The following is a 224683-nucleotide window of genomic DNA, read 5'->3' on the forward strand; positions in this document are numbered from 1 at the left end:
CCCTACGAGGCCCTCGTTCTCGCTGGTCGGCGCCTGATACTGGGGTGATTCGCCTTGCTTCTTGCGGTGCTGTTTCACCCAGTTGCGCAGCGTCTCGGACGAGACGCCCAGATTCTTCGCGACCGCCGTGTAGGTGGTGGCGGGGNCGTCGAGATACATCCTGACCGCTTCGGCCTTGAACTCCTCGGGAAAACGACGGTGATACTTCGAGGTCGACACTTTCACTCCTTGCACCCCGAACCTTACTGGTCCGAAGCATCAGGGTGTCAACACCAAGGGATCAAGCCCCGGTTTCGGTGCGCTGGCCAGAGGGGGCAGTTGCGCGTGGAGGTCCGGGAAAGCCCGGCGGACGCGGGCTGGGGTGAGCCGGCCGGGCGCTGTGGGGGCTTCCCAGGGCAGACGGAGGTCGGCGGCCTGCTCGCGCGCGAGGTGCAGCTGGGTGAAGGCGGTGATGACGATCCAGGTCCAGGTGTCGGCCGATTCGGGGTCGCGGAGCTGGGGGACGGTCCAGCCCAGGGTTTGTTTGAGGAAGCGGAAGGTGTGCTCGATGTCGAAGCGGCGCAGCCAGGCCGACCAGAGCGCATCGAGGGAGTCGGCATCGAGGCCGGACTGGGAGGTCTAAAGCCACAGCGGCTGGGGTGTGCCGGTGTGCGGGAGCCGTTCGGTCTCCAGGCGGATGAGGGTGCCCTCGATGATCGGCAGGTCGCCGTCGTGGTCGATCCAGGCCGATCGCTGCTTGAGCCATGGATGCAGTGCCTCCCATGACCGGGCTTCGAGGCGGCCGTAGCGGGCCGTCTCGGTCGCCGTGGTGGTATCGGGCTCGCCCCAGGTCGTCGGGTCGCTCATGCGGTGGGCGCGGCCGTGTTTCGGGCGGCGACCCCGGCCGGAGGCGGGGGTGGGGCGGCCGTAGAGCACCCGGTCCGATCTGAGGCGCCCGATGATGATCACCGGCAGGTCGCCCAGTTGGTGGGCCAGGCGGGGCACGTCATAGCCCGCGTCGGTCACGATCAGGATCGGCGCCTCGCCCGGCCGGTGTTGCCCAGCGCCGATCAGGGCCTCGATGACGCTGCGCAGCTGGGCCGTGGTCGTCTCGGCCGCATCGTCGTCTTGGCCGATGCGGACCGCATCCAGGATCTGGGTCCATGAGGAGGCGCCCGATGCGAGCGTGGCGACGAAGGAGTACGACCAGCCGGGCACCATCTGGTCCTGGCCGCGGCCGTGCCCGGTCACATGGCAGTACAAGCGCCCCGGCGAACAGTTCGCGTCCGGGCGCAGCCACCCGGTCGCATCCACGGCCAGGACGATCCGGCCGCCGACGCGTCCGAGCCGCTGACCGGACAGCAGACCCTGGAGCCGGTCGGTATCGATCCGGCCGGCGTTCAGTGCCTCGTACAGGCTTCCGTGCCCGCGTCGGAATGCGCCGTTCAGCGACAAGGCCGGCAGCGATCTCACCGGGCCCGGGCTGCACAGCAGCGCATCGGCCAGTTCGAACAGGGCATCGCCGCGCGAGGTCAGACACTGGTAGAACCGGGCGCGGAACGACTCCAGCGCCCCAGCGCCAGCGACAGCGCCGACTTCAGGAAGAATAGACAAGCGAAGCCCTTGCTAGATGAACGTTCTTGCGTAGCAACAAGAATCATCCGGCAAGGGCTTCGCTCATGGTCAAGCGGGCTCACCACCACCAGCAGTAAACCTTAAAAATCAAGCTGAAGACCTGTCCGTCCCGGTCCACGGACACGGCCTGGCGGTCGGTGATGACGAGGCGGGGATTCGGAGGGTTGCAGCGGCTCCTCGGAGAACGGCCCGGCGGGCCGCCGCGGCCAGATCCCCACTATGGAAACGGCCGGTCATATCGGTTCGCCGCGCTCGTCTGGATCGTCAAGTGGTGGTTTCCGCTACCCGCCCGTCGTAAGGTATGGAGCGGACCGAGCCCGTGCGGATGTCACGGCACCAGCGCCGAGTGAAACGAGGACGGATCATGAAGGCCATCAGTTACCACGAACACGGCGGTCCCGACGTGCTGCAGCTCGTCGACCGTGAGCTGCCCGAGCCCGGCCCCGGCGAGGTCCGCGTCCGGATCACCGTGTCCGGGGTCAACCCGACCGACTGGAAGACCCGCGCCGGCGCCAACGGCCCCACAGAGTCAGCGGTCATTCCGCACCTGGACGGCGCCGGTGTGATCGAGGCCGTGGGCGAGGGCGTCGAACGCGACCGGGTCGGCCAGCGGGTCTGGCTGCTCATGGTCGCCCCTGGACGGCCCGGCGGCACCGCCGCCGAGTTCACCGTCGTGCCCGCCGAGCAGGCCGTGCCGCTGCCCGACGAGGCCGGTTTCGACCTCGGCGCCTCACTCGGCGTCCCAGCGCACACCGCGCACCGTGCGCTCACCGTCGCCGAGGACGGGCCGAGGCGTCTGCGCCCCGGGGCGCTCGAGGGCAAAGTGGTGCTCGCCGCGGGCGGAGCGGGAGCGGTCGGGCACGCGGTGATCCAGCTCGCCCGATGGGCCGGCGCCACCGTGATCAGCACGATCAGCGGCCCCGAGAAGGCCCGGCTGGCCACCGCCGCCGGAGCCCACCACGTGGTCAACTATCGCGAGGGCGACCCGGCCGCCGAGATCCGCGCGATCGCCCCGGACGGCGTCGACATCATCGCCGAGGTGGCGCTCGGCGCGAATCTCGACCTGGACCTGGCCGTCCTGCGGACGCGCGGCACGATCGCGGTCTACGCCAACGACGGCGACAAGCCGGTCGGACTGGACGTGCGCCAGAACATGATGCTGAACACGCGATTCCAGTTCCTGGTGCTCTACACGGTCGGTTCGGAGGTGCTCGCCGCGGCTTCCGAGGACGTGTCGGCGGCGGTGGGCGACGGCGCCCTGCCGGTCGGCGAGGAGCACGGCCTGCCGCTGGTCCGCTTCCCGCTCGACCGCACCGCCGACGCGCACCGGGCCGTGGAGGGCGGCGCGGTCGGCAAGGTCCTGGTGGACGTCTCGCGCTGACGTCCGCTCGGCACAGGGGACTCCAGGCCTCCGCATTCGCGAACGCCTGGGACGATCTCGGACCTGCTGCGCGGGAGATCGGCGGCTACGACCGGATCGGGTTCGCCGGGGCTGAGAGCGGCTCTCCCCGCGGGTCAGGCCGGGTTCGCGCCCGGCCTCACCGCTGTTCGGGGCTCGGCGTGGTCGCTCCGATGTGGGCGGCGAGGTGTTCGGGGAGCGGATAGGGGCGTTCCGGGGGCAGAGCACTGCGGGCCTCGTCGGTGCGGCCCGCGGCGAGGTGCTCGGCGATGGTCCTGGCGAGGCCGGTGACGTCGGTGATCGAGGCGATCCAGGCGTCCGCATAGCGGTCGACGGCCTCCCCAGAAAGTCCTATCTGGATCGATCGGTGCTCCAGGCGGTTCAGGCGGAGGTCCCGCTCGGGGTCCCACTGGACGCGCACCGGCGAGGCGGCCAGTCTGGACCGCCACGCGCCGTGGTCCTCGTCGTCGGCGGGATGGCTGGGGCAGGAGTGCGCGAGCGCCCATTCGAAGCCGTCTCGGGCGATCGCGATCGCGAGGACCCGCCTCTGGCCGGGCTTGGCCGCCCAGCCGCAGCGGTACATCATCCACAGGAACGACGGCTTGATCCAGGTCATGCGCTCGCGCTTGAACGGCGCGACGAAGGTCTGCGCCGCCAGGGCCGGGGAGGCGATGGCGGGGTCGTAGGCCTGGTAGACGGTCACGGTGTCGGAGTCGTGGACGGCGCGGATCTGCCGCTGGGGTGTTGGCATACCGCGAATCCTGACAGCGCGCGGGCCGTTCGGCAATCCGATATCGAGGGTGTCGGCTCACCAGGTGCGCGCGGCCTCGATCACGGCGCTCCGCACCCGCCCCACGGCGCTGTCGGCGCTCGAGGAGCGGCGCTCCACCAGATAGATCGTGTTGAACGGAATCGTCTCGGGGCGGTGCACGATCTCGATCTCGCGCCGGTCCAGCTCGGTCGAGCACAGGTAGGTGGGCAGCACCGAGATCCCCAGGCCCGCCTTCACGGCGTTGAGCACCGACCGCAGGTCAGGCACGATCATCGCACCGGTCATGTCGGGCAGTCTGCTGTAGACGGTTCGCCAATAGCGCCGCACGACCGGCAGATCGGGGGCGTAGGCGATCATCCGGCACTGCGGCGGGAAGTCGCCCGCGGCCCTGGCGCACTCGGACAGGTCGGCGAGCGGCCGGTAGTCCGGCGGCGCGACGAGCACGAACTCCTCGTCGAACAGCGGCGTGCCCCGCAGGTCGTCGCGGCCCGGCTTCGTGGTGGAGATGACGAGGTCGTACTTGCCCGCGCCGATGCCCTTGAGGAGCCCGCCCGGCAGGCCGTGGACGGCGTGGATGCGGATGCCCATGGTCAGGCACTCGCTCAGCGAGGGGATCACGGCGACGCCGAGGAGTTCGGCCGGGCCGCCGATGTAGACGGTCGGCTCCATCGGCTCGAGCTCGTCGATGTGCCGGCTCCACAGGGTCTCCAGCGAATCGAGATGAGTGGCGACGTCCTTGGCGAGCGCGTGGGCCCTCGGCAGCGGGACGGCCCCCTGAGCGGTCCGGTCGAACAGCGGGAAGCCGAGCCGCCGTTCGAGGTTCTGGATCTGCGAGGTGACGCCCGGCTGCGAGAGTCCGAGGTGGACCGCCGATCTGGAGAACGACCCGGTCCGGTAGACGGCCATGAAACTCCGCAGCAAGTCCAGGTGCATGTCGGCCTTCCGATGGTCGCCGGAGAACGGGGGCTCCAGAGCGATCGTAGTCGCCGTGCGCCACCGCATGGGGACGGCGCGTTGCCCGGCCCTCGAACGAGGACCGGGCAACGCGTTGCGTCGGGATCTGCGAACCGGCCCTACGACAGCGCCTCGACCACCAGGCGGGCGGTCTTCTCCGCCGAGGCGGGGTTCTGCCCGGTCACCAGCCGCTGGTCCGACACGGCGTACTCGGTGAACTTGGCGCCGCCCTCCCACTTCGCGCCGCGCTCCTGGAGGCGACGCTGGAGCAGGAACGGCACGGTCCTGTCGAGGCCCACGGCGGCCTCCTCCTCGTCGGTGAAGGAGTTGACCCGCTTCCCGGCCACGAGGTAGGAGCCGTCGGAGAGCTTGATGTTGACCAGGCCGGCCGGGCCGTGGCAGACCGCGGCGACGACGCCGCCGCGCTCGTAGACCTCGGCCGCCAGCCGCGCCAGCTCCTCGGAGTCGGGCAGGTCCCACATGGTGCCGTGCCCGCCGACGTAGAAGACGGCGTCGTACTCACCGGAGTCGACCTCGCCCGCGCTGGGCGTGGACTTCAACCGCTCGCCCTCGGTCTCGAGGAACTCCTTCTGGACCGGGTCGTCGTCCTTCAGGCCGTCCTGCGGGGGCTCGCCGCCCTTGACCGAGACGAAGTCGACCTCGAAGCCGGCGTCGCGGAACACCCGGTACGGGTGCGCGGCCTCCGGCACGTAGAAGCCGGTCTTGCGGCCGGTGTCGCCGAGCTCGGCGTTGCTGGTCAAGGCCAGCAGGATCTTCTTGCTCATCAGTTCGTTCCCTTCATGTGTCGTTCCGGCGGTCCCTCGCCGCCGGGTCCGTCAAATCCGTGAGGCCGAGGCCAGGCCGGGGAGGTCGGCCAGGTCGAGGGCGTCGACGCCGAGCGCCTCGGCGCGCGCGTGCTGCTCGGGTGTGCTGTAACCCCAACGGGCCCAGAATGTTCGGGCGCCGGTGGAGCGGACGCGGAGGACGTTGTCCAAGTTGTCGTCGATGAACACCGACGACGCCGCGTCCAGACCCGCTTCGGCGCAGAGCCGTTCGAGCTCCCGCGCCTTGTCGTGGCACTCGCCCAACACCGCCCGGACGCCCTCCTCCAGGCCGTGGGCGACCAGGATGGCGCGGACGGACGGCTCGTCCTTCGCGGTCACGATCGCCACCGGCGCCCCCGCGCCGCGGATCAGTTCGGCGATGCCCGGGTAGAGGGTGTGCATGGCCGCCCACGCGGCCGGGTCGCGCCGGCGAATCGCCTCGCGGGCCGCCGTGGCGCGTTCGGCGAAGGCCGCGGCCCTGGCCTCGCCGGCCTCGGCGAAGCGGCGGTCGAAGTCCGCCTGGTCCGCGATCTCCGTCGAGCCGGGGACGTGCGCCACGATGAAGTGGTCGAGGGTGCGGCAGTAGGGCCGGACCGCCCGGAACCGCTCGGCGAACGAGGCGGGGGCGCGGCCGAGGTGGTCCTCGGCCGCGCCGTCCCGCTCGTTCGGGCGCATGCCCAGCCACGCGACGGCGGCGCACTCGTCGAAGGCGTCGGCGATCACGCCGTCGAAGTCGAGGACGAGCACTACGCCTCCAGCTTCTCGACGGTCTCGAAGACCGCCTTCATGAACGCCCCGACATAGGCGTAGTAGGAGCAGGTGATGATGTTGCCGTCGACGATCACGTCGCTGTCGACCACCTCGGCGCCGGCGTTGACGACGTCGTCGCGCAGGCCGATGTAGGCGCAGGCCTTGCGGCCCTTGAGCACTCCGGCGCTGACCATGATCCAGGGACCGTGGCACAGGCCGGCCACGACCTTCCCGGACTCGGCCATGGAGGAGACGAAGCCGGTCACGCGCCCGTCCTGGCGAACGCGGTCGGGGGCCTCGTGGCCGCCGGTGAGGATGACCGCGTCGTAGGCCTCGACCTCGAGGTCGTCGAAGCCGATCAGCGGCGCCGCGGTCTTGTCCATCGGCAGGGGGACGCCGTACTTGCCGACGACCGGCTCGCCGTTCTTGGTGGCGATGTCGGCCTGCCAGCCCTCCTCGAGCATCCGGTAGTAGGTGTAGACCACGTCGTGGTCCTGGAAGCCTGGTCCCGTGATGATCACTGCGTTGCGGGTCATGGCCGGGGTTCCTCCGTTCGTTCGGGGCGGTTGATGGCGAGATAGACCGTGTCGGTGTTGGGGCGGCGGGGGTCGCTCGCGTTGGTGAGGATCTCGACCTCGCGATGGACCGCGCCCGACATGCACAGCGGGACGTAGAACATGTCGCCGACCGCGCGCCTGTAGAAGACGTCGAAGCCGGTGCGGACGCTGTACTCGGTCCGCTTGTCGGGCGAGCGGGGGCGGATGCGGGCGTGGGGCCGGTTCCGGACGGCGCGCATCGGGCGGCCGGCGTCCCGGTGGTCGGACTCGTACGGCGCGCCCACGCGGCTGTATCCGTCTTCGAGTCGCAGCAGGTCGAACTTGTTCCGAGGCGTCTCCACCTCGATGAGTTCGAGCGGCTCGCCGCCGGTGCTGCGGGTGGTGTGGAAGGCGCCGGGGGCGATGCGGAGCATGGTGCCGACGCCGACGTCCACGCTCTTGGCGAGCCCGCTGGTGACGCCCTGCCCGCTCAGGCAGAGCAGGTAGGTGACCTTGCGGGGGTGGACGTGCATGGAGGTGCTGTGGGGCGATTCGATGTGAAGCGCCCAGAAGTCGAAGTAGTCGTCGACGTAGGCGCGGTACTCGTATCCCCACGGCTTCGGGATGACGTCGTCGAGGTACGAGTCCGTGTCGAATTGCTCGACGCCGGCGCGCATTCCCTCCTTGGAGAGGGAGTTCAGCCGTTCGATATCGCGGCTCCCCGCCTCGAATTCGATCGGCCTATAACGTGAAGTAGACTTAAGTGATGTTGGCGGTGCGGGAGGATTCGGGATCGACATCGGTGTTTCTCCTCCGTCTGAAAGGGTTTCCCTTGAGCCGCCGATGCGACGCTGCACGCTGCGGCTCTGGTGGGTCCCATTGCAGCAAGGCTTTCGCATGATTGTCCAATAGCAATTCCTTCAGGCGGCGAAAGCTATTTCTATGCACACTGGCCCCGGTGGGCGCCGAACGCCGAATACCTCTTCTTGATTCGCATCACAGTTGAATTCGGTCACTGGGCGGAGAAGCATGGAGGCCCGTTGCGCGTCGCGATGTCCCGCTTCGAGACGGGCCTGCTCGACCGCTATCCCGTTGCTCCGCCGACCGGCGGTGTGGCATGGTGATGCGATGTTCGCATCAGGTGGGCTGCCGCGCAGCGTCGACGAGGCCGTCGCCGCCGAACGGGCCGGGGAGCGGCTGCGGTTCGTGCATTTCTGGGGCCACGCGCCCGGCCCGGACGGCCTGGGGGCCGGGTGCCTCAGCCAGTGGTGGCCCGCCGAGTTCACCGAGGACGGGCGCGTCTTCGCCTCCGCCGAGCACTACATGATGGCGCACAAGGCCTGGCTGTTCGGGGACGAGGACGGCGCCGAGAAGATCCTGGAGGCCGGGCACCCCGGCGAGGCCCAGCGGCTCGGGCGCGAGGTGCGGGGCTTCGACGGCGAGGTGTGGAAGGAGCACCGCTTCGCGATCGTGACGCGAGGGAACGTCGCCAAGTTCGCGCAGCACCCGGAATTGGAGCGGTTCCTGCTCGGAACGCGAGAGAGGGTCCTGGTCGAGGCCAGCCCGAGGGACCGGATCTGGGGCATCGGCTTGAGCGCCGACGACCCGGACGCGGACTCGCCTTCGGCGTGGCGGGGTCTGAACCTGCTCGGCTTCGCGCTCATGGCCGCCAGGGATCGGCTCGCCGGTGCTGCTTCGGCGGGCTGAGAGCGGGGACGCGGCGGGCATCGGGGACGTCTTCCTCGCCGCGCGTGCGGGCATGGAGTACCTGCCGCGGCTGTACTCGGACGAGCAGACTCGGGCGTGGATCGAGCACGTGATGCTCGCCGAGTGCAAGGTGTGCGTGGCGGAGCTCGACGGGCGGGTCGTCGGGTTCGCGGCGCTGAACGGCCCATGGCTGGACCACCTGTACGTCGACCCCGAGCATCAGGGTCTCGGAATCGGCTCCGAGCTGCTCGAGTCGGCGATGCAGGCCCGCGGGCACGGGCTCGAGCTGCGGGTGTTCGAGCGGAACGAGGCGGCCATGCGGTTCTATGAGCGCCACGGCTTCACGGTCGTCGAGCGCGGCGACGGGGGCGACAACGAGGAGGGCCTGCCCGACGTCCACTACCGGTGGCGGGCCTGAACGGGCGGCTCCGCGAAGCTCAGGCGCGTTCGCCGGCGGCCGCGGCGATGCCGAGGCCGATCATGGACGTCCCGCCGACACCGCCGAGCACCCGCTTGGAGCGCGGGGACCTGAGCAGGTTCCGGGCCGCCGAGGCCACGAGGCTCCACCCGGTGTCGCACACGACCGCGATCGCGGCGAAGACGGCCCCGAGCACCAGCATCTGCACCATGACCGACCCGGCATCGGGATTCACGAACTGCGGCAGGATCGCCAGGAAGAACAGGATCGTCTTCGGGTTGAGGACTCCCACCAGGAAGCCCTCGAAGACCGTCCACGCCGTCCGCTTTGGCTCGTCCTCGGCGGCGTCGGGCACTTCGAGCGCCCCCTTGCGGTCCCGGAACGCCTTGACGCCCAGGAAGATGAGGTAGGCCGCACCGGCGTACTTGACGATGCCGAAGGCCAGCGCCGACTGCTGGACGATCGCTCCGAGCCCGACCGCGACGAGCGCCGCCGCCGCGAACGCCCCGACGGCGTTGCCGATCGCGGTGAGCACGGCCTTCCGGCGCCCATAGGCCAGGGCCCGCCCGACGACGAACATGACGCTCGGACCGGGGATCAGGATGATGATGAGCGCGGCGACGCCGAACGCCAGCAGTTGACCGACACTGAGCATGACCAGATCCAACCATTTCGCCCCGAGCCGGTCAACGCCGTTCCATCGCCTGCGTCGCCTCCGCCGGCCACTGCACGGTTCACGGAAAGCCCTCAAGACTCCGCGTCCACCGATCGCGGCACGGTTCACGACCGACCCTCAACACTCCCGCAGCCACCGACCGCGGGGGGTCGCGGAAGGCCTTCAAGACCCCGTGTCCGCCGAGGAGGCCGCCCGCGAACGAGCACGGCGGCGCCGGGACCGGTTCGGTCGCCGACGCCGCCGCTGGGCACTCCTCCACATCATCGGCCATCGCGACCGTCGCCATTGCCCCGACACGCCTGAAACGTCCGTGTCGTCACCCGACTGGCGGGACACCCGTCCGACACGCCGAGGCCCGGCGCCGTTCCACTGCACTTCGGCCGTACTTCCACTGTGCGTCGTCTGCGCTTCAGCCGCGCTTCGGCTGTACTTCCACTGCGCTCCACCCGAGACTGGTTCGCATAACACACTATGGGTTCAGTTGCCGTCCATAACGACCGCAACCGCTCTTCTCCCCACGAAGACGAAGGAGCACAACGAAATGAAAAGGCGCAACCTCCTGCGGGCCGCCGCCGTCGCGGCGCCGCTGGCCACGGTCGGAGCCGTCAGCGGCGTGGCGATGGCCGACACCCCCGACTTCCGCGTCATCGTCACCGAGCAGACCCACAACAAGATCATGGTCTTCGACAAGAACGCGGCCTTCACGGACGCGAACGTCTACAAGACCTTCAGCCCGGGCACCGGCGGCTGGTACAACCTCTCCGACGTCCGCATCCGCGACACCGCCCAGTTCGGGGCCATCGGCCTCGCCGCCGCCTCCGGCGGCAAGGTCGGCATCTGGAACATCACCACCGAGCTCCACCAGGAACTCAATGACGTCCTCTGGAGCGCCTCCCCCGGCGGCAACCCCCACGCGCTCGAGCGCATCCCCAACATCGGCGTCTTCGTCTCGGCCAGCTCCGAGGGCTACCTCACCGTCTACGCCCCCACCGCCATCTCCAGGCCCGAGACGCTCGCCAAGGTCCAGACCGTCTCCCTCGCCGGAGCGCACGGCGTCCTGTGGGACCCGCAGAACGAGCTGCTGTGGGCCTGCGGCGACAAGGTCGTCAAGGCCTACTCGGTCAGCGGCACCTACCGGGAGGCGCGCCTCAAGTCCACCGGCAGATCGGTCGCGCTCTCCGGGCTCGGGCACGACCTCCAGCCCGACTACTCCGACTCGGGGCGCGTCATCGTCACCGACACCTACGGCGTCTACTCCATCGACAAGTCCACCTTGGCCAAGACGCGGCTCCACGAGAACACCCGCATCAAGTCCTACGTCAAGATGAGCACCGGCGAGTACTTCTGGATCAGGGGCGACAACGCCGGCTCGCGCGACTGGGGCAGCCCCACCGTCCGCTTCTCCGAGACGACCGACCGAACCCGCTCCGGCGCCGAGTTCTACAAGGCCCGCTACTACGCCACCCGCTACAACTGAGCGACCGCCCGGCGGCACATGTCATATGAGTGAAGTGGAGGTCATGGGCCATGGCCTCCACTTCACTCATATGACTTGTGACTTGTCCGAGCCCGAGGCTCCGGCCGGGTCCCTCAGGCGTCCTGGAAGCAGACCAGGGCACGCCCCTGGTGCCCATGGCGTGCCCTCAGGCGTCCTGGAAGTAGAACAGATTCGGCGAGTTCGCGAGTTCGGGCGGGAGCTCCTCCTCCCACAGCGTCTCGCCCTCGTAGTCGATGAACTTCACGGCGGTGTCGGCCCGGGCCAGGTAGCCGTCGGCCGTCAAGGACTCGCAGCCGGAGCCCTCCTGCCCGGCGGCCTCCCCATTGGAGAGGTCGATGACCCTGCTCCCCGTCTGCGGCCGGATCACGAAGCCGCCCTCATAGCCGCCCTCGGCCTCGTAGCCGTCGGCCAGGCACACGTACCGACCGCTCGGATCGACCTCCGCCAAGCCCGTCACCGCCGGTTCGACGCCGCTCAGCGAGTCGATCGGGATCGTCTCCACGTGCTCGCCGGTCTCGCTCACCCGGTACAGCTCGGTCACGGCGAGGTCGTGGTAGATCCCCTCGACCTCGCCGTCGGACTCGTACCACCGCACCCGGCAGCCCTCGTCGAGGACCGTCGCGGTGTCGAGCTTCTCGGCCGTCGGCGAGAACCACTCGACCGACCCGAACACCTCGACAGGGGCGCCCGTGTCGCCCCAGACCGGCACGCGGTGCGCCATCACCGCCGAGCCGTCCGGCGACCACACCGGGTCGACGCACGCGTGGTCGACGGGGTAGGGCACGGTCCCGGTCAACTCGCCGGTCTCGAGGTCGACGATCTGGAGGTCGCTGTCCGGCGTCCCGCCCGAGACCCACGAGGCGTGCCGCTGGTCGGGGGCGATGCTCAGCGTCGACTGGAAGACCAGCCCCACGTCCCCGCCGCGCTCCCAGACGCCGGAGGCGTCCAGAACCGCCTCGGGCTCGCCCTCGCCGACGTCCCAGCGCCACAGCCGGTGGTCGTCGCCGACGCCGTACAGCACGCCGGGCTCGGACTCCTCGCCGCCCGCCGATCCGTCGTCGCACGCGAGCAGGCCGCCGGCCAGCACCACCCCGCACGCGGTGGCGCCGATGATGCTTCTGCGATCGGCCATGTCGTCCCCTAACTCCACTGTGAAGGCTCCCGCGTCCTGGTTCGCCATGGCGTGCTGGGCGATCACGTTCAGCCATGCGCGGGCGTTGCCGACCGAGCCGGTCGGATCGACCGAGCCGGCCTTGAACCTGTCCCGCAGCCGCTCGTAGCCGGAGCGCGTCTGCGGCCCCCAGACGCCGTCGACGGCCATGTCGGACATCCCCGCCAGGTCCCTGGCCGCCCATTGGATGATCGTGACGTCCGTGCCGTAGTCCCAGTCGAGCGCCACCACCGACCGTCCCCGGTCGACGTGGATGTGGTTCCAGTGGGAGCCGTCGGGATCATTGTGGACGTGCAGGACGGTCCCGAAGTACTTGCGACACATCGCCACGACCGCCAGGTATCGGCGCCGCAGCCGCACCCGGCCGTCCTTGCCGTGGACGGCGAGGTCGACGAAACGGTCCGCGCCCCATGAGACCTTGGTGAGGTCGACCGCCGCCCCGTAGCGGTGGTAGCCCTTCTTGCAGACCTTCGCCCCGGCCAGCCCCACCCAGCTCAGACTCCACGGGACGCCGTGGGGCGGGTACTTCCGGCCGAGGTCGTCGAAGGAGGCGGCGAGCCCGCCGCACTGCTCGTGGGCCTCCTGGTGCATCGTGAAGGAGGTGACCGAGGGGTGGACGCCGTAGCCGCTGCCGTCGAACGCCGTGCGGTACCGCAGGGGCCATTTGTGTTCGCCGATCCAGTTGCGGGTGATGTCGGGCAGCTCGCACCGCGATGACGAGAAGGCTTCGCTGCTGCTCGGGAATCCCATGGCACCTCCTGATCAAAGTCCTTTGGCGCTGGCGCTGGCGGTGTCGGCGTCGATCTCGAGCCTGGCGCCGAGGCGTCCGTGGACCGCGACGATCTCGCCCGCGCATCCGCACCCCTCGCCCGAGGGCTCGCGCACCAGCCCGTCCTCGGCGAAGCGGGTCTCGCGCACCTCCCCGCCGCTGTCGCTGAAGACGCTGACCTCGCCGTCGGCGGTGGGGATCGCCGCCATGGGGCGCCCGGCGCCCTGCACGGTGGCGACGAGTTCCAGGGCGGTGTCGACGCCGGTGTAGGAGGTCTGGGTTCCGGCGCCGTCGGCGGTGACGACGAGGATGCGGTCGCCGACGGCGGCGAGCACAGTGCCGTAGCCTTCGCCGAGGCCCTCGACGATGAGGCCGTCTCGCCAAGTGCGGCCGTCATCTGCGCTGAACGCGAGGTGGCTTCGCGTGATCATGGTGATCTCCGCGTCAGGGCAGCCTTCGACGGCGACGGCGATACCGCGCGCCCCCGGCAGCGTCAGGGACGTCGCGACGCCGGATCGGATCTGGGCGGGGACCGGAAGCTCGGCGAACGCGACCCGGTCGCCGTCGATCCGCAGCAGGGCAGGGCGGGCGCGGGAGGCGTCGGCGGCCGCTTCGTCGACCGCGCCGGTGATCCACAGCGTCGCGTCGCGCGCGGCCATCGAGTGCGGGTGGAAGCCGCTGGGGAGGTCGACGGCGAGGCGTTCGCCGAGGGCGACGCGCTGGTCGGCGTCGACGACGAGGTGCCGGATCGCGTAGGGCGCCGCGGCCCCGGCGTCGGCGGTGAGCGCCACGAGCCCGTCGCCGAAGGCGGCGGCGGATCGGATCGACGAGGCGGAGCCCTGGGCGCTCGCCTGTGCGGGCGCGATGGCGACACCCGAGGCGAACATCGCCGCCAGACCGGTCAACAGGGTCCGTCGCGAAAGAAGCGGATGCTCGATAGCGGCCATGGCGATACTCCGGATCGGTGGAGAGTCGAGAGTCCGACTCAGAAGTAACTCCATATTGGCCAATATCGCGGCGGAATTCCGGTGAAACGGGTACTTTCACGGAAACGAGGGTTTCAAACCGTTGTTTCGCACGTTTTCAGGTATTGGAGCCGATCCGGCGCTAGGATCCCAGTGGTCGCATCTCTGTCGCGTCTCATCGATTCCGGGGCAGTCTCGTTTCAGCGGAGGCATCCGGGAGTCGTCTCAGTTCAGGAGAGGCGCCCCCAGAGCGAACAGTACACGGGTTGATGAATACATGATTCCGTGTACTATCGGTGCCATGGAGACCTTGACCTACGGACAGGTCCTGGCCCGCTTCGGCCACGCCCTGTCCGACCCCACCCGCTCGCGCCTGCTGCTGGCGCTGCGCGAGGCCCCCGGCTACCCGGCCGACCTCGCCGCAACCCTCGGTGTCTCGCGCCAGTCCCTGTCGAACCACCTCGCCTGCCTGAGAGGCTGCGGCCTGGTCGTCGCCGCCCCCGAGGGCCGCCGCACCCGCTACGAACTCGCCGACGCCAGGCTCGGCCACGCCCTGGGCGACCTCCTCGGCGTCGTCCTCGCCGTTGACCCCAAGGCCTGCGACGCGACCGACGAGCAGGGCTGCTGCTAATGGCCTCGCCAATCCCGCTCGCGCGCAAGCCGACCGGTCCGAGTCCTGCGCGGCGCGCTCAGCTCACCCGGATCATCCGCTTCCTGGTCGCGGCCACCATCGCCTACAACGTGATCGAAGCCGCCGTCGCCCTGGTCGCCGGTTCGATCGCCTCCTCGACCGCCCTCATCGGTTTCGGACTCGACTCGATCATCGAAGTCGCCTCCGCCGCCGCGGTCGCCTGGCAGTTCTCCGCCTCGGACCCCGAGGTCCGCGAAGCGCGCGAGCACCGGGCGCTGCGCATCATCGCCCTCTCGTTCTTCGCCCTCGCCGCCTACGTCACCTTCGAGTCAGTCCGCAGCCTCCTCGGTGGCGGCGAAGCCGAACACTCCACGGTCGGCCTCGTCCTGGCCGCGGTCTCGCTCGCGGTCATGCCGTTCCTGTCCTTCGCGCAACGCCGGGCCGGGCGCGAACTCGGTTCGGCCACCGCCGTCGCCGATTCCAAGTAGACGCTGCTGTGCACCTACCTCTCGGCGGTCCTGCTGGTCGGGCTCGCGCTCAACAGTCTGTTCGGCTGGGCCTGGGCCGACCCGCTCGCCGCGATCGTCATCGCCGCCGTCGCCGTCAGGGAAGGCGTCGAAGCATGGAAGGGCGACAACTGCTGCACCCCCGCAGCCGCTGCCTTCGCGGCCGACACCGACGCAGCCGCTGGCTGTGACGACGGCTGCTGCGGCCACGACAAGTAACACCACTCCACCAACACCCAGCGGCGGCCGAGTTCAACGAACTCGGCCGCCACACTTGCCGATCCACCTCAGCTGAAGCGAGACGCCATCCGCGATCACTGCCACAACCAAGATGAAAAACAGCAGGTCAGCGGATCATCGACGCCTCAGCTCAATTGGGATCGGTCAACCTCGGTTCGAACACCGCTCGAAACGCCTCCGGCAGAGCGGCTCGCCTACGCGATCGCCGGGCGGCGCCCCCGCGCACGCGACGGAGGCCGTGTCACCCCCGGCGAGCTGGTCGATCACTCACGGCGCCCCGCGCGGAAACGGCGGAGGCAGGGCACGAGGTTTCGTCTCGACCGCCTCGAAGGGCGCGTCAGCCTCGGTCGACGGTGAGCTTGTCGCCCTGGCCGGTGGCGCCGACCTTCACCGTGTCGCCGTCGATGATCTTGCCTTCCAGGAGCTCGCGCGAGAGCGGATCGCCGATCGAGGTCTGGATCAGGCGGCGCAGCGGCCTGGCCCCGTAGACCGGGTCGAAGCCGCGCTCGGCCAGCCAGGACTTCGCCGCATCGTCCACGGTGAGCTTGAGCCGCCGCGTGTCCATGCGCCGCTGGAGCTGGCGCAGCTGCACGTCCACGATCGACTTGAGGTCCTCGTGCTCCAGAGCGTGGAAGATGACGATGTCGTCGAGCCGGTTGAGGAACTCGGGCTTGAAGTGGCCCCGGATCGCGCCCAGCACCGACTCGCGCTTGGCCTCGGCCTCCAGCGTCGGGTCGGTCAGCGACTGCGAGCCGAGGTTCGAGGTCATGATCAGGATGACGTTGCGGAAGTCGACCGTGCGGCCCTGCCCGTCGGTCAGGCGCCCGTCGTCGAGGACCTGGAGCAGCGTGTCGAAGACCCGCGTGTGCGCCTTCTCGACCTCGTCGAGCAGCACCACCGAGTACGGCCTGCGCCGCACCGGCTCGGTGAGCTGGCCGCCCTCCTCGTATCCGACATAGCCGGGCGGGGCGCCGATGAGGCGCGCCACCGAGTGCTGCTCGGTGTACTCGCCCATGTCGATGCGGATCATCGCCCGGTCGTCGTCGAACATGAACTCGGCGAGGGCCTTCGCCAGCTCGGTCTTGCCGACGCCGCTGGGCCCGGCGAAGATGAACGAGCCGGTGGGCCGGTTCGGATCGGACAGGCCCGCGCGGGCGCGGCGCAGCGCGTCGGAGACGACGGTGACCGCCTCCCGCTGGCCGACGACGCGCTCGCCGAGGACGCGCTCGGCATTGAGGAGCTTGTGCGTCTCGGACTCCTGGAGGCGCCCGGCGGGGATGCCGGTCCACGACGAGACGACGTCGGCGATCTCGTCGGCGTCGATCTCCTCCTTGAGCATCGGGGCCTCGGCGACCGGCTCGTCGGTGCGCTCGAGCTCGGCCTCGGCCACCGTCAGCTGCTGTTCGAGCTCGGGGATCTTGCCGTAGCGCAGCTGCGCGGCCTTCTCCAGGTCGTATTCGCGTTCGGCCCGCTCGGCCTGGGTGCGCAGGTCGTCGAGCTGCTCCTTGAGCTCGGAGACCTTGGAGATGCGGTCCTTCTCCGAGGCCCACTGGCGGCTCAGCGCCGCGAGGCGCTCGCGGGCGTCGGCCAGTTCGCGCTGGAGCGCCTGGAGCCGCTCGGCCGAGGCCGGGTCGTCGGTCTCGTTCTGGAGCGCGGTCTCCTCGATCTCGAGGCGGCGCACGGCCCGCTCGACCTCGTCGATCTCCTCGGGACGCGAGTCGATCTCGATGCGCAGGCGCGAGGCGGCCTCGTCGACCAGGTCGATGGCCTTGTCGGGGAGCTGGCGGTCGGTGATGTACCGGGCCGACAGCTGCGAGGCGGCCACCAGCGCGGAGTCGGTGATGCGCACGCCGTGGTGCACCTCGTAGCGCTCCTTGAGGCCGCGCAGAATGGCGACGGTGTCCTCGATGGACGGCTCGCCGACGTAGACCTGCTGGAAGCGGCGCTCCAGGGCCGCGTCCTTCTCGATGTGCTCGCGGTACTCGTTGAGCGTGGTCGCGCCGATCATGTGGAGCTCGCCGCGCGCCAGAGCGGGCTTGAGCATGTTCCCGGCGTCCATCGAGCCTTCGGACTTGCCGGCGCCGACCATGGTGTGCAGCTCGTCCATGAACGGGATGATCTCGCCGTCGGAGGACTTGATCTCCTCCAGCACGGACTTGAACCGCTCCTCGAACTGGCCGCGGTACTGGGCGCCGGCGATCATGCTGGCGAGGTCGAGGAGGATGACGCGGCGGTCCCTCAGGGAGTCGGGGACGTCGCCCGCGACGATGCGCTGGGCGAGCCCTTCGACGATGGCGGTCTTGCCGACGCCGGGCTCGCCGATGAGGACCGGGTTGTTCTTGGTGCGGCGGGACAGGACCTGGATGACGCGGCGGATCTCGGTGTCGCGGCCGATGACCGGGTCGACCTTGCCCGAGCGGGCGGTCTCGGTGAGGTCCACGCCGTACTTCTCGAGGGCCTTGTAGCCCTGCTCGGGGTCGGCGCTGGAGATCTTGCGATCACCGCCGCGCAGGGTCGGGAACGCGCTGAGCAGCTTCTTCTCGGTGGCGCCCTGCTCGGCGAGGTAGGAGCCGACCTCGCCGCCGGCCTGGACGAGCGCGGTGAGGAGGTGCTCGGTGGAGACGTACTCGTCGCCGTAGTCGGTGGCGATCTTGTCGGCGGCGTTGATGGCGCGCAGCGACTCCCGGGCCATGGAGGGCTCGGAGACGGACGGCCCCGAGGCGGAGGGCATCTCGTCGAGGCGGCGCTCGGTCTCGGCCGAGACGGCGCCGGGCGTGACGCCGACGAGCTGGAGCAGGCCCGGCGCGGTGGAGCCGTCGACGGTGATCAGCGCGTCGAGCAGGTGCCAGGGGTCGACCGCCGGGTTGCCGCCCGCGGCGGCGGTGCGGGCGGCCTGCGAGATGACTTCGCGGCTCTTGGTGGTCAAACGGTTGACGTCCACGTGTCTGTCTGCCTTCCTGGGCGCGATTTCGAGCAGTCGGTGGGATGACCGGAGTTGAGTCTATATGACTCAACTTTTGTGCGGCCAGCGTCTTGCCTCAGCTCACAGGGTAAGGCCCCGGAGCCGCCGGGCCCGGGGCTTCGGCGCAGCGGCGGGGCGAGTCCCGAACGCCGCGAATGACGTTCGGACGCGGCCGGCGCGGAGCCGAAAAAGCCCCGGGCCCTGGGGGGCCCGGGGGCTTGAGTGGGTTCGCGGTACTACTTGCGAGCGCCGGTCTTGCCGAAGATGGACTTGAGCTTGGCGACGAAGCCCGGCTTCGGGGAGGGCTTCTGGGCCTCGTCCTCGACGTCGGCCTTCTCGGCGGCCGGTTCCTCGATCTGGTCGATCTCGGGTTCCCGCTCCACCTTGGGCGCCTCGGCCTGGGCCGGGACGACCTTCTCGGGCTCGGGTTCCGGCTCCGGCTCGGCGGCCGGCTCCTCGACGGCCGCGGGCCGGTCCTCGGGCTCCAGCTCCACGGACTCGGCCACCGGCTCGGGTTCCGGCTCGGCTTCGACCACCGGCTCCGGTTCCGCAGCGGGCTCGGGTTCGGCGGCGGCCTCGGCGGCCGGGGCCTTCTCCGGCTCGGCGGCCGCTTCGGGTTCGGCCGCCTCTTCGGGTTCGGCCACTTCTTCGGGTTCGACAGTGGCGCCGTCGACGAGCAGTTCCTTCAGGTCGGCGAGCTTGATGACGGGCACGCCGGTCTCCTCGGCCTTCTTCACACGGGCCTCGGACGACTTCACCGTGTCGTCGATGAGCAAGTGCGTCACCGTCTTCGTGAACTTCGCGGCGATCGCGACATCTGCGTCGGCCGCGGCGATCTCGCGGGCCTCTTCGGCGTCCTGGCCTGTGCCCAGGACGATGATCCGGATCTTCGCTCCCGTCTTCGTCGGCACGGGGACCTCCCTTATTCGATGGAATACGGCTACAGGGGCACAACGGGTCTTAGTTGTCACGCTTCTTTGAGAGCGTACCGGTCGTCGACTCCGACTTCGCTGAGCGTAGACGGGAGAATCGCCGCTTCTACCGGGACCTTTGCTGCAATGCCGATTCGATGCCGCCGACCCGGTCGGACAGCAAGGTGATGGCCCCGACAGCCCTCGACATAGGATCGTCGTCGCCCCCGCCGAGCGTCTGCTCGCGACGGAACGCCTCCTTGACCGCCTCCCAACGGGCCCGCTGCTCCTCGGTCAAGCGGTCCCGCAGCTCCGCCAGTTTGAGCAGGTTCGCCTCGGCGCCGGAGGCCAGCGTCTGCGCCTCGCCCGCGTAGTGGTCGTCGATGAGCGCCTCGAGCTCCTCGTCGTTCATGACCGGAACCACCCGTTCGGTGAGTCGGTTCATGTTGCGGTAGGAGCCCTGGAGCAGGAACGGCGGCTCGGTGCGGGCGGCGTCGTCCATCGCGGCGGACGCGATGTACGCGAGGTTGTTCCGCAGCACGGTCTGCTGGACGCGGACGAGTTTGCGCAGCACGGAGAGGATCTGGTCGAGCTCCCCGGCCGCGTAGGCGTGTTGCAGGGCGTCGGGCGCGGCCGTCGGGTCGTCGGACGCCAGGCGGATGAGCAGCCGGATGTCGTCCCGGTCGCGCCCGGCCAGCGGGGCGAGCACGCTGTTCGAGGTCAGCGCGTTCTCGATGTAGGACTGGGCGAAGACCGCGTCGCGTCCGGACAGGACGTCGCCGAGGTTCCACACGTCGGCGCGGTTGGCGAGCATGTCGGGGATGCGGAACCGCTGCCCGGCCTCGGTGTACGGGTTGCCGGCCATGCAGACTGCGAAGCGCTTCCCGCGCAGGTCGTAGGTGCGGGTGCGGCCTCTCCAGACGCCCTCCATCTTGCGCTGGGCGTCGCACAGCGAGATGAACTTCTGGAGCAGCTCGGGGTTGGTGTGCTGGATGTCGTCCAGGTAGAGCAGGACGTTGTTGCCGCATTCGAGCGCGAAGTTGATCTTCTCGACCTCTTGGCGGGCGGTCGCGTTCGGCGCGTCGGCCGGGTCGACCGAGACGGTCTCGTAGCCGAGCGCGGGCCCGTTGACCTTGACCAGGAGCATCCCGAGCCGGTCGGCGACGTACTCCATGAGCGTGGTCTTGCCGTAGCCGGGCGGGGAGATGAGCATGAGCATGCCGGACTGGTCGGTGCGGCGCGCGTCCCCGGAGCCGGCGCCGATCTGCTTGGCGAGGTTGGAGCCGATGAGCGGCAGGTAGACCTCGTCGATGAGCTGGTTGCGCACGAAGCCGGCCATGACCTTCGGCTTGAACTCCTCGACGCGCAGCTCGCGCTTGTGGGCCTCGATGATCTCGCCGCGGCGGCGCTGGTAGGCGCGGTAGCCGGGCATGGTCCGCGCCGCGAACCGGGAAGTGCGCGCGAGGAACTCGTCCAAGCGGATCCGCAGCGCGCGGTTCTCGATGCGCGGATGGACGCCGAGCAGGCCGGCGACCTCGGAGGCCAGTTCGGCGGTGACGTCGTACGAGTCGGCCTCGGCCAGGAGCGTCGCGAGCGCCTCGGGCAGGTCCGCGGCGTCGAAGCGCTCGTCCTCGGTCCTGCGCAGGAAGGCGTCGAGCCAGTTCCAGGCCAGGCCCCACTGGGAGTACAGGTCGCCGTCGAGGGCCAGCAGGTCGTCCTCGAACGCGGCCTTCGCGGCCGGGCCGATCTGCCGCTCGAACGCGGCGAGCAGCTCGCGGGCGCGCCCGGAGGCGGCGAACGCTCCGGTGGCGGCGAGCTCCTCGGCGAGGTACTCGGCGGCGAGCTCGGTCTGCGGTTCGAGTTTGAAGCTGAAGTGGAGCGACAGCCGCGAGCCGTCGAGGAACGGCCCGAGCTCGCTTTCGAGCTCGGCGACGAGCCCGGCCATCGCGTCGGGGCGCCCGAAGGTCTCGCGGACCCGCGCCAGCGACCTGGCCTGGGCGGCGAGGCGCTCCCGGTCCTCCTTGTCGACGCCGTGGACCCAGTACAGGCGCGCTGCGGCCCGGCACGCGGGCGTGTAGCGCAGCGTCCCGGCCGCGGCGTGCAGCCGCAGGACCTCGGCGAGGATCGCGGCGGCGTCGGCGTCGTGGACGCCCCTCTCGTAGCCCTCGTCGTAGCGTTCGGCCGCCGCCGCGGAGACGAAGCGGGGCAGGTCCTCCTCGGCGAGGAGCTTCGCGGCGCCGTGCTCGGCCAGCAGTGAGGCGGCCAGGTGCTCGGCCCGGTAGACCTCGGCGTTCTCCGAGGCCAGTGACTGGTTCCAGTACCGCTTCGTGTCGGCGAAGGCCGGGTCGTCGACGACGTGGCGGTAGTCGGTGCCGGTGAGCGAGAACGCGAGTGCCTCTCCCGACGGCACCAGTGTGAGGTCCAGCGGCTGCGTGTTGACCGGGATGCGGTGCTCGCCGAAGCGGATCGCGTCCCCGTCGTACAGGTCGAGCTGGTCCTGGAGCGCCCGGCCCGCCTCTTGGCGGGTGGCCTGGATGCGGCCCTCGATCTCCTCGGCGCGGACGGTGTCGTCGAGTTCGCGCAGTTCGGCGACGACGCGCCTCAGCCGCTCGATCATCGGGTCGGTCGCGAAGTAGGTGTTGACCTCGTCCAGGGAGGACAGCGAGGCGCTGCGGCGGGCGACCGCTTCGAGGATGCGGTCGGCCGAGGCGGCGAGCCGCTCGGCGCGCCGGGCGGCCTCGTCGAGCAGGTTCTGCTTGCGCGAGGAGAACGCCTCGTAGACGTCGGTGCGCTTGTCGGCCAACTGGGCGAGGAAGTCGTCGAAGTCGGCGAAGCGGGTCTCGAGGTTCTCGACGGTCAGCAGCAGGCGCCCGAGCTGCTCGTCGCAGTCGGCGGGCGTGTTCGCGGCGGCGAGCGCGGCGGTGACGGCCTGTCCGAGCAGGGCGTACTCGGCGGCGAACTCGGCCCGGCCCTCGCCGACGGACAGCTCGCGGCGGCGGGCGGCGAGGGTGGCGCGGGTGCGGTTGACGGCGGCCAGGACCTCCGAGACGCGCCCGAGGATGGCGGTGCGGACGGTCGCGTCGCCGATCTCCAGAGTGGAGACGACCTCGGTGAGGGTCTCCAGGCCGTGCTGGCGGGCGTCGAGGTCCTCGACCAGCGGGGCGGACCCGGCGACGGTCTCGATGCGTTCGGCCTTGTGCTCGAGCTCGCCGATCTCGGCGAAGTAGGGCGCGAAGGCGTCCTCGCGTTCGAGGAAGGCGACGGCCCGCCTGCCGGTGCCGTCGAGGCATTCGCCCAGCTCGGCCTCCATGCCGTCGATGCGCTCGGTGTCGACGTAGCGGAGGTCGCGGAGGGTGACCAGGTGGCCTTGGGCGCCGCGCAGTTCGGTGAGCAGCCCGACCCACTGCTCGGCGGACTTCGGGGCCTCGCCGCGGGCGCGGCGCAGGAGCTTCAGCGTGTCGGTCTCGGCCTGCGCCAGGGCCTTGCCGGCCTCGGCGGTCAGCTCGGCGACGGTGGCGTACTCGTCGAGGACGGCCTCGGCGGTGTCGCGGACGCTGCGCAGCGTCTCGTCGAGCGCGAACAGGCCCTCGTCGCCGAGCCACGGGTAGTCGTCGAGGCAGCGGGTGGCGGCGGCGATGAGCGCCTCGAACACGGCCTGGCCGGGCCGCATCTCGCGGACCATGCGCGCCACCGAGAGCGCGTCGGAGACGGCGCGGACGGCCTCGGCGTTGCCGATGCGGTGGATCGGGGTGTCGCCGCTCTCGTGGGCGGCGGCGTGGGCCTCGGAGACGAAGGGCGTCTCCCACACCTGCATGGGGTGGACGCGGGTGGCCTCGTCGCCGGTGAAGCGGAAGGCGAGCAGGGTGCCGTCGTCGAAGATCGAGTAGCCGTGGACGGTCATCGGCGCGGCGACTTCCTTGCGGATGACGTTGTACGGCAGCAGGAGCGAGCGGCCCTCGGATTCGTGGTAGAAGACGAAGAGGACGTCTTCGCCGTTGGGGGAGCGGATCACGCGCTTGAAGCGCAGGTCCGTGGTGTCGTGGTCGAAGGTCTTGAGCTTGCCCTCGTTGAGGTAGTAGCCGCCGGGGAAGATGATGCCGTGGTCTTCGGGCAGGCGGCGGCAGGCCGCGCCGACGGCGTCGGCGCGCTGGACCTCGCCGGTGCGGCGGTTGTAGATCAGGTAGCGGGTCTGCGTCTCCTTGTAGGGCAGGATCCGCAGCAGGATCAGCGGCCCGACGCGGGCGTAGGCGATCGAGGCGTCGGCCAGCGACTGGAGGGGCTCGGCGACGGGCTCGGAGAAGATGCCCTCGCCGGTCTCGGTGTTGTCCTCGACCTTGACGGTGAGCGTGCCGCCGGTGCACTCGACGAAGATCTCGTCCTCGATGGACACGTGCGGGTGGCGGCCGGTGACGTGGTCGTCCCGGCTGGTCTCGACCCACTCGAAGTCGTACGGCTCGGGCCAGACGTTGTCGGCCTCGCCGCGGGCGTCCAGGTACTCGGCGGTGCCGTCGGGGCGCAGCTGCCAGCGCAGGACGCGCTGGTCGGCGAGGTTCTCGCCGATGCGGAAGACCGCGAGCAGGCGGGTGTCGACCTGGCGCACCTGGAGCAGCTCGGTCGAGCGGTAGTACCGGTACATCTCGGTGAAGTCGGCGGTGAAGCGCGCGTCGTCGAGGACGTGCCCGGCCTGCTCGACCTCGGCGAAGGAGAACTTGCCGTCCTCGGCGGCGAACTCGTGGAGGGCGAAGACGTCGCCCACGTCGGTGTGGGACTTGAGGCCCATGTGGACGTTGTAGCCGAAGAGGAGGTGCCCGCCGACCTGCACCATGTCGCGCGGGACGCAGTTGTTGGCGGTGCGGATGCGGGTGGTGCCCGCGAGGCGCAGCTCGGTCGAGCCGAAGGCCTCGGTGCGGGCGGCGTTGAGCGTCTCGGCGCGGCCGGTCAGCTCGGTGGCGAAGTCGGCGAGGCGGGTCGACAGGACTTCATAGGTGCCGACGTCAAGGGCACTGTCGGGGGTGCTCGCTGCGCCGTCGCCGGCGGCGTCGGGTGCGGCGGTGTTCTCTTCGGCCATGGTCGTCCCTCTACGGTTCTGCGGTAACCACGAGTCTCGTCTCGGAAGGCGCGGGGCCGCCGCACGGGATCGGCGATCCCGTGCGGCGGCCCGGGGGCCTATCGTGCGGTCATCTCGACGGCCGGGCGCTCGGCGACGCCGAGCTCCTTGGCCTTGACGAGCAGGCCGTCCAGCATGTCGCGGTCACCGCCGCCGCCCTGGATGAGCTTGAGCAGCGCGGCCGAGACGGTCAGGTTCTTGATGTCCTCGGTGCCGACGGCGGACAGGACGCTCTTGAGGTCCTCGGAGAACGAGGTGCTCCCGTTCGCCCAGGTGGCGGCGATCGAGGAGGCCACGTCGGAGTGCTCGACGAAGCCGTCGACGGCCTTGCCGTAGCCGATCGCGCCGACCACCCGGTCGAAGAACTGGGTGTCGCCGCCGACCAGCGAGATGTCGGCCTTCGAGAGCCCGGCGGCGATGATGGAGGCCTGCTGCTCGGCGATGGCGCGCCGCGCCTCGATCTCGGCGCCGCGCAGCTCCTTCTCCATCTCGAGCCGCAGGCGGTACTCCTCGTGCGCCTGGGAGGCGGTGGAGAGGGCGTCCATCGCGGCGGCCTTCTCGGTCAGGCCCGCCGACTCGGCGACGAGCTTCTCGCGCAGGGCGTCGGCCTCGGCCGTGCCCTTCGCGGCGGTCGCGTCGGCCTCGGCCTTGCCGATCGCGGAGTAGGCCTCGGCCTCGGCCCTGCCCTTCGCCTCGGCGGCCTTGGCCTCGGCCAGCCCGCCCTTCTCGATCGCGTCGGCCTCGGCCTCGCGGACCTGCACCTCGGCCAGGCCGGGCGCGGCGGCCAGGGCCTTGTCGCCCTCGGCCTGGCGGATCTTGGCGGCGGCCTCCATCTCGGCGGCCTGCTGGGCGGCCTCGGCCTCGGTCAGGCGCTGGCGCGCGAGGTGCTTGGACGCGGCCTCGGCGGCCTCGGCGGCCTTGATGTCCTTGACCAGGTTCTCCTGGGCCTCGGCCTCGGCGAGGATGATGACCTTCTGGCGCTCGCGCTCGGCCTCTTCGGTGGCCCTCAGGCGCTTGATGCCCTCTTCCTGCTCGGCGACGGTCTTCTCGACGGCGATGCGCTCGCGGATGACGTCGGCGATGTCGCGCTTCTGGGCCTCGAGCTCCTTGTTCGCGGCGATGCGGGCCAGTTCCTCTTCGCGCTCGCGGGCGACGACCTCGAGGATGCGGTCCTTCTCGATCCGCTCGGACTCGACGGCGATGACGCGCTCGCGGTTCTTCTCGGCGACGGCGATCTCGCGCAGGCGGTTCTCGTGCTGGATCCCGGTGGCCTCTTCGGTCTTGATGCGCGCGGTCTCGGACTTGAGGCGCTCCTCGGACTGGACCTTCTGGATCTCGGCGCTCTCGCGGGCCCGGAGGGTCTCGATCTCGCGCTGCTGGCGGATCTCGGCCTCCTCTTGGCGGCGCTCGAGCTCGAGCACGGCCTCGCGGGCCTCGACGTCCTGGCGCTTGATCTCCTTCTCCTCGTGGCGCCGGTACTCGTTGGTGGTGACCGCCTCTTTGGCGGTCAGCTCGGTGATCTTGCGGATGCCCTGCGCGTCGAGGATGTTCTGCGGGTCGAGCACCGTCATCGGCGTCTGCTCGAGGTAGTCGATGGCGGCGTCCTCGAGCGAGTAGCCGTTGAGGTCGGTGCCGATGACGTGGATGATGCGGTCGCGGAACTCGTCGCGGTTGGTGTAGAGGTCGGTGAAGTCGAGCTGCTTGCCGACGGTCTTGAGCGCCTCGGAGAACTTGGCGTTGAACAGCTCCTGAAGCGTCTCCTGGTCGGAGGCGCGCTTGGTGCCGATCGAGTTGGCGACGTTGCGGACGTCGTCGGCGGTGGCGTTGACGCGCACGAAGAACGTGATCGAGATGTCGGCGCGGATGTTGTCCTGGCAGATCAGGCCGTCTTTGCCGTTCCGGTTGATCTCGATGGTCTTGACCGAGATGTCCATGTACTCGGCCTTGTGGATGATCGGCAGGACCAGCGCCGAGGTGAAGGACACCTTGCGGGTGCGCAGCTTGGTGACGACCAGGGCTTGACCGGGGGCCACCTTCCGGTAGAGCCGGACGATCATGAGCAGCAGGCCCACGAAGATGACCGCGGCCACTACGAGCGTGACCAGTGTCGCCGAGTTGGCAGTGTCCATGGTGGTTCCTTATTGAGACTTCGGGGGGGACGGGATTTCAGGGGCTTGGGTTCGGGCGTCTTCACACATTACTGAGCGTTGTCAACTCACGGGGTACGGGCGCTCGCCGGATCCCGCCTTTCGGTACTCCGGCCGTGCGAGCGGGCGTCAGAGCGTGCGGCGCCGCGAAGCGGCACGCCGGATGCCCTCGAGCCGGGACCGAGCGTCGCGGCGCCGCCTGTTCCGACGGCGTTCGACCTCCAAGTCCCTTTTCCACTGCGGCCACCGCTCCCAGTTGCGGCGGCGCTCGGCCATGCCGATGAGCGCGGTCAGCAGCGCCGGGATCCAGGGAAGCCACAGCGGGCGCAGCAGCAGCGAGGCCGAGACGGGTCCGCCACCGGCCTCGGCGTGGTCGGCCACCGCCGACCACGCCCCGATCAGCATGAACACGGCGAACACGATCACGAACGCCGGGAAGGTGGCGGAGGACCACACCACCGTCTCGCGGCCGCGCCGTTCCAGACGCCGCTCGACCGCGGCCTCGTGCTCCTCGACGTCGCGCTGGAATCGCTCGGCGCGCTCGACCTCGGCGTGGGCGGGCAGCTCGGGGCCGGGGTCGATCTTGGCCCAGACGAGCACCGCGAGGAGCAGCGCGGCGGCGAGGATGAGCGCGCACCCGCCGAGGAGGGCCAGCGCCGCCAGCAGCGCGATTCCCGCCGACATCAGTCGCGGTCCCGGTCAGCCGACCGCCTCGACCTGCCGCGCCAGCCCAGCAGCACCGCGACCGCGACGATGAGCACCCCGACCGCGCCGGTCAGCGCCCACGCCGCGAACACGAGCCCCCAGCCCGGGATTTCAAACCACTCGCCCACGCTGCCCTCCGCGCGACCGCGCTGTTCTTCCGGCTCGGTCGAGCCGTCCGACTCCTTGACGCCCGACGCGGCGCGCCTCGGGCCCGAACTCGGTGCCGGTGAGCGCGCCGCCGACGCTCACGGTGACGGCGACCTCGCCCTCCTCGGACTCGACGCGGACGCTGACCTCCGCGATCTTCTCCTGCATGTCGTCCGCTCGGCTTCGCATGGTGGCCATGCGCTGCTCGAAATCGCGCATGCGGCCTTCGTGATCCGCCAAGATCGAGGGTCTCCCGGCGCTCTGACGCTGTTCTTCACGGACCATTTGCGCTTCTTGTGAGGGAGTGGGATGGTTGGGCCGAGCCAGTGCATCGACGAGACGCCAAGACGCCTGGGGCCGTTCACGGCACGTCGAGACTGACCTCGGGCGGCATCGCGACCGGCACGACGAGGAAGACCTTGGCGCTCTCGTCGTAGTCGAAGATCACGAGCTTCGAGTGACGCGAGAACAGCTCGTCGTCGATGCCGTCGGGTTCGTGGACGGAGCGCCGCACGTTGATGAGGTGGATCGTGCCGTCCTCTTCGGCCAGTTCGGCCTGGCCGGTGTCGGTGGTGACGGTGCCGGTCCTGACGACGCAGACCTTGCCGATCAGGTCGCGGTGGGCCGTGGCGGGCGCATCGGCGAAGATCTTGGACAGCGGCCCGGACAGCAGCTTCGCGCCCAGCATGCCGACCCCGATCCCGGCCACGAGCATGGCGACGCCGGAGACCGCCGCGGGGACGACCATGTCGGCGCTGCGCACCCACGTGGTGCCGAGCACGGTCACTATCCAGCCCAATGTGATCCACAGCGAGAGCACCACTGTGAACGGCACTTCGCCGAACCCGAACGCCGACCAGAAGGAGCCGCCCGTCTCCACTTCGGCGTCGACGTCGGCCCCGAAGGGGACGACGTCGACGTCCAATGCGCCCAGGATGACGACGATCCAGTACAGGAAGACCGCGATGAGACCGAAGGAGAACACGATCGCAGGAAACGACAGGGCTACTTCCAGGAACTCGGTCATGGGTCTTCGGGTCCTTGTCTTCCGCTCGCGTGGGCGCTTGTGCGAACGGCGTACGGCGGGCGGGCGGCACAGTCCGGTCAACAAGATTCGGGTCTGCATTCAGATTAATGCACGCGGGCACTCGGCGGTAGGTTGCTCCGAGCCGACTATCCTGTGACCGGTCGAACAGCCCTCGCAGGCCGGGGGCGACCCGAGAGGAGGTCCGGTGCCCGGTTTCCGCTCCACACTGGCGAATGCGGCCGCGGGCTGCGACATCGCCGCGGCCCGGCTCGCCTCGGCCCGTCAGTGGCTCGGCGAGGCCGCCTTCAGGACGCCGGTGGACCCGGCGCTCTTGGACGCCGAACGTCAGATATCCGACGCGGCCGCCGCCTCCGCCGCGCATCTGCGCGAAGACCCCGAGCTCCTGGCCGCCGGGCAGGTGCTCCTCCACGAAGGACGACGCTTCCCGCTCCTGGTGCCGTTCGGCGCGAGGGGCCACCTGGCGACGAGCGTCGACGCCCGCGTCGACGGCGTCGCCGCGCTGGTCAGGGCCGCGATCCTGCACACGCTGGCCCACCACGAGCCGGGGAAGGTGCGCGTGGCGGGCATCGACACCGCCACGCTCGGGGCGACGTTCGCGCCGCTGCGGCCGCTCGCGGACGCGGGCGTCATCGAGGCCGTCGCCACCGACGCGCGCTCGGCGGCCGACGTCGTCGCGGCGGCCGAGACCCAGGTGTCCGAGAGCATCGCGGGGCGCCGCACCGACCGGCTGCTGCTGGCGATCGCCTCCCTCGGGGAGGCGCCGAGGACGCTCGTCGAACGCGTCCACGCGCTGGCGCGCTCGGGGCTCGCGCACGGCGTCACCGTCCTCGGCTGCGGGCTCCCCGAGCTGCCGCAGGCGACGGTGATGCACCAGGCGGGCGAGCGCGTCGAAGTGTCCAACCCGCCCGCGGCGCCGATCTCGCGCGGCGAGCGGCTGGCCGCGCCGGTCGCCTGGCCCGAGGGCGCCGCCCCCTCCTATCTGGCCGGCGAGGCCGCGCGCCTGGCCGAGCGCGCCAGGGCCGCGGCGACGCTCACCTTCGACGACCTCATCCCCGACGTCCCGCTCGGCGAGGACCCGTCGAGCGGTCTGGAGGTCCTGATCGGGCGCGACGCGGCCGGGGAGGTGCGGATGCGCTTCGACGACGCCACGCCGCACTGGCTCGTCGGCGGGCGCACCGGCGGCGGCAAGACGGTGTTCCTGCTCGACGTGCTCTACGGGCTGGCCTCGCGCTACTCCCCCTCCGACCTGGCGCTGTTCCTGCTCGACTTCAAGGAGGGCGTCTCGTTCACCGAGTTCATCCCCACCGAGCGGGACGACACCTACATCCCGCACGCCCGCGCCGTCGGCGTCGAGTCCGACCGGGAGTACGGGCTGGCGGTGCTGCGGGCGCTGAACGAGGAGATGACGACCCGGTCGACGGTGATGAAGCGCTACGGCGTGGCCGGTTTCGCGGGGCTGCGGCGCCACGAGTCGTATCCGAGGATCGTGTGCGTCGCCGACGAGTTCCAGGTGCTGCTGGCCGGGAACGACAAGGTCGCCTCCGAGGCCGTCGCGCTGCTGGAGAACCTCGCCCGCAAGGGCCGCTCGTACGGCGTGCACCTGGTGCTGGCCTCGCAGACGATCTCGGGGATCGAGGCGCTGTGGTCGAAGAAGGACTCGATCTTCGGGCAGTTCCCGATGCGCGTGGCGCTGCCGGGGGCGCGGACGATCCTGGAGCCGAACAACGACGCGGCGACGCGGATCTCGCTGGGGCAGGTGGTGGTCAACACCGAGGGCGGCACCGCCGGGGCCGACCGGGTGGCGCGCTTCCCCGACACCGACGCCGAGGTGATGCTGCGGCTGCGCGAGCAGCTGCGGGCCGCGCACTCGGACTTCGGGGCGCCGCGCGTGTTCTACGGCTACCGTCCCGTGCACTTCGCCGAGACGCTGCCAGGCGAGCGCCGGCCCGGCCGGGTGCTGCTCGGCCGCGAGGTGTCGCTGCGGCTCGAGGCCGCGGGCGTCGACCTCGACGCGCGGCCCGGCCGCCACCTGGCGATCCTCGGCTCCGACCCGGCCGGCGGCGAGGCGCTGGAGGCCGCGGCGCAGAGCCTGGCGTACCACGCCCCGCCCGAGCGGGAGGTGTGGGCGGTGGACTTCACCGAGGGCTACAACCTGCCGAACATCGGCTACAACCTTCCCCCTGGGGACTTCGCGAGCAAACTTCCCGAAGTCCCCGACAACACCGTGATCCTGGCGTGGGGCCTCGAAGCGGCCTCGCTCGACGTGAAGGGGCAGCAGGCGCTTCGGGCGCTGCTGCGCACCGGCCCCGCCCGCGGCGTCCACCTGCTGGCCTGGTGGCGGATCTACCGCCGCTTCCTCGACGACATCGGCGGCACCGCCGGACGCGAGGACGTCGCCTGCACGCTCGTGCTCAACCTGCCCGGATCCGAGCTCTTCGGCCACTTCGGGCAGCAGTTCCAGCACTGGAGCCCGCGCCCGGGGCGGGCGCTCCTGATCGACCGCCACGCCGACACCGGCTCGGGCCGCCTCATCGTGCCCTTCACCCGCCCCTCGGCCGGGGCGACCACGGAAAGGGACCGCGTGTGAGCGCCTTCGACGACTACCTCGCCCAGCTGAGGCGCCTCGACGAGGCGCGGCGCGGCGCCGACGAGGCCGCCGCGCGCTCCGCCTCGGTGACCGAGTCGCTGGGGCAGCGGACCGAGCGGCTCGCCGAACAGGCCGCCTCGCAGCGCGCCGCCGTCGACGAACTCGCCCGCGCCGCCCGCACCGAGCCGCCCCCGCGCGTCGCCGGGGCGCCGCTCGGCGGCGACCCGGCCGTCGAGATCGACGCCGCCGAGGCCGACCTGCAAACGGCCGCGACCGAACTCGAAGACGCCCGCTTCCTGGCGCACCGGCCGCCGTGGCTGCCGCGCTGGCGCACCGACGAGCGCAACGGCCTCGTCTACGGCCTGTTCGCGCTCGCCTCGCTGCTGGTGCAACTGCTGGTGCTGCGGCTGGTGAAGGCCGACGACCTGATGGGGGCGATCGTGCTCGCCGCGGTCGTCGTCGCCTGCCCGCTGCTGGCGTTCGCCTTGGCCTGGTTGACCATCGGGGTGACCTCGCGCCCGCGCATCACCGACGAGGAGAAGAAGCTCGAACGCAACTTCCGCCTCGGCCTGGTGCTGTGCGGCTCCACGCTGATCGTCTCCTGCTTCGGCTTCTTCAGCTGAGCCCCTTGGGTTGTCGGGAACCCGACAGATGCCGGTCGGTGGCGCGCCGTGTCGTTAGGCCGGTGTTCGAACGAGCGCTCGTAATGTCCCGGCCGTGACCACTTATGAGCACGAAGCGCCTTTGCGGCTGCTTCAAGACAACCCGAAGCTCGCCGAAGAGCTGTACTGCGGGCTGCTCGGCCAACGCCTCCCGGACTACACCGACGTCAGATCCGGTTCGGAGGCGATGACCCGCGGCGACGACGCGGTCATTCGCAACTGCGACAACGTCGCGGTCTACTACTTCGGTGAAAAGCCGGCCTTCGCGCTGCTCTTCGAGGTGCAGCGCGGTAAGGACAACGACAAGCACTACAGCTGGCTCGACTACATCGCATCGGCGCGGACCCGACTCCAATGCCCGGTGGCGCTGGTCGTGATCACCTTCGACGAGGCCACGGCCAGGTGGGCGAACTCGCCCATCGAGACGGGCCATCCGGGCCTCATCTTGCACCCGCTGGTCATCGGCCCGGACCAGATCCCGGTCATCACCGACCCCGATGAAGGACGCGAGAACGTCTCAGTGGCACTGCTCTCGCTCGTCGCCCACGGCGGCGGCGATCGGGGCGGCGACGTCATACGGGCCTACTACGAAACCATCCGAGGATTCGACCGGACACTCTGGTCGCGATACGGTCAACTACCCCGGGTTGAGGCCCAGGGCTTGTCGCTCGTGTCCGCCGCTGGATTGCGGCGTATCGGCGACAATGGGCTGGTTGACGACAGCCCAGGTCATGCGTGCGCGGTCTCGGATGTTGACCGCGGCTACCCGGTCGGCGGGTCCAGCGAGTCCGCACCCCCGACAGGCGAAATAGTCTCTGGTGGGCCGGTTGGCCTTGGTGGTGTGCCCGCACCGCGGGCACCTCCGTGAGGTGTTGTGGGCGTCGATCACGACCACCGGCACCCCGGCCCGGCGTGCTTTGTAGGTGATGAAGGCCTGGAGTTGATGGAAGGACCACGCGTTCAGCTCGCCTCGCTGGGCGGCTGGGAGCCGTACCCGGTCACGGATGCCTTTGAGGTCTTCAAGCGCGATGCCGCGACCGGTGCGTTCAGCCTTGCCTACGAGCTGTTTCGCGATCCGGTGATTGACGTCTTTGACCGCCCGTGCCTCCCGGCGAGCGCGGGCCTTGAGTTTCTTCTTCGCCGATTTGGTGGCCTTGGCTTGGAGTTCGGCGCGGACTTTCGCCATCCGTTTGCGGTAGCGTCGGAGCCCGGTGCCGCAGTGATTGTCGCCGTCAGAGGTGGTGGCGATGTTGACGATCCCCATATCCACGCCGAGGAAATCGGCCGGGGCGGTGTTCGGTTCGCCATCAGGGATGTCGACCGTGGCCAGCAGGTACCAGTGCCCGTCGCGGAACATCAGGTCGGATTCGCCCTGGCGGTGGCGCTCCAAGGTTTTGAGGTGGTCGACATGGCCGGTGAAGGCGATGCCGCGCATCCGGCCCCTGATGGTCCAGATGGAGATGGTGCGTGTGTCGTGCTGCCACGATAGGCACCGGTCATCGAATGCTTGGGCCGCATCGGGGCGGAAGGCGATCGGCTTCGCCCTCGCCTTCGCCGCGCGTCTGCCCTGCAGCCGCCCAGCTGCGATGAGCCCGGCGATGGTGGTGTAGGCGTGGCAGGTTTTCTTGATGACCAGTTGCGCGATCTGTGAGCCGAGCCCGCGGTCCTTGAGATGGGTGTAGGTGTGCTGGCGCAGCGCGTACTCCCGCGGCACCCCATGCCGGTAGGCCACGCCCGAAGCCCAGTTCGCGGCCTCGTTCACCGCGCGCAGGGTCTGCTCCAGCGCCCGCGCCTGTTCCGGCGTCGGCACCAGCTTCACCTGCACGACCTGCTTGCCCACACATGCAACGGTAGCTACCAGGTCCGACAAGAACACCGATCCCGGCTCCGATCACTCAGTGCCATCCAGGCCGCTCATTGCTCACAGACCCACCCCGTGGGATCGTGAGCAGGCGATCACCACAAATTCCTCCACGGAGTGGAACCCCATGGGACCCTTTACGAACCAAACTGAATACGCGCTTCAAGGAGATCAGTTCATGCTTCTGCAGGAGATCATCATGAGCGACACCGCGCTCCCCAACACCTACCGGCTGGGACTCTTCGGTGAGAAGTACCGCGAAGGGAAGGCCGAGGGCGAGCGCACCGCGCTGAACCTGTATCTCGAACTCCGCGAGATCCCCGTCTCCGCGGCCGTACAGACGCGAATCGACTCCTGCGACGACGCCGAGCGGCTGAAAGCGTGGCTCGCCGAGCTGATCCGGACCGACAGCGTGGACCACATCCGGGACTGAGCCGCGGCTCGACGATCGCTGCGAGTTCCGCTTCATCGCAGACGGCATGTAACGGCGCGGTCTCCCGGCGGGGAGCCGCGCCGTCCGCTCTGCGGCGCCTGACGAGGTAGGCCAGGCCGATCACGGGCAGGACCAGCGGGACGAAGCCGTAGCCCGAGCCGAAGTGCGACCACACCGACGCCTCGGGGAACCAGTCCTCCACCGCGTAGCTCAGCGCCCCGACGCCCACCACTCCGGCCAGCTCGACGCTCACCGCCGCCAGCGCGAGACCTGCCGCGCCGCGCACGATCGCGATCGCCGCGACGAGGTAGATGAACGCGGCGACCGCGCTGAGGGAGTAGCTGATCGGGGCATGGTCGAACTTCGTCGCGATCTGATACCCGGCCCGCACCCCCGCCGAGACCGCGAAGACGACGTAGACCAGGACGACGAGCCTGCCGAAACCGGCCGACAGGGAGCGCCTCGCGGGCGCGGTCTCAGGCGACGACATCGATCTGGTGCTCCCAGATCTGGTGGACGCGCAGCATCAGCGCGGCCACGATCAGGCAGGACGCGGCGACGGTGCCGATGCCCCAGCGGCTGCGGTCGATCGAGCCCCAGAAGAGGGCGGCGACCGGGACCAGCAGCGTGGTGACGAGGTAGGAGAAGAACAGGGCCTTGCCGCCGCCCTCGGCGCCCGGCACCACGATGATCGCGGTGACCAGCTGGGCGAGCAGCAGCACCTCCAGGACGCCGACGCCCACGACGTTCGCGCGGCCGACCTCCTTGGACCGGGCGGTGTCGACGAAGAACCACGCGGCCAACGCCAGCGCGGCGGCCTGCGCCGCGAGGTAGAGCCATTCGATCACGCCACCGACGCTAGCCCAGGGACGGAAGCGGGCGGCAGGACGTCCTCGTCCGCGTGAGGTGGCCGCCGGGCGGCGAGACGTTCGGCGCGGACGCCCCCCGCGACTAGACTTCGCGGCATGGCTGATCTCACGCACGTCGACCCCTCGGGCGCGGCCCGCATGGTCGACGTCTCGGAGAAGGACGTCTCGGCGCGCCTGGCGCGGGCGAGCGGGCGGCTGCTCACCACCCCGGAGGTGGTGTCGGCGCTGCGCGAGAACTCCCTCGCGAAAGGCGACGCGCTCGCGACGGCGCGCATCGCGGGGATCATGGCGGCCAAGCGGACGCCGGACCTGGTGCCGCTGTGCCACCCGATCGCGATCAGCGGCGTGAAGGTCGACCTGACCGTGACCGACGAGGGCGTCGACATCGCCGCGCGCGTCAAGACCGCCGACCGCACCGGCGTCGAGATGGAGGCCCTGACGGCGGTGTCGGTGGCCGGGCTTACCTTGGTGGACATGGTCAAGGCACTGGACCCGGCCGCGCAGATCACCGACGTCCGTGTCGAGGAGAAGCTCGGCGGGAAGACCGGCGAATGGCGGCGCGAAGCGCCTCAGGTTCGGGGGAGCGAGCGGTTGGGCGGGGCGACGGGCGAGGGCCGGCGCGAAGCGCCTCGGGAGACGGGCGGGGACGCATGGCAGCGATAAGCGCCGTCGTCGTGGTGGCATCGAATCGGGCCGCCGACGGCGTCTACGAGGACACCTCCGGGCCGATCCTGGTCGAAGGCTTCGCCGAGCGCGGCTTCAACGTGGCCGGACCGGTCGTGGTCCACGACGGCGACGAGGTCGAGCAGGCGCTGCGCGACGCGGTGGACGACGGCTACGACCTCGTCGTCACCTCCGGCGGCACCGGCCTGACCTCCACCGACCTGACCCCCGAGGCCACCAGCCGCGTCGTCGACTTCGAGGTCCCCGGCATCGCCGAGGCCGTCCGCGCCGCCGGGCTCGCCAAGACCCCGCACGCGGCGCTCTCGCGCGGCATCTGCGGCGTCGCCCGCCGCACCCTCATCGTCAACGTCGCCGGATCCACCGGCGCCGCCAAGGACGCGCTCACCGTCCTCACCGTCGAACTGCTCGAGCACGCCGTGTCGCAGCTGCACGACGGCGACCACGAGAGGAACGACTGATGCCCATCGGCTGGGCCGAGGCCCGCGAGACCGCATGGCGGGCCGGATACGACGGCCGCAGGCCCGCCGCCGTGCTGCCGTTCGGCGAGTCCGTCGGCTCGGCGCTGGCCGCGCCGCTCACCGCCGCCTCCGACCTGCCCGCGTTCCCGACCTCGGCCGTGGACGCGTGGGCGGTCGCGGGCGAGGGCCCCTGGCGCGTCACCGGCGCCGAAGTGCTGGCCGGATCGGTCCCGGCGCCCATCGGGCCCGGCGAGGCCGTCAAGATCGCCACCGGCGCTCAAGTGCCCGCGGGCTGCGAGGGGCTCATCCGCCTGGAGCACGCCGAGCTCAGCGGCGAGACCGTCACCGGCCCGGCCGCGCGCGAATGGCGCGAGACCGGCGAGGAGGCGAAGGGCGGCGAGGTGATGCTGCCGGTCGGGACGCCGATCTCGCCGCCGGTCATCGGGCTCGCCGCCGCCGCGGGGCACTCGGCGCTGCCCGCCCACCCCAGGCCGCCCGCGCGCGTGGTCGTCTTCGGCGACGAGCTGCTGACCAGCGGAGCGTCCCGCGACGGGCGCGTGCGCGACTCGCTGGGGCCGATGATCCCCCACATGCTCGACGCGGCGGGCGCCGACGTCGCCGCCGAGACGCTCGGGCCGGTGGCCGACACGCTCGCCGAGCACGTCGCGGCGCTGCGCGCCGCCACCGCCGAGGCCGACCTCACCTGCACCACCGGCGGGACGATGGTCGGCCCGGTCGACCACCTCCACGCGGCCCTCGAGGAGATCGGCGCGGACTACCTGGTCAACACCGTCTCAGTCCGGCCCGGCTTCCCCATGCTGCTGGCGCGCACGAAGGACGGCCGGTTCATCGCCGGGCTGCCCGGCAACCCGCAGTCGGCGGTCATCGCCGTGGTGACACTCGTCGTCCCGCTGCTGGCGGGGCTGCGGGGTCTGCCGCTGCCGCCGCTGGGCTCGATCGAGCTCGCCGAGCGCGTGCCCGGGCGCGGTCCGGCGACGCACCTGGCGCTGGTCGACGCGGCGGGGAACCGGCTCCCGCATCACGGCTCGGCGATGCTCCGCGGCCTGGCGAACGCGGCCGGCTTCGCCGTCGTCGAACCCGAGAGCGAGGCGCGCGCCGGGCAGCGCGTCCCGCTCGCGACGGTCCCGGGGGTGCGGTCATGATCCGCGTGCGAATCGCCGACACGGCGATCGATGCGGCGGAGCACGAGCGGGCCGTCTCGCTCGACGTCACCGGTGCCGTGGTCACGTTCTCGGGGAACGTGCGCGACCACGACCACGGCAGGGGGGTCACGGCGCTCGGTTACGAGGGCCACCCGTCGGCCGAGGCGATCCTGCGCGAGATCGCCGAGGAGATCGCCGCGCGGCCCGGCGTCCACGGCGTCGCCGTCTCGCACCGGGTCGGCGACCTCGCGATCGGCGACGCGGCGCTGGTCGCCGCCGTCTCGGCCGAGCACCGCAAGGAGGCGTTCGAGGCCTGCGCGGACCTCGTCGACGAGGTGAAGGCGCGGCTGCCGATCTGGAAGCACCAGTTCTTCGCCGACGGCGGCGACGAGTGGGTCAACTGCCCCTGATCCAGCACCCGATGCGAAGGAGACGCGGATGGAACCGCACGCGACGATGCGGGCGGTCGTCTGCACCGGGTACGGGTCACCGGAGGTGTTGCAGGTCCGCGAGGTCGCGAAACCCCGCCCGCGTCCCGACGAGATCCTGATCCGGGTCGTGGCCGCCACCGCGCATGTCGGCGACACGCGGATCCGGCGAGCCGACCCCTTCCCGGCGCGGTTCGTGTTCGGCCTGTTCCGGCCGAAGCGGAACCTGGTGCTCGGCATGGAGCTGTCCGGCGTCGTCGAGACCGCCGGAGACGCCGTCACCGACTTCGCCGAGGGCGACGAGGTCATGGCGTTCACCGGCTTCGGATTGGGCGGCAACGCCGAGTTCCGGGCGCTTCCCGCCTTGAGCCGCAACGCCGGACGGCACGGCCTCGTCGTCCGCAAACCTCCCGCCCTCTCACACGCGGAAGCGGCCGCCGTTCCGGCCGGGGGCCTCACCGCGCTGCAGAACCTGCGCAAAGCGGGCCTGCGCGGCGGCGAGCGCCTCCTGGTCAACGGCGCGTCCGGCAGCCTGGGGACGTACGCCGTGCAGCTGGCCGAACACCTCGGAGCGGAGGTGACGGCGGTGTGCAGCGCGGCGAACCGCGAGCTCGTCCTCTCGCTGGGAGCCGACCGCGTCGTCGACTACGCCGCGGAGGACTTCACTCGGGCCGGTGCCCACGACGTCGTCTACGACGCGGTGATGACCTCGAGCGCGGCGAAATGCCGACGCATCCTGAGACCGGGAGGACGGTTCGTGAACAACAACCGCCTGCCGAAGCTCGAACGCTCGGACCTGCTCGAGCTCGCCGACCTCATCGAAGGCGGAGCGCTGCGCCCGGTCATCGACCGGGCCTACGCCATGAGCGACGTCGTCGAAGCGCACCGCTACGTCGACACCGGGCGCAAGAAGGGCAACGTCGTCATCACCGTGGGGGACGCCGACTCCTAGGCCGACCGGTCGGCGGACCCGTCGTCCTTGGACCCGCGGCCCAGGAGCTTCACCAGCAGCACGCCGCCGACCACGACGACCAGCGCCGCCAGGAGGATCAGGGCGAGGGTGGTGCCGGTGTTCGTGTCCTCCTCGGGGCTGTCGGCCGCGTCGGACGTGTCCGGCTCGGCGGCCTCGCTCGTCTCGGCCTCGGCCTCGGTCTCGGTCTCGGTCGGCGCGGCCGAGTCCGTCGACTCGGCGCCTTCGGCGAGCAGCTCGTCGGGGATGGCCTCGACGGTGAAGGTCCACGCGTCGTCGACGCGGTGGCCGTCCTCGGAGACCACGCGGAAGGCGACGGTGTACTCGCCGGGGGTGGTGTACAGCATCGGCTGGGTGAAGGTGTCGCCTTCGAAGGCGGCCTCGTCGAGTTCGAGCGTCTCGCCGGCCGGGTCGGTGACGGCGATCGTGGTGGAGGGGCCGTCGAGGACCTCGGAGAACGTGGCCGAGACCGATGCCGGGGCGGTGTCCAGCGTGGCTCCGTCCTCGGGGTCGGTGCCGAGGAGGGCGGCGTGCGCTGAGGCGGCCGTGGCGGTCGCGGCGGCGAGGACGGCGCCGCATCCGGCGGCGAGGAGGAGTCGGAGCGCGTGTGCGCGGGAACCTTGCAGCATGGCGCCATGGTGCCACAGGCCGGCCGGTTCCCGAATGCGTGGCGAGTCACATGCCGTCGCAGCTCACAGGCATTCGGTCACCGTGCGTGCGCCCAATCTCATGGAATTGCGCAGTTGATGCCGATCCTCCACCGGACCCTCGTGTTGACGATCGCCAGAAGTTGTGATGTGCTTACGTCCATGGTTGAACCGATCCGATGGGGAATCCTGGCGACCGGCAACATTGCATCGACCTATGTAGAAGATCTTGCCCTGCTCGACGACTGCCGGGTCACCGCTGTGGCCTCAAGGTCGTCCGAACGTGCTGCCGCCTTCGCCGAGAAGTACGACATTCCCCATGCCTGGGACTCCGTCCAGGCGCTTGCCCAAGACGACGACGTCGACATCGTCTACGTCGCCACGCCCCACTCCCACCACTACATCCCGACCATCCAGCTCCTCGAGGCCGGCAAGCACGTCCTGTGCGAGAAGGCGTTCGCCTACAACGCCGGCCAGGCCAAGACGATGTTCAACGTCGCCCGCGAACATCAGCGGTTCCTCATGGAGGCCATGTGGACCCGCTGCAACCCCGCGATCCGCGAGATGCGCCGCGCCATCAAGGAGGGGATGATCGGCGAGGTCATCGGCGTGCACGCGAACTTCGCGATCCACGGCGACTTCGGACCCGAGCACCGGCTGCGCAACCCCGACCTCGCCGGCGGCGCCCTGCTCGACCTCGGCATCTACCCGATCACCTTGGCGCACTTGGCTCTCGGCGTTCCCGACACGGTCCACGCCGAAGCGGTGATGACCCCCGAGGGCGTCGACGCGCACACGGCGCTGACCTTGCGCTACCCCAACGGGATCGCCCAGTTGACGTGCTCGTTCGTGGGCGGGGCGGCGAACGCCGCCACGATCTCCGGCACCGAGGGCCGTATCGAGCTGAGCGACCTCGCCTACCGGCCCAGCGCGTACACCGTGATCCGCCACGGCGAGGCGCCCCGCGAGTTCGAGGCGCCCTACGTCGGCCACGGCTACGTCCACGAGGCGCTCGAAGTCCACAGAGCACTGCGGCAGGGCCGCCTCGAGTCCACGCTCGTCCCCCCGTCCAGCACCATCGAGGTGATGGAGATCATGGACGAGGCCCGCAAGCAGATCGGCCTGCACTACCCCGGCGAGACCCGTCCGCTCTAGGGCGTCCGGGCTCTTCGGGCTTCGGCCCTACCGCCGCTCGCTGAGGAAGTCGAATCCGGAGCCGTCGGGAAGCGTGATGTTGTCGTACAGTGCCCGCTTGGTTCCGAAGCGGCCCTTGAACGCTCGTTCGACGCCCCGGTGGAGCCGGACCGAGTCCGCGGAGACCTCGTATTCGAGCGCGCACTCGACCGGTTCCAGCGGGAGCGGATGGTCGCCCTTGGCGACCAGCGGCAGCCGCTCCTCCCATTCGAGGGTCGGCCGCAGGCGGACCCTGGCGAACCTGCGATCGGTGAGGACCCAGACCCCCTCGCCGGCCTTCGGCATCGGCGTGGAAGGGTCGTACATCGCCATGCACTGCGGGTCCGAGCCGAACACGACCGCCCGCGGCGGCACGGGCATGCGGTGGCCGTCGTCGAACACCGGACTGTGCCCTTCGGCCAACCCGACGACGGTGATCACGGGTCGGAAGATCCGCTTCCACACGGTCTGCTTCGACTCGACCCGCTGATCCAGGACGGTCCCGTCCTGCTTCCGGCCCGCCACCAGGTAGCCGTCGACGCCTTCGGCGGACATCCACTTCACGGCTTCGCCCGACCGGAGGACCTGCTCGCCGAGCAGCGCGGCGCCGTCGCGCCCGGCGTCCACCATGCGGTATTTCCGTCTCGTCGCGAATTCCATCTCGACTGGAGACTCCGTCCTTCGAGCCGGTCGAAGCCGGCGTCGGTGATACGCGATATCGCGTATCTAGTACTCGATCTCCTTGGCGGCCTGTTCGCGCTTCGCGAGAATGGCCGCGTGCTTCTCTCGGAGCCAGGCGGCCCGCTGTTCGGCGTTCTCGATCGAGGTCGACGGCGCGGCCTCCACCGGCACGCCGTGCCGCTGGGCCTCCCCGCGGAAGATCTCGTCGAGGCCGGGCAGCAGCGCCATGACCGGGCCGGTGAAGAAGCCGGTCGCGGCCTCCTTGGTGCGGATCCAGCCCTTGTACTCGATCTCGCAGACGACCTGGCGGCGGCCCGCCTCGGGGTCCTTGATCGCCAGTTCGGAGACCAGAGCCCACAGCGTGAAGACGGCGGACGTGGCCTTCTCGGAGACCCAGCCGCGGCCGGGCACCGGCGGCAGGACCGTCTCGATGCCCTCGACGAAGCCGTCGGTGCTGAGCTTCTCGATGATGCCGTCGATGGTGCGGGTGCGGAAGGCCCGGACCTTGCCCCACTTGGCGGTGTCGCCGTCGAAGCCGACCTCCTCGGGGCCGATGTCGATGGTGCCGAACCGGTCGAGCTGGCGCAGCAGCAGGCCGGTGCCGGTGGGCGGCTTGGCCCCGGCGGTGATCAGCTTGGACAGGCTCCACTGCCACGGCTCGGCCACCGGCGCGCTGGGCAGCGGCAGGCGCCGCAGCAGCTCCTCGACGTCGCCCTCGCGGAGGGCGTTCTTGGTGTTGTCGGCGAAGTTCACGGCGGCGTCGCGCCTGTCCCGGGCATAGCCGGTGGCGGCGTCGCGCTTCTCGCGGGCGGCGTCGACGCCGACGTCGACGACCATCTTGCCGGCGTCCTGAGCGCGCTGCTTGATCTGGTCCAGGCGGTCTTTCATTCCCATGTGAGCAATTTACAAGTCACGGGCAACGGGCCGCGCGTCAGTCGTTGCGGCCCAGATTGTCCCGGGCGCGCTCGCGCACGTCGTCGGGCATGTAGCGCCGCATCAGCCCGTCGACGTCGATCTTGTCCCCCGCGACCGCCTGCGCCAGCTCGGCCATCTTCAGCCCGTAGGCGGCCGTGGCCTCCCGGATGAGGGCGATGATCGTCGGGGCGAGCGTCTGGCGCTGGCGCATGGCGTGCTCGTCGATGCCGATCTCGTCGACCTTGCCGTCGGAGTCGAGCTTGACGCGGACGAGCCCGTCCTCGGAGTACACCTCGACCGCGTCGGCGCCCAGCTGGGCGCTCATCTCGTCGAAGCGGCGGATCGTCTCCTCGGCCTCGGCCTGCATCCGCTCGAGGCGCGCCATCATCTCATGCGGGTCGGGCCGACTGCTGCGATCGCTCATCAGCGCGCCTCCTCGTCGTTCGTGGTCATGGACGCCATGACCTGGTTGACCTCGGCGGACAGTTCCCGCTCCACCTGCTGCATCGCGGCCTTCATCGTCGCGACGATCAGCGCGCCGAGCTCGACGCCGCTCAGGTCGAACGCCTTGAGCCGCAGATCCAGCTCCTTGATCTGGCCGCCGGGGCCCGCGACCACTCGCACGGAGCCGTCCTCGGAGACCACCTCGGCCTCCGCCTCGAGCGCCAGGCGCTGTACGCGAGCGATCTTGCTCTGCATGTCCTCATCGTCGGGCAAGGCATTCCCCTTCCGGTCTCCACCTGCGGCCGGTGCCGCCTGCCTGTGATCGTATAAGCGCGATGCTCACCCGGCCACCTCGGCCGCTGCCACCTCAGGGGGTATTGCGGCCGGGGGTTATATTCGAGATCACCACCCCGGAATGCCCATTACCTGAGGTGAATGCACATGTCCGAGCCCGTCGGCGTCACGCCGCAGCAACTCTCCGATGCCGAACAGCAGCTTCGGAGCCAGATCGACCCAGCGGCCGAACTCGAGACCAAGGCCAACGCCGAAGGACTCGACATGATGGCCTGGGGCGTCCCCGGCCTGTTCTTCTCCCCCGGCTACTACCAGATGACCGCCGACATCAAAGAGCTCTTCCGCATGATGGTCGAAGGGCTGGAGGGCCACGCCACCCGCCTCAAGGACTGCCGCGAGGCCTGGGACACGGCGGACATGGACACCGCCACCGAGTTCTCCCAGTTCGCCCCCGAGGGCCTGGGCAGCAGCATCGACTGGGGTGGCGCGACGTTCACCGGCAGCGGCGGGAACTACACCACGGCGGGCCCGGTCGCGGTCATCGACGGCGGGTCGTGGATGAAGGCGTCCCCCACCAAGGCGATCACGAACTACGCGGAATACGGCGACAAGATCGAAGCGGTCAAGCGCGCCGACGACGGCGGCGAGATGCTCTACGCCGTCATGGACATCAGCGCGGCCACCATGGGCTGGGCCGGCGACGCCATGGAGATCGCCACCAACCCGCTGTCGTTCCTGATCTCAGCGGGCCTGGACTTCCTGATCTCGCTCATCCAGCCGGTCGACGACCTCCTCGGCATGGTCATCGGCAACGCCGAGCGCATGGGCGAGGAGATCAAACGCTGGAACGGGATCAAAGGCGGCCTGCCGCCGATCGGCGAGGCGGTCGCCACGATCCCCGAAGGCGGGCTCAGCCAGTGGTCCGGCCAGGACGGCAACGCCGCGCGGACGAAGATCAAGGAGTTCGCCGAGGCGGTGCTCGACCTCGGCGACAAGATCCAGGTGCTCGAAGGCCTGATGCAGCTGTGCGAGCTGATCGCCACGCTCATCCGCAAGACGCTGCTCGGCATCCTGGCCGACTGGATCACCAACCAGATCATCGCCTGGGCCATCGCCGGAGCGGCCTCCGCGTTCACCTTCGGTGGAGCCGCCGCCGCGCAGCTGGCGAACTCCATCCGCTCGGCGATCCAGACCGTCATCAAGGCGCTCGACAGGTACAACAAGGCCGCTCAGGCGTTCATCGACGGGAGCAAGATCCTCAGCCGCGTCCAGCAGGTCGTCGAGGTGGCCGCGCACCCGCTGACGGAGGCCGGCATGAAGTTCGTCGGCACGGTCGGCACGCTCGCGGGCGCCGGCGGCCCCCCGACCAGCGACTCGATCGCCGACGGGTTCAACGGCTAGCGTGGCACGCCCCGAACCCCCCGTCTCCCAGCACGGTTTCGCGACCGTCGACGACATCGACGACGCGCCCGCGTTCGCCTACAAGGACGACATGGGCAGGCGCCACCAGGCCGATCCGGAGCCGATGATCGACTTCGACTCCCTCGACGACTGCAAGGCGGGCCGCTCGGTGCGGCTCCAGCCGCGCGAGGGCCGGGGGGTGCTGGACGTCTTCGTGTGCACCGCCGAGACCGCGGACGCGACCGGCGTGCTCCTGCTCGACGGGAAGGCCGTCGCGGCCGGAGACGGCCGCTACCAGGTCGAGCTGCCGCCGGGCGAGCATACCGTCGAAGTGCAGGGAGCGGACGCCGCGAGCTCGGCGTTCACCTTGGCCGAGGGCGAGCGCGTCTGCTTCACGACCGGTCAGGGCGTGGCGATCCGCAACCAGGTCGAATACCGCACCCAGCTGTACCGGGTCGAGGACGGCGCCGAGATCATGCCCCTCCTGGAGGGGCAGGGCGCCAAGGCCTCCAACATCGGCTGCCTGACGGCCGTCGCCGGCGTGGTCGCCCTGGTCGTATCGGTCGTGGCGGTGATGCTCGCCCCGGAAGGGCTCGCGCAGGGCGTCGCCACCGCGTTCGTGCTGGCGAGCACGGCCGCGCTGGTCACCGGCGTGGCCGTGGGGATCACCGCGACCCGCCGCCTGCACCGGCGCGCCGCGTCGGCCCGCGTCGGGCCGGTCCACCGGGTCGCCGGGGACGGCCGCGCGATCGCCTTCCCTTCGCCCATCGACGTGCGCGACTGGAGGCGGAACGACGGCTCGCACGGCGTCGCGATCGCGTTCGACCTGTTCCTGTACCGGGTGACGCGGCGGCCGGGCGGCCCGGCGAGCTATTCGGGGGCGAACGAGGCCCTGGCGCTGTCCCACGCCTCCCGGCCGCGGCTGCGGATCGACGACGCCGAGGTGCCGTGCGACTGGTCGACGTGGTTCTACCGGCTTCCGGTTGGCGAGCACCACTTCGTCGCCGAGTACGGCCCCGACCCGGTCGACGGGTTCACGGCCCGGCACGAGTTCTCGTTCGAGGTCGAGGACGTCGGCGACGTCGCGGTCGTGCACCTGCCGTTCCGCGTGTTCCGGGTCTGGGACGAGAGCGGGCGGCGCCTGACCGCCTTCCGGCCGCAGATCGCGAGTCGGGTCACCAAGGAGGCGCGCTCGCTGGTCGCGCGCTCGCAGGGCGACTCGGTCCCGAAGTCGGACTGGGTGCCCCCGCGGATCTGGCCGCGCAACGGGCACGGCGCCGCGGAGTAGACCCCGAACCGGTCTCGGCCTGTCTCGGCTCGAACATCCTGGGAACGGACAAGGGCCGGACGAACCTGTGATGGTTCGCCCGGCCCTTGCCGTACTGCCTACGCGTAAGGGTCTTCGTCCTCGTTGCCGATGCCCCAGACGTCGTCTTCTTCAGTGAGCCAGGTGTCCTTGCCGTCCTGGTCCTCACCGGGTCCGCCCATGCCGCGGCCACCGGCGCCGCCCATCATGCCGCCGGCCATGCCGCGGCCGGCTCCGGCGCCCGCACCTCTACCGCCGGCACCGGCGCCCGCGCCGCGACCGGCTCCGGCGCCCGCACCCGCGCCTCTACCGCCGGCTCCGGCACCGGCGCCGCGACCGGCGCCCGCGCCGCCCATCATGCCGCCGCCGATGCCACCGGCTCCGGCGCCGAGACCGCCGCCCGCACCGCCGCCGGGAAGACCGCCGCCGGCACCTCCACCACCGGGAAGACCGCCGAGGCCACCGCCACCGCCGCCACCGCTGGCGAGACCGCCGCCGACGTCGTCGGGGTCGGGAGTCGACGGGTCCCACGGGTTGGGGTCGAGGCCGTCGTCGGGGAGATTGGTGTCGGGCGGCCCGCCGGGACCGGGGAGATCGGGACGCGGAGAGTTGGGGCCTCCCCCAAGGTCCGGCGTCGGCACGCTCCCGGGCGCGGGCGGTTCCATGCCGTCGAGACCGCCGCCGCCCATGTCGGGCATGCCGCCGCCACCGCCGGAGTCGAGCCCTCCGCTGCCGGGCTTGTCGGTCTGCCCGTCGTTGAAGGTGGTCTGCTCACCCTGCTCGTGGTCGGGCTCGATCTCGGTGACCGCCATGTCGGTGGTGCTGTGCCGGTCGGTGACCTCTTCGTTGACCTCGGCGGCCTGGGCCTGGAGGATCTCCTGGCCGTCGTTGCCCATGTCCTCGAGCATGTCGTCGGCCAGCTGGTCGGCCTTGTACTGAGCGAGCTCCTCGCCCTTGCGCCCGTCCTCCTCGTAGTCCGGGTTCTCCGCCACGTACTCCGCCCAGCGGTTGTACTCCTCTTCGCGCGCGTCGTGGACCTCGTCCACGATGCCCGGGTCGAAGCCCGCGAGCTCGACGGCTTCCTTCGTCTCGTCGTTCGCCTTGATCTCGCAGGTCTGGAAGAACGGGGGGCGGATGTGGATCGCCTGCGAACCGCAGCCGGTGTTCTCCAGGAAGAACTTCGGCGCGGGGTAGACGATGGCCGTGCCGCCCTGCTGGTTGAAGATCTCCTGCTGCTTGTCGTTGAGGACCTTGATGATGCCGCCGGCGCCATCTTCACCGGCGATGTCCTTCATGATGGTCTTGCAGTTCCTGATGACGGTCTGGGTCTGCTCCTCGAACCCGTCGTAGTCGTCGCCCTTCCATGAGTTGGCGAGATCTGCCAGCCCATTCTCGAGATCCTCCCAGATGGTGCCGAAGAGTTCATGGAACTCCGACCACTTGTCCCGGATCGTGTCCAGAGCGTAATCGGCCTCAGGCTGCGGCCGGAGCGAGGCGACCATGCTCTGGATCGTCTGGCCGGGAGGAAGCAGCATGGTTCCCTCGCGGGCAGCGGTCATGCTGTTGATCTGAGTCGCCTGCGGCACTGCCGACATGAGCTTGATCCAGGCCGTCTCGGCCGGATCCTCCTCGTCGTTGGTGCAGTCGCCGGTGCCGCAGTAGGGGTTGACCCTCAGGTCGTTCTCAGCGCCTTGGAACTCCGAACCTGACTGCCCTTCTTCGACCTCTTCGTAGTCGGGGCGCTCGAATTCTTCTTCGCTCATGATTACTGCTCGCTCTCGATCTGTTCGAGGATGTCAGCCTGGGTCTGGGGCATGTACTCGTTGGCGATCCAGTCGAGAATCTCCTCCTGGGTGAATGGGTAGACCGGCTCCGCGTCGTTCCTGAGGCCGGGGTCGTGCAGGAAGTCCAGAGAGATGTAGACGATCCATTTCCCGTACCTGCCGTACGCGTTGATGTAGTAGCGGTTGGAGCCGCCGTTCGCGCCGAAGTAGTAGCTTTCGTCCCATTCGCCGCCGAGCTCGCCCTCCTGCTCATCGGAGAAGCCGATACCCGAGGGGTTCTCCTCCCAGGTGGCCAGGCGGTCCTGGAAGTTCTGGGAGGCCTCTTCCTCGGTGGTCCATGGCACCACACCCGCGAGAATGGAGGCGTCACCGACAGTCCCGCTCACCTCGCCCTGATAGGACTCCAGGGTGAACAGTCCCGAGCAGGTCGCGCCCTCGGCGTCGATTCCCTCGCCGATGGCGGCGTTGACGAGTTCGCTGCGGAGCTCGACAACGCCCATGTACTCCTGGACGGGGTTGAGGTCGTCGAGCGCGTCACAGCCCTTCCAGTCGCGCATCGCGGTGTAGGACATGTCCACCTCGCCGTTGCCACTGCCGTCGCCGTCACCGGTGGCACCGTCGGGCGGCAGGTCCGAGCCGGGGCCGTCGTCGCTGCAACCGGTCAGCAGAAGAGCCGCGACCCCGATCGCCGAAACGGCTTTGAGGAGCATGGTCTTTCGCTTCATGTGTCTGTTCCTCATTCCGCCTAGACGGCATCCGAATCGGGCTGTGTACTGGCGTCACCGAGCAGGTCGTCATAGTTCGCCTGCATGTCGGTGGCGGCGGCCTGGTCGGACTCCTCGGCGAGGTCTGCCGTCTCGTTGAGCGTCTTGATCATGCCGTACATGGCTTCACGAAGATCCTGCAAGTTGTTCCAAGTCGTCTCATGGAACGCCGTGTAGTTCTCCCTGGCCGTGTTCGATCCGTCCATCTGCCCGAAGGCGGGCATCCGTCCCAGCGGCTCCCCGTTGGAGAGCACGGGGATGATGGCCTCCAGGTGGTCCAACTGGCCCCTGATGACGGTCCGGTATTCCTCAAGTGCTTCTGGATCAAGCTCTGTTCCCATGGAGTTCCCTATCTGTGAGCCTGGTGCGAACGGTATGTGCCCCGGATGCAGACAAGTCTCCGGCAACGCGGAAAGACGCCACGGGGCATCGCGAAGGGTTCGATGCCGAACTCGCGCTCAACCATGAGGTCCTCCGGGGGGAATGGCGGGTCGTGGGTGTTAATCCAAATTCAGGTTAGCAGGGGCTTGCAAGCTGTGCGGGCCTGAAGGGTCGCTCCTCGATGAGCACTGAAAGCGCAGGTCACGGCGGGTTCCTGAGCGAGAGCTCGACGATGTCCACAGGGCTTGGGGGCGAGGGTCGTCAGAGGCCTGAATCCGGGCACGGCGGCGCATTCGCCACCCCGTACGGGCCTGCTAGGTGTAGATCTCGTCCTCGGGCAGCTTCGGCATGTGCAGGGCCACCCAGTCGTCGACGGCGCCGCCGTTCTCGATGGCGGTCTGGAGGCCGGTGATCATGCCGTGCAGCGTTCCGCGCAGGTACTGGAGGTTGCGCCAGGTGGTGGCGTGGAAATCGGCGTACTGCTGGGCCGCGTTCTCGTAGGCGCCGGGAGCCGTGCCGAACGCGGGGGCCTTGTTCAGGTTGCCGTCGCGCAGCGACGGGATGACCTCGTCCTCGAGCTCGTCGAGCAGCTCGCGCAGGAACTGCTGGTAGCGCTCGAGCGCGGCCGGGTCGAACGTGCGGTTCCGCGGCGACACCATCGTGTGCTCCTCCTCCTGCTAGGCGTAGGGGTCTTCGTCTTCGTTGACGAAGCCCCACATGTTCTCGTCTTCTACCAGGTCGACGTCGGCTTCGCGTTCCTGGTCGTTCATGGCCATCCCGCCGCCGCCCATGCCGCCCATCATGCCGCCCATGGCGCCCCTGCTCGCGCCCGCGGCGGTGGCGGCGCCCGCGGCCATGCCTCCGGCCGCCGCGGCGCCGACGGCCGCGCCGCCCGGGCTCGCGCCGCCGGTCGTCGCCGTGGCGCCGGGGGCACCGGCCCCCGCGCCGCCGAACGATCCGCCGCCGAGGCCGCCGCCACCAGAGGCTCCGCCGCTGGCGAGGCCGCCCTTCGTCTCGCCGTCGTCCTCGCCGGGCGGGGCCGGCGGCGGCGCCTCGCCGCCGACGGGCGGCTCCAGCGACGGGTCCTGGGTCGCCTCGGGCTCGCTCCTGCCGGTCGGCTGCTCCATCGACGGCGGTTCGAGGTTCATGTACTTGCTGTCGGCGACGGCCGGGTAGTCCTTGTCGCTGGCGACGGTGCGCATCGACTGCTGCTCGCTGTCGTTGTCGGCGCTGCGCTGGTTGATGTCCTCGTCGACGGTGGCATGGCGCGCGCCGTAGTCGGTCCAGTTCTGCTCGACGACGCCCCCGTAGGTCTCCACGGCGTCGGCGACGGCCAGCTCCTTGGCCTCCTCGAGCGTGATGCCCTTGGGGTCGAGCCCGTCGCGTTCGATGTTGACCGGGCTCTCGTAGTAGTCGATGTAGTGCTCGACCTTCTCGTCGATGAAGTCGATGATCTCGGTGGCGACCTCGGGGTCGGCGCCGGCCAGGGACATGACGTGCTCGGCGTCCTGGCAGGTGTACTGGATGCAGTCGCCGTGCCACCACGCGGGCCTGATGTGGACGGACACCCAGCTGTGCCACTCGCCGTCGATCCAGAACTGCGGCGCGGGGTAGGGGATCTCGCCGGAGTCGCCGCCCTGGAGGGTGTAGATGCTCTCCTCGGTCGACTGGAGCTGGGCGACGGTGGCGTCGACGTCCTCGATGATGGCGTCGACGAGTTCGCGGGTCTCGGTGCACACCCCTTCGAAGGCCTCGAAGTCGGTGCCCGTCCAGCCTTCGGACAGCTCGGTCAGGCCCGACCGGATGCGCTCGGACCAGTCGGCGAGCTTCCCGGCGACCTCGTCGGTCCAGGCGGTGCGCAGCCGCGCGATGGAGTGCTCGTCGGCGTGCTCGGGCCGCACCGCGGCCACCGCGGACCGGAAGTCCTCCTCGGTGGGGTAGGACATGCCCTCGACGCGCGGGCGCAGCCGGTAGAGCTGGTCCTCGACTGGCACGGCGGAGACCAGCTGCTGCCAGGCGATCTCGGCGGGGTGCTCGGTGGGAATGGCACAGTCGGCGTTGGAGCAGCCGGGGCGCTGCACCGGGAGGCACCCGTCGGGCAACTCGCCGGGGAGGGTGACGGGACCGTCCGAGGGCCTGGTCTCGTCCTGGTCGGGCTGCTTCTGGAAGTCCGGCAGGCTGTCGACCTCGGCGGGGAGCGCTTCGGCGTTCTGCGGCGGGGGCGGGGGCGGAGCGGTCCGGCCGCCGGAGGCCGATGCGGGGGCGACGTCGCCGAACGCGGGCGCGCCGGCGGAAGGCGCGGCGGGCACGAGACCTTCGTACTCGTCGGGCTGCTTGTCACTCATATGCGCGCTCACCTCAGGGAGTGGGGGCCGTCTCACATCAACCGTAGCAACACCGCACCATCCCCGCCGTGGCGCCGACGCGCCCGTGGAGGAGGCTCAGCGGCCGGTGCGGGCCCACCACCGGCCGGTCGCGCCGCGCCCGGCCTCGGCCTGCGGTGCGGCCGCGGGCGGCGGCTCGATCTCGGGCGCGAACCGCGCGATGCGGCAGTCCCAGTGGTGCAGCAGCGGTTCGCTCGCGTCGGGGACGGCTTTGACGGTGACGGTGAGGTCGAGCGCGGTGGTGCGGCCTTCGGCCGCCTCGATCTCGAGGACGCCGGTCTGCGGCGGCGCCTGCCCGGACGGGACCGGGAGCGGCGCGCCGGGGGTGCGGACGCTGACGCGGTGGCGTCCCGGGGTCGCCTCGATCCACATGCGGGTCCACGAGGCGGCGACGCGGACGCCGTCGAGCCAGATCTCGGGCGGCGGGACGGCGGACCGGTGCCGGATCGGCACGAGCTCGCCGACGCGGTCGAGGGCTTTGCGCTGGACGCCGTTGATGCGCGCCTGCCCCGGCGGCAGCTGCCGCGCCAGCTCGCCGGAGCTCAGGTCGGCTTTGAGGAAGCGGGCGTCGATGAGCACGGCCGCCGCGCCGGGGTGCGGCGGGGGCGGCGGGCCGTCGGCGGCGAGGACGATCGGCGCGGCCAGTCCGGCGGGCGCGAACGCGGCGGTGCTGAGCGGCAGGGCCGGTCCGATCCGGTTGTACCGCAGGTAGGTCCACAGGATCCGCGCGCCCCAGAACGCCAGGCCGAGCAGCGGGAGCGCCAGCGCGATCGGGAAGACGACCGAGGCGCTCGCGCCGGTGAGCGCGGTCAGCCACGTGACCGGCGCGGCGGCGAACAGGGCGAGCAGGAAGACCGCGAAGCTGCGGCGGCTTCGCGCGTTGGCGGGGAGGTACTGCCGGTAGTGGAGCCGTCCGCGCGGTCCGAGGGCGTGGCCGCTGAGCTCGGCCGCCCGGCCGGAGACGGCGCCTTCGGCGTAGGAGCGGTGCCGGTCGCCGAGCATCCCGATGTAGTCGAGCTTCACGGTCTTCCCGGCCGCGATGTCGACGGCCCGCCAGGCCCGGGAGTGCTGGCTCTGCACTTCGAGGAGGTGGCGTCCCGCGGGGAGGGGGATGGCGATATGGCCCCATCCGGTGGCGGCGGGGCGGCCGTCGATCAGGACGAGGGGCACCAGACTCGATCTGAGGTCGCCTTTGGCGGCGACGGGGTCGCCCGCGCGTTCGCGGCGTTCGATGATCTCGGCGGCCTCGGCGATGCTCCTCGTCTCGACGCCGGCGCAGTGGCCGACGCGCAGGTCCAGGGTGCCGGCGTTTCCGCCGGGGGCCCGGCGCCCCCCGATGGGGGCGATCTGCCAGCCGGGGAGCGGGGGGCCGAAGCGGGGGCTCGCGGAACCGATCATTGCCATCGCACGTCTTCGGGGTTGGAGAACCGGTCGGGGAGCTGCTCGTCCATCCAGTTGAACGCGCTGTCGAGCCCTCCGAGGCCGGGGCCGCCGCTGCCCTGCTCGTAGAGGCCTTTCCAGCCGTCGTCCTCGTTCTGGTAGACCGGGGCGAGCGCCGAGCCGCCTTGGACGGCGTGTATCGCCGGGTTCGTGGTGGCGTGCCTGCCGCCGGGCGTCATCAGCAGCGCGTTGAGTCCGTAGACGGCCAGTCCCTGGAGCATGTTGGTGAGCCCGGCGGCGGCGATGTCGACGGGGCTGACGGGGTTGCCCTGGGACTTCTGGAAGCCGAAGGTGACCACGGTGATCAGGCCGGTGAGCGCCGCGCAGCCCGTCGAGATGGACCGGAGGACCGCTTCGAAGCTCTTCAGGGACGCGACCAGCGACGTCGCCACCGCCAGGGCGCTGGTCCTGATGGCGGGCGCGCCGGGGGCGGAGACCACGCCGGACAGGGCGGCGAGGTAGGCCGTCAGGAAGGTGACCATCACCGCGGTGCAGGCGGTCAGGAAGACCCAGTAGACGGTGAGCATCACGGCGAAGGCGATGAGCTGCGAGCCCATGAGGAACGCGGCGACGGCCAGCTCCTGGAGCTGGGACTTGATGTTGCCCGCGGCCTCTTTGAAGGCGTTCGCGTCGTCGCCGCACCAGTTCCCGTCGTCGACCGTGTCGATCTCGGCCTGGAGCGCCTCGGCCGCCTCGTTGTTCTTCTCGGCGAGCGCGACCCAGGCCCCTCCGGCCTTCATGATGTCACCGGGGTTGCACTGGTTCATGTAGATGCTGGTCGCGATGCTCTGCACGGAGAGGCCGAAGACGATCGCGGGCGGGGCGATCGCGACCGCGCAGCTCTTGATGACGCCGCTGTAGACGGGCGACATCTTGTCGCCCGCGTCCATGAGGCTCTGCCCGGTGGACATGTGCGGTCCTCCTGTCAGTTGCCGAACGCCTTCGCGCAGGCGTCGTCGGTGTCTTCCATGTCCTTGGCCGAGCCTTCGAGTGCCTCGCGCATGTCGCGGAAGCACTGCGCGGCCCCGGCCAGAGACTCCGTCAAGGTCGAGGTCGCCACGGAGTAGGAGGCGGCCATCGGCAGTGTGACGGTGGTGTACAGGTTGCGGTCGATGTTGGTCAGCTCCGGGAGGAGCGCGTTGGTCTCCTCCAGGATCGGGACCACCTTGGCGTCGATGTTCGCGCCGAGCCGCCGCACGAACTCGGGCTCGAAGACTCTGCTCATCGGCCTCCTGCCTTTCGTTGGATGGTTTCGTTGAACTGGGCTATGCGGTCGAGCGCGGCGGCGGTGGAGCGTCCCGCCCGCTCGGCGTCCTGGGGCGCATTGTCCATCTGCTCGGCAACGTCGGGGCGGTCCCGGCGCGCCCGTTCCTCGCCGAGTTCGCGCAGCCGCTCGCGGGCGCGGGCGAGGAGCGAGGTCAGTGCCTCGCCGAGCCCTTCGACGCCGCGGCGGCGGGCGTGGGGTTCGATCCGCACCGCGGCGACGACCCGCTCGGAGCTGGAGGTGACGGCGAGGTCGCCTTCGTCGCTGGCGGCCTCGGCGGTGAGGATCTCGGGCGGCGGGCCCCCGCGGGCGTCCGCCGCGCCGCGCATGGTGGTGAGGATCCCGTCGAGCCGCCCGGCGATGGCGCGGTCGAATTCGGGGTCGGGTCCCAGGGGTGCGATGGGGTCTTCGATGCCGAGCCGCTGGCGCATGATCGCGGTGAAGCCCTCGTAGCCGCCCGTCGAGGCGGCCTGCTGGAGCTGGTCGAGCGCGTCGATGCCGGAGGCGAGGGCCGCGTCGTCCTCGGCGCCGGGGCGCGGCAGCTCCTTGGCGAGTTCGGTGATGAGTCTGGCGATCTCACCGGGGGGTTGGCGAAATCCGGCGGCCGAGACCTCGACGGTGACGACGCCGTCGGCCGACCGCAGTGTCACGTATTCGTCGAGGTCCGTGAAGACGCTCTCTGAGCTGGTCGCCATGGTCGCTCATTTCGGTGAAGATGACCACCCGACCATAACGGAACAAGGTTGCGCCGCCCCTGTGCGGACCGCGGGCGCGGGCGGGCCCGGGCGCCTTCAGTCGGCGGTGTCGCCCTCGCCGGCCCCGCCCGCGGCGTCGTGGGCGGGATCGCCGTTCTCGAGCGGCCAGACGGTGGCCTCGACCGAGCCGACGAGTTCGAGGGGGCCGACCAGCGAGGCGGTCCGGGCGACGGTGAAGTCGTCGAGGGCGAGGAGGCTGATGCCGCCGCGGCTCTGCGCGACGGCCGCGTAGTAGGCGCCGGTCCCGCGGTCCTGGAAGACCCAGCCGGGCCGGGTGTCGGTGGGGATGGTCGGGACGCCGGTGCGGGGGGCGGCGGGCAGGTTGCCGGTGGCGGCGGTGTCCGGGGCGAAGGGCGTCTCGGGGCGCCTGGGACCCGGCGTGTGCAGGGCGCCGTTCGGGTCGACGGGGACTTCGGCGACGTCGGGCATCTGGTAGCGGGTGGGGTCGCCCGAGACCGGGATCGGCGGCGGCGCCGTCGGCTGATCGGGCACGGCGATGAGCGCGCGCATCTCCACTTTCCCCGCGACGGCGTTGACGCCGACGACGCCGGCGGCGAGGGCGAGCAGGTCGACGCCGACGGCGAGCAGGACCCGCAGGTTCGGGTCGAGGCCGGTGCCGATGCGCGCCAAGGAGAACAGTGCGGCGGCGAGGGCGAAGACGACGAGGCCGAGCAGGGCGCCGGTCAGGGCGGCGGGACGGCCGACGCGCGGGCGGGGCGCCGAGGGCCACTTCTCCGCGGCCCGCACGTTCCCCAGGGCCACCGCGGCGATCGCGGCCAGGGCGAGGCCGGCGACGGCGAAGGCTACGCCTGCGACGGTGAGCCGTCCGGCGATGTCATCGAGGTTGTCCATGGTGGTTGCTCCGTGCCTCGGCGTGACTGTCAGTGCGCTGTCGTCGTTGTGTTCGGTCGTGACGCAGTGTAGGCGTCGCGTCGACGGCGGCGACGCAAAGTCACGGCTTCGAGCGTCGCCGTGACCGGATTGCGGGGTCTATTCTGCTGTTTCGCGTCGGTACCGAGCGTAGGACACCGAGCGGTCCCAGTTTAGTGTCGGATTACCGACACGGCGTGACCGGAGGCGGAGCATTGAAACGGTTGGCCTATCGGGGTTCACTTGTCAGTGTCGGGCGCCGAGGTCGCGCATCGAGCCGACGATGGTGCGCTCAGTCAGGGGCCCGGCATATGATGAACGCAGACCCCGCGAAGGGTTGGGAGACAAGATACATGAGGGAATTTTGTAAAACATGAGGTCTGTGTGACCCGTGTGATGGGATGGGATTGACGATGATACGAGAGACACTCTGGACAGTGGCTGCGCAGGTCCAGGCGCAAGACGCCGAGATCAACACGCAGGGCATCATCAGCTTCTTCCTCAGCCGGATCGCTCCGATCCTGCTCGCGATCCTCGGCCTCATCTTCATCGCCCGAGCGAACAAGGGCGAGGTCAGCCGCGTGCTGACGTCCTCGACCATCGCCATCCTCGGCATCGCGTTCATCGCGGGAGCGGTCGTCCTGGTGGCCGTCGGCGGCGGTCTGGTCGACGTCCTCTTCAGCGAAGGCGAGTAGCCCGCTCCCCAAGCACCGCAACCGAGCCAGCCCGGATGGAGGACTCCCATGCGCTTGCGCACTGACGACGACATCTATCGTGCCCGGCTGCTCTACCTCGGCCCGCCCGGCTACACCCTCCCCGTCCACCTCCCGTACGCGCAGTACGGCGCCTTCGCCGCGCTGCTGGCGCTGTTCATGTTCATCCACTGGCTCGCCACCGGCGACGTCGAGCTGTTCCCCTCCATCGAGATCTCCCTCGCCCTCGTGGCCACCTCGCTGATCTTCCGGTACGTCGACGCCGACCGCCCCGCCGCGACGGTGATCCGCACGCTGCTGACCGACTGGAAGCACACCCGGGACGCGGGCGCCGAGAAGCGGATTCCGGCGTACTCGACCCGATCGATCAGGCTCCGTCCCACACTCGTGGAGACCGCCCGAGCAGAGGAGCGCCTATGAGCGGCGAGGATCGCCGACAGCCCGTCGCCAAGTTCTCCGCCCCCCGCCCGCCCGCCCAGGTGCGCGACCGCGAGCGCCCGGGCGACCTCGACGACGACGCCACGGCCCTGGCCGACGCCGTGTTCCGGGCGGAGCCCGTCAAAGAGCACCGGAGGGCGGAGCCCGCTCGCGAGCCCGCCCGGCCCGAGCCCGCCCGGCAGCCCACGCCTCCGAACGCCCGCCAGGCCCCGAGCGCCGCGCCGACCCCGCCGTCCGAGACCGCCCGACACGCGCCGCCACCTGCGCCGACCGCCCCTCCGTCCACAACTTCTCCACAGGGTTATCCACAGGAACCGCCGAGTTATCCACAGGGTCGTCCACAGCGTTACCCACAGGCTCCGACCAGCGGGAATCCACAGCGTCATCCACAGCAAGCGGCGGGTTATCCACAGAGCGACCCGAGTTATCCACAGGCCGCTGACCAGCGGCGCGGTGGCATTTCCACAGGTCAGCCCCGAGGACGCGAAACGGGCCATTCGGGCGGACGGCGCGCGCCCTCGCAGGAACTCGTCCCCATCAAGCAGGCCAGCGCCGAGGCCGTCGTCAAACCGACCGCCGACAAGCCCGGCCGCGTCCCCAAACCGGTCAAGAAGGACAAGGAGCGCCAGCCGCTCCGCGAGCTGTCGCTGACCGAGATCGCCGGGCACGCCACGTTCACGCCCACCACCGTCACCGCCTGGTACGCGCTGCCGGGCGTGCGCTGGTCCTTCCGGCCCGACCTGGAGCGCGAGGCCCTCATCACCGCCATCGCCGAGCAGTTCGCGGGCCTGGCCGGGATGCGAGTCCACCTGCGCCGCACCACCAAGCCGTTCCCGGCCGACCAGTGGGCGCGCGCGGTCGACCAGAACACCGCCCACCCGCTGCGCACCGTCCCCGGCGGCACCAGCTGGGCCGAGCACCTCGTGGCCGCGCAGCGCCACCTGCACTCGCTGTCGCACGCCGAGGGCGAGACGTACCTGGGCATCACCTTCGCGCGCCGCTCCATGTTCGACAACCTGGGCGAACGCGTCGGCCGCATGTTCGGGCGCGGCACCAGGCTCTCCGAGCGCGAGCGCATCGAGAAGCGCAGCTTCCAGTTCGACGAGGTCCTCGGCTCCTTCGGGGTGCGGGCCCGCCGGGCGACGACCCCCGAGCTCGAATGGCTGGTCTACCGGTCCGTCGCCCTGGGCATGGAGCCGCCGCGGCTGCTGTCGGGCTCGAGCGGCGAGTGGGAGCCGGGGGACGTCCTGGCGCTGTCGGAGTCCATCGAGCGCTACCGCAGCCCGTACGGCTCCACCGTCAAGCTCGTCAACCGGCTCACCGGCGAGGAGAAGCACACCGCGGTCCTCACCGTCGGGCGCATGGAGGAGCTCGAGATCCCCCAGCGCCACGAGCCGTGGCTGCACTTCCACGAGCGGTGCCCGTGGCCCCTGGAGATCTCCAGCCGCGTCGACATCCTCGGCCCCGGCGAGGCGTTCCGGGACCTCGACCACCGGCTGCGGCTCATCCGCAGCCAGCAGCGCGACTACGACGAGCACGCCATGGACGCCCCGCCCGAGCTCCAGCGCCTCGCCGAGCGAGCGCTGAACGTCGGCGACGAGATGACCACCGGCCTGCCGATCGACGCCGCGCGCGCCCACGGCTGGCACCGGATCGCCGTCACCGCCGACACGAAGGAGGAGTGCCTGGAGCGGGCCCGCACGCTGATGCAGATGTACCAGCGCGAGATGCGGATCAGCCTCCAGCACCCGAAGAACCAGGACTGGCTGGCTCGCGAGTTCATCCCCGGCGAGCCCGTCGCCTCGACCGGGTACGTCCGGCGCATGCCGGTCAAGCTCTTCGCCGCCGCGCTGCCGCAGGCGGCGTCCACGGTGGGCGACCGGCGCGGCGACCTGATCGGGCGCACCGCCGGCACCTGCCGCAGGCCGGTCTTCCTCGACCTGCACTTCGCCACCGAGGTCCGCGAGCGAAGCGGCCTGAGCGTCTTCGTCGCCGAGCCCGGCGGCGGCAAGTCCACGCTCATGGGCGCCCTCGGCTATCTGGCGGCGCGGCGCGGCGTCCAGGTGACGCTGCTCGACCCGTCGGGGCCGCTGGCCAAGCTGTGCGAGATGCCCGAGCTCAAGCCGCATTCGCGCGTGCTGAACCTGACCGGCTCGGAGTACGGGACGCTCGCGCCGTACGCGCTGATCCCCTCGCCGCGGCGCGAGCACTACGACGACTCGCCCGAAGGGCAGCGCGAGTACGACATCGCCGTCTCCAACGCCCGCTCCGAACGCCGGATGCTCGTCCAGGACATCTGCGCGATGCTCCTGCCGCCGCAGGTGCAGCGCGAAGCGGCGACGGCGCGGCTGCTGCGCCACGCGGCCCGCCACGTCCCCGCGGAGGAGTCCACCGCGCTCGAGGACATCGTCGAGAGCCTCCAGGACGCCGAGGACCACGTCACCGGCGACGGCGCCGAACTCGCGGCGCTCCTGCTCGACACCGCCGAGATGCCCCTCGCCAAGCTGTTCTTCGGCACCCCGGACAAGGGCGTGCTCGAGGACGACACGGCGCTGACCGTCATCACCATGTCCGGGCTGCGGCTGCCCGACCTGGGCATCGAGCGCGAGTACTGGAGCGCCGAGGAGGCCTTGGCCCTGCCGATGCTGCACACGGCCCACCGCCTCGCCGTCCGCCGCGCCTACGGCGGCGACATGAACCGCCGCAAGCTCGTCGGCCTCGACGAGGCCCACTTCATGGAGGGCTGGAAGTCCGGGCGCAGCTTCCTGGTGCGCCTGGCGCGCGACTCCCGCAAGTGGAACCTGGCGGCGCTCGTCGCCAGCCAGAACCCCAAGGACATCCTCGGGCTCGACGTCCAGAACCTGGTCAGCACCGTCTTCGTCGGCCGCATCGCCGAGGACGCGGACGTCGCCTCCGAGGCGCTCAAGCTGCTGCGCGTGCCGACCGGCGTCGGATACGAGGGCGTGCTCGCGTCGCTGAGCGAAGTGGACGCGGCGGAGACGAGACGGCTGCCCTACCGCGAGTTCGTGATGCGCGACGTCGACGGCCGCGTGCAGCGCATCAGGGCCGACTTCGGCTGGGTGCGCGGCCTGCTCGACTACCTGAACACCACCCCCGGGGAGGACAAGCAGTGACCGACCCCTCCCCCGCCGCCCCGCGCGGCCGCGCCTTCGCGGGCCGCCTGACCAGGTTCCTCCTCGTCCTGGTGGCGGCGTGCGGCGCGCTCGTCCTCACGCCGGGCACGGCGGGGGCGCAGGACTCGAGCGGCTGCTCGGACTGGGAGTGGCACTACGAGTGGGAGCAGTGCCTCGACGAGGTCGCCGAGGTGCCCGAGGCCGAGTGCGCCGAGGCGCCGACGCCGTCGAGCCCCGACTCGGGCATGGCCGGCTGGTTCGCCGAGCCGAGCCTCCCGGACCAGGGCGAGGGCATCGGCCAGTACTCGCGGTACGGCTACGCCGGGTACCAGCTGCCCATGTACGCCTCGAAGGAGGCGAGCGTCGGCGGGCAGTGCATCGACTCGCTGAGCCTGCCCGACGGGGCCGACACGGCGAACGCGCTGGCGAACATGGAGTTCAACACCTCGACGGCCATCATCGGCGCCTCGAACTCGATGCGTCAGGCCGCGTGGGACCCGCAGCGGCTGTGGGGCTGGTCGAACGAGTTCATGGAGACCGGCAGCGAGGCGGTCTACAGCCAGGTCTTCACGATCTTCGGCGCGGTGACGGTCGGCGTCGTGGGCCTGTACCTGCTGTGGCGCAGCCGCCAGGCCGACATGAACAACGCGGTGACCACGACGGCGTGGGCGGTGCTGATCCTGGTGCTGGTGACGGCGGTGGCGCGCTGGCCCGTCCAGGCGGCGAGCTGGGCCGACCAGGGCATGTCGGCCGGTTTGAACCTGAGCCAGGGGCTCATCCAGGACGAGGCGGCCGAGGGCTGCATCAGCATGCCGGGCCTGAGCAACAGGGAATACGAGGAGGCCCGCAGGGCCAACCCGGACGCCGAATGCATCGACACGCGGAGCGCGGCGGTCAAGGCCTCGGACATGTCGACCGGCGACGTGCTCTACCAGAACTGGCTGCGCGCCATGCTCGGCCAGAGCGAAGAGGTCACCTACCAGCAGGAGGACGGCGAGGTCGCCGAGGACGACGAGGGCAATCCGGAGGTCCGCGAGTCCAACACCGCTTACAAGTACGGGCCTGCGCTCTATGCGGCGCAGGCGATGTCCTGGGCCGAGATCGAGCAGGCCGAGCAGTCGACCGGTGAGCGCGCCGACATCATCGAGGAGAAGCAGGAGAACTGGCGCAAACTGGCCACACTGATCCAGCAGGAGGACCCCGAGTCTTACGAACATCTCACGGGCGGCCGCGCCTGGGAGCGGACCGGCTCCGGCCTCCTCTCCCTCCTGACGGCACTGTTCTTCTCGCTGTTCGACCTCACCGCATCGGTCCTGATCATCCTCGGTTTCATGATCGTCCGCTTCGCGGTCATCGCGCTGCCGATCATCGGCACGATCGCGATCCTCCGGCCTGCTGGCGGGCCGTTCAAACGCCTGGTCAACATCGTTCTCGCGGCGGTCATCAACGTCATCGTCTTCGCGATCGCCGCGGTGATCTACCTGTTCGCGGCCGATCGAATACTCGGGGCGAATCTGCCGAGCTGGATGCAGGTCATGCTCATCGGCCTGGTCGGTGTGGCGGCGTGGCTGCTCTTGCGCCCGTTCCGTCGGCTCGCCAGCTTCCAGGGCGCCGGAGGGCCGACCGACGTGCTCTTCGGACGCACGGTCGACAAGCGCAAGGAGACCGAGATCGAACGGCGCCGGGAGACCATCCGTCAGGGCGAGACCCGACCCGAGTCGAGATCCGAAGGCAGTCAAGGGAAACAGCAGGAGCGCACCGAGGGCCGCACCGCACCGCCCGAGCAGCAGCCGGGCCAGCGAACACCGGGCAGCGGCTCCACGACGACCACCACGAGCAGCAGCGGAACCTCCAGCGGAGGCGTCTACACACCGCCTAGGAGGGACTAGCCATGCGCGCGGCGCTGCGGATCGTCTTCTCCCGTTACGGCATCGTCGTGATCATCCTGCTCCTGGTCGTCGGCGCGATCGCCCTGTCCCAGGGGCGGGAGGACTTCCCGCTGAGCTCGGGTGATTCCGAAGGCGACTCCGCCTCGTCCGACTCCCCATCGGAGGAGCTCACGGTCGACGACGGCGTCACCGCCCCCGAATGCGAGGGAGAGGAATGCGAAGAGGGCGACTCGCCGCTCCATGACCCCTATGAGGACGTCGAACTCCCCGACGAGGCCGCGGACAAGGCCCTGGGCTTCGCCGAGGCGTGGATCGACACGGCGGGCAAGAGCTCCAACACCTGGTTCCAAGGGATGCAGCCGTACATGACCGAGGAGGCCGCCGAGCTCATGCGCGGCGTGGACCCCGCATCGGTTCCCGCCGCCGAGATCACCGGTGCGGCCGAGATCGACGGCGGGGAGGTTCGCATTCCAATGGACACCGGCACCTTGGTCCTTCCCATGATCGAGGGCAGCAACGACTGGGCCGATCAGGGATGGCTGGTGTCGGCCATCGATTGGGAGCCGGCATGACGACACTCGACGAGCCGAAGCGCGCGAGCTGGCTGCGGCGGTGGATCTGGGGCATCGCACTGGTCTCGGTGTGCTGCCTCGGGGCGGTCGGCATGGTGGTCCAGCTGCTGGTGGACCAGTCGGGCGACGACGACCTCGGCGGCCAGCTGCTCGCGGCCGGCTGCGGCAACGACACCCCGGTCGACCCGGACGCGGAACTGCCGTCGATCGACGGGTACAACGAGGATCAGATCTACAACGCGGCGGTCATCATCGCGGTCGGCCAGGAACTGGAGATGCCGGTGCGGGCGTGGATCATCGCGGTGGCCACGGCCATGCAGGAGTCCAGCCTGACGAATCACGGCCACCTCGGCGACCGGAACGACCACGACTCGTTGGGCCTCTTCCAGCAGCGGCCGTCCTCCGGCTGGGGGACGCCGGAGCAGATTCAGGATCCGGTCTACGCGGCGACGAAGTTCTACGAGAAGCTCGCCACCATCGACGGATGGGAGAGCATGGCGCTGACCGAGGCCGCTCAAAGCGTGCAGATATCCGCGTACCCCTTCGCCTATGCGAAGCACGAGCCGGACGCGACCGAGATCGTGAACGCGCTGACCAGCGGCGGTGGCAGGGCATCGGCTGTGAACGTCAACCTCGGAGAATGCACCGCCCCCGGCGAGCTGTCGGCCGCCGGGTGGATGATCCCGGTCGAGGGCCCGATCTGGTCGGGGTTCAGGACGCAGGAACGGCCGTCTCACCAAGGCGTCGACATCGGAGCGCCGAGGGGAGCCCCTGTGGTCGCGGCGTCGAGCGGAACGGTGATCACCGCGGAGTGCAATGCGTTCGCGCCGGACGGCAGCCCGGCCTCGTGCGACGTGGACGGGTCGCCGCAGACCGCGGGATGCGGCTGGTACGTCAACATCCTGCATGCGGGCGATTACCTGACTCGGTACTGCCACTTCGGTTCCCAGCCGATGGTCAAGGAAGGCGACGTGGTGCAGGCGGGCCAGATTCTGGGCTACGTGGGCTCCTCGGGGCGGTCGTCAGGCCCGCACCTGCACTATGAGGTGCACTTGAACGGCGACCGCTCCTCGAACGGCGCGGTGGATCCTGTCGCGTTCATGGCCAACGTAGGTGCCCCGCTCGAGTAGCGGCTAGTCCGCAGAGGGATCCAGCAGTGCTTCGCCTCCGGCGAGAGCGGATACGCAGTCGCCCTCCACCGTCACCTCGAAGGAGAACGATTCGGTCGCCTGCGTGGCGCTGAGCTCGACGCTCATCGGCACGCCCGTCTGCGTGCCGGAGGGGGCGGGGTCGCCGTCGAAACTCTGGATCGCGGTCGCCTCTCCGAAGAGCGTTTCCCATTCGGCCAAGGCGCCGTCCAATTCCTCTGGGCCCGGCCCCTCGTATTCGGCGCATTGGTAGTCCGAGGCGGCCTCGAGATCGCGGATCACGAATATGGCGCTCAGGTATTTGGCGGCCAGCTCCTGCGGGTCCACCGCCGCCCCGGTCTCGTCCTCTTCTTCTTCGGATTCGTGGCGGACCACCTGACTCACGCAGTAGTTGTCGCCTTCCGCGCGAACCGATATCGTGAACTGTTCTTCACGAAAGGAATTGCCCGCGATGTAGGAGACAGTCGCACCGATATCGACGCCTTCCGCCGTGATTGTCGGCAGGTCGGTACTGACCTCGGTCTCGGGGTAGCTTCCGAGCTCCTCCTCATATGAGGCGCGGAGTTCGACCAGTTCGCCCGCCGTCACCTCCGGATCGGCATCGTCGCAGAGGACCTCCTCCGCGCGCTCCGTATCGCCGTCACTGCCGAAGCGCAGATATCGCGAGGCGGCGTTGACCTCATCGGTCGCGGGCTGATCGCGGGGGTCGGTCTCCTCTTCGCCGCCGCCGGAGGCGAAGCCGGGGGCGATCCAGGCACCGCCGAGCAGGACCACGGCCCAGAGACCGGCCATCGAGGCCACACGGCCCCAGTGCCTCGGCGGGTCGCCGAAGTCCGGCTCGTCCTCGACCGGGACGACCTTGTACGCGCGATTCGTGCCCTTGCCCACACCATCAGCCTACCGGCACAACACAGCGACGGAACCTGTTCCCGACCAGATCGAAACCCCTTGCCCCACTTGCATCACCAGCAACTCGCGACCGGATTCGCGTACTCCCCAACTTGTTACGAAACAGTACAGTGTCCATTACGGCACTCGACACCAACACGCATATCGGGAGGAGTCAATGGACAACCCGCTCATGGACGTGGAGGGCGCCAGGGAGCGCCTCGAAGCCTGGAAGGCCAAGGCGGAGCAACGCGCCGCCGAGACCCAGGCGGCCAGCGAGGGCCTGCAAGCCTTGAGAATCACGGCCGGTGACGACAACGGGATCGCCGAGGTGACGGTCGATTCCAGTGGCGCGTTGGTCGACATCCGTCTCTCGTCGCGGATCCAAAGGCAGGCACCGGAATACACCCAGACAGCGGTGCTCGGCGCTTACCGCAACGCCCGGAAGAAACTCGCTGAAGCAGCGGCCGAGGTCGTGAGCGACACGGTCGGATCGGAGTCCGCGACTGGCAAGGCGCTCATGGCCGGTTTCAAGACCGACGACGAGGGACGGTAGCGCGATGTCGGACCGATTGCAGGTAGACGCCGAAGGACTCCGGACGCACGCCTCCAACCTCCGTTCGGTGCATGAGCGCTTCGCAGCGGTCAAAGAGGCCAGCGGTCACATCTTCCAGGCCGACGAGGCGTACGGGCAACTGTGTCAATGGTTGCCGCCGATCCTCGAAGGCCGGCATGTGGCCCAAGACGAGCTGGTCGACGAGCTCGCTTTCAACATCGAAGCGCTCGCCGAAGAGGTGGAGTCCGGTGCCGACGGCTACGAGAGCGCCGATTCAGAGTCCGCCTCCGAGTTCAACGCTCATGCCGGTGAGATCTAGGAGCCGACCATGAGCGACAACACGCTGATCGCCGATGCGAGCGACATTCCTCCCGAGCAGGCACGCGACGGCTGGACCGGCTTCGCCTTCGCCGACGACTACAAGGGCATCTCGCAGGCCATCGAATCGGGCGACTGGATCAGCGGAGCCGTAGCTGGCATAGGCCTGGGCCTGAACGTTGCCTCGGTGGCGATCGATCCCTTCAGCTCCCTCCTCGCGATGGGCATCGAATGGGCCATGGAACAGGTCGAGCCGTTGAAGGAAGCACTCGACTGGCTCACCGGAGATCCGGAGACCGTCGAAACCCATGCGATCACATGGGACAACATGGCGAACGAGCTGTTCGCCATCGGTGACGAACTCCAATCCCTCCTCGAGAGCGACCTCGACGGCTGGCAGGGCCAGGCCGCCGACGCCTACCGGTCCATGCTCAGCGTCAACATCGATGTCGCGTACGGCTCAGGCGGAACGGCGCTCGGCATGGCCTCGGCCACCCGAGGCGCGGGCGGTCTGGTGACGGCGGTCCGGGAGTTCGTGCGCGGCTTCATCGCCGACTGCATCGCGAAGGTCGTCGTCTGGCTCGCCGAGGTCGTCTTCAGCCTCGGCCTCGCCACACCGCTCGTCGCGAGCCAGCTCGCCGCCGCGGTCGTGAAATGGACCGGCAGGATCTTCGGGATCCTCATGGGCCTGATCGACTCCATCACCAACCTCCGCGCTCTCCTCGACATCTAGGTTCCGCCATGGCAAAACGACGCAGCGGTTTCTTCAAAAGATTCCTCACCCTGAGCGCGGTCCTGGTCCTGGCCGGTCTGCACCAACGGCCTCGCACGACCAACACCAGCAGAACGACCGACACCCCCAACAATGACGCCGACGGAGGAGGACGACCGGGCCGTACACACGCCAACTCCGACGCTCCGGTCTCAACCCAGCAGGAAGATCTGACGACAAGTGCCAAAGGCCCGGGGCGCCCGGCAGCACACAGGCCGATACCAGAGGACAACACCCGCACCACCGAGGACGGCAACACGATTGTCCATGATCCCGACAGAGAGAAGCCGGAGGTCGACCACACCAGTGGCTACGGCAAGGACTTGCCGAAGCCCTACCAGGACAGGGACGGCGTCTGGCACATCCACCTTCGGATGCATGAAGGATGGGACCAGGGCGACTTCGACGCCAAGTCACAGCACCTCCAGAAGCTGGGCGAAGACGGTGAACTGACGTATTCCAAGGCGCCGAAGCGCAGTAGCAACACGAGTACCTGGCGGGATGAGATGGAAAGGGAGATCTTCTGGACCTCGAAAGACCAGGAGGAGTACAACACGAGGATCGCCGAGCTCGACAGCCAGCAGATTGACCACGCCCAGGACTTGCAGTTGGGCGGCCCAGACGAGAAGGACAACATGTGGGGAATCGATTCGACGACGAACCACGGCATGGGGGGTCAGATCTACTCACAGTTGCGGAAATTGAAGGGCCTGGAAGCAGAATATGGCGAACCAGTCAAAATAGACATAGTTCCCGGAGTGTACAGTCCTCCATCATGATGCGTGTTGCACAATGGCCTCAGTGACCAGGAAGGGACGACATAGTGAGCAGCATCAGTGAGATGAACACGAAGATCTCCAGACTCCGAGCCGAGGGCGCGGTGGCCGAGATGGATCGGCGATGGCAAGCGGAGTACGCCGATCGATACAACGCTTCACGCTTGTGGCTGCCGGATCCGGTTGAGATCTCCGGCGACCACCCCGAAGGGGTTGCAGTGTTCCTGAAACTCGCGAACGGCGCGAGGTTCGGCGACATCACCATCCGCCGTGAAAGCGGCTTCTACGACCAGATAGCCGTGGATTTCGAAGGAGAGCCGATCGACGACGTCGACAGGATGCAGATCGGCGATGTCGGCGAGGACGCCGTCCTGCTCGACACCGCTTCCGGTCGTGTCATGATCTACTGCTACAGCTACTTCGATTACGACTGGGACACCGGGATACTGATCGAGTGTGAGGACCTTCCCGAGCTGATCGCGACAGTGGCTCTGGGGTCACGTTACCCTGAGATCCGCGGACCGAAGTCCGAGCAGGCGTCCCCCTGGTGGGAGGAAGATCCCTGGTACCGGTATCTGCGAGAAATCGGCATGGCCGATTAACGTTTGGGGGTATTGTGCAGGATCACGAAGTGTACAGGCGGGCATGGGGTTCAGAGAATGTGATCCGGTTCCCGCGTGACAGGTGGATGAGTGAGTTCACCGCCCCGGCGAACTCCTATCCTGACGTTGATTTCATACCGATCGATATGTCAGTGGTGTTCACCTCGTATCTGGACGGCCGGTTCAAGCTCTATGACGACATCGTTCTGGAGCTGGGTTCGCAAGGTTCGTTGAAGCTGGTAGTCATCGGCGCGGTTCCGAATGATCCCGACTCGACCTTGTTCTGCCTCGACACCGCAACAGGGCGGATTCTGATGCTTGACGTCAACAAGGGAACACTGGAACCGGTGAACTCCAGTTTCCGGGCTCTCACCGAATTCCTGTACCACTTCGCGCTGTTCGTGAGTCAGGACTCCGGTCTCGCCGGACGGGCGCAACGCGCGGTCACGCTTCGCTCCAAGCTCACCCAGATCGACTCGGGGGCCTTCGCCGACCCCGAGTCCTGGTGGTCCGTAGCGTTCATGCAGCTCGAAGGCCGCGCGAGGTAAGGGGAGCCGATGAGATTCCCACGAGAGCAGTGGATCGCGGCCGGCCTCGCCGCAGAGCGGCTTCCCGAAGAGGCCGAAGTGCCCGACCGGGTTCCCATGCTCTACACGACCGAGATCTCCGGAAACCTCAACGCCTTCGACACCATCCGACTCAGTACCGAGAGCTCCGACCTGGAAGTGAAATTGATCGTCGTCGGCGCCGTGGAGCAGTCGCCGAGCCTGCTCTATGTGATCGATCCGGGTACCGGAGAGGTGCTGCAGTTCGATCCGTCGACGGTTGACGTCCGCGGCGTGAACTCGAGCTACCGGATGTTCATCGCCTGCCTCAACCGGATCTCGTGGGCACTGGAGTCCGCAGGCACCGAAGACATCAGCACCGTGTTGAACACCGGAATGCGGTACACGCTGAAGGCGATCGACGACACCGCTTTCGAAGAGGGTGCCTGGTGGCCACTCGTGTTCAGCCGCTTGGGTTGAGACTCGGCCTCACAGTACCAAACCGTCCCCTTTGAACCGCCGCTGCTTCGCTGCTACCCGAAGTTCCTCGACCAGATCGGCAAGGCCGTACTCGCCCTCAAGCTCAACAGGCAACAAGAAACAGAACATAAACATCGACTAGGCTCGATCGAAAATCAAGATTGAATATCATCAATATGAATAACCCTGATGAGCTCACTGAGGGTTTCCCGGCAACGTTCATGGGGAGTGTCAGAACCTTGGCTCTGGTGCACTTTCGATGGCACCCGAGGGCCGTAGCGACGGTACTGCACATTGCCGCAATTCAGGGTTGGCAGGTGCTCGTAGCCCCCAAGAAGACATGGCCGGTCAATCCAGGGTTGCGAGGGACAGGGCTCCCCACCTGCAATACTGTAGAGTGCCTCTGGCGCTACAAGACGCTGCTGCCGAAAGTGCACCAGAGCTAGATATCTGACAGAACCGGGCGAAACACTCCGACTCGGAGCATCTGTACTGGATCGTCGACAAGGCTCAGCCGTCGTCTCGATGGTCGATCGCGTTGGAGCAGGCACAGGACCATGTCTGGGAGATCTTCGATACCACGACTGTCGGCTTCCTGCTCGGCCTTCTTCGCGGTGACATCCCCTCGGAGTATCTGGATGTGTACGCCGAGCGAGACTTCCACACTTACGAACAATATTGAGCTCGTTGCAATCCGGCCCGGTTCGACCTGGTGTCGTATCGGGCTGCTGGCCATCGCTGCCCTGTCATGCGCGCCTGTCGGCCAGGGCGACGACGACGAAGTTCCAGGCGGTGCCGAGCGCGAATGCGAGCACGGATATCGCGTTCCAGCTCGGAAAGCCGCAGGCCACCAGCGATCCCAGTGCCGCCACCGGCGCCAAGGCGTACAGCATGGCGAGTCTTAGGCGCAGCAGCAGGGCAAGGGCTGGACCGACGATCATCGCGACCGCGTGAGCTGTAAGCAGGCAGACCAGCAGGGATTTGACTATCTCCCAGTCGCTCTGGGGTTCCGGGGGAACCTCGACCACCGACCACCAGAGCACGTACACCAGAACGATCGTCAGCACCTGCGCTACCGAGACTCCGAACGAGGCGGCGAGCGCCACCCCCATACGCCTCGGCGCCTGGCCTCGCTCGTCTCCTGCCACGGGGACACATTATCGGCGATCCGCCACCGACCGTTTCGGGACAAGCGCGACAGGGATCCCGCCATGCTTCGAAACCGTTGGCGCTCAAACATACATGGTCAGTAAGTGATCTAGCGCTCTAGACGCTTTTGCGCCGTCGGCGTGTTGCTGCTTGGAATCCGTCGCGTTGGTGTGTAACGCTTTTTGATGCGCGCGGAACGTGCGCACAACCGAATATGGCCCGGCGGGCCGCCCGTCCATCGCCAAACAGATCGGCGGCCCGCCTCACACAAACCTTGGAAGGAAACCCTCCATGGTCTCTGTCAGCGTACGCCAGAATCGGCCCGAGCCGGTAGAGCGAAACTCGCACTCGTACCCGCATCCCGACAACCCCGGCCTGATCGAGCAGGCGGGCGGCTTCTACGACTGGGCGGGCCGCCGCCTGTTCCTGGTCGACGGCTCACCCGATCCGGGCACGCCCGGTGCGTATCGGTACCAGACCCGCCCCGACCTGTGCGACCTCGAAGCACCCGACTCCGACCCCGCATCGCCTCGCTACGAGCCGCCCCACCTGCGGCACCAGCCCGGCGACACCTGGGAGATCGGCGGCAAGCCCGCAGACCCCGACGACCCCGGCCCCTACGGCACGCCCGGCTGGCGTCAGGACCGCCGCACCGGCCGCCATCGCCGCGACGAACTCCCCGACCCCGTCCCGCCGTGGGAGACCGACGAACACGACCAGGTCGAAGCCACTCCATCCCGCACCGAGGCCGACCGGCCCTCGCCGCACCGCCGCCACCGCACCGAGGAGGAGCCCTTCCGGTTCTCGAACCTGCGCGAGGAGGCCTGGGGCCGCTGGCTGGTCGACTCCGCGCCCCTCGCCGCCGCCCACCACCGCACCGGCGGCACCGCCGAAGGCGGACCGTTCATCGCCGCCGTCCTGCGGTTCCTGCGCTGGATCGTCGCGCTCGTCAAAGGCCCCGAGGCGCAACCGCCCACGTCCCCGGGTGAGGAGTCCGCCGTGAGCCTTCGCGCCGTTCCTCGCAACCGGCCCGCACCGTCGGGAAACCATGCCTCGCCTTATCTCCTGCAATGGGAACGGCGCTTCGACCGGCTCCACCCGCTGAGCGGGAGCGTCCTGTGAGCCGCTTCCGCCGCGTCCCGCGCCAGGTGCGCCGCCGCTACCTCGCCGCGCTCGCCGTGCTCCCCCTGCTCGTCGACGAACCGGACACCGATCCGAACGGGCTGCCGGTCCTGGCCGTCGAGCGCATCGGCGGCCGCCGGGCCCGGTTCTCCGCGCCGCTCGGCCAGCCGCGCCTGCGCGTCACCTTCGCCGACACCGACCCGGCCGTCCTCGGCTCGGTCATCGGCCTCGACGGCGACCGCCCCGAACTGCGCGTGTCCACCCCGATCCACATGGACTGGGCCGCCGCGAACACGGCCGCGGTCATCGCCGCCGCCACCCGCGCCTGGGCTGCGCACCAACGGCACTGCGAGCGCTGAAGTCCGACCGCTCGCCTTCCGGCGCGATGGCGGGCGGGGCCGTGCGCAGTCCCGTCCGCCACCTCCAGTCCAGTCGACCGAGCGGCTCCACCGCTTTCAAAGCGTCTCTGCCGCGTCAGTCGCTGGGCGCGGCTGCTCGGTATGCCGCTTCGAGCCGCTCCAGAGGGCCGGGGCCGTCGCGGTCGACGGGCGGGGCTCCGAGGTGGCGCACGCGCAGTTCGTCCATCAGCTCGGCGATGAACGCGGGCCCCTCGGCGCGCATGAGTTCCTGGCGGGTGCGCAGCTCAGGGGTGCCCTCGCGCCAGTCCAGGCCCCAGTTGCCGAGCGCGAACAGGATCGGGAGGGTCTGGATGCCCGCCTCGGTGAGGCTGTAGCGGGCGCGCTGGCCGCGCACGGCGTCCTCCTTGGTGAGGATGCCCGCGGCGACGAGCTTCTTCAGCCGGTCGCTGAGGATGTTGGACGCGATGCCCTCGATCGAGCCGGTGAGCAGCTCGCGGAAGTAGCGGCGGTCGCCGAAGACCATGTCGCGCAGCACCAGGAACGACCAGTGGTCGCCGAGGGCCTCCACGGCCGCGTTGATCGCGCACCCGGACCTCGGCTCCGAGGCCGCTCCTCGAGTCATCTCCGACCCCTCCTTGACACCGCCGGACACCACCGCTTACGGTAGTGATTGCATTTTACAATCACTTTGAAGGAGAAGCAATGGGCCAGGTACGAGTCGATCTCAACATCTCCCTCGACGGCTACGCCTCGACCACCGATCAGACCCCCGAGGACCCGATCGGCCAGGACTGGAACCGTCTCGTCGCGGCCTACGCCGCGACGCGGACCATGCAGGAGCGCGTCTTCGGTCAGACCGGCAAGGGCACCACCGGAGTCGACGAGCAGTACGCCGCCGCCTACTTCGAAGGCGTCGGCGCCGAGATCATGGGCGCGGGCATGTTCGGGCTCCACGCCCACCCCGGCGACCCCGACTGGCAGGGCTGGTGGGGGTCGAACCCGCCGTTCGGGTTCCCGGTCTTCGTGCTCACCCACGAGGAGCGGCCGTCACTGGAGATGGAGGGCGGCACCACCTTCCACTTCGTCCGGACCTCCGCCGAGGAGGCCCTCGAACGCGCCAGGGAAGCCGCGGGCGATCTCGACGTGCGCATCGGCGGCGGCGTGCGGACCGTGCGGTCCTACCTGGCGGCGGGCCTGGTCGACCGGCTCCACGTCGGGATCGCGCCGATCCTGCTCGGCCGCGGCGAGAACCTGTGGGCCGAGCTGCGCGAACTCGAGCGCGGCTACACGGTGACCAGCGAGACCGCCGAGAGCGGCACCATCCACGTCACCTTCTCGCGCTGAACCGCCACCCATCTGAGAGCGACACCGAGCCCGCCCGGGCCGGGGCGGCCGGTCGCTCTACTCGTAGGCGAGGTACCGGCCCGGCTTGTCAGGCTCCTCGACCGTGAAACGCAGTTGGAGACCGGCGCGTTCGATCATGCCGACCTGTTGGGTGAACAGTTCACTGGTGACGATGAGATGGCCCCTCAGGCTCCAGTCCTTCGCCGGCCAGGTCCGAAGCACGTCGAGCAGCGCGCGATCGGTCGCCGTTTCCAGCCGTGATCTGCGAACCCAGAAGTAGACCGCCGCTTCGTAGTCCTCCCATCGACGGTCGCCGACCGGAGTGATGCGGGCGCCGGCGAACGAGCGCGCGTCGGTCGGCATGAAGTAGACGCAGCCGAGACACTCCGTCTCGGCCGGGTCCATCACCGTGTAGGTGAAGGCTCGGCGCTCGGCGTGCCGCCGCTCGAGCATCTCCAAGTCCTCGCGATTGGCCTCGACGGTGAAGTCGTCCGCGGGCCAGCCCGTCTGTTCCCACCCGCGCAGGTACTCCCTGCTCTCCATGACGGCCGCGTAGTCCGGCTCGGCGTCGGCGGCCGTGATCGGCCGGAGGATGAAGTCGTCGGTCGTCAGGCCCTCGGGGACGTTCTCGTCCGTCATCGTGAAAGGCATGGGTTCCTTCCCGCTCGTCGGCTGACGTTCAGGATAGGGGCCGGTGCCCTGGCTGTCAGTCGCGTTTCATGTCAGCGAGATCCAATGACCAGGCGACCGCAAGCGCGTCCGCTTCTCCAGGGCTCACCGTGCGGCATCGGCGAGGGCGGCCGACCGGGTCCTGCTGACGGAGCCGCATCGACAAGTCGGCCGGGAGGGGTCCTGGCGGCGCTGTCGGTGGTTCACCCGCGATGAACCCGGAGGCCGCGCATGTCCCCTGCTCCCTCGATGTCCCATGTCCCGACTCGCGTGGGCTGGGCGGCGTTCGTGGCGGGCTCATGCCGATGAATTCGCGCCGCTCGTTCGGTCATAATCTGCGACGAACGAGATTGGAGACCACAGTCCATGACTGAGCGAGAGACCGCTGTCCCGCGACCGGGCCGCCGAGCGCGGCTGTGGCAGATGATCCATCAGGAGCGGGCATCGCTGGCGTCCGACCTCGCCGGACTCGACGACGAGCAGTGGGCGACGCCGTCCCTGTGCGATGGGCTGTCAGTGCGCGAGGTGCTGGCGCACCTCACCGCGGGGGCCAGTCTCGGCCCGGCCCGGTGGATGGCCGGAGTGATCAAGTGCCGCTTCGATTTCGACAAGCAGGTGGCGATGAGGCTCGCCGAGCAGCTCGGGGATTCGGGCTCGGCGACGCTGGACCGGTTCAAGCAGGTCATCACGAGCACGACCACGGCGAACCCGCTCAAGGCGATGCTCGGCGAGGCGATCGTGCACGGCGAGGACATCCGCAGGCCGCTGGGCATCCGCCGCGACTACCCCACCGCGACGGTCACGCTGCTGGCCGAGTACTACCGCGGCTCGGACTTCGTCGTGGTCGCGAAGAAACGCGTGGCCGACCTGCGGCTGGCCGCCAGCGACGGGCCGTTCACCGCCGGTGCGGGCCCGCTCGTGTCCGGCCCGACCGTGGCGCTGATCATGGCGATGACCGGCCGCGCGGCCTACTGCGACGAACTCGAAGGCGATGGCGTCCCCCTGCTCCGAGAGCGTTGCGACACCATGTGACCGGACATCGGGGCGCAGTGGGCCGCCATCCGATGATTCGGGGCGCGACCCCCGCGAGGGCCAAGCCGACCGCCTCCGACATGCCGGGTCCGGCGCACTGCCCCCACTCGGCGAGCTCATCGATGCTGCGCGAGACCGGGCTGTATTCTTTACCGGCGGCTTTCGACAAAGGCACCGCCCGGAATGCGAACTGTCAAATTTCTGACAGTTGTTGTGCGATTCGCACAACCATTGCTGTTCGATCCTCGCCATGTCGGATCACTCGAATGGGGTAGTCCGTTCGACTCCAGCGAATTTGATCTTGAACGGAAGCCGTTGGGCTCCAACATGAGTCGCACTCCCCTTGAAACTCCTGGTTAACAAAGGAACCAGTGGGAATCAAATTCAAGTTAGTCGATCCTTTCTATCGGATGAGGGCGTCATTCTGCCAAAATGAAAAACCCGTGAAACCGTAGTGCAACGGCGCACTGAGAATCAGATCGTCAATCGCAGTGCGCCGCCCACCGGCACATGTGGGCACGGCGCACCCGAACCCTTTCTGTGGAGGTGCGTGATGCTGAAGAAGCACTGGCCCACCGAGTCCGAAATCAACACCGGCCTGGAGCAGGCCGCAGAGTGGATCGAACGGCATCGCGTCGACGGTCGGCACGCCTGGCCGATCTCCGCCGGCGGCCACCAGGCGTCGCTGTGGGGCGGCACGGTGGAAGCCGTCCGCGCGGTGGCGGCGCTGCGCGACTGCGGCCCCCGGGTCGCCTCGGCACTGGACGACGTCGACCTGCACGCCGCCGCCCAGTGGATCAAGAGCCGCCAGAACCGGGACGGCTCCTTCAACAGCGACGAGTTCGGCTTCGCCGGAGCCGAACCCACCGCCTGGGCCCTCATCGCCCTGCACGAGACCGCCGCCAAACGCGACAGCCGCGCGGTCACCGCCGCTCTGCACTACCTGGAGTCGTGCGTCGACCGCCACAAGGGCTCCGTCTCCTCCACCCCCGACGACGACGAGCTCCCGCGCACCCTGCCCTCCGCCCTGACCCTGTGGGCCTTCGCGCTCTGGCGTCACCGCAAGGACCTCCGCGACAAGATCATCACCTACCTCATGCAGTGCCAGGACAACGAGAGCCACGGCTGGGGCGTCACCGGCGTCGCCTCTCCGAACGCGGCGACCACCGCACAGGTCCTCGTCGCGTTCCACGCCGCCGGAGTCGCGTTCGACCAGTTCCGACCGGCCGTCCGATACCTGATCGGCAAGCAGCACGACGAAGGATGGTGGCCCAACAGCATCGACGAGTGGCACACCCCGCACGACCGGGCCTCGGTGCAGCTGACCCACAAGTGCGTGAACAGCGGCACCGCGTGGTGCCTCCTCGCGCTCGCGCCGCTGGAGGACCGCGACTCGCGTTCGGCGTGCCTCCGGGCCGTCCGCCATCTGCTCGGGAAGCAGTCGCACGCCGCGGGGACCGGCGGCTCCTGGGCGCTGTGGGACGACAATGCGCGGCGGCACGTGTGGCTGACGTGCCAGATCGTCGTCGCGCTGGTGGCGTGGCACGACGGCCTCCCGAAGCAGGGGATCCACCGAAAGGGCCTGCGGAACGCGCTCCACCGCGGCCTGGACGCCCTCCTGAACCGGGCTCCGCTGATCTCGGCGCTGGGCGTGCTCGGCACGGTGACCGCCCTGTCCATCGACACCGCCGATCCGGCTTTCCGGGAACGGCTCATCGGCGACGGCACCTCGTTCCGGCAGAACCTGCTGACCTCGGGCCTGACGACGGCCGCCGTCGGGGCGGTCTCGTGGTTCTGCCGCGGCCTGCGCGACTGGCGCTCGCGCCGCGGACGGCAGTGAGCAGGCACACACACATCGACGCAACCGCGGGCCCCGGCGGCACGTGTCTCTAAGGAGCAGGCGCCGACCGGCGCTTCGCAGACCGGCCTCATGTGGTGTCCGCTCACTACAATGCCGGACGGGTCCGACAACGGTCCCTTCCGGATGCCACTGCGGCTCCGGCATACCCCACGCGCCGCCGTTGAGCGCGGATCAGCTCACGGCGGTCGCGCGATCCTCTTGAACAGGAGTTTCATGTCCATCCTCAAGTCCAAGTCCCTGCGCGGCGTCGCCGTGGCCGGTGTCGCCACCGGAATCGTCGCCGCCTGGGCCGGCTCGGCCTCCGCCCAGGGCACGGTCATCGTCGCCGAGGCGACCATCTACCTCCCTTCGGCCGTGGTCGTCGGCTCCAACCCCGTGGAGCTCACGATGACCCCCACCACCGACGAGGCCGTCAACAACTCGGTCGTCACCCTCACTCCCGACGACCCCACGGTCCTCGACTTCAACCCGGCGGGCGACGACCGCTGCGTCGACGGCGACGCGGGCACCCTCGTCTGCACCATCGACGGCGTCCTCCCGGCCGACGGCGCGACCCTCAACCTCAGCGCGGACGTCCTGGAAGGCGCGAACGAGGAGTCCGACCTGGGCTTCGGCCTGGTGTTCTCCGCCGACGACGTCGAGTCCGCCACGATGCACACCGGTCTGGCCCTCGGCTCGACCGACCTGGTCGACAACCCGGCGCCGGAGCCCGAGGAGCCGACCGAGGAACCCTCAGACGAGCCGAGCGACGACCCCTCCGAGGACGAGGGCGACGACGCTGAGCCCACCGATGACGCCCAGGAGCAGCTGCCGGCCACCGGTGGCAACACCGGCATCATGATCGGCGCCGCCGCCGCGGTGGCCCTCGCCGGTGTCGGCGCGGTCCTGATCGCCCGTCGGCGCAAGGCCGCCGAGGGCTGGGAGTAACCGAGCACTCCGCCTGAACACGACGGCCCGCCGCACCTTCCGGTGCGGCGGGCCTTCTCGTCCCCGCAACTCAAATCGAATCCACATAGGTCACTACGAAGCCGATGCAGGGCACCAGGTAGGCGCAGGCGACGACGGTGATCGCGGGAAAGGTCGGGCGGTCCTTCAGCAGGCAGCGGTACAGCACCAGCAGCACCGGAGCGGCGACCAGGTGCAGCGGGACGAGCGAGGCGTCGATGACCTCGTCGGCCAGCGCGAAGACGAGGGCGAGCACCGCGCTGCCCGTCCACAGCGCGAAACCGAGCTCGAAGGTCGCGCGCCGCCCCAGGGCCACCGCCACCGTCGGGATCCCCGCGCCCTCGTCCGCGTCGCGGTCGGCCGACGTCGTCGGCAGGTACAGCGCGGCGGCGGCCATCACGCCGATGACCGCGATCGGCCACGGGAAGCCTTCGGGCGTGCCGGAGACGGCCGTCCAGCCGCCGAGCGGCCCGAGCACCCCGATGACGGCGTTGGCCGCCAGATCGGCCCCCGGCCTGCCCTTCAGCCGGACGGGCGGCGCGCTGTAGGCCCAGCCGAGCAGCACGACGCAGGCGGTGCCGAGCGCGAAGAACGGGCCCAGCGGCAGGGAGGCGGCCACGGTCAGCGCGCTCGCCGCCGCGGCAACGGCGAGGGCGCCGCGCGGCGTCATCCGGCCCGCGACCAGGGGCGCGCCGGCCTTTCGGGGATTGCGGCGATCGGTGGGCAGGTCGTGCGCGTCGTTGACGGCGAGCACGGCGAGCCACAGCAGCGGGCCGGTGACGAGGCAGGCGAGCGCCAGTTCGGCGATCTCCGCTCCACGAGGGACGACGCGGTGCGTCGCGAGGACGAAGCCGATCTCCATCATCACGGCCGAGGCGATCCAGAAGCGGGGCCTGGAGATCGCCAGCACGTCGCGGATCAGCCGCCGGGGATCGGCTCGTGCGGGGCGTTCGGGGGCCTGCGTCGCGCTCATGGGCCCAGTCTCGGTTCGGCTCGGGGCCGGCGCCTCCCTCTGCGAGGCGAAGCGACTCCCCCGTCCGAGGGAGCGCCGCCGGATTCGGCCGCGGGCGGGCGCCACCGAGCCCGGTAGGGTCTGCCCTACCTACAAGACGCCTGGTCACAGGCTCGAATTCGGCCTCGGGTCTTTCTAGATTTGAGGCATGAAGAAGACATTCAAGCAGCTGGGCATCGACACGGCCTACCTCCTCTCGTCCTTTCCCATCGCGCTTCCCGCGTTCGTCATCGCCGTCACCGGTTTCGCCCTCGGCATCGGCACCGCCGTCATCTGGGTCGGAGTGCCGGTCCTGGCGGCGACGCTGCTGGCCATGCGCGGTCTCGCGGCCGCCGGCCGGGCCCAACTGCCGGCCGTCACCGGCCAGGAGATCGCGACGCCCCGCTACAAGCGGGCCCCGGCCGGCGCCTCGGGCATGCGCCGCTTCCTCACCGCGGTCACCGACGGCCAGTCCTGGCTGAACCTGCTGTGGGCCGTGGTCAACTTCCCGATCGCCATCGTCGGCTTCGTCCTGGCCCTCTCCTGGTGGTCCGTGACCGTCGCCTCGCTCGCCTATCCGGTCTACGGCTGGATCATCCGACGCGCCGTCGGCGGTGAAGGCGACGGGCTCGAGCACGCCACCAGGTGGCTCGGCTGGGGCGATTCGTACCTCGCCGTCTCGGCCCTCACGCTCGTCGGCGGCGTCGTCATGGCCCTGCTCCTGCCGCTGATCCTGCGCGGCGCGGCGCTCATGCAGGCCGGCATCGGCCGCGGCCTGCTCGCCTCGCTTCCCGAGCTCGAGGCCCCGGAGAGCCGCGACGACCTCGAGCGGCGCATCAGCACGCTCGACGACGAGCTCACCCGGGTGCGCTCGCAGCTGAGCGTCGCCACCGAAGCGCGTTGAGCCGCGGTCATTCCACGCGAAAGGCTTCCGGATTCGTCCGGGAGCCTCTCGGTGCTCAGTCGTCGGCCTCCAGGGTGCCGGTCTCGGCTTCGAGCTGGAAGAGCCTGTCGAGCGCCGCGAGCCCGTAGACGTTCTCGAGCTCTTCGGCGCGGGCGAAGTCGCTGAGCAGGTCGAAGCCGTCCCTGACGCCGAGCCTCCCGAGCCGGTAGGCCGCCTCGATGCGGCCGTACCACTGGAAGCTCGGGTCGATCGCGAGCGCCGCGTACGCCTCGACACCGCTGTCGGGGCTGATCCCGTACAGCGCTTCGGCGGCGTCGATGCCCAAGTGGTAGTCCATGCTGGACTCGACGCCCTTGATCAGGCGCCACAGCGCCTGTTCGGCGTCGGCGGGGTTGTCGTCGGCGAGCTGCTCGGCGCAGATGATCCGCAGCCTGGAGGTGATCAGCGGCGCGGTGGCCAAGTGCCGGAACGCCATCGCCGCCGATCCGTGGCTGACGCGGCGCAGCATGTTGGCCGCGCTGTGGCGGACGTACTCCGAGACGGCGCTGTCGGTGACCAGCTGCATGAGCGCGATCCCGGCGGCGCCGGCGGCGCAGTCGACGAGCGCGCTCGCCGCGTCCAGGCGAAACCGGTCATCTACTGTGGAGTCGTTGGCGATCGACTGGAGCGCCTCCGAGCCCTCCTCGACGCAGTACCGTCCCATGTACTCGGCCGCCTCCAGGCGCACCTCGATGTCGACCTCGGGGGCCACGGCCACCGGCGTCAGCCGCACCACCATGTCCCGCCCGCCGAGCTCGACCAGGTCCTGGATCAGCTGGATCCTCAGCTCGGCCTCGATGCCCTCGTTCTTGATGCTGGCCACCAGGTTCCGCATCGCCCGCTCGCGTCGCTCGGGCGAGCGGACGGCGCCGGAGCCGCGGGCGGCGTCGATGGTCTCGGAGATCACGCCCACCGTGTCGTCGGGCCAGAACGAACTGCGTGCCTCGATCTCCTTGGGCGGCTTCACGTTCGGGTCGTCGCGCATCTGCGCGAACTGCCTGCGCCGCTGCCAGCGGCAGGTCACCAGCGTCGCGGCCAGCGCGGGGTAGAGCAGGCCGTAACCCCAGAGCCGGCCCGTGCCGAGCAGCTCGACGACGGGCACTGGAGCGAGCACAGTGGAGAGCCGCAGTGTCCACAATTCCATTGAATGGACGGTCGCCATACGTTGAACCTCGGGTAGAAGCTTGTCCTGTCGCTGCCTGAACTTCTCGGTACGGCGCCGCCGGTCGTCTCCGGGCGTGGCCGCGTCGCAGTCGCGTCGTATTCGGCCTGGGGAGTCGACGGTCGAGTGCCGGGGCCACAGATTTTAGACCCTGTGCGGGTTCGGTCGGTGCACCGGGTGTGCGACTGACCGTAACCTGCCCGCATGGAGACACTGTACGAGGCGGTCGGAACCCCCGTCCGCGGCGTGGCGTCCACCGCCTTGACGGCGCCGGGTCGAGCGGCGAGGCGCCGGTGGGGGCACGCGGTGAACGAACTCCCCTGACGGTGCTCCAGCGCGGGCGGGCCGGCGGGCGCGGCCCGCGGCTCGACCTGCCGGCGGCGGCGCCGCGAAGAAGGCCGAACGGGAACATCAGGGGCGACTCCGGGGCGATCCGGGACTCGGCGTGGCCGCACCGCCGCCGCGAGGTGCACCGAGCGGCGATCACGTGGTACCAAGGGGGAGGTGTGCCGCTGTACGATCGACACATCCCGGTGAAGACCGGTGGACACGTTCACCACCACTTTCAGCCCACCAGAGCAGACGAGGCCATAGAGAGCGATGAGTTACCCGCCCCCCGGAGGCTACGACCCGCAGCAGTACCACGTGTCGGGCCCTCCGTCCCAGCCCAGCGATCCGTACTCACAGGGCTACAACACTCCGCCGCCTCCGCCTCCCGGCTACAACCCGGGCACCGGGCAGTACCCCAACGCGACGCCGCCCATCGGCGTGCAGCCGGGCTACCCGTCGGGTCCCCCCGGCGTCCCGCCCTCGCCGCTGCCGCCGCCGATCCCGCCGGCCAACAACGGCTCGAACCTGGGGATCGTCCTGGGCGTCATCGTCGGCCTGGTGGTGCTCCTCGGCATTGCCGCGGTGCTGATCGTGCCGGGAATGCTCGAGGACGACGACGAGGGCTCGAACGAGGCCGGCGACGGCACCACGAGCGAGCCCGCGGAAGAGGAGTCGCCGTCCCCGGAGACCGAGGAGTCGCCGTCCCCCGAGCAGAGCGATGACACCGGCGGGGAAGAGGAGACCGGCGGCGACTCGTACGACTGGGGGGCGGCCGTCAACTCCGACGACTACGACCCCAACACGCCCCAAGGCGTCGGGATCTCCTGGGAGATCGCCGTCGACGACGGCGACATGGACGCGCTGGCCGCGCTGATGTGCTCGAACCCCTCCGAGGACCTGCAGTGGGACTACGAGTGGGAGGTCGAGAACAACACCGCCGCGAACTACGACTTCCTCATCTGGAGCGTGGCGAAGGCGGAACAGAACGGCGAGGTCGAGGTCTGGGCCGGCTGGACGTGGGACGACACCGCTCCGGCCGACCAGGATGACATCGACGAGGGCGGCGGCCAGTACTACACCGTCGTCGAAGAGGACGGCACGTGGAAGGTGTGCGACATCGCCTACTGACGGCTTGAGCGAACGGCCGCGCCCGCATCTCCGCAAGGAGGCGCGGGCGCGGCCCTTTCATTGCCGGGAAAGTTGTCCACAGGCACTGCGCAGGTGATACGAGCGATATGCCGGAAGTTATCCACAGGGCGAAAATCAATTCTTGACGGAGAGTGCCCATGCGGTGACACTCGTTTCATGCTTCAGATACCCGTGTACCGCACCGCCACGGCGCCCGCGCCCGCCACGACCGGCACAGGTCTGCGCGAGCGCTTCGAGGCCGCCTTCGAATCCGATTTCAGCGCCGTCGCCACCGGCCGCACCGCCGCGTGGATCCACGGCTTCGACGTCCTGCCGCCGGGGCTCGGGGAGCGCGAATGGCCGGTCGAGTGCGCCTTCGACCTGCCCGAATCCGAGACCACGGTCGTCGACGGGCTGCCGGTCACCCAGCGCTGCCGCACCCTCGTCGACTGCGCGGCCGAGCTGCCGCGGCTCGAGGCCGTCGCGGCGGCCGACCGGTTCCTGCGGGCCGGGATCGACTCGCACGGGCTGGCCTCCGCGCTCGAACGGCTCCACGGCGACCGGCTGCGGCGCGCGAACGCGACGCTGCTGGCGGCCGATCCGCGGGCCGAGTCGCCCATGGAGTCCTGGACGCGGTGCCTGATCGCCGACGCGGGGTTCCCCGCGCCCACGCCGCAGCTGCGCGTCAGGACGCCGGGAGGGCGCTCGGCGTTCCTCGACCTGGGCTGGCAGGAGTGGAAGGTCGGCGTGGAGTACGACGGCATGGCGGCGCACGTGGGGCTCGCCGCCGCGACGAGCGACCGGCGGCGGCACCGGACACTGCGGGGCCTGGGCTGGGAGGTGATGGTGCTGACGGCGGCCGATGTGATGGAGCGGCCGCGCTCGTGGCTGATCGGCCTGCGCGAGGCGCTGCTGGCGCGGGGCTGGGGGCCGGACCTGTCGGCGCTGCACGACATCGGCGCCCGCATCGACGCCGTCGACTCGGCGATGAGCCGCGCGTGAGCGGCGGGGGCGCCGCCTCGCGGGCCGACGGCCGCTCGGCGGAAGGGCCCCTCCGAGGGCCGCGGAGCCGGTCGCTCGGGCCGCGACCGCCGACCCGCCCGTGAGGGGAAGGGGGTGTCCGCAGCCCGCATCGACCGAAACCGCTCCCGAGCACGGTGAACGAGAGGAGTCCCATCGCCGCGACGCTCCCAGAACCTGAGAAGCCGCACCAGGACGACGGGCCACCGACCGCCGCGGACCGGAGGAGGCGCGCCCGCGTTTCCCGGCCGCCGCAGGCCGCCCGTGGGCGCTCGGAGCATCACCCGGCCGTGTCCTACGCCATCGAGCGCAGGTGAGGAGGTTTCCCGCCGATCACGATACGATCGGGGCGAGCATTGTTCGAGCCCTGACGCGGCATTGCTGGAAGCGGTACAGCCGAAGCCGGATCGCCTCCGCGCGCCGGCCGGGGCAGTCTGGCGGGAGTACACGTGTCGGAAGCGTCCTTCACCGGGTTCGCGCACCCAGCGCTTCCCACGGTGGAAGAGATCCGGGCCTGGGCGCTCGATCCGTCCTCCGTCGCCCCCGAAGGCCGTCACTGGGACCTGACGCTGGCCACGGACGAGCTCGCCGACACCTGGCTCGAACTCGCCGGTGACGCGACCTGCCCGAAGCGCTCCTTCGCCCTGCACGTCCTCTACATCTACTCGGGCGACGCGGTGCGCACGAAGTTCCGCGTCCACACCCGCAAACGCGTCGACAAGCTGCTCGAGAAGGCGCAGGGGTCGCGGGACCAGTATGTTGGACTGTGGGCCGCCAACACCAAAGCGCTCATCCGCCAGCCGGACCTGTTCGACTACGACGAGTGGTGCAACGGCGGGCTCGTGCGCAGGCCCCGACGGCTCAGCCCCGGTCCGACGAGAAGGTAACGCACATGTCCACGCCCAGCCCTGACCCGAGTATGCGCGTCTCGAACGCCGAGCGCGAGGCCATCATCGCCAAACTCCACGCCGCCACCGAAGAGGGCCGCCTCGAGCTCGACGAGTTCGCCGAGCGCTCCCGCGACGCCTACGCCGCCAAGACCTACGGCGATCTCGAGCACCTGCTCGCCGACCTGCCGGACACCACCGGCCGCTTGGCCGTGCCCGAGGCCGGCTCGCACGAGCTCCGCCGCGCCGCCGACGCCCCGGCCGAGCTCGTCCTGACGCCCAAGGCGTCCTCGCTGCAACGCAAGGGCGAATGGCTGGTGCCCCGGCGCATCAAGGTCAACGCCAAGGCCAGCACGGTCAAGCTCGACTTCAGGCACGCGGTGATCGGCACGCGCGAGGTCGACATCGACGTCGACGACATGGCCTCCTCGATCGAGATCGTCCTGCCCAGCGGCGCTTACGCGGAGGACCATGTCGAGATGTGGGCCAGCAGCGTCAGCAATCTGTGCGAGTACAAAGGAATGAACGGCTTGCGGTTCAACGTGACCGGCAAGTCCAAGGCCGGCTCGATCAAGATCCGATTCGAGCGCCGCTTCCTGTGGTGGCGCTGGTAGCCGTCCGCCTTCCGGCGGGGGCCGCGAATGCGGGCCGGACAAGAGCGGCGAACCGCCCGAATCCGGCCGAGCGGAGGCGCCGTTTCCCTGCGGCGCACCGAGCGGCCGCCCGCGAGACGAGCTCCGTGTCGGCCGTGTGAACAGCGGCCGAACGTCCAATGTCACAGACATGTAACAGTATCGATCTGGCCCGAGTTTCTCCTTATATGAGGGTTTACAGCGAGTCGTGCTCACAATAGGCTCGCTTTCGTGCGCCGCTTCTACCCTGCGCGGCGTTCGCCCCCTTTGAGAGGAGCTCATCGAATGGGATCTTCGTCCCCCCATTTTCCTGGAAGACGCGCAAGACCGCGCGTCAGAGCCGGGACCAGGATCACACTGGCGGCGGCGACCGTCCCAGTAGTGGTCGCCGGACTCGTCACCGCGGCCGTCCCCGCCGCCGCCGAGCCCCCCGCGCTCCCCGAAGTCACGCCCGACTACCACAAGGAAGCGCCGGCGCAGGGCGTCGAGTACACCGACGGCTACTACATGGTCCAGCTCGCCGAGGCCCCCGTCGCCACCTATGAGGGCGGCGCCTCGGGACTCGACGCGACCGCGCCCGAATCCGGCGAGACCATCGACTTCGAGTCCGCCGAGGTCGAGGAGTACCGCGACTACCTCGACGAGGAGCGGAACGGCGTCCTCGACCAGTTCGGCATCGAGCCCGTCGCCGAGTACGACACGGTCTTCTCCGGCTTCGCCGCCGAGCTGACGGCCGAGGAGGCCGAGAAGCTCGCGGCCAGCGAGCAGGTCGCCTCCGTCGTGCCCGACCGGATCTACCAGCTCAACACCTCCACCACCCCCGAATTCCTGGGCCTCGACGGCAAGTGGGGCGGCGCCTGGGAGTCCCAGTTCGGCGACCCCGAGCACGCCGGTGAGGGCGTCATCGTCGGCGTCCTGGACACGGGCGTCTGGCCCGAGAACCCGTCCTTGCAGCCGCTGCCCGAGCCCCGCCCGGACCAGGAGATCATCGACGCCAAGTGGAACGGCGAGTGCGTCGAGGGCGAGGACGAGGACCCCGCGAACAACATCACCTGCAACAACAAGCTGATCGGCGCCCGCTGGTTCGACGCGCGCGGCGTCTCGGCCGACGGTTACGCCTCGCCGCGCGACCAGGACGGCCACGGCACCCACACCGCCACGACCGCCGCGGGCAACTACGAGACCGAAGTGGTCATGGACGGCGAGGAGTTCGGCACGGTCTCGGGCATGGCCCCGGCCGCGCGCGTCGCCGCCTACAAGGTCTGCTGGGGCGGCTGCGCCGGCGCCGACCTCGTCGCGGGCATCGAGGCCGCGGTGGCCGACGGCGTGGACGTCATCAACTTCTCCATCGGCAGCCTCGGCACCGTCGAGTTCGTCGACGCGGTCTCGATCGCATTCTTCAACGCCGCCTCCTCGGGCGTCTTCGTCGCCGCCTCGGCGGGCAACAACGGCCCCGGTTCCACCGTGGACCACCAGGAGCCGTGGGTCACCACCGTCGCCGCCTCGACGCACGACCAGACCTACCGCTCGGACCTCGCCTTCGGCGACACCACGGTCCCGGTCGGCGCCATCAACGGCGCCGCCGAGTTCCCGGTCAAGCTCGCCGCCGACGCCGCGCTCGACGACGCCGACCCGGCCGAGGCCGAGGGCTGCGCCCCGGGCACGCTCGACCCGGCGAGGACCGAGGGCTTCGCGATCGTGTGCCAGCGCGGGAACCTGTTCACCGACATGGCGAACGAGGTCGCCGCCGCCGGCGGTGCGGCCTTGATCGTGCGCGATGTCGAGGACCTCGGCGACGGCTCGGTGGTCACCTCGCAGGCGGTGCCGACCATCCACATCGGCTACGACGCCGGTCTGGAGCTGGTCGACTGGATCGCCGCCGCCGAGGACCCGACCGTCTCGGTCACCACCTCGGAGCGCCAGGGGCAGGACGCGCCGGAGATGGCCGCGTTCTCCTCGGCCGGACCGGCCCTCGCGGCCGGGCAGAACATGCTCAAGCCCGACATCACCGCGCCGGGCGTGGAGATCCTCGCGGGTCTCACCCCCGAGCACAACCGCGGCAACGACTACGGCGCCGCTCAGGGCACGTCGATGGCGAGCCCGCACATCGCCGGCATGGCGGCGCTGCTGCTCTCGGCCAACCCGGAATGGTCGCCCATGGCCGTCAAGTCGGCCATGATGACCACGGCCTACCAGCGCGACACCGACTGGAACCCGATCCAGCGCGGCGGCGAGGACGCCACCCCGTTCGACTACGGGGCCGGCCACGTCGACGGCGCCGGGATGTTCGATCCGGGCCTGGTCTACGAGTCGACTCCCGAGGAGTGGATCCAGTACATCTGCGGGACCGCCGAGGCCGCGAAGGTCGGTGACAACTGCGAGACCTACGGCTCGATCGAGCCCTCGCAGCTGAACTACCCGTCGATCACGGTCGCCGAGCTGACCGGCAGCGAGACCATCACCCGGACCGTCACGAACGTGTCGGACCGCGGCGGCTTCTACAAGGCCAAGATCGACGCGCCGGAGGGCACGAAGGTCACGGTCGACAAGAAGTTCATCTGGGTCGAGCCGGGCGAGTCGGCGACCTACACGCTCACGATCGAGCGCACCGACGGCGCCTACAACGAGTGGGCGTGGGGCGACATCACCTGGCACGAGCTCGGCTCCTGGTGGGGCCGCAGCGAGGTCCGCTCCCCGATCGTCGTCAAGCCCACCTATCTGGGCGTCGCGGACGAGGTCGACCTCTCCGGCACCGCCGGCGAGACGACCCTGACGGGCACGTCCGGCTTCGACGGCACGCTGGGCGCCTCGGTGTCCGGCCTGGTGCCCTCGGAGGTCTCGACGGCCACGCTGACCGACCCCGACGGCTCGACGTTCCCCGACGAGGAGCCGGTCGAGAGCTCGCACACCGCCTCGTTCGAGTTCACGACGCCTGAGGACGCCGCCTTGATCCGCTACGCGACCTTCGAGGAGGACCATCCGGTCGGCACCGACATCGACCTGTTCGTCTACACCAAGGGCGCGGACGGCGAGTTGACCCTGGTCGACTACTCGGCCTCGGGCGGCACGAACGAGATCGTGACCCTGCCGGGCGGCCACACCTTCGTGGTGTTCGTCGACCTGTGGGGCGGCCCGGCGAGCGTCGACGCGCAGTTGCACTCCTGGACGGTGCCGAACTCGGACGAGGGCAACACGACGGTGTCCCCGGCCGAGCAGACGGTCAGCCTGAGCGGAGGGTTCGAACAGGGCCTGTCCTGGACGGGCCTGGAGGCCGGCGCCCGCTACATGGGCACGCTGAACTTCAGCGCCGACGGCGAGCCCGTCGACTCGACGATCCTGAACGTCACCACCTGAATCGACTGATCGACCGGAGCGCCCGCCGCGATGCCGCGGCGGGCGCTTCCGCGTCTCCGGGCACCGAGAGGGAAGCCGCTTCGCCCGAGCGTCGAGCGGGGCGCTTCCGCGCTGCCGGGTGAGATCCCGTTGCGGCGGCGCTTGACAGCGCGGCTCGGACCGGCTTAGGGTAGGGGCTCATTTCCCTCGAATCGCCATAAGTTACCGATAACAGAGGGAGAGCGACCCTACACATCCATGTATCTGCATGGAGCGATTGAAACAGAGGAGTCTCATGGCACCGACACGAAAACGGATCAGCCTGATCGCCGGAGCGGGAGCGGCGGCCCTCGCCGCCGCCGGGCTCGCGATCCTCATCCCCACCTCCAACGCCGCCGACGGCGTCACCGCCGACGAGGCGGCGGCCCAGCAGAACTGCGACGGCTCGGTGAGCGCACCCGGCACGCTCACCGGAGACCTGGGCGCGCACGACCCGGCGGTCGTCGTCCCCTGCGAGGACGGCGAGCCGTGGTACGTCTTCGCCACCGGCGACGGCCGGTTCGGGGACGGCACCATCCCGATCCGCAGCTCCACCGACGGCGGCACCACCTGGACCTCCCAGGGCACCATCTGGGACTCCAAGCCGCAGTGGCTCGTCGACGCCGTCCCCGGCGTCGACAACCTGTGGGCCCCCGAGGTCTACTACGACGCCGGCCAGGGCAGGTACTACATGTACTACTCGGCCTCGACGTTCGGGGACCAGCGCTCGGTCATCGGCCTGACCACCAACACCACCCTCGACCCGGCCGACCCCGACTACGAGTGGGTCGACGAGGGCCAGGTGTGGGAGTCGAACCCGGGCGACCCGTACAACGCGATCGACCCGAACATCATCGTCGGCGAGGACGGCACCCACTACATGGCCTACGGCTCGTGGTGGCAGGGCATCTTCGTGATCGAACTCGACTGGCCCTCGGGCAAGGCGGCCTCGGGCGCGAACCCGGTCAACATCGCCAACCGCGGAGGCTCGGGCATCGAGGCCCCGTCGATGGTCGAGCACGACGGGATGTACTACCTCTTCACCTCGTGGGACACCTGCTGCGCCGGAGCCGACTCGACCTACAACATCCGCGTCGGACGCTCCGAGTCGCCGACCGGCCCGTTCGTCGACGCGAACGGCGTGGCGCTGACCGACGGCGGCGGCACGCTGGTGCTCGCCGGCCACGGCGACTACGTCGCCACCGGCGGCCAGTCGATCTCCAACGGGCTCATGGCCTATCACTCCTACCACTCCGCCGGCCACTTCGACCTCGGCATCGAGGCCATCGAATGGAACGCCGACGGCTGGCCCGTCCTGGACGGGCAGTGATCGCCATGCGCGTACGCAACAGGCGCAGTGCGATCGCGGCCCTGGCCGCCGTGGCGCTCGCCGGGCTCACGAGCCTGGCGGTCGTCCACGGCGCGGGCGCCGAGGAGGCGCCGGGAGAGGTCGAGGCGGCGCAGGAGGCGGTGACGAACCCGCTGCTGCCCAACGGCGCCGACCCGTGGCTCGAGTACTGGGACGGCAACTACTACCTGTCGGCGACCACATGGGACTCGACGGTCACCATGCGGGTCTCGCCGACCCTGGCCGGGCTCTCGGACGCCCCCGCGCAGGTGGTGTGGGACGACGCGGGCACGCCGAACCGCTGCTGCTCCCACTGGGCGCCGGAGTTCCACCGCATCGACGGCACCTGGTACCTGATGTACACCTCGGGCGACTCGCAGACCAACTTCGACGGGCAGCGCCTGCACGTGCTGCGCTCGACCGGGGACACCCCCATGGGCCCCTACGAGTTCATGGGCACGCCGATGCCGGACCGGTGGAACATCGACGGCACCTACCTCGAACTGGACGGGCAGCTGTACCTGCTGTGGTCCGAGTGGGCCGGCGAGAACCAGTCGGTGTGGATCGCCGAGATGAGCGACCCGTGGACGGTGGTGCCGGGGACCGACACGGTCATCGCGCAGCCGGAGTACGACTGGGAGACCGTGGGCGGACGCGTCAACGAGGCGCCGGAGGTGCTCCAGCACGACGGCGACACGTTCGTGACGTTCTCGGCCTCGCAGTGCGCCACCGCCGACTACAAGCTGGGGCTGCTGACGTACAACGGCGGCGACCCGCTGGACAGGGCCTCGTGGCCGAAGACGCCGGAACCGGTGTTCCAGCAGGGCAACGGCGTCTACACGACCGGGCACAACGGCTTCTTCACCTCGCCGGACGGCACGGAGCACTGGCTGGTGTACCACGGGAACGACGACCCGAACGGCGGCTGCGGCTCGTCCCGCTCGACCCGCGTGCAGCCGTTCACCTTCAATGAGGACGGCACCCCGGACTTCGGGGAGCCGGTGGCGAACGGAGTGGCCCTCCCGCCCCCGTCCGGGGAGTAGGTGCCGCTCGGCGAACGCCGTGTCCCGCATGAGGACGGGGCCCATCCGTGAGGGCGGGTCCCGGTGCGGCGAGGCCGCGCCTCGTGTCCTGTGCCGCGTGCTCACGCGCGGCACAGGACACGGGGCGCGGCCCTTTTCGTTTTTCGCCGGTGTCCTCAGTTGATCGCGCAATCGTGTTTGCGGTAACATTGATGCGTCTCTATCCCTCACTCAGTGGAGCAAAGGTGATCATCACATGCGAAAACGACGAGCCAGTCTGCTCGCCGGGCTCATAGCCGCGGTCCTCGCGACCGCAGGCCTGGCGTTCTTCAACCCGGCGTCCGGCAACGCCGCCGTCACCCCGGGCACCTGGTACACCATCACCAGCGCGCACTCGGGGCTCGCGCTCGACATCCAGAACGCCTCTACCGAACCGGGCGCCATCCTCACCCAATGGAACCCGACCGGCGCCGAGAACCAGCAGTTCCGCTTCATCGACTCGGGCGGCGGCTACTACCGCATCCAGGCGCGCCACTCCGGCCAGGTCCTGGACGTGTGGGAATGGAACGCCGAGGACGGCGCCACCATCGCCCAGTACACCGACCTGGGCGGCACCAACCAGCAGTGGTCGGTGGAGGAGCACTCCGACGGCACGTACAGCTTCATCAACCGCTTCTCCGGCAAGGCCCTCGACCTGTGGGAGTGGTCCACCACCGCCGGCAGCAGGATCTCCCAGTACACCTNCTCCGCCGGCTCCGCCGCGCAGCAGTGGCGCCTCGCCCCCGTCGACGACGGCGGCGATCCGGATCCCGACCCCGCCGACTGCGACAGCCCGCCGAGCCAGCCGGGGAACCTGAGCGGCGACATCGGCACCCACGACCCGGCACTGTGGGCAGGATGCGCGGGCGAGCCGTGGTACGTCTTCGCCACCGGCGACGGCCGGTTCGGGGACGGCACCATCCCGATCCGCCGCTCGACGAACGGCGGGCAGAGCTGGCAGAGCCTCGGCACCATCTGGGACACCAAGCCCGCCTGGCTGACGCAGCAGATCCCGGGCGTCGACAACCTGTGGGCGCCGGAGATCCACTACGACGCTTCGCAGGGCAAGTACTACCTGTACTACTCGGCCTCGACGTTCGGCGAGCAGCGCTCGCTCATCGCACTGGCCACCAACACCACGCTCGACCCGTCCGACCCCGATTACGAGTGGGTCGACGAGGGCGCGGTGTTCCAGTCCTACGGAGGCGATCCCTACAACGCGATCGACCCGAACATCGTGGTCGACTCGGGCGGCACCCACTGGATGGTCTTCGGCTCCTGGTGGGAGGGCATCCACGTCGTCGAGCTCGACTGGCCGTCGGGCAAGGTCGCGGGCGGCGCCCAGCCGATCCGCCTGGCCTCCAAGGGCGGCGGCATCGAGGGGCCCTCGATGATGCGGCACGGCGACTACTACTACCTGTTCGTCTCGCTCGGCCGCTGCTGCGCGGGTGCCGACTCGACCTACCAGATCGCGGTCGGCCGCTCCAGCTCGCCGACCGGCCCGTTCGTGGACGCGAACGGCGTCGACATGCGAAACGGAGGCGGCACCGTCGTCCTCGGCGGGCACGGCGGTTTCGTGGCATCCGGCGGACAGTCGCTCCATAGGGGACTGATTGCGTACCACTCGTACGGCACGAACGGCGGATTCGAGCTCGGCATCGAGCAGATCGAGTGGAACTCGGCAGGGTGGCCAGTCCTCAACGGCAGTTGAGGACCAGAAGGCACGGTCTCGACGGCAGTTGAGGACCAAAAGGCAAGGTCTCGACGGCAGTTGAGGACCAGGAAGCCCAGCCTCAACGGCAGTTGAGAACCAAGAAGCCCAGCCCCGACCGCCGTTGAGGCCCGAGCAGTTCAGCCTCAACGGCGGTCGACGCCGCCCAGCCCTATCCCCCAGGGGCGCTCCGAAGCTGCCGGAGCGCCCCACCTCCATAACCCGGCAACAACTCCCTTTGGAGCCCATCATGTTCAAATCCCTGCCAAGACGCGGGCGCGCCTTGATGGCGCTGACCCTCACCACCGCCATGGCGGCCTTCGGCCTCGCCGTGGCCTCCCAGACCCCCGCGCAGGCCGCGGTCCCGACGAACCAGTGGTTCACCGTCACCAGCGCGCACTCGGGGCTCGCGCTCGACATCCAGGACGCCTCCGCCGAACCGGGCGCCATCCTCACCCAATGGAACCCGACCGGCGCCGAGAACCAGCAGTTCCGCTTCGTCGACGTCGGCGGCGGCTACTACAAGATCCAGGCCAGGCACTCGAACCTGGTGCTGGAGGTCTTCGAGTGGAACGCCGAGGACGGCGCCACCATCGCGCAGTGGACCGACCTGGGCGGCACCAACCAGCAGTGGTCGGTGGAGGAGCACTCCGACGGCACGTACAGCTTCATCAACCGCTTCTCCGGCAAGGCCCTCGACCTGTGGGAGTGGTCCACCACCGCCGGCAGCAGGATCTCCCAGTACACCTACAACGGCCTGGCCGTCCAGCGGTGGCGGCTCAGCGAGGTCGGCGCCGACCAGGGACTGAGCAACCCGATCCGGGAGAACGGGGCCGACCCGTGGCTGGAGTACTGGGACGGCCACTACTACATGTCGACGACCACATGGGACTCCACGGTGATCATGCGACGCGCGACCACCCTGGAGGGCCTCAAGACCGCGAGCGACACCGTCGTCTGGGACGACTCGGGCGTCTCGGACCGCTGTTGCAGCCACTGGGCCCCGGAGTTCCACCGCATCGACGGCACCTGGTACCTGATGTACACCTCGGGCTTCTCGCAGACCGATCTGGACGGACAGAAGCTGCGGGTGCTGCGCTCGACCGGGGACACCCCCATGGGTCCGTACGAGTTCATGGGCACGCCGATGCCGGAGCGGTGGAACATCGACGGCACCTACCTCGAACTGAACGGGCAGCTGTACCTGCTGTGGAGCGAGTGGGTCGGCGCGGACCAGTCGATCTGGATCTCCCGGATGTCGAACCCGTGGACGGTGACCGGCACGAAGACGGTGATCGCCAGGCCCTCGCACTCGTGGGAGACCGTGGGCTCCCGCGTGAACGAGGCCCCGGCCGTGCTCCAGCACGACGGGGACACCTTCGTCACCTTCTCAGCCTCCTCGTGCAACACGCCGGACTACAAGCTCGGCCTGCTGACCTACACCGGCGGCGATCCGCTCTCGGCCTCCTCGTGGTCGAAGCACGGCCAACCGGTGTTCCAGCAGGGCGGGGGCGTCTACGGCCCGGCCCACAACGGCTTCTTCACCTCGCCGGACGGCACCGAGCACTGGCTGGTGTACCACGGGAACACCTCGCCAGACCACGGCTGCGGCTCGACGCGGCAGACCAGGGTGCAGCCGTTCACGTTCAACTCGGACGGCACGCCGAACTTCGGCTCGCCCGTGCCCAGCGGCGTGACGCTCCCGCCGCCGTCGGGAGAGTGACCGCCGGATGAAACGCGCTCGGGCCGCGATCCCTTGGGATCGCGGCCCGTGTCGTGTCGGGCGAGGCCCGCGGCTCAGGCGTCGACCCGCTGCGGTTCCGGTTCGGAGTCGCGGAGGGTGTCCGGCGGCGGAGCGACGAACTTGTAGCCCACCTGCCGCACCGTGCCGATCATCGACTCGTACTCGCTGCCGAGCTTGGCGCGCAGCCGCCGCACGTGGACGTCGACGGTGCGGGTGCCCCCGAAGTAGTCGTACCCCCACACCTCGCGCAGCAGCTGCTCGCGCGTGAAGACCCGGCCGGGGTGCTGGGCGAGGAACCGCAGCAGCTCGAACTCCTTGTAGGTGAGGTCCAGCGGCTGCCCTTTGAGCTTCGCGGCATATGTGTCCGGGTCGACGGTGAGGTCCCCGGCGCGGATGACGGCCGGGCCGGCGGCCGTGGCGGCGGCCGGCTTGCCGGTCGCCAGGCGCAGCCGCGCCTCGACCTCGGCGGGGCCGGCGCCGGTGAGCAGGAAGTCGTCGACGCCCCAGTCGGCCTGGAGCGCCGCCAGGCCGGCCTCGGTGACGATGCCGAACAGCGGGACGGTGAGGCCGGTGGCCTGGAGGACCCGGCAGGTGGCGCGGGCGTCGGCCAGGTCGGCCCTGGCGTCGACCATCACCGCATCGGGGCTGGGCCCGCTCAGCAGCGCCCGGACGTCGCGTCCGGCGTAGCGCGCGCGATGCGGCAGCAGCTCGAGGGAGGGCAGGATCGACTCAGGGGACTCCGGCACGGGGTTGGAAGTGAGGATCAGTATTTCCACGGCAGTCCTCCGCTGTTTTTGAGCACATGCAGCCTACGCTTCCCGACGGCGGCGGCGGGCGGCTTTACAGACGGTAGGTGGAGTCTGGGATAAGTGTAAACGGTCACCTGCGATAACACCAGCTTCACCGCCGCGGCACCTCACTATGCGGGAGGCCCTCCGTGCGGGGCGCGCGACGCGCCGTTCACCTGATCGACATCTCCAGGTCCCCCGCGCGAAGGTGAACGGCTCCCGGAGGCGTTGCCGTAGGCTGTCCATCGTGTCGTACAGCCGACCCGACGAGACGTGGGGCTACGAGCCTCGCGAGGCCGCCAGAGCCCCTGACGACCCCGCTTGGGGCGGGCAGGAGCCGCCCGCCGAGCCGCCCGGCCGACCGCGCCGCCGCATCCCGCTCCTGCGCCGCTCGCCCCGCGGCGGGAAGGAGGCGCCCCCCGCGGCCGGGGAGGCCGAGCCCCACGAGCCGGGCGGGGACGAGCGAGGCGCCGAGGACGAGACGGCCGACGACCACACGATGCCGCCCGCCACCCCGCACCCGCTCCACCGGCTCCCGCCGCTGGCGGTCACGTTCGTCATCAGCGCCGGCATCATCCTCGGCGCGCAGCTGGAGCGCCCGGCCTACGCCGCCGGGATCGCGGTGCTCCAGATCGCGACGCTGGTCTGCGCGGTCTGGACGCGCCGCGTCGAGGGCGCCTGGGTGACCCTCGCGGCCGGCACCGCGCTCGCCCTCGCCGCCGACTGGGCCGCCGTCGCCTGGACGCCCGTCTCACTGCTCCCGATCACCGTGCTGCTGGCCGCGGCGTTCCAGGCCGCCGCCTTCGGGCAGCTGCTGCGCCGGAACCACTCGGGCGTCATCGAGAGCTTCGGCTTCACGATGATCCTGTGCATCGCCATGTGCGGCTACAGCTGCTATATCGCCCTGTCGCGCCTGGGCGCGGCCCCGCCCGCCATGTACTCGGCGGTCGTCGCCGCCGGCACCGCGATCCTCGCCGCCCGCGCCGTCGACCTCGTCATGCCCGACCCGCGCATCAACCGCCAGGTGACGCGCGGGGCCTTCGGCATCGTCATCGGCACCATGTGCGGCACCGCCTCGGCCGCCTACGCGGGGCTCGTCATCGAGGGGCCCGAGCCGCGCCAGGCCGCGATCGGCGGCCTGCTCGTCGCCCTCACCGCCGTCCTGGTGGACCTGGCCTGCGGTTACATGTCCGCCGCCCGCCGCATCGACGGCGAGGGCACCGCCCCGCAGCCGGTGATCAACATTGCCGGACCACTCCTCGCGTTCGCCCTCGCCGGACCGGTCGTGTATCTGTTGAGTGCCTACTACATCATCGACTGAGTGGAGACCCCGTGGGCAAGATCCTCCGCCGACTCCTCATCGCCCTGGTCATCATCGTCGCTCTTGTGGCCCTTGGGGACCGCGTGGCCAATGCGATGGCCGAGCGGCGCGTCGCCACCGAGGTCGCCGACACCGCCTCCGAGCACGGGGCCTACTCCGAGCGGCGCCCCGACGTCACCATCCACGGCTGGCCGTTCGTCACCCAGGCCTGGTCGGGCGACTTCGAGCAGATCGACATCGAGCTGCGCGAGGTCGGCGCCGAGGGCCTCGTCTTCCCCACGCTCGACATGGTCGCCCGTGACGTCGCCGCCGACTGGCGCGACATCGCCGCCGGGAACGCCGAGATCACCGCCTCCGAGGTCGACGTGTCCGGCACCGTCTCGATCGCCTCCCTCGAGGAGCTGCTGCGCGAACAGACCGGCTACGACCTGGTCGTCAACGAGGACGGGAGCGCCTCGGTCTCGACCGTCATCGACGCGCTCGGCATGGAGATCGAGGTCGTCGGCACCGGGGCGATCGAGATCGACCAGGACGAGCTGCGGTACGTGCCCGACACGATCGAGTCGCTCACCGGAGACCTCCCGCCTGAGGCGCAGTCCTACGTCGAGGAGATCAGGGAGCGGATGAGCACGGTCATCGAGCTGCCCGAGCTGCCGTGGGGCCTCCAGCTCACCGAGATCGCGATCGAGGGCGACACCGTGTCGATCTCCGGATCGGCCGCCGACGTCCCCCTCACCTGAGGGCACCGGCCTGTCGCCCACGGTCCGCATCGCGAGAAGAGGTGTGGTCACGGGCCGGGAAGTCTGCTAGCGTTCAGCCCATGCGCAAGCCGATGCTCACCAAACGGCGTGCGATCGACTTCTGCACGATCGCGAGCACGCTCTGTCGAATGCCCTAGGCGACTGCTCTTCAAGACAGTCGCCGCGATGCGGCCCGGCGTGCGCAATTCCAGAGCAAGGCTTCAATATCCCGAGTCCATGACCGATCCGGCCTGGCCGCCTCCTGCTCGATCCTCTCCGCGCTCCAGCGCAGGGCCTCCCTTGCGAACTCAGTGAAATCGACACCATTCATTTACTCATGTTCAGGAGAGAACGATCATGGCTCGTGAAGACGTGCTGGTAACCGCCGACTGGGCGGAAGAGAACCTCGACACGCCGGGCGTGGTGTTCGTCGAAGTCGACGAGGACACCTCCGCCTACGACTCCGGCCACATCAAGGGCGCGGTGAAGATCGACTGGAAGGAAGACCTCCAGGACCCGATCCGCCGCGACTTCGTCAACCAGGAGCAGTTCTCGCAGCTGCTCAGCGAGCGCGGCATCGCCAACGACGACACCGTCGTCCTCTACGGCGGCAACAACAACTGGTTCGCGGCCTACGCCTACTGGTACTTCAAGCTGTACGGCCACGAGAGCGTCAAGCTCCTCGACGGCGGCCGCAAGAAGTGGGAGCTCGACGCCCGCGAGGTGACCACCGAGGTCCCGCGGCGCGAGCGCACCGAGTACGTCGCCAAGCCGCAGGACGCCGCCATCCGCGCGCTGCGCGACGAGGTCACCGCCGCGATCGGCACCAAGAACCTCATCGACGTCCGCTCCCCCGACGAGTACGCCGGGCGCCTGCTCGCCCCGGCGCACCTGCCGCAGGAGCAGAGCCAGCGCGGCGGCCACGTCCCGACCGCGCTGAGCGTGCCGTGGAGCAAGGCGGCCAACGAGGACGGCACCTTCAAGTCCAACGAGGAGCTGCGCGAGATCTACGTCGGCGAGGCCGGCCTGGACGAGGACAAGGCCACGATCGCCTACTGCCGCATCGGCGAGCGCTCGAGCCACACCTGGTTCGCGCTGCGCGAGCTGCTCGGCTACACGGACGTGAAGAACTACGACGGCTCTTGGACCGAGTACGGCTCGCTCGTGGGCGTGCCGATCGCGCTCGGCGACGAGCCCGGCACCAAGTGACCCGGCGAGTCGGAGAGGGGAACACCATGACTGCGGAAGCCAACACCGCCCTGTCCGGCGCCGCCGGATGCGGCGCTCCCGCGCAGGACGCGGCGCTTCCGGCGTCGGTCGACCTGCAGAAGGAGACCGTGCTGACCGGCACGGTCGTCAACGGCGAGGGCGAGGTCGTGCAGGGCGCTTACGTGCGGCTGCTCGACGGCTCCGGCGAGTTCACCGCCGAGGTGGTGACCGGCGAGGGCGGCCAGTTCCGCTTCTTCGCCGCGCCGGGCAAGTGGACGCTGCGGGCGCTGTCGCGCTTCGGCGACGCCACCGGAGAGCTCGAGGCCGTCCAGGGCCTCAACGAGACCAAGCTGGCCGTGAGCCGGTAAGGACGGACAGGGACGATTCAGCTCGGACCCGGTCACACGGAGGGGCCCGGCCGCGTTCGCGGCCGGGCCCCTCCGCTTTGTCCGATCCGAGGTTCGGTGGCGGGCTCGGCGGCGTCGACCGCAGATCCCGGCGCGGGCGGCCCGCCTGCGATTCGCACCCGAGGCGTCCTTGACGCGCATATCGGCACAGCACTCGCCACCGTGGAAGTTCATGAACTTTGCAGTACAATATCGGCATGGACACCACGATCTTGCAGATCCGCGATGTCGACGCCGACGACGTCGCCGTGCTCCGCGCGCGCGCGGAGCGGGAGGGCATGTCGCTGTCGGCCTATCTGCGGGCGCTGATCCACGACGAGGCGGCGCAGCCCACCAACGCCGAAGTGGTCGCCCACATAGCCGCGCAAGAACCGGTCGAGCTCTCCGTCGAGGAGATCATCGGGTACATCGAGGAGGGGCGTCGGCAGTGACGGTCGTCGACGCATCGGTCGTCGTGCGGCTGCTTCTGGCGCGGACGGAAGACGCGAAGCTCCGCGAGCAGTTCGACAACCGGGCCCGGATCCTCCACGCGCCCAACCACCTCGATCTCGAAGTCATATCAGCGGTGGTGGGCATGCTCAAAGGTTCCAAACTCACCGAGGACCGTGCCCGAGAGATGGTCGCCTCGTATCGGCTGCTGCGGATCAAGCGCCACGACATCGCCTTCCTCGGAGGCCGGCTGGTCACCTTGCGGCACAATTTCACCGTGTACGACGCCGCCTACATCGCACTGGCAGAGCAGCTGCGGATGCCGCTGCTGACCTCGGACGCCAAGTTCGCGCGCGCTCCGGCGAACTGCCATTCGGCCGAAATCCAGACGTTCCCGGCGTGAAGGCGGAGGGGCCCGGCCGCGTTCGCGGCCGGGCCCCTCCGTCGTTCCTGGGGTTTGCGTGTCGGTCAGCTCAACATGAGCGAGCCGGCGCGGTTGTTCCAGCTGTTGGTGAGGTTCGCCGAGAGGTTCCGGCTGTCATCGATCCAGCGCGAGTAGTTCCCGTCCAGGTGCAGGTCGTCATAGAACCTGATCTCGCAACCGCCGTAGGTGATGACCGAGCTGATCCGGTTGTTCCAGTCCTTCCCGTCTTCGCTGTACTTCTCGTCGAGCTCTTTCATGAAGAACTCGTTCGGCGGGTTGTGCGAGTCGGTGCAGGAGGGGGAGAAGGAAGTGAGCGCGAGCGTGCCGGCGTCCCAGTTGTGGTCCACCCAGTCGAACACGACCGCCATCACGTATTCCTGCTGGGTTCCCACTGAGGTGGCGGCGAGCGCGTCGGCCTGGGTCTCGGCGCAGCGGTAGTCGCCGGTGTCGATGTTCAGGACGCAGTGTTCGGCGTCGAGGTCGGCCTCCGCCTGCGCGGCGGCCGGAGTGAGCGCGAGCATCCCCGCGGTGACCAGGAAGGCCAGCAGGGCGGCGAGCGCGGATCGTTTGCGGGTGTCGGTTCGGGTGAGTTCTTCTCTGGTGTTTCCCATGCCTTGAACCGTATGCGCGTCGGTGCATATGTCGGCGTGTCCACAGCGCACATGCGGCGTACACGGCCACGCGCCTCGAAGTGCGCCGTATGGATTTCATCACACGATGAATTCATGATCGTTTTTGCTCTGTCGGCAGTTTCCGCTGATAGAAAGCGCTATTTCGATACGTTGATCGAATCCGCCGCTCTCCGAGCACGCCCTCCACGAGGCGGGAGCGCACCTAAGCTGGAGGGAACACCCCCTGGCCGAAGGAGTCTCGGCATGGAATTCCGTGTACTCGGACCACTCGAAGTACGCATCGACGACACACCGGTGCACCTCGGCGGAAGACGCCAGCAGAGCGTGCTGGCGGCACTGCTGCTCAATGCGGACGCGCCGCTGCCGCGGCAGCGGCTCAGCGGCATGGTCTGGTCCGACCCGCCGCCGTCGGCACAGGCGAACCTGCGAACCTACCTGCACCGCTTGCATTCCGCGCTGACCGACCCGGTCAAGCGCGAATCACGACTCGTACTCGACCGCTGCGGCGTCACCCTCAGAGCCGACCCCAGTGAGATCGACCTCCAGGTGTTCGAGGACCTGTGCACCTGGGCCGCGGGGGCGCACCAGTCGGGCGACACGTCGGCGGCGGCCGAACTCTACAGCCGCGCACTGCGGTTGTGGCGCGGCGCGCCCTTGGAGGGCATCGACACCGACACCCCGCTGTACGCCGCCGCCGTCAAGCTCGCGGAGCGGCGGTTCGCGGCGCAGCTGCGGCGCTGGAGACTGCTCGTGGAGCTCGGCGCCTACGGCGAGGCCATCGGGGAGCTGCGGGCGGCGACCGTCGAGAACCCGTTCCGGGAGCAGATCACCGAGCTGCTCATGACGGCGCTCTACAAGGACCACCGGCGCTGGGAGGCGCTCCAGGTCTACTCGCGGACGCGCGAGCAGATGGTGGACTCGCTCGGTCTGGAGCCGGGGCCGGAGCTGCGGCGCGCGCACCGGCGCATCCTCGAGGACGACGTCCCCGTCTGACCGCCGAAGGGCGGGGCCGCGTCGCGGCCCCGCCCTTCGGCGGTCTCCCTGTCACGGGGTGCTCTTGTAGCGCTTGGCCTTCTCGGCGGGGTCGTAGCCTCCCGCCGGGTTGCGCAGCGTGACGTTGATGCGGTTCCAGGCGTTGATCTGCGCGAGGGCCGCCACGAGCGCGGCGGCCTGCTCGTCGTCGTAGTGCTTCTGGACCTCGGCCCACACCTCGTCGGAGACGCCGCCGGGCTCGTCCGCGAGCCGGCAGGCCTCCTCGGTCAGCGCGAGCGCCGCCCGCTCGGGCTCGGTGAAGTACGGGGCCTCCCTCCAGGCGGCGACGAGCGCGAGCCGCTCGGACGTCTCGCCCGCGTAGGCGGCGTCCTTGACATGCATGTCCACGCAGTGGCCGCAGCCGTTGATCTGGCTGGCGCGGATCTTCATCAGCTCCATCGTGGCGACCGGCGCCGGGCCGTGGTGCAGCACGGCCTCGTTGGCGAGCATGTTCTTGTAGAACTGCTTGCCGATCTGGGTCTCGCGGAACTTCAGACGGGCTTCCATTGCCGACTCCTCATGTTCGTCGGCGGCGGGGCTCTGCCCCGCCGCCGATGGCGGTGGTGTTCGCTATCCCCACTGGCCGGGGGTGTAGTTCCCGGCCGGGTTCTGGAGGATGACGTTGAAACGGTTCCAGGCGTTGGTCATCGCGATCTGCCCGATCAGGACCGCGGCCTGGTTCTCGTCGTAGTGCTTGCGGACCTCGGCCCACACCTCGTCGGAGACGCCGGTGTCGCCGTCGGCGATCCGGGTGGCCTCCTCGGCCAGCAGGAGCGCGGCGCGCTCGGGCTCGGTGAAGTACGGGGCCTCCCTCCAGGCGGCGACCATGGCGATCCGCTCGGCCTGCTCGCCGGCATGGGCCATGTCCTTGGTGTGCATGTCGGTGCAGAAGCTGCATCCGTTGATCTGGCTGGCGCGCAGGTTGACCAGCTCCAGCGTGGACCTCGGCACGAGGTCCTGCGACTGCATCGGCTTGCCGGCGGCGGCAAGGGCCTTCCAGATCTTGGGGAGGGTCTCGACCTCGGCGGGGTTGAGTCGGATGGTCATGGTGTCTCCTTCTTCCTGTGGTGGTGTCACTGCCCGGCCGCGTCGATGGAGCGCAGGCCGTTGAACTTGTTCGGGTTGCGGACGTAGTCGACGGTGGTGACGCGGCCGCCCCTGATCCCGAGGGCGATGACGCCCTGGAAATCGTTGCCCTTGAAGACCAGGAGGCCGGGGTTGCCGCTGACGACCGTGGGCCGCATGGTGGAGCCGGAGCCGACGCCCGCGAGGAACCGGGCGATCTTCTCGCCGGTGTGGATCGGCTCCCGCGCGGCGCGGACGACGCCGCCGCCGTCGGAGACGAGCACCGCGTCGGGGTCGAGCACCCGCAGCAGCGCCTCGAAGTCGCCGGAGCCGGCGGCCGCGGCGAAGGCCTCGACGACCTCGCGGTGGTCGCCGGGGTCTACGTCGTAGCGGGGCCGGCGGTCCCGGACGTGCTCGCGGGCCCGGCTGGCGAGCTTGCGGCAGGCCGCCGGGTTGCGGCCGAGGGCCTGGCCGATCTCGGTGAACTCGAGACCGAAGACGTCGTGGAGGACGAACGCGGCGCGTTCGGCCGGGCTGAGGGTCTCCAGGACCACCAGCATCGCCCACGACATCGAGTCGGCGAGGGTGACCGTGTCGGCCGGGTCCGGCGCGGTCTCGATCGGCTCGGGCAGCCAGGGCCCGACGTAGGCCTCGCGGCGGACGCGGGCCGAGCGCAGGACGTCGAGGGCGATCCGGGAGGTGGTGGTGACCAGCCAGCCGGTGAGGTCCTCGATCGCGTCGAGGTCGGCCCGCTGGAGGCGGATCCAGGCGTCCTGGACCGCGTCCTCGGCCTCGGCGAGGGTGCCGAGGAGACCGTAGGCGACGCCGACCAGTCGGGGCCTGAGCTCTTCGAACACCTCTGCCGGCTCGGCGGCTCGGTGCGCGTTCGGTTCGTTCATGGCAGGAGGACGAGACACGGTCGTCAAGTGTGACACCACCGGGCCGGTTGTGAGCGGGCTCTCACAAAACGATGAGGCAGACTGTGTCTCGTGTTCTCGAACGTGCCCCCCGCCTGGCGCACTCGCCTGCGCTTCGCCGTGGCGGCGTGGGCGGCGCTGCTGGTCGCGGCCGTGTTCATCGCCTCGGGCGCGTCCGTGCGCGAGCAGGTGGACGCCGCCGAGGCCCGCGGGGACCTGGACGCCCTCATCGGGGAGGCGGCCGCGGCGCTGACGGGCTCGTCAGCGCTGGCGGTGGGGCCGCTGGAGGTGAGCGAGTGCACCGTGACGGCGGTGCGGCCGGGGCTGTCGCTGTCGCGCACGCTCCAGATCTCGCAGGCCTCCGTGTGGAACCTGGAGACGCTCGTCGAGCGCTTCGAGCTGCGAGGCGAGCCGGAGTCGCCGGTGTGGAACGCGACCACGGCCGACTACATCGGCCTGCGGCTGACCGAGCCGGAGACCGGGCCGGTGGGCGGGAAGTACGAGGAGCCGCTCGAGTTCCGCGCGATGACCGGCTGCCGCCCGGTGGACGAGGCGGTGGGGTCCCTCGCACCGCCGTCCCCGGTCGTGCCCGAGCCGGGCTGGCGGTACGGGGCGGTGGACTGCCCGGGAGGCGGCCGGCTGGAGAGCTGGACCGAGCCGGTCGACGCCGCGCCGTTCGCGGTGCGCTCGACCACCGACGAGTGCGCCTGACTACTTGTCGATGTCGCCGACGACGAAGAACATCGAGCCGAGGACGGCGATCATGTCGGGGATGAGGCACCCGGTCATGAGCGTCGTCAGCGCCTGCACGTTCGAGTACGAGGCCGAGCGGAGCTTCAGGCGGTACGGCGTCTTGTCGCCGGTGCTCACCAGGTAGTAGCCGTTGGCCCCCAGCGGGTTCTCGGTCCAGACGTAGGTCTCCCCGGCCGGCGGCTTGAAGATCTTGGGGAGCTTGACGTTCACCGGCCCCTCCAGGGCCGCGGCCCTGTCGAGGCAGGCGCGGGCGAGGTCGATCGAGACCTGCACCTGGTCGAGCAGGATCATGAAGCGGGCGTAGCAGTCGCCCTCCTCGCGCAGCACGATCGGCACGTCGAGCTCGCCGTAGGCGAGGTAGGGCTCGTCGCGGCGCAGGTCGAAGTCCAGGCCGGAGCCGCGGGCGACCGGCCCGGAGACCCCGTAGGCCGCCGCGGTGGCCGCGTCGAGGACGCCGACGCCCCTGGTGCGGGCCGCGAAGATCTCGTTGTGGCGCAGGAGCTTGTCGAGGCGCACCATGCCGTGCTCGACCTCGTCGAGCGCGGTCCTGGCGCGGTCCTCCCACCCGGGCGGCACATCGGCCTTGAGGCCGCCGACGCAGTTGTACATGTAGTGGATGCGCCCGCCGCTGGCCTCCTCGAACACGGCCTGGAGGCGTTCGCGTTCGGTGAAGGCGTAGAACATCGGCGTGATCGCGCCGATCTCCAGCGGATACGAGCCGAGGAACATCAGGTGGTTGAGCACCCGGTTCATCTCGGCGAGGGCGGTGCGCAGCCACACGGCGCGCTCGGGGACCTCGAGTCCGGCCAGGCGCTCGGCGGCGAGGGCCACACCGAGCTCGGAGGAGAAGGCCGACAGCCAGTCGTGCCGGTTGGCCAGCAGCAGGATCTGGCGGTAGTCGCGCACCTCATAGAGCTTCTCGGCACCGCGGTGCATGTAACCGACGATAGGCTCGCATTCGGTGACGCGCTCGCCGTCGAGCCGCAGCCGCAGGCGCAGGACGCCGTGGGTCGAGGGATGCTGTGGGCCGATGTTGAGCACCATGTCGGTGGTCTCGGTGCCGGCCCCGACGCCGACGACGACTTCCTCGCTCGCGCTCATGGGCACCATCGTCGCAGCTTCGACCGGCGTAGGGAAGCCCTTGGGCGGGTATTGCGTTCACCTGGCATCCTTGACACTGCAGCCGACTACGAGAGGTGTGGCGAGATGGACCGCGATCAGATGCGAGCGTCGGAGTCCGACCGGCAGCTGGTGATGGATCAACTGCGCCAGGCCGTCGAGGACGGGCGGCTGGACGTCGCCGAGTACCAGGACCGGGTCGACGCCGCGATGAATGCGAAGGTCTACTCCGAGCTCGACGTGCTCTTGGCGGACCTCCAGCGGCTGGCTCCCCCCGGCTACCAGGACACGCAGGTGATGCATCCCACGACGCCCATCCAGCCGAGCCTGTCCAAGGCGAACGAGCGGCTGCGCGAGGACATGCAGGCCCGCGGGCGCCGGTGGAAGACGGCGGGCGTGGTCGCGCTCATCGCCGCGGCGATCTCGGTGGTCCTGATCGTGATCTTCCCCGAGCTGCTGCTGTACATCGCGATCACGGTGCTGGTGGTCTTGGTCCTGTTCGTGCTGGCGGGTGTCCTCGGGCTGTTCTGAGGTACCGCGACGCTGAGCCCCGCGGGATCGCCGCGGGGCTTCGTTCTGCCCGAAGTCATTGTGCCACTTGGGATCTTCGGTGCAAAGTCAGGCCGTGAGCTGCTCGAAGACCAGGGGCCACCAGGCGTCCTCCTGGAAGGCGCCCGGGTCGAGCCGTTCGAGGGTCCCGCGCAGTTCGGCGGCGCGCCGGGGCCGGTCCGCCGCGTCGGCGGCGTCGTCGACGAAGAGCGCGAAGCGGTGGAGGAACTCGACGAACAGCCGGAATGTCGAGTTCACGCCCCGGACGTCGTGGCGCTCGAGGTCGAGCTGCATGATCCCGCCCGTGTTCGGCTCCATGACGTACAGCAGATTCGGCTCGTCCTGGAGCGCGCCGACGACCACGAAGCTGATGTCGAGCTCGGCGTCCTCGGCGGTGAGGCGGATCGTCTCGTACAGCTCGACGTCGCCTTCGACGCGGGTGGTGTAGACGGCCGCGACGGCCGAGGGGATCTCGTCGCCTTCGGGGAGGGCGTCGGCGGGGACGCCCTTCTCGATCCAGAAGCCTCCGGGGAAGTGGAGCATGTCCCCCTCGCCCCATGTGGCGCGATACCGATCCGGTGCAGTCACAGCGCTCCCTCATTCCGCGGTCGACCGCCACCTTACTCAGCTCGGCCGCCGCGATGGGCGGGAGTGCGGGCCGGGTCCGGCGCGTACTCGAACGGTTCGTCGCGGTCGCAGCGCAGCCAGCCGTCGCGGACGTAGAGGCGCGCGACCTGGACGGTGGAGCCGCGGCCGCCGCCGGGGTGGGTGAAGTAGTACAGGTAGGCCTCGTCGTGGCCCTGCGGGAGGGCCATCGCGTGGTGGCCGAGGGCCTCGTCGTAGGCGCGCTTGCCAGGGGCTCCGAGCAGCGGCGTGGGCTGGCGGTGCCAGGAGCGCAGGTCAGTGGAGCGGTAGACGAGCAGGCCGCTCCAGCCGTCGGTCACCATCCAGTGGACGCCGCCGAGCGCGAAGACGCTGGGGCCCTCCTGGCCCTGGTCGGTGACGGCGGGGCCCGCGGTCGTCCAGTGGCGCAGGTCCTCGGAGTCGGCGGTGTAGATGTGTGATTCGCGTCGCTCGTCCTTGTACCACATGCGCCACCCGCCGCCGGGCATCCGGTGGACGGTCGCGTCGATGGCCCGCTCGGTGTCGAGGTCGAGTGTGGACTGGTATTGCCAGTCTGCGAGGTCGCCCGAGGTGTAGTGGCGGATCTCGGCGGGGCCGGTCCAGTCCTCGCGCACGCCTTCGAGGTAGGTGACGTACATGTGCCAGGTCTCGCCGTGGCGCATGACCTCCGGCGCCCACCAGGTGTTGCCGCCGGGACCGTCGCCGATGACGGTGCCGCCGTACGTCCATTCGCGACCGTCCGGGCTCGTGGCGCGGCCGATGTCGGTGTCGTGGACCCAGGCGACGCCGCCGTCGGGCTGGTCGGCGCGCCGCTGCGTGTAGAACAGGTGCCACAGCCCTCCGGCGGGGTCGTAGACGACGGTGGGGTCGGTGGGGCCGCCGAAGACGGGGTCGGTGAACAGCGGCGCCGGTGCCGGGCCCGCGGGGCCGGCGGCGCCTCGGGTCTCGCCGATCGTCATTGGTCCTCCAAGGGTCGAACTCGCCGACGCGAGCGTTGGATAACGCTTGCCAAATTATCGCGTTCCACAGTACTGATTCGACCACGCGATGCCAACCGCCGCGGCCGAGCGGCCGATACCGATCCGAGCGGTCCCGCTCCGGGACGACGCCGCGACGTGGGCCGGTTCCGCCCCGAACGCGGCCGCGAGCCGGGATGTTCCGCCCGCCGTTCCTCAAGCGCCCGCATGCACACTGTTCCGGTAACGTGAAGACATGGACCTCAACGCGGACCTGGGGGAGGGTTTCGGACGCTGGGAGCTCACCGACGACACCGCACTGCTGCGCGTCGTCACGAGCGCCAATGTGGCGTGCGGTTTCCACGCCGGCGACCCGTCCACGCTCCGGCGCGTCTGCGCGGCCGCCGCCGCGGGCGGCGTCCGCATCGGCGCTCAGGTGTCCTACCGGGACCTCGCCGGTTTCGGCCGCCGCGAGATGGACGTCCCGCCGGGCGAACTGGCCGCCGAGGTCGCCTACCAGATCGGGGCGCTCCAGGTCTTCGCGAGGGCCGCGGGAGCCGAGGTCCGGTATGTCAAAGCCCATGGAGCGCTTTACCATCGGGCGGGACGCGACGCCGCTCAGGCCGGCGCCGTCGTCGAGGGCATGGGCCTGGCGGGCGTGGGCGTGCTGCTGTGCCGGCCCGGCTCGGAGCTCGACCGGGCCGCGAGGGCGGCGGGCCTGCGGGTCGTCGGCGAGTGCTTCGCCGACCGGGCCTACCGGCCCGACGGGCGCCTGGTGCCCCGCGGCCTGCCCGGCGCGCTGCTCGACCGCGCCGCGGCCGTGGCGCAGGCGGTCGACCTGGCCGCCCACGGCGAGGTGACGGCGGTCGACGGCACCCGGATCCGGGTCGAGGCGGCCTCGATCTGCGTCCACGGCGACGGCCCCGAGCCCGTCGCCACCGGCGAGGCGATCCGATCCGCATTGGACGACAAAGGCATCAAGGTGGAGGCCTTCCTATGACTGTCCCGCAGACCAGACCGAGCGGGCGGCTCAAGCCGCTGCCCTCGGGCCCGCGCGGCGTCCTCATCGACTGCGGCACGGGCGAGACCGCGCGCGCCTGCTACCGCGCTTTGCAGGCCCGGCGCGTCAACGGCTCGCTCGAGGCCACCGACCTGGTCCCCGGCGCCACCACCGTCCTGGTGGACGGCGTCGAGGAGCCCGAGCTGCTCGCCGCCGAGATCCCCGGCTGGGTGCTGACCGACGACACCGAGCACACGGGCGGGACCATCGAGATCCCGGTCTGCTACGACGGACCCGACCTCGAGGCCGTCGCCGAGCTGTGGGGCGTCGCCCCCGAAGCGGTGGGCGACATCCACGCCTCGGTGCGGTACGAGGCGGCGTTCTGCGGCTTCGTCCCCGGGTTCGCCTACCTCGAAGGGCTGCCCGAGCGGTACCACACGCCCCGGCACGAGACGCCGCGCACCTCGGTGCCGGCCGGCTCGGTCGCCGTGGGCGGGCCGTACACCGGTGTCTACCCGCGGTCGAGCCCCGGCGGCTGGCAGCTCATCGCGACCATGACCAATCCCGGGCGGCTGTGGAACGAGCACCGCGAGCCCGCGGCCCTGCTCGTGCCCGGCACGCGCGTTCGCTTTGTGAAGGTTGATATCTAAGTGTCCACTCGAGTACGGGGTCCCAAGCGGGAGCACGCATGAGCCACATCGAGATCATCCGCTCCGGGGTCCTGACGACCTGCCAGGACGCGGGGCGGCCCGGCTGGGCGCATCTGGCGGTGCCGCCCTCGGGCGCGGCCGACCGCCCGTCATGGCGGCTCGCGAACCAGTTGGCGGGCAACGCCACCGGTGCCTGCGCGCTGGAGACGACGTTGACCGGCTGCACCGTTCGCGCGCACCGGAACGTCACCGTCGTGGTCGGCGGCGCGCCGTGCGCGGTGACCGTCGACGGGCGTCCGGAGTCGTGGGGGCAGCCGGTGAAGCTCGCCGCCGGCTCGGTCCTGGACGCCGGTCCGGCCGAGGTCGGCGTGCGTTCCTATCTGGCGTTCTCCGGTGGGCTGCATCCGAAGGCGAGTCTCGGCTCGCACTCGACGTGCCTGCTGTCGGGACTGGGCCCGGCGCCGGTCGAGGACGGCGACATGATCCCGCTCGGCCCCAGTCCGGCGCATCCGCCGCTGCCGACGCAGTGGCCCGCGCCGTGGGCGGGCGTCAGCGACGAGCTGGTGATGAAGCTGCACCTCGGCCCGCGGCTCGACTGGTTCGCCTCGGACGCGGTGAACGAGCTGGCCAAGGGCGTCTGGACGGTCTCGGAGCACTCCAACCGGATCGGCCTGCGGCTGGAGGGCCCCGCGTTGCGCCACAGGCATCCCGGGAAGGAGCTGCCCAGTGAGGGCATCGTGGCCGGCAGTCTCCAGGTGCCCGCGAGCGGACAGCCGATCCTCTTCGGGGCCGACCACCCGACGACCGGCGGCTATCCGGTGATCGGCGTGGTGGGCGCGGTGGCGCTGGCGGCCGCCGCGCAGGCCAGGCCGGGAACCCGGATCCGCTTCGCGCCGATTCCCATGCCCCACTGGGACGAAGCCCTGTAGGAAGTGGTCACGACCGGCGGCGAGCCGCGGCCGGGGGCTTTCCTCAGCCGATTGACATTGACATTTGTCAATACAAAAGGACACAATGGTCTGTGAGTGAAGTCCGACCGGCTCGAGTCCGCCGCGTGCCGCGATCCATCGCGACGAGTGATCGGAGCGATTCCACATCGACTGCGCGAGAACCGCACCGTCGGCACCGAACCCGGACATCTCCACACCCGGCCCTCCCCGGCCGCCCGTCGACGTACGGAGACCACCATGCGCGCCCCCTCCCGAATCCTGAAGGCGGCCCTCGCCGTGGGCATCGGCCTGCTGTCGGCACTGCACGCCCCGGCTTCGGCCACCGCCGACCCGCTTCCCGCCGACCGACGCTTCTTCGTCGCCCACGACACCGGCGAGGACGAATGCACCCTCTTCTTCACCCAAGGCGAGGTCCGCTGGGACCTCCCGGCACGCTCGACCGTGACCGTGTCGGGCAGCAGAGAGTTCCACCCGACCGACGACTCCTGTATTCCGCACGAGGTGTTCGACCGCCAGATCGAGGTCACGGCGCTCGGAGCCGACGGCACCGCACTGGGCGCGCACACGGAGCCCTTCGGAGTCGGCGGCCCCACTGCGGCATACGAGTTCACCATCACGGCAGGCGCCGCGATCGAGACCGTCACGGTGGCCGTCTGCCGCGAGCGGCTCCCCGACGGTTCGACCTGGCCCGACCGCTGCGGCGAGACCCGGACCCTCACCGGCTCCGAACCGCCGAGCCCGTACTGCCGGTACTCCGTCTCGTACGAGCAGTGGCACGGCGGCGGCTTCCTCACCGAGATCGAGGTCATCCCGGTCGAAGCCGACTCGACCGGCTGGAGGATCGAGTTCGAGCTCGGCGAGGACACCTCCGTCACCGCGGTGTGGAACGGCGAATGGACCCGGGACGGTTCGTCGGTCACGGTCACCGACGCCGGATGGAACGGGGCGATCGAGGTCGGCGACACCGCTCTGGTCGGCCTCATCGGCCGCGGGGAGCCGGTGACCCATTCCACCGGTCTGGCGGTCCACGTCGACGGCAACCGGTGCTGGGACGAGGGAATCGAGGTCTAAGCGCCGCCCATCGGCATCGGTTCGGCGCAGGACGACCGTTCCGCGTTCGTGGTCGAGGCGCTGCTGCGAGAAACGCGGGAACCGCTCGGACCAGCGCTGCGCGACCGCGCGCTCGTGGGGGCGGTTCGCGTCGTCGAGGACGACCGTCGCGTTCTCCGAGAGCCGGTCGGCCAGCAGCGGCAGCGCCGGGTACCGCGCCTCGGGGCCGGTGTCGCCGGGCGGGCCGTCGACCAGGAGCATGTCGATCCCGCCGGGCGGGATCGCCTGCGGGTCGTACCAGCGCCACGTCCCGCCGTCGAGCTCCACTTCGACGAGCTCGGCGTCGACGAGCTCGGCCCAGTCGGTGAGACCGCGCTCGCCCAGCTCGCGGCGGGTGAGGGCGGCGTAGTGGGGGTCGTGCTCCAGAGCGGTCACCTTGCCGGTGCCGAGCGAGCGCATCGCGTAGGCCATGACGACGGTGGTGGTGCCGGAGCCGCATTCCATGACGCGGGCGTGCCGGTGCTCCATGACCGCTTCGTAGAGGAAGCGCAGCAGTTCGGGACCGGCGGCCCAGTTGCGCATGCGGGGCAGGGATCGGTCCGGGTCGATGTCGCGGTAGAGCGCGAGGAGGTCTTCGAGCTGGGCGTAGGCGGTGCGGGTGTGGGCCTGCGCGGCCTTGCGATCCTGTTCGGCCCGCTGCTCGAGCGAGGTGAGGCGCTCGGTGAGCACCGATTGCGTCTCGCGCAGCTCCTTGACGGCCGCCGCCAGCTCCCTCACGCTGTCGGCGAGTTCGTCCAGCGGCATACGGTCGGGTTGCGGCATCACAGTCTCCTCGAACGGCGTCGCGGACCGGTCGCAACACTATTGGAGCACCGCCCGTCCCGGCCACCGGGGCGAGGTACCCGCGCCGGCGCGGGCGGAAAACCTCTAGCCCTCCAGCGCTTGGGCGAAGTCGGCTAGGAGGTCCTCGGTCGCCTCGATCCCGGCCGAGAATCGTATGAGGTCCTCGTCGACGCCTTCGGCCTCGGCCGCGCCCGGCCCGGTGTGGCCGCCCGCCGCCGGGCGCGTCACCAGCGATTCCACCCCGCCCAGACTCGAAGCGGCGTACGGCAGCCGCAGCGACTTGACCAGCGCCTCCGCCGCGCCCACCCCGCCGACCGGGCGGAACGACAGCACCGATCCGAAGCCGTCGAACAGCGCCGCCGCCCGTTCATGGTCCGGGTGCGAGGCCAAACCGGGGTGGCTGACGTGGGCGACCCGCTCGTGCGAGGCGAGGAACTCGGCCACCGCCAGCGCGTTGGCGTTCTGGGCGCGCACGCGCAGCGCCAGCGTCTTGAGGCCCCGCGCCAGCAGGAACGCCGCGTGCGGGTCGAGACTCCCGCCGTAGGCGCTGAGCACCGACGCGACCTCCTCGATCCGCCGCTCCGAACCGGTGACGGCCCCCGCGGCGATGTCGGAGTGGCCGTTGAGCGCCTTGGTCGCCGAGTGGCACACCAGATCGAAACCGACGCTGTGCGGCCGGAAGTTCACCGGAGTGGCGAAGGTGTTGTCGATGATCGAGGTCAGCCCGTGGCTCCGCGCGAAGCGCGCGACGCCCTCCAGGTCGCCGACCCTGATGAGCGGGTTCGTGATGCTCTCGACGAGGAACGCCTTCGTGCTGGGGCGCAGCGCTTTCGTCCACGTGTCCGCATCCACGGGGTCGACCAGGTCGAATGTCCAACCGAGGCGTTCGGCCTGCTCGGCGAGGAAGCGGTAGGTCCCGCCGTAGAACGTCCCGGCGGCGATGAGATGGTCGCCCGCGCTCAAGGCGCTGTGCAGCACACCGGTGATGGCGGCCATCCCCGAGGCGGTGGCGACGGCGGCCTCGGCGCCCTCCAGGGCCGCGAGCCTGCCGTGCAGGTGGCACTGCGTGGGATTGGTGCCCAAGCGGATGTACCTGACGTCGTCCACCGAGCTCCCCAGCGCGGACTCGAAGACCGTGCCCTGGTAGATCGGGAAGACCACCGAGCCGTCCGGCGCGGGCCGCGGCTCTCCGCCGTGGACGGCCAAGGTCTCGAACCGGGTTTCCGCATCGTTCATCTGACCGACGTTACGGCGGCCTCATAGTCCCATCAACGGATTGTCCTTAATTTCCGCTAACGTCTGGCGGCGGCCCGATCAGGCGATCGATGAGCCGCCGCTCCCCCGGCCACGCCGCCAGGAGCACCTCGCGGGGGACGCTGCGCGCGGCGTAGCGCAGCGCCAGGGCCACCACGACGACGTCGTCGAGCGGCCCGATGACCGGCAGGAACTCCGGGATGAGGTCGATGGGGCTCGCCAGGTAGACCCCCGCGAGGACCACGGCGGCCTTGGCGCGCCGCGGCACCGCCGGGTGGCCTCTGAGGCGCCTGACGGTGGTGACGCAGTCGGGGATGAACGCGGCGAGGTCCCGCAGCAGTCCTGGCGGGAGCCGCCGCGCCAGCAGCGCGAGCAGGGCCCAGCCGGCGACGACGAGCCCGAGCGGCGCCGCCGCTCCGAGGAGCAGGTCGGCCACGCCTTCGCCTACCGCCGTTCCTGGTCGAGACCGGCGAGGTAGGCGTTGTAGACCTCGTGGGGGTCGTCCTCGGGGCGGCCGTTGGCGCTGGCCCGCTCGGCCATCCGGTCGAGGCGGCGGCCCTCGCGCTCCTCGGAGCGGGACCACTGGGCGATGAGCGCGCCGATGATGATCAGGCTCGGGATCTCCCCGAAGGCCCAGGCGATGCCGCCGCCCGCCCGCTGGTCGGCGAGGAGGTCGTCCACCCACGGCACCGCGAGGCCGGTGTACCAGTCGGCGGCGATGAGGCCGGTGCCCATCATGAGGGTGAGCCCGAAGATGGCGTGGAAGATGATCGACACGAAGTACAGCAGGACCTTCGCCGGGTAGCCGAGCCGCCGCGGCTTGGGGTCGGGACCGATGACCACCCAGAAGAACAGGCACCCCGCGAGCAGGAAGTGCGCGGTCATGAACAGGTGCCCGAAGTGCGAGCGCATCGCCCACTCGAACATGCCGGTGAAGTACATGATGTACAGGCTGGTGAGGTAGATCAGCAGCGTGACCAGCGGATGCGAGATCGCCTTCGCGAAGCCGCTGTGGACGAAGGCGAGCAGCCACTCGCGCGGGCCGCCGGCGCGGCTCGGCCGGATCGCCCGCAGCGCGAGCGTCACGGGCGCGGCCAGGACCAGCAGGACCGGGGCGAGCATGTTGAGCGCCATGTGCTGCACCATGTGCGCGCTGAACAGGACCATGCCGTACTTGCCGAGCCCGGTGGAGGTGACGAGGACGATGACGGACCAGCCGCCGATCCACAGCGCGGTCCGGTACCACGGCCAGGCGTCGCCGCGGCGGCGGAGCCGCACGACCCCTGCGATGTAGAAGCCGACGCCCGCCAGGGCCGCGGTGCACATCAGCACCGACGGGTACCAGTCGAGGACGAGCGAGGAGAACGTCATCGGCCCCGGTGTGGGGAAGCCGAGGGCGGCGGTGTTGGGGTCGGCGAGCTCCTCGGCGGGCGGCGGGGTCACCGACAGGGAGGACGCGAGCCCGAAGGCGACGCCCATGAGCGCCAGTTCGACGGCCGCGAGGCGCACGAAGGCGCGGCGGTCCCCCGCTTCGACGGCGGGGAGGGTGCGGCGCCGGTGCGCCCAGCCGAGGACGCCGCCGACGGCGAGGACGGCGAGCTTGGCGAGGGCGATGCGCCCGTAGTCCGTCTCCCACAGGTCGGTGAGGGACACGTTGGCGACGAAGACGATCAGCCCGGAGGCGGCGACGGCCGGGTAGGCGAGGGCGGCGGCGTTCGAGTAGCGCCGCGCGGCCCGGCCGGGATCGGAGCGGGCGATGAACAGGGCGAACAGGCCGCCGGTCCAGAAGGCGGCGGCGACGACGTGGATGAGCAGGGCGTCGACGGCGATCTGGTGGTTGCCGTTGGCCGAGGAGTGACCGGTGAAGATCGGCGGGACGGTCGCCGCCAGCGCGAACGCGGCGGCGATCATGGCGCCGACGACCTTGAACGAACGGGCGGCGCACACGGCCGCCGCGGCGGCCAGGAGCGCGGCGAGCACGAGGCTCTGCCCCTGCTCGAACTCGGTGACGTAGAGCCGGACGTCGCCGAAGGCGACCTCGTCCAGCGGGCGGGCGGCGAGGTTCGCGTATTCGACGGGCAGACGTGCCAGGGAGGCCAGTGCCCACAGGGCGGCGGCGAAGGCGCCGACGCGCAGCCAGCGCCACGGCTGCGCGGCGAGCCGGGCCCGGTCGCCCTCGCGTCCGGGCAGGAAGCAGGCGGCCGCGACGGTGCACCCGACGGCGACCAGCATGAGCAGATCACCGACGTACTTGAGCAGGCCCGCGGCCCAGGTGACGGCCGGGTCGGCCGCCGTGAGCCCCGGCAGCGGCTCGATGTCGACGGCGCCGCCGAGTTCGAGGGCGAGGACGGCGGCGATCGCGCCGACCACGGCGGCCGCGAACACGGCAAGCGCACGCCATCCGGTGTGCCCGGATCGACTCGGCCCTCCGGAGTCCTTCGCACTGCCGCCGGGTATGGTGTCGGCGGCGTTTTCGCTGCTCTCGGTCGAGGTGGTCACGTACCTCATCCTGACGGATTGTTCCAGCTCACGCCCCACCGGGTGGGTCCGGGCGTCGCCGCCGACTCCCTGGTGAGCCGCGCTGACCGGCCCCGGCGGTGTCGGGGCGATAAGGCATCCTGGATCGCAATGGGAACCATTGAACGACGCGGCGACATCATGAACCTGCTGCACGGAACGGGCGGTGTCCTCGGCAACATGCACTTCACCCTCGACGGGTCCGACGACCCATCGAACGTGCTCAACCTCATGAGCTTGGAGTCCTACGTCTCGGGGACGCAGCCGCATGCCGTCGTGCGCGCCCTCGACGCGGTCGGGGACGACGCCGAGCTGATCCCCGAGGGCGGCGAGCTCGTCCGCTCCATCTCCGGCACGTCCTTCCTCCAGCTCGTGCGCGGCGAGGACTGGACGCTGCGCACCCAGCGCTGGCGCGACGGCTCCGGCCAGGCGGTGGTGACCGCCGAGACGCGCGAGCGGGCCGAGGAGATCGCCGCCTTCGTCGCCGAGCAGGCCGGCTCGCCCGAGGAGCTCGGCGACGACAAGGTCGACATGGGCTTCTGGTACCGCTCGGCGCGGGGCCCGTTCCGCTCGACGCGGTCCATCGCGGCCCCGCAGTGGCCCGAGATCGCGCAGAACTACTCCTCGGCCTCGGCCTCGGCGCTGGGGAAGCTGATGGCCACCCAGCCCTCGGACGTCGCCGGGCGGCTGGTGCTGCTGCACGGCCCGCCCGGCACGGGCAAGACGACGGCGCTGCGAGCGCTGGCGCGGGAGTGGGCGGGCTGGTGCCAGGTGGACACGGTGCTGGACCCGGAGGCGTTCTTCGCCGACCCCTCCTACCTGATGGAGGTGATCATCGGCTCGGAGATGGAGTTGAGCCTGGGCGACGACGAGCCGAAGGGCGAGGGCTGGCGGCTGATGGTCCTCGAGGACTGCGACGAGCTGATCCGGGGCGAGGCGAAGGAGGCGTCGGGCCAGTCCCTGGCGCGCCTGCTGAACCTGACCGACGGCCTGCTGGGGCAGGGCCGGGAGATCATGGTCGCGATCACCACGAACGAGCGGCTCGACCGGCTGCATCCGGCGGTGGTGCGTCCGGGCCGGTGCCTGGCGCAGATCGAGGTCGGCGAGCTGTCGGCGGCGGAGTCGGGGGACTGGCTGGGCGGCGAGCCGGTGACGCGCCCGATGACGCTGGCGGAGCTGTACGCCCGCCGCGGCGGCACCGACCCGACGATGACCGAGCCGCGGATCCCGCAGCAGTCCGTCGGCCAGTACCTCTGAGGCCGCGGCCCGGCCGCGGGGCGCCGTGCGCTCTCCGCGGCGGAGCGGCCCCTACTCGGCCCAGAGGTCGACCGGCCAGGCCGTGAGCTCCGCGTCCTCGAACTCGCCGTCGGTCATGATGATCTCGCCGGGCGCGAAGGTACTGACGCTGCCCGGCAGCGCGAGCCCCTCGCCGGTGTCGAGCTTGTAGCCGACGACGCTGTAGTCGCTCCAGCCCCACATGCTGGAGGAACCGTAGATCCACACCGTCGATCCGAGCACCGAGGCCTGGGTCGAGGCGCCGATCGAGGCGGCCGCCCGCCACAGCTCCTCGCCGGAGTCGACGTCGTAGGCGATCAGGTTGTCCTCCTCGGCCTCCCAGTCGGCCGCGATGAGCGTCCCGGCGTCCTCGCTGAGGGTGTACGCCTGGCCTTCGGCCGGCGCCGTCCAGTCCACCTCCCCGGTCGCGACGTCGACGATGGACGGGACGCCGTCGACCGTCAACGGCAGCCTGCCGTCCCGCATGGTCGTGGTGGGCAGCTCGCCGCACGAGCTCAGGTCGGCGGTCTTGCGCATGTCCGCTTCGATCTCCCACGCGGGCTCGTCCTCGCCGAAGCGGTAGCCCTTCAAGGCCGCGGTGCAGTCGTCGGCGGGGTTGTCGTCGTAGTCGTCGTAGACGACGAGCATCTGGTCCGCCGCCGACGGGAAGACGCCGTCGTGGGTCTGGACGCTGGCGAGCTCGTCGCCGTCCGAATCGAGGACGCTCACGGTCCGGCTCTCGTACCCGGTCGGGAAGGACTCGACGAGCAGCGGGTCGGGGAGCGGATCGCCGGTCCACCCGCTGGAGCTGATCGCCTGGACGCTCGCGTACGTCGGCGTCGACCACAGGGTGGACAGGTCGGCGGGGTCGCGGGCGTACAGGGTGCAGTCGCCGATGTGGTCGTCCTGCCCGCCGCCGCATTCGCTCATCAGCACCGCGTCGGAGAAGACGGTCACGAACGAGGCGTCCTGGTCGTGCCAGACCTCCTCGCCGGTGTCGAGGTCGAGCGCGACGGTGTCCTGCCGGCCCGGCCACGGCTCGTCTCCGGTTATGTCATCCGAGCCCTCGCCCGAGATGACGACGACCTCCCCGGCGACGCCGATCTCCGGGGCGAAGTCCTCCCAGGTGTGCTCCCAGACGGTCTCGCCGTCGGCGACGAGCCGCAGCGAACCGTCGAGACGGATCAGGGTCCCCTGGTCCACGTGCGTCACCGCGCCGGAGTCCGCGCCGAGCCGCTGCGACCACAGCGGCTCGCCGTCGTAGGCGCTCACGCCTTCGGGGAACTCGTCGCCGGACTCCTCGGGGGACGCGGGGGTCTCGGTGAAGTCGGCCGCCTCCGGCAGCTCCTCCTCGGGCCACGTCGATTCGTCGGGCCGGTCCGGCCCGGCGATGGCGGGGATGGCGAACGCGAGCACCAAGGCGCCGACCCCGATCGCGCCCGTGCCGATCTGCGCGTACAGGGGCCAGCTGCGCAGCNCCCGCCACATGGTGTGGCTCGCGTCGGTGTCGAAGTCGCGCATCGGTCCTCCCGGGCTCGGAGTCGACTCTCGTTCACCTGGCACCATAACGCCGTGCCGCAAATTTGCGACAGGTCGCTACCATCGGCCGGACCGAGCCCCGACCCCCGCGGATGTGACCATGTCGACGACCGAGACCCAGCCCTCCAGGGCCCGACGCGAAGCCATGCGGACGGGCTGGATCGTGGTGCTGTCACTGCTGACGCTCATCCCGCTCGGCGTGTGGAAGGAGGCGCGCGAGCCCGACAGCCCCGCCGAACTGGTCGAGGCGTTCTTCCAGGCCGTGCGCGAGAAGGACCTCGATGAGGCGTTCTCCTACACCGACGCGGCCGTCCCGGTCGGCGAGGCGGCGGCGTTCCTGCACCCGGACGCCATAGGCGACGACTGGGAGGTCCTCGAGACCACCGAGAGCGAAGGCGAATATTCCTCGGAGACGGACGTGCGGGTGACGATCGGACATCCCGACGGCATCGCCGAGGGCCGCTACGTCGTCAGCGAGTTCGACGACGAGCTGCACATCGAGAACCCCTTGCAGCAGGTCTCCTTCGCCGGTTCCTCCCAGCTGGAGATCCAGGTCAACGACCACGTGGTCGAGCTTCATCCGACGGAGCAGGTCCTGGCCGCGGGCCAGAGCCGGCAGTACGAGCTGCTGCCGGGCGTCTACCGCTTCTTCGGCGGCGAAGCGGTCGCGCTGCTCGATCCCGAGACGGCCGACATGCCGATCATCCGGCCGCCCCGGCCGGAGCCGACGCCCGAGCAGGTCGAGGCCGTCCAGGCCGCCGTCGACGACCGGATCGACGCCTGCGTCGAATACAAGACGGCTGCTCCGCCGGGCTGCCCCTTCTCGACCGACGGCTACGTCGACACGACCGAGCGGGAACGGCTGGAGGCGATCGAGGACGTGGCGTGGACGGTGTCGGAGTACCCGGAGGTGTCGGTGGTCCCCGGCGTCGACCTGTGGGGGCAGCCGGCGCTGCTCGTGGGGTACGCCGAACCGGGCCGCCTCGAACTGAACGGCACCGGCAGCTCCGATTACGAGCACTGGAAGGAGTTCACCGCCGCCTGCCGCTTCGGCGGCGAGGAACTGGTGGTGCTGCTGCGCGGCGACGACGAGGTCGAGCTCGCGCCGATCGGCGTGCAGGAGACCGACACCTGCCGGGGGACGGAATGAGCGGCGAGGAGAGCACGATGTACCAGCGGGTCTCGAACTGGGCGCGTCCGCGCCGCTGGTCGATCCTCGGCGAGGCGGTGCTGGCGGCGCTGCTGGCGCTCGTGTCGTGGCCGATCATCGCCTCGGACGGCGAGACCGAAGGGGTCGAACTGGTCACCGCCTATCTCGAGGCGCTGCGCGAGGGCGACGTCGAGGAGGCGAAATCGTACATCGGATCGAGCCAGTACCCCGACGCCGACGAGTCCCTGCTGACCGAGGAGGCGCTCTCCTCGGACTGGGAGATCGAGTCGGTGGAGCAGCGGTCCTCGTACCAGTGGTACGTCCACGCCGTGATCGGCTCCGGCGGGCGGACCGCCGAGACCGTCTTCCACCTGGAGGGGACCGAAGACGAACTGCGCATCGCCAACCCGTACGTGTACCTGGTGGTCAACCAGGGGCCACTCCAGACGCTCGAACTGAACGGCCGGTGGCATTCCCCGCGAGGACTGGAGGAGAACGGCACGGCGCAGGTGGCGCTGTTCCCCGGCTCGTACGACCTGTTCGAAGACGTGCCGGGCTTCTCCGGCGAGCACGCGGTGTCGTTCCTCGCCATGCCGGAGGACCAGCCGATCCAGTTGGCGCGCGTGGCGGGCGAGGCGATCGCGGGCAACACCGAGCTCGAAGAGCAGCTCAACGCCGACCTGGCCGCCTGGATCGACTTCTGCGCGCAGAGCGAGGAGGCCGCGCCCGAGGGCTGCCCGTTCTCGGCCCAGTCGTATTACAGCACCGACATGGTCGACGACGGCCTCCACGAGTTCGAGGAGGTCCAGGACCTGGCGTGGGCCGTGGACGCGTACCCGCATCTGCGGATCGGCTCCGATCTGGCGCTCGACACCGTCGCGCCCGGGTGGATGACGCTGTCGGGCAGCGGTGTCGTCGAATTCGAGGGCACCACCGCGTCGCTCAACGGCCGCTGCAAGATCGTCATGTCCTCCGTCGAGGTGACCCTGCTCGCCGGCGGGCAGTTCGAATTCGCCTCCCTTGAAGGCCTGACGTCCACCTGCGCCCGCGGACTGACCTGACGCGCACTCGCATTCGGACGGACGGCGCGCCCGCTCTCGCGGTTCACCCGAATGGGGCAGTGTCCAAATGTAACGTAAGCCCCGGACTCCCCCGGTCGGGCAACTGTCACGCATACGGGGGAACTGTGTCAAAAACCAACACCGCACCGCGATCGGCGGCGTCCGCGCGCCGCAAGGCGCTGGCCGGTCGTCTCGGCATCCTCGGCACCGCAGCCGCGGTGACCGCTGTCGCCTTGGCCGTCACCGCCACCGATCACGAGGCTCTGGCCGAAGTGGTCACGATCGACCCGCTCGCACCCGCTCTCGACTTCAACGCCTTCATCGAAGGCGACACGGTCCTGGCCGAGCACGAGATGGAAGGCCCGCTCGCGACGGGCGGCAACCTGGCAGTCCAGGGGCGCTACGAGATCGACATCCAGAACAACGCCAGCTTCGTCGACGGGGACGACCCGCTGCCGAGCTCGCTGGTCGTCGGCGGCCGGATGGACTGGGACGGCAGCACGGCGGACGGCGTCGTCCCGGTGCTCGGCAACGGCTACGTGAAAGTGGGCGACCTCACCGGCACCGACGTCGAGACCACCGACGCCAACGGCGCGAGCCAGCCGACCCGGCTGGTCCCCGCAGGCGCCGGCTACGACGCCACCCCGCGCGTGGAGACGGTCGTGCGGCAGCCCGCCGACACGGTGGAGTCCTCACCGATCGACTTCGAGGCGGCCTTCGCCGAGATGCGGGCCAATTCGGAACTGCTCGCGGGCTGCGCGAACACCGTGACGATGTTCGACAGCCGCGAGGGCGGCTCAGCGGTCGCGAAAGGCGAGGTCCAGCCGGGCCAGCAGATCTTCATCACGCTGACCGAAGGCGAGACCAACGTCCTCAACGTGACCGGCGAGGACCTGAACAACATGTCCGATCTGACCTTCGTCAACAAGCCGACGGCCGACACGCCGCTGCTGATCAACGTGGACACCTCGGGCACCGGCGGCGTCTTCGCCTGGGACGTCGCCACTCAGGCCGGTATCGGCGGCGCCGACGCGCCGTACCTGCTGTGGAACTTCAGCGGCACGACCGAGCTGACGCTCGTCGGGGGCGACACGGTCGAAGGCAGCATCTTCGCTCCGGACGCCGACTTCACCGACCTCAGCGTCGCCAACGTCGAAGGCCAGATCGTGGCGGCGAACGCCGTACTCGGCACGACCGCCGCGAACTCCGGGGAACTGCACTACTTCCCGTTCGACGCCGAGCTCACCTGCGACACGGACGTCGAACCGACCCCGTCGCCCACGACCGACGAACCGACCACCGACGAACCGACCACCGACGAACCCACGACCGACGAACCCACGACCGACGAACCGACCACCGACGAACCGACCACCGACGAACCGACCACCGACGAACCCACGACCGACGAACCGACCACCGACGAACCCACGACCGACGAACCGAGCAGCGACATGCCGAGCACAGAGGGGCCCTCGGACGAGGTGCCATCCTCGGAGACCCCCGGCGGGCCCGGTGACGGGGCCGGCGGGATGCTGCCGACCACCGGCTCCATGCTGATCCCGCTGGGAATCGTCGCGGCGATCCTCATCGCGGTCGGCACGGCGGCACTGGTCCTCAGCAGACGCCGCCGACTCCAGTAGACCGACTGTCACAGGGCTCCCGTACCGTTCGATCGAAGCGATCGACGACCACGGGAGCCCCATGAAGTTCAGGACGATCGACGGCGACCGCTCGATGCGGCGGCCCGTCGTCGAGACCGAGGAGCTCGTCGAGCTGACCGACGGCCTCGATCTCGACTTCGAGTACCACGACCGCCTGCTCAAGGGCCTCGACTGGTCGCAGGGGAGCGGCGACGGCATCCTCGAGTCCAGCGCCGTCAGGGACGCGGACCTGTCGGGGTCCGTGCTGTCCCCTCTGGAGGTCGTCGACGTGGCCGTCGAGCACTCGGTGCTCTCCAACGGGCGCTGGGAGCGGATGACGGCGCGGCGGGTGGAGATCACCGACAGCCAGCTCGTCGGCTGGCAGGCCCAGTTCTCGCTCGCCGCCGACGTCTACATCGCCGACTGCCGGGCCGACTTCGCGGGCATCTCGATCGGCACCGCGAAGGGCCCGGTGGTCTTCGAGCGGTGCCGGTTCATGAACGCGAGCTTCCTGGGCGACCTGTCGAAGGCGGTGTTCATCGAGTGCACCTTCCCCGACGCCGACTTCTCGCGCGTGTCGAACGCGAAGGGGTGCGACATGCGCCGCTCGGACCTCGGCGGCGTGAACGGCCTGATGAGCCTCAAAGGATCGCTCATCACGGCCGACCAGGCCGTCCAGATCGCGGGCGAGCTCGCCGTCGCGGCGGGGTTCAAGCTCGCATAGACCGCTCGCGTCCGACGCTGATGCCGACGCGCGGCAGGTAGAAGATCGCGGCCGCCACCATCGCCGCCGCGAAGACCACCAGCAGCACGATCGGGTAGCCGACGCCGACACCGCCGTCCTGGCCGCCGAGCGACCAGATCGGCTGCATCATCGCCAGCGTGGCCGTAGGCTCCTCGGGGTCCGAGAAGAGCACCTGCCGGATCGTGTCGTTCGCGTTCGCCATCCACACGGCCATGCCGACGAGGGCGACGAGCGGCCAGGCCGCGGCGGCGAACGCGCCGTTCGCCTTCGACGCGGGAGCGCCGAGCGCCGTCGTCGAGCGGCGGCGATCCTCCAGGCCCCAGAACAGGGCGGTGAACACGAACAGCGCGGGAATGGCGATCCAGGCCCGCGGCACGAGCGCGGCGAAGGTGCGAATCGCCCCGGCCTCGGCCACGGCCTCGTAGTCGGCCAACGCCAGCGGGCCCGAGCCGACGAAGAGCCATGGGGCGAACAGCAGCAGCAACCAGCGCGAGCCGTCCCCGAGGGGGCGGAGCGCGCCGATCGCGAATCCGCCCGCGAGCGCGGCCACCAGGGCGATCGCCGTCGTGATGAGCGGCGGGCCCCAGGTGCGGATCATGACCTCGGTGGGGTCGGCCCCCGTGTCCGGGCCGCCCGTCATGCGCGCCAACCACGGCAGCAGATTGAAGACGGCGCCCGCCGCGAACGCGACCAGCAGGAGGATTCCCGGGATGCCCGCGCCGGCCCGGAACGTCCTCGGTTCGCCCGGGCCCGGCGAGACCTCGATGCGGGTCCGGGTCAGGATGAACAGCAGGGCCGCGCCGATCCCCAGGACGGCCAGGAGGACGAGCAGCAGCAGCGCCTTGGCCGCGGCGAAGCCGAAGTCGCCGTACTCGAATCCGTCGATGAACACCTGGTGCAGCGGGCTCGTGTCCGGCGGACGGGGGATGCCGGTGATGTAGGGGAAGGTGAACGTCTGGAGCGCCGCGGCGGTCAAGGCGAACGCGGTCAGCCCCGCCGCGGTCACGACGGCCGCGGCGGGCTTCACTCGCTCGGCGCCGCCTCTGAAGGCCGCGAGGGCGACGAGGATGCCGATGCCGAAGACCACGCCGGACATGAGCGTCATCCAGTCGACCACGCCCGCGCCCGCGAAGCCGTCCTCGTCATACGTGTCCAAGTACCAGGCGACGACCAGGGCGGCCGGGGCGAAGGCGACGACGGCGAGGCCCCAGACGATCCGGGCGGCCGTGCGCATCGCGGCTCCGGTGCTGTGCAGGCACCAGGCGACGAGCGGCGCGATGACCGCCCCCGAGACGACGGTGCCGACGGCGATGTAGGCGACGGGCAGCAGGCTCGAGAAGAACTCGCTGTCGCTGAAGACGTGTTCGAAGTTCTCCCAGCCCACCGGTTCGAATTCCCCGAGGAGGCCACCCGATTCGCGGCTCATGGTGAAGGTGCGCAGCGTGGGCAGGACGTAGGCGATGAGGGTGGGGATCAGGGCCGCGAACAGCAGCACGAGGCCGAGACCGATGCGAAGTCCGCTGCTGGGAGGCCGCGGCGGCGGCATCTGACCCGGCGGGGGCGCCTGGCCCGGTATCGGCGGCGGGGCATAGCCGGGCTGCGGAACACCCGGCGGGTAATGGCCGGGCGGGTACTGAGCGGGCGGGTACTGGTTCGAAGGGTTCGATTCGCTCGGGCCTGGGGGATGGTTCACAGTGACTCCTCTGGGTGAGTCGGACTCGACCACACTGTATTGTGACCTCGCCAACACAAGCCATGAGCCCTCGGGAAAAGCGGCAGGACCCCACGCTCAACGCGCCCGGGCGCCGAACCCGCGCGAACCGACCGCCGCACGGGCGAACGGCCCCGACGGATCCACGGCGACGAGCCCGGGACGGCCGGTGACCCCCGACATCACGACGCCGAGAGAGCGGCGTCACCCGCGGGCGGCGTGCCTACGATGCGGATCAGGCCCGTGCGACCAATGTTGCGACACTCGATGCGAGGTAACCGTGTTCGCCAATCCCGTCTTCCGCTACCGCATGCTGACCCTGGCCGAAGGCTGGTCCTTCGTACTGCTCCTGGTGTTCGGCTCCCTCCTGAGCCGCGTCTCGGAGATCGACCTGGTGATGCCGCTCGGTCTGATCCACGGCCTCCTGTTCGTGCTGCTGATCGTGGCGACCTTCCTGATCCGCCGCCGTCTGGGCTGGGGCGTCGGGATGACGCTGGCGGCCCTCGCGGCCGCGGTGGTCCCGCTGGCGCCGTTCGTCCTCCACCACTGGAAGCGGGCCGAGCTGCTCGCCGCGGAGCGGGCCGCCGAGCCGGTTCGCGCCTGACGCCGGTCGGCGGCGGCCTCCGCTCCCGTCACTCGGCCGCCCGCTTCCCACCTCCCCCGGTCGATCCGCGGACGATCTGGGCCCGGTGGTAGGCCTCCACGGCCTCCTGCACCGCTTCGAAGCGCCGGCGGAAGTCACCGTCGACGGCCGACGCGAGCTCGTGCAGCGTCTTGCCGCGCCGCCGCAGCGACTTCCGCAACCACTGCTGCCACTCCGCCGTGGCCTCGGCCTCAGCGACCGTCTCGGGAAGCCAGACCGGCATCGGATCGCCGGTCTCGGCGAACCTGGGATTGGGCTTGAACCCCTCCGCGCCGGGAAGGAAGTCGCGGATCGCGGCGGCGGTCCAGCCGCGGGCCTTCAGGATCGGCCTGGTCACCCACGCCCGGCCCTCGGAGTTGCGGACGAAGTTCCGCTTCGGCTCGCCTCGGATGAGGTAGACGTCGCGCTCATCGGGCCGGGCGCCGGTCCATTCCAGGGCCGCGAGACCGACCTCCGAGAGCCGGGAGGTGTCGCCGTCGAAGCGGAGCAGCCATTTCATCGCCTCGAAGGCGACGTCCTTGACGATCAGCTCGGCCGGGTCCCGGGCCGCGCCCGGATCGCTCGGCGGCCGCGGCTCATGCCGCCCGTGGTCTCGTGAACTGTCGGTCGGCTTCGGTGCGTCCATCGCATTGTCCGTTCACTCGGTCTCGCACTGACTACGTGGAGTGATCCACGCTTCTCGTCAAAGGTACGGACGGCACCGACAATTTCTCAGCCGCGCGAGCCCGTCGGCCTACGGCTCCGAGAGCGCGGCGCGCAGCTCGCGGATGAGGTCGGTGGCACCGTCGAGCCGATCCCCGTAGCGCCGAGCGAACTCGTTCAACAGCGGCGCTCGCGCGGCGCGGGCCCGGACCGCCAACTCCCTGCCCCGTTCAGTGAGTTCGAGCACGACGGCACGGCCGTCGGTCTCGGACGCGGCACGGGTGATGAGGCCCTCGGCGGCGAGGCGGGAGACCAGGCGACTGGGATGGCCGGACTCGGCGACGAGATGCGCGGCGAGCCGCTTGAGGGTGGTCGGACCGAGCTCGTCCAACGCCATGAGCGCCTCGGCCTGCACGCACGTCAGCCCGAGCGGGCGGAACAGCGCGCTCAGCGCGGCGTTCAGCTCTGTGACGAGACTCTTGACCTCGAAGGAGAATGCGAGCACGGCGCCCGCATGCAAATTACGTGACATGTCATCCATCTCCGCTACACTCAATTACATGACACGTTATCCAAATATGCCGCTGCACCGTGAAGCCATGCGCGTGGACCGGTTCGGCGCCGACTCCCCCACTCCGGCCCGCGAGACCGTTGCGCGCCGAGGGCTCGCCGGCCGGGCCATCGTGCGCGTCACGCACGCCTCGGTCGGGGTGACCGACGCGATGGCCGCGCGCGGCGACTACCTGCTCCACCCCTTCCGAGGCTTCGTGCCGGGGTACGACTTCGTCGGCACGGTCGAGCACCTGCCCGCCGGCGATCGCTCGGGCCTGTCGCTCGGCCGGCGAGTGGCCGCCGTCATGCCTTTCATGGGCGCCCACGCGGACATGGTGAGCCTCGCCCCGTCGCTGCTGGTGCCGGTGCCCGACGAACTCGACAGCCCCACCGCCGCGACGCTCCCCTTGGACACCGTCACCGCGTTCTTCGCGCTCGACGCGCTGGCGCTCGACGACGGCGCGAGCGTCCTCGTTCAAGGCGCGAGCGGAGCGGTCGGCGCCTGGACGGTGCAGCTCGCCGCGGAGCGCGGCCTCGCCGTCTACGGCACCGCGTCGCCACGCTCGCGCGACTACGCCGAGCGGCTCGGAGCCGAGGTGCTCGACTACCGCGACCCCGCGTGGATCGAGCGCCTGGCGACGGCATCGGGCGGCGTCTCGGGCGCCATCGACCACACGGGCAGCCGCGCGCTGCGCCGCGCCGTGCGCCCGGGCGGACGCATCGTGCGCATCGCCTTCGGCGGCGAACCCGGGAGGCAGCGCAGCGCCACTGCGACCGGTTTCCTCACTGCGGCCATGCGGCGCTACGCGCGCCCCGGCGAACGCGTCTCCTCGGTGCCGATCATCGTGGCGACCCGCCGGAGCGCATACCGGCGGGCACTGTCCACGCTCATGGAGGCGGTCGCCACCGGCAGACTGCTCGCACCGCTGCCGCAGACGTTCCCTCTCACTGAATACGCCGATGCGCTCAAGGCCGCGAACAGCGGCGACCCGGGCGTCAAAACCGTCCTCACCATGTCCCACAAATGATCTCGAGGACGCGGTAGTAGTGAGCGGCCGTCCCGAAGAAACAGCGGCCGCGACTCACCACCCGCACGACCGCCACGAAAAAGGGGACCTCGCGGTCCCCTTGTGATGGTCGGGTTGACAGGATTTGAACCTGCGACCCCCTCGTCCCGAACTATCGGCAACACGGTTATCCAAGGTCAACCAAGGTGCATCAAGGCTGGTCAGAGCCATTCTGAGACATCCTCAGCCATGCCGGTTGCTGTAGAAAACTGCTGTACAGCATCCCCCAACTGTCCAAAATGGTGTCAACACTCTCTTGACATGGAGGCCGGGTTCATTGGCCGGGGTCGGGCGCGCATTACGCTTGACCCGCGACAGGGCGGCACCGCAGGGGCCCGCCCTCAACCGCCCTGGGGTGCGCGCCCGAAGGGGTCCCCGGCCAAGGGTTCCGGCCGGAACTTTCAGATCATCCTCAAGGCGTCCTTCTTTGGCTGTGCCAGCCGCGGGACGGGGACGTGGGCCCCGCGCGAGGGGCCCCGTCCCGCGGCTGGCACGCGGCCGATAGGCCGCCTTGAAGATGTATAGAAAGTTCTCACAGGCTCCTGGATGGGGTGTCTGGCAAGTCTGGCGTTTGCGGCGGATGCTGCGTAAGCTGGAGTGTATGAAGCAACGTATGACAATCAATGTTGATGCTCCGTTGGCTGCCTGGTTGCAGTCCGAGGCAACCTCGTCCACCAACGGAAACGTGTCGGCCTTCCTGGAAGACCTGATCCGTCGTGAAGCGCTACGGGAGTCGCTGGACGCTCATGCGAACTTCTTCGAAGCTCGACCGGGTTGGTTCGATGATCTCGAAGCCGAGCACGAGGCCGCCTGGAGGTCCGGCGAGTGATCCGCCGTGGTGAAGTCTGGCGGTACGAGTCCTACGTCAACCGGCCAGGCCGAACCGGGCTCCGCCTGGTGGTCTCTGCCGACGAGGTGAACGGGGCCGACCGAATCCCGGTGGTCCTGGCGCTTGAAGTTCTTGACGCTGACCCTGGCGGCTTGCTGTCGGTCAAGCTCGATGAGGGTTCCTGGGCATCTGCGCTCTCGGTGGTCGCCTGCCAAAAATCGAGAATGGCGGAACTCGTGGCGACTGCGGATGACGCCACGATGGAACTCGTCTCTTCGGCGCTGAGAGCTGTCCAGGCGCTTTAGCGACTGATAGACTCAGCCCAATGGAACTATACGACAGGGCGTTTAATCAAGCTGAAGAACTTCTCTCGAATGAACTTCCTCGACGGTGGAGTCATGTGCAAGCCGTGGGTAGCAAAGCGTTGTCAGTTGGGTCTCGGCTGATGAATGATACTGATCAAGAAGCACTTGCAGTTTCTGCGATCTTGCATGACATCGGGTATGCGTCTGAGCTTGCTGCCACTGGTTTTCATCCACTCGATGGGGCTCGTTGGTTGCGCGATCATGGATGGAACAAGCGCATCGTTGATCTCGTTGCACACCATTCTTGTGCAGCAGTTGAGGCTGAGGAACGTGGCCTGCGGGAGGTTTTGGAGGCTGAGTTCCAGAATGAAGCCTCAGAAGTTACTGAGGCGCTCTGGTACTGCGATATGACGACTGGACCGACTGGCTTGGACGTTGAAGTCGGCGACCGTCTCACTGAGATTTTGGAGCGTTACGGGCCTGATCATGTCGTGTCGCGGTTCATTCGGAAGGCACAGAGCTCGATCATGGATGCTGTGAGCAGGACTGAAGCAAGGCTTCTGTCGGCCTAACCGATATACGGTGCGGTCCTGTGCTCAAACCCGTGTTCAATGCGCATCCTCATAGAGGGGTTGATCGAGAGGTCGTCGAGTTCTGAGCGCTTGAACCATTTCACTTGTGTTGATTCATCGCTCGTGGTGGGAGTGCCCCCGGTCTGCTCTCCACGAAAACAAATTGAGAACTGCTGACGCACTTCGCCATCGCTGTACTCAATCAAATGGTTGGGATTGGTATACATACCGATGATCTCGGTGATTTTGATGTCAATCCCCGACTCTTCCTTGGTTTCCCTAATCGCCGTATCTGCAATGTATTCACCTGGATCGTGAGCGCCACCGGGCAGTGCCCAATCACCGTTATCGGTCCGTTGAATTAGTAGGACACGGTTCTCTGAGTCGAGAACGAAGGCAGTGGTTGACGGAACCACACTGTTGGGTTCTGGTGCGTTCGGATTGTCAATGTGGTCAATACGGCTCACGGCTTGACCTTTCCGTGTTCATGGGTCCAAACATTTTTGGAGCGGGACCAAACCCTATCAAAGCTGTCCGAGAACGTTTGGAACATGGTTCCACCAGCCAACTCCTTGAGGTGGAGTACCGGCGCATGGGCAGCAGGGCAACCAAGGATGTGGGTGTTTACCAGCATCTCGTTGTCGAACTTGTAGATGCTGTTGTAAAGGGCGGTGTCGTGGTACCCAACGAACACGCCTGGAACGCCTTCTAGCTGGTTGTAGTAGGTGAGCACATTCCTGACCTTTTCGGCCATCGCCCCACCGATGCCTTCCTCGGCGCCGCGAAGCGCTACCGCTTCGGACTCAGGGTCGCCAAGAAGGACCACGATCTTCGTACCGCTCTTGGCCTTGGCTTTGATCTTCCCGATGAGGTCGGTCTGCTCCGGCAGGAACAAACCCGCGTATGCAAGCACGCCAATGAAGTCTGTTGCCTGGTCGAGTAGCCGAGCCCACAAGTCATTTGGCACGGCATAGCGCCTCGGATAAGTCTTGACCAGCTCCGACTCGGAAACGGCAATCTGCTTGTCGGCCGGAAGCACATCGGGCCACAGGTAGTTTTCCCGCTCCTTCAGAAGGGCGGCAACCTCTCTGCGGTACTTAGGGTAGGGCGCTCGCCCTTTAGTGATCCACCTCTCAACTGTTTTGGGGTCCACGCCTAGCTCTGAGGCAAGGCCCGCTGGACTAAAACCGTTGGACTGCATGGAATCGCGAAGTCGTTCGTTCGGCATCTTGGCCTTGCTCTCTTGCAAAATGAGGGACGTCTAGGGACTTCTTCACTGTATCACAGACGTCCCTAAACGTCCCTCCAGGTGGTGAACTCGTCCTTCATTCTGCGCGAATCTTGTCTCATCAGCTCGGAAGTTCCGGGTTGGGGCCCTTCGGGGTCAAGCGCTCAACAGATTGAGAGGCAAGCTGATGAAGCTGATGGTTGACACCTCTGAGGTGGCGTTCATGGTCACTCAGGCTCCGGTGCCGAAGGAGTTCAAGGGTGAGCAGCAGAAGGACAAGAACACCGGTGCCCTGAAGTGGGTGACGTCCGTGCTCGCTCTGGAGCAGAGCGACGAGAACGACTCCGGTCAGATCATCCGCATCGTGACTGCTGGCGACAAGCCGAGTGTGCAGAAAACCCAGCAGGTTGCGGTTGCGGGGCTGGAGGTCCTCCCGTGGGAGAACAAGGAAAAGGGTTCGCACGGCATCTCCTACCGGGCCGCTGAGATCAAGGTCAAGGCTGCCAAGTAATCCGGCGGGTCCCGGTCTGGGGCCTTCCCTCTCGAAAGGATCTCTGCCATGCAAGACGTGCTCTCAGGACAGATGACACTGTTCCTCAAAGGCGTGATGGCTCTTGAGCCGCAGCTCTTTGACAACGAGCGAGCGTGCTTGCGCGTCAGCGCGGGCTACGGAGGCACTCAGCTGAGTGTCCACGGTGCTCCTGCGGAGCTTCGGCAATTCGCTGAGGCGCTGCACCGTCTGGCCGATGAGGCTGAGCGGAACGGCAAGCGTCAACGTGCGCTTGACAACGCTCCGCGTCGTCGGACGAAGTTCGTCGCCGAACCGGTGGCGAATGGGAAAGAGATGAAGATCGCCGCTTAGCGGCATTCGGGGAACCGGCTCGTACTTGGCGGTCCTGGCCGGTTCCCCGGCATTCAGTTCACAGAAACCTTTGCCCCACGGGGCGGAAAGGTGGTTCTGCCATGCGTTCTTATGGTAGCAAATCTGCTGGTCGTAGCAGGGGCGGTGCGCGAGCTGCGCAGACGCTGATTGACCAGTTCGACAAGGATTCGGCGGCGCGTCGCGCCAAAATCGTCGGCATCCTCGCCGGTCTCGCCTCCGGCGCGGTGGCCTTCTTGGTCACCTTCGCGTTCCTCGATTTCGGGACGGCTCTGATGGCGACGGTCATCACCGCTCTCGCCGCTGGACTGCTCGGCGCAGGCATCTCGCTGGCCTGGCCGGTCCTGCGGGTTCTGTGGCACTGGGCCGGGGAGATCATCCTCGCCGGTCTGCTGCTGGGCCTGTACGCCGCTGTGGCGGCATGGCTGACTCCGGTCTGGGGCCTGGTGGCTCTGGCCGTCGTGGTCGGGCTGCCGTGGGTCTTCGGACCCGTCCGGCGGTTCCTGGTCCGGTGGGGCTGGTGCATGGTCACCCGTCACCGGCTGCGGGTCGCCTGCGACTCGTTCATCGAGGGCAAGGGCGTCCGCTCGGCGGTCATGCCGCTGATCCTCACGGCTCGTCCGACCGAATCGGGTGAGCGTGTCGGGATGTGGCTCCGCGGTGACCTGACGGTCGCCGAGGTTGAGGATCGCCTCGCGGCGGTCGCCTCGACCTGCTGGGCCAACTCGGCGGAAGTCTGGAAGAAGGGCCAGAAGGCCAGTCACGTGGTGGTGGACATCCACCGCCGGGACATCCTCGCCGAGGACGTGCCGATGCCGGTGGGCGACATGCTCGACGGTATCGAGCCGCACTCCTACGAGGACCTCATGCCCGATGTGGATGAGGACGTCACCGACGATCCCGAGATCCGAGCGGCGGTTGAGCAGATGCTCAACCCGCGTGGGCGCAAGCCGCGCCAGCCGAAGAACACCAAGGCCGATAAGGCCGCCACGGCCGCTGTCTCGCGGCCTGACGACGAGGGCCCGGACGAGGGCGATGAGGACTACATCCCCGAGTTCGTCTGACCCTCACCCAAGCTCCCCTTCCTGGGGCTGCTCACGGCCGGAAGGGCGGGGCCTCACCGCTCCGTCCTTCCCGCCACAACCCATTGCACCTATGTGACACCTATTGGAGGTATCGAGAATGAATATCGCTATCGGACCGAACCTGTCGATCACCGATGACTACTACCTGGGCAAGTACGCGACCGGTGAGGCCGTGAGGCTCAAGCTGGCGTACAAGAACCTGCTCGGCGGCGGCGAGCCCGGCTCGGGCAAGTCCGGTCTTGAGAATGTGATCATCGCTCAGGCGGCCCTGTCGGTCGATGTGTCCCTGATCGGCTTCGACGGCAAGCTCGTCGAGCTGATGGCCTGGGCTGAGGCCATGGACGTCTTCGTGGGCCCCGAGATGCGCAAGGCCCTGCACACGCTGCTGTGGCTCCAGCGAGTCATGGATGAACGGTACGCGTCACTGTCGGCGCGCAAGGTTCGCAAGCACGTCCCTTCTGCGGCTGAACCGGTGTACATGGCCGTGCTCGATGAGCTGGCTTACTTCACCTCGGTGACTGGAACCAAGGAAGAGCGGGAACTGTTCTGCACGCTCCTGCGCGACATCGTGGCCCGTGGCCGTGCGGCCGGCATTGTGGTCCTGGCCTTCACGCAGCGGGCCTCGTGGGACATCGTCCCCACGGCCCTGCGGGACCTGTTCGCCTACCGGTGGACCGGACGGGCCACCACCCCGGGTTCTTCGGACGTGGCCCTCGGCGCCGGGTGGGCCGAACGGGGTTTCAACGCCATGGACCTGGACCCGGCCAAGCCGGGGGACTCGTTTCTGCTCGCTGAGGGCGGGATGCCCCGCCGCATGCGAGTGGCCTGGATGTCCGATGAGGAAATCGCTCAGGTCGCCTCGTTCGCCGCAAGGCTGCGGGGTAGGGCTCCAGTGTCCTGACGCGAGTGCCGTCAAGGCGTCGTTGACACCTCGGCGGCACTCCGGGCGAACGGTTCTACCGGGGTTCGATTCCCCGGACGCCCACGACGCAAGGAACGCCACACCGAATGGATTCAAGGCCAGTACTGCGTCCAGCCGATAAAGCTATCGAGAGAAAGAGAAACGCAATGAGCGACAAGAAGAACGTGGTCATCCGGCTCAACAGTGGCCGGGAAATCGCCACTGAGGCGACCTGGCAGACCTGGACCAATATCCGCCAGGAAATCGAATCGTACCCGTCGATCGAGCTGGTCAAAGACGGCAAGGTGGTAGTCGTTCTGACTCGTCAGATCGAGTCCATCGAAATCGACCGCTAAGCGGTTTGGTAGAGCGATCGGCAACCTTCGGGGTTCGAGGCCCCGACGCTCACGACGCAAGGAATACCCAGCATGAATGGCTCATGGGCTAGTACTGCGTCCAGCCGATGGGGCAATGACAACGAACGGAAATGAGGTCGAATAATGCAGCATCTTCGAGTGGTCTTCGACAACGGCGTGGATGGACGCGAGGACGTCAAACACTTCCGCACCACCAATGAGAACGTCGCCGCCATCATGGCGGACATGAAATCCGGCCGGATGACGGTTATCGAAATGCACGAACGGTTCGACGACCGGATCGTGAAGGTCTCGACCACGATCGTTCGGATTGAGCGAATCAAGCTGATCGAGATCAAGGATGCGTGAGCTGGCGACAGCTTACTGGTAGAGCGATCGGCAACCTTCGGGGTTCGAGGCCTCGACGCTCACGCGGTAATAGCAATCACGAATGGAAACGAAAGGAGGAGTGTATATGTTCCGTGCCGAATACGACGACCCGGAAGGTGGCCGCCATGGCGGTTTGCCGACCTTCAATTACCGCCACGCACCGGGCGGACTGTACACCCGCCGACAACTGGCCTTGATGGGCCTGACTCCAGGCCGTCAGCCGATAGCGGCTCAAATCTTGTGGCGACGCGGCAAACGAGTCGCTTACCTCTACCGGAAAGACCTGGCGCGGCCGAAACGGCCCGCCACACCTGCCCAATTGCGGGCATTGATGAAAGCGTGGGTCGTCTTGTCGACCTGCCCGTCCTGCGGGACCGAATACGACTACTACATCCCGAGGCGCTACGGCGAATGCCTCGACTGCTTCGACGGAAGAAAGGCCAACTGATGTACGGAAACGTCTACTGCTCCACCTGCGGGCAAGGGTTCGACGCGTATGAGTTCAGCTTGCCGAACGGCATGTGCGAACGCTGCGAACAGCTCCGGGAACTGGAACCGGCACAGGCCGGTCTGGAATGCCGCGACTGCGGCGACGCACTTGCGACCGGGGAAGCCTCTGAGTCCGGCCTGTGCGCCATCTGCGAATGGGAGTTCATCACCGATCTCATGACCTGCAACGCCCGGATCCGATCGGGCGAATGCGGTCAGATCGCCTGCGATGCCTGTCCTGTGGCAGAGGTGCGGGGCGACCGTGTTTGAAGCGTTCGCCAATGCGATGCCGCTGCATCGGGTCGCACGAGTCGACTCGAAACCGCCGTGGATGGACGATCTGGACCTGATGCGGTTCTTCTGCGTCATGTGCAATCTCGCCATCTCCGGCACGCGACTGGCTGACGATGACCGGCACGTGTTCGTGACGATCCCGGCCCCTGGCTGGGACTACCTCGACTGCATCGTGTGCGGGATTTCCACCGTGCCGACCGTCGAGCACTCCAAGAAATGTGACTACTGCAATGGCCTGCCCTGGTGGCAGGTGCGGGAACTCAAGGAGGTCCTGTGACCGTACAAGAACAGCACGCCCCGCGTGCGACCGAACTGGAAACGGCACACGCCGTATCTCCGAACACACCTACCGATCCGCCGAAATGGCGGCGCCTCGGGCGCAAAGGGCAGCAGCCCAAACGTACACCGAAGGTCCGGAAGACACCAAAGGTCAAGCAGCCGTCGAAGCGGCCACAGCAGCGGCAAAAGTCGCATCTGCTCAACTCGCAGCGGCGGGGCGCTTCGGCGGTCTCGTGGCTCGCCTTCGGGCTGGGCATCATCGTGTCCGTCGCGGCCAACATCGGACACATCTGGTTTGTCACCCGGCCCGAGGCCGAAGCGATGATCTCAGCCATGGTGTTCGCCGGATTCTGGCCGATCGCCTTGGCGGTCGCGGTTGAGGTGCTCTCGCGTGTGACCTGGCCCGGATACCTCAAGTGGCCCGGCATCGCCGGAACCGCTGCGGTCGGGACGGTTGCCTTGGTGGTGTCCTACCGGCACATGAACGGGCTGCTGCTGCACTTCGGAGAGTCCGAACTGTCGGCAGCGCTTGGCCCGATCGGGGTCGACGGCCTGCTGATCGTCGGCGGCTTCGCCATCCTCGCCATCGGCGAGACCAATCGATCGAGCCGACCACCGCAGCACGGTCACGAATCGGCCGACGACCCGGCAGCGGCTACCACCACTGATGAACCCGAGGCGTCGAACACCTTCATCAGCTTCGGCAACTTCGGTGAAGGGCGGTGACCGCAATGGTCGAGAACCGCGAGTTCAACGCCTTCGCCCGGCGCATCATCCGCGCCTACGGCAAACGGGTCGCCTCCGGCGACGTGGACGCACTCCCCGAGCTGATCGAGCTCGCCGCCTCACTCGATGAGGCCATCACCGAAGCGGTCAAGGGCCTGCGGTCCGAGCCGTTCAACTACTCCTGGACCGAAATCGCCGACCGCATCGGCATGTCCAGGCAGGCCGCCCAGCAACGCTGGGGCCGGTCCATCCCGCAGCAGCGGAACCCGAAATCCGACACCTAACCAGTGCCCCGCCCGACCACTCCTGATCTGCAATCCGAGTCGTCCGGGCGGGGCCAGGCCCCTACGCGCACCACGAGAGGAGGACACCGACCATGACTATCACTGCCACCGCTCCGGCCATCGATCCGGGCATCGCTCGTCAGATCATCGACCGCGAGGCCACGACCGGGTGGGATGCCTGGCTTGCCCATGTCGCCGGTACCGGCGGGTGCGCCTCCCCGATCCGGCTGCGCGGTGACCTCCACACCGCCGACGCTGCGACCGGTGAAATCCTCTCCGCTCGTTCTACATCTTCGATGCCTGATGGTGTGCTGTACAAAGCCTGCGGGACTCGCCGTGCCGCTATCTGCCCGACCTGTGCCAAGACCTACCAGCACGACGCGTTCCACCTCATCCGCGCCGGCATCACGGGCGGCAAGTCCGTCCCCGAGACTGTGGCCGGACACCCGGCCGCCTTCGCCACCTTCACCGCCCCCGCCTTCGGCCCTGTCCACACCCGCAGCCTCACCGCCTCCGGCCAGGTGCGTCCCTGTCGTGCCCGCCGTGATGCCGAGACCTGCCCGCACGGTGTCCGCCTCTCATGCACCGCTCGGCATGGTGAGGACGCTTCCGAACTGGGACGGCCGCTGTGCCTGGACTGCTACGACCACGAGGCACAGGTGGTCTGGAACGCCTTCGCCGGGGAGCTGTGGCGACGCACCCGCATCACCGCCGACCGGGCCCTCGCCCGCCGCGCCAAAGCCGCTGGCATCGACCCGGCCACTGTGCGGCTCCGCTATGTCAAGGTCGCTGAGTTCCAGCGCCGGGGCGCGATCCACTTCCATGCCCTGATCCGCCTCGACGGCCGCATCCCCGGCGACGACTCGATCATTCCCCCGCCGCCCGGCCTCGACGCCGACACCATCGCCGCCGTACTCGCCGACGCTGGCTCTTCGACGGTCTTCGACACCCCCGAACACCCCACAACCGGCCGGTCTTGGACCATCCGATGGGGCTCCCAGCTCGACGTGCGCACCATCGCCCTCGGCGGCGGCGAGATGACCGAGGGCCACGCGGCCGGATACCTCGCCAAATACGCCACCAAAGCCACCGAGGACACCGGCCACCTCTCCGGCCGCCTCACCGAGACCACTGTCGCCGCCTACGCCGACCCCGAAGGCGATCACATCGCCCGGCTCATCCACGCCTGCTGGAGCCTGGGCACCGTTGCAGGGGACTGGGCTCGGCTGCGCCGCTGGGCCCACATGCTCGGCTTCGGCGGCCACTTCATGACCAAAGCACGCGCCTGGTCGACCACCCTCGGCGCACTCCGCGAAGCCCGCGCCGCCTGGGCCCGCTGTCAACACGCCGTTGACAGCCCAGAGCCTGATACGACCGTGTTGGTCAACTACCTCCGATACGACGGCACCGGCTGGCACACCGAAGCCGATGCCCTCATGGCCTCCTCGGCGGCGGCCCGCGCCAGGGAGCAGCGACAGCTTGCCCGTGAAGCTTTGGACGAACTGAACACTATGGATTGATTGGAAGTGAACATTATGGATGAAAGGATCGTTCTCAAACCGCGTTGGTACACCATGGCACAGGTCGCCGAGCTGCTCGGCTACAGCCTCGCCAAGGTCAAGACCCTCGTCTACTCCGGCGAGCTGCGCTCGCTCAAAGACGGCGGCAACCGGCGCATCCTCCCCGAATGGGTGGACGAATACGTGACGCGGAAAGCTGCTGCGTCTGAATCGTTGGAGCTGGTGGCATGAGCAAACGCGCCAAGGGTGAAGGCTCCATCTATCCGCACGGCGACGGCTGGGCCGCCTACGTCTGGGTCACGACGCCCAGTGGTGAACGGAAACGCAAGTACGTCTATGGGAAAGAACGGAACGACGTTCACGCCAAGTGGATTAAGCTCCACCAGGCCGCTGTGCGCGGTGCCGTCGAAACCAAGTCCAAGACCGTTGAACAGTACATGCACTACTGGCTCCAAGAGGTCATCAAGCCCAATCGAGAGCCGAAGACCTATGACGGATACGAACGGTTCACACGACTGCACATCGTGCCGTGGATCGGAAAGAAAAAGCTTGATCGGTTGTCGGCCCGTGATATCCAGCAGTGGGCAAACAAGCTCGCCACGGTGTGCCAGTGCTGCCAACAGGGCATTGACGAGCGACGCTTGCCGCATAAATGCTGCGCAAAGGGAGAATGCTGCCGAAAGACTTTGTCCCCCAGAGCTATCAGTGACGCGCGAACGGTACTCCGCTCGGCACTGTCTCAGGCGGTCACTGATGAGTTGGTCGAGGTCAATCGCGCCATGCAGGTGCGTCTGCCCAGCGGCCGAAAGCGCCGCAAGAAGGCGTGGACCACCGATGAAGCCCGGCGGTTCCTTGAGCATGTCCGTACCGATCCGCTCTATGCGGCCTATCTGCTCGTGCTGGCGATGGGCTTGCGCAAGGGCGAAGTCTTGGGCCTGACTTGGAGCAGCCTCGATCTGGAAGAGGGAGCACTCGAACCGTCGTGGCAGCTCCAGCGGGTCATGGGTGAGCTGTTGCACAAGAAGAAGGCGAAGACCGAGGAGTCCGAGAACGCCTTGCCGATGCCGGACCTGTGCATCAAGGCATTGCAGGCGCGCCGGGAGCGGCAGCAACGCGACAAAGCCAAGGCTGAATACTGGCATGACTCGGACTTGGTCTTCACCACCAAGTTCGGAACACCGATCGAGCCGCGTAATTTCCATCGGTACTTCGTCGGTCAGCTCGAATCGGCGGGATTGCCTCGGATCTCGGTACATGATGCGCGGCGCACCTGTAGTTCACTGCTGGTGGATCTCGATGTCCACCCTCGGGTCATCATGGCGATCATGCGACACTCGGACTTCAAGATGACCATGGAGGTTTACGCGCAAGCCTCCAACGAGGCCACCAGGGAAGCGCTTCGGAAGCTGAGCGAGAACTTCGAGGTCAAGGACTAGCGTTGCTGTAAAACACTGCTGTAAACACAGTCAGGGCCGGTATCCCGATGATGGGAAACCGGCCCTGACCTGCATGTTCTTTGGTCGGGTTGACAGGATTTGAACCTGCGACCCCCTCGTCCCGAACGAGGTGCGCTACCAAGCTGCGCCACAACCCGATATTCGTTTGTCCGTGAACGCATTGGAGTGTTCACACCGAGAAGAAATGCTACCTGAGCCGGGGCTGCGACGTCGAACGGGGTCCGGCGCGGCCGGGCCCCGTCACAGTCGGCGTCTAGAGCTCGGCCGGCACGAAGGTCAGCAGACTCGCCTCGGGCGCGCACGCGAAGCGCACCGGCGCGTACGGCGACGTGCCGAGGCCCGCCGAGACGTGCAGCCACATGTCGTCCCACGGGTGCAGGCCCTTGACTCGCTTGCGGTCGATCCCGCAGTTCGTCACGAGCGCGCCGTACCCCGGCACGCACACCTGGCCGCCGTGGGTGTGGCCGGCGGCCACGAAGTCGTAGCCGTCGCGGGCGAAGTCGTCCAGCACGCGCGGCTCCGGCGAGTGCGTCAGCCCGATCGACAGGTCCGCGTCCCTCGGGACGGGGCCGGCGACCAGGTCGTAGTCGTCGAGGTCGAAGTGCGGGTCGTCGACCCCCGCGAAGTGGATGCTCAGGCCCGAGACCACCGCATCCGCCGAGGCGTTGTTCAGGTCGGTCCACCCGCCGTCGACGAGGACCTTGTGCAGCTCCTCGGTCGGCAGCGGATCACCGTACTTGTGCTCGTGGTTCGGGTTGAAGTACTGGAGCGGGTTCTTGAACACCGGTGCGTAGTAGTCGTTCGAGCCGAACACGAACGCGCCCGGCGCGTCGAACAACGGTCGCAGTGTCTTGGAGACCAGGTCGAGCGCCTCAGGGTGGGCGAGGCTGTCGCCGGTGAGAAGCACCAGGTCCGGGTCGAGCGCGGACAGCGACGCCACCCAGTGCGCCTTCCGCACCTGCCCCGGCGTCATGTGGAGGTCGGAAATGTGCAGGACTCGGATCGGTTCGGCCTCCGGCGGCAGCACCGGCACCGCGAAGTGGCGGAGCGTGTACTGGACGCGCTCGTAGAGGGACGCGTATGCGAGCGCCAGCGCACCGGCGCCGACCCCGATACCGGCTGCTGCGGCAAGGCCACGGCTGATCTTCATACCCCAACGGTAGATTGTCGAGATATGAGTGAGCTAAAGACCCAGTTGGAAACCGATATGCGATCGGCCCTCAAGGCGCGGGACAAGGTGACGCTGGGCACGCTGAGGATGGTGCTCGCGGCGATCCGCAACGAGGAGGTCGCCGGCAAGTCGGCGCGCGAGCTCGACGACGCCGAGGTCGTCAAGGTGCTCATCAAGCAGGCGAAACAGCGCCGCGAGGCCGCCGAGGCGTTCCGCGAGGGCGGGCGCGAGGAGTCGGCCGAGGCCGAACTGGCCGAAGAGGCCGTGATCAAGCGTTACCTGCCCGAAGAGCTCACTGAGGCCGAACTCACTGCGATCGTGCGCGCCGTGATCGCCGAGGGCGGTTTCTCCGGCCCGAAGGACATGGGCAAGGTCATGAAGACCGTCCAGCCGAAGGTCGCGGGCCGTGCGGACGGGAAGGTCGTGGCCGACATCGTCAAGGCCGAGCTGGCCGGGTGAACGCCGAGGGCGGCTGCCATCCCAAACCCCCACCCACCCATGAGGGGATATAGGAGCACCATGCCACGCGGGTCCGACAGGAATCGGCCTCCGCGGGCGTTCGGAGGCGTTCGGGCGCGTAAAGCGTCTAGGCGCGCGGAGCGCGGCGCGGCCAGTGGGCCTCGGTATGTCGCCGCGCCTGGGCGTGCCGTCCGCGCAGAGCGGGGGTCGGAAAGCCGCGGACAATGGCTCTCCGGTGCGAAGGCGCGCCGCCCGCGCGGAGCGCGGGCGACCGCCGGGCCGCCGAATCGGTGGACCCGCCCCGCGCGGGGCGTAGGGCGCCGGGCCGTTCGCGGCTATCGTTGAACGCCGGGCCCACCGCATTTTCGAAAGACCTGTTCTCGTCGCATCCTTGAGGAATCCATGTCCAGCCAAATCACGGCCGAATCCGCCCGCCGTCGCACCTTCGCGGTGATCTCGCACCCCGACGCCGGCAAGTCGACCATCACCGAGGCCCTGGCGCTCCACGGCCAGGCCATCTCCTCGGCCGGCGCCGTCCACGGCAAGGGCGACCGCAAAGGCGTCGTCTCCGACTGGATGTCCATGGAGCAGGACCGCGGCATCTCCATCACCTCGGCCGCCCTCCAGTTCGAGTACCGCGGCTGTGTCGTCAACCTCCTCGACACGCCCGGCCACGCCGACTTCTCCGAGGACACCTACCGCGTCCTGACGGCCGTCGACGCCGCCGTCATGCTGCTCGACGCCGCCAAGGGCCTCGAACCGCAGACCCTCAAGCTCTTCGAGGTCTGCCGGGCGCGCCGCATCCCGGTCATCACCTTCATCAACAAGTGGGACCGCCCCGCCAAGGACGCCCTGGAGCTGCTCGAGGAGATCGAGGAGCGCATCGGCATCAAGCCCACCCCCGTGACCTGGCCCGTCGGCATCGGCGGTGAGTTCCGCGGCGTCATCGAGCGCATCGCGATCGGTGAACGGAGTGAGCCGATCCAAAAGCACAGCGGTGAACGGAGTGAGCCGATCCAAAAGCACAGCGGTGAACGGAGTGAGCCGGCCCATGGGCGCGCCGATGGCATGGTCCGCTACGAGCGCTCCCCCGGCGGCCAGCAGCTGGCCGTCACCGAGGTCCTCGACGCCGACGAGGCCGCCGCCCGCTTCGGCGATGACTTCGCCCGCGCCGTGGAGGAGTCCGAGCTGCTCGCCGAGGTCGAGGCCGATTTCGACCAGAAGACCTTCGAGGCCGGCCAGACCACGCCCACCCTGTTCGGGGCGGCCCTGGTGCATTTCGGCGTCGGCCAGCTGCTCGATCTGCTCGTCGACATCGCCCCCGCGCCGTTCGCCCGGGAGGACGTCGACCAGACCCCGCGCGAGCTCGACTCCGGCTTCTCCGGTTTCGTGTTCAAGTCCCAGGCCAACATGAACGCCTCCCACCGCGACCAGCTCGCGTTCGTCCGCGTCTGCTCCGGCCGCTTCGAGCGCGGCATGCAGGTCACGCAGGCCCAGGGCAAGCGCACCATGTCGACCAAGTACGCCCAGACCATGTTCGGCTCCGCCCGCGACACCGTCGAGGAGGCCTGGCCCGGCGACATCATCGGCCTGGTCAACGCCTCCGGCCTGTCCGTGGGCGACACCATCTACGCGGGCAGGCACGTCGAGTTCCCGCCGCTCCCGGCCTTCGCGCCCGAGCACTTCGGGGCCCTCCAGATGCACGACACCTCCAAGGCCAAGCGCTTCCGCCGCGGCATCTCGCAGCTCGACGCCGAGGGCGTCGTGCAGGTCCTGTACTCCGAGCGGCGCGGCGAGGCCACGCCCGTGCTCGCCGCGGTCGGGCCGCTCCAGTTCGAGGTGACGCTCGCGCGCCTCGCCGCCGAGTTCGACGTGCCGGCCGCCATCGACCACCTGCCGTACCAGCTGGCGCGGCTCACCGACGCCGAGGGCGCGAAGCGGCTGCTCACCGCGCCGGGCATCGAGGTGTTCACGCGCCCGAGGGACGGGGCGTTCCTGGTGGCCCTGCCGAACAAGTACCGCATCCAGACCCTCCAGAACGACTACGCGGGCATCATGCTCGAGCCGCTCCTGGCGGGGGGCCAGGGCTGAGATGGCGCGGCTGCTGACGTCGGGCGACGTGCGGGCCCTGTCCAAGGGCCTGGGAATCCAGCCGACGAAGAAGTGGGGCCAGAACTTCGTCGTCGACGCCAACACCGTGCGCCGCATCGCCCAGACGGCGGGCCTGGACGCCGACGACGTGGTCATGGAGGTCGGCCCCGGTCTCGGTTCGCTGACGCTGGCGCTCATCGAGATCGCCCGCCGCGTCATCGCCGTCGAGATCGACCCCAAGCTGGCGCTCGCGCTGCCGACCACGGTGGCGCACCGGGCCCCCGAGGAGCACGAGCGCCTCACCGTGGTCGAGACCGACGCCGCCCGCATCGGCGCCGAGCAGCTGCCCGAGCCTCCCACTGCGTTGGTCGCGAATCTTCCTTACAACGTCGCCGTACCGGTGGTGCTGCATTCGCTGGAGACGTTCCCGTCGCTGCGCAAGGGCCTGGTCATGGTCCAGAGCGAGGTCGCCGACCGGCTCACGGCCTCGCCGGGGTCCAAGATCTACGGCGCCCCGAGCGTCAAGATGGCCTGGTACGCCAAGGCCAGGCGCGCGGGCTCGGTCTCGGCCAGCGTGTTCTGGCCGGTGCCCAATGTCGCCAGTGGCCTGGTGGCCTTCGAGCGCATCGTCTCGCCGGAGGCGAACCGCGCCGAGGTCTTCGCGGCCGTCGACGCCGCCTTCGGTCAGCGCCGCAAGATGCTCCGCCAGGCCCTCAAGGGCTGGGCCGGGTCGGTCGCGGCGGCCGAGGAGATCATGGCCCGGGCGGGGATCGAACCCACACGGCGGGGTGAGTCGTTGGACATTGCGGAGTTCATCGCTCTCGCTGACGCCAAGGAGGCCGCGAATGAATGAGCAGAGCAGTGGGCAGGCCGCGCCCTCGATGCCGAACGCGGCCGTCTCGGTGGACGTGCCCGCCAAGATCAACCCGCACCTGGGCGTGGGCAATGCCCGCGCCGACGGCTACCACGCGCTTTCGACGGTCTACCAGGCGATCTCGCTGTACGACACGGTCACGGTCGAGGAGGCCGAGGAGCCGGGCATCGCGCTGACGGTCTCGGGCGAGGGCGCCGGCACCCTGCCCACCGGCGACGACAACCTGGCCGTGAAGGCCGCGAAGCTCGTCGCGATCTACGGGGGCGTGGAGCCCGCCGTCCGCGTCCACTTGAACAAGCGCATTCCGGTGGCGGGCGGCCTGGCGGGCGGTTCGGCCGACGCCGCCGCCGCGCTCGTGGCCTGTTCGCGGCTGTGGCGGGTGGAGATCGGCGACGCCGAGCTGCACCGCCTCGCCGCCGGTCTCGGCTCCGATGTGCCGTTCTGCCTCAAGGGCGGCACCGCGGTGGGCGCGGGCCGCGGGGAGGAGCTGACGCACGTCGCCTCGCGCGGCACCTGGCACTGGGTGGTGGCCACCACCGACACGCAGATCTCGACGCCGGAGTGCTTCAAGGAGGTCGACCGGCTGCGGGAGGAGGGCATCGGGCGTTTCTCGGCCGACGTGGAGTCGATCGTGCGGGCCTTCGAGGCGGGCGTCGACGCCGACGAGTTGGCGCGGCTGCTGGTCAACGACATGGAGGCCGCGGCGGTGAGCCTGCGCCCGCAGCTCGCTTCGCTCATGCATGGCGGCCTGGAGGAAGGCGCTCTGGCGGCGCACGTCTCGGGTTCGGGCCCGACGGTGCTGTTCCTGGCCTCGGACGTCAGGCATTCGGTGGCGCTGGCGCGTCGCCTGCGGATGCGCGGCGGCGCCCGGAGCGTCCATCTCGCGCACGGCCCGGTGCCGGGTCCGGCCGCCTGAGCCGGATGCCGCGCGTCGGCCGACTGCGCCTCGGCTCGGGGCGATCCGCCGCGGACGGGCGCCGGTTCGGTCATCCGGTCCGCTGGACGCGGTTCCGCAGCTCTATGGTGGAGCCGTCCTCGAAGGCCACCCGGTGGTACACGCCGGTGGGCTTGGCGCGCCTGGTGATGCGGGTGGTGCGCATGCCGTCGACCTTGCCGGCGTATCGATACGCGCCGCCGGGGATCTCGATCACGGTCTCCAGCAGCGCTTGGACGTTCGAGTCCTCGGGCGAGTCCTGCGGAGTCGGGTCGGAGCTGAAGAACTTCGAGTAGGTGCGGCCGCGGACGGTCAGGAACGCCAGCCGCCGGTCGGTGAGCACCCAGATGCCGCGGTTCCGCAGTGCCGCGGTGACCAGGCGTCCGGCGATCGATTCGCGCCCGTTCCCGCTGATGACCACCGCGGGCCGCTTCGGGCCCGAGGTCGAGTCCCTGAGCGCGACGTCGCCGCCCGCCTCGCCGAGCACCGCGAGCGCCAGCACGCCGATGACCGCGTACAGGGGCAGCCGCACGATGAAGCGCCCGGTCGATCGCGCGATCCGTCCGAAGGTGAGCGGCGGCTTGGGGATGCCGCGCAGTTGCGGCAGCCGCCATACCGGCACCTGTTCGACGAGCCGCTCGCCTTCGCGCAGCCACCCGCGTTCCAGTGCGCGTCGCGCGTCGCGCTTGAGGTCGAAGGTCGGCGTCCGTCCCATTCGGTCCCTGTCCTTCCGCTCGAATCGCGAAGGTGGAGCGATCCGAATACCATGTGCTGACACCCATTCGCGTTCCGCCCCGTAGCAAGGAGAACCTACCAATGGCAGGTCCAGAAGAAGAGCACGGCTCTGACATCACCCAGTATCCGGAAGTCCAGGAGGACAGCACCCTCCGGGACATCGCCCAGGGCACGCCGGTGGTCAGCGGCGTCTCCAAGACCGCCGAGGACATCTACGGCGCGGTCGCCGGCGACGACCGCCTGGCCTCGCTCCAGTCCATTCCCGGCGACATCATGGGCCTGGGCATGAGCGCGCTCATGGCGATGCGCGACCCCATCTACGCGCTCGCGAGCGCGGGCCTGACGATCGTCCTGGAACTGGTCGAGCCGTTCAACGACCTGATCCACGCCGTCTCGGGGGATCCGGACGAGATGCAGGTCCAGATCGACGTCTGGGAGCAGGTCGCCACCGCGCTCACCGCGCTCCAGGAGGAGACCGCCGGAGCGGTGAACGACAACCTCACCTCCTGGACGGGCGAGGCGGCCGACGCGGCGTACGAGCAGCTCGGCGGCCTCGAAGCCTCGATCTACGCCGCCGCGAACGAGGTCACGGGCGTGCAGACGCTGCTCGAGTGGGCGAAGCTGCTGGCCGAGACGATCTACGAGGTGATCAAATCGATCCTCGCCGAGCTCGTCTCGTGGTTGATCACGCGCGGACTGGTCGCGCTGGCCAACAGCGCCTGGTCGTTCGGAGCCTCGGTGGCGGCGTTCCTGCTGTCCGCGGCGTACAAGTCGTACTCGATGTTCAGCCGGGCGTTCAAGAAGCTCACCGAGTGCAGCCGCATCTTCAAGATGCTGCTCGGGGGCCTCGGCAAGTTCCTGCTGAACAACCCGGTCATCACGCGCGGGGCCGGGAACTGGATCAACTTCCTGGCGGCCGTCGGCGCGAAGGCGGGCATCGCGGCCGGCAAGACCGCCGGTCTGGGCGCGGTCAGTCAGGGCAAGACCATGGCCAAGGACGCGGCGGGTTCGTTGCTGAACCCCTACCAGGGCACCATGAGTCGGGGCGGCGGGCAGGTCTCTGTGGACCCCGATGAGCTCGTGCAGACCGCCGGGGCGCTGGAGGGCCTGGTCGGCAACGTCGACTCCATCCAGTCGGTCGCCTCCGATGCCGCGGCGGCGGAGATGACGTGGGGCGTGCCGGGGATCTGGTTCGCCGACCGGTACCGCCAGGCCGGGGAAGAGCTCGCCGAGATCATCGGGAACATCTCGTCGTCGCACACCTCGAGCGCGACGAGCCTGCGCGACTGCGCCGACGACTATTCGGGGGCGGACGAGGATTCGGCCTCCGAGTTCGGGAACCTGCAGGGCGAGCTCGACGGGGTGGCCTGAGCGGCGTTCAGTTCGCCTCCAACCGCAGCGTCGGGGTCCGGGTCTCCACCTGGCCGGCGCCGGCTCGCCATGCGGCGAAGACGTCCGCGTCGGCTCGGACCGTCACGGCCGCGCCGGGCTGGGCCGTCACCTCGATGTCGCCTCGCTCGGTCACGGCTCCGTCGTGTCGCACGGGAACGGTCACGTTCGCCGCCCGGCCGTCGACGGCGACCGAGACGCGGTGCGGCCCGGGCGCGACCGCGTAACGCCACCGCCCCCAGCTCGCGGGCTGGGCGACGCCGTCGATCTCGACGCGCGGCGGCGGGGTCCACATGCGGGCGAGGAAGCCGCCGGACGCGGCCTTGCGCCGCCCGATCCGCAGGTGCCTGGCGCATTCGAGGTCGAGGTCGATCGCCGCTCGGCCCGGCGGGACGCCGGGATCGGCTCCACCGCGGAGCACCGCGCCGAAGTCGCCGTCGGCGCCCCACGGGTACGGCTCGGGCGCTCTGGCCGGGAGCCGCAGCTGCTCGGCCCTCTTGCGCCGGTACGCCCGCTTCGCCAGGCGGGACAGCGGCAGGCCCGCCGCGGCCACGAGCGCGGTCGCGGCCGCGACCACCACCGCGACGGTGATGTTCTGCTGGACGAAGGCCGCCACGAGGGCCCATATGACGCCGACCAGCAAGGCCGCCTGGGCGATCCAGACGAGGCAGCCGGAGTTGTCGCCGACCCGCTCGAGGGTCTCGGGGAAGTCGCCGAGGACGCGGTGGCCGGTCAGCGGGTCCTCGTAGTAGCCGATGCGCCGCACCGCCTCCTGCTCGATCCGGACGACGACGGGGTCGACGGTGCGCGCGCCCTGCACTTCGACCGAGTGCGCGCCGACGGGGAGCACGAGGTCGAGCTGCCCGGCCCCGGCCGCGACGGGGCGGCCGTCGACGGCGATCACCGGGGCGGTCTCCTCCGCGTCGACGGCGATGGAGAGGACGCCTTCGCCGGGTCCGGGATGGATCGTGCCGCCCGGCTCGCGGTAGGTCGCCCGGGGCCCTTGGTTCATGGCGGCCTCGGTCTTGCCGATCGGTGGTCTCGCTGCGGCCCTGACGGTGTCGTCGAACACGAACATGGCGTTGTCCGCGATCCGCAGCGGCCGTGGCGCACGGGGGTCGTCGTCATGGAGTCGGTAGGAACGCATGTACATCTCCCCGGTACAGGTCGATCACCCGGTGTGGTTCGACACCAAGGCTAAGGGACCTCTGTCCGGCGGGCATGCCCGCATGGACGCCCGCTCGAAGTGGGCTCCGAGCGGGCGGCGATGGCGAGGAAGCGAGTGCGGCGGGGCGGGCTGTCTCGGGTCAGCATGGGCTTGGGCCGTAGGCGAGGCGGCGACAAGGGGCAAGCCCCGACCGTCCGCCTGGAGGCATGCCGCCCGCACTCACGACTGCCACCGGTCACTCCGGCCGTGCCGCGAAACGGCGCCCCCGCACGCCGTGCCCGCCCCGCCGTCCACCCGCCCGGTCAGGTCCAGGCCACCGGGCCGGACCTGACCGAGCAGCATTGCGGCTAGTCCTCGTCCCGTGCGGACGTTCGAGCCGCGGCGAGCCGCCCCGGCTCCGGGCGGCTCGCCGAGCTCGCCTCTGCGCTGGGCGGCGGCACCCGGGCGGGCCACCAGTTCGCCCGGCCGAGCAACTGCATCGTGGCGGGCACGATGATCGAGCGGACCAGTGTGGCGTCGATCAGCACCGACAGCGTCAGCCCGACCCCGATGATCATGACGAACAGTGAAGTGGCGCTGAAGCCCATGGCGGCGAGCACGACGATCATCAGCAGCCCCGCCCGGGTAATGACCGAACCGGTGTCGCGCAGTCCCGTCATGATGGCGCGCGTGTTGTCGCCCGTGGCCCGGTACTCCTCGTAGACACGCCCCACCAGGAACATCTCGTAGTCGGTGACCAGGCCGAAGGCAATGGTGATGATGACCGCCAGAGCCCACACGTCGACCGTGCCCACCACGACGAAGTCCAGCGGCCCGGCGAAGGCGCCCTCTTGGAATCCCCAGATGATGATGCCGAGCGAGGCCCCCAGCGAGAGGAAGGCGATGAGGACGGCCTTGATCGGCACGAGCACCGATCGGAAGCAGACGAAGAGGACGATCAGGGTCGCCAGGCCGACGAAGACGAGCGCCGCCGGCAGCGATTCGGCCGTCGTCTCGTTGTTGTCGAGGCTCATCGCCGGGGTGCCGTCGCCGCCGACGAGCACCTCGTCGGCGCCGGCCGGGACGTCGAGCGCTCTGAGCGAGCGCACCAGCTCCAGGTTGTGGGGATCGTCGACCTCGCCGCGGAAGACGACGGTCACCCAGGTCAGCTCGTCGTCGGCGCGGTGGACGGCGGGATCGTAGGCCCCTTCGACACCTTCTACGGCTCGCAAGTAGTCCTCCAGCGCCTGGTCCTGGACGGGGCCGGAGACGGCGATGTCCATCCTCGACTCGGCCGCGTGGCCCGCGGCGAACTCCTCGTCGACGATGGCGGGGACCATCTGGCCCTCGTTGGCCGCGGGCAGGTAGCGGTGGTTGGTCAGGCCCGGCTCCAGCATGAGCAGCGGGGCCGCCGCGACCATGAGCGCCAGCAGGCCGCCGACGAGCCACGGTACGGGCCGCCGGGTGACGGACGAGGCCAGTCTCGACCACGCCCGGTCCTCCCGGGTGCCGGCCGCCGGCCTGCGGCGCAGCCGGCGAGGGCTGAGCGCGTTGATCCTGGTTCCGAGCACCGCCAGCGCGGCCGGGAGCACCACCAGCGCGGCGAGGATGTTGAAGAGCACCACGGTGATGCCGGCCCAGCCGAACGACTGGGAGATCGCCTGCGGGAAGAACAGCAGCCCGCACAGTCCGATGGCGACGATCAGGCCGGAGAAGGCGACCGTGCGTCCGGCGGTGTTCATCGTCGCCACGAGCGCGCCGCTCACGTCGCCGTCGCGGCGTTCCAGTTCGCCGCGGAAGCGGGTGACCATGAAGAGCCCGTAGTCGATGGCGAGTCCGAGGCCGAGCAGGAGCGTGATCTCCATGGCGAAGACCGAGACGTCGATGACGGACGTCAGGGCGCGCAGCAGCACCATCGAGCCGAGGATCGCCAGGATCCCCAGGGCGAGCGGCATGAGGGCGGCCACCAGGCCGCGGAAGAAGACCAGGAGCAGGATCAGGAGGATCGGCAGCGCGATCATCTGCGCGGTGACCAGGCCTTGCTGGGCCTGCTGCTGGAGGTGGTAGACGCTGGTGGAGCCGCCCGCGAGGTAGCTGTCCAGCCGCTCGTCGTCGGCGCGGGCCAGGTCCATGATCTCGCCGTACGACTCGACTCGCTCGACGTTGTCCGCGCCTTGCAGGGTGATCGTGGCGATCGTGGAGGAGCGGTCCTCCGAGACGTACGCGGCGCGTTCCTCTTCGGTGAGGCCGGGGCTCCAGTAGCCGGTCCAGGAGAGGATCTCGGACTCCGGCAGCCGCTCGAGCGCCGCCGTCACCGCCTGTTCGAAAGCCGGGTCGTCGACGGTCAACTCGCCGGTGGGGTCGGTGTAGAGCGCCACCGTGTCCAGGTCTCCCGGCTGGTGTCCGAAGTGGTCTTCCAGCAGGGCGGTGGCGCGGGCGGACTCCGCGTCCGGGGGTTCCAGGCCGTCGGTGACCATCTCGCCGAAGACCCCGCTGCCCCAGACGGCGGCGAGCACCGCGAACAGGGCTGAGGCGATGAGGAGTATGCGCCTGCGCGCGTATGCGAAGCGGCCCAGCCAAGGGAACATGGAGATACCTCCGGGTAGTCGCAGGGGAGCGATGTGGACCCGCGGGGTCGCTCGTCGAAGGTTCGACACGGGTGGATCGCCCCGGCGGTTTAGGTTGATGCTGTCAACCTAGACGGCCAGGTTGACCATGTCAACCAAAAGGAGTGTGACGACCAGCACGCGCGAAGGACCGGTGGAGCCGTCCTCGAAGACCACCCGGTGGGCTCGGCGCGCCTGGTGATGCGCATGCCGTCGACCTTGCCGACGGGAATCGCGATCGCGGTCCCCCGAACGCCGCCTCGCGCGGGCGCGCCGACGGAGTTCGGCCACAGGCGTCGGCAGTAGCTGTTCAGGCCCTCGCTCGGCCAGGTGTCGTCCTCTTCCGGTTGGGGGCTCTGGTCCTCTCTCGGACCGATCACGGACGCTCCGGACGCCTGCATTTCGATGTAGAGGCATTCGACCGTGAAGGGGCACGTGAGCGCCATGACGATGGCGCCGCCGTTCTCTACGATGACGGCGGGAACATCGTGGGGGACATCGGCGGTTCCGACATCCATCAGGTCACGGAGCCGCCTCCCGGCGAGTCGGCCCGCACGTTCGGATCGCGGCCCACGGCCTTCGCTATGCGTTGCGGGCGTAGATCATCCGCAGGCCGTGGAGGGTCAGGTCCGGCTCGTAGTGCGTGACGGTCTCGCACTGCTCGATCACGACCGGGGCGAGGCCGCCGGTGGCCACCACGGCCGTCGGCGCCGTCTCCAGCTCCTCGGTGATGCGTCGGACCAGGCCGTCGACCTGCGCGGCGGTGCCGTACACCATGCCCGACTGGAGACACTCCACTGTGTTCTTTCCGATGACGTTGCGCGGCTTGATGAGCGGTATCTTCAGCAGGTTCGCCGCGCGTGAGGCGAGGGCGTCGATCGAGATCTCGATGCCCGGCGCGAACGCCCCGCCGAGGAAGTCGCCCCGCGCGGAGATCACGTCGATGTTGGTCGAGGTGCCGAAGTCGACGGTGATGCACGGCCCGCCGTACAGGTGGTAGGCCGCGTGCGTGTTCGCGATGCGGTCCGGTCCGGCCTCCTTGGGGTTGTCGATGCTCAGCCGCACCCCCGTCTTGACGCCCGGCGCGATCGCCACGAAGTGCGCGTGCGGGTAGTACCGCTGCGCCATCTTGCCGACCTCGGCGGCCTGCTGCGGCACCGTGGAGGACAGGGCGATCCCGGTCAGGTCGACGCCGTCGCCCTCGAGCAGCGCGCGGAACGTCAGCCCGAGCTCGTCGGCGGTGGCGTGCGGGTCGGTCCTGATCCGCCACGAGTGCTTGAGGTGTTCGCCTTCGAACACGGCCAGCACCGTGTTGGTGTTGCCTATGTCGACGCACAGCAGCGTCGGGTGGTCTTCCACAGGCCCGGTCACTTCCTCGATACACATGACATGTGCGCCATCATACGATCTTGCACCGGCCCGCTCACTCCTCGAAGTCCAGACCGATGTCCAGAATGGGCGACGAATGCGTCAGCGCGCCCACGGAGACGAAGTCGACGCCGGTCGCGGCGTACTCGGCGACGGTCTCCAGCGTGATGTTCCCGGTCGCCTCCAACTGCGCCCGGTCGCCGACGGCGTCGACCACTTCGGCCAGTTCCTTCGGGCTCATGTTGTCGCACAGCAGGAACGTCGCCCCGGCGGCGATCGCCTCCAGCGCCTCTTCGAGCGTCTCGACCTCGACCTGGATGTCGACCTCGGGCTCGGCGGAGCGCACCGCGTGGAACGCGGCCGAGACCGAGCCGGCGGCCTCCTTGTGGTTGTCCTTGATCATCGCGACGTCGTAGAGCCCGAACCGCTTGTTCTCGCCGCCGCCGACGCGCACCGCGTACTTCTCCAGGGCGCGCAGGCCCGGCGTGGTCTTGCGGGTGTCGAGGACCGTGGTGCCGCCCCCGGCGAGCGGGGCCCGCCCGCTCGGCGAGGAGTCGGACGCCTCCGCGAGCAGGTCGGCGAAGCGCCTCGTGTGCGTGGCGATGCCGCTCATGCGGCACAGCAGGTTGAGCGCGGTGCGTTCGGCGGCGAGCAGGTCGCGGGTGCGCCCGGCGATGCGCGCGAGCTGCCGGCCCTCGCCGATCCGGGTGCCTTCGCCCGCGAGGTAGGTGAACTCGACGTCGCCGGGCATCGCGTCGAAGACGGCGTGCGCGACGGGCAGCCCGGCCAGGACGCCCGCGGCGCGGGCGGTGAGGACGACGACCGAGGTGTGCTCGGGGCCGAAGATGGACTCCGAGGTGACGTCGCGCCGCTCGGCCGAGAGGTCCTCGTCGAGGTAGTCCTCGATCGCGACGGACACGTCCTGCGGGTCGAGCCCGCCCGCCACGAGCCGCGCCGCGGCGTTCCAGTCCTCGCTCATGCGGACTCCCAGGTGGTGTTGAGCTCCCCGTCGGGGCTGATGGACAGGTTGAGGTGCCCGAGCCACTCCTCGGAGGCCTCGGGGTGGTCCTCGCGCCAGTGGCTGCCGCGGGTCTCGCGGCGGCGGTGCGCGGCGGCGGTCAGGGCGGTGGCGACGGTGAGGAGGTTCGTGGCCTCCCATGTGGCCGGACGCGGTCGACCGGACACATTCTCCCCCAGCGCCGTCAGCGCCTCGGCGGTGGCTTCGAGGCTCTCGGCCGAGCGCAGGACGCCCGCGCCGGTGGTCATCGCCTCCTGAAGGGGCGCGCGGGAGGTCGTCGAGCAGACCCAGCCTTCGGCCGAGGGCGGCTCGGGGACGCCGGGGCTGGGCTTGTGATCGGCGAGGTGGGCGGCGATCCGGTGGGTGAACACGAGCGCTTCGAGCAGGGAGTTCGATGCGAGCCGGTTGGCGCCGTGCAGGCCGGTGCAGGCGGCCTCCCCGGCCGCGTACAGGCCGGGGACGGTGGTGCGGCCCCACAGGTCGGTGCGGACGCCGCCGGAGGCGTAGTGCGCGGCGGGCGCGACGGGGATGAGGTCGGTGACCGGGTCGATGCCGAGGGCGCGGCACGAGCCGGTGACGGTCGGGAACCGCTCTTCGAGCATGGTGCGGCCGAGGTGGCGGGCGTCGAGCCACACGTGGGGCCGGCCTTCGGCCCGCATGCGGGCGGTGGCGGCCTTGGCGACGACGTCGCGCGGGGCGAGCTCGGCGAGTTCGTGGGAGCCGACCATGAAGCGGTCGCCGGAGAAGTCGCGCAGGTGGGCTCCCTCACCGCGTATCGCTTCGGTCACCAGGGGCTGTCGGCCCCCCTCGTTGCCGTTCAGGTACAGCGATGTCGGGTGGAACTGGACGAATTCGAGATCGGTGACGTCGGCTCCGGCGCGCAGCGCCAGGGCCACGCCGTCGCCGATGGACACCGAAGGGTTGGTGGTCGACTGGTAGATCTGTCCCATGCCGCCGGTGGCGAGCACGACGGCACGGGCCTCGACACCGCCGACGCCGTGCTCGACGCCCTCGCCGAGGACGTGGAGGCTGACGCCGGCCGCGTGACCGGCGTGGTCGACGAGCAGGTCGAGGACCATGGCGTTCTCGATGATGCGGATCCACGGGTCGCGCAGCACGGCCTCGTGGAGGGCGCGCTGGATCTCGGCGCCGGTGGCGTCGCCGCCGGCGTGGACGATGCGCCGCGCGCGGTGCCCGCCTTCGCGGGTGAGCTGGAGCGAGCCGTCGGCGTGGCGGTCGAAGTTCGCGCCGGTGTGGATGAGGTCGGCGATCCTGTCGGGGCCTTCGGTGACGGTCACTTCGACCGCGGCCGGGTCGCACAGCCCCACGCCCGCGATCTGGGTGTCGCGGGCATGGGCCTCTGGGGTGTCGAGCGGGTCGAGCACGGCGGCCACGCCGCCCTGCGCCCACCGCGTGGAGCCGTCGTCGATGTGGACCTTGGTGACCACGGTGACGTGGAACCCGGCCTGGCGGAGGTTGAGGGCGCAGGTGAGGCCGGCGACGCCGGAGCCGATGACGCACACGTCGGTGGTCTCGGTCCAGGACGGGGTCTCGGCCCGCAGCCGCCGCGGCAGGCGCGGCAGCCGCGGCTGCGCTCCTGCCGCCTGCGGCGCTGGCGTGGTCGGCGATGTCACCGGTTCGATGCTCTCCGGATGAAGTCCGCCAGGTCCGCGGACTGCTGGATGCGCGAGGGTGCGTGCACGTACATCATGTGCCCTGTCGGGTAGGAGCGGGTCTCGATCCGCTCACGCGCTTCGAGCGGGATCTCCAGGTGGTCGAGCGAGTACTCGATCGCCTCGATCGGCACGCCGCCGTCGTAGCGGCCCATCGCGATGTGGACCTTCAGGTGCGGGTTGGCCCTCATGGCGTTGCCGAGCCTGTCGATGACGTCGACGGCGTTGCCCTCGAACTCCTTGTACGACCACGGGTGCACATCGCGCGAGAGCGTCTCGTAGATCGCGTCGTTCTCGTACTCAAGCTCGCCGTGCAGGTAGGACTGCAAGGCGGCGGTGTAGGGCCCGTCGATGGCCGACAGGAACGGGTCGAACGCCATCACCTCGCGGATGTGGTTGTCCGCCGGCCCGGTGAAGCGCGTGTCCAGGCGGCCGGTCACCAGCTTCTTGTGCCGCAGCAGCTCGGCGTAGTAGCGGGTGTGCTCCAGCCGCAGGTTGGCGTTGTCGACGTACTCCTCGCTCACCCCGGCCAGCGAGGCGATCTTGGCGACCGCCGCCGCCCGCTCCTCGGGCGCGAGGTTCTGGCCCTTGGCGAGCACCGCGCGGTACTCGTCGGCGTAGGCCCTGGCCTCGGCGACCAGGTCGTCGAGTTCCCGGTCGGGGTGCAGGCCGTGGTAGTGCGCCGTCGCCGCATACGTCGGCAGGAACAGCGGGTTCGGCAGGTCGGAGTAGCGCGCGTGGTAGAGCGTCTCCATGTTGAACGCCGGGGCCAGGAACATGACCCCGTTGAGGAACATGCCGTAGCGCGCCTGGAGGTAGTCGGTGAGCCCGGCGCCGCGGGTGCCGCCGTAGGACTCGCCGATGAGGAACTTCGGCGAGAGCCAGCGGTTGTGCCTGGTCGTCCACAGCCGGATGATCTCGCCGACGGACTCGATGTCGCCGGTGAAGCCGTGGTAGTCCTTGGCCTTCTCGCCCTCGGCGGCCCGCGAGTAGCCGGTCGAGACCGGGTCGATGAACACCAGGTCGGTGTGCCGCAGCAGGGTCTCCTCGTTGTCGATCAGGCCGTACGGCGGCGGGGTGAGGTCGCCGACGTCGCCGGAGTCGACGCGGCGGGGCCCGAGCAGGCCCAGGTGCAGCCAGATCGAGGAGGAGCCGGGGCCGCCGTTGAACGCGAAGGTGACCGGACGGGAGGCCGCGTCGGCGTCGTCGAGCGTGTAGTAGGTGATGGAGAGCTCGGCCTTGGCCTTGCGGCCGTTGTACTTCTCCTCCTCCGTCACCTCTTCGCGCAGGACGATCCGCCCGGTGGTGGCGGAGTAGGACAGATCTCCGACGGTGTGGTGCGTCGTCCTGAGGTCGTCCGAGGGTTCGGGCTTGTCACCCTGCTTGTCCTCGGCTGACTCGTGCTTCGTTTCTTCGCTCATGGTCAAGAAACTTACCGCTCGGCTAGTGGAGTCGCCACATCGTCGCCCGCCTGCCGCGCGAGCAGCGGCGGGGCCACCGGTTCGCCGGCGGTCCCTGGCGCCGGGACGGCCTTGTCGCCGTTCACCTCGATGATCTCGTTGCGCTCGTCGACATGCACCACGCGCGGCGTGTACGCGCGCGCCTCGGCGTCCTCCATCTGCGCGTATGAGATGAGAATCACCAGGTCACCGGGGTCGATGAGGTGTGCTGCGGCCCCGTTGATGCCGATGACGCCGCTGCCGCGCTCACCGGCGATGGTGTAAGTCTCCAGGCGCGAGCCGTTGGTGATGTCGACGATCGCCACCTGCTCGCCGTCGAGGATGTCGGCGGCGTCGAGCAGGTCGGCGTCGACGGTCACCGAGCCGACGTAGTGCAGGTCGGCCTGGGTGACCGTGGCGCGGTGGATCTTGGACTTGAACATGTTCCTAAGCATCGGGGTCTCCGATCCGAACGGGAGCGTTGTCGATCAGGCGGGTGGTGCCCGCCTTGGCGGCGATGAGGAGCCGGGCGGGCCCCGAGGCGGGGGCCTCGCCGAGGTCGTTCGCGCGCACCGTCACGTAGTCGACGACCAGGCCGGGCTCGGCGGCCAGGGCCTTCTCGGCGGCGGCGAGCGGCTCGGACGAGGCCTGGGCGGCGTGGACGGCGTGCGGGATGGCCTGCGCGGCGGCCCGCTCGGCCTCCGAGAGGTACACGTTGCGGCTGGACAGGGCCAGGCCGTCGGCCTCGCGGACGGTCTCGACCGAGACGATCTCGATGCCGAAGTCGAGGTCGCGCACCATGCGGCGGACGAGCGCGAGCTGCTGGAAGTCCTTCTCCCCGAAGCAGGCGACGTCGGGCCGGGTGAGGTGGAACAGCTTGGCGACGACGGTGAGCACGCCGGTGAAGAAGCCGGGCCTGGAGGCCCCTTCGAGGATGTCGCCGTCGGGGCCGGCGTGGACGGTGGTCAGGCCGCCGCGCCCATTCGGGTACAGCTCGGCCTCGACGGGCGCGAACACGACGTCGACGCCCTCGTCGGCGCAAATGGCGACGTCGGCGTCGAGGGGGCGCGGGTAGCGGTCGAGGTCCTCGCCGGGCCCGAACTGGAGCGGGTTGACGAAGACGGTGGCGATCACCGAGTCGGCGCTCTGCCGGGCCTTCCGGAAGTTGGCGCGGTGGCCGTCGTGCAGCGCCCCCATGGTGGTGACGACGGCGACGCGGCCGGGCAGCTCGGCGCGGGCCCTGGCCAGGTCGGCCCTGGTGTGGACGAGCAGCGTCATTCGGGGTTCTCCTCCTCGGGGTGGGCGGGCCTGGGGTCTGAGAGGACGTCGAGCAGCCCTTCGGCGTCGGCGGCCTTGAGCCGCCCGGAGTCGAGGGCGCGTTCGGCGGTGCGGCGGGCCATGGCCCGGTAGGCGTCGGCGATGTCGGTGCCGGCCAGGGCCCGCAGGTGCCCGGCGACGGTGCCCGCGTCGCCGCGCGAGACCGGGCCGGTGAGCCCGGCGTCGCCGTGCCGCAGCGCGTTGTCGAGCGAGGCGGACGCCAGCGGGGAGAGCAGCCGCTCGGGGGCGGCCACGCCCATGTCGCGCAGCTGGTCGACCGTGTCGTTGACGAGCGTGATGAGGTGGTTGGCGGTGTAGACGAGCGCGGCGTGGTAGCGGGCGCGGTCGGCCTCGCCGATGCGCTCGGGTTCGCCGCCCATCTCGACGACGAGGGCCTCGCCGACGTAGCCGGCCTCGGCCTCGCCGGTGACGGCCCAGGAGATCCCGTCGAGCCGTTCGAGGTCTTCGGGCCGTCCGGTGAAGGTCATGGCGGGGGCGAGCGCGGCGGTGAGCGCGCCCGCCTCGCGGGCGGGGGCGAGGACGCCGACGCCGTTGGCGCCGGAGGTGTGGACGACGATCTGGCCGGGCCGGAACGGCAGGGCGGCGGCGAGCGGCGCGATGGCGTCGTCGGGGACGGCGATGACGAGGAGTTCGGCCGAGGCGGCGACGTCCGGCGGCGGGAGGATCTCGGCGTCGGGGAAGCAGCGCTCGGCGCGGGCGCGGGAGGCCTCGGAGACGGCGGTGGCGGCGACGATGCGGTGCCCGGCTCTCTGGAGCGCGGCGCCGACGGTGGAGCCGACCCGTCCGGCGGATACGACGCCGACGGCGAGACGGCTCGCGGCCGTCCGCTCGGGCCGCGTCGAGGCGGCGCTGTGCTGCTCCATGATGGTGATCCAGTCCTTCTCGAGGTACCGGTCGTCGCTTACGGCTCAATTGTGCTTCGTCGATATGGCGGCGCCAGTCCGGGAGCCCCGGAGTGGCGATTTTCACGACGGCTAGGGTCAGAAGATGACGCAGTTCACACGCTGGAGCCTCGCGATGGAGCGGGCGCTGTACGGGCCGGGCGGGTTCTACCGCCGTGAGCTGCCACGCCACCACTTCTCGACCAGTGCGCAGACGCCGGTGTTCGCCGAGGCCGTCGCCCGCCTGGCCGAGGAGGTGGACGAAGGGCTCGGCAGGCCCGCGGTGTTCGACGTGGTGGACGTTGGCGCCGGGAACGGGGAGCTGCTGGGGCACCTGGCGTCCCTGCTCGACGAGCGGGCCCGGCTGACGGCCGTGGAGCTGCGGCCGAAGCCGAGGGACCTGCCCGAGCGGATCGCCTGGAGCGCGGACGTGCCGCGCGGCGTCACGGGCCTGGTGATCGCCTGCGAGCTGCTGGACAACATGCCGTGCGACATCGCGGTGGTCGACGAGTCCGGCGAGGTCCGCTACGAGGAGGTCGACGAGTCCGGCGAGACCAGGCCGGGCGATCCGGTGACCGGCGCGGACGCGAAGTGGCTGGCCGAGTGGTGGCCGATCCGCGAACCGGGCGAGCGGGCCGAGATCGGCCTGCCCCGGGAGGCGAAGTGGCGGGAGCTGGCGGGATGCGCCGAGACCGGGACGGTCCTGGCGATCGACTACGGCCACACCTCGGCCGCCCGCCCGGCGGGCGGCACGCTCGCCGCCTTCCGCGGCGGCCGGGGCGTCCGCCCGGTGCCGGACGGGAGCTGCGACATCACCGCGCACGTGGCGGTCGACGCGATCCCGTGCGAGCAGGTGCGGACGCAGCGGGAGGCGCTGGGCGAGCTGGGGCTGCCGGTGGACCGCCCGCCGCTGGCGCTGGCGTACCGGGATCCGACCGGCTACGCGGTGGAGCTGGCGCGCGCCTCGGCCTCGGCGCGCCTGACCGCCCGGAGCGGCCTGGGCGCCCACTGGTGGATGACCACTTCCAAGGCCGGGGGCCGTTGAGGGACGGCGTCGGACCGCGGCGGTTCAGGGGTGCTCGCCCGACTCGGTCCGCCACCGTTCCAGGCGGCCGCGGAGCCGCTGAGTCTCCTCGGACCGCTCGCCGTTCGCCGCGGTCGACTCCTCCACGAGCGTCCGCAGCAGCGCCGCGGCGGCGTCCTCCCTCCCCGTCCTGCCGTACACGTCCGCGAGTTCGGCGCGGGCCTTGCGGACTCTGGGGCCGTCTGGCCCGTGCAGGCGCCGCCGCTCGGCCACCAGTGCCTCGGCCTCGGACACCGCGTCCGGGAACCGGCCGACCTCGATGCACAGTTCGACGATCTTGCGCCAGGAGCGGAAGACCAGATTGTGGCCCTCGGGCAGGATGGCGCGTTCATCCTTTCGCAACTGCCGCATCTCGGCGAGCGCGCGCGAGTGGTCCCCGCTCTCGGCGCGGCAGCGGGCGAGATTGGCCCGGTCCTTGAACCGCTGGTTGAGGGCCACGTTGAACCGGTCGTGGTCGGCGATGAGCTGTTCGTGCTCGGCGACGGCCTCGGCGCACGCGCCGGCCTGGTGAAGTTGGAGCGCCAGTTGCCTGCGGCACTCGTCGAGCGTCGGGCTGTACTCGCCGAAGCGCTTCTTGGCGCGGTCCACGCACTGACGTTGCACGAGCACCGCATTGGCGTGGTCCCCGACCTCCTCATGCCACTTCACGAGGCGCTTGTACTCCCGCAGGACGAGTCGCGCGTCGACTCCGCGGCGTTCGTACTCGGCGATCGCCCGCTCCTGCGCGAGGATCGCGCCGCTCCACTCACCGGAGTCCCATTGCCGCCGGGCCTCCTCCGAACGCAGGCTGAGACCGCGCCACTCCTCGTCTTCGAGCGCCGCCCGCTCCCGGGGGGACGCCTCGCCCTCGGCGGGCGGCCCCGGCAGCATCGCCGCCTCTCGCCGGTACTGCTCGAGCTGGCGGCGTGTGCGGTTCGTGTCGGGATGCCCTTCGCCTCGCAGGCGTATCCGGTCGTCCAGGAGCCGTTGCCGTTCGGCGATCGCGCCGTCCATGTCCCCGGCCTCTCGGCGCTGGTGGGCGAGGCATTCCCTCACGTGAAAGTTCTCAGGGGCGTCGGCGGGCAGCACCTTCAGCTGGTCGTCGAGGAGCTGTTCGAGTTCGGCGACGGCGGCGGCGTGGTCGCCGAGGTTGCCACGGCATGTCGCGATCTCACGGCGCACGCGGAAGGCCTTGCGGTCCGTCTCTCCCATGCGGTCCCTGGTCTCGCGGAGCAGTTGCTCCAGTTCTTCCAGGCTTCGTTCGTGGTCGCCCAGGTCGCCGTGGAGCACGGCCAGGTGTCTGCGCGTGCTCAGCGTCGCCGGGTGGCCCGCCTTCCGCTGGTCCTCGAGGAGCCGCTCGAACTCGATGAGCGCCTGCCTTCGCCGGCCCGCCTTCCGCATCCACTGGATGAGTTTGAACCGGTGTTCCAGCGGCAGTTCATGCCGCTCGCCGTGTTCGGCTTCGAGCATCTTCACGATCGCTTGGAACTCGGTGATCACCCTTTCGTATTCGCCTACTTCGCCGAGCCACCGCGCCCGGTATTTGCGCGTTATGAGGATCTGCGGGTCCCCTTCGGGCAGTGTCCTGCGCTGCTCGGCGAGCACCTCGCCGAGCTCTCTGATCGCGCGCTCGGGGTCGCCGCTCTCGCCGATCCAGCGCGCGAGCTCCCTGCGCGTCACCAGCGTCTCCTGGTCGTTCGCTCCAAAGCGCTCGATCTGGAAGTCCCGGAGTGCGGTCAGCTCCGCGATCGCGTCGTCGACGGCGCGCGAATTCCCGAGCGCGGTGGCGAGCCGTCGACGGGCGCGCATGGTTTCGAAGTGGCGCTCGCTGTGGCGCTTTCGCAGCGTTTCGAGGATGCTCCGGCGTTCCTCGACCGCCGAGACGGGGTCGCCCGCTTCAGTGCCCCATCTGGCCTTTCGGTCCTTGACCTTGACGACGTCACGCCTGCCGCGATCGCCGATATGCCCGAGTCGTTCCGCCAGAACCGTGAAGTGCTCTTCCGCCGCCTTCGCGTGGCCTGCCGCTCCGAGACTGTCGCCCGCGCGGTACAGGAGGGTGTGGACGGCGGGCTTGAGCAGCGCGTCTCCGCTCTGCTGGAAGAGGGTGAGCGCGTTGGCCCGCAGCAGCGCGGCGGCGGTGAAGTCGCGTCCCCGGTCGGGCCAGGTCTTCAGCAGCGCGTCGGCGGCGACGTTGGCGGTCTCCTCCTTCTCATGCCGGTTCATCCGGTCGAACACGACGCGCTGGATGAGCGCGTGGACGCGAAACCGGCTGCCGTCCCAGTCGAGCACGCTGAACTTGTTCAGGCGGGACAGGACATCGGTGCTCGTGTCGTCGTTCACGGCGTCCTCGCCCGTGGCCGAGTCGAGCGACTGCCGCAGGTACCGCCGCCCAGCCACGGTGTCCAGGATGTCGGACGGTATGCCGTTGGGGCTGAGCATGCAGGCGAGGCGTAGGACCGCCCTGGCCACACCGCGATGCGGCTGCTGTTCGGCCGCTTCGAGTGACAGCGAGCAGGTGACGGCGTAGGGCTCGACGTGCCCGTCGGGGAGGCTCTCGGGTGCGAGCTTCGCGAGGCCGGCGCTCCGGTCCGAGAACAGCTTCAGGTACTGCTCGCAGCTGAAGCCGGGCCGGTCCTCGATGTAGGCGGCGGCCTGCGCGAGTGCGAGCGGAAGGCACCCGAGGGCCTCGCTCAGCCGCTCGGCTCCGCGCATCGCCTTCGTGTCGCTGAGACGGCCCCGCAGGAAGTCCATGGCCTCTTGGGGAGTGAAGACGTCGACCGCGACAGGGGCGCCGTATCCGTTGAACGCGGCGTCTCTGCGGCGGGTGGTGATGACCATGCGCCCGTTCGGATTGTCCGGGGGGTAGAAGTCGTTCAGGTCGTTCGGGTCGGTGACGTTGTCGAACACCACCATCCAGCGTTTGTCGGTGAACCCGTCCAGCTGATTCAGGAAATCTTGGGCGTCCCCTTCGGGGTCGTCGGCGGAGCGGCCGCTCACGCGGGCCGCGGCGATCCGCATGTCGGCGGCGATGGACTCGCGGGACGAGGCGTCGATCCAGACGAGGAGGTCGAGTTCGCGCGCGTTCCAGAGCCGGTTGGCGAGCCTGGCGGCGAGCTGGGTCTTCCCCACGCCGCCCATGCCGGACAGGACGTGCGAGAGCAGCGCGCCGTCCTCGGGCGCGGGGGCGGACGCCAGCAGGCGGTCGGTTTCGCGTTCGAGCGCCCCGAGGGTGCTCCTGGGGGAGCGCCCCACGCGGATGGGCCAGGAGACCTCGGGCTTCGAGCCCTGGTAGATGTTGATGCGGTCGGCCCTGTTGTTGTGAATCGTGTCGGCGACGTTCAAGTCGCCTTGGACGTGCTGCTCCGACACATTGAGGGTCGTCCCCGCCTCTGGCTCGGTCGTGGGCGCTCGGCCTGGGTCGTGGTCCTCATCCACCGCTGAGCCCTCCCACGGCCCCCGCCAGCCTGGTCACGATTCCCGTCGCCTTGTCGCAGATGTCGATGACCCGGTCGAAGCGCTTTCGCGCGGCTCCGCGGTCGTCCGCCTTCAGATCGGCGCGGGCGGCGACCAGTTCGGCGCTCACCTTCTCGCGGGTCTCGGCGTCCACCTCCAGTTCCCGCACCGCCGCCAGCGCCCGGTCGAACTCGACCGCCAGGGTGCGGGCGTCGATGGGGCTGTGCTCGCCGTGGGTGATGTTGAAGGTGTCACCCACGTACGAGTTTCCGTGTACCGTCTGTTTGTTCACATTGAAAGTCGCCATCCCTCCATAATGCCGCAATTCAGCCATGTGCGCAGCATTCATGTTTCCGCGGAGGCGGGCGGCACCGCTCCTTTGACGCGGGTGCCGCGGCGTGCCTAGGATTGCCGCGGCGAAGGGAGCGACAGATGGAGCGGACGCGACTGGGGGCCTCGGGCCTCAAGGTGAGCCGGATCGCGCTGGGGTGCATGAGCTTCGGCCGCATGCCATCGGAGCCGGACACGTGGGGGCTCGACGACGAGGCCGCGGAGCCGCTGTTCCGGGAGGCCGTGGAACTGGGGATCGACTTCTGGGACACCGCCAACATGTACTGGGCGGGCAGTTCCGAGGAGATCGTCGGCAGGGCGATCCGGAAGTACACCCGCCGCGAGGACGTCGTCCTCGCCACGAAGGTGTTCTTCAAGGTCCATGAGGGACCCGGTGGGTCGGGGCTGTCGCGCAAGGCCGTTCTGGAGCAGATCGACGCCTCGCTCCAGCGGCTGGGGACCGACTACGTGGACCTGTACCAGATCCACCGCTTCGATCCCGACACGCCGGTCGAGGAGACCATGGAGGCGCTCCACGACGTGGTCAAGGCCGGGAAGGCGCGCTACATCGGCGCCTCCTCCATGTGGGCCTGGCAGTTCGCGAAGATGCAGCACGCCGCGGAGCTCGGCGGCTGGACCAAGTTCGTGTCCATGCAGAACCAGTACAACCTCATGCAGCGCGAGGAGGAGCGCGAGATGTTCGGGCTGCTCGCCGATCAAGGCGTCGGCAGCATCCCCTGGAGCCCGCTCGCGAAGGGCCGCCTGGCGCGGCAGTGGGGCACCCGGACGCAGCGCTCGGCGAACGACCCGATGGCCGCCCGCTACGACGGCGAGGGCGACCGCCCCATCGCCGAGGCGGTGAGGCGGGCGGCCGAGGCCCGCGGTGTCCCCATGGCGCACATCGCCTTGGCGTGGGTGCTCAAGAATCCCGTGGTGGCCGCTCCGATCGTGGGGCCGACCAGGGCCGGTCATCTGACCGACGCGGCCGCGGCCCTCGACATCGACCTCACCGCAGAGGAGATCGCCGCGCTGGAGGCGCCGTACACGCCGCGCCTCCCCACCGCCTTCAGCTAGGCCTGCTCGCGGCCTCCTGTCGTGCCGCAAGGGGTTTCGATGAGCGCTTTCCGCGGTCGGCCGTGGGCCGAGCCGGGGAGCCCGAAATCGCCGCGAGGAAGGCGCCGGGAATCGAGCGGCTCGATCGCCGAGTGGGGTCGGCCGGTGAACAGGGGCGTTCGGCAGCTGGGACGGACCCGTGATCGTTCCATGATCGCGCCCTGTCAGATGGGCGGACTGTTCCCGTGCCGTGCCGAGAGAGGTCCGCTGTGCGCAACGATCGAGAAGTCAAGAAGGTGCCGCTGGTCTTCGCGGTGCTCTGCGGTCTGCTGGGGCTCGTGCTCCTGTTCTTCTCCGCCCCCGGCGAGGAGGAGGTGCTGGTGTTCGACGGCAATGTCGTGCAGCCCTATGACGAGTGCGTGGTCCTCGACTACGACTTCTTCGACGGCCGGGACCAGGGCGAGAGCGGCGACTGCAGGGACATCGCCGACCGCGAGGTCCGCGAGCACGGCTGGCGGACCGGGCCCCTCACCTACGCCCTGGCCTCGCTCCTCGTCTGCGCGATGCTGGCGTGGCTGTCCACACCGGACAAGCGGGCCGCGAGGCAGAGCCGGCGTTGACCCGACCGGACACCCCCGTCATGCGGCGGCGGTGCGGAAGTCGGTGGGGCTCTGGCCCCGGCGGCGTTTGAACGCGGCGCTGAACCCGAACGGGTCGGCGTAGCCGACGGCCCGCGCCACCTGCGCCACCGTCAGGTCCCGGTCGCTCAGGAGCTCTTCGGCGCGCTCCATGCGCCACTCGGTCAGGTAGCTCAGGGGCGGCTCGCCCATGACCTCGGTGAAGCGCTTGGCGAACAGCGCCCGGGAGACCCCGGCCTCGGCCGCGAGCGAGGCCACCGTCCAGGGCTTGAACGGCTCGCTGTGGACGGCCTCCAGGGCGGGCCCGACCACGGCGTCGGCGAAGCCCCGGTACCAGCCGGGCGCGTCCTGCCCCTCCCGGTCGAACCAGGCGCGGAGCGTGCAGACCAGGCCCCAGTCGAAGAGCCGGTCGATGAGCGCCTGCGTGCCGGGGCGCCGGTCGGTGAGCTCCATCGCGGAGGTGTCCAGCCACGCGCAGGCGTCGGGGTCCTCGTCGATGACCAGGGCGGGCGGCAGGGCCCGCAGCAGCCGTTCGTGGCGGCGCCCGGTGTTGCGGTAGGCGCCGACGAAGATCGACGTGGCGTCCTGCTCGCCGTGGCCGTTCGCGGGCGCCCGGCCGGGGACGCACGACTCGGTGTCGAAGCAGGTGATCCAGTACTCGGTGTGCGGCCGCTCGGCCGAGGCGGCGGTGTCGGCGAGCCGGAACGGCTCATTGCCGCGGATGACGGCGGTCTGGCCGCCCTTGAGCCCGACCTCGCCGCCGCCGGGCAGGAGCAGGACGCCGCTGCCCTGCGTCATGGTGAGCATGGTCAGCGGCGCGCGGTCGTCGAAGTAGAGCACCCAGGGGGCTTCGAGGACGGCGTCGTTGAAGACGGCGCCCTCGGCGCGGATGCCGCCGAGGAGTTCACTCAATGGGTCCATGCCCACGATGATAGACGAACACACATGCATCGGAGTGTCTCAACCATCGACCGTCCACGGATTCGGCGCTGTACTTGGGTGCATCGCCCGAAACGGCGAGCCCGAAACCCAAGGAGGACAACATGGACACCGACCCCACCGCGCTCGTCGTCGTGGCCCACCACCGCGCCGGCTCCCTCACGGCGCACATCGCCGGCCTGATCGCGAAGCGCCTGGAGGCCGCCGGGTACCGGATCGACCTGATGGATCTGCACGGCGAGGGCTTCGATCCGAACATGACCGTCGCGGACCAGCCGGACTGGAACGACCGCGACAAGGTCTACTCGGAGGAGACCCGGGCCCACATGGGCCGCATCCTGGCGGCCGACGTGATCGTGCCGGTCTTCCCGATCTACTGGCAGAGCGTCCCGGCGATCATGAAGGGCTGGATCGACCGCGTGTGGAACTACGGCTTCTCCTACGGGCGCAGCAAACCCAGGCTCGCCGGGAAGCGCATGCTGTGGATGGGACTGGCCGGAGCCGGGGCGGACGACCCCATCGTGCCGGTGATGAAGGAGAACATGGACCGCGGCCTGCGGGACGCGATCTCCTTCTACAACGGCATCACCGAGGCCGCCGTGGAGGTGCTGTACGACACCGAGGGCGAGCCGCAGTACGTGGACGAGGACGGCAACTTCACCAAGGGCGAGGCCCTCGTGGGGGCCGAGCGCGAGGCGCACTTCGCGGCGCTGGAGAACGAGGCCGTGGAGCACGTCGAGAAGTTCCTGGGCCTCGCCTGAGCGGCCTCGGGAGAGCGCGGTCGGGACCGATTCGGCGGGAATGCGAGCCTCGAATCGGTTCCGATCGCGCGCTCGGTCGCTGGGGCGGCCGTGGAGGATGGTGCGCAGGAGGCCAATTGCCGCACGACTCCATGATCATTTTCAGCCCTTATTCACCGAGCATTCTGAGTCAAGGGTGCAGCGATTCCACTTCTGCCCGAAATACCATTGCCCCAATGTGAACATAACGATTTCATAACCGTCTCCGACACCCTCTCGGAGAAGGCGCCGGCCGTCGCGCGCGGCGAACCGCTCGCACCGCGAAGGCGGCACCGGCCCTCCCGGCGGAGCCCCCATGCGGCCCCGTCGGCGGCGTGACGTCCCGCCTGAAGTCCGGAACCGGCTGCGCCTCAGTCCAGACCCCGGGTGTCCGTCCATATGAGTCTATCGGCGGGCACGGCGGACTCCCTCGGCCGAGCCGGTCTCGGTCCGATCCCCTCGACGCGGCCGGGCGCCGGCGCCGACTCGGAACCCCGTCGTCGCATTGCCCCTCAATATGGCCTCCGGTCGTTACAATTGATCCAGTACCGACGTTCGGATTCCAGCCCCACTTGGAACCGATGGTGAAACGACTGCGCCAGGAGGCCTCCGCTCGCAACCGAATGATTCACCCTCCTATCCGAGAACCGTCTGTTCATCGAAAATCCACCGATCCGATACGACAAGAATCATAAGGCCGCCGGGTAGAGCCATCTATTGGGGACACAGCCGTCGCAAATCACCCCTATACGACATAGCACCGATATCCGAATTGTGAATTCCCCACCGGAATTCGAAGTCACGAGACGGCCGGCGAACACCCCCGGCCCGTACCCGCCGACCGAACACGCGCGCGGCCCCAGGGAGCCGGGCTCGTCCTCCTCCCCTGTCCGCGATCCATGACCCGCATAGCTCCTCGATGCAATAGGGACCGAACCCTTGAAAGCGAACCGCGCCGCACTGGCCCCCAAGACGTCCGCTCCCGTCCGGAACCCCGCATTCCTCGAACACCCGCGGCACCCCACAGGGGCCGCCGAGACCCACCAGACCATCGCCGTCGCGGTGGCCTCTCCCGAAACGGTGACGCTGTCGGGACTCGCCGCCGTCATCGGCGAACAGGACGACTTCAAAGTGGTGCACACCGAGTGCGACATCGAGGTCTCCCTGATCTCGCTCGACGAGCGCCGGCCGGACGTCCTGGTCACCGAGTCCTGCTTCGCGGGCAGCTGCGTCCTGGAGACCATCGAGCGGGCGACCCCGCCGGTGCCGGTCGTCGTCTTCTCACACCACCGCTCCACACTGGTGCTTCGGCGCGCGCTGCAATGCGGCGTCAGCGGGTTCGTCACGCGCGAGGCGAGCGCGGCCACGCTGCACGAGGCGATCCGGCGGGTCGCCTCCGGCTCGGTCTACGTGGACCCCACTCTGGGGGCGGAACTGGCCGAGCACCACGGCCTCCACGGGCTCACCGCCCGCGAACTCGACGTCCTGCACCTGGTGGCCACCGGCCACACCACCGCCGAGATCGCCGCCTCGCTGTACGTCGGCGAGCGGACCGTCGAGGCCTGCCGCGCCTCCCTCAAGCAGAAGCTCGGCCTCAGCACCAAGGCGCAGATCCACGCCTACGCCAGGGACAAGGGCATGCTCGCCGACTGCTCCTGCGTGCCCGTTCCGAACCCGCGCTGACCTCCTCCCCCTCGGCTCCGCCCGGCCGATCGACCCGGCATCCGGCCGCGGCGCGGCGCCCGAATACGCGCATTTGTCACGAAATACCGGGGGTATAGTCGAAAAACGGGCCCGGGACGGCATTGGAGTCCCGGGCCCTGCCAGTCGACTCGACTAGCGCTCGACTCAGGTCGAGCTCAGGGAGCAGCACGAGGTCGCACCACAGCACGAGCAGGAATCGCACGAGCTGATGGCCGACGACGCGCCGGTCTCCGGCATGGCGACGGCGTCACGCACCGTCGCGACCTCGATGGCGTCGAACGACAGGTCGTCGAGGTCGAGTCCCTCGAAGTCGAACTCAGTCGCAGTAGGGGTCGGGTTCATCTCATTCACCTCCTTTCATCTGGATTTCCGCACCTGGCGACGTCGCCGCCGCCGGTGTGAAACTGGGGGAGGCGCTCGGGGCGGCCTCGCGGGCCCCGCGGAAGAACGCCTCCAATTCGGACAGCTCCGCGCCCGACAGCCTTCCGGTGGCGTGCCAGCTCTCATGGCACGCCCGGGCCAGCCGCTCCGCGTCGCCGGAGGCGACCTCCAGATCGGCGAGGCATACCGGCAGCCCCCAGGTCGCCAGCCGCTCGGCGAGCGCCTCCGCGAGGGAGGCCCTCCCGAGGGCGGGCGCCAGGGCCCGGTCGAGGCGTCGCAGGCGGTCCGGGTCGCCGAGCCGGGGTCCGATCGAAGCGCCCGCGCGGATCGCGGCGAGGTAGGCGGGCAGCAGCGAGGCCATCGCCGTGCCCTTGGCCAGCTCCAGCATCGTGCACAGCGGATCCTGGAGGTACCACAGCACATGGTCGTACCTGCCGCGGCCCAGCGCGACGAGCTGCGTCGCCGACACCGCGACGATCCAGGCCAGTTCGGCGCGCGCCTCGAGGTCGACGGGCGCGGCGTGCACGCGGTCGAGCGCGATGACGCACCGGGCGGCCAGCGCCTCGGCCAAGGCGTCCGTGACGCCCAGGGCTGGGGCCGCCAGGTAGGGGCACAGGATGCGGGCGAGCGTCTCCACCCCGCCTTCCAGGACCGCTCGCGCGGGGAGGGTCGCGTTCAGGGCGGGGTCGATGACGGCCGACGTCGGCGCCAGGCGCCCGGTGATCATGAGCCGTCGGCGGCCTTCGAAGACCAAGGCGGCCACGCTGTTCAGTTCGGAGCCGGTCGCGGTCGTCGTCGGCAGCAGCAGTGTGGGCAGTCCCGGGCGCAGCCGCGCCTCCCGGTCGGCGTCGAGGTCCAGCAGGGGCCCGGCCCGCCACCGCTCGGCATCGCGCCACCGCGGATTGACGGCCAGCAGCGCGGCGAGCTTGGCGGTGTCCATCGTGCTGCCGCCGCCGACGCCGATCACCGCGTCGGCTCCGGCGAGGGTGACCGCCTCGGCGGCGGCCTGGACGTCGCCCAGGGTGGGGACGCCCGCGACGCGGGTGACCGATGCGGCCGGCACGCGGTGGGCCGAGAGGCGGGCCAGCAGGTCACGGCCGACGTCGGTCTCGGCCACCCGCGCATCGATCAGGACGGCGGGCGCCGATCCCAGCGCCGCCGCCCGCGGCCCGAACTCGGCAGCGCGGCCGACGCCGAAGGCGACGAGCGTGGGGACCTGCCAGTCGGTCGCGACGGCGGAGGGGTTCGCGGTCATGGCAGGTCCAGTTCGTCGAAGACCTGACCGGCGGCCTCGGTGACGGCCTTGAGGTCGTCGTCGTCGACGACCAAGGGGGGCATGAGGCTGAAGCCGCGCTCGGAGGGGTGGACGATGACCCCGAGCGACCGGAACCGCTCGGTCACCGCGGCCGCCTGCGGCAGCCCGATCGGGCCGCTCTCGCCCCGGAGGTGGACGCCGATCATCAGCCCGCGGCCGGTCGGCGGGAGCGCCTGGCCGCGGGCGCGGGGCAGCAGCTCGGTCAGGCGGCGGGCCAGTTCCTCCCCGGCGCGGCGGGAGCGGGCGACCAGGCCGTCCGATTCGATGACGTCGAGCGTGGCCAGCGCGGCCGCGCAGGCGAGCGGGTTCCCGGCCTGCGTCTCGCCGCTGCGCAGGACGTGGCCACCGTCGGTGAAGGCGTCCCAGATGCGCTCGTGGATCAGGACCGCCGACATCGGCAGGTATCCGCTGTTGATCCCCTTGGACACGACCATCAGGTCCGGGCGCAGCCCGGCCCACTCCGAGGCGAACATGGACCCGGTGCGGCCGAAGCCGGTGGCGACCTCGTCGACGATCAGGCAGATGTCGCGCTCTTCGCAGAACCGGTCGAGGCCCGAGAGGAAGCCCTGGTCCGGCACCAGCACCCCCGCCGATCCGAGCACCGGCTCGATGATGACGGCGGCCAGGTCGTCGGCGGCCGCCCGCAGCAGGCCGAGGGCCTCGCTCGCGCCGCGGGCGTCCAGCGGCGTCGGCACGTGCATGACGTCGGACCGGTCGACGCCGTACTCGTCCTGTTCGAGGTCCTCGCCGGTGACGGCCATGGCGCCGTAGAGGGTGCCGTGGTAGGAGTCGGCCAGCGCGGCGACCGTGCCGCGTTCGGGCCGCCCGGTCAGCCGCTGGTACCGCCTGGCGAGTTTGAGCGCGGCGTCGACGGCGCCGGCCCCGGAGGTGCTGTAGAAGACCTTGGTCAGCTCCGGCCGCGGGCTGATCTCCAGCAGGCGGGAGGCCAGCAGCAGGGCCGGTTCGTTCCCGTAGCGGAACAGGGTGCCGTAGGCGAGCCGGTCGAGCTGCTCGCGGATGGCCGCCTGGATCCTCGGCTCGTCGAAGCCGCAGTGCATGTTCCACAGTGCGGCGTTGGCGCTGACGTACTCCTGCCCGTCCTGGTCGACCAGGCGGCTGCCGTGGCCGCCGGTGATCGTCACGGGCGAACCCAGATACCGTCCCATGTCGGTCATCGGGTGCCACAGCGGGTAGTCGGTCCTGGTCATGTCGACCTCCTGCTCGGCGGGACGGCGCCCGCCGAGGCGAGCGCCGCTTCGGACTTGGCCACCGCTCGCGCGGCGTCCTCGGCGGTGATGCGGTGCGAACCGGCGAGCAGTTCGACCGCGTCGTCGGGGTGGTCCAGCCGCACCTCGATCACGGCGGCCAGCGACGGGGTCAGGCGGTGCAGGCGCCCGCCCGAGTGAAGGTGGTACCGGTCGCCGCGGCGCAGCACCGCGACCCCTTCGGGCCAGGCCGGGGCGCTGCCGTGGGCGTGGGTGAGCGGGCCGCCGCAGCCGCCGACCCGGATCGCGTCCGGCTCGAACGGCTCGGCGTGCTCGGCGGCGAGGGCGGCCACCGCTCGGACGCCGTCGAGCACCCGCGCCAGCCACGGCCGCTCGGCCCGCGGCATGCCCTCGGGGCGGCAGCGGCAGCCGTTCGCGGCGGCGGGCAGGGCCCGGACCGCGGCGCGGAGCGTCTCCAGGCCGTCGCCGACCTTGCCGACGAGCGGCCCGGCCCGGCCGGCGCGCACCGCGCCGTCGGCGTCGACGTAGAGCTGCCTGCCCTCGGCGGCCGGGCAGGGGCCGTAGCCGAGGCGGCACAGGCCGGCGAGCCTCCGGCCCGGATCGAACAGTCGCCTGTGGAGCACGCCGTCGCGCCAGGCGGCGTCGACGTCGTCCAGGATCGGCGCGGCGGCGTCGATCCAGGCCAGCGACGGCCGGTGGTCGAGGGGGTCGGCGTAGTCGCGCGGTGCGGCGACCGCGTCGAGGTCGCGGACGGCGACATGCGCCGTCGCCGAGACCGCGGGGCGCCGCGCCCACACCGTGCCGCGGGCGCTGACCACCGCGCCGAGCCACGCCTCACCGGACGCGACCGGATCGGCGCGGTCCCACCACAGGTCATGCGCTCCGGCGGTCACCGGCGAGGAGGCGTACCGGCCGGAGCGGGCGAGGTCGAGGCGGGCCGCGGCCCGCCTCCGGTCCTCCCGCAGCCGGACGGCGGCGCCGGTCTGGGGCGGGCAGCCGTTCAGCGCCCCGCGCGAGGCCAGTCCGCGCAGGCCGGCCAGGTCGGTCTCCACGAAGGCGTCGGGGACCGCGCGGAGCAGCGCGGCCAGCCGCTCCGGCCGGTCGCCGGGCGCCACCCGCACCTCCGGTTCGATCCGGTGCGCGCCGAGCGCCGACAGCGCGGCGCGCAGCCGCTCCGGCTCGCACCGCTCGGCGGCGCACACGAGGGTGACGCCGCCGCTCGCGACCGCCGCCAGCGCCTCGGCCGAAGCGGGGTCGACCCGCTCGACGGGCAGGCTCGCCCGCAGTCGCACACCGCGTGAGGCCAGGTGGGGCGCCTCGTCGCGCAGCCGCTCGGCCAGGCCCGCCCAGTCGGTCGAGGGCCCGCCGAGCAGCGGCACGGTCATCGGCGCGGCCGTCCGGGCGGCGAGGTGCCGCAGCTCGGCGGCCACGGCGGGGCCGACCGGCACGCCGAGCTCGGCGGCCAGTGCCGCCGGTGCGGCGCCCGAGCGGTAGATCCGGTCCGGGTCGGACCCGGCGGTCAGCTCGGTGCGCGGCCCGTCCAGGTGCCGCAGCCGCCACCGCTCGGCGTCGGGCTCGGCGCGCGAGGCCGCGATGCCGCGGTCGGACAGCGCGGCGGCCAGCAGCTCGCACAGCGAGCGGGTCGCGTCGTCTTCGACGAGCACGGCGGCGGCCGGGCGCGAGCGGGCCAGTGTGGACGCCCATTCGGGGATCGTCCCGGCCGGTCCGGCGGTCACCAGGCGCGGCCCGGCGCCGTCCGGCGCGGCGGCGGCGGCCGCGGCCGTCGGCAGGTCCGGGGCGCAGTGGACGTGTCCCCATCGGTCGCGGCGCAGGCGCAGCAGCAGTACGGGTCCGCTCATGCCGCCGCCTCCACCGGTCCGCGGTCGCCGCGGGCCGCCGCCCGTACCGCCGCGGCGTTCAGGGCCATCGCGGCGGCGAAGGGCACGACCATGGCCGCGGGCAGGAACAGGCCCAGGCAGGCGAAGACGACCGGGGCGATGTAGCGGGCGAAGAACCGCTGCCGCTGGTCGTCGACGCCCGCGGCCCGCTGCCCGAGGAGTCCGGCCGCGGTGCCCGCGACGGCGAGGGCCGCGGCCCAGGCGAGGCCGCCGAGGCCCTGCGTCACCGGCGGGGACGAGAGCGTCTCGAGGCCGTAGAACGCCGCGTCCTCGGCCGAGGGCCCGGTGCGGCTCCACAGCGCGATGACCACCACGAGGAGGAACTGCGCCAGGCCGAAGGCCGTGCCGATGCGGCCGAACGTCCCCGGCCCGCCGTCCGGGTCCGGTTCGGAGCCCCGCTGCCGGTCGATGCGGCGGCGGGCGCCGCTCACGAGCCACGGCCAGGTGAGGATCCGCCAGGCGGCGCCGAGCAGCAGCACCGCCCAGCCCCAGGCCGCCTCGTCGGCGGCCGGTTCGAGCACGCTCGCGACCGGCGCGAGCACCGACTCGGTGGCCGTGCCGATCCAGTCGAGGAGGTCGCCCCACATGGCCGGGTTCCTTTCTGTCGTCGTGGCTGCTGTCGCGGCGTGGCCCGGAGCGGGCTCAGCGCTGCGGCTCCCAGGGCATGGTCTTGACCGTCACGACCATGGCGGCCACGCCCCAGGCGGCGATGACCAGCAGGTTCACCAGGTCGAAGGCCATGCCGGAGGCGCCGGGGTCGAGCGGGGTCCGGACCGCCTCGGCCATCGGGATGAACGGGAGGTAGTCCAGGACCGCCTGGACGGGACCGGGCATGCCGTCGATCGGGAAGAACACCCCCGAGATGAACAGCAGCGGGAACAGCGTCGCGGTGGAGACGATGAGCGCCGCCTCGACGCTGGGGACGAGCCTGGTGACGGCCATGCCCAGGGCGCACGAGGTGAAGCCGCCCAACAGCACCGCCAGCACCAGCGCCGGGATGGCCGCCGCCCGCAGCTCCAGGTCGAACAGCGCCAGCGAGACCGCGATCATGATCGCCACGGACACGACGGTGACCGCCAGGGAGACGCCGATGCGGCTCATCAGGTGCACCGATTTGGGCATCGGCGACTGCCTGATGCGTTTGAGCACCGACTTCTCGCGGGCGGTGACGATGCCGGTGACCATGTTGAAGTAGCCGGACACCGCGATGACGAAGACGATGATGGCCGCGCTGGTCGTCTGCACGGCGGCGACGCCGTCGACGGTCTCGCCCGACTGGAGCAGGTTGAACATGACGTTGAAGAACAGCGGGAACAGCAGCGAGATCGTCAGCGCGAACGGAGTGCGGGAGGCGCTGACCAGCCCGTACTTGATGTCGTGGACGAGCAGCCGCGCCGCGCCGCGCCGCGGGTTCGGCGCTGCGGTCGGCAGGGCGAGGGTCGAAGTGGTCATGTCGCGCTTCCTTCGGTTTCGCGGGCCAGGATGGACAGGTAGAGCTCTTCGAGGTCGGGACGCCGGACCTCCAGGTCGGCCAGGGCCACGTCGTTCGCGATCGCCCAGGCGGTCAGCTCGTGCAGCGCGGCCCGGGTGTCCTCGACCTCCACGGTGATCCGCCCGGCCGAGGCGCGGGCGAGGGACGCCAGGCGGCCGGGGAGCCCTTCGGGGGAGGTGCCGTCGGCGCGGAACGAGACGGTGGCGCCCCGCTCGTCGGGCAGGAGGCGCGAGGGCTCGCCGACCGCGGCGATCTGTCCTGAGTGGAGCACCGCGACGCGGTCGCACAGGCGCTGGGCCTCGGCCATGTTGTGCGTGGTGAGGAAGACGGTCTTGCCCATGGCGCGCATGGCCCTGACGGTCTCCCAGGCCCGGTCGCGGGCCTCGATGTCCAGTCCGGTGGTCGGCTCGTCGAGGAAGACGATGTCGGGGTCGCCGACCAGGGCCAGGGCCAGGTCGAGGCGGCGCTGCTGCCCGCCGGAGAGCCGGCCGACCCGCACCTGGCGCTTCGGCGTCAGGCCCACCAGTTCGATGAGCTCGTCGACGGGGTAGGCGCGGCTGTAGTAGCCGGCGAAGAGCGCCAGGTGCTCGTACACGGTCAGGTACAGCTCGAAGCTGCCCTTCTGCGGGACGATGCCGAGGCGGTCGCGAACGGCCCGTCCGGCCCTGCTCGGCTCCATGTCGAGGACCCGGACCGTGCCGGCGGTGGGCTTGATGTGGCCTTCGAGGATCTCCACCAGGGTGGTCTTGCCGGCCCCGTTGGGCCCCAGGAGTCCGAAGACCTCGCCTTTCTCGACGCTGAGGTCCACTTCGTTCAGGGCCCGCACGGAGCCGTAGGACTTGGACAGGCCCTCGACCCACATCGCGGTCGCGTCCGCGGCGGAGGGGGTCGAGCGGCTTGCCTGTTGCGTGGTTTCGTGGGTCATGATGTCGGTTCTCCGTCGCTCGTACTCGCGGCCGCGCCATCCGATGGCGAACCGATCGGGATCACGTAGCCGATGATTTCGTCGTAGCCGTCCAACTGCGCGATCTCGCACACGGCGTCGTCATAGAAGCCGCCGACCGAGATCGACCGGAGGCCGAGGGCGGTCGACACCAGCAGCAGCGACTGCGCGGCGTGACCTATCTCAAGCATCGCAAAACGGTGCGCTCGCATGCCATAGCGCGGCCGCAGTCTTCCCAGGTCGGCACCGACGAACAGCACCGCCGGGACGTCGGAGACGTCGACGCGCGGAGTCTCGCCGACGAAGAACGGCGAGCTGTACCGCAGCGCGTCGCCTTCGGGCACGGTGCCCACTTCCTGGAGCTCGTGCGTGCGGGGCAGGTATTCGTACAGGGCCGGGTCGAGCCCGTCCACCGAGCGGGCGAGGACGCGCACGATGAGCGGGTAGGCCATGCCGGCGCTCGGGTTCGCCATCACCTGGCGGCGCGGGGGGTCGGCCTCCTCGTACCGCTCGGTGGCGACCACGCCGGCGCCGAGCCCGAGGAGGGAGGCGAGCGGTTCGAGGCCGAGGCGTCCGGACAGTCCGTCGCGGTGGGAGCGGCGGGCGGCCAGCACCGCGGACAGGGGCGAGGCGGCCAGGCCGGGGTCGGGGGGCGGCAGCGCGACCGGCTCGCCTCCCGCGTAGTCGAGGACCCGGACGATAGGGTCGCCGTGCCGGGGCTGCTGCGAGTCCATCGAGGCGGGACGGAACTTGCTCAGTTCGTGGTAGGCCCGGTCGGGGGCGTCGGGGGCGTCGGCGAAGTAGTCGGGGCGCTCGCCGGGGGCGGCGATGAGCAGGGAGGCCAGCCAGGCCAGGTAGACCTCGTCCGAGGCGGTCATGCCGAGGCGGTTGTACGTCATGTGGAGGTGGGAGACCATGATCGCGTCGGCGTCGCCGGTGAGCTTCCCGGCGCGGCCGAGTTCGCGCAGCTCGGCCGCGGTCCGCCCGACCGCGCTCCACCACCGGCGGTAGGCGGCGGGCGCCGCGGACTCCAGCGCCGCCTTCCGGCGGAGCAGCTCCGCGCCGGTGGCGACCACGGTGGACTCGGCGGCGGCGCGGGTCCGGGCGAAGGTGCGGGCGACGACCTGGTCGACGTAGCGCCACATCGTGGCGTACTCGCGCAGCCAGCGCACCGACTCGTTCGCGGTGCCGTACATCGCCGAGACGAAGCCGAGCAGCAGGTCCAGGGCCGCGCCGGTCCGGGCCTGCTCGGATGCGGTGCGGGCGACGACGGCCGCGGTCAGCTCGCTGGAGAGGCCGAACAGGTCCTCGGCCGGGCCCATGCTGTCCGGCCCGCCGTAGCGCTCGGTCTCGGGCTCGTAGGCGACCTCGGCGAGGTGCCCGTCGGGGTGCCATGCGAGTTCGCGGGCCTCCTCGGCGGGTATCGAGAACTGGCGGTAGAACTCGGCCGGGTCGAGTTCCGGCGCGGGGTCGGGGAAGGGGAGCGCCACCGCTCGGCGCATCTCCTCGACGGCCCGGTCCAGGCGGGCTTCGTCGTTGCCCGCCAAGCGGATCCGCAGATGCGGGCCGCCTTCCCAGTAGCGGATGTAGAACCAGGCCGTGATGGCGCCCTCGCCGCGGAGCCTCCTGGCGGTGGGGGCCACGGCCTCGACGATGAGCCGGTCGGTGGCGGCCTTGCCGCGGTGGCAGTACACGTGCAGGGCCCGCCAGCGGCGGGGGCGGTCGCTGTCGGTCATCGGCGCACATCCAGGAGCAGGTCGGTGAAGCGGTTGACGCCCAGCGGCGCCACGTACGCGGGCAGCCGGGTCGGCTCCAGGCGCAGGGCCGCGGCGAGCGGGTCGGGGTCGAAGCTGCGCGCCGGGCGGAGGAAGCCCCCGTGCGGGGTGAGGGCCATGCCCGCGGCCTGCGCGATCGCCCCCAGCCGGAGTTGGAGGAGCCGCAGGCCCCGTTCGCCGCCTTCGCGGACGGCGGCGGCGTGGTCGGTGATCATCAGCAGCGCCGCCGGGCATCCGGCGATGGACATCTGGGTGGCCGGGTAGGCGAAGGACCGTTGCAGCGCGTCCATGTCGGGGCCCGCGATCCGCCGCCGCGCCCGCCCGTCCTCGATGAGGTGGCAGCCCGGGTCGAGCCCTTCGACGTCGCGCGATGCCAGGACGACGTCGACGCCGCTCTCGGCCGCCGACGGGACGCCGTCGGCGGCGCGGCCTATCGCGGCCAGCAGCGCCTCGGCCGCGGTGGCGGCGAGCGGGACCGGCGCCGGCGAGAACCCTTTGTTGGCGCGGCCCGCGGACCGTTCGAACAGGACCTGGGCCCAGCTCATGCCGGTGTCCGGCCCGGCGGCGGGCGGCCTCGCGCCGCCTTCGCCGGGCGCGTCGAGTTCGACTGCTCCGGCCGGTGTCCAGCCGTCGCGGGCGCGCAGGCCGAGCCGGTCCAGCAGTGCCGCGTCCGGCAGGTCGCGGCGGGTGCGGACGGCCAGGCGGTGGGCCGAGCCGACCTGGGCGAGCAGTTCGAGCAGGTGCCCGGCCTCGCACAGGCTCAGGCTCCAGCGCAGTTCCCGGTACCGGGTCGGGACGGAGCCGAGGTGGCAGACGACGGCCAGGCTCGCCGGGCCGTCGAGCTCCCGGTCGAGCTCGGCGTCCCCGGCCACGGGCCGCAGCAGGTGGCCCGAGGCGTCGTAGTGCCAGGCGCCGCCGGCGGTGAGCAGGAACAGCTGCGCCGAGTAGAAGCAGTGCGCGGCGGGGTAGGCGCGGTGCGGGTTGACCGCGCTGCGCACTTCGAACCGCTGCGGTGCCGCGGCCGCGATCGTGCCGAGCACCCGCGTCCGGACCGGCACGTCGGAGTCCACTCGGCCCCGGGGGTAGGGGGCCGAGTCCAGCATCCGGTGGAGGCCGGGCGGCAGCGGCACGTCCGGCCCGGTCGCCTCGACCGGCACCGGGACGCGGTCGTCGCCGTCCGCCGGGATGCCCAGCAGCAGCGGCCTGGCCTGGCGTTCGGCGAACGCCAAGAGGCGCTCGTCGCTCAGGGCCGCCTGCGGCGGGTCGAGAACGTCCATGCCTGCTGCTCCTGTCACGGGAAGGGGTGGGGTGGGACGGCGTCGGGGTCCGTCGGCTGCTCGCCGGGGGCTCGGTAGCCCAGCCGCTCGGGCAGGGTCCGCAGGCGCCGCAGGTTCCGGGTGCGGCGGTGCACGTGGCCGAAGGTCATCGGGATCGTCTGCGGCACCACCACTTTCACCGTGGCGGGGACGTCCGCGGCGGTGACGCGGTCGGTCTGGTCGACGACGACGGGGTCCATGCCGTTGGCGGTCACCCGGTCGACCGCGAGCCGCAGGACGTCGGTGAGGTCGCGGCGGACCCATTCGCGCCGCCAGTCGCCGAAGGCCTCCTCGATCGTCGCCGGTTCGGCGCCGGGGTCCAGGAAGGACCACCACGGCCTGGTCTCGGGGTAGTTGTAGAGGATCGTGTGGTCGTGGAGGGTCTTGACCCGCTCGGGGTGCTCGATCAGGTGCCGCCCGTCCTCCTCTTGGCGGGCGCGCATCTCGGCGGGCATGCGGTGGCGCACCACGCAGTTGGTGACCGCCTCGGTCGCGGCCGAGGCCACCGCTCGGCGCGGGTCGCAGTGGGCGCCGGCCGCGAAGAACGCCGCCGGGCCGTCGTCGTCGCGGCGCGCGACCAGGCTCATCACCGCCGGTATGCCCAGTTCGGTGGTGGTGTCGAACAGGTGCAGGTCGTAGCCGAGCCGGTCCAGCAGCACCCGCATGCCGCGCAGGCTCGGCACCTCGGCGTCGTCGACCGCGAGCGGCCGCACCGGGCGCCGGGTGTACCAGGTGAGCAGGAAGGCGTCGCGTTCGACCACTTCGAACAGGCCGTAGAGACTGGCCTCCTCTATAGAGGACCCGGTGGCGCAGCCGTTCGAGCTCTCGTACAGGAATCTGGGCGCGGGCGGGCCGGACCGGCCCCACCGGTCGATGTGCCAGTACGCGACGTGCTCGGGCACGAGCACCGGGCGCTGCCGTCCGAGCGCGAAGCCCCACACCCAGTCGGTGGGGGTGTCCGGGTCGTACGGCTCCAGGTGGAAGTGCGGGTCGTCGTAGCTGCTCTCGGGGTGCAGTCCCAGTTCGCGGAGATCGATCGCGTCGGGCAGCTCGTTCTGGCTGCCGCGCACGACGGTGCGCCTGCCGTGGGGGCTGGCCGAGCCGAGCCGTTCCAGCGCCTCGTAGAGCGCGATCGTCTCGCCCGCGGGGTAGGTCAGCGCGCGGCCGTGGCCGGCCTCCCCCGGTTCCCCGCTGGTGAGGGCGAGTTCGGCGCTGGTCAGCGCCATGACGGAGTTCTCGGAGCGGAAGACGTGCCCGACCGGGCCGTACCGCCAGTCGTGGACGAGGTCCCGCAGCTCGGCGCCGGACAGGCCGGACTCGTTGCCGCGGAAGGACTCGGGGTCGGGCTGGGGACGCGGGCGCAGGGTGATCGCCGCCAGTTCGGCGCTGTCGTCGGGGACCGGACGGCAGCCGGGGCAGCCCGGCAGCGGCACCGTCCGGTGGACGCGGCCGGTCAGCAGCCCGGTCGTCACGTGCGTCTCCCGGTCGGCCAGCAGCCCGTGGCGCAGGGCCCGCTCGGTGATCACGGCGAGGTGGTCCAGGTGGGCGGCGGTGAGCGCCATCGCGGGGACCGGCCCGTCGAGCTGCTCGACCGGCGAGTTCTGGCGCCGCCACAGGCGTCGGCGCCGCTCGGCGCACAGCTGGCACCCCGGCAGGCCGGGCCGGACCCAGGGCCCGACGATGCCCAGGTCGCCGACGATCCTGGCGGGCAGGAGCTCGGCGGCGCGGACGGCGTCCTGTTCGGCGGCGTCGCGTTCGGGGTCCCAGCCGTCTCTGGCGAGCACCACGGTGTCACCGGGCGCCACGGCGGCGTCGTCGGCGCTCGGCACGGCCGCGTCGTAGGCGCCCGAGAGGCGCTCGGCCAGGACCGAGTGCAGGTCTCCGGTCCCGATGAGCCAAGTCGTCGCCGTCATCGGCTTCCTCCGGACCGGTGGACGCCGAGCCAGCCGACGGCGCCGAGCGCGTCCAGGCCGGGTTCGGCCGCGCAGCGGGCGACCGCGATCCGCTCTCCGGCCTCCGGGAGGGAGGCGAGGGCCTCGCGGGCGTTCCAGGCCGCGGCGTCCTCCGCGTGCGGGGAGTCCGGCGGGACGGCGGTCACCGGCACCGTCGGCCGCTCGCCTCCGGCCTGGAGCGCCGCGGCCGCGTGCCGGATCGCGACCCGGCGGGCGGTCTCGCCGTCGGGGTGGGCGAAGACGGCCAGGCGGCGGCCTCCGGCGGCGACCGAGGCCGCGGTGAGGCCCGGGGCCCGCAGCGGGCGCAGGGTCTCGACGTCGAGTGCCGCGGCCCGCTCGAACGCCTCGACCTCGACCGTCTCGACCCCGGCTGACTCGAAGCGGCGTTCGCGCTCGGCCGCGTCGTCGAGCCAGGAGGCGAGCAGTCGGACCGTCGCGTCGCAGAGCATCCGGTCCTCGTCGACCCCGGCACATGTGACCTCTGTGGACACCGGGAGCGGCCGGTCGCCGTCCAGGGGCCACAGCCCTTCGCTCGGGGCCGCGCCCGCGAGGGCTCGGGCCCCGTCCAGCGCCGCCCGGTAGCGGGCGACGTCGCCGGTCTCACCCCAGCCGAACGAGTCCGGTCCGGCGCTCGCGACCGCCATCGGCATCTGCGGCAGCTCGCCGGGCCCGGCGTCCGGGAGGAGGCCGGTGACCGGGTCGCACAGTTCGGCGATCCGGCCGGGGTCGGTGGCGGCGGGCCGCTCGGAGCCGACCGGCAGCGCCGGGGCCTCGCCGCGGGCCCACACCGGATGAGTGGTGGTCTGGAGCCGCTCGGCCATGACCTGGTAGGCCTGGCCGTCGTATTCGGTGCTGACGCCGGTGAGCAGATAGAACGCCTGCATGGCGGCCAGATTCCCGGCCAGGGCCGCGGCCACGTCCGGCACCGGGGCGGACGCGGTGTCCACGCCCCTGGCCCGCATCCGCTCCAGCACGGTCGCGAGGCCGGCCTCGTCCTCGCCGCGGCGGGGCGGGGCGATCACGGCCCGGTCGGACAGCTGCGCGACGCCGATCACCGCCGCCGCCTCGGCGGAGGGCTCGGGCGTGTCGATGTGGATGCGCACGGGCGCTCCACCGCCGCCGAGGGGGCCGAGTTCGGCGCCGGTCTCGGCCGCGTGCTCCTTCAGCGCGGCGGAGGGCTCGGACACGGACAGGCGGCCGGCTCCCAGGCTCAGCAGGCATCGGGCGGCGGCCTCGGCGAGGGGCCCCTCACCGTGGATCGCGATCGGGTGCGAGCGCAGCCGGTCGAACGCGGCGTGCGGGTCCTCGACCGCCGAGTCCAGGAAGGACAGGGTCCGCCTGTGGTCGGGGTGGAGGGACGCCTCGTCGGCCGCCGCGCGGCCGGGGAGCTCGGGGCGCAGGAAGCCCTTGTCCAGCAGCTCGTCGAGCAGCCGCCGGGCGGTCTCGCGGGCCTGCGGCGGGAGCGCGGCGGTCAGCGCCTCGGGGTCGGCGCCGCGGTGCAGGTGGGGGAACAGCGCCGTCCACAGTTTGCCCAGGGCGGGCGATCCGCTGATCTTGAGCGTCTCCTGCCAGCCGACGCAGTACAGGCCGCCTTCGACGGGGGTGATGTGGACGGCGGCGCGCAGCCGGACCCGCCCTGTCGTCTCGGTGCTCACGACGCGGCCTCCGCGTTCTCGTCGGGGGTGAGGATCTGCCGCCAGGTCACGCCGGTGATCGAGGCGACCGATTCGCTGGCCGCGTGGGCCAGGAACAGCCGTTCGGCCGGTGAGACGTCGAGGACCAGCAGTTGGGCGTACAGCAGGTTGACCATGAATCGGTAGGCGGCGAACCAGCGGCCGCCGACCGGGTCGGTGTAGTCCGCCGCGCGCAGGGCCGCGTGGAACTCGCTGTACTCGCGGTCGTCGCCGACGGCGTACTTGCGGCGCAGGTGGTCGTTGAGGAGGGCGGAGCGCTCGGCGTACCCCTGGTGGAGGTACGGCTCGATGGCGTGGGCCTCGGCCAGCTCCAGCGCGCGGTCCCAGCAGCGCCGCAGCGACCGCGCCCACTGCCGCCACACCGGGTCGCCGCCTTCGTAGTAGCCGGGTTTCAGCGGGTCGTCGATCAGGGATTGGACCAGTGCCTCGAACACCGGGCGCACCGGCCGGTAGCGCGCTTCGAAGTCGGCGCGCAGCGTGCCTTCGGGGTCGTGGTCCTGGAGGTGGTCCTCCAGGTGGGACTTGTAGGAGAGGCTGCCGTGGAGCAGGCCGAGGTCGGGGTAGGTCGCGGCCAGCAGCACCATGAAGGTGAACGCGCCCTGCAGGCGGGCCGAGCGGCTGTGCTCGGCTGCGGCCGCGATGTGCCCGATCGGTTCGAGCATGGCCTCGTTGAAGGCGTCGCGCAGATCGAGGGCGTCGGGGTTCTCGATGAGTCCGGGCTCCAGCGGCCGGTCGAGCCGCCGCACCGTGTTGTCGGGCCAGATCGGCTCGTAGGGCGGGGGTATGAGTTCGGCGGCCCCCAGCTGCTTCGAGGTCTCGAGGTAGCCGTCCACGTTGAGCTCGTACGCCGAGCCGTGCCGCCGGAGCCCGGCCTCGACGGCGGCGCGTTCGGCGTCCAGGGCCGCGAGCTGGTCGCCGTGGTCGGGGCCGGAGGCGATGAGCTGGAGGTGCGGCCCGAAGCGCCAGTGCCGGGCGATGTGGACGTGGGTGACGCCCTCGGCGCGCCGCAGGCGCTCGGCGGCGGGCAGGAGGACCGCGGCGACGAATCGGCGCTTGACCGGCGCGTGGTAGGCCACCGCCAGGGAGGCTCTGGAGAGGTTCATCGCGGGTTCGCCTTCCGGTAGAACTCGGCCACCACTTCGGCGGCGTGCAGCCTGCCCGCCACGGGGAAGTGCTCGTCGGGGCCCGGTCTGGCCTCTTCGACGACGATGTCGGCGCCGGGCTGGTAGGCCAGGAGCCGGTCGAGGTGGCGCACGTGCAGCCTGCTGAGCAGGTCGACGTACTGCGGCTTGCGGTTGTCCATATAGGCGCCGAAGTAGCCGTTGACGTCGCCGGGGCTCAGTTCGGGCGCGGGAGGGTGGACGAACACGTGGTCGGGTATGCCGTGGCGCGAGCGCCAGGCGCCGAGCCGCACGAAGAAGTCCGATTCGGCCTCTCCGGGTTCGGGCCTGGGCATCGACTCGCTCGGGATGTGCCAGCGGGCGCGGGCCAGCCAGACCGAGCCGAACCGCAGCCCCGGGTAGCGCCGCACCCGGCCGCGGTCCACTTCGGTCTCCCGGTCGGCGCTGACCTGCGGTTCGAAGAAGATCGATCCGCTGCCGCCCATGGCGGTCAGCGGCAGCAGCCGCGAGGGTAGGAAGTACGGGATGAGGAACCCCAGGTACAGCGGGTGGACGCGGCGGTCGCTCACCGGGTCCCAGAGCACGACCCGGTCGCTGGACCGGTCGTGCCGCACCACCAGCCGGTCCAGCGGCAGCCGGTCGGGCGCGCCGCCGTTGTCCCAGTCGAGGTCGGCCTCGGCCAGCAGCGGGTGGAGGTTCGCGTTGAAGCCCTGGACGGGGCGGAGCTCGGCGGTGAGGCCCTCGGTGTGGTGCTCGCGGATCGTCCGGCGCACGCCGTCGACGACCCCTTCGTCGGCGTGCGTCAGGAACCGGCTGATGTAGTTGCCCCAGCCGTTGTAGATCTTGTTGAGGACCGCTCCGGTGGGCGGGTTGCCGCCCAGCGGCTGCATGAACACCCCGTAGGAGGCCGGGTGCTCGGCCACCCAGGACGGCGTGCGGCGCGCCACGAGCTCGGCCAGGGCCGGGTCGAGCTCCACGGGCGCGGCGGGGTCGGCGCCCGGCGGCGGGTTCAGCAGCCGCTCGGTCAGGCCGGAGACGATCTCCGCGCGCAGCGGGACCAGGCGCGACAGGACGGGGTCGGCGGCGATCAGCTCGTGGTCGAAGCCCTCGGTGATCTGGAGCGCGTCGTCGTAGGCGGGCAGGAACATCGCTCCGAGCGCGTCCAGGTCCTCGCAGACGCCGCCGGGGCCGTACCGGTCGGTGAAGCGGTGGATCAGGACCCTGGAGAAGACGTGCTGCTCGTCGAATATCTGGAGGATGTCCAGCAGGCGGCGGCAGTCGTCCAGGACCGGCTTCCAGTCCGAGGCGGTGCCGCACGCCGGTTCGAGGACGCCGTCCTCGAACCAGATCGGCCCCGCGGCCAGCACGGCCCGGGCGTCGTCGCCGAGCGCTTCGAGCGCGGCGGTGCAGGCGGACTTGCCCGCCCGCAGCAGTGCGACGCGCTCGCCGGGGCCGGCGGCCGCGAATCGGTCCTGCGTCTCGCGCACCCGCTGGAGTTCGGCCCGGACGGCGGCGACGGTCGGGTCCGCTTCGAAGTCGGCCAGCCATGCGACGAGCGCCGCCAGCGCGTCGGGGGTGTGGTCGTCGACGATCGGTTCGGGGACCAGGACGCCGAAATCGCACAGTTTCGCGACGAAGGCCGCGGCCGCGGCCGCGTTCGCTCCGGGGACGCGCTCGGCGATGACGTCGGCCAGCTCGGCGAAGGTGGCGCTTCCCCGTTCTCTGGACCGGAGCCACCGCACGAGGGCGATCGAGGCCGGGTTGGCGGGGACGGTGACCTTCGCTTCGCCGTGGCGGGCGGCGATCTCGGCGGCCTCGGGGCCGAGCCGCTCCCGGTCGCCGACTGCGATGAACCTGCCGTCCTCCAGGCGCAGCCCGGCCGAGGTGTGGAAGCGCACGGCGCCTCTGACCGCGGGCAGGCGGCTCAGTTTCGACTCCAGTCGCCGCAGGACGCCCCGGTTGAACTCCATCTCGGAGGCGACGCGCCCGATGCCGGCGTCGTCTCCGGGCCGCTCGGGCAGGAAGCCGGCGACGGTGTAGCGGCTGAAGGGGCTGGTCTTGGTGCAGGCCCGCATCGCGTACCGCAGGAGCGACTCCTCGGATTTGCGCGTGTTCTTCTTGACCTGCTCCCAGGGCGCGGCGCGGTACTTGTCGGCGGCGTCGGGGAGCAGTTCGCTGGACATCGCCAGTGAGCCGCGCAGTCCTTCGTCGGCGAGGATCGCGCGGAGCGCGGCCCGCTCCTCGGACAGCCGCTCCTGATGGGCCTCGGTGAGTTCGGCGCGCAGCCGCTCCAGCCGCTCCTGGTTGTCCAGCCAGGTCTCGATCGCGGGCTCGGTGACGACGGCGCGGATGTCGGTCCGGCTCAGGCGCCGGGGCAGCCGCTGGTTGTGGATGGCGCGCCGCAGCGGGAGCACGATCCTCTGGCGGACGTCCCGGTCGCAGGTGCCGGCGACGGCGTACAGCAGGTCGGTGAGCTTCTCGGCGGCCTGCTCCTGGGCGGCGGCCAGTTCGCACAGCTCGGCGAGCCGGGCGCGGTCGGCGGCGGCGCCGGTGCTCTGGAGGGCGTCGGCGGCGGTGGGGTTGACGCGCAGCAGCAGATGCGGCGCGGCGGTGAGCGGCGGGATCGACGGCGCGGGCCGGGAGTCACCGCTCGGAACGGTTTCCATGCCAGGCTCCTGTCGCTGTCGCAGTTCCCGAAGGGCCCTGGCGTTGATCACCGGGGCCGCTCGCTCGCTACGAAGTATGGCGACAGCGGCACGGAGCGCGACAGTGCAGAAATCCGTTAGGCCCTTGCGGGATATCCGTAACCCTCAGTAGTGGTTCCCCGCGTTCCAGGTGGCCGCGGCCGGGCCCGCCCGCCTCGCGTCGGAGGCGGGCGGGCCGGGGATCAGCGGCCGACGAGCCAGTGGCGCTGGAGCGCCTGGGAGCGGTCGATGACCGTGTCGAAGTCCTCGCGGATCTCCGGGACCGAGTCGGTCAGGTACCGCAGGACGAACGCGAGCGCCTCTCGCCGCTGCCTGGGGCCGATCTCCTCGATCATGTGCGGCTCTCCGCAGAGGCCGCGGACGACGGCCTCGACTTCGAGGAAGTTGTGCGGCGGACGCAGCGCGGGCCCGGCGGCCCGCAGCTCGGCCATGAACCGCCCGAGCTCGGCATGGTCAAGAACGGCACCACCTGAGGCGGCAGGCTCGAGATCCGCATCGCCGCGGTCCGCACGGCCGGAATCCGCATGGTCGGAACCGGCCCGCTCGGATCCCGTGTGGTCGGAAGGACCGTGCTCAGGGCCCGCGCGGTCAAGGCCCACATGGTCGGAATCGGCGAGACCACGGCCCCCGCGTTCGGGCGTGGCGCGCTCCGGCGTCGACGCCTCGAAGCCACGGTCCCCGTGTTCGGGAGTGGCGGCCGTGTCGAAGCGGTGGGCGAGGCAGACGAGGGCGGTGGCGTGCAGGTAGTCGGCCGCGGTGTCGTGGTCGAGCCCGCGGAAGCGCATGCGCAAGCGGTGCTCGCCTTCCGCGTCGCCGAAGGCGACGGCGCGGATCACGGCCCGGTGCAGTTCCTCCGGTGTCATCGTTCGGTCCCTTCCTCGCAGCGGAAGCCGAACAGGCCACCGGCGGCGAACACGCCGCTGACCATCTCGCGGCCGACCGCCTCGGCCTGGTCGTACAGCTCCGCGAGTTCGGCGTCGCTGCGGTCGACGCCGACGATCATCTGGGCGGAGGTCCACATGCACGTCCAGTGGTCGGCCTGCGGGATCTCGGTGTAGAGCCGCGCCTCGCCGTAGAAGACGCGGACGAGCGCCTCGGTCTTGAGCGGCGAGACGCCCGGGCGCTCCGAGCGCAGGCGATCGATGAAGCGGCGGAGTTCGGCCCGGTCGAGCTCCTCGCCGAAGTGGTCGAAGAGGCAGGAGACGAAGAGCGTCTGGATGAAGAGCTGGTGGGCCGCGTAGTGGTCCGGGTAGATGAGGCGCTCGATCCGGTGGGATTCGGTGCGGTGGCCCCGGAACATCGCGGTCGCGTGCCGCCGGAAGAGCAGGCGGCGCTCGGTGTGGTCCATGACGTGGCCCTCCGAGCCGTTCGCGGTGCGGTCCGTGGTGCGGCTCGTGTGGTTCGCGGTGCGGCTCATGGTCAGCCCTCGCAGTCTTGGACGCAGGAGAACCAGACGCGCGAGGCGGCGCGTTTGAGTTCGCGGGAGTTGGCGGCGTCGAAGACCCAGTCGCGGTGGGCGCCGTCGCACACCCACAGGTCGGGCTCGCCTACCACGAGGCCGGTCACGTACCCGAGAAGCCGTCCGTCGACCTCGACGGCCGGACCGGCTCCACTGAGCGCCATCCACAGGCGCGGGGCCGAGGCGACGGTGCCGAAGTGCACCAGGCGATCCCCGACGGGTTCGGTGCCGAGCACGGTGAGCCGGGCCGGGTCGGGCGGGTCGGCGAGGCTGACGGGGATCGGCATCGACTTGAGCGCGCGCAGGTAGCGGGCGCGGATGCGGTGCGGCGCGAAGTTGGAGCTCACAGCGCACCGCCTTCGACGGTGGGGAGGTGCGCTGGGAAGTGCGCGGGGAACTGGGCGTCGAAGCGGCGTTCCCAGACGGCGATGTAGGGCATCTGGACGGCGGGCGCGGTGCGCTGGCGCTCTTGACGCGGCGTGCCGGACAGGTGCGACGGGTCGGCCTCGGCGGCCGTGGAGGCGGCGGGCGCGGGCTTGCGTTCGGCGGTGAGCGGACGCGGCGCAGGGAGCAGGCCGCAGGCGGCGACCCACAGGAGCCAGCCCAGGGCCCAGAGGAGGCGGGCGGCGAAGGTCGGCGGTCGCGGTTGGAAGTGGGCGTCGCGGAACGGCTGGGAGAGTTCGAGGAAGCGCTGCATGGCGCCCTCGCGGAGCGGTGAGAAGCGGTAGAGCGTGTCGTCTTCCTGGGGATCGCGTGTGTCGCGGGGATCGCGGGTGTCGGAGTCGGGTTCGGGCGTGATCCATCGGCGGTGGCGGCGGTACGGGCTCGGCCGGGGCTGGTCGGCCGGTGGGGCCGGGGAGGGGATCGGTGGCGGGTGCTCGCCGGGATCGGGCAGCTCGCCGCGCCGGTGGCGACCGGTGCGGGTGTCGGGGTACCAGCCTGGGGAGCCGTAGGGTCCCGGGTCGAGCGGATCGTGCGGCTTGCCGCCGATTTCGAAGGTGTCGCCGGGGCGGTGGCGCAGGTGCGGTGGTTCGTAGCGCGGGGAGCGCGGGTCGGAGTCCGGGATGGACGGGTCGTAGGCGGGCGGGTCGGAGGGGTCGTGGCGGTAGGCGCCCGGGGTGTCGGGATCGGCTTCGCGGAAGTGGAAGCCGAGCGCGGCCGGGTCGGCTTCACGGAGGCCGAGATCGAGGCCGAGGCCGAGGTGGAGACGGCGGCGGAGCGTGTCTGGAACGGGTTCACGGCGAGCTGCGCCGGAGTGCCCGCTGACCGGTTCGCGGTCAGACTCGTCGAAGAGCCCACGATTCGGCCTGTGGTCAGACTCTTCAAAGAACCTGCGGCCCGGCCCATGGTCAGACTCATCGAAGAGCCTGCGATCCGACCCGTGGCCAGACCCGCCGGAGAACCCCTGATCTGACCCGTGGGCAGACTCGTCGAAGAGCCCGCGACCCGGCCCATGGCCAGACGCGCCTGAGTGCTCGCGAACCTGTCCGTGGACAGGTTCGCTGAAGCGTTCGTCGTGGTCGTGGGTCTCGTATGCCGGATCGTGGTGCGGCGGGTGAGCGGACGAGAGGCTAATCGAGTGGCTGTTTTCAGGCAGCGTCGAATAGCGTATGGTCGTAGACGACACAGAAGGTTTCCTTCCTGTGTTAGGGGCCGCCCGGTGGAACAAGATTGGTAGTCGTGAGCCACCGGGCGGCGGCTTGCATTCTGCCCTATGAAATTTTCGGAGCGCCGAGCGCATCCGTCGTAAAGCCTCGTAAACGAATCCGTTCGGCTCGTAAGCCTCAGAGCCGCTTGTGAACTCGCGGAAGTGCTGACAACATGGTGACGCATGATCAACTCACCGTCAACACCGGGTCCAAAAGCGTCTAGACGAGATGGCAAAACGCTTGTGGGGCAGGGCCTTCGGCCCTGTCCCACAAGCGCATATAAATATATGGAAGTCGTCTAACCCTCGCTCTGCAATTCAGCTGCAAGGGTCTCCGCATCGGACAGGTAATCATCCAGCCGTGACTTCATCTCTGGTGACTGATCGACGATCTTGCGAAGCGCCAACAGCTGATACCGAAGCTGATCCTCACCACTGATTTCATCCAGCAGGTGATCCTCACCGAAGACCGCACGAATGAGCCCCTCAACCACCAGCGCCTGGATCGGTGGCTGCGCATTGCGATAGTCGTATCGCATCTCATCCACGAACCGTTTGATCGCAGCCTGGCTCTGGTCGGTCGCGAAGCGATGCTCAAGCGCGCCGCAGAACAGTGCAGTCACATAGATGTTGTAAGCATTTCGATCTGCATCGGTGATCTGGTCATCCAGCTCCCCGGCTCGCTTCGCATCTCCCGAAACGGCGGCCCTCATGACCTCACGGAACAGCGGATAATTTGCCATCGCTCTTGCCCTTCCTTGCCTTCACGAATCTAGAGACACCCTCCACCGCTACCACAGCCATGACGAGCATTGAAGCTACCGTATCCTCAACCGCCGCTTTGGCCGCTGGCTGTGGCCCGAGAGTCGCTGAAGGCGGATCGGGAGTCCCCACCGTCTCATACAGTTGTGGATTGCGCGGAGGCTCATAGGCCTCACTCATCGACTGGTAAGCCGATTTAGCGGTCTTCTTCGAGGTGCTCTCTATGCTCTGGATGTTTCGCACCAGCCTTTGGCTGACCCGCCGGGTCTTTGACTCGCCCTTGTCATCCTCGGCTCCCTCGTGCTCCTTCTGGAACGAGCCAGGGGCGCTCGTAAGCTCTGCGTTGCCAGCTTCTCCACGCTGGAGCGACAGCGGCAGTGTATCCGCGCCCTCCGACAGCGGTTCGCCGTCCGGCCCGACCACCTGCACACCCGCCGGACCCGCTTCACCCGAACGGTTCGCCGGTGCCCCCGGCCCGATCCCGTGAATCGCGGCCATCACCTGCCAGCGCGCCTTCTCCAAACTCCCCTCAAGCACGGCCCTGCCGCTCTCGGCCTGCTCAAGCTCCTGTTCGACGCGCTCCAAGTTCCGGGCTATGTCCTCGGCTCCCAGTGCGACGGCCTTACCGGTCGCCGTCGCCAAGACCTGCTTGGTCGCCGCGACCTTGGCCGCCAGCTGCGCCACCCGCTCCTTGTCGGCCTCGATCTTCTCGGCCAACTCGCGCATCTCGCTCACGCCGACCGACCGCCGCCCTTGACGGCGACAGCCGCGCCCCTCGCTTCCTCGAACTGCTGCGCCATTGCGATGCACTGCGTCTCGCACTCGTCGAGCGTCTGCTTCGCGGCGTTCAGCGCGTGGCCTTCCACCTTGACGCCCAAGGCCTGCAACCGCCCGAGCACTTCCTCGGCCTGTCGCCTGCTGCCCGCGATCAGGACGGCGATCTCCTCTGCGGCCTGTTTGTCGGCATCGATGGAGGTGACCACGTCGTCTATCAAGCTCATTGCGGGGCAGGGCCTCTCAGGGGTCGATCACAGCTCGCCACCCGGCCGCGCCGATACCTTCCGGTATGTAGGCAAGCAGCCAGTGTCCGAAACGTTACTAGATCCCGCCCACCGCCGCAGTCCTCCGCCCGCCGCACAAGAGGAGTCCGGTGCAACGATCCACATAAATATTTGAATCTTCAACCAATTGTGTCCACATCGGCTTTCTTGTAGCGTGATTTTCACCAGGCCTCAGTCGGCGACCGGTACCGGCCCTGACGGGGGAGGCCGCTCCGGGTACCGAGACACGGAGGACATTCGTGATGAGATCAGTCTCTCGCTCCCTCAGGTTGATGCTCGCCATAATCGCCGGACTGGTGATGAGCGTGGGGTTCACGGCCTCGGCGACCGCCCAGGCCGAGGAGCCCGCCTCAGAGGCGAGCTGGCACCTGTCCGACTATGAGCAGCGGATCTGCATCCCCGCCAACGGCTCCTACTTCACCTACTTCGTCGGCTTCATCGCCGGTTCCTGGGACGCACCGCTCGTGGCCGACGTCCACGGATTCCCCGAGGGCACCGAGATCCAACTGCCCTCGCCGGTCCCGCCGGACGACAACGAAGACCGGTACATCGGGACCATCTGGTTCGCCGTCGACCTGCCGCCGCTGGACTACGGGGAGTACCCGGCCACCCTCACCGTCACGGACGGGACGGTGACGCAGACGATGCCGATCATGATCAAGGCCCAGGAGGAGTGGGGCTGCGGCCCCGTCTACTGAGACCACGGCGCTCCGCCGGCCGGCGACCTCATCCGACACGGACGGCAGGCCGACCCGCCGGCGGAGCCGACTCGTCCGCGAGGAGCGGGGCCGGAACCCGAAGCCCAGGGACCACTCCCGCAAAACACTCGACACGGCTGCGGGCCTGCGGAATCCTGGGCCGATGGAATCGAACGACATCTGGGACGCCGAAGCGGCCCGCAGTTACGACACCCCCGGCGAGGGCATGTTCGCGCCCGAGGTCCTCGGCCCGACCGTCGACCGGCTCGTCGAGCTCGCCGAAGGCGGCCGCGCCCTCGAACTCGCGATCGGCACCGGCCGCGTGGGCGTGCCGCTCGCCGAGCGCGGCGTGCCGGTGACCGGGATCGAGCTGTCCCCCGACATGATCGCGCAGCTCCGCACCAAAGTAGACGAAACGGCGCTGCCGGTGCTCGAAGGCGACATGACCGCCGTCCGGGCCCCGGGCGAGTTCCGCCTGGCCTACCTGGTGTTCAACACCATCTCGAACCTGCTCACCCAGGACCAGCAGATCGAGTGCTTCCGCAACGCGGCGCGGCACCTCGTCCCGGGCGGGCGGTTCGTGATCGAGCTGTGGGTGCCCGAACTGCGCGCGCTCCCTCCGGGCCGCAAGGCGACGGTCGGCGTCGTCGAGGACGGGTACATCCTGCTCGACACCTACGACACCCTCAAGCAGCACGTGGTCTCCCACCACTTCACCTTCGACGGAACCCGGCAGGCCCGCCTCGGCCGCAGCCCGCACCGGTACATCTGGCCGTCCGAACTGGACCTCATGGCGCGGCTCGCCGGCTTCGAACTCGAATCCCGCCACGCCGACTGGCAGGGCGGCGAGTTCACCGCCGACTCCCCGTCCCACGTGTCGGTGTACCGGCTTCCTTAGGCGTCTTCGCCGCGCCGCGGTCGGCCCCGGACGAGACGGCGGCCGGTCACCGCATCGGCTGCTGGACGATCACGATCGACGGCGGCCTGCCGGGAGTCCAACTGCGCGTCCCACGGGCCAACACGAGAATGAACGCGACGAGCGCCAGCACCGCGCCGACGGACAGGACCCAGAACGCGATGGGCAGCCACGTCGCCTCGAAGGGGTCGTCGACCCATCTGCCATCGACGCTCATCGTGTCGTCCTCCTGCTCCCGCATGAACATGTGCATGTAGGGCGAGCCGACCCCCATCGCCACGAAGACCGCGCCGAGCCAGATCGCGCCGAAGATCCGCGCCCCTTTGCGGCCCTTGCCCAGGCCCCAGGCGATGAGGGCGTTGACGACGAGCACCGCCAGCCCGGCGACACCGATGCCGATGAGGAGGAACATCGACTCGGAGTGGTTGTCCAGATAGTCCGAGAGCGCGGGGTAACCCCAGATGTCGGCCTCATGCTGGACATCTTCGAGCTGCTGTGGGAACACCACGAACGCGGGGATCGCCAGGAGCAGCAGAAGCACTTGCACCACGGTCACGACGCCCGGCTTGTGGGCGGGCCGCTCCGGCTGCGGTGGCTGCTGCGTGTTCATCATGTTCGGGGCGAGCGGGGCGCCGTCGGGGCCCGCCGCGCCCTGCGCGTCCGTCGCTGCGACCGCCTGGACTTCGCCGCGCTGGATGCGGTGCATGAGGATCCACGCCCTCGCCGACTTCGAGAGCAGCAGGACCAGGAGGACGCCGTACAAGGCGCCCAGCGCGAAGCCGATCACCAGCGGGAGGGCCGAGTACTGGCTGACCGCGATGCCCAGCACGATGGCGACGAGCCCGGCCGCGAGCCCGAGGACGGCGGAGACCACCGACCAGATCCAGGCCCAGCGTTTCCCGCGCTCGATGTGGATCGGCGAGAGCAGGCTCTGCACGGTGAAATAGACGGCGACCGTGAGCGTGACCAGGCCGAGGGGGGTGAAGGTGTCGGCCAGGCTGATGATGGAGAACAGGTCTCCGAGCAGCGAGAGCGCGGTGAAGAACCAGAGGATCGCTTGGATGCCCTTGACGGTGCCGGGCTTGGCCATGCCGAGCTGAACGGGCTGACCGGGGTAGGGGGCGCCGGTGTCGGACGCGGGGCCGTACGCGCCGCCCGGCCCCATCATCTGCTGCTGCTGGGGAGGCTGTGGCGGCTGCTGCTGCGGCAACGGTGGCGGCTGGTTCGGCGGCGGAGGTGTTTGCCCTGGAGTCCAGTTGCTCGGCGGCGGCCCCGGGGGAGGGTACGACATCAGCTCGGCTCTTTCGGATCGGCTGCGCAAAACCACAGATTACTCACCTAATGCACACCGGCCCCGAAGGCGCAGACAAGGAGGTCAAGGCGGCGAAGCAAGCCCCACCCGCGACAAGCCGCCACCGACGCACCGCCGGTCACTCCTCGACGCGGACCAGCCGCCACTTGTCCCCATCAGGCACCGGCTCCCACCCGGGCGGCCATACGTGCTCTTCGTCTTCAAACTCGATTCGGTACACAATCGCCTCGTCCATTACGAACCGACCATCAGGCAGAGGCGAACCCTCAGCAGTCTCCTCAGTACTCTCGAACCGCACCTCATCGAACCAGGCAGCACCCCCGAACCGCACCCCATCGAACCTGGCAGCACCCCTGAACCGCGCCTCATCGAACCCGGCAGAGCCTCCGAACCGCACGCCGCCGAACCCGGCAGAGCCTCCGAACCGCGCACCACCGAACCAGGCATCGTGCTCGAACCGCGCCTCACCGAACCAGGCAACGCGCTCGAACTGCGCCCCATCGAACCAGGCTTCGCCCCCGAACCGCACGCCGCCGAACCAAGCATCACCCCCGAACCGCACCCCATCGAACCAGGCAGCACCCCCGAACCGCGCCTCACCGAAGCTGGCCTCGCCCCCGAACCGCACCCCATCGAAGCTGGCAGCACCCCCGAACCGCACCCCAACGAAGCTGGCAGCACCCCCAAAATACGTCCCAAAAAATGAAGTCGAACGGTAAAAACGTGCGCGGTCAGCTTTCAATATGGGAAGCTGACAACCATCGAAATCGGCATCGATAAGGGTCGCCCCGGTGAGATCGACATGTTCGAGGTGCCAGAATTCATCTGACTCATCCGGTCTAGCGTCATCCCGTTCTTCTTCTGGTCGAGGGTCTTTCAGGTGACCGGCCAAAAGCCGTTGTGCGGTCATCCGCACCTCATACTCGTCGGCCGCCTCAGCGTCCTTTTGGAGCTGCTCTTCGGTGGGCTCAGCCTCCTCGCCCTCATCACCCTCACGAGCTTCGCTGAGAATGTCAACCGGTGGCGTGTACCTGCGCCGCAGATAAGCGCACCAGACCTCCGAAATCACCTGCCGCTGCTCGGGATGGTTGCGCCCCAAGCGATCGAGCGCGTACAGACCGCCCAACCTCACCGGCGCTTTCTCGTGCCCCAACTGCTCGACCGCTTGCACGTACTGCTCGGTGATCCGCCGCTGCTCAGCGTCATACTCGGTGTGCTCGTGGACCCGCTCCTGATGCCACTGCCGCCTCGTGAACAAGCCCAGCGTCGCAAGCCCACCGAAACCGAACGCGATCGTGAACGCCGCCTGCATCGCATTCGCCCGATCCTTCGGCTCGTCCACGGACAACGGGTCCACCAGCCACCACGCCCCCGCACCGGCCAAGACCACGGCCATCCCCGCAGCCGCGACGATCCACCCCCACCAACGCGATCCGGCTCCCCTGCGCGTCTCTCTCATGTCGCCAGTCTGCCCCGTCCCCGCACTCACCACGTCCCCCGCTCCTGCCGCTCAGGCGCTCTGCCCCACCGATGCATGGCGAGCACCTCACTGGCCGCCGTTTCGGCTAGAGCTCGCTGCCGCACAAGATCGCAGCGGTGCGCCCCTCGATGTCGGTGACCTCCCAGTAGAAGTCGCCGCCACAGGTCGCCTCCTCGGCAGCCTCGGCATCGGACAGCTCCCCGGCTTCGTCGAGCTCGACGGTGCCGACGACTTCGTAGACCGCTTCGGAAGAACCGCAGTCGACCGTCCACCAAGACTCGCCGTCGTCGAAGCAGGCGCCGTCGCCGGGAATGTAAGGAGTGCGTGCGTCCGATCCGGGGTCGGGATCGCCGAGCGCTCTGGTGCAGTACATGGAGTCGACCGCGCCCGAGGAGTACACGTACTGCCAGTTGGTCCACAGCTCGCCGAAGTAGGGGGCCCCGTACCTCACGCCGCAGAGGTCATAGGCGGCTTGGTGGTCGAGGAGGCCGCCGTCATCGTCGACTTCGGCGTCGATCTCGTAGGACTGGGCGGTGATCTCCCAGAACGCCCTGGGGTCACCGCAGTCGATCACGCTGAGGCCGTCGCCTACGGCCTCCGGGTCGTAGGGCAGGCACCGGCCGACCTCGGGGCGCTCATCTGCGACGGTCATGTCGAAACCGACGTCACTGCTGTAGCTCCAGGAGACCGAGAGCCCGTTGAATTCCGCCTCTTGCTGACCGCTGTAGCCGTTCGTGTTCCACATGCGGGATTCCACTGAGTCAGGAAGGTCGATCGCCTCGAAGATGCAGTTCAACTTGTCGCCGTCAATGCCGGGGTCTTCTTCCGCGAACGCCCGATCCACCGTCAAGGTGCGGCCGTGGTCGCCGACGCGGACGCTCTCCTCAGACGGTGCGCATTCCGTCCGGGCCGCCTCGAACACGGTGGGCCGCCCGTCCTCCTTCGCCTCGGCAACGGCATGGACGCCGCGGTCGCCGCCCGGGGTCGGATCATCGGGAAGCACCACCAGCAGCGCTGAGAGAGCCGCGCCCGCTGCCAAGGACGCGACACTCAAGGACCGCCAGTGGCGCCGAACGAATCCCCGGCAGCGCTGCCGGAAGGGAATCGGTGGCGGCGGGGCCGGCAGAGTCGATGGCGGTGATGAGGGCGCTCCGGCGATGGCGATGTCCCCTTCACCGCTGAAGTGAAGCTGCGGCATCGCGTTCCCGGAGCCGGCCTGAACCTGGAAAATGTGGTCGTACAGCTGCCGGACGGTGAAGGGAACGCCGGCCTCGGCGAGTCTCAGGCCCTGGATGAACGCGTCGGTGAAGGGGCTCGGACCGTCTTCACCGGTCGAGTCCGGGACGAGCTCGGTGGCACTCGAGCTGGAGATGACGCACTTGCCGCGCCCGGTCGCGTTCACGATGAGGTCGCCGCCGCGGAATGCGCCGCTGTAGCAGCAGTCGAGGACGGTGACCGTGGTCGTGGCCGGTGACTCGTCGATCAGGCTCTCGACGTCCTCCTTGTATCGGAGGGCGGTCACCGGCAGCGAGTCGGTCTCGGAGTCATGGGCGCAGAGGTGCAGCTTGTTCAGCAGGTCGAGTTTGCCGTGGCCGCTGTAGTAGAGCAGCAGCACGTCGTCGCGTTCGGCCGATTTGACGAAGAACTCGTACAGCGCCTTGCGCAGCTCCTGCACCTCGTAGTCGAGCAGGTCGAGAATGTCACTGGCGAACAGGCCGGTCCGCTCGTCGGTGAGCGCTTGGCGGAGCTCCTTGAGGTCGGCTGCGGGTCCGTGCAGTTCGGGAAGTCCGTGGGGGTCGCGGGGGAAGGAGGCGTTCCCGATCAGCAGTGCGCGGTAGCGGCGCGAGGCGGTCATCAGCGGTCTTCGAGCATGCGGCCGATCGACTCGGTGAACGCTTTGAAGGAGCGTCGGTCGAGGCGCTCGCCGGTGATGCTGAGCTTGCGTTCTTTGCCGGTGTCATCGGTCCAGGTGACGGTGAGCGAGCGGGTCTTGTCGCGGCCGAGCCAGGCGCGGAAGCAGTGTTCGGCGGCCAGCAGCGCGCCGGAGGAGCCGAGGGCCAGGATCACGGTTTCGAGGGTGCCCTTGGCGTCGGGGGCGGGGGCCGAACGGAGCGATATCGTGCCGACCTCGTCTCTGAGGCTGGCGTGAAGCTCGGTCACCTGGGCACGCCATTGCCCGCTTTCGATGTCATATGTGCCTGTATCCGTCGCGATTGTCACTTCCGGCACCAAGGCCATGATCACCTCACAGTCGGGTATGAACAAGATGATAATTCACACCAGCGACGCGGCGCGGGACCCGAACCCGCCGATCACTCCTCGATCCGAACCAGCTTCCACTTGTCCCCATCGGGCACCGTCTCCCACCCAGGCGGCCACGCATGCTTTTCATCCTTGAAGTTGACCTGATTCACGACCGCATCGCTCATATCGAGCCGAACAGGCTCGCTTTCTGAATTGTCCACTCTGGCCCCAAGTTGTAGATCTTCAAACTTAACTATGCCGCCAAACCTCGCTTCCTTGAATAGGGCGCCGCCCTCGAACCATGCGCTGAAAAACAAGGCACTACGTTTAAACCATGCTGCTGTGAAACCAGTGTCACCCTCAAACCGCACCCTATTGAACCACGCAGAACCGTCGAATCGCGCTAGAGGAAACCAGGCAACGTCTCCAAACCGTGCCCCAGTGAACACGGTGGTTCCACTGACTCTGGCCCCAGTAAACCAAGCGTCACTACTAAACTGCACCTCAGCGAACCGGGCTTCGTCCTTGAATTGCGCCGCGCCGAATCTAGCAGCACCTTCAAATCGCGCCTTATCGAACCAAACTTCCCCTTCGAACCGCGCCTTGGAAAACTCAGCATCGCCCTCGAAATACGTCCTGTTAAACTGAGCAGAACGACAAAGACGAGCACGGCCGATTTTCATTTCCGGAAGTCGACAATCTGCGAAATCGGTATCGACAAGGGTCGCCCCAGTGAGATCAATATGCTCGAGATGCCAGTACTCTTCTGACTCGTTCGGTCTAGTGTCGTTCCGTTCCTCCTTGGGCCTTGGATCTTTCAAGTGCCCGACCAAGAGGCGCTGAGCGGTCATCCGCACCTCGTACTCGTCGGCCGCCTCGGCTTCGGCCTGGAGCTGCTCCTCGGTGCGGTCGGCTTCTTCACCGCCTTCATCACCCTCGCGAATCTCACCGATGATGTCGACCGGCGGCGTGTACCTGCGCCGCAGATAAGCGCACCAGACCTCAGCGATCACCTGCCGCTGCTCGGGATGATTCCGCCCCAACCTGTCAAGCGCGTACAAGCCGCCCAGCCTCACCGGTGCCTTCTCGTGCCCAAGCTGTTCGACCGCCTTCATGTACTGCTCAGTGATCCGCCGCTGCTCGGCGTCATACCTCGCGTCGTCTGCGACTCGCTGCTGGTGCTCGTAGGCCCGTTCGGATTCCCGCCTGGCATCGGCGGCCACCTGCCGCTCGTGCTCATGCACCCGCTCCTGATGCCACTGCCGCCTCGTGAACAACCCCAGCGTCGCGAGCCCACCGAAGCCGAACGCGATCGCGAGCGCCGCCTGCATCGCATTCGCCCGGTCCTTCGGCTCGTCCACAGACAACGGATCCACCAGCCACCACGCCCCCACACCGGCCAGGACCACGGCCACCGCCGCAGACGCGACAATCCATCTCCACCAGCGCGGTCCGGGCTCGTTGCGCTCCTCGCTCATGTCCTCAGTCTGCCGCGCCCTCGCACGCGCCGGGTCCCGCGAGCCGCCGCTGCTGGCGCACTGCCCTTGCGATATGGGACGATCGACAGGGAACACCGATCCGGGAGCATCGATGACCGAAACCCCCGAGTTCCAGAACAGGTTCGAAGGCAACGTCAAAGCCGTCATCCAAAGCGAGCGGGTCAATCTCGGCGTCGAGTCGCAGCACTTCACGCCCTGGGAGCTGTGCCACCGACCCCGAGCCTGGACCGACCGCGAGCGACACCTGCAAACCCTCGTCGAAACCCTGGAATCACCGCACCGGCGACCGATCGTGCTCACCGGCCCCTCAGAGGTCGGCAAGACCGCGCTGGCGAGCGTCGCCGCGAGCATGGTGAAGCACCGCTACCCCGACGGCGTGCTCCACATCGAACTGAACGGCACCTTCCCGGACCACGCGTTGAGGTCCGCCCTGGGGCGACTGGGGCAGCGCGATATTCCGGGTGGCTTCGAGGACCTGCACAAGTGCTACCTCTCGATTCTCGCCGTGAAGCGAGTGCTCGTGATCCTCGACGGAGCCCGCACCAAGTACGACATCGAGAGGTTCTGGCCGCGGTCCGACTCGGCCGCCTACATCGTGCTGACCTCCAGAACGCTCAGCTGGCACGAAGCCTCGCAGACCCACCTTCCGCCGCTCGCTGCCGAGGACGCCGCCGAGCTGCTGCAACGGGCGACCACGCTCGACTCCGCCGTCGCCGACCAGCTGGTGAAGGCGTTCGGCGGCTCCCCCGGACAACTGCTGCGAGCGGCGGGGATCGTGTCGCTCGACGCCGTGAACGTCGAAGAGCTGCTCGGGCTCGTCGGCGAGGGGCGTGAGCGGCGGTTGTTCCTCAAAGCGTTCGAATCGGTCGGCGAGGAGACGCAGCGCGTCTACATGGCCCTCAGCCGTCTGCCGATGCCGATCCTGGAGCAGTCCCTGCTCGACGCCCTCGACGCGGATTTCGACGATCCGCCCTCTGAGGACCTCAAAACGGTGGGCCTGATCGTGGAAGCAGGTCCCGATCAGTGGCGTCTGGCCCCGGATCCGCAAGATTCCGAACGGAAGGCATCACGCGTGGCGGTGGCCGCGTGCATGAATTCGGATCCGAGAATCCTGAGGAGGGGAGGCGTGCCGCCGTTCTCTCCTTCTGACACCGACCTGGTTCGGCGAGGCTCGGAGCGGGGCGGGACCGATGCGTGAGGATACGAGAAGGCTCGTGCGCTGGTATCTGAGGAAAGCGCAGCTGGCCGATCACCTGGTGACGGGAGAGCGGTCCCGCGCCTGCCCCGAGCCGATCGACGACGTCGAGACCTCGGGATTCGACAGTGCCGACGAGGCGTGGGCCTGGCTCGCCCTCAACCGTTGGAATCTGCTGTCCTTCGTGTACACCGCCAACGCTGAGAAGCTCTATTTCGAGTCCTGGGCCATCGCCGAGGCGATGTGGGCCTACTTCTCGCGGAACAGCGACGACCCGGCATTGGCGAGCTGCTACGAGTACGCGTGTCACAGCGCCCTCAAGACCAACGATCTCATGGCGGGACGACAGTTGCGGGACCTCATGCTGCGAGCCGGCGGAAGGGCCAAGGACTTGGCCGTGAGGTGGGGGGAACTCATGGAGGACATACCCGACCGCAAGTTGTTCAGGTCTGCCGTGGCCCGCGGCGCCACTCTCGGAGGGAGCGGCTCGGCCCTGGTCGGAAGCATCGGCGCCGGTGCCATGGAAATGGTGGGGGCGGCCGGAATGGGTGCGGCATCCAGGACGAACCGCTCGAAGCGCACCGAAGACGAGGAAGAGGATCGCGTCAGCTGGCTGGAGGAAGACGACGACGTCTTCGGCTCCGACACCGCCCCGCCCGTCGTCCCTCCCGAGGACGAGGACCCTTACGCCTGACCGATGTCTCCCACGCGGCTCCGGCACGGCGGTCGACACGGAGGGCACGAGGCCCGCCTCCTCCGCGGCGACGGTCCGCGCCGCCTTCGCGCTCGAGGCGTCGACCGTCCGGCCCCCGCTCAGGCCCTGGGCGTCCAGCTGTCCACGTACACGTTGATCGAGAAATCCGCGACGGACGACCTGCCGTCGTAGTCGAGGTCGCCGAACTCGATGAAGAAGAGCTCTTCGCCGGTGTCGATGCACATCCCGTTCGGCTCCGGAGTGAACAGATGGCTTCCGCCGCTGCTGAGCTGCGCGAGCTCGATGTCCCAACGGACGTCGTACTCATCGCCGTCCTGAACGGCGCCGCCGCTCTCCGCCGCCCGCCCGCACGTCTCGGCGTCCATCGTTCCCTCGCCGGACACGACCGCGGCGGTGCCGTCCCCGATCGCCAGCACCTCGCCCCTCATGAGGCACCCCGCCCCGTTGACGAGGTCGCACGGTTCGGCGCCTTCCCAGGCGGTCGCATCGCCGGGGCACAGGCCCCAGGCCAGATCAGCCTCCCCGGGCGTCTCACCGTCGAGCTCCACCGGCATAGGGTTCTCCGCGTCGAGATCCATCACGCCCCAGAAGCACGTGCTCCCGTACCGCACGTAAGACGGAAGCTCCAGCTCCTCGCCCTGGAAGCGGGGCACCCAGTCGCCATTCGCGGCGACCTCGGAAGCGTCGGCGGCCTGCTCGGCCGTCCCGTCACCGCCTTCCGGTGGCTCCCAGTCGAGGGAAAGACTCAGCAGCACACCGATGAGGGCGACCGCGAGTATCGCGACGGCTCCCACTGCGAGCGCCCTGAAGTCCCGGGGCGCAGGGCTGGAGCGGAGGGTCCCGCGCCTCGTCCGCTCGGGCGCGGGGCCGCCCGAAGAGGGTCCGGGCCGAGTGTCGACCCGGGTCGGCGGTTCGGGGTCGGTGACCATGGTGCTGCCGGAGTCGATCCGGGTGGTGTGCTGCCCGCTCGCCTCAAGGATCCTGGTCAGTTCCCGGTGCTGCTTGCGCGTCAGCGTCACCACCGCCTCGGGCCACGGCTCGGGCGGGACGGGGCCGACGGCCGCGAGCAGTTCGGTCGCGGTCGGCCGCCGCGTCGGGTCCCGTGCGAGGCATCCTCGGGCGATCTCGCGGACGCGTTCGGGAACCGCGCTGAGATCGGGTTCGGCCCGGACCACGTTGTTGAGGGTGTGCAGCGTCGAGTCGGCGTCGAACGGCCCTGAGCCGGTGGCGGCCAGCACCAGCACCGAGCCGAGCGAGAAGACGTCGGAGGCGGTGGTCAGCGGCGCCGACTCCGCCTGCTCAGGGGACATGTAGCCAGGGGTGCCGATGACGCCGCCGGTGCGCGTGAGGTCGGCGGTCTGCTGCTCGACGGCGCGGGCGATGCCGAAGTCGATGACGCGAGGGCCCTCGCGGGTGAGGATCACGTTGCCGGGTTTGAGGTCGCGGTGGATCACCCCCGCCTCATGGATGGAGACCAGCGCGGACGCGAGCCCGGCCGCGAGCCGCAGCACCGCCTGCTCGGGAAGCGCCCCGGCGGCGTCGACCGCTTCCTGAAGCGTCGGGCCGGGCAGGAACTCCGAGGCCAGCCAGGGGACGGCGTCGTCGGGTCCGGCGTCGACGACCGCCGCCGTGCTGCTCCCGCTCACCCGCCGGGAGGCCGCGACCTCGCGGCGGAACCGCGCCCGGAACTCCCGGTCCTCGACCAGCCAGTCGCGGACGAGTTTGACGGCGACCCAGCGGTCGTCCGGCCCGTAGGCGAGCAGGACGCGGCCCATCGCGCCGCGGCCCAGTTCGGCGACGGTTCGGTACGGGCCGATCCGCATCGGATCGTGGGGTGCTAAGGGCTGCATGGGGTCTCCGAGCGTCAGAACCGGACTGTTCCAGGCGGTGACCGAGACCGCGGCACGCCCGCGACCGAACCGGTCACCTCGATCACCGTACTTCAGATCCGAGCTCGGGTCGTCCCGGCCGAACACTTGATACACTGAACATAAGTTCATTTCATTTTTTGGGAGGGGTTCGAGGGACATGGCCCGCACGGCCGAGCAGAACGCGGCGATGCGCGCGGCGACCCGCGACGCCGTCCTGACCGCGGCGGTCCGCGTGTTCGCCCGGCGCGGCTTCGCCGCCTCGACCATCCGGGACATCGCGCTGGAGGCCGGCATGAGCATCGGCTCGGTCTACCGGCACTACGCCTCCAAGGAAGAACTGCACGCCGAACTGCTCGACCAGGGCGCCACCGGCCTCGTCGCGCTCGCGGAGAACCTCGCCGGAGCGGGGAGCCCCACCGAGCTGGTCCGCGGCTTCACCACCCGTTTCCTGGACGACCTCACGACCGACGACGGCGCCGCCGAGTTCGTCGTCGTCCTCAACCACGGCTTCACCACCGACACGCCGCCAGGCACGCTCGACCGGCTCCGCGAGGCCCACCGCTCGATGTGGAGCGCCTTCGAGGACCTCGTCCGGCGCGGTCAGGCGGCCGGCGAGTTCGGCGACGGCTCCCCGGCCCAGCTCACGGCCTGCTACTTCGCCACTCTCGGCGGCCTGACGACGATGCGGATCGCGCTCCGCGCCGATCTGGCCGTCCCCGACGCGGACGTCGTCCTGCGAATACTCACAGAAGGAAGCAGCACATGATCGAGATCGAACGCGGCGACCGGCTGGGCGAGGCCCACCGGCGCGGGATCACCGAGGTGCTCGTCAGGGGCTTCGCCGAGGACTTCGAGTACTTCTCCTCCGACCCCGAGAAGCTCGCGGACGCGTTCGAGCACATGGTCATCCCGGAACGCTTCTACGCCGCCCTCGTCGACGGCGAGCCCGCCGCCGTCGCCTCCCTCACCACCGGGGACGAGGAGTGCTTCGCGCCGCGCGCCTCCGAATTCCGCCGCCATCTCGGCGCGGTCCACGGCACCATCAGCCACCTGGTGGTGCGGAGCCAGTTCCTCGGCGCCCCCGACGAGGCCCGCGAGGGCCTGGCCGAGATCGGCTTCGTCACCACCGCCCCCGCCCACCAGGGCCGAGGCGTGGCGACCGCGCTGATGCGCCACCTCATCGCCCTGCCCGGCTACGACGAGTTCATCCTCCGCGAGATCAAGGACGACAACGCACCGGCGCTCGGCCTCTACGCCAAGCTCGGCTTCACCGAATACGAGCGGCGGCCGGTCAAGTTCGCCCGCAAGGCCGGCTTCAAGGAGTACGTCTCCCTCAAGCTCACCCGCACGGCCTGATCCGCGCCCGGCACCCGACCGGGCTCCCGCGGGCACCGCCCCGTGCTCACCCTCCCCACAGGGTGGTGACCGGCTCCTACACTCCAATTCGAGCAGTGCCCGCTGCTCTCACGCCCTCACGATCAAGGTGGTGCCGATGTCGTGGATCAACGTCGACGCGGAGAAGCTCAAACAGGCCGCATCCGGTCTCCAAGAAGCCGAAGGCCAGGTCGAGGCCCTGGCCACTTATGCCAAAGAGGCCGACCCCGACTGGTGGACCTGGGGTGTGGCCGGAATCGTCATGGCCCCCGTCTACTTCGGGGTGGCCCAGATCTTCCACTCCTCCATCGGCGACGCCCGCGACGCCGTGTCCAGCCTGGCGGGCCGACTCGAGGACTGCGCCGCCGAGCACGAGGGGAACGACGAGGCGATCGCCCGCGAACTGGAGAAGATCGGCCAGGAGATCGGCAAGGGAGGCTCCTGATGTCCGACGGAATCGAAGAGCCGAACTGGCAGAACGGCGCCCCCACGCAGGCGCCCACCGCGAACGAGGGCAGCGCCTGGGTGCCCAGCGGCGCGGACGCGTGGAAGGCCATCACGGGCCAGGGCTCGCCGTCCGCCACGACCGCGGGCAATTCCGGCCTGAACACCTTCGGCAGCGTGGCCGCCCCGGCGGTCGCCGTGCAGAACACCGTCGCCAACGTCGGCAAGATCGAGAGCCTCACCGACTGGGACGGGTACTCGAACCTGATCACCGGCCTCGCCGGCGACATCTCCGGCATCCAGGGCATGGCCGAGAACTTCTGGAGCATGGTCGAGGGCATCACCGACCCGAAGTTCGACCCCGTGCAGTGGCTGGCCGGCAGCCTCATCGACTTCCTGATCCAGGTCTTCCAGCCGCTCGAGGACCTCGTCGGCATCGTGTCGGGCAACGAGTCCCGCATGAAGACCTCGGCATCGATGTGGAACGCGGTGTCCGGCGGGGCGCCGCAGGTGGCCGACTACGTGAAGGCCGTCGGCGACGAGAACCTGAGCGAGTGGGTCGGCACGGACGGCGAGGCCGCCCGCATGCGGGTCGCGGAGGCGAGCGAGGCCATCCGCGGCATGGGCTTCATGGCCGTCGGCCTCGAAGGCATCCTCAGCTGCATGGCCGAACTCGCCAAGGCCCTGCGCCAGGACATCGTCGACCTGATCGCCAAGGGTGTCTCGTGGGCCCTGACGCGGCTGCTGCCGCAGGTGGCCGCCGCGGTGGCGACGTTCGGCGCCACCATCGCCACCGCGATCGCCGACGCGATCTACAAGGTGGCGTCGCTGGTGATGAGGGCGGTCTCGCGGATCAAGCAGGCCGGCGAGATCTTCACCAAGGCCGCCAAGGCCATCGAGACCATCAACGAGGTGCTCACCAAGATCAGACCGGTGCTGGACTTCCTGAAGGACTACAAGGTGGGCATCAACACGGTCGCAGGGCTCGCCGACCAGGTGGGCGCCTGAGGTGCCCGGTCTGATCAGGCGACTTCGACACGTGCCGACCGGGGAGCGGGAGTACTGGCTCGCCGCGCACCCGGTCGGCGGTTTCGACGTGCGCGAGCGGGGCCGGAATCCCGGTCCCGGTCGCGGCCTGATCGCGGTGCGATCCGCTTACAGGAGCGCCGCGTCCGGCGCGGTGACCGGGCCGCAGGACCGCCCGAGGCCGTACACGCCTCTCGTCCTCATCGACGGCAGGCCCGCCGCGACGGGCTTCGGGACGGGCGTGATCGAGGTCGAGTCCGGCCTCAGGCTCGTCCAGGTCCAGTGCGGCGCTTCGGGAGCGTACGCGCACGTGGAGGTGCCGTCGGCGGGCCGGGTCGAGGTGTCCTCCACCGTTCCGCGCTGGCTCGACCATCGGACGACCGGTCGGCGCACCTCGGGCTTCCACGGCCAGTTCGAGATCGACCCCAGGAGCGGCGAGTCCGAGGCGAGCGGGCCTTGGCGCGCGGTCGATCCGGGCGATTCGCGGCGGCCCGGCTCCGAGCCGGGCACGGCGGTGCTCCGGCTCGACCTCGCCTACGTGCAGCGTCCGAGCGAGGAGGACGTCGAGTTCGGGGTCTCGGTCTCGGAGCTGGCCGACCGGGCGCGCGGCGAGCGCCGGGGGCCTCGCGGGCCGAAGCCGTTCGAAACGCTCGGAGAGCAGCTCGGCGAGGACGCGCGGGACCTCGCCGAGGGGCAGCGCCGGATCTGGAGCGAGCACCGCGCCGCGCAGAAGGAGATCTGGTCGGCGTCGGGCAAGGACAAGGCCCGTGCGATGCGCGGTCTCGACCTGCTCGGCGAGTCGCGCCGCCCGCAGGTGCGGCCCTGGGTCGATCCGCCGCGGGTCACCGTCGGCGATTCGGCGGTCCCGGCGATCTGGGGCGTGAACGAGTACCGCTTCGCGGCGGGCGCGCATCTGATCGAGGTCGCGGTCCCGCCTCCGCCGGAGCCGATCGGCCGCGGCGCCGAGGTGTCACTCGGCGGCGACGCCCGGCTCCTGTTCGAGCTGGAGCTGCCCGAGGGCACGATGACGACGATCGAGGCGATCGCCGAGATCGCGATGACGATCGACGCGGCGGGGACCGGGCTCGCCTCCTACGCGGCGACGATCGGCGCCGTCTTCGCGCCCGGGGCCTGACCCGGGAACCGCGCGGCGGCCCGGCATCGCGGCCGTCGCCCGCTCGTACCCCGGATAAGCCCTGGGCGGACGCTCCACCGCCGGTGGCCGCGGCCCGCCGGCGAGCGCGGAAGTCCCTGGGGCTCATGCCGTGCAGGCGCTTGAACGCGGTGCTGAAGGCGAACGGGTCGGCGTATCCGACCTCTCTCGCGACCGCGGCGATCGGAAGGTCGGGATCGGCGAGCAGGTCCTCGGCGAGGCACATCCGCCACTCGGTGAGGTAGGCCAGGGGCGGCTGGCCCATTACCTCGGAGAAGCGCTTGGCGAGGTGGGCCCGCGACACGCCCGCCGCGGCGGCCAGACCGCTCACGCTCCACCGCTCGCGCGGGCGCCGGTGGATCGCCTCCAGGGCGGGCCCTGCGACCGGGTCGAGCGCACCGAGGTACCACTTCGGAGCGGTAGTGCCCTGCCGATCGAACCAGCAGCTCAAGGTGCAGATGAGACCCCAGTCGAAGACCCGGTCGACCAGGGCGCGGCCGCCGGACCGGGACCGGCGGGAGAGAGCGTCGTCCAAGGCCCGGAGCCAGAGCACGTCGTCGACCTCCTCCTCCAGCACGATCACGGGCGGGAGCGCGCGCAGCAGCCGCTCGTGCCGGGGGCGCAGGTCCCGGTAGGCACCGATGACCAGCGTGGTGGAGCCGTTCGCGTCCCGCTCCGGCTCGCACCCCGCCTCGCGGTCGAAACAGGAGATCAGGTAGGTGCGGCCGATGCCGCCGATCTCGGCGTCGACGTCGGCGAGATGGAACGGCTCGGGGCCGCGGACGATCGCGGTGGCCCCCGAGGCGACCTTGTGCTCGGTGCCGTCGTGCAGCACGAGGCGGCCCCGGCCGCTCACCATGGTGAGCATGGTCAGGGGCGCGCCGTCGCCGAAGCGGATCTTCCAGGAGGGCTCCAGCGCGGCCCGGTTGACCGCCGCCCGCTCGGCGCGGATGCCGCCGAGCATGTCACTGAACGGGTCCATGCCCGCAAGCGTAGACGCTCGCAAAGGAACTTCCGGTTCTCGACCATGGCCCGTCCAGTTGATCGGCGCTGTACTGGTCGTATGAACCGAGAGCAGAACGCGAACAACGAACCGACCGCCCTGATCGTGGTGTCCCACCACCGCTCCGACGCCCTCACCGCCGCCGTCGCCGAACGCGCCGCGAAGCGGCTGGAGGCGGCCGGGTACGGCGTGGACCTGCTCGATCTGCAGGCCGAGGGCTTCGACCCTCGCAACAGCGCGGCCGACGAGCCGGACTACGGGAACCGGGACAAGGTCTACAGCGAGGAGGTCCACCGCCACATCGCCCGCGTGCACGCGGCCGACCTCATCGTGCCGGTGTTCCCGATCTGGTGGTTCGGCCTGCCCGCGTTGCTGAAGGGCTGGATCGACCGGGTGTGGAACTACGGCCTCGCGTACGGGCGCAGCGCGTCCCCCATGAAGAGCAAGCGGATGCTGTGGATCGGCCTGGCCGGCCTGCCCGAGGACGACCCGAACGCGGACCTCATAGGCGCCCTGCTCGACGGCACGCTGCGCCGGGGGATCTCCGAGTACTGCGGCGTGCCCGATGTCCGCACGCTGGCGCTGTACGACAGCGAGGCGCAGAAGCTCGAGGGCGCCGACCGCGACCGCCACTACCGGGAGCTCTTCGCGCGGGCGGACGCGGCCGTGGACGCCCTCACCGATTAGCGGACGGTCGGTCCGGGCCGCCATCGGTCCGCCGCCGCGCGGCGGCCCCTCCGGTGGAAGTCGCGAGCATGCCGGCGCGGGCCTCCGGACCGCCGCGCAGCCGGTCTCCACAGGTCCGCGCCCCCCGTCGCCGCACCCATAGACTTCGAGGCATCGTCCCGCCGGAGGTGCCCTCATGGAATCCGACCCCGACCCGATCACCGCATGGGTGCGGCGAAGCGCCGCCGAACCGCGCGAGCCCGCGCCGCCCGTCCAGCGTCCGCTTCGCCTGCGCCGCAAGCTCGCGGGCGCCGTCCGCGACGGCGTGGCCGAGGCCGCCGCGATCCTCTACCCCTCCACCCCGCAGGCAGGCGAGCACCTGTCGGCGCTGCTGCTCGAAAGCGACTCGGAGACGTGGCCGCTCGTGGACGGCACCGATCCGATCGACCTCGTCACGGCCGCCCGCGAATGGCTCGCCGTCGCCGATCCGGACGCCCGGCCCGGTGTCGACGCGCCTGTTCTCGTCGACCGTGACGCCGATGCGGAGGGCGCGCCCGCGGCTCCGCGCACGGACTACACGGACCGCATAGACCACCCGCTGCTGGTGCCGCTGTGCGCCGCGATCATCAAGGCCGTCCGGAAGCAGGCCGTGCTGCGCGGCGACGACGCCCTCCTGGAACTGTGGCTCGACTTCGAAGAGGCGTCCGGCATCGACGCGACGCGGCTGCCGACGGTCCCGTTCTTCCCCGACGAGGAGGACGACGCGCCGCCCGCCGACCCCGCGCTCGGGGAGCTCCAGGACGTGTACTCCAAGCGCCGCCCGCCATCGCTCGCGCCGTTGGTGCTGGCGCTGGCCGGGGTCGGCATCGTCTCGGACTTCTCCAAGCTGACCGGGGACGGCGGGCCGGGCTGGATCTCGGCCGCGGTCCTGCTGGCGGCGGCCGGGTTCTTCATCGGCCGCGCGGTGACCGGCGACCGCGAGAAGCCTCGATCGTCTGATGTGGATTTGCTGGAGGTGTACGAGCACGGCGTCGTGGTCAACACGGCGACCGGCGAGGAGGTCACCGTGAAGTCCGTGCGGCTCTGGGCGCCGGGCGGGAGCCCGATCGACCGGCGGACGCGCGGACTGAAGCTCGTGTGGTCGCCCGGCGAGCACTCCGAGCCGGTCTTCACCGACCTGGACTCGTTCACCTCGCACCGGCGGCTGAAGCAGGCGCTCGTCCAAGGCGACCATGTGCGGGTCGAATCCCCGCTGCCGCCGTCCTCCTCCTCTCCGGCGGCGGACGGCTGACCGCGATCGAGCGGCGCGGCCGGGACGGCACCACAGCGGTCGGCTCTCCTTGGGGGCGCAGTGCTCTCGCGGTCGAGACGCACAGTGGACGGCCTCGTCGCCGGACTCCCAGGGGTGTTCGCCGTTGCTACCCTGAACTCATGCCCTCCTATGACGTGTGAGGAAGCGATATGGCCCACCCCCCGCAGCAGCCCGGTTTCGATCCGAATCAGCAGCCTCCGCAAGGACCGCCGGACCAGACCGGCGCCGCTATCCCGCCGCAGCCCGGATACGGGCCCGCGCAGCCCGTGTACGGTCAGCAGCCCGCCTACGGCGGCATACCGCCGATGCCGCTGCCGCGAAAACCCAGGCCGGGCATGGTCCTCGGCATCCTGATCGGATCGATGGCGTTCATCATCGTCGTCGGGCTGGTCATCGGGCAGATGGCCGGGGGCGGCGGGCCGTCGGCCTCGGACACGCCCGAAGAAGTGGTCGCGCAGTACATGGACGACTTGACCTCGCTCTGGGAGAGCAAGGACTTCGCCGACGTGGAGGCGACCGCCGACCAGCTCGCCCCGTACGTGTGCTCCGAGATCCGAGACGAGATGAGCGACGCGGTCGAGGAGATGGGCGACGAGGGCCTCGACGAGCGGTACTCCGAAGAGGAGCTGGCCTCCCTGGAGGAGATGGAGGTGTCCATCGAGTACGAGATCACCGACTCCGCCATAGACGGCGACACGGCCGTGGTCGACCTCGATGTCACCACCGAGACGACCATGGGCGGGGAGGACTCGACGACGGACGACTCGTCCCTGAGCCTCGACCTGGTCCGCGAGGACGACATATGGCTGATCTGCGACGACAGCGTCGGCGCCTTCCGCTAGCGCGGCGGCGGTGAGCCCGCGCGCCGAAGCGCGGACGGGCCGATCCGCCGGGCCTTCAGAGGCGCCGAGACGCTACGGGCGCCACTGCGGGTCGCGGCCGGTGACCGCGATGAGCCGGTCGAGCGGCGAGGCGTCGTGCGCGACCTCCACGGCGGGCCCGTAGATGCCGTCCCGGGCCGCCTGGTCGTCGGCGCCCTGCCCGTGCAGGGCGGTCAGCGCGCCGATGATCTCGGGATCGAGCTCGTACTCCTGGCCGGTGGCCCGAGCGAGGTCCCAGCCGTGGACGGCGACCTCGTTGAGCCCCACCAGCCCCGTGACATCGCCGGGCATGGTCACCCCGCCCACGGTGGTCTCGCCCTCCCAGGCGCCCGGCCGGGACCACGCCTCGGCCAGGGCGTCGAGCCGCCGCGGCAGCAGCGTGCGCCACTCGGGGTCCACCTCGGGGGACGGCGCGGCGGGCGGATTGTCGGTGTGCGCGCCGCGTTCCTTCCGCGCCGCGCTGGTGAAGGCCCAGGACAGGCCGAGCGCGTGATTGAGCAGCGCCCCGACCGTGTACTCCTCGCACGGCGTCGGCTTCGACAGCATGCCGTCGTCGACGCCGTCGAGCAGCGCCGCCATCCGCTCGGTCACGGGCTTGAAGTCGAGCACGATCTCAGCCATGGACTCAGTCTCCTCGCAGTTCGGTGCCTGTGACGGTTACGACGACGTTCGGCTCCGGAATTCATCGCCCCGGGCCCGACTCGATCCGGTCCGCCGCTCGCGGGTCTCCGCGAGCGCTCGGCATGACGTTCGGAGCGAGATCAAGCGCACAGTCCGCGCGAACGGCCGCGCGCACGGCCCGGCGGTTCCCCAAATGGCTTTGACGCCCGCGCCGGGCGCCGCCACAATCGCCGCATGGGTTTCGTGGATCTGTCAGGCGTCGGCTACCGCCTCTCGGACGGGAGGACGCTGTTCTCGGACGTGTCGTTCCGGGTCGGCGAAGGCGCCAAGGTCGCCCTGATCGGCGCCAACGGCACCGGCAAGACCACGCTGCTCAACATCGTCACCGGCGCCCTGAGCCCCGACTCCGGCACCGTCACCCACGGCGGCGGGCTCGGCGTCATGCGCCAGCTCGTCGGCATGCGCGAAGGCGTCCAGCCGCTGCGGAGCCTCGCGGTCGCGCTCGCGCCGCCGCAGCTGCGGGCCGTCGCCGAGCGCCTGGCCGGGGCCGAGCGGCGCATGGCCGCCGACGCCCCCTCCGAGCGGACCCAGCTCGACTACGCCCAGGCGCTGGCCGACTGGGGCGAGTCCGGCGGCTACGAGTTCGACGTCCTGTGCGACACCGTCTCCGTCTCCATCCTCGGACTGCCCTGGGAGCAGACCAAGGACCGGCCGCTGCGCACGCTCTCGGGCGGCGAGCAGAAGCGCTTCGCGCTCGAGATCCTGCTCAAGGGCCGCGACGAGGTCCTGGTGCTCGACGAGCCGGACAACTTCCTCGACGTGCCCGCCAAGCGCGAGCTGGAGCGCATGATCCGCGACTCGGACAAGTCGATCCTGTTCGTCTCGCACGACCGCGAAGTGCTCGCGAACGCGGCCGAGTCGATCGTGACGCTCGAGGCCGGGACGACCTGGACGCACGGCGGCGGCTTCGCGAGCTGGCACGGGGCCCGCGCCGCGCGCCACGAGCGGTTCGAGGAGCTGCGGCGGCGCTGGGACGAGGAGCACCACAAGCTCCGCGAGCTCATGCTCATGTACAAGAACAAGGCCGCGTTCAACTCGGACATGGCCTCCCGGTACCGGGCCGCGCAGACGCGGCTGCGGAAGTTCGAGGAGGCCGGGCCGCCGCCCCTGCCGCCGCGCGAGCAGAACATCCGGGTGAAGCTCGAAGGCGGGCGCACCGGCAAGCGGGCGGTCGTGTGCGAGCAGTTGGAGCTGGAGGACCTGACCTTCCCGTTCGACCTGGAGGTCTGGTACGGCGACCGCGTCGCCGTCCTGGGCGCCAACGGCACCGGGAAGAGCCACTTCCTGCGGCTGCTCGCGCAGGGCGGCTCGGAGCCCGAGGCGGGCCTGGCGGCGAAGCGCTCGCTCGACCCGGTGGCGCACGGCGGCACCGCGCGGCTCGGCGCCCGCGTCTACCCGGGGCACTTCTCGCAGACGCACGAGCATCCCGAGTTCGACTCCCGCACGCTCCGCGAGATCCTCTGGGAGGGCGACGAGGACCGGCCCTCGCTCGACCGGCAGCGGGCGATGAGCGCGCTGAACCGCTACGAGCTCGCCGGGCAGTCCGAGCAGGACTTCAAGACGCTCTCGGGCGGGCAGCAGGCGCGGTTCATGGTGCTGCTGCTGGAGCTGTCGGGCGCGACGTGCCTGCTGCTCGACGAGCCGACCGACAACCTCGACCTGGCCAGCGCCGAGGCCCTGGAGCAGGGCCTGGCCTCGTTCGAGGGCACGGTGATCGCGGTGACGCACGACCGGTGGTTCGCGCGCGGCTTCGACCGCTACCTGGTCTTCCAGAACGACGGCGAGGTCGTCGAGTCGGACGAGCCGGTCTGGGACGTGCGCTGACGGCGGGAAGCGCACGCCCCCGACGCGGAACCGGCGCTATTGTCGGCCGGACGACCACGCCTCCGCGGCACCGGCCGCCCAGTCGGCGAAGGCGACCGGCTCGCGTCCCAGCACGGCCCGCACGCCGTCGGCCACTTCGGCGAGCGCGCCTTCCCTCATGATCTGGTACATCGCGTCCAGGAACCGCACGAAAAGCTCGGGCACGCCCGCCGAGCTCAGCGCCGCGAGGTGCGCTTCGTGACTCTCGGACCGGAAGGCCACGTCAAGCTCCGAGACGTCCGAGATGACGCGCATGGCCTCGGCGAAGGTGATCGCCTCCGGGCCGGACAGCTCGTAGATCCGGCCGTGGTGGCCGTCCTCGGTCAGGACGGCCGCGGCGACGGCGGCGATGTCATCGACGTCGATGAACGGTTCGGCGACGCCCTCCAGCGGCAGCACGAGCTCCCCGGCGAGCACCGCGTCGCGGTAGTCGCCCTCGCTGAAGTTCTGGTTGAAGTTGTTGGGCTGCAAGACCGTCCACTCCACACCCGAATGCTGCACGGCGTGCTGGGCGGCGTACACGCCGACCGTCTCGGGGGGCGCGTCCACGGCCTCGACCAGCGCTCGCAGGCCCCGCCCGGACTGGCTGACCAGGCGGCGCACCCCGGACTCGACGGCCTGGGCGACGAACTCGTCCACCGGGAACGGCTCGTCCGGGGGGACGATGTAGACGGCTTCGACGCCTTCGAGCGCCGGCGCCCACGTGGACCGGTCGAACCAGTCGAAGGGGACCGCGGCCTTGCGGGAGGCCGGGCGGACGTCGTGCCCGGCCGAGCGCAGCCGTTCGGTGAGGCGGCGTCCGACCTTGCCGGTGGCGCCGGTGACGAGGACGGCGGTTTCACTGTTCGCTTTCATGGCTCCCAGTCAAACTCGCGGGAGCTCCGGTGCCCATGGCCGAGACGCCACAGTGCATGCGTGTTCGTCCACGGGCGCCGGAGCCGTCGCTACCGGTCGAGCCTGAGCGCGCCGGACGGGCAGAGCCGGACGGCGTCCTCGACGTCGGTGTCGCAGTCCTCGGCCTCGTCGGCGAGCAGGACGACCCGGCCGTCCTCCTCGTCCTGGTCGAAGTGCTCCGGATCGGTCAGCGCGCACATTCCGGCACTGGCGCACAGTCCCCTGTCGGCGATGATCTTCACGGCGGCCTACCAGGTGACGGGGAGTTCGGCGACGCCGTAGAAGTTCTGGTCGGTGACCATCGGCACCTCGCGGGCCGGGACCGCCAGGCGCAGTCCGGGGAAGCGCTCGATGAGCTTCGCGAAGGCGGTGCGCATCTCGACGCGGGCGAGCTGCTGCCCGAGGCACTGGTGGACGCCGTGGCCGAAGGTCAAGTGGCCCTTGGCGTCCTTGGTGACGTCGAGCGTGTCGGGGTCGATGAAGTGCTCCTCGTCGCGGTTGGCGGTCTGGACCGAGACGGTCACGTACTCGCCGGCCTTGATCCGCGCCCCTTCGAACTCGAAGTCCTCTCCGGCCTGGCGGATGAGGCCGGTGTGGATGATCGTGAGGTAGCGCAGCAGCTCCTCGACGCCCCCGGCCATGAGCTCGGGGCGCTCGCGCAGCAGCTCCCACTGGTCGCGGTTCTCCAAGAGCGCCATGGTGCCCAGCGCGAGCATCTTCGCGGTGGTCTCGTGCCCGGCGATGAGCAGGAGCACGGCCATGCCGGCGACCTCGGCCTCGGAGAGCTCGGCGTCGGCGGCGAGGTCGGAGAGGAGGTCGTCGGCGGGCTCGGCGCGCTTCGCGGCGGCGAGTTCGGCGAGGAAGCCGCCGATGGACTCCCAGGCCCGGCCCTTCTCCTCGGCGCCGGCGTCCATGGTGAAGACCACGGCGGCGTCGGCCTCGAAGCGGTCGCGGTCGGCGTAGGGAACGCCGAGGAGCTCGCAGATCACCAGCGCGGGGACCGGGAGGGCGAACTCCGCGACGAGGTCGGCGGGGCGTCCGGCGGCTTCGAGGGCGTCGAGGCGCGAGTCGACGATCTCGGCGATGCGCGGTTCGAGCTGCCTCATGCGGCGGACGGTGAAGACGCCGGTGAGCTTGCGGCGCAGGCGGGTGTGGTCCGGCGGGTCCATCTCGATGAACGCGCCCGGCGTGACGGGCAGCTCGCCTTCCAGGCCGGCGTAGTCCTCGATGCCCGACACGGGCACGGGCACCTTGACCGGGGCGGTCAGCCGGGACTTGAAGCGGGGGTCGGCCAGGGCCTTGCGGGCGAGGCGGTGGCTGGTGACGAGCCAGCCTTCGGCGCCGTCGGGGTAGTACCGCATGCGCCGCAGCGGGGCCTCGCGGTGGAGGGCCATGAGCGCCTGGGGCGGGTCGAAGACGGTCTCGCGGTCGAGCGGGATGCCGTAGGGGACGGTCTCGGGTGCGGCCATGCTGGTCTCCTGGATGGTCGGCTCGGCGAGTGCCGGTGCACTCGTCTACGTATAAGTAGAGTATACGTATATACGTAGACGCGCAAGGCCGCCCCGGCTCCTCGGTGCACGGCAGTGCCCGAGGTGCCTCGGTGAAGCGGCTCGGGAGAGGGTCAGACGAGTTCGAGGAGGGCTTCGATGTACTGGGCGACGCCGTCGTCGTCGTTGCCCGCGGGGGCGAGCTCGTCGGCGACGTCCTTGACCCACGGGTGGGCGTTCGGCATCGCCACGGCGTGGCCCGCGCTGCGCAGCATGGGCAGGTCGTTGGTGGCGTCGCCGAAGACGAGCACGTCGTCCCAGCCGATGCGGAACTTGTCGAGCACGACCTGGATCCCGGCGGCCTTGTTGACGCCGACCGGGCACACCTCGAGGATGCCGACCCCGGACTCGGTCACGGTGACCTTGTCGGTGTCGACGACCTCCTGGGCGGCGAGGAGCAGCTCGGGGCCGTCCATCGAGTCGGAGACGAAGTAGCCCTTGACCATCGGGCCGGTGAAGGCCTCCTCGCGCGGGGTGACCTTGAGCGTGACGGCGGGCCAGGGCCAGTTCGGCATCGCGTCGCCGGAGAGGGGGCGGTCGGGGTCGGCCGGCTCGGCGATGGCGCGCAGCGGCCCGGCCTCGTTCTCGATGAGCCGCAAGGCCTCGTGGATGAGCTCGCCTTCGACCGAGCGGTTCGCGAGCTCGACGATCGAGTCGTCGTAGCGGCATTCGTAGACGAAGGCGCCCTGGCCGAGCACGAGGAAGTCGGCAGAGGGGATGTCGTTGCGGCACAAGTCGAGCAGCCGCGGGCCGCGGCCGGTGGCGCCGACGACGATGACGCCCGAGGCGGCCAGGCGCTTGAGCGCGGCCATGCTTCTGGGGGAGACGGTTTCGTCCGAGCGGACGAGGGTGCCGTCGAGATCCGTGGCGACGAGCCGGGGAGCCTTCGACAGGTTGATCATGCGTCCTCCTTTGGTTGTCGAGCTTCGATCCGCCACCACTGTCGTTCGCTTGTCGCGGCCGGGGTTCAGAACCACCGCCGCAATACTCGCGCAACGCCGTCGTCCCAGACGGAGGGGGCCACTTCGTCCGCCGCGGCGCGCACCTCCGGCGCGGCCTGACCCATCGCGACCGCGTACCCGGCCCACTCGAACATGGTCAGATCATTGTGGGCGTCTCCGAACACGACGGTGTCGGCCGATGATACGCCGTAATAGTCGGCGATGCGCGCGAGTCCGGACGCCTTGCTCACTCCGGGCGGTCCGACGTCGATCCAGCCGTTGGAGCCGACCTCGACGTGGTAGTCGCTCGCCTCCAGGGCCGCGCCCGCGGCCAGGCGTGCGGCGTGGGGGCATCGGCCGGCGCCGTAGGGGCTGTCGGAGGCCACGCGGGCCACGAGGCGCCCGGCGGGGCGGGCCGTGAGGTCCTCGACGGTGACCTCGCCGGCCCATTTGGCGTGGAAGTCCCGTTTGAAGCCCTTGGTGTGGTACCAGCCCTCGATGTCCCATTCGATCGCGAACTCGACCGTCTCGTCGGCGGCGACGAAGCGCTCGACGGCGGTGCGCGCGTCGACGGCCTCCCGGTGGGAGAACTCGCGCACGGAGAGGTCGTACTCGCAGGCGCCGTGCGAAGCGGAGGCGAAGCCGCAGTCCAGGCCGAGGTCCTCGGCGGTGCGCACGGCGCCCCACGCCGGACGGCCGGTGACGACGGCGACCGGCACGCCCGCGTCGCGGACGGCGCGGACCGCGTCGACCACGGCCTCGGTCGGCCGGGTGGGCTCGTGGTGGCGGTAGTCGACCACGGTGCCGTCGAGGTCCAGGGCGACGAGTTTGGGCGGGGTTTCTCTCAGTAGTGACGGGGCGTTATCTGACACACCTCAACCGTAACCCCGCGGAGATGAACGACAGGGGTCCGAGCGTCTGAACTCACGTCGACGCAGATCAGATCAAAACTACCCATCGAGGGCCTGAGGCGGCCTACGGTTCTTCTATGGCCGACATCACGATTCAGCGCGTCTACGACTACCGGAGCGACCCCGCGCGGAGCGGCGCGATGTTCCTGGTAGACCGGCTGTGGCCCAGGGGCGTCAGCAAGGATGACCTGGAAGGCGTCTCCTGGGTGCCCGACGCCGCACCGTCGCCGAACCTGCGCATCTGGTTCGGGCACAGCGCCGACCGCTTCGGGGAGTTCGCGGGCCGCTACCGCGCCGAACTGGACTCGCATCCCGAGCACGCCGAGCAGATCGTCGAAGCCGCCAGGTCCGGCTCGGTGACACTGCTGTACGCGGCGAAGGACCCGCAGGTCAACCACGCTTTGGTGCTCAAGGCGTGGTGCGAGGACGAACTCGGCGAATGACGCGTCCGGCCCCGCGAGCGCGCTCGCGGGGCCGTTCGTCCGCTCGGCTACTTCGCCTCGATGACGTCCTTGCCCACGTACGGCTGGAGCGCCTTCGGGACCGCCACCGAACCGTCGGGGCGCTGGTGGTTCTCCAGGATCGCCACCAGCCATCGCGTCGTGGCGAGCGTCCCGTTCAAGGTCGCGGCCACGGCGTTGCGACCCTCGTCGCCGCGGTACTTGATGTTCAGGCGCCGCGCCTGGAAGGTCGTGCAGTTCGACGTCGAGGTCAGCTCGCGGTAGCGGCCCTGGCTGGGCACCCACGCCTCGCAGTCGAACTTGCGGGCCGCCGAGGTCCCCAGGTCCCCCGCGGCGACGTCGATGACCCGGTAGGGCAGCTCCATCTTCTGGAGCATCTGCTCCTCGCAGGCCAGCATCCGCTCGTGCTCGGCCTCGGCGTCCTCGGGGCGGCAGAAGGCGAACATCTCCACCTTGTCGAACTGGTGGACGCGGATGATCCCCCGCGTGTCCTTGCCGTACGAGCCGGCCTCGCGGCGGAAGCACGAGGACCAGGCCGCATAGCGCCGCGGCGAGGTCAGCTCGCCGAGGTTCTCGCCCGAGTGGTAGGCCGCCAGCGGCACCTCGGAGGTCCCGACCAGGTACATGTCGTCGCGCTCGAGGTAGTAGATCTCCTCGGCGTGCTCGCCGAGGAAGCCGGTGCCCTCCATGGCCTCGGGGCGCACCAGGACCGGCGGGATCATCGGCATGAAGCCGGTCTCGACGGCCTGCTGCATGGCCAGGTTCAGCATCGCCAGCTGGAGCATCGCGCCGTCGCCGGTCAGGTAGTAGAAGCGCGCCCCGGAGGTCTTCGCGCCGCGCTCGGTGTCGAGCAGGCCGAGGCTCGTGCCCAGTTCGAGGTGGTCGCGGACGTTCTCGGGGGCGGTCTTGTCGCCGACCTCGCGCAGGACGACGTAGTCGTCCTCGCCGCCCGCGGGGGCCGCTTCGGCCACGAGGTTCGGCAGCGCCTTGCCGGCCGCGTCGAACTCGCCGGCGGTGGCGGTCACGCGCATCTCGGCGGTCTTGACCTCTTCGGCGAGGGTCTTGGTGCGGTCCAGGAGCGCCTGCTTCTCCTCGGCGGGGGCCTTGGCGATCTGCTTGCCGATGCTCTTCTGCTCGGCGCGGAGCGTCTCGAAGGACTGGAGTGCGCTGCGGTGCTCGGAGTCGGCGGACAGGAGCGCGTCGACGGCCTCGGGGGAGGCGCCGCGTTTGCGCTGGCTGTCGCGATAGAGGTCCGGGTTCTCGCGCAATGCTCGCAGATCGATCACGCCCTCCAGGTTACCGGCCTGGGCGTCGGCCGCTCAAAGCCATATGGTGGGCGCGTGGCGGTTGAAATGAACGCGAAGGATTTCGAGGCGGCGGTGTCGGACGCGCTCGACGAGGTGCCGCAGGAGCTGCTGGCGATGCTCGACAACGTGGTGATCCTGGTGGAGGAGGAGCCGGACGGGCCCGACAAGGAGCTGCTGGGCCTCTACCACGGGACGGCGCTGACCGACCGGGGCTGGGAGTACGGCGGGGTCCTGCCGGACACCATCACGATCTACCGAGGACCGACGCTGCGGATGTGCTCCTCTGTGGAGGAGGTGGTCGAGGAGGTCGCGATCACCGTGGTCCACGAGATCGCCCACCACTTCGGCATCGAGGAGCACCGCCTGCACGAGCTGGGGTGGGGCTGAGCCCCGCCGGGGGGCTCCGAGCCGCAGATGCGGCTTTTTCGAGGCTTCCCTCTCGCAGATGCCGGTTGTAGACTGCCGCATGTGACGCATTTTCGGATCAGCGACGCCGCCGAGCTCCTCGGCGTCAGCGCCGACACGGTCCGCCGCTGGATCGACGGCGAGCGGCTCCCCGCCGGCCGCGACGAGCACGGCCACCGAGTGGTCGACGGCGCCGACCTGGCCGCGTTCGCCCGCTCCCGCGCCGCCGCCCCCGAGGCCGGCTCCGGGGACTCCTCGGCCCGGAACCGCCTGCGCGGCATCGTGACCGCCGTCGTCAAGGACACGGTCATGGCGCAGGTCGACATCCAGGCCGGGCCGTTCCGGATCGTCTCGCTCATGAGCCGCGAGGCCGTCGACGAACTCGATCTCGAGGTCGGGTCCGTGGCCGTCGCCGTGGTCAAGTCCACCACCGTCGTCGTCGAGCGGAGCGAACCGTGAAGACCGCCCCTGTCGCCGCGGCCGCCGCCCTGCTCGCCCTCGCCGCCTGCGGCTCGGTCGACGACTCGATGGGAGACGGCGAGGTCGACGGCACCGTGACCGTCTTCGCCGCCGCCTCGCTCACGGAGTCGTTCGAGCGGATCGGCGAGGACTTCGAGGACGCCAACCCCGGCGTCGAGGTCGAGTTCAGCTTCGCGGGCAGCTCCTCGCTGGCCGCCCAGATCAACCAGGGCGCGCCCGCCGACGTCTTCGCCTCCGCCGCACCGGCCGACATGGACACCGTCGTGGAGGCCGGGAACGCCGAAGGCCCCGAGGTCTTCGCGCGCAACCAGCTCGTCATCGCCGTCCCCGAAGGCAACCCCGACGGCGTCGCCGCGCTCGCCGACCTGACCGACCCCGGCCTCAAGGTGGCGCTGTGCGCCGAGGAGGTCCCCTGCGGGGCCGCCTCGCAGACCGCGCTCGACGCCGCCGGAGTGGAGCTGACCCCGGTCACCTACGAGACCGACGTCAAGGCCACGCTCGCCAAACTCACCCTCGGCGAGGTCGACGCCGCGCTCGTCTACCGCACCGACGTCGCCGCCGACGGCGTCGAGGCCGTCGAGTTCCCCGAATCCGCCGAGGCCGTCAACGACTACGTGCTCGCGGTCGTGGGCGGGGCGCCGAACCCGGCCGCCGCCGAGGCCTTCGCCGCCTACGTCCGCTCCGACGAGGCGCTCGCCGTGCTCACCGCCGCCGGATTCCAGGCGCCGTGAGCGAAGCCGTGCCGCAGGCCGCGCCCGCCGAAGCCCGCCGCGCCTCCCGCGGCCCGAGGCGGCAGCGCGTCCCCGTCGCGCTGCTCGTGCCCGCGCTGCTGGGCCTGGCCTTCCTGACCCTGCCGCTGGCCGGGCTGCTGATCCGCGCGCCGTGGAGCACCATGCCGCAGCGGCTGGCCGAGCCCGAAGTCCTCGAGGCGCTGCGGCTCTCGGTGTTCACCGCGACGGCCGCGACCGTGCTGTGCCTGGTCTTCGGCGTCCCGCTGGCCTGGCTGCTCGCCCGCGTCGACTTCCGCGGGAAAGGCCTCGTGCGGGCCCTGGTGACCGTGCCGCTCGTGCTGCCGCCCGTCGTCGGCGGCGTGGCGCTGCTCCTGGTCTTCGGCAGGAACGGCCTGGTCGGCGGATGGCTCGACGAAGCCTTCGGCGTCAGCCTGCCGTTCACCACCGCCGGGGTGGTGGCGGCGATGGCGTTCGTGGCGATGCCGTTCCTCGTCGTCTCCGTGGAGGGGGCGCTGCGCGGCGCCGACGCCCGCTACGAGGAGGCCGCCGCGACCCTCGGCGCCGGGCGCTGGACCGTGTTCACGCGCGTGACGCTGCCGCTCGTGGCGCCCGGGATCGCCGCCGGGGCGGTCCTGAGCTGGGCGCGGGCGCTCGGCGAGTTCGGCGCCACCATCACCTTCGCCGGGAACTTCCCCGGCCGCACCCAGACCATGCCGCTGGCCGTCTACCTCGCGCTGGAGACCGACCTGGAGGCGGCGATCGTGCTCAGCCTCATCCTGCTCGCCGTCTCGGTCACCGTCCTGGCGTGCCTGCGCGACCGCTGGACGGCCGCCCCATGACTCGGCTCCTGGACGCTCGGCTCGTCGCCGAGCGCGGAGCCTTCGGGCTCGATCTGCCGCTGCGCGTCGGCGCCGGGGAGACCGTCGCGCTGCTGGGGCCGAACGGCGCGGGCAAGACCACCGCGCTGCGCTCGCTCGCCGGGCTCCACGCCCTGTCGGAGGGGCATGTGACCCTCGCGGGGCGCGATCTCGACCGGCCCGGCCGCGTCTGGGTCGCCCCCGAGCGGCGCGGCATCGGCGTGGTCTTCCAGGACTACCTGCTCTTCCCCCACCTGACGGCCCTGGACAACGTCGCCTTCGGTCCGCGCAGGCGCGGCCTCGGCCGCGCCCGGGCCCGACAGCTCGCCGCCGACTGGCTGGCCCGGGTCGGCCTGGCGGAGCTCGCGTCCCGCAGGCCGCGGGAGCTGTCCGGCGGCCAGGCGCAGCGGGTGGCGCTGGCGCGGGCGCTCGCCGTCGAGCCGACGCTGCTGCTGCTCGACGAACCGCTCGCGGCGCTCGACGCCCGCACCAGGCTCGACACGCGGGCCGAGCTGCACCGCCACCTGGAGCGGCACGAGGGCGCGGCCGTGCTCGTCACGCACGACCCGGTCGACGCGCTCGTGCTGGCCGACCGCCTCGTCGTCGTCGAGGACGGCGCGGTGGTCCAGGAGGGCGACGCCGAGACGGTGACCGCCAGGCCCCGCACCGACTACGTCGCCCGGCTCGTCGGGCTGAACCTGTACCGGGGCCGGGCCGAAGGGCACAGCGTGCGCCTCGACGACGGGACGGTCCTGACCGCGGCCGACGCGATCGACGGCGAGGCCTTCGCGGCGTTCCCGCCCAGTGCCGTGGCCCTGCACGCCGACAGGCCCGAGGGCAGTCCGAGGAACGTCTGGGAGGCGAGGGTCGCGGGCGTCCACCGCCACGGCGACAACCTGCGCGTCCAGCTCGACGGCCCGCTGCGGGCCGCATCCGACGTCACGCCTGGGGCGGCCGCGCAGCTGGGACTCGTCTCGGGGATGCGCGTGTGGGCGGCGGTGAAGGCGGCCGAGATCCGCGCCTACCCGGCGTAGGCCGCGGCGTCCTCCTCCTCGGGAAGGAGATCGCCGCGGCCGATCGCCGACGCCGGTGGTATCCGGCGGTGCTCCCGCGGCCGATGCGCGCGGTGAGCCTTTCGGGGAGGCTCGCGGCATGACCGCGACCATGGCTTCGACTCCCGCGCGCGTGCGCCGACTCCAGTTGACGGTGGGGCTCTGCTCCGTGGTGTTCACCCTCGGGACCGCACTGCACAACTTCGTGATCATCGACGTCTCGGTGATCGAGGAGATGATGCGCTCGGCCGGAGGCGCCGATCCCGGCGGCGAGGCGCCCGGCTTCACCGCCGGGTTCCGCGCGGTCGGATCGGTCTACATCGCCGCCAACGCCGTCGGCATCCTGGCCCTGTGGTTCCGGCCCCGGTGGCTCTACTGGTGGGTGCTGGCGGTGAACGTGACCCAAGGGCTCGGATGGGTCATGATCCCGACGCAGATGTGGTCGGTCGTGGCCGACCACTACGGTCCGGCGGGGACCCTGCCGTCGGCCGTCACCGACGGCGGGGCGGTCCTGCTGTCGGTCGTGATGATCGTCGCGCTGATCCGCTGCCGCGGGGTCTGGGGCGGCGGAGCCGTCGCCGACCGCCCCTGACCGCCTCACGCCGCGGCCAGCACGGGCGCGGGCTCGGCGGCCTCGGGCTCGTCGCGGGTGCCGCGCCGGATCATCGGGACGCAGCAGACGACGATCGCGATGGTCGCGACGCCGATGACGACGAACACGGTCCGCGTGGGCAGCGCGCTCGACAGGGCCCCGCCGAGGACGAAGCCGATGAGCGTGGCGGCGTTGAGGATGCCGTTGACCTTCGCTCCGGCCCGGCCCCGGAAGTCCTCGGGGACGCGGCGGGCGACCGAGATCTGCATCGCGGAGTTCTGGCAGGCGTTGAGGACGCCGCCGAACATCATGAGCGGCACGAGCAGGAACACGGTCGGCAGCGGCATGCCGAGGCCGACGCAGACCGCGCCGGTCATCGCCAGGCCGGTCATGAGCATCCAGGCGAGGTGGGCGTCGCGCTTCAGGCGGCGGATGACGGCGGCGGCGATCCAGGCGCCGCCCGCCATGCCCAGCGTCCAGCAGGCGTGGATGAGGCCGTAGGTGCCCTCGGAGGCGCCGTAGACCTCGCGGACGAGGAAGACCTCCAGGACGTTGACCGCGCACAGGCACGCGATGACCGAGCCGAAGCCGATGGCCATGACGGTCAGGAGCCGGTCGCCGCGCAGCTTCCAGGCGGGCTTCTCGGCGCCGCGGTGCGCGGTGAGGTCGCGGCGGACGCCGCCGCGCCTGGTGCGGATGTCGGCGCAGAGCGCGGCGCGCAGGAGGGCGCAGCAGACGGCGACGATGAGCGCGCCGTCGGTGCCGTGGGCGCCGACGACGAAGCCGGCCGCGCCGGGGCCGGCGGCCATGCCGATGAGGGTGCCGGTCTGGACCGTGGCGATGGCGCGGGGGAGGTCCTCGGGGGTGGCTATGGCCGGGATGAGGGCGCTGACGGTCGGTTGCAGCATCGCGGTGCCGCAGGCGTTGAGGACGACGAGCCCGAGCAGTGCCGGCAGCTCGTCGGTGAGGATCATGCCGGTGATGGCGGCGGCCTGGAGCAGGCCGCTGGAGGCCATGAGGGTGCGGCTGTCGAAGCGGTCGGCCATGCGGCCGGTGAACGGCGAAAGCAGGACCATCGGGAGGGTGGCGCAGATGATGAGGGTGGCGACGGCCGCGCCGCCGAGCCCGGTGGACTGGAGGTGGAGGACGAGCGCGAAGTCCGCGGTGAACATGGCCATGCCGGCGAGGAAGGCGCAGGCCGCGGCGGCGTGGATGTCGGACCAGCGGGTCCCGTCGGCGAAGGATGTGAAAGACATATTTCGAAAATACACTTTCACATCTAGATGCGAAAGAGGTTTTTCAGAATTTCTTCGAGTTTTTCAGTCGTGGACGTGAGGGAAGAGGCGGAAGAGGTAGTGCATCACCAGTGTGCCGTCGTCGGGGGCCCCCTCCTCGGCGTAGGCGATGCTGCGCTCGGCGTACTCGTGGATGAGCGCGAGGAGCCGGTCCTTGAACTCCTCGATCTCCTCCGGCTTCAAGCGCATCCGGCCGTGCGAGGTGGTGGAGAGCTCCCGGATCTCGGGGTCGAGCTGGTGCATGACCTCCAGGGCCCGGCGGAAGGTGCGGTCCTCCTGATCGGTGAAGGTGCGCACCATGGCCTGCTCGACGACCTTGTCGCTCTCGGAGGCGTCCTTCTCGGCCTTGATCGAGAAGCTGTGGACCTTGAGCCGCCACACGCGCTCGCGCGCGTCGCCCCGGCTCGGGGCCTCCTCGATGAACCCGGCCTTGGCCAGCGTCCGCAGGTGGTAGCTCATGGCGCTCGGGGTCATGCCCGCGACCTCGGCGATCTCGGTGGCCGTCGCGCCGTCGAAGCCCTGGATGCGCCGGGTGCCCAGGTAGTCGAACACCTCCATCCGCGCCGGATGGGCCAGCGCCTTCATCCGCTCGGGATCGGTGATCTGCTCCTGGTCCATCGGAAAGCGGCCGAGCCCGGGCGGCTGCGGCGGATCGGGAGGGGTGGGGGGCACGGGGGGCTTCGGCGGTCCCTGCGGCCCGGGCAGGGCGGGACCCGAATTCGAAGCGGGTATTTCGAACATGCCTCTAGCTAACCACGGCGAACGCCGTCCGCGACCGGGTCCGGCTCAGCTGCTCGCCGCGCCACCGGCGGCGGCCGCCGTGGTCGCGGCCGTGATCGCCGCCATCATCGCCGCCTGCGCCGCCTCGACCGCCTTGCGGGTCGCGTCCCCGGCCCACGAGCCCTCCGAGATGGCCTTGAGCGCCTTGCGCGTCTCGCGCCGGTTCCGCTCGGGGAAGACGATCCCCTCCATCTTGAGCGCGTAGACCAGCGAGGCGAGCGCGGCGGTCCGGGCGTCGAGGGCTCGCCCGGCGTCGACAGCGGTGCGCAGGCGGGCGCGGGCCTCGGCCTCGGCGGCCGGATCGTCCGGCAGGTACCGATGGAACGGGAAGACGCCGAGGATCTTGTCGCGCTTGAAGCGCAGCACGCCGCGCGCGACGAGGTCGTCGAGCACGATCTGCGTCAGGCCCTTGCCCGCGCGCTGGACGACGGCCTGGGGCTTGCGGGGCTTGTCCTCGCCGATGCGGCGCAGCACCGCGTCCAGGAGCGCGTCGCCGGTGGGCGCGGCGTCGACGACGCGGACCCTGCCGTCCACGACGTCGATGCGCTCGGCCATCGTCAACTCCAGCATGATCGCGCCGCCGAAGCCGAGCTCGAGGTAAGAGGCCTGGTTGCGGCCGGAGGTGTCGTCGTAGGAGAGCAGAAGCAGTTCGTCGACCAGAGAGACCATGACTCCACCCTAGGGCGGCGGCGCACTTCG

Annotated in this window: 220 protein-coding genes, 1 tRNA gene and 4 pseudogenes; 113 read left to right on the forward strand and 112 right to left on the reverse strand. The window is 70.0% G+C overall.

Annotated elements, in window-relative coordinates; genetic code table 11:
* Together YWW_RS35570 and YWW_RS33545 are read right to left on the reverse strand one after the other, a co-directional pair.
* Positions 1–234, reverse strand: a 234-nt coding sequence (locus YWW_RS35570) for a transposase (protein WP_425402678.1), incomplete at its 3' end; no start/stop codon positions are given.
* Positions 235–618: 384 nt separating this feature from the next.
* Positions 619–1593, reverse strand: a complete 975-nt coding sequence (locus tag YWW_RS33545; protein ID WP_211228376.1) for a transposase — start codon at positions 1591–1593, stop codon at positions 619–621.
* Positions 1594–1978: 385 nt separating this feature from the next.
* Between YWW_RS33545 and YWW_RS0100015 the strand changes: the two genes are divergently transcribed.
* Positions 1979–2995, forward strand: a complete 1017-nt coding sequence (locus YWW_RS0100015) for an NADPH:quinone reductase (protein ID WP_026928476.1) — start codon at positions 1979–1981, stop codon at positions 2993–2995.
* 157 nt (positions 2996–3152) lie between these two features.
* Here the strand turns inward: YWW_RS0100015 and YWW_RS0100020 are convergent, their stop codons facing one another.
* From YWW_RS0100020 to YWW_RS27400, 6 genes are all read right to left on the reverse strand, one after another.
* Positions 3153–3764 (reverse strand): DUF4291 domain-containing protein, encoded by a 612-nt coding sequence (locus YWW_RS0100020; RefSeq protein WP_026928477.1) that lies wholly within the window; start codon positions 3762–3764, stop codon positions 3153–3155.
* A 57-nt stretch (positions 3765–3821) separates the two neighbouring features.
* Positions 3822–4718: a LysR family transcriptional regulator gene (locus YWW_RS0100025; RefSeq protein WP_026928478.1), complete on the reverse strand. Its 897-nt coding sequence runs from the start codon at positions 4716–4718 to the stop codon at positions 3822–3824.
* A 140-nt stretch (positions 4719–4858) separates the two neighbouring features.
* Entirely contained in the window at positions 4859–5524 is a 666-nt protein-coding gene (locus YWW_RS0100030; protein WP_026928479.1) for a type 1 glutamine amidotransferase domain-containing protein, read from the reverse strand.
* A 51-nt stretch (positions 5525–5575) separates the two neighbouring features.
* On the reverse strand, positions 5576–6310 hold the full coding sequence (locus YWW_RS0100035; RefSeq protein ID WP_026928480.1) for an HAD family hydrolase: 735 nt from the start codon (positions 6308–6310) through the stop codon (positions 5576–5578).
* Entirely contained in the window at positions 6310–6849 is a 540-nt protein-coding gene (locus YWW_RS0100040; protein WP_026928481.1) for a type 1 glutamine amidotransferase domain-containing protein, read from the reverse strand. Before YWW_RS0100040 ends, YWW_RS0100035 begins: the two co-directional genes overlap by 1 nt.
* Entirely contained in the window at positions 6846–7526 is a 681-nt protein-coding gene (locus YWW_RS27400; protein WP_211228377.1) for a cupin domain-containing protein, read from the reverse strand. The genes YWW_RS0100040 and YWW_RS27400 overlap by 4 nt, the downstream gene beginning before the upstream one ends.
* 451 nt (positions 7527–7977) lie before the next feature.
* Between YWW_RS27400 and YWW_RS0100050 the strand changes: the two genes are divergently transcribed.
* Positions 7978–8556 (forward strand): riboflavin biosynthesis intermediates N-glycosidase, encoded by a 579-nt coding sequence (locus tag YWW_RS0100050; RefSeq protein WP_026928482.1) that lies wholly within the window; start codon positions 7978–7980, stop codon positions 8554–8556.
* Positions 8537–8974, forward strand: coding sequence for a GNAT family N-acetyltransferase (locus YWW_RS0100055; protein WP_211228378.1), 438 nt, complete (start codon positions 8537–8539; stop codon positions 8972–8974). Before YWW_RS0100050 ends, YWW_RS0100055 begins: the two co-directional genes overlap by 20 nt.
* A 19-nt stretch (positions 8975–8993) precedes the next feature.
* On the opposite strand, the gene YWW_RS0100060 is transcribed toward YWW_RS0100055, so the two are convergent.
* Positions 8994–9629, reverse strand: coding sequence for a LysE family translocator (locus YWW_RS0100060; protein WP_026928484.1), 636 nt, complete (start codon positions 9627–9629; stop codon positions 8994–8996).
* Positions 9630–10191: 562 nt separating this feature from the next.
* On the opposite strand from YWW_RS0100060, the gene YWW_RS0100065 reads away from it, so the two are divergent.
* Positions 10192–11127 carry a DUF6528 family protein gene (locus YWW_RS0100065; protein WP_026928485.1) on the forward strand — a complete coding sequence of 312 codons (936 nt, stop codon included), beginning with the start codon at positions 10192–10194 and terminating at the stop codon, positions 11125–11127.
* Between the two features lie 166 nt (positions 11128–11293).
* On the opposite strand, the gene YWW_RS0100070 is transcribed toward YWW_RS0100065, so the two are convergent.
* Positions 11294–13069 (reverse strand): TolB-like translocation protein, encoded by a 1776-nt coding sequence (locus tag YWW_RS0100070; protein ID WP_026928486.1) that lies wholly within the window; start codon positions 13067–13069, stop codon positions 11294–11296.
* A gap of 12 nt (positions 13070–13081) precedes the next feature.
* Complete coding sequence (locus tag YWW_RS0100075) at positions 13082–13993, reverse strand: hypothetical protein (protein WP_026928487.1); 912 nt, start codon at positions 13991–13993, stop codon at positions 13082–13084.
* 361 nt (positions 13994–14354) lie between these two features.
* Here YWW_RS0100075 and YWW_RS0100080 point away from each other — a divergent pair, with 361 nt between their 5' ends.
* Entirely contained in the window at positions 14355–14684 is a 330-nt protein-coding gene (locus tag YWW_RS0100080) for an ArsR/SmtB family transcription factor (protein WP_026928488.1), read from the forward strand.
* Positions 14684–15409: pseudogene (locus tag YWW_RS27405) on the forward strand (cation diffusion facilitator family transporter). Before YWW_RS0100080 ends, YWW_RS27405 begins: the two are co-directional and overlap by 1 nt.
* Positions 15410–15767: 358 nt before the next feature.
* Here the strand turns inward: YWW_RS27405 and clpB are convergent.
* The 8 genes from clpB to YWW_RS0100125 all read right to left on the reverse strand — a co-directional run bounded on the left by clpB (position 15768) and on the right by YWW_RS0100125 (position 28436).
* Positions 15768–18371, reverse strand: coding sequence for an ATP-dependent chaperone ClpB (gene clpB / locus YWW_RS0100090; RefSeq protein WP_026928489.1), 2604 nt, complete (start codon positions 18369–18371; stop codon positions 15768–15770).
* Positions 18372–18628: 257 nt separating this feature from the next.
* The gene (locus YWW_RS36730; RefSeq protein WP_026928490.1) at positions 18629–19303 is read right to left on the reverse strand and encodes a hypothetical protein; all 675 of its coding nucleotides are present in this window, start codon (positions 19301–19303) and stop codon (positions 18629–18631) included.
* Between the two features lie 127 nt (positions 19304–19430).
* Positions 19431–24371, reverse strand: coding sequence for a DNA repair ATPase (locus YWW_RS0100100; RefSeq protein ID WP_026928491.1), 4941 nt, complete (start codon positions 24369–24371; stop codon positions 19431–19433).
* 98 nt (positions 24372–24469) lie between these two features.
* Positions 24470–26539 carry an SPFH domain-containing protein gene (locus YWW_RS0100105; protein WP_026928492.1) on the reverse strand — a complete coding sequence of 690 codons (2070 nt, stop codon included), beginning with the start codon at positions 26537–26539 and terminating at the stop codon, positions 24470–24472.
* Positions 26540–26686: 147 nt separating this feature from the next.
* Positions 26687–27241: a hypothetical protein gene (locus tag YWW_RS0100110; RefSeq protein WP_026928493.1), complete on the reverse strand. Its 555-nt coding sequence runs from the start codon at positions 27239–27241 to the stop codon at positions 26687–26689.
* Positions 27241–27390, reverse strand: coding sequence for a hypothetical protein (locus tag YWW_RS35580; RefSeq protein WP_155829738.1), 150 nt, complete (start codon positions 27388–27390; stop codon positions 27241–27243). The genes YWW_RS0100110 and YWW_RS35580 overlap by 1 nt, the downstream gene beginning before the upstream one ends.
* Positions 27374–27628, reverse strand: a complete 255-nt coding sequence (locus tag YWW_RS0100120; RefSeq protein WP_026928494.1) for a YbaB/EbfC family nucleoid-associated protein — start codon at positions 27626–27628, stop codon at positions 27374–27376. Before YWW_RS0100120 ends, YWW_RS35580 begins: the two co-directional genes overlap by 17 nt.
* 142 nt (positions 27629–27770) lie before the next feature.
* Positions 27771–28436: a hypothetical protein gene (locus tag YWW_RS0100125; protein WP_026928495.1), complete on the reverse strand. Its 666-nt coding sequence runs from the start codon at positions 28434–28436 to the stop codon at positions 27771–27773.
* Between the two features lie 205 nt (positions 28437–28641).
* Here YWW_RS0100125 and YWW_RS27415 point away from each other — a divergent pair, with 205 nt between their 5' ends.
* Positions 28642–31044 carry an FtsK/SpoIIIE domain-containing protein gene (locus tag YWW_RS27415; RefSeq protein WP_051325197.1) on the forward strand — a complete coding sequence of 801 codons (2403 nt, stop codon included), beginning with the start codon at positions 28642–28644 and terminating at the stop codon, positions 31042–31044.
* Positions 31041–31667, forward strand: coding sequence for a hypothetical protein (locus tag YWW_RS0100135; protein ID WP_026928496.1), 627 nt, complete (start codon positions 31041–31043; stop codon positions 31665–31667). Before YWW_RS27415 ends, YWW_RS0100135 begins: the two co-directional genes overlap by 4 nt.
* Before the next feature lie 676 nt (positions 31668–32343).
* Here the strand turns inward: YWW_RS0100135 and YWW_RS27420 are convergent.
* Complete coding sequence (locus YWW_RS27420) at positions 32344–33546, reverse strand: RNA-guided endonuclease InsQ/TnpB family protein (RefSeq protein WP_211228379.1); 1203 nt, start codon at positions 33544–33546, stop codon at positions 32344–32346.
* A 199-nt stretch (positions 33547–33745) separates the two neighbouring features.
* Between YWW_RS27420 and YWW_RS35585 the strand changes: the two genes are divergently transcribed.
* On the forward strand, positions 33746–34000 hold the full coding sequence (locus YWW_RS35585) for a hypothetical protein (RefSeq protein ID WP_035698207.1): 255 nt from the start codon (positions 33746–33748) through the stop codon (positions 33998–34000).
* A gap of 476 nt (positions 34001–34476) precedes the next feature.
* Here the strand turns inward: YWW_RS35585 and YWW_RS0100155 are convergent, their stop codons facing one another.
* The gene (locus YWW_RS0100155) at positions 34477–34848 is read right to left on the reverse strand and encodes a hypothetical protein (RefSeq protein ID WP_026928497.1); all 372 of its coding nucleotides are present in this window, start codon (positions 34846–34848) and stop codon (positions 34477–34479) included.
* 117 nt (positions 34849–34965) lie between these two features.
* Here YWW_RS0100155 and moaC point away from each other — a divergent pair, with 117 nt between their 5' ends.
* The 5 genes from moaC to YWW_RS0100180 are packed head-to-tail and all read left to right on the forward strand — an operon-like array spanning position 34966 to position 38554.
* Positions 34966–35532, forward strand: a complete 567-nt coding sequence (gene moaC / locus YWW_RS27430; RefSeq protein ID WP_081687077.1) for a cyclic pyranopterin monophosphate synthase MoaC — start codon at positions 34966–34968, stop codon at positions 35530–35532.
* Positions 35520–36011 carry a MogA/MoaB family molybdenum cofactor biosynthesis protein gene (locus YWW_RS0100165; RefSeq protein ID WP_035698206.1) on the forward strand — a complete coding sequence of 164 codons (492 nt, stop codon included), beginning with the start codon at positions 35520–35522 and terminating at the stop codon, positions 36009–36011. The genes moaC and YWW_RS0100165 overlap by 13 nt, the downstream gene beginning before the upstream one ends.
* Positions 36011–37174, forward strand: coding sequence for a molybdopterin molybdotransferase MoeA (locus YWW_RS27435; RefSeq protein ID WP_035703850.1), 1164 nt, complete (start codon positions 36011–36013; stop codon positions 37172–37174). The genes YWW_RS0100165 and YWW_RS27435 overlap by 1 nt, the downstream gene beginning before the upstream one ends.
* Positions 37171–37584 carry a molybdenum cofactor biosynthesis protein MoaE gene (locus YWW_RS0100175; RefSeq protein ID WP_026928499.1) on the forward strand — a complete coding sequence of 138 codons (414 nt, stop codon included), beginning with the start codon at positions 37171–37173 and terminating at the stop codon, positions 37582–37584. The genes YWW_RS27435 and YWW_RS0100175 overlap by 4 nt, the downstream gene beginning before the upstream one ends.
* Positions 37585–37612: 28 nt before the next feature.
* The gene (locus tag YWW_RS0100180) at positions 37613–38554 is read left to right on the forward strand and encodes an NAD(P)-dependent alcohol dehydrogenase (protein ID WP_211228380.1); all 942 of its coding nucleotides are present in this window, start codon (positions 37613–37615) and stop codon (positions 38552–38554) included.
* Here the strand turns inward: YWW_RS0100180 and YWW_RS27440 are convergent.
* A complete protein-coding gene (locus YWW_RS27440) occupies positions 38551–39201 on the reverse strand; it encodes a copper resistance CopC family protein (RefSeq protein ID WP_051325198.1) in 651 nt (216 codons plus the stop codon). The genes YWW_RS0100180 and YWW_RS27440 overlap by 4 nt on opposite strands.
* Before the next feature lie 180 nt (positions 39202–39381).
* Here YWW_RS27440 and YWW_RS0100190 point away from each other — a divergent pair, with 180 nt between their 5' ends.
* Entirely contained in the window at positions 39382–40374 is a 993-nt protein-coding gene (locus YWW_RS0100190) for a Gfo/Idh/MocA family protein (RefSeq protein ID WP_026928501.1), read from the forward strand.
* 27 nt (positions 40375–40401) lie between these two features.
* Here YWW_RS0100190 and YWW_RS0100195 read toward each other — a convergent pair whose 3' ends face one another.
* The 4 genes from YWW_RS0100195 to YWW_RS0100210 form a co-directional block, all read right to left on the reverse strand.
* Positions 40402–41052 carry a hypothetical protein gene (locus YWW_RS0100195; RefSeq protein WP_026928502.1) on the reverse strand — a complete coding sequence of 217 codons (651 nt, stop codon included), beginning with the start codon at positions 41050–41052 and terminating at the stop codon, positions 40402–40404.
* 66 nt (positions 41053–41118) lie between these two features.
* Positions 41119–41967, reverse strand: coding sequence for a hypothetical protein (locus YWW_RS0100200; protein WP_155829742.1), 849 nt, complete (start codon positions 41965–41967; stop codon positions 41119–41121).
* Positions 41968–42004: 37 nt separating this feature from the next.
* Complete coding sequence (locus tag YWW_RS0100205; protein ID WP_026928504.1) at positions 42005–42412, reverse strand: YbaB/EbfC family nucleoid-associated protein; 408 nt, start codon at positions 42410–42412, stop codon at positions 42005–42007.
* Positions 42412–42687: a YbaB/EbfC family nucleoid-associated protein gene (locus YWW_RS0100210; RefSeq protein WP_026928505.1), complete on the reverse strand. Its 276-nt coding sequence runs from the start codon at positions 42685–42687 to the stop codon at positions 42412–42414. Before YWW_RS0100210 ends, YWW_RS0100205 begins: the two co-directional genes overlap by 1 nt.
* A gap of 186 nt (positions 42688–42873) precedes the next feature.
* Here YWW_RS0100210 and YWW_RS0100215 point away from each other — a divergent pair, with 186 nt between their 5' ends.
* Complete coding sequence (locus YWW_RS0100215; protein WP_155829744.1) at positions 42874–44127, forward strand: hypothetical protein; 1254 nt, start codon at positions 42874–42876, stop codon at positions 44125–44127.
* A gap of 1 nt (position 44128) precedes the next feature.
* On the forward strand, positions 44129–45415 hold the full coding sequence (locus tag YWW_RS0100220) for a hypothetical protein (RefSeq protein ID WP_026928507.1): 1287 nt from the start codon (positions 44129–44131) through the stop codon (positions 45413–45415).
* 98 nt (positions 45416–45513) lie between these two features.
* Here the strand turns inward: YWW_RS0100220 and YWW_RS35590 are convergent, their stop codons facing one another.
* The 10 genes from YWW_RS35590 to YWW_RS0100275 form a co-directional block, all read right to left on the reverse strand.
* Positions 45514–47196, reverse strand: coding sequence for a hypothetical protein (locus tag YWW_RS35590; RefSeq protein WP_155829746.1), 1683 nt, complete (start codon positions 47194–47196; stop codon positions 45514–45516).
* 2 nt (positions 47197–47198) lie between these two features.
* Complete coding sequence (locus YWW_RS0100235; RefSeq protein WP_026928508.1) at positions 47199–47942, reverse strand: hypothetical protein; 744 nt, start codon at positions 47940–47942, stop codon at positions 47199–47201.
* Between the two features lie 20 nt (positions 47943–47962).
* Positions 47963–48322 (reverse strand): hypothetical protein, encoded by a 360-nt coding sequence (locus tag YWW_RS0100240; RefSeq protein WP_026928509.1) that lies wholly within the window; start codon positions 48320–48322, stop codon positions 47963–47965.
* Positions 48323–48676: 354 nt separating this feature from the next.
* On the reverse strand, positions 48677–49021 hold the full coding sequence (locus tag YWW_RS0100245; RefSeq protein WP_026928510.1) for a hypothetical protein: 345 nt from the start codon (positions 49019–49021) through the stop codon (positions 48677–48679).
* A gap of 18 nt (positions 49022–49039) precedes the next feature.
* Positions 49040–50707: a hypothetical protein gene (locus YWW_RS0100250; RefSeq protein WP_026928511.1), complete on the reverse strand. Its 1668-nt coding sequence runs from the start codon at positions 50705–50707 to the stop codon at positions 49040–49042.
* A 96-nt stretch (positions 50708–50803) separates the two neighbouring features.
* The gene (locus tag YWW_RS0100255) at positions 50804–52150 is read right to left on the reverse strand and encodes a hypothetical protein (RefSeq protein WP_211228381.1); all 1347 of its coding nucleotides are present in this window, start codon (positions 52148–52150) and stop codon (positions 50804–50806) included.
* Positions 52141–53097 carry a PPE domain-containing protein gene (locus tag YWW_RS0100260; RefSeq protein WP_026928513.1) on the reverse strand — a complete coding sequence of 319 codons (957 nt, stop codon included), beginning with the start codon at positions 53095–53097 and terminating at the stop codon, positions 52141–52143. The genes YWW_RS0100255 and YWW_RS0100260 overlap by 10 nt, the downstream gene beginning before the upstream one ends.
* A gap of 14 nt (positions 53098–53111) precedes the next feature.
* Positions 53112–53411 (reverse strand): hypothetical protein, encoded by a 300-nt coding sequence (locus YWW_RS0100265; protein WP_026928514.1) that lies wholly within the window; start codon positions 53409–53411, stop codon positions 53112–53114.
* Positions 53408–54145, reverse strand: coding sequence for a hypothetical protein (locus YWW_RS0100270; protein WP_026928515.1), 738 nt, complete (start codon positions 54143–54145; stop codon positions 53408–53410). The genes YWW_RS0100265 and YWW_RS0100270 overlap by 4 nt, the downstream gene beginning before the upstream one ends.
* Positions 54146–54241: 96 nt before the next feature.
* A complete protein-coding gene (locus YWW_RS0100275) occupies positions 54242–55057 on the reverse strand; it encodes a hypothetical protein (protein ID WP_026928516.1) in 816 nt (271 codons plus the stop codon).
* Positions 55058–55488: 431 nt separating this feature from the next.
* On the opposite strand from YWW_RS0100275, the gene YWW_RS0100280 reads away from it, so the two are divergent.
* Genes YWW_RS0100280 through YWW_RS0100305 form a run of 6 tightly spaced genes read left to right on the forward strand, consistent with a single transcriptional unit; the run spans position 55489 to position 62951 of the window.
* The gene (locus YWW_RS0100280; RefSeq protein WP_051393149.1) at positions 55489–55770 is read left to right on the forward strand and encodes a hypothetical protein; all 282 of its coding nucleotides are present in this window, start codon (positions 55489–55491) and stop codon (positions 55768–55770) included.
* Positions 55771–55818: 48 nt separating this feature from the next.
* Complete coding sequence (locus YWW_RS0100285) at positions 55819–56208, forward strand: hypothetical protein (RefSeq protein WP_026928517.1); 390 nt, start codon at positions 55819–55821, stop codon at positions 56206–56208.
* Positions 56205–59360 carry an ATP-binding protein gene (locus YWW_RS37655; protein ID WP_081687078.1) on the forward strand — a complete coding sequence of 1052 codons (3156 nt, stop codon included), beginning with the start codon at positions 56205–56207 and terminating at the stop codon, positions 59358–59360. Before YWW_RS0100285 ends, YWW_RS37655 begins: the two co-directional genes overlap by 4 nt.
* The gene (locus YWW_RS27455) at positions 59357–61249 is read left to right on the forward strand and encodes a hypothetical protein (RefSeq protein WP_051325200.1); all 1893 of its coding nucleotides are present in this window, start codon (positions 59357–59359) and stop codon (positions 61247–61249) included. Before YWW_RS37655 ends, YWW_RS27455 begins: the two co-directional genes overlap by 4 nt.
* Positions 61250–61251: 2 nt before the next feature.
* Positions 61252–61821, forward strand: coding sequence for a hypothetical protein (locus YWW_RS0100300; RefSeq protein ID WP_026928518.1), 570 nt, complete (start codon positions 61252–61254; stop codon positions 61819–61821).
* On the forward strand, positions 61818–62951 hold the full coding sequence (locus tag YWW_RS0100305) for a M23 family metallopeptidase (protein WP_026928519.1): 1134 nt from the start codon (positions 61818–61820) through the stop codon (positions 62949–62951). The genes YWW_RS0100300 and YWW_RS0100305 overlap by 4 nt, the downstream gene beginning before the upstream one ends.
* Before the next feature lie 3 nt (positions 62952–62954).
* Here YWW_RS0100305 and YWW_RS0100310 read toward each other — a convergent pair whose 3' ends face one another.
* Positions 62955–63857 carry a hypothetical protein gene (locus YWW_RS0100310; protein ID WP_026928520.1) on the reverse strand — a complete coding sequence of 301 codons (903 nt, stop codon included), beginning with the start codon at positions 63855–63857 and terminating at the stop codon, positions 62955–62957.
* Positions 63858–64035: 178 nt separating this feature from the next.
* Here YWW_RS0100310 and YWW_RS27460 point away from each other — a divergent pair, with 178 nt between their 5' ends.
* The 7 genes from YWW_RS27460 (at position 64036) to YWW_RS0100345 (ending at position 67906) form a co-directional block, all read left to right on the forward strand.
* Positions 64036–64413 carry a YbaB/EbfC family nucleoid-associated protein gene (locus YWW_RS27460; RefSeq protein WP_051325201.1) on the forward strand — a complete coding sequence of 126 codons (378 nt, stop codon included), beginning with the start codon at positions 64036–64038 and terminating at the stop codon, positions 64411–64413.
* 4 nt (positions 64414–64417) lie between these two features.
* Positions 64418–64732 carry a type VII secretion target gene (locus YWW_RS0100320; RefSeq protein ID WP_026928521.1) on the forward strand — a complete coding sequence of 105 codons (315 nt, stop codon included), beginning with the start codon at positions 64418–64420 and terminating at the stop codon, positions 64730–64732.
* Between the two features lie 9 nt (positions 64733–64741).
* Positions 64742–65464 carry a WXG100 family type VII secretion target gene (locus YWW_RS0100325; RefSeq protein WP_026928522.1) on the forward strand — a complete coding sequence of 241 codons (723 nt, stop codon included), beginning with the start codon at positions 64742–64744 and terminating at the stop codon, positions 65462–65464.
* Positions 65465–65472: 8 nt separating this feature from the next.
* Positions 65473–66282, forward strand: a complete 810-nt coding sequence (locus YWW_RS35595) for a hypothetical protein (RefSeq protein WP_155829748.1) — start codon at positions 65473–65475, stop codon at positions 66280–66282.
* A gap of 62 nt (positions 66283–66344) precedes the next feature.
* Positions 66345–66881, forward strand: a complete 537-nt coding sequence (locus YWW_RS0100335; RefSeq protein ID WP_035698191.1) for a hypothetical protein — start codon at positions 66345–66347, stop codon at positions 66879–66881.
* Between the two features lie 86 nt (positions 66882–66967).
* A complete protein-coding gene (locus YWW_RS27465; protein WP_155829750.1) occupies positions 66968–67429 on the forward strand; it encodes an SUKH-4 family immunity protein in 462 nt (153 codons plus the stop codon).
* Between the two features lie 9 nt (positions 67430–67438).
* Complete coding sequence (locus YWW_RS0100345) at positions 67439–67906, forward strand: SUKH-4 family immunity protein (RefSeq protein WP_026928525.1); 468 nt, start codon at positions 67439–67441, stop codon at positions 67904–67906.
* 746 nt (positions 67907–68652) lie between these two features.
* On the opposite strand, the gene YWW_RS0100360 is transcribed toward YWW_RS0100345, so the two are convergent.
* Entirely contained in the window at positions 68653–69012 is a 360-nt protein-coding gene (locus tag YWW_RS0100360; RefSeq protein WP_155829752.1) for a hypothetical protein, read from the reverse strand.
* Positions 69013–69346: 334 nt separating this feature from the next.
* On the opposite strand from YWW_RS0100360, the gene YWW_RS35600 reads away from it, so the two are divergent.
* Complete coding sequence (locus YWW_RS35600; RefSeq protein ID WP_026928527.1) at positions 69347–70177, forward strand: chromosomal replication initiator protein DnaA; 831 nt, start codon at positions 69347–69349, stop codon at positions 70175–70177.
* Positions 70174–70536, forward strand: a complete 363-nt coding sequence (locus YWW_RS0100370; protein ID WP_026928528.1) for a hypothetical protein — start codon at positions 70174–70176, stop codon at positions 70534–70536. Before YWW_RS35600 ends, YWW_RS0100370 begins: the two co-directional genes overlap by 4 nt.
* A 115-nt stretch (positions 70537–70651) precedes the next feature.
* On the opposite strand, the gene YWW_RS0100375 is transcribed toward YWW_RS0100370, so the two are convergent.
* The gene (locus YWW_RS0100375; protein ID WP_026928529.1) at positions 70652–71158 is read right to left on the reverse strand and encodes a winged helix-turn-helix transcriptional regulator; all 507 of its coding nucleotides are present in this window, start codon (positions 71156–71158) and stop codon (positions 70652–70654) included.
* An 80-nt stretch (positions 71159–71238) separates the two neighbouring features.
* Between YWW_RS0100375 and YWW_RS0100380 the strand changes: the two genes are divergently transcribed.
* On the forward strand, positions 71239–71880 hold the full coding sequence (locus YWW_RS0100380) for a dihydrofolate reductase family protein (RefSeq protein WP_026928530.1): 642 nt from the start codon (positions 71239–71241) through the stop codon (positions 71878–71880).
* A gap of 57 nt (positions 71881–71937) precedes the next feature.
* Here the strand turns inward: YWW_RS0100380 and YWW_RS0100385 are convergent, their stop codons facing one another.
* Positions 71938–72531, reverse strand: a complete 594-nt coding sequence (locus tag YWW_RS0100385) for a GNAT family N-acetyltransferase (RefSeq protein WP_051325203.1) — start codon at positions 72529–72531, stop codon at positions 71938–71940.
* Positions 72532–72915: 384 nt separating this feature from the next.
* Between YWW_RS0100385 and YWW_RS0100390 the strand changes: the two genes are divergently transcribed.
* The 3 genes from YWW_RS0100390 (at position 72916) to YWW_RS0100400 (ending at position 76369) form a co-directional block, all read left to right on the forward strand.
* Positions 72916–73581, forward strand: coding sequence for a maleylpyruvate isomerase family mycothiol-dependent enzyme (locus YWW_RS0100390; RefSeq protein ID WP_026928532.1), 666 nt, complete (start codon positions 72916–72918; stop codon positions 73579–73581).
* A gap of 553 nt (positions 73582–74134) precedes the next feature.
* Complete coding sequence (locus YWW_RS0100395) at positions 74135–75421, forward strand: prenyltransferase/squalene oxidase repeat-containing protein (protein WP_026928533.1); 1287 nt, start codon at positions 74135–74137, stop codon at positions 75419–75421.
* A gap of 234 nt (positions 75422–75655) precedes the next feature.
* The gene (locus tag YWW_RS0100400; RefSeq protein WP_026928534.1) at positions 75656–76369 is read left to right on the forward strand and encodes an LPXTG cell wall anchor domain-containing protein; all 714 of its coding nucleotides are present in this window, start codon (positions 75656–75658) and stop codon (positions 76367–76369) included.
* Positions 76370–76439: 70 nt separating this feature from the next.
* Here YWW_RS0100400 and YWW_RS0100405 read toward each other — a convergent pair whose 3' ends face one another.
* The gene (locus YWW_RS0100405; RefSeq protein ID WP_026928535.1) at positions 76440–77360 is read right to left on the reverse strand and encodes a UbiA family prenyltransferase; all 921 of its coding nucleotides are present in this window, start codon (positions 77358–77360) and stop codon (positions 76440–76442) included.
* Positions 77361–77547: 187 nt separating this feature from the next.
* Here YWW_RS0100405 and YWW_RS27470 point away from each other — a divergent pair, with 187 nt between their 5' ends.
* Complete coding sequence (locus YWW_RS27470; protein WP_051325204.1) at positions 77548–78282, forward strand: sensor domain-containing protein; 735 nt, start codon at positions 77548–77550, stop codon at positions 78280–78282.
* A 55-nt stretch (positions 78283–78337) separates the two neighbouring features.
* On the opposite strand, the gene YWW_RS0100415 is transcribed toward YWW_RS27470, so the two are convergent.
* Positions 78338–79465, reverse strand: coding sequence for a HEAT repeat domain-containing protein (locus tag YWW_RS0100415; RefSeq protein WP_155829754.1), 1128 nt, complete (start codon positions 79463–79465; stop codon positions 78338–78340).
* A gap of 618 nt (positions 79466–80083) precedes the next feature.
* Between YWW_RS0100415 and YWW_RS0100420 the strand changes: the two genes are divergently transcribed.
* The 9 genes from YWW_RS0100420 to YWW_RS0100460 all read left to right on the forward strand — a co-directional run bounded on the left by YWW_RS0100420 (position 80084) and on the right by YWW_RS0100460 (position 92695).
* Positions 80084–80941, forward strand: coding sequence for a hypothetical protein (locus YWW_RS0100420; protein WP_026928537.1), 858 nt, complete (start codon positions 80084–80086; stop codon positions 80939–80941).
* 177 nt (positions 80942–81118) lie between these two features.
* Complete coding sequence (locus YWW_RS27475) at positions 81119–81943, forward strand: PDDEXK family nuclease (RefSeq protein ID WP_051325205.1); 825 nt, start codon at positions 81119–81121, stop codon at positions 81941–81943.
* Positions 81944–82410: 467 nt separating this feature from the next.
* Positions 82411–82848 carry a hypothetical protein gene (locus tag YWW_RS0100430; protein WP_051325206.1) on the forward strand — a complete coding sequence of 146 codons (438 nt, stop codon included), beginning with the start codon at positions 82411–82413 and terminating at the stop codon, positions 82846–82848.
* Positions 82849–82853: 5 nt separating this feature from the next.
* Positions 82854–83462 (forward strand): DUF1707 SHOCT-like domain-containing protein, encoded by a 609-nt coding sequence (locus tag YWW_RS0100435; protein ID WP_081687080.1) that lies wholly within the window; start codon positions 82854–82856, stop codon positions 83460–83462.
* A gap of 399 nt (positions 83463–83861) precedes the next feature.
* Complete coding sequence (locus YWW_RS37660; RefSeq protein ID WP_051325207.1) at positions 83862–86834, forward strand: S8 family serine peptidase; 2973 nt, start codon at positions 83862–83864, stop codon at positions 86832–86834.
* Between the two features lie 274 nt (positions 86835–87108).
* The gene (locus YWW_RS0100445) at positions 87109–88182 is read left to right on the forward strand and encodes an arabinan endo-1,5-alpha-L-arabinosidase (protein WP_051325208.1); all 1074 of its coding nucleotides are present in this window, start codon (positions 87109–87111) and stop codon (positions 88180–88182) included.
* A gap of 5 nt (positions 88183–88187) precedes the next feature.
* Positions 88188–89243 (forward strand): glycoside hydrolase family 43 protein, encoded by a 1056-nt coding sequence (locus YWW_RS27480; protein ID WP_035698249.1) that lies wholly within the window; start codon positions 88188–88190, stop codon positions 89241–89243.
* Positions 89244–89478: 235 nt separating this feature from the next.
* Entirely contained in the window at positions 89479–90972 is a 1494-nt protein-coding gene (locus tag YWW_RS0100455) for a family 43 glycosylhydrolase (RefSeq protein WP_051325210.1), read from the forward strand.
* 250 nt (positions 90973–91222) lie between these two features.
* Positions 91223–92695 (forward strand): family 43 glycosylhydrolase, encoded by a 1473-nt coding sequence (locus YWW_RS0100460; protein ID WP_081687082.1) that lies wholly within the window; start codon positions 91223–91225, stop codon positions 92693–92695.
* 74 nt (positions 92696–92769) lie between these two features.
* Here YWW_RS0100460 and YWW_RS0100465 read toward each other — a convergent pair whose 3' ends face one another.
* Positions 92770–93492, reverse strand: a complete 723-nt coding sequence (locus YWW_RS0100465; RefSeq protein WP_026928544.1) for a winged helix-turn-helix domain-containing protein — start codon at positions 93490–93492, stop codon at positions 92770–92772.
* Between the two features lie 259 nt (positions 93493–93751).
* On the opposite strand from YWW_RS0100465, the gene YWW_RS0100470 reads away from it, so the two are divergent.
* The 6 genes from YWW_RS0100470 (at position 93752) to YWW_RS0100495 (ending at position 98013) form a co-directional block, all read left to right on the forward strand.
* Positions 93752–94825: a hypothetical protein gene (locus YWW_RS0100470; RefSeq protein WP_026928545.1), complete on the forward strand. Its 1074-nt coding sequence runs from the start codon at positions 93752–93754 to the stop codon at positions 94823–94825.
* Between the two features lie 11 nt (positions 94826–94836).
* Positions 94837–95565 (forward strand): LmeA family phospholipid-binding protein, encoded by a 729-nt coding sequence (locus tag YWW_RS0100475; RefSeq protein WP_026928546.1) that lies wholly within the window; start codon positions 94837–94839, stop codon positions 95563–95565.
* A gap of 357 nt (positions 95566–95922) precedes the next feature.
* Positions 95923–96774 (forward strand): sulfurtransferase, encoded by an 852-nt coding sequence (locus YWW_RS0100480; RefSeq protein WP_026928547.1) that lies wholly within the window; start codon positions 95923–95925, stop codon positions 96772–96774.
* Positions 96775–96800: 26 nt separating this feature from the next.
* Positions 96801–97142, forward strand: a complete 342-nt coding sequence (locus YWW_RS0100485; protein WP_026928548.1) for a DUF1416 domain-containing protein — start codon at positions 96801–96803, stop codon at positions 97140–97142.
* Between the two features lie 236 nt (positions 97143–97378).
* Positions 97379–97612, forward strand: coding sequence for a hypothetical protein (locus tag YWW_RS0100490; protein WP_035698176.1), 234 nt, complete (start codon positions 97379–97381; stop codon positions 97610–97612).
* Positions 97609–98013 carry a type II toxin-antitoxin system VapC family toxin gene (locus tag YWW_RS0100495; protein WP_026928550.1) on the forward strand — a complete coding sequence of 135 codons (405 nt, stop codon included), beginning with the start codon at positions 97609–97611 and terminating at the stop codon, positions 98011–98013. Before YWW_RS0100490 ends, YWW_RS0100495 begins: the two co-directional genes overlap by 4 nt.
* A gap of 65 nt (positions 98014–98078) precedes the next feature.
* Here the strand turns inward: YWW_RS0100495 and YWW_RS0100500 are convergent, their stop codons facing one another.
* Complete coding sequence (locus tag YWW_RS0100500; protein ID WP_026928551.1) at positions 98079–98645, reverse strand: hypothetical protein; 567 nt, start codon at positions 98643–98645, stop codon at positions 98079–98081.
* Between the two features lie 264 nt (positions 98646–98909).
* On the opposite strand from YWW_RS0100500, the gene YWW_RS0100505 reads away from it, so the two are divergent.
* Positions 98910–99659 carry an AfsR/SARP family transcriptional regulator gene (locus YWW_RS0100505; RefSeq protein ID WP_026928552.1) on the forward strand — a complete coding sequence of 250 codons (750 nt, stop codon included), beginning with the start codon at positions 98910–98912 and terminating at the stop codon, positions 99657–99659.
* 51 nt (positions 99660–99710) lie between these two features.
* On the opposite strand, the gene YWW_RS0100510 is transcribed toward YWW_RS0100505, so the two are convergent.
* The 3 genes from YWW_RS0100510 to sigJ all read right to left on the reverse strand — a co-directional run bounded on the left by YWW_RS0100510 (position 99711) and on the right by sigJ (position 101662).
* On the reverse strand, positions 99711–100148 hold the full coding sequence (locus YWW_RS0100510) for a carboxymuconolactone decarboxylase family protein (RefSeq protein WP_342673561.1): 438 nt from the start codon (positions 100146–100148) through the stop codon (positions 99711–99713).
* Positions 100149–100268: 120 nt separating this feature from the next.
* Positions 100269–100745: a carboxymuconolactone decarboxylase family protein gene (locus tag YWW_RS0100515; protein WP_026928554.1), complete on the reverse strand. Its 477-nt coding sequence runs from the start codon at positions 100743–100745 to the stop codon at positions 100269–100271.
* A gap of 26 nt (positions 100746–100771) precedes the next feature.
* On the reverse strand, positions 100772–101662 hold the full coding sequence (sigJ, locus tag YWW_RS0100520; RefSeq protein WP_051325211.1) for an RNA polymerase sigma factor SigJ: 891 nt from the start codon (positions 101660–101662) through the stop codon (positions 100772–100774).
* A gap of 90 nt (positions 101663–101752) precedes the next feature.
* Between sigJ and YWW_RS0100525 the strand changes: the two genes are divergently transcribed.
* Positions 101753–102391 (forward strand): hypothetical protein, encoded by a 639-nt coding sequence (locus YWW_RS0100525; RefSeq protein WP_026928556.1) that lies wholly within the window; start codon positions 101753–101755, stop codon positions 102389–102391.
* Here YWW_RS0100525 and YWW_RS0100530 read toward each other — a convergent pair whose 3' ends face one another.
* Complete coding sequence (locus YWW_RS0100530) at positions 102392–103534, reverse strand: NADH-quinone oxidoreductase subunit D (RefSeq protein WP_155829758.1); 1143 nt, start codon at positions 103532–103534, stop codon at positions 102392–102394.
* Positions 103535–103639: 105 nt separating this feature from the next.
* Between YWW_RS0100530 and YWW_RS0100535 the strand changes: the two genes are divergently transcribed.
* Positions 103640–104083, forward strand: a complete 444-nt coding sequence (locus YWW_RS0100535; RefSeq protein WP_026928558.1) for a DUF1707 SHOCT-like domain-containing protein — start codon at positions 103640–103642, stop codon at positions 104081–104083.
* A gap of 87 nt (positions 104084–104170) precedes the next feature.
* On the opposite strand, the gene YWW_RS0100540 is transcribed toward YWW_RS0100535, so the two are convergent.
* On the reverse strand, positions 104171–104689 hold the full coding sequence (locus YWW_RS0100540) for an SUKH-4 family immunity protein (RefSeq protein WP_155829760.1): 519 nt from the start codon (positions 104687–104689) through the stop codon (positions 104171–104173).
* Positions 104690–104721: 32 nt separating this feature from the next.
* On the reverse strand, positions 104722–105684 hold the full coding sequence (locus YWW_RS0100545; protein WP_026928560.1) for a glycoside hydrolase family protein: 963 nt from the start codon (positions 105682–105684) through the stop codon (positions 104722–104724).
* A gap of 253 nt (positions 105685–105937) precedes the next feature.
* On the opposite strand from YWW_RS0100545, the gene YWW_RS0100550 reads away from it, so the two are divergent.
* The 4 genes from YWW_RS0100550 to YWW_RS0100565 all read left to right on the forward strand — a co-directional run bounded on the left by YWW_RS0100550 (position 105938) and on the right by YWW_RS0100565 (position 109352).
* Positions 105938–106681, forward strand: a complete 744-nt coding sequence (locus YWW_RS0100550; protein WP_026928561.1) for a LamB/YcsF family protein — start codon at positions 105938–105940, stop codon at positions 106679–106681.
* Positions 106678–107331 carry a 5-oxoprolinase subunit B family protein gene (locus YWW_RS0100555; RefSeq protein WP_026928562.1) on the forward strand — a complete coding sequence of 218 codons (654 nt, stop codon included), beginning with the start codon at positions 106678–106680 and terminating at the stop codon, positions 107329–107331. The genes YWW_RS0100550 and YWW_RS0100555 overlap by 4 nt, the downstream gene beginning before the upstream one ends.
* A gap of 38 nt (positions 107332–107369) precedes the next feature.
* Positions 107370–108260: a 5-oxoprolinase subunit C family protein gene (locus YWW_RS27485; protein ID WP_035698163.1), complete on the forward strand. Its 891-nt coding sequence runs from the start codon at positions 107370–107372 to the stop codon at positions 108258–108260.
* 258 nt (positions 108261–108518) lie between these two features.
* Positions 108519–109352 carry a cellulose binding domain-containing protein gene (locus YWW_RS0100565; RefSeq protein WP_026928563.1) on the forward strand — a complete coding sequence of 278 codons (834 nt, stop codon included), beginning with the start codon at positions 108519–108521 and terminating at the stop codon, positions 109350–109352.
* A 189-nt stretch (positions 109353–109541) separates the two neighbouring features.
* On the opposite strand, the pseudogene YWW_RS38165 reads toward YWW_RS0100565, so the two are convergent.
* From YWW_RS38165 to YWW_RS0100585, 4 genes and pseudogenes are all read right to left on the reverse strand, one after another.
* Positions 109542–110153: pseudogene (locus tag YWW_RS38165) on the reverse strand (class I SAM-dependent methyltransferase); the annotation flags it as partial.
* A gap of 105 nt (positions 110154–110258) precedes the next feature.
* Positions 110259–111410: a trans-sulfuration enzyme family protein gene (locus tag YWW_RS0100575; protein WP_026928565.1), complete on the reverse strand. Its 1152-nt coding sequence runs from the start codon at positions 111408–111410 to the stop codon at positions 110259–110261.
* Between the two features lie 46 nt (positions 111411–111456).
* Positions 111457–111864 (reverse strand): DUF1232 domain-containing protein, encoded by a 408-nt coding sequence (locus YWW_RS37665; protein ID WP_026928566.1) that lies wholly within the window; start codon positions 111862–111864, stop codon positions 111457–111459.
* Between the two features lie 8 nt (positions 111865–111872).
* Positions 111873–113927 carry a bifunctional copper resistance protein CopD/cytochrome c oxidase assembly protein gene (locus tag YWW_RS0100585; protein ID WP_156037491.1) on the reverse strand — a complete coding sequence of 685 codons (2055 nt, stop codon included), beginning with the start codon at positions 113925–113927 and terminating at the stop codon, positions 111873–111875.
* A gap of 129 nt (positions 113928–114056) precedes the next feature.
* Here YWW_RS0100585 and YWW_RS0100590 point away from each other — a divergent pair, with 129 nt between their 5' ends.
* Positions 114057–115202 (forward strand): DUF5925 domain-containing protein, encoded by a 1146-nt coding sequence (locus YWW_RS0100590; protein ID WP_081687084.1) that lies wholly within the window; start codon positions 114057–114059, stop codon positions 115200–115202.
* A gap of 51 nt (positions 115203–115253) precedes the next feature.
* Here YWW_RS0100590 and YWW_RS0100595 read toward each other — a convergent pair whose 3' ends face one another.
* Positions 115254–116786 (reverse strand): outer membrane protein assembly factor BamB family protein, encoded by a 1533-nt coding sequence (locus YWW_RS0100595; RefSeq protein WP_081687085.1) that lies wholly within the window; start codon positions 116784–116786, stop codon positions 115254–115256.
* A 73-nt stretch (positions 116787–116859) separates the two neighbouring features.
* On the opposite strand from YWW_RS0100595, the gene YWW_RS0100600 reads away from it, so the two are divergent.
* From YWW_RS0100600 to YWW_RS0100615, 4 genes are all read left to right on the forward strand, one after another.
* Positions 116860–117909, forward strand: a complete 1050-nt coding sequence (locus YWW_RS0100600; RefSeq protein ID WP_035698154.1) for a hypothetical protein — start codon at positions 116860–116862, stop codon at positions 117907–117909.
* A 17-nt stretch (positions 117910–117926) separates the two neighbouring features.
* Positions 117927–118970: a hypothetical protein gene (locus YWW_RS0100605; RefSeq protein WP_155829762.1), complete on the forward strand. Its 1044-nt coding sequence runs from the start codon at positions 117927–117929 to the stop codon at positions 118968–118970.
* Between the two features lie 125 nt (positions 118971–119095).
* The gene (locus tag YWW_RS27490) at positions 119096–120613 is read left to right on the forward strand and encodes a choice-of-anchor A family protein (RefSeq protein ID WP_155829764.1); all 1518 of its coding nucleotides are present in this window, start codon (positions 119096–119098) and stop codon (positions 120611–120613) included.
* Positions 120614–120674: 61 nt separating this feature from the next.
* Positions 120675–121337, forward strand: a complete 663-nt coding sequence (locus tag YWW_RS0100615; protein ID WP_026928572.1) for a pentapeptide repeat-containing protein — start codon at positions 120675–120677, stop codon at positions 121335–121337.
* Here YWW_RS0100615 and YWW_RS0100620 read toward each other — a convergent pair.
* Positions 121324–123051 carry a sugar ABC transporter permease gene (locus tag YWW_RS0100620; protein WP_155829766.1) on the reverse strand — a complete coding sequence of 576 codons (1728 nt, stop codon included), beginning with the start codon at positions 123049–123051 and terminating at the stop codon, positions 121324–121326. The genes YWW_RS0100615 and YWW_RS0100620 overlap by 14 nt on opposite strands.
* Positions 123052–123349: 298 nt before the next feature.
* Between YWW_RS0100620 and YWW_RS33560 the strand changes: the two genes are divergently transcribed.
* Positions 123350–123673 carry a DUF3817 domain-containing protein gene (locus tag YWW_RS33560; protein WP_051325214.1) on the forward strand — a complete coding sequence of 108 codons (324 nt, stop codon included), beginning with the start codon at positions 123350–123352 and terminating at the stop codon, positions 123671–123673.
* A 28-nt stretch (positions 123674–123701) separates the two neighbouring features.
* Here the strand turns inward: YWW_RS33560 and YWW_RS0100630 are convergent, their stop codons facing one another.
* A complete protein-coding gene (locus tag YWW_RS0100630) occupies positions 123702–124337 on the reverse strand; it encodes a hypothetical protein (protein WP_026928574.1) in 636 nt (211 codons plus the stop codon).
* 108 nt (positions 124338–124445) lie between these two features.
* Positions 124446–124886: a MarR family winged helix-turn-helix transcriptional regulator gene (locus YWW_RS33565; RefSeq protein ID WP_162145901.1), complete on the reverse strand. Its 441-nt coding sequence runs from the start codon at positions 124884–124886 to the stop codon at positions 124446–124448.
* A gap of 28 nt (positions 124887–124914) precedes the next feature.
* On the opposite strand from YWW_RS33565, the gene YWW_RS27505 reads away from it, so the two are divergent.
* The 4 genes from YWW_RS27505 (at position 124915) to YWW_RS34675 (ending at position 127679) form a co-directional block, all read left to right on the forward strand.
* Positions 124915–125934 (forward strand): quinone oxidoreductase family protein, encoded by a 1020-nt coding sequence (locus YWW_RS27505; RefSeq protein ID WP_211228382.1) that lies wholly within the window; start codon positions 124915–124917, stop codon positions 125932–125934.
* Positions 125935–126574: 640 nt separating this feature from the next.
* Positions 126575–126802 carry a hypothetical protein gene (locus tag YWW_RS0100645; RefSeq protein ID WP_155829768.1) on the forward strand — a complete coding sequence of 76 codons (228 nt, stop codon included), beginning with the start codon at positions 126575–126577 and terminating at the stop codon, positions 126800–126802.
* Positions 126799–127107 (forward strand): hypothetical protein, encoded by a 309-nt coding sequence (locus tag YWW_RS0100650; RefSeq protein WP_026928576.1) that lies wholly within the window; start codon positions 126799–126801, stop codon positions 127105–127107. The genes YWW_RS0100645 and YWW_RS0100650 overlap by 4 nt, the downstream gene beginning before the upstream one ends.
* A 20-nt stretch (positions 127108–127127) precedes the next feature.
* Positions 127128–127679 carry an HDIG domain-containing metalloprotein gene (locus YWW_RS34675; protein ID WP_081687088.1) on the forward strand — a complete coding sequence of 184 codons (552 nt, stop codon included), beginning with the start codon at positions 127128–127130 and terminating at the stop codon, positions 127677–127679.
* On the opposite strand, the gene YWW_RS34680 is transcribed toward YWW_RS34675, so the two are convergent.
* Both YWW_RS34680 and YWW_RS0100655 read right to left on the reverse strand, forming a co-directional pair.
* Positions 127676–128146, reverse strand: coding sequence for an NUDIX domain-containing protein (locus YWW_RS34680; protein ID WP_081687089.1), 471 nt, complete (start codon positions 128144–128146; stop codon positions 127676–127678). The genes YWW_RS34675 and YWW_RS34680 overlap by 4 nt on opposite strands.
* Positions 128143–128907 carry a helix-turn-helix domain-containing protein gene (locus tag YWW_RS0100655; RefSeq protein ID WP_026928577.1) on the reverse strand — a complete coding sequence of 255 codons (765 nt, stop codon included), beginning with the start codon at positions 128905–128907 and terminating at the stop codon, positions 128143–128145. Before YWW_RS0100655 ends, YWW_RS34680 begins: the two co-directional genes overlap by 4 nt.
* A 187-nt stretch (positions 128908–129094) precedes the next feature.
* Here YWW_RS0100655 and YWW_RS0100660 point away from each other — a divergent pair, with 187 nt between their 5' ends.
* The 14 genes from YWW_RS0100660 (at position 129095) to YWW_RS0100725 (ending at position 137547) form a co-directional block, all read left to right on the forward strand.
* Entirely contained in the window at positions 129095–129418 is a 324-nt protein-coding gene (locus YWW_RS0100660; RefSeq protein ID WP_026928578.1) for a hypothetical protein, read from the forward strand.
* A 48-nt stretch (positions 129419–129466) separates the two neighbouring features.
* Positions 129467–129769: a hypothetical protein gene (locus YWW_RS35605; RefSeq protein WP_155829770.1), complete on the forward strand. Its 303-nt coding sequence runs from the start codon at positions 129467–129469 to the stop codon at positions 129767–129769.
* A gap of 245 nt (positions 129770–130014) precedes the next feature.
* Complete coding sequence (locus YWW_RS0100670) at positions 130015–130851, forward strand: hypothetical protein (RefSeq protein ID WP_026928580.1); 837 nt, start codon at positions 130015–130017, stop codon at positions 130849–130851.
* A gap of 118 nt (positions 130852–130969) precedes the next feature.
* Entirely contained in the window at positions 130970–131773 is an 804-nt protein-coding gene (locus tag YWW_RS0100675; protein ID WP_035698978.1) for an FtsK/SpoIIIE domain-containing protein, read from the forward strand.
* A gap of 167 nt (positions 131774–131940) precedes the next feature.
* On the forward strand, positions 131941–132129 hold the full coding sequence (locus YWW_RS0100680) for a hypothetical protein (protein ID WP_026928582.1): 189 nt from the start codon (positions 131941–131943) through the stop codon (positions 132127–132129).
* Positions 132130–132288: 159 nt separating this feature from the next.
* Entirely contained in the window at positions 132289–132498 is a 210-nt protein-coding gene (locus YWW_RS0100685; protein WP_026928583.1) for a hypothetical protein, read from the forward strand.
* 106 nt (positions 132499–132604) lie between these two features.
* Entirely contained in the window at positions 132605–132967 is a 363-nt protein-coding gene (locus YWW_RS0100690) for an RRQRL motif-containing zinc-binding protein (RefSeq protein ID WP_081687133.1), read from the forward strand.
* Positions 132967–133278, forward strand: a complete 312-nt coding sequence (locus tag YWW_RS0100695) for a hypothetical protein (protein ID WP_026928585.1) — start codon at positions 132967–132969, stop codon at positions 133276–133278. Before YWW_RS0100690 ends, YWW_RS0100695 begins: the two co-directional genes overlap by 1 nt.
* A complete protein-coding gene (locus tag YWW_RS0100700) occupies positions 133271–133579 on the forward strand; it encodes a hypothetical protein (protein WP_155829772.1) in 309 nt (102 codons plus the stop codon). The genes YWW_RS0100695 and YWW_RS0100700 overlap by 8 nt, the downstream gene beginning before the upstream one ends.
* Positions 133576–134307, forward strand: a complete 732-nt coding sequence (locus YWW_RS35610) for a DUF2637 domain-containing protein (RefSeq protein ID WP_155829774.1) — start codon at positions 133576–133578, stop codon at positions 134305–134307. Before YWW_RS0100700 ends, YWW_RS35610 begins: the two co-directional genes overlap by 4 nt.
* A gap of 5 nt (positions 134308–134312) precedes the next feature.
* The gene (locus tag YWW_RS27515) at positions 134313–134591 is read left to right on the forward strand and encodes a hypothetical protein (protein WP_035698981.1); all 279 of its coding nucleotides are present in this window, start codon (positions 134313–134315) and stop codon (positions 134589–134591) included.
* 92 nt (positions 134592–134683) lie between these two features.
* Positions 134684–136111, forward strand: a complete 1428-nt coding sequence (locus tag YWW_RS0100715) for a replication initiator (protein ID WP_026928587.1) — start codon at positions 134684–134686, stop codon at positions 136109–136111.
* Between the two features lie 15 nt (positions 136112–136126).
* Positions 136127–136342: a helix-turn-helix domain-containing protein gene (locus tag YWW_RS0100720; RefSeq protein WP_026928588.1), complete on the forward strand. Its 216-nt coding sequence runs from the start codon at positions 136127–136129 to the stop codon at positions 136340–136342.
* Positions 136339–137547, forward strand: coding sequence for a site-specific integrase (locus tag YWW_RS0100725; protein WP_026928589.1), 1209 nt, complete (start codon positions 136339–136341; stop codon positions 137545–137547). The genes YWW_RS0100720 and YWW_RS0100725 overlap by 4 nt, the downstream gene beginning before the upstream one ends.
* A gap of 81 nt (positions 137548–137628) precedes the next feature.
* Here YWW_RS0100725 and YWW_RS0100730 read toward each other — a convergent pair.
* Together YWW_RS0100730 and YWW_RS0100735 are read right to left on the reverse strand one after the other, a co-directional pair.
* Positions 137629–137705 (reverse strand) — tRNA-Pro (locus tag YWW_RS0100730).
* Between the two features lie 116 nt (positions 137706–137821).
* Positions 137822–138718 carry a metallophosphoesterase gene (locus tag YWW_RS0100735; protein WP_051325219.1) on the reverse strand — a complete coding sequence of 299 codons (897 nt, stop codon included), beginning with the start codon at positions 138716–138718 and terminating at the stop codon, positions 137822–137824.
* 24 nt (positions 138719–138742) lie between these two features.
* Between YWW_RS0100735 and YWW_RS0100740 the strand changes: the two genes are divergently transcribed.
* From YWW_RS0100740 to YWW_RS27525, 4 genes and pseudogenes are all read left to right on the forward strand, one after another.
* Complete coding sequence (locus YWW_RS0100740; protein ID WP_026928591.1) at positions 138743–139198, forward strand: GatB/YqeY domain-containing protein; 456 nt, start codon at positions 138743–138745, stop codon at positions 139196–139198.
* 402 nt (positions 139199–139600) lie between these two features.
* On the forward strand, positions 139601–141289 hold the full coding sequence (locus YWW_RS0100745; RefSeq protein WP_026928592.1) for a GTP-binding protein: 1689 nt from the start codon (positions 139601–139603) through the stop codon (positions 141287–141289).
* Between the two features lies 1 nt (position 141290).
* Positions 141291–142142 carry a 16S rRNA (adenine(1518)-N(6)/adenine(1519)-N(6))-dimethyltransferase RsmA gene (gene rsmA, locus YWW_RS27520; RefSeq protein WP_035698983.1) on the forward strand — a complete coding sequence of 284 codons (852 nt, stop codon included), beginning with the start codon at positions 141291–141293 and terminating at the stop codon, positions 142140–142142.
* Positions 142143–142170: 28 nt separating this feature from the next.
* A pseudogene (locus YWW_RS27525) lies at positions 142171–143122 on the forward strand (4-(cytidine 5'-diphospho)-2-C-methyl-D-erythritol kinase); the annotation flags it as partial.
* Positions 143123–143149: 27 nt separating this feature from the next.
* Here the strand turns inward: YWW_RS27525 and YWW_RS0100760 are convergent.
* Positions 143150–143812, reverse strand: a complete 663-nt coding sequence (locus tag YWW_RS0100760) for a hypothetical protein (RefSeq protein ID WP_026928593.1) — start codon at positions 143810–143812, stop codon at positions 143150–143152.
* Positions 143813–143913: 101 nt separating this feature from the next.
* Here YWW_RS0100760 and YWW_RS0100765 point away from each other — a divergent pair, with 101 nt between their 5' ends.
* Positions 143914–145203, forward strand: a complete 1290-nt coding sequence (locus YWW_RS0100765) for a type VII secretion target (protein ID WP_026928594.1) — start codon at positions 143914–143916, stop codon at positions 145201–145203.
* 7 nt (positions 145204–145210) lie between these two features.
* Here YWW_RS0100765 and YWW_RS0100770 read toward each other — a convergent pair whose 3' ends face one another.
* From YWW_RS0100770 to YWW_RS27540, 9 genes are all read right to left on the reverse strand, one after another.
* Positions 145211–146368 carry a hypothetical protein gene (locus YWW_RS0100770; protein WP_155829776.1) on the reverse strand — a complete coding sequence of 386 codons (1158 nt, stop codon included), beginning with the start codon at positions 146366–146368 and terminating at the stop codon, positions 145211–145213.
* Between the two features lie 368 nt (positions 146369–146736).
* Entirely contained in the window at positions 146737–148956 is a 2220-nt protein-coding gene (locus tag YWW_RS27530; protein WP_051325220.1) for an MMPL family transporter, read from the reverse strand.
* A 600-nt stretch (positions 148957–149556) separates the two neighbouring features.
* Positions 149557–150360 (reverse strand): type III pantothenate kinase, encoded by an 804-nt coding sequence (locus YWW_RS0100790; RefSeq protein ID WP_051325221.1) that lies wholly within the window; start codon positions 150358–150360, stop codon positions 149557–149559.
* A gap of 37 nt (positions 150361–150397) precedes the next feature.
* A complete protein-coding gene (nadC, locus tag YWW_RS0100795; RefSeq protein ID WP_026928598.1) occupies positions 150398–151321 on the reverse strand; it encodes a carboxylating nicotinate-nucleotide diphosphorylase in 924 nt (307 codons plus the stop codon).
* The gene (locus tag YWW_RS0100800) at positions 151318–152994 is read right to left on the reverse strand and encodes an L-aspartate oxidase (protein ID WP_211228384.1); all 1677 of its coding nucleotides are present in this window, start codon (positions 152992–152994) and stop codon (positions 151318–151320) included. The genes nadC and YWW_RS0100800 overlap by 4 nt, the downstream gene beginning before the upstream one ends.
* Positions 152991–154454, reverse strand: coding sequence for a S10 family peptidase (locus tag YWW_RS0100805; RefSeq protein WP_026928600.1), 1464 nt, complete (start codon positions 154452–154454; stop codon positions 152991–152993). The genes YWW_RS0100800 and YWW_RS0100805 overlap by 4 nt, the downstream gene beginning before the upstream one ends.
* Positions 154455–154465: 11 nt before the next feature.
* On the reverse strand, positions 154466–154927 hold the full coding sequence (gene panD, locus YWW_RS27535) for an aspartate 1-decarboxylase (protein ID WP_051325222.1): 462 nt from the start codon (positions 154925–154927) through the stop codon (positions 154466–154468).
* Entirely contained in the window at positions 154920–155750 is an 831-nt protein-coding gene (panC, locus tag YWW_RS0100815; protein ID WP_026928601.1) for a pantoate--beta-alanine ligase, read from the reverse strand. Before panC ends, panD begins: the two co-directional genes overlap by 8 nt.
* Positions 155747–156673, reverse strand: coding sequence for a Rossmann-like and DUF2520 domain-containing protein (locus YWW_RS27540; RefSeq protein WP_051325223.1), 927 nt, complete (start codon positions 156671–156673; stop codon positions 155747–155749). Before YWW_RS27540 ends, panC begins: the two co-directional genes overlap by 4 nt.
* Before the next feature lie 124 nt (positions 156674–156797).
* Between YWW_RS27540 and YWW_RS35615 the strand changes: the two genes are divergently transcribed.
* The gene (locus YWW_RS35615; RefSeq protein WP_026928602.1) at positions 156798–157736 is read left to right on the forward strand and encodes an SAM-dependent methyltransferase; all 939 of its coding nucleotides are present in this window, start codon (positions 156798–156800) and stop codon (positions 157734–157736) included.
* A 24-nt stretch (positions 157737–157760) separates the two neighbouring features.
* Here YWW_RS35615 and YWW_RS0100835 read toward each other — a convergent pair whose 3' ends face one another.
* A complete protein-coding gene (locus YWW_RS0100835) occupies positions 157761–161123 on the reverse strand; it encodes a tetratricopeptide repeat protein (RefSeq protein ID WP_026928603.1) in 3363 nt (1120 codons plus the stop codon).
* Between the two features lie 58 nt (positions 161124–161181).
* Positions 161182–161466: a hypothetical protein gene (locus YWW_RS0100840; RefSeq protein WP_026928604.1), complete on the reverse strand. Its 285-nt coding sequence runs from the start codon at positions 161464–161466 to the stop codon at positions 161182–161184.
* A gap of 173 nt (positions 161467–161639) precedes the next feature.
* Between YWW_RS0100840 and YWW_RS0100845 the strand changes: the two genes are divergently transcribed.
* Positions 161640–162611, forward strand: a complete 972-nt coding sequence (locus tag YWW_RS0100845; protein WP_026928605.1) for an aldo/keto reductase — start codon at positions 161640–161642, stop codon at positions 162609–162611.
* A 248-nt stretch (positions 162612–162859) separates the two neighbouring features.
* Entirely contained in the window at positions 162860–163210 is a 351-nt protein-coding gene (locus YWW_RS0100850) for a hypothetical protein (protein ID WP_026928606.1), read from the forward strand.
* Positions 163211–163228: 18 nt separating this feature from the next.
* On the opposite strand, the gene YWW_RS0100855 is transcribed toward YWW_RS0100850, so the two are convergent.
* Positions 163229–164149 carry an AraC family transcriptional regulator gene (locus YWW_RS0100855; protein WP_211228385.1) on the reverse strand — a complete coding sequence of 307 codons (921 nt, stop codon included), beginning with the start codon at positions 164147–164149 and terminating at the stop codon, positions 163229–163231.
* A gap of 122 nt (positions 164150–164271) precedes the next feature.
* Between YWW_RS0100855 and YWW_RS0100860 the strand changes: the two genes are divergently transcribed.
* Both YWW_RS0100860 and YWW_RS33570 read left to right on the forward strand, forming a co-directional pair.
* Complete coding sequence (locus tag YWW_RS0100860) at positions 164272–164928, forward strand: NAD(P)H oxidoreductase (RefSeq protein ID WP_026928608.1); 657 nt, start codon at positions 164272–164274, stop codon at positions 164926–164928.
* 957 nt (positions 164929–165885) lie between these two features.
* A complete protein-coding gene (locus tag YWW_RS33570) occupies positions 165886–166629 on the forward strand; it encodes a response regulator transcription factor (protein WP_051325224.1) in 744 nt (247 codons plus the stop codon).
* 165 nt (positions 166630–166794) lie between these two features.
* On the opposite strand, the gene YWW_RS0100870 is transcribed toward YWW_RS33570, so the two are convergent.
* From YWW_RS0100870 to YWW_RS0100975, 20 genes are all read right to left on the reverse strand, one after another.
* Positions 166795–166992 (reverse strand): thiazolylpeptide-type bacteriocin, encoded by a 198-nt coding sequence (locus tag YWW_RS0100870; RefSeq protein WP_026928609.1) that lies wholly within the window; start codon positions 166990–166992, stop codon positions 166795–166797.
* Between the two features lies 1 nt (position 166993).
* Positions 166994–168286, reverse strand: coding sequence for an iron-containing alcohol dehydrogenase (locus tag YWW_RS0100875; RefSeq protein ID WP_026928610.1), 1293 nt, complete (start codon positions 168284–168286; stop codon positions 166994–166996).
* Entirely contained in the window at positions 168283–169554 is a 1272-nt protein-coding gene (locus YWW_RS0100880; RefSeq protein ID WP_051325225.1) for an aminotransferase family protein, read from the reverse strand. The genes YWW_RS0100875 and YWW_RS0100880 overlap by 4 nt, the downstream gene beginning before the upstream one ends.
* A complete protein-coding gene (locus tag YWW_RS27550; protein ID WP_035703875.1) occupies positions 169551–171431 on the reverse strand; it encodes a hypothetical protein in 1881 nt (626 codons plus the stop codon). Before YWW_RS27550 ends, YWW_RS0100880 begins: the two co-directional genes overlap by 4 nt.
* The gene (locus YWW_RS0100890; protein ID WP_026928611.1) at positions 171428–172057 is read right to left on the reverse strand and encodes a hypothetical protein; all 630 of its coding nucleotides are present in this window, start codon (positions 172055–172057) and stop codon (positions 171428–171430) included. The genes YWW_RS27550 and YWW_RS0100890 overlap by 4 nt, the downstream gene beginning before the upstream one ends.
* 55 nt (positions 172058–172112) lie before the next feature.
* Entirely contained in the window at positions 172113–172922 is an 810-nt protein-coding gene (locus tag YWW_RS0100895) for an ABC transporter permease (RefSeq protein ID WP_026928612.1), read from the reverse strand.
* The gene (locus tag YWW_RS0100900; protein ID WP_051325226.1) at positions 172919–173887 is read right to left on the reverse strand and encodes an ABC transporter ATP-binding protein; all 969 of its coding nucleotides are present in this window, start codon (positions 173885–173887) and stop codon (positions 172919–172921) included. The genes YWW_RS0100895 and YWW_RS0100900 overlap by 4 nt, the downstream gene beginning before the upstream one ends.
* Entirely contained in the window at positions 173884–175641 is a 1758-nt protein-coding gene (locus tag YWW_RS0100905; protein ID WP_026928614.1) for a thiopeptide-type bacteriocin biosynthesis protein, read from the reverse strand. The genes YWW_RS0100900 and YWW_RS0100905 overlap by 4 nt, the downstream gene beginning before the upstream one ends.
* The gene (locus YWW_RS36380) at positions 175638–176957 is read right to left on the reverse strand and encodes a nitroreductase family protein (RefSeq protein WP_026928615.1); all 1320 of its coding nucleotides are present in this window, start codon (positions 176955–176957) and stop codon (positions 175638–175640) included. The genes YWW_RS0100905 and YWW_RS36380 overlap by 4 nt, the downstream gene beginning before the upstream one ends.
* Before the next feature lie 14 nt (positions 176958–176971).
* Positions 176972–178909, reverse strand: a complete 1938-nt coding sequence (locus tag YWW_RS0100915) for a TOMM precursor leader peptide-binding protein (protein WP_051325227.1) — start codon at positions 178907–178909, stop codon at positions 176972–176974.
* Positions 178906–180603 carry a hypothetical protein gene (locus YWW_RS0100920; protein WP_051325228.1) on the reverse strand — a complete coding sequence of 566 codons (1698 nt, stop codon included), beginning with the start codon at positions 180601–180603 and terminating at the stop codon, positions 178906–178908. Before YWW_RS0100920 ends, YWW_RS0100915 begins: the two co-directional genes overlap by 4 nt.
* On the reverse strand, positions 180600–181745 hold the full coding sequence (locus YWW_RS0100930) for a lantibiotic dehydratase C-terminal domain-containing protein (RefSeq protein WP_026928618.1): 1146 nt from the start codon (positions 181743–181745) through the stop codon (positions 180600–180602). Before YWW_RS0100930 ends, YWW_RS0100920 begins: the two co-directional genes overlap by 4 nt.
* On the reverse strand, positions 181742–184429 hold the full coding sequence (locus YWW_RS0100935) for a lantibiotic dehydratase (RefSeq protein WP_026928619.1): 2688 nt from the start codon (positions 184427–184429) through the stop codon (positions 181742–181744). The genes YWW_RS0100930 and YWW_RS0100935 overlap by 4 nt, the downstream gene beginning before the upstream one ends.
* Before the next feature lie 221 nt (positions 184430–184650).
* Positions 184651–185331, reverse strand: coding sequence for a hypothetical protein (locus tag YWW_RS0100940; RefSeq protein ID WP_026928620.1), 681 nt, complete (start codon positions 185329–185331; stop codon positions 184651–184653).
* Complete coding sequence (locus YWW_RS0100945) at positions 185328–185885, reverse strand: hypothetical protein (protein WP_026928621.1); 558 nt, start codon at positions 185883–185885, stop codon at positions 185328–185330. Before YWW_RS0100945 ends, YWW_RS0100940 begins: the two co-directional genes overlap by 4 nt.
* A gap of 2 nt (positions 185886–185887) precedes the next feature.
* Positions 185888–186274 carry a hypothetical protein gene (locus tag YWW_RS0100950; protein WP_026928622.1) on the reverse strand — a complete coding sequence of 129 codons (387 nt, stop codon included), beginning with the start codon at positions 186272–186274 and terminating at the stop codon, positions 185888–185890.
* Complete coding sequence (locus YWW_RS35620; RefSeq protein WP_155829778.1) at positions 186271–187554, reverse strand: hypothetical protein; 1284 nt, start codon at positions 187552–187554, stop codon at positions 186271–186273. Before YWW_RS35620 ends, YWW_RS0100950 begins: the two co-directional genes overlap by 4 nt.
* A gap of 320 nt (positions 187555–187874) precedes the next feature.
* The gene (locus YWW_RS0100965) at positions 187875–188318 is read right to left on the reverse strand and encodes a hypothetical protein (protein ID WP_155829780.1); all 444 of its coding nucleotides are present in this window, start codon (positions 188316–188318) and stop codon (positions 187875–187877) included.
* Positions 188293–189072, reverse strand: coding sequence for an MLKL N-termimal domain-containing protein (locus YWW_RS0100970; RefSeq protein ID WP_035697516.1), 780 nt, complete (start codon positions 189070–189072; stop codon positions 188293–188295). The genes YWW_RS0100965 and YWW_RS0100970 overlap by 26 nt, the downstream gene beginning before the upstream one ends.
* Entirely contained in the window at positions 189069–189320 is a 252-nt protein-coding gene (locus YWW_RS0100975; protein WP_155829782.1) for a hypothetical protein, read from the reverse strand. The genes YWW_RS0100970 and YWW_RS0100975 overlap by 4 nt, the downstream gene beginning before the upstream one ends.
* Positions 189321–189640: 320 nt before the next feature.
* On the opposite strand from YWW_RS0100975, the gene YWW_RS0100980 reads away from it, so the two are divergent.
* Positions 189641–190096, forward strand: coding sequence for a DUF5980 family protein (locus YWW_RS0100980; protein WP_155829784.1), 456 nt, complete (start codon positions 189641–189643; stop codon positions 190094–190096).
* Positions 190097–190259: 163 nt separating this feature from the next.
* Positions 190260–190994: a class I SAM-dependent DNA methyltransferase gene (locus YWW_RS0100985; RefSeq protein WP_026928629.1), complete on the forward strand. Its 735-nt coding sequence runs from the start codon at positions 190260–190262 to the stop codon at positions 190992–190994.
* A gap of 46 nt (positions 190995–191040) precedes the next feature.
* Here the strand turns inward: YWW_RS0100985 and YWW_RS0100990 are convergent, their stop codons facing one another.
* The 5 genes from YWW_RS0100990 to YWW_RS33585 all read right to left on the reverse strand — a co-directional run bounded on the left by YWW_RS0100990 (position 191041) and on the right by YWW_RS33585 (position 197526).
* Positions 191041–192222 carry a hypothetical protein gene (locus YWW_RS0100990; protein WP_155829786.1) on the reverse strand — a complete coding sequence of 394 codons (1182 nt, stop codon included), beginning with the start codon at positions 192220–192222 and terminating at the stop codon, positions 191041–191043.
* A gap of 220 nt (positions 192223–192442) precedes the next feature.
* Complete coding sequence (locus YWW_RS33575) at positions 192443–193666, reverse strand: pentapeptide repeat-containing protein (RefSeq protein ID WP_155829788.1); 1224 nt, start codon at positions 193664–193666, stop codon at positions 192443–192445.
* A gap of 223 nt (positions 193667–193889) precedes the next feature.
* Positions 193890–195659: a caspase family protein gene (locus tag YWW_RS33580; RefSeq protein WP_026928631.1), complete on the reverse strand. Its 1770-nt coding sequence runs from the start codon at positions 195657–195659 to the stop codon at positions 193890–193892.
* A complete protein-coding gene (locus YWW_RS27570) occupies positions 195659–195964 on the reverse strand; it encodes an effector-associated constant component EACC1 (RefSeq protein WP_051325230.1) in 306 nt (101 codons plus the stop codon). The genes YWW_RS33580 and YWW_RS27570 overlap by 1 nt, the downstream gene beginning before the upstream one ends.
* 152 nt (positions 195965–196116) lie before the next feature.
* Positions 196117–197526, reverse strand: a complete 1410-nt coding sequence (locus tag YWW_RS33585; protein WP_162145902.1) for a pentapeptide repeat-containing protein — start codon at positions 197524–197526, stop codon at positions 196117–196119.
* Between the two features lie 112 nt (positions 197527–197638).
* Between YWW_RS33585 and YWW_RS0101015 the strand changes: the two genes are divergently transcribed.
* Complete coding sequence (locus tag YWW_RS0101015; RefSeq protein WP_026928632.1) at positions 197639–198745, forward strand: ATP-binding protein; 1107 nt, start codon at positions 197639–197641, stop codon at positions 198743–198745.
* A 16-nt stretch (positions 198746–198761) separates the two neighbouring features.
* On the forward strand, positions 198762–199436 hold the full coding sequence (locus YWW_RS0101020; RefSeq protein WP_026928633.1) for a hypothetical protein: 675 nt from the start codon (positions 198762–198764) through the stop codon (positions 199434–199436).
* A 119-nt stretch (positions 199437–199555) separates the two neighbouring features.
* Here the strand turns inward: YWW_RS0101020 and YWW_RS36735 are convergent, their stop codons facing one another.
* On the reverse strand, positions 199556–201307 hold the full coding sequence (locus YWW_RS36735) for a serine/threonine-protein kinase (protein ID WP_081687135.1): 1752 nt from the start codon (positions 201305–201307) through the stop codon (positions 199556–199558).
* 178 nt (positions 201308–201485) lie between these two features.
* On the opposite strand from YWW_RS36735, the gene YWW_RS0101030 reads away from it, so the two are divergent.
* From YWW_RS0101030 to YWW_RS37150, 5 genes are all read left to right on the forward strand, one after another.
* Positions 201486–202094, forward strand: a complete 609-nt coding sequence (locus tag YWW_RS0101030; protein ID WP_026928634.1) for a TetR/AcrR family transcriptional regulator — start codon at positions 201486–201488, stop codon at positions 202092–202094.
* Positions 202091–202684 (forward strand): GNAT family N-acetyltransferase, encoded by a 594-nt coding sequence (locus YWW_RS0101035; protein WP_026928635.1) that lies wholly within the window; start codon positions 202091–202093, stop codon positions 202682–202684. Before YWW_RS0101030 ends, YWW_RS0101035 begins: the two co-directional genes overlap by 4 nt.
* 136 nt (positions 202685–202820) lie before the next feature.
* Positions 202821–203147, forward strand: coding sequence for a type VII secretion target (locus YWW_RS0101040; protein WP_026928636.1), 327 nt, complete (start codon positions 202821–202823; stop codon positions 203145–203147).
* Positions 203147–204154, forward strand: coding sequence for a hypothetical protein (locus YWW_RS0101045; protein WP_026928637.1), 1008 nt, complete (start codon positions 203147–203149; stop codon positions 204152–204154). The genes YWW_RS0101040 and YWW_RS0101045 overlap by 1 nt, the downstream gene beginning before the upstream one ends.
* Before the next feature lie 31 nt (positions 204155–204185).
* Entirely contained in the window at positions 204186–205307 is a 1122-nt protein-coding gene (locus YWW_RS37150) for a hypothetical protein (RefSeq protein ID WP_026928638.1), read from the forward strand.
* 91 nt (positions 205308–205398) lie between these two features.
* Here the strand turns inward: YWW_RS37150 and YWW_RS37155 are convergent.
* Positions 205399–206307, reverse strand: a pseudogene (locus YWW_RS37155) (cupin domain-containing protein); the annotation flags it as partial.
* An 81-nt stretch (positions 206308–206388) separates the two neighbouring features.
* Between YWW_RS37155 and YWW_RS0101055 the strand changes: the two are divergent.
* The 3 genes from YWW_RS0101055 to YWW_RS0101065 all read left to right on the forward strand — a co-directional run bounded on the left by YWW_RS0101055 (position 206389) and on the right by YWW_RS0101065 (position 209148).
* Entirely contained in the window at positions 206389–207015 is a 627-nt protein-coding gene (locus YWW_RS0101055) for an NAD(P)H oxidoreductase (protein ID WP_026928639.1), read from the forward strand.
* A 175-nt stretch (positions 207016–207190) separates the two neighbouring features.
* The gene (locus tag YWW_RS0101060; protein ID WP_026928640.1) at positions 207191–208285 is read left to right on the forward strand and encodes a hypothetical protein; all 1095 of its coding nucleotides are present in this window, start codon (positions 207191–207193) and stop codon (positions 208283–208285) included.
* A 170-nt stretch (positions 208286–208455) separates the two neighbouring features.
* Positions 208456–209148, forward strand: coding sequence for an Rv0361 family membrane protein (locus YWW_RS0101065; protein WP_155829792.1), 693 nt, complete (start codon positions 208456–208458; stop codon positions 209146–209148).
* A gap of 72 nt (positions 209149–209220) precedes the next feature.
* Here YWW_RS0101065 and YWW_RS0101070 read toward each other — a convergent pair whose 3' ends face one another.
* Positions 209221–209808 (reverse strand): TIGR03086 family metal-binding protein, encoded by a 588-nt coding sequence (locus tag YWW_RS0101070; protein WP_026928642.1) that lies wholly within the window; start codon positions 209806–209808, stop codon positions 209221–209223.
* 234 nt (positions 209809–210042) lie between these two features.
* Here YWW_RS0101070 and YWW_RS0101075 point away from each other — a divergent pair, with 234 nt between their 5' ends.
* Positions 210043–211692: an ABC-F family ATP-binding cassette domain-containing protein gene (locus YWW_RS0101075; RefSeq protein WP_026928643.1), complete on the forward strand. Its 1650-nt coding sequence runs from the start codon at positions 210043–210045 to the stop codon at positions 211690–211692.
* A gap of 36 nt (positions 211693–211728) precedes the next feature.
* Here the strand turns inward: YWW_RS0101075 and YWW_RS0101080 are convergent, their stop codons facing one another.
* From YWW_RS0101080 to YWW_RS0101100, 5 genes are all read right to left on the reverse strand, one after another.
* Positions 211729–212586, reverse strand: coding sequence for an NAD(P)H-binding protein (locus YWW_RS0101080; protein WP_026928644.1), 858 nt, complete (start codon positions 212584–212586; stop codon positions 211729–211731).
* 89 nt (positions 212587–212675) lie between these two features.
* Positions 212676–212867 carry a ferredoxin gene (locus YWW_RS0101085; RefSeq protein WP_026928645.1) on the reverse strand — a complete coding sequence of 64 codons (192 nt, stop codon included), beginning with the start codon at positions 212865–212867 and terminating at the stop codon, positions 212676–212678.
* A 6-nt stretch (positions 212868–212873) separates the two neighbouring features.
* Positions 212874–214094, reverse strand: coding sequence for a cytochrome P450 (locus YWW_RS0101090; protein WP_026928646.1), 1221 nt, complete (start codon positions 214092–214094; stop codon positions 212874–212876).
* 152 nt (positions 214095–214246) lie between these two features.
* Positions 214247–215074: an HAD-IIB family hydrolase gene (locus YWW_RS0101095; RefSeq protein ID WP_026928647.1), complete on the reverse strand. Its 828-nt coding sequence runs from the start codon at positions 215072–215074 to the stop codon at positions 214247–214249.
* 65 nt (positions 215075–215139) lie between these two features.
* A complete protein-coding gene (locus YWW_RS0101100) occupies positions 215140–215985 on the reverse strand; it encodes an HAD family hydrolase (RefSeq protein ID WP_081687096.1) in 846 nt (281 codons plus the stop codon).
* A gap of 116 nt (positions 215986–216101) precedes the next feature.
* Between YWW_RS0101100 and YWW_RS0101105 the strand changes: the two genes are divergently transcribed.
* Positions 216102–216467 carry a DUF488 domain-containing protein gene (locus YWW_RS0101105; protein WP_026928649.1) on the forward strand — a complete coding sequence of 122 codons (366 nt, stop codon included), beginning with the start codon at positions 216102–216104 and terminating at the stop codon, positions 216465–216467.
* Between the two features lie 47 nt (positions 216468–216514).
* Here the strand turns inward: YWW_RS0101105 and serS are convergent, their stop codons facing one another.
* Positions 216515–217771 carry a serine--tRNA ligase gene (gene serS, locus YWW_RS0101110; RefSeq protein WP_026928650.1) on the reverse strand — a complete coding sequence of 419 codons (1257 nt, stop codon included), beginning with the start codon at positions 217769–217771 and terminating at the stop codon, positions 216515–216517.
* Positions 217772–217837: 66 nt separating this feature from the next.
* Between serS and YWW_RS0101115 the strand changes: the two genes are divergently transcribed.
* The 6 genes from YWW_RS0101115 to YWW_RS0101140 all read left to right on the forward strand — a co-directional run bounded on the left by YWW_RS0101115 (position 217838) and on the right by YWW_RS0101140 (position 221909).
* Complete coding sequence (locus tag YWW_RS0101115; RefSeq protein ID WP_035697511.1) at positions 217838–218179, forward strand: metallopeptidase family protein; 342 nt, start codon at positions 217838–217840, stop codon at positions 218177–218179.
* Positions 218180–218260: 81 nt separating this feature from the next.
* Positions 218261–218656, forward strand: coding sequence for a TOBE domain-containing protein (locus YWW_RS0101120; RefSeq protein WP_026928652.1), 396 nt, complete (start codon positions 218261–218263; stop codon positions 218654–218656).
* The gene (gene modA, locus YWW_RS0101125) at positions 218653–219408 is read left to right on the forward strand and encodes a molybdate ABC transporter substrate-binding protein (protein ID WP_026928653.1); all 756 of its coding nucleotides are present in this window, start codon (positions 218653–218655) and stop codon (positions 219406–219408) included. The genes YWW_RS0101120 and modA overlap by 4 nt, the downstream gene beginning before the upstream one ends.
* Positions 219409–219416: 8 nt before the next feature.
* Positions 219417–220247 carry an ABC transporter permease gene (locus YWW_RS0101130; protein ID WP_026928654.1) on the forward strand — a complete coding sequence of 277 codons (831 nt, stop codon included), beginning with the start codon at positions 219417–219419 and terminating at the stop codon, positions 220245–220247.
* A complete protein-coding gene (locus YWW_RS0101135) occupies positions 220244–221299 on the forward strand; it encodes an ATP-binding cassette domain-containing protein (RefSeq protein ID WP_026928655.1) in 1056 nt (351 codons plus the stop codon). Before YWW_RS0101130 ends, YWW_RS0101135 begins: the two co-directional genes overlap by 4 nt.
* 118 nt (positions 221300–221417) lie before the next feature.
* Complete coding sequence (locus tag YWW_RS0101140; RefSeq protein WP_051325233.1) at positions 221418–221909, forward strand: hypothetical protein; 492 nt, start codon at positions 221418–221420, stop codon at positions 221907–221909.
* Between the two features lie 5 nt (positions 221910–221914).
* On the opposite strand, the gene YWW_RS27585 is transcribed toward YWW_RS0101140, so the two are convergent.
* From YWW_RS27585 to YWW_RS0101155, 3 genes are all read right to left on the reverse strand, one after another.
* Positions 221915–223165, reverse strand: a complete 1251-nt coding sequence (locus tag YWW_RS27585) for an MFS transporter (RefSeq protein ID WP_035703886.1) — start codon at positions 223163–223165, stop codon at positions 221915–221917.
* A gap of 63 nt (positions 223166–223228) precedes the next feature.
* Positions 223229–223822, reverse strand: a complete 594-nt coding sequence (locus YWW_RS33590; protein ID WP_051325234.1) for a winged helix-turn-helix domain-containing protein — start codon at positions 223820–223822, stop codon at positions 223229–223231.
* A 168-nt stretch (positions 223823–223990) separates the two neighbouring features.
* The gene (locus tag YWW_RS0101155; RefSeq protein ID WP_026928657.1) at positions 223991–224653 is read right to left on the reverse strand and encodes a GOLPH3/VPS74 family protein; all 663 of its coding nucleotides are present in this window, start codon (positions 224651–224653) and stop codon (positions 223991–223993) included.
* Between the last annotated feature and the right edge of the window lie 30 nt (positions 224654–224683).

The sequence above is a fragment of the Glycomyces tenuis DSM 44171 genome, assembly GCF_000427885.1.
Lineage (GTDB): Bacteria > Actinomycetota > Actinomycetes > Mycobacteriales > Micromonosporaceae > Glycomyces > Glycomyces tenuis.

Coding starts and splice junctions, on each gene's coding strand:
- YWW_RS0100015 (WP_026928476.1), top strand. CDS start 1,979: ATGAAGGCCATCAGTTACCACGAACACGGCGGTCCCGACGTGCTGCAG.
- YWW_RS0100020 (WP_026928477.1), bottom strand. CDS start 3,764: ATGCCAACACCCCAGCGGCAGATCCGCGCCGTCCACGACTCCGACACC.
- YWW_RS0100025 (WP_026928478.1), bottom strand. CDS start 4,718: ATGCACCTGGACTTGCTGCGGAGTTTCATGGCCGTCTACCGGACCGGG.
- YWW_RS0100030 (WP_026928479.1), bottom strand. CDS start 5,524: ATGAGCAAGAAGATCCTGCTGGCCTTGACCAGCAACGCCGAGCTCGGC.
- YWW_RS0100040 (WP_026928481.1), bottom strand. CDS start 6,849: ATGACCCGCAACGCAGTGATCATCACGGGACCAGGCTTCCAGGACCAC.
- YWW_RS27400 (WP_211228377.1), bottom strand. CDS start 7,526: ATGCGCGCCGGCGTCGAGCAATTCGACACGGACTCGTACCTCGACGAC.
- YWW_RS0100050 (WP_026928482.1), top strand. CDS start 7,978: ATGTTCGCATCAGGTGGGCTGCCGCGCAGCGTCGACGAGGCCGTCGCC.
- YWW_RS0100060 (WP_026928484.1), bottom strand. CDS start 9,629: ATGCTCAGTGTCGGTCAACTGCTGGCGTTCGGCGTCGCCGCGCTCATC.
- YWW_RS0100065 (WP_026928485.1), top strand. CDS start 10,192: ATGAAAAGGCGCAACCTCCTGCGGGCCGCCGCCGTCGCGGCGCCGCTG.
- YWW_RS0100070 (WP_026928486.1), bottom strand. CDS start 13,069: ATGGGATTCCCGAGCAGCAGCGAAGCCTTCTCGTCATCGCGGTGCGAG.
- YWW_RS0100080 (WP_026928488.1), top strand. CDS start 14,355: ATGGAGACCTTGACCTACGGACAGGTCCTGGCCCGCTTCGGCCACGCC.
- YWW_RS0100100 (WP_026928491.1), bottom strand. CDS start 24,371: ATGGCCGAAGAGAACACCGCCGCACCCGACGCCGCCGGCGACGGCGCA.
- YWW_RS0100105 (WP_026928492.1), bottom strand. CDS start 26,539: ATGGACACTGCCAACTCGGCGACACTGGTCACGCTCGTAGTGGCCGCG.
- YWW_RS0100110 (WP_026928493.1), bottom strand. CDS start 27,241: ATGTCGGCGGGAATCGCGCTGCTGGCGGCGCTGGCCCTCCTCGGCGGG.
- YWW_RS0100120 (WP_026928494.1), bottom strand. CDS start 27,628: ATGCGCGATTTCGAGCAGCGCATGGCCACCATGCGAAGCCGAGCGGAC.
- YWW_RS0100125 (WP_026928495.1), bottom strand. CDS start 28,436: ATGACCGAGTTCCTGGAAGTAGCCCTGTCGTTTCCTGCGATCGTGTTC.
- YWW_RS35585 (WP_035698207.1), top strand. CDS start 33,746: ATGCTTCTGCAGGAGATCATCATGAGCGACACCGCGCTCCCCAACACC.
- moaC (WP_081687077.1), top strand. CDS start 34,966: ATGGCTGATCTCACGCACGTCGACCCCTCGGGCGCGGCCCGCATGGTC.
- YWW_RS0100165 (WP_035698206.1), top strand. CDS start 35,520: ATGGCAGCGATAAGCGCCGTCGTCGTGGTGGCATCGAATCGGGCCGCC.
- YWW_RS27435 (WP_035703850.1), top strand. CDS start 36,011: ATGCCCATCGGCTGGGCCGAGGCCCGCGAGACCGCATGGCGGGCCGGA.
- YWW_RS0100175 (WP_026928499.1), top strand. CDS start 37,171: ATGATCCGCGTGCGAATCGCCGACACGGCGATCGATGCGGCGGAGCAC.
- YWW_RS0100180 (WP_211228380.1), top strand. CDS start 37,613: ATGGAACCGCACGCGACGATGCGGGCGGTCGTCTGCACCGGGTACGGG.
- YWW_RS27440 (WP_051325198.1), bottom strand. CDS start 39,201: ATGCTGCAAGGTTCCCGCGCACACGCGCTCCGACTCCTCCTCGCCGCC.
- YWW_RS0100190 (WP_026928501.1), top strand. CDS start 39,382: ATGGTTGAACCGATCCGATGGGGAATCCTGGCGACCGGCAACATTGCA.
- YWW_RS0100195 (WP_026928502.1), bottom strand. CDS start 41,052: ATGGAATTCGCGACGAGACGGAAATACCGCATGGTGGACGCCGGGCGC.
- YWW_RS0100200 (WP_155829742.1), bottom strand. CDS start 41,967: ATGGGAATGAAAGACCGCCTGGACCAGATCAAGCAGCGCGCTCAGGAC.
- YWW_RS0100205 (WP_026928504.1), bottom strand. CDS start 42,412: ATGAGCGATCGCAGCAGTCGGCCCGACCCGCATGAGATGATGGCGCGC.
- YWW_RS0100210 (WP_026928505.1), bottom strand. CDS start 42,687: ATGCAGAGCAAGATCGCTCGCGTACAGCGCCTGGCGCTCGAGGCGGAG.
- YWW_RS0100215 (WP_155829744.1), top strand. CDS start 42,874: ATGTCCGAGCCCGTCGGCGTCACGCCGCAGCAACTCTCCGATGCCGAA.
- YWW_RS35590 (WP_155829746.1), bottom strand. CDS start 47,196: ATGAGCGAAGAAGAATTCGAGCGCCCCGACTACGAAGAGGTCGAAGAA.
- YWW_RS0100235 (WP_026928508.1), bottom strand. CDS start 47,942: ATGAAGCGAAAGACCATGCTCCTCAAAGCCGTTTCGGCGATCGGGGTC.
- YWW_RS0100240 (WP_026928509.1), bottom strand. CDS start 48,322: ATGGGAACAGAGCTTGATCCAGAAGCACTTGAGGAATACCGGACCGTC.
- YWW_RS0100245 (WP_026928510.1), bottom strand. CDS start 49,021: ATGGTGTCGCCGCGGAACCGCACGTTCGACCCGGCCGCGCTCGAGCGC.
- YWW_RS0100250 (WP_026928511.1), bottom strand. CDS start 50,707: ATGAGTGACAAGCAGCCCGACGAGTACGAAGGTCTCGTGCCCGCCGCG.
- YWW_RS0100255 (WP_211228381.1), bottom strand. CDS start 52,150: ATGGCAATGATCGGTTCCGCGAGCCCCCGCTTCGGCCCCCCGCTCCCC.
- YWW_RS0100260 (WP_026928513.1), bottom strand. CDS start 53,097: ATGTCCACCGGGCAGAGCCTCATGGACGCGGGCGACAAGATGTCGCCC.
- YWW_RS0100265 (WP_026928514.1), bottom strand. CDS start 53,411: ATGAGCAGAGTCTTCGAGCCCGAGTTCGTGCGGCGGCTCGGCGCGAAC.
- YWW_RS0100270 (WP_026928515.1), bottom strand. CDS start 54,145: ATGGCGACCAGCTCAGAGAGCGTCTTCACGGACCTCGACGAATACGTG.
- YWW_RS0100275 (WP_026928516.1), bottom strand. CDS start 55,057: ATGGACAACCTCGATGACATCGCCGGACGGCTCACCGTCGCAGGCGTA.
- YWW_RS0100280 (WP_051393149.1), top strand. CDS start 55,489: ATGATACGAGAGACACTCTGGACAGTGGCTGCGCAGGTCCAGGCGCAA.
- YWW_RS0100285 (WP_026928517.1), top strand. CDS start 55,819: ATGCGCTTGCGCACTGACGACGACATCTATCGTGCCCGGCTGCTCTAC.
- YWW_RS37655 (WP_081687078.1), top strand. CDS start 56,205: ATGAGCGGCGAGGATCGCCGACAGCCCGTCGCCAAGTTCTCCGCCCCC.
- YWW_RS0100300 (WP_026928518.1), top strand. CDS start 61,252: ATGCGCGCGGCGCTGCGGATCGTCTTCTCCCGTTACGGCATCGTCGTG.
- YWW_RS0100305 (WP_026928519.1), top strand. CDS start 61,818: ATGACGACACTCGACGAGCCGAAGCGCGCGAGCTGGCTGCGGCGGTGG.
- YWW_RS27460 (WP_051325201.1), top strand. CDS start 64,036: ATGGACAACCCGCTCATGGACGTGGAGGGCGCCAGGGAGCGCCTCGAA.
- YWW_RS0100320 (WP_026928521.1), top strand. CDS start 64,418: ATGTCGGACCGATTGCAGGTAGACGCCGAAGGACTCCGGACGCACGCC.
- YWW_RS0100325 (WP_026928522.1), top strand. CDS start 64,742: ATGAGCGACAACACGCTGATCGCCGATGCGAGCGACATTCCTCCCGAG.
- YWW_RS35595 (WP_155829748.1), top strand. CDS start 65,473: ATGGCAAAACGACGCAGCGGTTTCTTCAAAAGATTCCTCACCCTGAGC.
- YWW_RS0100335 (WP_035698191.1), top strand. CDS start 66,345: ATGAACACGAAGATCTCCAGACTCCGAGCCGAGGGCGCGGTGGCCGAG.
- YWW_RS27465 (WP_155829750.1), top strand. CDS start 66,968: ATGAGTGAGTTCACCGCCCCGGCGAACTCCTATCCTGACGTTGATTTC.
- YWW_RS0100345 (WP_026928525.1), top strand. CDS start 67,439: ATGAGATTCCCACGAGAGCAGTGGATCGCGGCCGGCCTCGCCGCAGAG.
- YWW_RS35600 (WP_026928527.1), top strand. CDS start 69,347: ATGGTCTCTGTCAGCGTACGCCAGAATCGGCCCGAGCCGGTAGAGCGA.
- YWW_RS0100375 (WP_026928529.1), bottom strand. CDS start 71,158: ATGACTCGAGGAGCGGCCTCGGAGCCGAGGTCCGGGTGCGCGATCAAC.
- YWW_RS0100380 (WP_026928530.1), top strand. CDS start 71,239: ATGGGCCAGGTACGAGTCGATCTCAACATCTCCCTCGACGGCTACGCC.
- YWW_RS0100385 (WP_051325203.1), bottom strand. CDS start 72,531: ATGCCTTTCACGATGACGGACGAGAACGTCCCCGAGGGCCTGACGACC.
- YWW_RS0100390 (WP_026928532.1), top strand. CDS start 72,916: ATGACTGAGCGAGAGACCGCTGTCCCGCGACCGGGCCGCCGAGCGCGG.
- YWW_RS0100395 (WP_026928533.1), top strand. CDS start 74,135: ATGCTGAAGAAGCACTGGCCCACCGAGTCCGAAATCAACACCGGCCTG.
- YWW_RS0100400 (WP_026928534.1), top strand. CDS start 75,656: ATGTCCATCCTCAAGTCCAAGTCCCTGCGCGGCGTCGCCGTGGCCGGT.
- YWW_RS0100405 (WP_026928535.1), bottom strand. CDS start 77,360: ATGAGCGCGACGCAGGCCCCCGAACGCCCCGCACGAGCCGATCCCCGG.
- YWW_RS27470 (WP_051325204.1), top strand. CDS start 77,548: ATGAAGAAGACATTCAAGCAGCTGGGCATCGACACGGCCTACCTCCTC.
- YWW_RS0100415 (WP_155829754.1), bottom strand. CDS start 79,465: ATGGAATTGTGGACACTGCGGCTCTCCACTGTGCTCGCTCCAGTGCCC.
- YWW_RS0100420 (WP_026928537.1), top strand. CDS start 80,084: ATGAGTTACCCGCCCCCCGGAGGCTACGACCCGCAGCAGTACCACGTG.
- YWW_RS27475 (WP_051325205.1), top strand. CDS start 81,119: ATGCTTCAGATACCCGTGTACCGCACCGCCACGGCGCCCGCGCCCGCC.
- YWW_RS0100435 (WP_081687080.1), top strand. CDS start 82,854: ATGTCCACGCCCAGCCCTGACCCGAGTATGCGCGTCTCGAACGCCGAG.
- YWW_RS0100445 (WP_051325208.1), top strand. CDS start 87,109: ATGGCACCGACACGAAAACGGATCAGCCTGATCGCCGGAGCGGGAGCG.
- YWW_RS27480 (WP_035698249.1), top strand. CDS start 88,188: ATGCGCGTACGCAACAGGCGCAGTGCGATCGCGGCCCTGGCCGCCGTG.
- YWW_RS0100460 (WP_081687082.1), top strand. CDS start 91,223: ATGTTCAAATCCCTGCCAAGACGCGGGCGCGCCTTGATGGCGCTGACC.
- YWW_RS0100480 (WP_026928547.1), top strand. CDS start 95,923: ATGGCTCGTGAAGACGTGCTGGTAACCGCCGACTGGGCGGAAGAGAAC.
- YWW_RS0100485 (WP_026928548.1), top strand. CDS start 96,801: ATGACTGCGGAAGCCAACACCGCCCTGTCCGGCGCCGCCGGATGCGGC.
- YWW_RS0100490 (WP_035698176.1), top strand. CDS start 97,379: ATGGACACCACGATCTTGCAGATCCGCGATGTCGACGCCGACGACGTC.
- YWW_RS0100500 (WP_026928551.1), bottom strand. CDS start 98,645: ATGGGAAACACCAGAGAAGAACTCACCCGAACCGACACCCGCAAACGA.
- YWW_RS0100505 (WP_026928552.1), top strand. CDS start 98,910: ATGGAATTCCGTGTACTCGGACCACTCGAAGTACGCATCGACGACACA.
- YWW_RS0100510 (WP_342673561.1), bottom strand. CDS start 100,148: ATGCTCGCCAACGAGGCCGTGCTGCACCACGGCCCGGCGCCGGTCGCC.
- YWW_RS0100515 (WP_026928554.1), bottom strand. CDS start 100,745: ATGACCATCCGACTCAACCCCGCCGAGGTCGAGACCCTCCCCAAGATC.
- sigJ (WP_051325211.1), bottom strand. CDS start 101,662: ATGAACGAACCGAACGCGCACCGAGCCGCCGAGCCGGCAGAGGTGTTC.
- YWW_RS0100530 (WP_155829758.1), bottom strand. CDS start 103,534: ATGAGCGCGAGCGAGGAAGTCGTCGTCGGCGTCGGGGCCGGCACCGAG.
- YWW_RS0100535 (WP_026928558.1), top strand. CDS start 103,640: ATGGACCGCGATCAGATGCGAGCGTCGGAGTCCGACCGGCAGCTGGTG.
- YWW_RS0100545 (WP_026928560.1), bottom strand. CDS start 105,684: ATGACGATCGGCGAGACCCGAGGCGCCGCCGGCCCCGCGGGCCCGGCA.
- YWW_RS0100550 (WP_026928561.1), top strand. CDS start 105,938: ATGGACCTCAACGCGGACCTGGGGGAGGGTTTCGGACGCTGGGAGCTC.
- YWW_RS0100555 (WP_026928562.1), top strand. CDS start 106,678: ATGACTGTCCCGCAGACCAGACCGAGCGGGCGGCTCAAGCCGCTGCCC.
- YWW_RS27485 (WP_035698163.1), top strand. CDS start 107,370: ATGAGCCACATCGAGATCATCCGCTCCGGGGTCCTGACGACCTGCCAG.
- YWW_RS0100565 (WP_026928563.1), top strand. CDS start 108,519: ATGCGCGCCCCCTCCCGAATCCTGAAGGCGGCCCTCGCCGTGGGCATC.
- YWW_RS0100575 (WP_026928565.1), bottom strand. CDS start 111,410: ATGAACGATGCGGAAACCCGGTTCGAGACCTTGGCCGTCCACGGCGGA.
- YWW_RS0100590 (WP_081687084.1), top strand. CDS start 114,057: ATGGGAACCATTGAACGACGCGGCGACATCATGAACCTGCTGCACGGA.
- YWW_RS0100600 (WP_035698154.1), top strand. CDS start 116,860: ATGTCGACGACCGAGACCCAGCCCTCCAGGGCCCGACGCGAAGCCATG.
- YWW_RS0100605 (WP_155829762.1), top strand. CDS start 117,927: ATGTACCAGCGGGTCTCGAACTGGGCGCGTCCGCGCCGCTGGTCGATC.
- YWW_RS0100615 (WP_026928572.1), top strand. CDS start 120,675: ATGAAGTTCAGGACGATCGACGGCGACCGCTCGATGCGGCGGCCCGTC.
- YWW_RS0100630 (WP_026928574.1), bottom strand. CDS start 124,337: ATGGACGCACCGAAGCCGACCGACAGTTCACGAGACCACGGGCGGCAT.
- YWW_RS33565 (WP_162145901.1), bottom strand. CDS start 124,886: ATGTCACGTAATTTGCATGCGGGCGCCGTGCTCGCATTCTCCTTCGAG.
- YWW_RS27505 (WP_211228382.1), top strand. CDS start 124,915: ATGACACGTTATCCAAATATGCCGCTGCACCGTGAAGCCATGCGCGTG.
- YWW_RS0100645 (WP_155829768.1), top strand. CDS start 126,575: ATGAAGCAACGTATGACAATCAATGTTGATGCTCCGTTGGCTGCCTGG.
- YWW_RS34675 (WP_081687088.1), top strand. CDS start 127,128: ATGGAACTATACGACAGGGCGTTTAATCAAGCTGAAGAACTTCTCTCG.
- YWW_RS0100655 (WP_026928577.1), bottom strand. CDS start 128,907: ATGCCGAACGAACGACTTCGCGATTCCATGCAGTCCAACGGTTTTAGT.
- YWW_RS0100660 (WP_026928578.1), top strand. CDS start 129,095: ATGAAGCTGATGGTTGACACCTCTGAGGTGGCGTTCATGGTCACTCAG.
- YWW_RS35605 (WP_155829770.1), top strand. CDS start 129,467: ATGCAAGACGTGCTCTCAGGACAGATGACACTGTTCCTCAAAGGCGTG.
- YWW_RS0100675 (WP_035698978.1), top strand. CDS start 130,970: ATGAATATCGCTATCGGACCGAACCTGTCGATCACCGATGACTACTAC.
- YWW_RS0100680 (WP_026928582.1), top strand. CDS start 131,941: ATGAGCGACAAGAAGAACGTGGTCATCCGGCTCAACAGTGGCCGGGAA.
- YWW_RS0100690 (WP_081687133.1), top strand. CDS start 132,605: ATGTTCCGTGCCGAATACGACGACCCGGAAGGTGGCCGCCATGGCGGT.
- YWW_RS0100695 (WP_026928585.1), top strand. CDS start 132,967: ATGTACGGAAACGTCTACTGCTCCACCTGCGGGCAAGGGTTCGACGCG.
- YWW_RS27515 (WP_035698981.1), top strand. CDS start 134,313: ATGGTCGAGAACCGCGAGTTCAACGCCTTCGCCCGGCGCATCATCCGC.
- YWW_RS0100715 (WP_026928587.1), top strand. CDS start 134,684: ATGACTATCACTGCCACCGCTCCGGCCATCGATCCGGGCATCGCTCGT.
- YWW_RS0100720 (WP_026928588.1), top strand. CDS start 136,127: ATGGATGAAAGGATCGTTCTCAAACCGCGTTGGTACACCATGGCACAG.
- YWW_RS0100725 (WP_026928589.1), top strand. CDS start 136,339: ATGAGCAAACGCGCCAAGGGTGAAGGCTCCATCTATCCGCACGGCGAC.
- YWW_RS0100735 (WP_051325219.1), bottom strand. CDS start 138,718: ATGAAGATCAGCCGTGGCCTTGCCGCAGCAGCCGGTATCGGGGTCGGC.
- YWW_RS0100740 (WP_026928591.1), top strand. CDS start 138,743: ATGAGTGAGCTAAAGACCCAGTTGGAAACCGATATGCGATCGGCCCTC.
- YWW_RS0100745 (WP_026928592.1), top strand. CDS start 139,601: ATGTCCAGCCAAATCACGGCCGAATCCGCCCGCCGTCGCACCTTCGCG.
- rsmA (WP_035698983.1), top strand. CDS start 141,291: ATGGCGCGGCTGCTGACGTCGGGCGACGTGCGGGCCCTGTCCAAGGGC.
- YWW_RS0100760 (WP_026928593.1), bottom strand. CDS start 143,812: ATGGGACGGACGCCGACCTTCGACCTCAAGCGCGACGCGCGACGCGCA.
- YWW_RS0100765 (WP_026928594.1), top strand. CDS start 143,914: ATGGCAGGTCCAGAAGAAGAGCACGGCTCTGACATCACCCAGTATCCG.
- YWW_RS0100770 (WP_155829776.1), bottom strand. CDS start 146,368: ATGCGTTCCTACCGACTCCATGACGACGACCCCCGTGCGCCACGGCCG.
- YWW_RS27530 (WP_051325220.1), bottom strand. CDS start 148,956: ATGTTCCCTTGGCTGGGCCGCTTCGCATACGCGCGCAGGCGCATACTC.
- YWW_RS0100790 (WP_051325221.1), bottom strand. CDS start 150,360: ATGTGTATCGAGGAAGTGACCGGGCCTGTGGAAGACCACCCGACGCTG.
- nadC (WP_026928598.1), bottom strand. CDS start 151,321: ATGAGCGAGGACTGGAACGCCGCGGCGCGGCTCGTGGCGGGCGGGCTC.
- YWW_RS0100805 (WP_026928600.1), bottom strand. CDS start 154,454: ATGAGCGAAGAAACGAAGCACGAGTCAGCCGAGGACAAGCAGGGTGAC.
- panD (WP_051325222.1), bottom strand. CDS start 154,927: ATGCTTAGGAACATGTTCAAGTCCAAGATCCACCGCGCCACGGTCACC.
- panC (WP_026928601.1), bottom strand. CDS start 155,750: ATGACGCTGCTCGTCCACACCAGGGCCGACCTGGCCAGGGCCCGCGCC.
- YWW_RS27540 (WP_051325223.1), bottom strand. CDS start 156,673: ATGGAGCAGCACAGCGCCGCCTCGACGCGGCCCGAGCGGACGGCCGCG.
- YWW_RS35615 (WP_026928602.1), top strand. CDS start 156,798: ATGACGCAGTTCACACGCTGGAGCCTCGCGATGGAGCGGGCGCTGTAC.
- YWW_RS0100845 (WP_026928605.1), top strand. CDS start 161,640: ATGGAGCGGACGCGACTGGGGGCCTCGGGCCTCAAGGTGAGCCGGATC.
- YWW_RS0100855 (WP_211228385.1), bottom strand. CDS start 164,149: ATGGACCCATTGAGTGAACTCCTCGGCGGCATCCGCGCCGAGGGCGCC.
- YWW_RS0100860 (WP_026928608.1), top strand. CDS start 164,272: ATGGACACCGACCCCACCGCGCTCGTCGTCGTGGCCCACCACCGCGCC.
- YWW_RS0100870 (WP_026928609.1), bottom strand. CDS start 166,992: ATGAACCCGACCCCTACTGCGACTGAGTTCGACTTCGAGGGACTCGAC.
- YWW_RS0100875 (WP_026928610.1), bottom strand. CDS start 168,286: ATGACCGCGAACCCCTCCGCCGTCGCGACCGACTGGCAGGTCCCCACG.
- YWW_RS0100880 (WP_051325225.1), bottom strand. CDS start 169,554: ATGACCAGGACCGACTACCCGCTGTGGCACCCGATGACCGACATGGGA.
- YWW_RS27550 (WP_035703875.1), bottom strand. CDS start 171,431: ATGAGCGGACCCGTACTGCTGCTGCGCCTGCGCCGCGACCGATGGGGA.
- YWW_RS0100890 (WP_026928611.1), bottom strand. CDS start 172,057: ATGTGGGGCGACCTCCTCGACTGGATCGGCACGGCCACCGAGTCGGTG.
- YWW_RS0100895 (WP_026928612.1), bottom strand. CDS start 172,922: ATGACCACTTCGACCCTCGCCCTGCCGACCGCAGCGCCGAACCCGCGG.
- YWW_RS0100900 (WP_051325226.1), bottom strand. CDS start 173,887: ATGACCCACGAAACCACGCAACAGGCAAGCCGCTCGACCCCCTCCGCC.
- YWW_RS0100905 (WP_026928614.1), bottom strand. CDS start 175,641: ATGACCGACAGCGACCGCCCCCGCCGCTGGCGGGCCCTGCACGTGTAC.
- YWW_RS36380 (WP_026928615.1), bottom strand. CDS start 176,957: ATGGACGTTCTCGACCCGCCGCAGGCGGCCCTGAGCGACGAGCGCCTC.
- YWW_RS0100915 (WP_051325227.1), bottom strand. CDS start 178,909: ATGACGGCGACGACTTGGCTCATCGGGACCGGAGACCTGCACTCGGTC.
- YWW_RS0100930 (WP_026928618.1), bottom strand. CDS start 181,745: ATGAACCTCTCCAGAGCCTCCCTGGCGGTGGCCTACCACGCGCCGGTC.
- YWW_RS0100935 (WP_026928619.1), bottom strand. CDS start 184,429: ATGGAAACCGTTCCGAGCGGTGACTCCCGGCCCGCGCCGTCGATCCCG.
- YWW_RS0100940 (WP_026928620.1), bottom strand. CDS start 185,331: ATGACACCGGAGGAACTGCACCGGGCCGTGATCCGCGCCGTCGCCTTC.
- YWW_RS0100945 (WP_026928621.1), bottom strand. CDS start 185,885: ATGAGCCGCACCGCGAACCACACGAGCCGCACCACGGACCGCACCGCG.
- YWW_RS0100965 (WP_155829780.1), bottom strand. CDS start 188,318: ATGGCAAATTATCCGCTGTTCCGTGAGGTCATGAGGGCCGCCGTTTCG.
- YWW_RS0100980 (WP_155829784.1), top strand. CDS start 189,641: ATGAGATCAGTCTCTCGCTCCCTCAGGTTGATGCTCGCCATAATCGCC.
- YWW_RS0100985 (WP_026928629.1), top strand. CDS start 190,260: ATGGAATCGAACGACATCTGGGACGCCGAAGCGGCCCGCAGTTACGAC.
- YWW_RS33580 (WP_026928631.1), bottom strand. CDS start 195,659: ATGACCGCCTCGCGCCGCTACCGCGCACTGCTGATCGGGAACGCCTCC.
- YWW_RS33585 (WP_162145902.1), bottom strand. CDS start 197,526: ATGAGCGAGGAGCGCAACGAGCCCGGACCGCGCTGGTGGAGATGGATT.
- YWW_RS0101015 (WP_026928632.1), top strand. CDS start 197,639: ATGACCGAAACCCCCGAGTTCCAGAACAGGTTCGAAGGCAACGTCAAA.
- YWW_RS36735 (WP_081687135.1), bottom strand. CDS start 201,307: ATGCAGCCCTTAGCACCCCACGATCCGATGCGGATCGGCCCGTACCGA.
- YWW_RS0101030 (WP_026928634.1), top strand. CDS start 201,486: ATGGCCCGCACGGCCGAGCAGAACGCGGCGATGCGCGCGGCGACCCGC.
- YWW_RS0101035 (WP_026928635.1), top strand. CDS start 202,091: ATGATCGAGATCGAACGCGGCGACCGGCTGGGCGAGGCCCACCGGCGC.
- YWW_RS0101040 (WP_026928636.1), top strand. CDS start 202,821: ATGTCGTGGATCAACGTCGACGCGGAGAAGCTCAAACAGGCCGCATCC.
- YWW_RS0101045 (WP_026928637.1), top strand. CDS start 203,147: ATGTCCGACGGAATCGAAGAGCCGAACTGGCAGAACGGCGCCCCCACG.
- YWW_RS0101055 (WP_026928639.1), top strand. CDS start 206,389: ATGAACCGAGAGCAGAACGCGAACAACGAACCGACCGCCCTGATCGTG.
- YWW_RS0101060 (WP_026928640.1), top strand. CDS start 207,191: ATGGAATCCGACCCCGACCCGATCACCGCATGGGTGCGGCGAAGCGCC.
- YWW_RS0101065 (WP_155829792.1), top strand. CDS start 208,456: ATGGCCCACCCCCCGCAGCAGCCCGGTTTCGATCCGAATCAGCAGCCT.
- YWW_RS0101070 (WP_026928642.1), bottom strand. CDS start 209,808: ATGGCTGAGATCGTGCTCGACTTCAAGCCCGTGACCGAGCGGATGGCG.
- YWW_RS0101075 (WP_026928643.1), top strand. CDS start 210,043: ATGGGTTTCGTGGATCTGTCAGGCGTCGGCTACCGCCTCTCGGACGGG.
- YWW_RS0101080 (WP_026928644.1), bottom strand. CDS start 212,586: ATGAAAGCGAACAGTGAAACCGCCGTCCTCGTCACCGGCGCCACCGGC.
- YWW_RS0101090 (WP_026928646.1), bottom strand. CDS start 214,094: ATGGCCGCACCCGAGACCGTCCCCTACGGCATCCCGCTCGACCGCGAG.
- YWW_RS0101095 (WP_026928647.1), bottom strand. CDS start 215,074: ATGATCAACCTGTCGAAGGCTCCCCGGCTCGTCGCCACGGATCTCGAC.
- YWW_RS0101105 (WP_026928649.1), top strand. CDS start 216,102: ATGGCCGACATCACGATTCAGCGCGTCTACGACTACCGGAGCGACCCC.
- YWW_RS0101115 (WP_035697511.1), top strand. CDS start 217,838: ATGAACGCGAAGGATTTCGAGGCGGCGGTGTCGGACGCGCTCGACGAG.
- YWW_RS0101135 (WP_026928655.1), top strand. CDS start 220,244: ATGACTCGGCTCCTGGACGCTCGGCTCGTCGCCGAGCGCGGAGCCTTC.
- YWW_RS0101140 (WP_051325233.1), top strand. CDS start 221,418: ATGACCGCGACCATGGCTTCGACTCCCGCGCGCGTGCGCCGACTCCAG.
- YWW_RS27585 (WP_035703886.1), bottom strand. CDS start 223,165: ATGTCTTTCACATCCTTCGCCGACGGGACCCGCTGGTCCGACATCCAC.
- YWW_RS33590 (WP_051325234.1), bottom strand. CDS start 223,822: ATGGACCAGGAGCAGATCACCGATCCCGAGCGGATGAAGGCGCTGGCC.
- YWW_RS0101155 (WP_026928657.1), bottom strand. CDS start 224,653: ATGGTCTCTCTGGTCGACGAACTGCTTCTGCTCTCCTACGACGACACC.